Origin of the sequence: Streptomyces sp. RKAG337, assembly GCF_023701715.1 — a bacterium.
GTDB lineage: Bacteria > Actinomycetota > Actinomycetes > Streptomycetales > Streptomycetaceae > Actinacidiphila.
Window position 1 is genome coordinate 3,784,651 of record NZ_JAJOZA010000001.1, and the last position, 228,800, is coordinate 4,013,450.

Below are 228,800 nucleotides of genomic sequence, written 5' to 3' on the forward strand. Positions count from 1 at the left end.
CCGTCCGCGACCGCTCCGAGACGGTGTGGTCGCCGCGCAGCAGCGTGCCGTCCAGGTCGGTGGCGATCAGCCGGTACGGGAGGGGCGCGGAGGCAGCGGGTGAGCTCACTTGCTGACCGGCTCCAGGAACTCACGGCCGCCCAGGTACGGGCGCAGCACTTCCGGGACCCGGACCGAGCCGTCGGCCTGCTGGTGGTTCTCCAGGATCGCCACGATGGTGCGCGGTACGGCGCACAGCGTGCCGTTGAGCGTGGCGAGCGGGCGGGTGCCGTTCTCGTCACGCAGCCGGATCGACAGCCTGCGGGACTGGAACTCGGTGGTGTTCGACGTCGAGGTCAGCTCGCGGTACTTGCCCTGGGTCGGGATCCACGCCTCGCAGTCGAACTTGCGCGACGCCGAGGAGCCCAGGTCGCCCGAGGCCAGCTCGATCACCTGGAACGGCAGTTCCAGGGCGGTGAGCCACTGCTTCTCCCACTCCAGGAGCCGCTGGTGCTCGGCCTCCGCGTCCTCCGGCGTGGTGTAGACGAACATCTCGACCTTGTCGAACTGGTGCACCCGGATGATGCCGCGGGTGTCCTTGCCGTACGACCCGGCCTCGCGGCGGTAGCAGGGCGAGAAGCCCGCGTACCGCAGCGGCAGCTTGGCCGCGTCGATGATCTCGTCCATGTGGTAGGCGGCGAGCGGGACCTCGGAGGTGCCGACCAGGTACAGGTCGTCCTTCTCCAGGTAGTACACGTCGTCGTCGACCTGGCCGAGGTAGCCGGTGCCGGCCATGGCCGCGGGCTTGACGAGGGTGGGGGTCAGGATCGGGACGAAGCCGGCCGCGGTGGCCTGCGCGATCGCCGCGTTGACCAGGGCCAGCTCCAGCAGCGCGCCGACGCCCGTCAGGTAGTAGAAGCGCGAGCCGGAGACCTTGGCGCCGCGGTCCACGTCGATGGCGCCGAGGATCTCACCCAGTTCCAGGTGGTCCTTGGGCTCGAAGCCCTCGGCGGCGAAGTCGCGCGGCGCACCGAGCTGCTCGAGGACGACGAAGTCCTCCTCGCCGCCGATCGGCGTGTCCGGGTGCACGAGGTTGCCGAGCTTGAGCAGCAGGCTCTGGGCCTCCTGCGCGGCCTCGTTCTGCTCCGCGTCCGCCGCCTTGACCGCGGCCGAGAGCACGCCGGTCTTCTTCAGCAGTTCGGCCTTCTCGTCCCCCTGGGCCTTGGGGATGAGCTTGCCGAGCTGGCGCTGCTCGGCGCGCAGTTCGTCGAAGCGATGACTGGACGACCTGCGCCGCTCGTCGGCGGAGAGGAGGGCGTCGACGAGCGCGACGTCCTCTCCACGGGCACGCTGGGAGGCGCGCACACGGTCGGGGTCCTCACGAAGCAGGCGAAGGTCAATCACGGCTACAGGCTACCGGGGCGACGGGGTCCAACGCGACAAGTTAAGGGCTTTTAGTGGCGTTATGTCCGTTTCCGGGAAAAGGGGAGCGAAATGCAATAACGGACAAAAGGTCACCGTCAACCGAATTCACCGCATCCCTCCATCGGGGCACCGTCCTTGTGGAGAACGGGAGTTGGGAGGGGGTGTGGACCCCGGTTATCCACAGGTGGATGGGGATTCTTTTCCTTTGTCCACAGGTTGTGTGTGCGAACTGTGGAAGACGGAGTTGATCGTTCCGGGCGTCCGGTGCTCGGCGAAGGATTCCCGGTCCAAACCCTCTTAACACTCACTTTCGAGTGAGAAGTGTTCCCCCTATAGAGTTGATCAGAGGAATTGGGCTGACGAAGGCCGACCTGGACCACTGTGGACGGGCTCGGTGCCTGTGTACCGATTTGTCGACTAGGTCAGATTGGTCTGTCGACTTATCCCCAGTTATCCCCAGGCTGGACCTCAGGCCTGTGGATAACTTAGGTGGACAACTCAGCCCCGGCCGTCCAGCGCCCGGCCCAGCCAGTCCGCGGCCTCGGTGAACTCGTTGTCGGTCGTGCCGGGGCGCACCTGGGGACGGACCTCGTCGGCCCGCGGGTACGAGCCGAGGAACCGGACCTGCGGGCAGATCCGCTTGAGCCCCATCAGCGCCTCACTGACCCGCCGATCGGTGATGTGCCCCTCGCAGTCCACCGAGAAGCAGTACCGGCCGATGCCCTCGCCGGTCGGCCGGGACTCGATGCGCACCAGGTTCACGCCGCGCACCGCGTACTCCTGCAGCAGCTCCAGCAGCGCGCCCGGGTGGTCGTCGCCCAGCCAGAACACCGCCGAGGTCTTGTCCGCGCCCGTCGGCGCCGCCGGGCGGCCCGGCCGGCCGACCAGGACGAACCGCGTCGCCGCGTTCTTGGCGTCGTGGATCTCGGTGACGAGCGGTTCGAGACCGTACGTGGACGCCGCGAACTCGCCCGCGAACGCACCGTCGAACCGGCCCTCCTGCACCAGCCGTGCCCCGTCCGCGTTCGACGCCGACGACTCCCACAGCGCGTCCGGCAGCTGGGCCCGCAGCCACTTGCGCACCTGCGGCTGCGCGACCGGGTGCCCGGTCACCGTCTTCACGTCCTTGAGCTTCGTGCCCGGCCGCACCAGCAGTGCGAACGCGATCGGCAGCAGCACCTCGCGGTAGATCATCAGCGGTGTGCCGGTCGCCAGCTCGTCCAGGGTGGCGGTCACGCCGCCCTCCACCGAGTTCTCGATGGGCACCAGCGCCCCGCCCGCCTCGCCGTTGCGCACGGCGTCCAGCACGGCGGGCACCGACACCATCGGGACCAGCTCGCGGGTCGCCGCCTCGGGCAGCGTTCTGAGCGCGGCCTCGGTGAAAGTGCCTTCAGGACCCAGATAGGTGTAGCGGCTCGCCGACATACCGTCACCCTAATGCGCCGGACGGGTTCACGACTCCCGCGGCCGCCGCCTCACGACTCCAGCAGCCGCTGCCCCACGTACTCACCGGGGCCCGGCGCGCCGGGGACCGCGAACAGGGCGCTCGACTCATGGCGCAGGAAGCGGGACAGCCCGTCCCCGCGGTCCAGTTTCCGCTGGACGGGGACGAATCCGCGCTGCGGATCGGCCTGCCAGCAGACGAAGAGCAGACCGGCGTCCGGGGTCCCGTCCGAGCCGATGCCGTCGTGGTACGAGAACGGCCGGCGGAGCATCGCCGCTCCGCCGTTCGAGGCGGGCGCCGCGACCCGGATGTGCGCGTCGCCCGCGATGGCGGGCGCCCCCTGGGCGTCCCGCTGGTCCAGGTCCACCGGGGTCGTCCCGGTGCCGCCGGACAGCGGTGAGCCGTCCGACGTGCGGCGGCCGATCACCTTCTCCTGCCGCTCCACGGACAGATGGTCCCAGGAGTCGAGCAGCATCCGGATCCTGCGCACCACCGCGTACGAGCCGCCCGCCATCCACTGCGGCGAGCGGGCCGTGCCGCCGGCCGGAACGAAGATCCGTCCGTCGAAGTCCGGGTCGGTGGGCTTGGGGTTGTTGGTGCCGTCCACCTGGCCCATGAGGTTGCGGGACGTCATCGGCCGCGGGGTCGCGCCCGGTGTGCGGTTGAAGCCGTTCATCTGCCAGCGCACCCGGGCGGTGTCCCCCGCGGCCTTCTGCAGCACGCGCAGGGCGTGGAAGGCGACGAGCGAGTCGTCCGAGCCGATCTGCACCCACAGGTCGCCGTTGCCGCGGGCCGGGTCCAGCGCGTCCGCGGAGAACGGCGGGAGCGGCGCGAGGGCCTGCGGCGCCCGGTCCTCCAGACCGGTCTTCGGGAACAGCGAACCGCCGAACCCGAAGGTGACGGTCAGCGAGTTCGGGCCCGCGTCGTGGGCGATCCGGTCGTCGCCGCTCACCGGCCGGCCGCCGACCAGCTGCTCGGCCGTGTCCGACCAGCGCCGCAGCAGCGCCGCGACGTTCTTGCGGGTCTGCCCCGCGGTGAGGTCGAAGGCCACCAGATGGCCGCGGGCCTGCTGCGGGGTGGTGATGCCGGCCTGGTGCGCGCCGTCCCGGAAGGGGACGGCGGTCGCGCCGACCGACGCCAGCGCCGTCGGCTCGTCCCGCAGGGCGGCGGCGCCGAAGGCCCCGCCCGCGCCGCCGACGACGAGGCCGGCCGCACCGGCCGCTCCCGCGGTGCCGAGCAGCCGCCGCCGGGTGAACTGCCGCCCGGCGGGCCGCTCGTCGGCGGCCCGCTCGCCCGTTGTCCGGTGTTCGGTCGTGCGCTGCTCGGTCATGACGTGATCTCTACGTTCCTGGTCTCGGTCACCTGGTCGATCTCGGAGGTCCGCACGGTGACGGACACCTCCCACGTTCCGGCGATCGGCAGCTGCACCGAGGCCGCGGTCCAGTGGCCGACGTCGAGGTGCTGCAGCGGTACCGGCAGCGGGCCGATGTTCTTGGCCTTGAGGGTGAATTCGAGCTTCACCTCGGGCACGTCGACCGGTACCGGGTCCGCGCCGGAGATCAGGACGTGCACCTCGTTCTGGCCGACCCGCCCCGGATCGATGGTGATCAGGGCCTGGCCCTTCCCCTTGGGGCCGCCGGTGTCGTACGGGATGCGCACGCTGAGCGGCAGCCCGGAGGACGGGGAAGAGGTGGCGGGCGCGGGCGCCGAGCCGGTCTTCTCCTGTGCCGCGCGGCCCGGCTGGGTGCCGGTGAGCAGCGTCGTCACGGCGAGCACGACCACCGCGACCACGACCTCGGCCAGCACCGACTTGCGCAGCCCGCTGCGTTCGAGGTCGGCCTCCCGGGTGCGCTTGGCCTGGGTCTTGTCCCGCGCGGTGCGCTGCAACCGCAGCTGCGCCTGGCGGGCGGGGTCGGTGGACGAGCCGGCCACCACGCGCTCCGGCCGCTTGACGGCCGCCGCGGCGGTGACGGAGACGGCGGGCGCGCCGAGCCGCGCGGTCCAGCGCCGCGACAGCCAGGCCAGCTCGACGAGCAGGACGACCAGGCCGATCTTGACGAGCAGCAGCTGCCCGTAGGAGGTGGAGACGAAGGCGTCCCACGAGCCGAGCTGCCGCCAGGACTGGTAGATGCCGGTGGCGACCAGCGTCGTGACCGCCGCGAAGCCGATGCGCGAGAACCGCTGGACGGCTTCGCGTTCGATGCCGAGTCCCGCCACCAGCGCGGTCAGCAGGGCGGTCAGGCCGCCCAGCCACACCGCCATCGACAGCAGGTGCACGACGTCGACCGGCATGGCGAGGCCGGACTGGATGCCGACGGAGGCGTGTTCCGCCATCGCCCAGGTCGCGGCGATGCCCGTCGCGATGACCCCGCCGCCGATGCCCAGCCCCCAGGCCAGGTCGGCGCGCTCGGCCCGCTCGCTCTCGTTGGCGGGCGTTCCGCGTTTGGCGTACGAGCCGAACAGGACCGCCAGGAAGACCGCGGCGGCCGCGAGCAGCAGCAGCCGGGACAGCAGGGCGGCGCCCGGCCGGGTGTTGAGCACGTCGCGCATCACGCCGAGGTCGAACGCGTCACCGAGCCCGCTGCCGTTCACATATGGTCCGCGCAGCATCAGCAGCGCGATGGTGGACGCGACGAGCGCGACCCAGCCGCCGACCGCGATCCGCTGCATGGGGCGCAGCAGCGCGCCGCGCGGCCAGCACACGGCGAGGAAGACGGAGGCGCCGACGAGCATGGCGTACCCGGCGTAGGCGACATAGCGCCCGATGCCGTAGAGGACGCCCGCGGCGCCGCCGCCGACGGCCTGCTCCTGGTCGGCGAGGACGACGGAGGTCTTGGAGGGGGCGCCGACGGAGAACGTGAACGCGCCCGCGACCGGGTGGCTGTCCTCCGAGACGGCCTTCCAGGCGACGGTGTAGGTGCCGTCGCCGAGCCCTGCGCGCAGCGCGACCACGGCGGTGGAGCTGTTGCCGTCGGCGTGCTGCGGCGTGCCGCTGTCCACCCGGCTGCCGGCCGGGTCGAGGACCCGCAGCGAGTCGGCGGACAGCAGCACGCCTTCGGAGAAGGTGAGCAGCACCTGCTGCGGCGCCGTTTTGACGACGGAGTCCTCCCCGGGGGTGGTGTTCACCAGCGCGGCATGCGCCGAAGCCGGGGCGGCGGCCCCGAGTACGACGGCGAGCAGGGCGCCCAGTACGACCAGCGCACGCCTGATGGTCATCGTTGCTCCCCTCAGTCCTTCGGCCGGTAGCCGGTCGGCTCGACCGGCACGGTGACGCCGATCGGGCCGGCCGTCGCGAAGTGCAGTTCCATGGACACCTTGTCGCCGGCCACCGGCTTGTGGGTCAGTTCCATCAGCATCAGATGATTTCCGCCGCTGCTGAGCGTAAGCCGCCCGCCCGCGGGGACGGTCAGGGAGTTCACCTTGCGCATCCGGTTGTCAGTGGTGGTGTGCATGGTGATGTCGGCGGCCAGGTCGCTGCTGACCGAGGTGAGTTCCGCGTCGGTGTCGCCGGTGTTGGTGACCGTGAAGTACCCGGCGGCCATGTCGGCCATCACCGGCTGCGGTATGTACGCCCCGCTCACCGAGAGCTCCGGCCCCTTCGTCCCGGCGTGTGCCGAGGTGTCGGCCGCCGACGAGCAGCCGGCGAGCGCGAGGGAGCCGGCGAGGGCGACGGTGGCGGTCAGGGTGCGGGCGGGCCTGCGGCGCCTCACGGTGCCTCGCTCCTGATGAGCTTCGGCAGGTCGGCGGCGAACTCGTCCGAGGTGGTGCCCGACATGTAGAGCACGTGCCCCTTGTCGTCCTTCGGCCAGAAGGCCAGCACCTCGGCGCCGTGCGTGACGGTGATGCTGCCGTCCTTCTCCGTCACCGGCTTCTCGATGCCCACGCCGACCGATTTCGCGGCCTGCTGGATCGTGCCGAAGTCACCGGTCAGGCCGATGAAGTCCTTGTCCTGGGCGGCCAGCCATGAGCCGAGGCGCTGCGGGGTGTCACGGGCGGGGTCGGTGCTGACGAACACGACCCGCAGTTTCTCCTGGTCGGGCTTGGACAGCCGCGACTTGGCGATGGCGAGGTCGCTCATCGTCGTCGGGCACACGTCCGGGCAGTGGGTGTAGCCGAAGAAGAGCAGGACGGGGCGGCCCGCCGTCTCCTTGACCAGGTCGTAGGGCTTGCCGTGGGTGTCGGTGAGGGTCAGTCGCGGCTTGCTGAAGGGGGCGTCGAGGAGGGTGCCCGGCTTGGACGCCGCTCCGGAGACGACCGCGAGCGGCTCCTTGGAGTCGCCGCTGGAAGCCCCGCATCCGGCGAGGGCCGCGACGGCCGCCAGGGCCACGCCGATCTTGATCGTTGTGCGCATGAGAGTTCCCGGGGAGTGCGATGGCGGGGCCGGGCGGCCGTACGGCTCGGCGGCGTACCGATGCGGCGGCGTACCGGGACCGCGGGGTCCCGGCACCACGTACGGAGCATCGGACGTGCCGACGACGTGCCTTACGGCCGCCCGGCCGGTGCGTCAGGCGGAGGTGCGGCGGCGTCCGGCCAGGACACCGAACGCGACGCCGATGACGCCGATGACGATTCCGGCCACGCCCAGGATCCGCGCGGTCGAGTCACTGCTGTCGGAGTCGGCGGCCGCGGCCGTCGTGTTCTTCGCCTTGGTGTCGGCGGCGGGGGCCGCGGCGCCGTGGGCGTCCGCCGCCGGCGCGGTCAGCGTCAGCGCGGGCGCCGGGTTCGCCGGCTCGGCCGCGCCGGGCTTCTCCTCCTCGATCCAGCGGACGACCTCGTTGTTCGAGTACGTCTGGAGGGCCTTGAAGACCAGCTGGTCCGTGTCGTCGGGCAGCGGCCCGAACGAGACGGGGAACTGCTGGAACTGGCCGGGCTCGATCGTGCCGCCGCTCCAGGTGATCTTCGTGACGGCCTCGGTCACCTGCTTGCCGTGCATGGTCATCGGCTTGGCGAGCTTGGTCTTGGTGACCTCCACCTTCCAGCCGGGCACGGCCTGGGTGGAGACGGACGCGATCGGGTGGTCCGCCGGCAGGTTCACTTCGACCTTGATCGTCGAGGCGTTGTCCCGCTCGTTCGGGACCTTGAACGCGACGGTGCTGTAGCCGCCCTTGGGAGCGCTGCTGGGCGTGACGGAGACATGGGCGAAGGCCGGTACGGCGGCCATCAGCAGCGCGGAACCGGTGAGCGCGCCGACGGTGGTCAGGCGGCGCATGCGGGAACTGTTCATGAGGCAGGACTCCACGGTGAGTGGTGGGGGAAGGGCCGGCGCGGATGCGGAACGCGCGAGACCGCCGCCCCCGTGGACCGGTGGGAACCGGACCGGTGGAGACCGCTCGCGTCAGACCGCCAGGGCGTAGGCCGGTGGCCCGCGCCGCGGCAGGCTGTGGCGCAGCCGTACGCTGCGCGCCGATCCCGGTCCGGCGGCGAACCGGCGGGGCCGGAGCGCGGCGAGCCGGTGGTCGGCCGATCCGGCGACCAGGACGCGCACCAGCGCGGCGAACACACCGCGCAGCACGTCGGCCGACAGGCTCACCAGCCGCCACAGGGCGGCCTCGCCGCGCCGCAGCAGCCATCCGACGGCCAGCGCGGCGAACAGGTGGGCGAGCAGCATCGGCAGCGAGTACGCCATCGCCGCGTGCATTCCGGTGATCCCGTTGTCACCCGGTCGAGTGACCGGGCTCATGGACATCGCCGACGCCGGGTCGATACCGGCGTCGCGGACGATCCGTTCCGCGCTCTGCTGGGTGAGGGCCGCCGACGAGGTGTGGCCGCCGCACAGCAGCCGGCCGGCCAGCGCCAGGACACCGGCGGAACCGTCCCGGCCCGTCGCGGGGTCCGCGCAGGCCTGTCCGGCGCCGAACACGGCGTGCAGCGCGAGCTGCCCCAGCGCGAGCGTCGTGGCGATCCCCCGCAGCGACCGTTCCCGCCCGGCCAGCGGCGCGGCCACGGCGAAGACCACGAGGCTCCCCACCACCAGCGCGCCGGCCGGCACCCCGTGACCGGACGCCAGTCCGTGCCCGGCCGCGGACAGCACGACACAGACCGCGGTGAACACCGCGGCCCGCAGCAGTCGCAGCCCGGCGCCCGCGCGCACGGGGGAAACGGAGGATGGGGATGCCATGACGGGCGTCATCCTCTCACCGCCGGGAACCGGCGCATACGGGGGGTGTCCGGCTTGCGGGGGTGCGGGCGAGTCGCCCTTTTACACCTGTACGCCGGGGTCCCACATCCGCCGAATGAGCGGCATCACGCCAAGAGGACGCTTACGGGGCGCATTTCGTGGCTATAGGTATCCGTAAGTCGAGCCGCGGCCTGGAGGCTGGAGCATGAGCATCTGGTGGTCTCTCCACTTGCGGCGCGAGGCCGCGAGCGTTCCGCTCGCCCGACGACTGCTGCTGGGGACGATGCAGACCGCCGGTGTGGACCCGGAGATCTGTTACGACCTGTCGGTGGCACTGTCCGAGGCCTGTGCGAACGCGGTGGAACACGCGGGCGAGGGTGACTACAGCGTGACGGCGCGCATTGACGGCGACCGCTGCCGTATCGAGGTCGCCGACTCCGGCCCGGGCTTCGCGCCCGACCGGCCACGTCACCAACTCGCCCGGCCGCTGGCCCTGAAGGGCCGGCATGCCGAGGACGGACGGGGACTGTTCCTCATCGAGGCGCTGGTGGACCACGTCCACTTCCACAACCGGCCGGGCCACGGCGCCGTGGTGACGATCGACAAGGTCCTCAAATGGCGGGACGACTCGCTGCTCAAGGCGTCCTGAGCGGAACGGAGCCCGCCGGCGGGCGGGCCGTCTAAGGGGCGGCGGGGCCTTCCCCCGCCTCCTCGTCCGCTGCTGCCGCCTGCACGGGGAACGCCATCACCGTGGCGCCGAGCAGGACCGAGCCGGGGGTGTGCGGGGCGCGGGCGGCCTCGTGCAGATCGGCGAGGAGCTCCGAGATGCGCGTGCGGAAGGTGTCCCAGGCCTCGGGCGCGACCCACAGTTCCGCGTCGGAGGTCACCCCGTCCTGCCCGGGTGCCCGGCGGGCGGCCCGGTCGCGCAGGTTGTGCGCGAGCGCCTCGGCGAGCAGCGGGGTGCCGTCCTGCCGGTCGGACAGCGGGGTGCCGTGCACGGTGCGGTAGCGCCGTTCCCTGCCGCCGCGGTGGGAGCGGACCTCGCTGAGCTCGACGAGTCCCGCGGCGTCCAGCCGGCGCAGATGCTGGCTGGCCAGCGCGTGCGAGATGGCCAGCTCCCGGGAGAGCTCCGCCGCGGAGAGCGGGGCGGCCCACATCAGCGACAGCATGCGCAGCCGTACCGGATGGGCCAGGGCGCGCAGCGCGGGGTCGGTTGTCGTCACGGCGGCCAGTAAACCGCCCCGGGTGCCTGTCGCGGCACCCGAGGCGGATCACCCATGTCACCCATGCCGAGCGGTGCGTGTCAGCCCTTGAGGCCGGCCATCCACGCCTCGACCTCGTCGGAGCGGCGCGGCAGCCCTTCCGACAGGTTCCGGTTGCCGTCGGCGGTGACGAGGATGTCGTCCTCGATGCGGACGCCGATGCCGCGGTACTCGGCCGGCACCGACAGGTCGTCCGCCTGGAAGTACAGACCGGGCTCGACGGTCAGCACCATGCCGGGCTCCAGCACGCAGTCCACGTACGTCTCGGTGCGCGCGTGCGCGCAGTCGTGGACGTCGAGGCCGAGCATGTGGCCGGTGCCGTGCAGGGTCCAGCGGCGCTGCAGGGCGAGCTCGAGGACCCGCTCGACCGGGCCCTCGACGAGGCCCCACTCGACGAGCTTCTCGGCGAGCACGCGCTGCGAGGCGTCGTGGAAGTCGCGGTAGGCGGCGCCGGGCTTGACCGCCGCGATGCCCGCCGACTGCGATGCGTGGACCGCGTCGTAGATCTTGCGCTGGATGTCGCTGAACCGGCCGTTGATCGGCAGGGTGCGGGTGATGTCGGCGGTGTAGAGGCTGTGGGTCTCCACGCCGGCGTCCAGGAGCAGCAGCTCGCCGGAGCGGACCGGGCCGTCGTTGCGCACCCAGTGCAGGGTGGTGGCGTGCGGTCCCGCCGCGCAGATCGAGCCGTAGCCGATGTCGTTGCCCTCGACGCGGGCCCGCAGGAAGAACGTCCCCTCGATGTAGCGCTCGGAGGTCGCCTCGGCCTTGTCCAGCACCTTGACGACGTCCTCGAAGCCGCGGGCGGTGGAGTCGACCGCCGCCTGCAGCTCGCCGATCTCCCACTCGTCCTTGACCAGCCGGAGCTCGGAGAGGAACTCCTTCAGCTCGGCGTCGCGCTCGGCGGTGACCTTGTCGGTCAGCGCGCCCTCGACACCCGCGTCGTAGCCGCGGACCACCCGTACGGGTCCGGTCGCCACGGCCAGCTTCGCGACGACCTCGCGGACGTCGGAGCACGGCAGGCCGAGCAGCTGGGCGCCCTCGGCGAGGCTGTTGCGGCGGCCGGTCCACAGCTCGCCCTGGCCGTCGAGCCAGAACTCGCCGTTCGCACGGCTGGAGCGGGGGAGCAGGTACGCGGTCGCGTCGTGTCCCTGGCCGCCCTTGGCGGGCTCCAGGACCAGGACGGCGTCCTGCGTCTGGTCACCGGTGAGGTGGACGTACTCACTGGACGCGCGGAAGGGGTATTCCGTGTCGTTGGAGCGCGTCTTGAGGTTGCCCGCCGGAATGACCAGCCGCTCGCCCGGGAAGCGGGCGGACAGCGCGGCCCGGCGGCGGGCGGCGTGGGGCGCCTGGGCGATCGGCCGCAGGTCGTGCAGTTCGGTGTCGGCCCACTCGGACTTCATCAGTTCGGCGAGCTCGTCGGAGACCTCGGGGTAGAGACCGTTCTTACGCTGCTTGATCGGCTGCTCTTCGGCCGCTTCGACCTCTTCGGACACGTCCTGCCTCCTCGCAATAGACCGATCCATCGTATGTGCGTACGGAAGACCGATTACAGAGGGCTTAGGTCACGAAGTGCGGCAAAGCGGACCTGGTGGTGTTGGACAGGTGCTGCGTGGTCGGGTTCCGGGGGCTCAGTCGAAGCGGACGGCGAGCAGGACGACGTCCTCCGGGCTGTCGAGGGTGTCGAGCCCGTCCGGCAGCACGGTGCGCAGCACGTGGTCGGCGAGCAGGTCCGGGTCGTCGCGGGTGGCGCGGGGCGCGCTCTGGGCGGCGGCGTGCAGCCGCGCGAGCGCGCGGTCCATCGGTTCGCCGGTGCGGTGCAGCAGGCCGTCGGTGTAGAGCAGCAGCGTTTCTCCGGGCTCCGGCCGGATCTCGACGCTGGGCGCCTCCCAGCAGCTCAGCATGCCCAGCGGGGCCGACAGCGAGGTCTCGACGTACTCGATCCGGTGGTCGCCGATGATCAGCGGCGGGCAGTGTCCCGCGCCGGCCAGGACGAGCTTGTGCTGATCGGGCTCCGCGTACGCGAACAGCGCGGTCGCCGAACGGGCGGGCTCGGTGAGCCGCAGCAGCAGTTCCAGGTCGGACAGGACGGCGACCGGGTCCTCGCCCTCCATGACGGCGTAGGCCCGCAGCGACGCCCGCAGCCGGCCCATCGCGGCGACCGCGCTGGGACCGGAGCCGGTGACGCCGCCGACCGCGAGGCCGAGCGCGCCTTCGGGCAGCGGCAGCGCGTCGTACCAGTCGCCGCCGCCCCGCGGCCCGGTGTCGTGCCGTACGGCCATCCGTACGCCGGCGACCCGCGGCAGCCGGGCGGGCAGCAGCTCCTCGGCGAGGGTAGCGAGGGTGCCGCGGGCGCGGCTCAGTTCCAGCTGGCGGGCGATGTGTTCGGCGGCGTACCGGCCGTAGAGGCCGACGAGATGGCGCTGGCGTTCGACCGGCGCGGCCGGTTCGTCGTACAGCCAGACGGCCGCGCCGAGATGGCCGGTCCGCTCGGTGGTGAGCCGCAGTGCGTAGCTGGCGTCGAAGCCGAGGTGCGCGGCGACCTCGCGGTGGCGCGGGTCGAGGCCGGGCTCGTGGGGCAGATCGGGGTGGATGATCTCGTCGCGGCCGGCGGGACGGTCGCTCTGCGTGGCGCCGGACGCGTTCGCGGCGGGGGTCGCGGGCGGTGTCGTGGCGGTCGTCGTGGGCGCGGTGGGGTCCGCGGGCGCGGTCGCGTCCGGGTCGTCCCCGGTGCCGGCGGGGCCGCCGGGGATGCCCGTGCCGGTGGTGCCGCCGGTGCTGTCGGCGCTCTCGTCGGTGCCGTCGAGCAGGATCCCGTAGGAGGCGGCGCCGTGCGGCACGGTCTCGATGGTGCCCAGGTCGGCGTGGCCGAGGCCGAGGCCGACAGTGGTGTCGGGACCCAGCCGGTCGGCGGGTTCCAGGACGAGCAGACCGCGGCGCGCGCCGACCAACGCGGCGCCGGCCCGCAGCACTTCCCGCAGCGCTTCGTCGAGGCCGGTGGTGCGCGCGAGGCGTTCGGTGAGCTCGTGCAGTGTGGTGAGATCGGAGATCCAGCAGGCCAGCCGGTCCTGGACGGCCGCGAGCCGATCCACGGGGCGGCATTCGGCCGCAGGGGCGGAAGTGTGTGGCGCGGCGGGAATGGGTGGCTTGGTTCCGGCCACTTTTGGCACCCGGGTGGTGCTCATGGCCGACGGCTTCCCGTGAGATCACGGTCTGCGCGACGAACCATGCTATTTGTCGGCGATTCGGGATTTTTGCCGACTCGCGTGCGGGGCTTGATGAAGCAGGTCAATTGCGTCAATAGCATCGCAAACCCCCATATCGTGCTGCGCCGCTACCAGTTTTCCACTTGTACACGCCTGATCGTGGGCATGTCCAGGATTGTGCTGGTAGAAGGAGTGGTGTCGTACTCCGAAAGCTTGGCCGAAAATGACCACACCCGAAGACAATTGACGGTCGACTGATGCCGTCCAACAGCGCGTCATATTCACGGTGGTGGGTAGGAACCCGGTGTCTGGCTCCAGCGTCCTACTAGTAGATGACGGCCGGCCTACCCCCGAGTGGCGGGGTGTTCCCACACCCAGCGGAACCGCACAGCGCGGCATACAGAGCAGACAGAACAGCAAGCGCCATGCGTGCGCCACCCCTCGCCACGTTCCACGCTCGGCTAGCAGCGTGATGCGCTGCCTTGTAAGCGGTGTGCTCGAGATTACGTTGTGTCATGGGCAGATCCTCTGAGCGTTAACGGAAAGGAACTTTGCGCTATGCGCGAGATCCTCGGAAGGCGACGCAAGCTCTCGTTCCGGTGGAGAGGCCAGTCCGCGCTGCTCAGCGCGGTTCTCACCTACACGGAACAGTGGAAATGGCCGGTGGTGCCCGGTGTCGGGCACGACCGCCGCGGTTCCTGGCGGGCGGCGGGAGCGCAGCCATGCGCCTGCCCGCGGCCGGACTGCCCCGTCCCCGGCGTGCACCCGCACGATCCCGGACTCATGGCGGCCACCCGCGACCCGCGCATGGTGCGCTGGTGGTGGACGGCCCGCCCCGACGCGCCCGTGGTGCTCGCGACGGGCGACCGCGTCTCGGCGGTCAGCCTGCCGGCCGTGGCCGGTGCCCGGGCCCTGGACACCCTCGACCGGCTGGGCGTCCGGCTCGGCCCGGTGGTGGCCACCCCGACGCGCTTCGTCCTGCTCGTCGCCCCGTACTCCCTGGAGGAGTTGGGCGAGTTGCTCGATTCCCACGAATGGGTGCCCAGCTCGCTGCGCTATCACGGGGAGGGCGGCTACGTGGCGCTGCCGCCGTCGAGCAGCAGTGCGGGACAACTGCGGTGGATCCGGCCGCCGGTGGTCGACGACGGCACCACGTCACCATGGCTGCCGAGCGTGGCGCTCATCGTGGACACCCTCGTCCGCGCGGGCCGGACGGCACCGGACGGAACGCATCTCACGTACTGACGGAACGCACCTCACGCACTGAGCTGACGCACTTCCACGTGCTGAGGGGGCCGGGGAGAGGCGCGCGCCGGCCCGGTGTGCCGGGCCCTCGGCGCCGTCACTCGTTCGGGTAGCAGCAGGGGGCCGTTGCCCGGTATCCGGGGCAATGGCCCCCTTTTCGGCGTGATCGGCCCGATAGGTTCGGCGCACCGCACCAGCCGCAATCCTGGACAGGTGGAACCCGATGGAGCGCGCTCCGAATCTGCGCATGATCGCCCTCACCAGTGTGATCGCGCTGGCGGTGGTGCTGCCGCTGGCCGCCGCCACCGCGGGTCCCTCCGACTCGGCGGGTCCGCCGGCCCGCGCGGCGCGGAGCGACCAGCCGCGGTCCGTGCCGGCGGTGGCGGACGGTCCCGGTGCGGGGCCCGTCGACGGGCTGCTCCCGGGGCTGCGGCCGGCCCCCGGCGGTTCTTCGGCCGCGGGGTCCGCCCGGGGGTCGTCCGAGGGCTCCGGGGCGGGCTCGGGCGCCGGATCCGCCGCGCCGCGGCCGGTCGCGGCCTGCGGGCCCCAACTCGCCTCTCCCGAGGGCGTCCAGGCGCAGACCTGCACCATCGCGGTGGGCGGCGACACCTGGGCCCGTACGTACTACCGCAACGGGACCGGCGGCCCGCTCGGCGGAGTGCTGACCCTGATGCGCCCGGACGGCCGGACGGTGCGGGTGGAGTGCCCGGTCGGGGCGGGGAACGGTCCCGGTTCGTGCGAGACCCCGCGCGAACGGACGGTGAAAGCGGTTTCGCCGGCTGACGGCACGGCGCAGATCTACAGCGCTGTTGCGGAGTTCGCTTCGGCGGGAAGTGGGCGAATGCTGCTACGGGCCGGTAGCAATCGGTAGCAATAGCTGAACAGAAAATCAGCCAATGTAGATCAACTTTCGGACATCGCCTGGTGAGGGGGGATCCGGGCATGGCAAAACCCGGTCGCTGGCGACGGGGGATGCACCAGCGACCGGGCTGTTTAAACGGTAACAAGATTTCTTCCGTACGCAAATTCGCGAGATGCAACCGGAAGCCGTAATTGCCGGTGGGCAGGCGGAGTTGTGACCGGAGTCACTCGTTCCGCGGCGGCCCGCCGCAGTGCGGGCCGCCTCCGTTCCGCCCGGCTCAGCTGAGCGTGATCTGCCGGTTCATGAAGCCGCTGCGGGCACGGCGTTCGTCCCCGGTCAGCGGTGCGGTCGAACCGAGCGCCTCCAGGAGCCGCTCGCCGAACGCGGCGGCCGGCTTCTCGACCTCGTCCGCGCCCATGCCCACCGGCAGGTCCCACACCGGTACGACCAGCCCGTGCGCACGGAACGAGCCGACCAGACGGGTGTTGTCGCCGAGCGAGGACGCCCCGGCGGCGTGCAGCCGCGACATGGCGTCGAGCAGCTGCTCCTCCGGGTGCGACATCACCCAGCGCAGGTGGTTCTTGTCCGGCGTCTCGCACCAGTACGCGGCGTCCACCCCGGACAGCCGGACGGTCGGGATGGCCGCGGCGTTGGCGCGTTCCAGCGAGGCGGCGATGTCGCCGGAGGCGTCACCGGCGTTCTCCAGCCAGAACTCGAACCCGGTGTGCACCACCGGCTCGAACGGCGCGTCCAGGTCCAGCAGGTCCTGCATGCGCGGGCCGTCGCCGTCGGTGCGCGCGCCCTCGACGGGCGAGCCCGGCTCGGCGGTCAGCGCACGCTGCAGGATGTCGGCGAGACCGCGGCTGAGGTCGCCGGAGGCCGTGTCGTTCTGCAGGCCCAGCAGGACCTTGCCGCTGTCGCGGCGCAGCCCCGGCCACGCCATCGGCAGCACGGTCGCCAGGGTCAGCGACGGCACGTCCGCGGGCAGCCCGCCCTTGAGGGTCAGCTCGACGGTGGCGGCCGGCACCAGCTCGCGGAGCGCCACCCAGTCGCATTCACCGGGCAGCCCCTCGAAGGGCCGCAGGACCAGCTCGGTCACCGCGTGCGAGGCCTCGCGGCCGTGGCACGCCTTGTACCGGCGGCCGGAGTTGCAGGGGCACGGCTCCCGCGCGCCGACTACTGGGATCTCCCCGTCGACGATCTGCGGGGCATTCGTCTTCGTCGGGCGCTTCTTGGCCATGGCTCGATCTCTCCCGGTACGGCTACGTTTCGGCCGTGAGCCTAGCGCTCGCCGGGCCCCCAGCCGGAAACGCGCGGGGGAAACCTTCGACGGATCCGGGAAAGAGCGGCGAACGATCGCCGTCCGAAGGCCGTCCCGCGGCCTCGTCCGGGGCCGGTTCCGACCCGGGACCGCTACGGAAGACCGTCGAACGGGTCCGCGAAATCGATCGGGATGTCCAGCCGCGGCGCCAGGTCGTCGCGCCGCGCGTGCCGGCTCCTGACCGGCAGCAGGGCCCATACGGTGACCTCGCCCGGCCCGTCCCGCACACCCCAGCGCAGCGACAGGTTGCTGACGATGCCCAGCCCGCGGCCGCCGCGTGCCGTGAGCGACGGGCTGGCCGGCAGCGGGCGGGTCGGGCCGCCGCCGTCGGTCACTTCCACGCTGAGCAGGCCGTCGTCCCCGATCCGCCACGCGGCGCGGATGCCGCAGGGGTCGGCCGCGTCGTCCACCTCGCCGGGTTCTTCGTCCGGACCGTCGCAGAGGGGCCGCGCGTGCCGGTAGGAGTTGCTCAGCAACTCCGACAGGATCAGCACCGCGTCGTCCACCACCGGCTCCGGCACCTCGTGCGCACACAGCTCACTTCGGAGCCTGCGCCGTGCCTCCGCCACGCCCATCGGACCATGCGACAGGGCCATGGTCGAGGACGTCGGCACCTCTTGGGCCACCACCAACGCCACCCCCGAGACCTCCTTCACCCCACGCCACGGGATGAATGCCCCCTTGGACTGGACCGGAAACAAGCCAACTGCGATCTATTGGGGCACTCACATCGGTCGAACACGGTCCGAACGCGCCGGTGCACTCCCCGTAATACCGTTATTTACCGCCCCAATTGGGACAGCACCTGCTTCGGCCGATTGGTGATGATCGCATCGACCCCGAGCCGCACGCACAGGTCGACGTCGGCCGGGTCGTTCACCGTCCACACATGGACCCGGTGCCCCGCCCGGTGCAGCCGTGCGACGTACCCCGGATTCGCCCGCAGGATCCGCATGCTCGGACCGGCGATGCGCACCCCGGCGGGCAGCCGCCCGTCGCGGTGCCGCGGCGAGACGTACTGCATCAGATAGACGGTCGGCAGCGCCGGCGCCGCCGTGTGCACGCGGCGCAGCGAACGGGACGAGAAGCTCATGACGCGCACCGCGGAGCGCTCCCCCGGCGGCGGCGCGTCGAGGCCGAAGCGGCGCAGCAGTTCCAGCAGCCGTTCCTCGACCTGGCCGGCCCAGCGGGTGGGGTGCTTGGTCTCGATCGCCAGCTCGACCCGCCGCTCGGTGTCCGCCACCAGCTCCAGCAGCCGCTCCAGGGTGAGCACGCTGCTGCGCTCGTCATCGGTGGTGTCCGGGGCCTCGCCGTCGGTGTGCTGCCCCTTCCACGAACCGAAGTCGAGGGTGGCGAGGTCGGCCAGTTCCATCGACGAGACGGCGCCGCGGCCGTTGGACGTACGGTTCACGCGCCAGTCGTGCACACAGACCAGTTCGCCGTCGGCCGTCAGCCGGATGTCGCATTCCAGGGCGTCGGCACCGTCCTCGATGGCCCTGCGGTAGGCCGCGAGCGTATGTTCGGGTACGTCCTCGGACGCCCCCCGGTGGGCGACGACCTGGATCGGGTTCCCGTCCGGGAACGCATCCCGGACCGCATGCGCAGAAGTCACCGGGCTATGGTGCCATCGCTGCGCGTCGCGGTGGAAAGCCGACCGCGCGCGCCTGGGCACCGCCACACCCCCGGCTCCATACGCGGGCCATACACAGCTACCGCTTACGGCGGTCCGACACCCAGTGGGAAATGCTGTGACCAGTCCGACACCCGCGCTCTGACCATAGGAGAACCGCTGTGAGCACCGAGAACGAGGCCGGCCAGGTCCCGGCTGCGCCCGAGTCCGGCGCGGAGTCGGTCGCGCCGGAGCGCGGCGAGCTCTCGAAGGCGGCCCTCCCGGCCGAACCCGCCGCTCCCGCCGCCCCGCCCGTGCCCCCGGCCGAGCCGCCGACCGCCGTCCTGCCGGTGGTGCCGCCGGCCCCGGACGGGATCCCCGCGCCCGCCGCGCCGGTGGCCGACGCCCTGCCCGCACCGGCCCCGGCCTCCGTGTCGCACGGCGACCCCACGCCGCCCGCGGCGTACAGCGAGCCCGAAACGCCGTACCGCGAGCCCGCCCCGTCCTACGGGGAGCCCGCCGCGCCCGCGTCGTACCGCGAGGTCGCCGCGTCCTACAGCGAGGCCGCCGCGGACCCGTACGCCACGCCCGCCGCGGACCCGTACGCCACGCCCGCCGCCGTGCCGGCCGCGGCGCCCGGCCAGCCGCAGCCCGACCCGTCGCAGGCCCACGCTCAGCAGCCGTACCCGGGCGCTCCGCAGACGGCGCAGTTCCCGCAGTACGCCGGTGCGGTCCCGCAGCCCGGCCAGCCGGGTGGTCCCGGCGGCCCGGTGTGGGGCGCTCACGTTCCCGTACCGCCGCCCGCCGAGCGCAAGCCGCGCGGCCTGGGTTCGATGGTCGCCGCCGTGCTGGTGGCCGCGCTGGTCGCCGGTGGTGTCGGCGGTGGCGTCGGCTACTGGGCCGCTCGGCACGAGGACGACTCCAACTCCACCACCGTCAGTTCGTCCTCGGACCAGAAGGTCCTGGACCGTGCGCCGAACTCCGTGGCCGGCATCGCCGCGAAGGCGCTGCCGAGCGTCGTGACGATCGAGGCGTCGGGCGGCAGCGAGAGCGGCACCGGCACCGGCTTCGTCTTCGACAAGCAGGGCCACATCCTCACCAACAACCACGTGGTGGCCCCGGCCGCCGACGGCGGCAAGCTGACCGCGACGTTCTCCAACGGCAAGAAGTACGACGCCGAGGTCGTGGGCCGCGCCCAGGGCTACGACGTCGCCGTCATCAAGCTGAAGAACGCCGGTGACGCCAAGCTCGACCCGATCCCGCTCGGCGACTCCGACAGCACCAAGGTCGGCGACGCCACCATCGCCATCGGTGCCCCCTTCGGCCTCTCCGGCACCGTCACCACCGGCATCGTCAGCGCCATGCACCGTCCGGTCGCCTCCAGCGACGGCCAGGGCGCCAGCGCCTCGTACATGAGCGCCATCCAGACCGACGCCTCGATCAACCCCGGCAACTCCGGCGGCCCGCTCCTGAACGCCAACGGCGCGGTGATAGGCATCAACTCGGCCATCCAGTCCGCCGGTGGCGGCGGCGGTGACGGCCAGACGCAGGCCGGCAGCGTCGGCCTCGGCTTCGCCATCCCGATCAACCAGGCCAAGCGCGTCGCCACCAACCTCATCGCGACCGGCCAGCCGGTCTACCCGGTGATCGGCGTCTCCCTCGACACCCAGTACCGCGGCGAGGGCGCCAAGGTCACCGAGAACGGCAACAGCGGCAACCCGGCCGTCGTCCCCGGCGGCCCCGGCGACAAGGCGGGCCTGAAGCCCGGCGACATCATCACCAAGTTCGACGACACCGTCATCGACAGCGGCCAGACCCTGATCGGCGCCATCTGGCAGCGCCAGCCCGGCGACAAGGTCACCATCACCTACACCCGCGGTGGCAAGACCTCCACCGCCACCCTCACCCTCGGCAAGCGCGACGGCGACGAGAAGAACTGACCCTGGCGGTCAGGAACGACAGGAGGTGAGGTGCCGGGCGAACCGGCACCTCACCTCCTGTCGTTTCCCGTTCGTTGCCCTGCGGCTCGACGGTTCCGGTCAGGCGAGGCCCGCCGCGATGGCGCGGCGCACGGCGTCGGCCCGGTCGCGGATGCCGGCCTTGGCGAACAGGTTGTTGATGTGGGTCTTGACCGTGGCCTCGCTGATGAACAGCTTCTCGGCGATGGCCCGGTTCGGCAGGCCCTGCCCGATGAGGGTGAGCACTTCGCGCTCGCGCCGGGTGATGTCCTCCGGCAGCGGCAGCGGCTGTTCCGCCGCCGCCGGCTTGGTGCGGACGGAGGCGAGGAGCCGGTTCTGGACCTCGCGGTCGAGCACGGACTGGCCGGCGGCCGCCGCCCGGATGGCCCGGACGATGTCCTGCCGACCGGCGTTCTTGGTCAGATAGCCGCGGGCTCCGGCGCTCAGCGCGGCCAGGATCGAGTCGTCGTCGGCGAAGGTGGTCAGCACGACGACGGCCACCTCGGGGTGGTCCTCGGTCAGCCGGCGGGTCGTCTCGATGCCGTCCATGCGCGGCATGCGCAGATCCATCAGCACCACGTCGACCGGCCCGGCGGCGACCGCGGTCAGCACCTCGGTGCCGTCCGCCGCCGCCGCGACGACGTCGATGTCCTCGGCCAGCGCGAGGACCGCGGCCAGCGGCTCCCGGATGGCGGCCTGGTCGTCGGCGACGACCACCCTCAACGGCTGGTGCTTCTCGGTCCGTTCACTCATACGGGATCACTGCCTCCACCTGCCAGCCGCCCTGGTCCGGTCCCTCGGTGACCGGTCCCGCGGTGATGGTGCCACCCAACAGGGCGACGCGTTCACGCATTCCGATCAGTCCCATGCCGCTGCCGGCGCTCACGGGCGCCGTACGGGTGGCGGGCCGGTTGCGGATCCGCAGCGCCGTCGACGAGGCGGCGAACACCAGCTCCACCGCGACGTCCCCGCCGGGCGCGTGCCGGGCCGCGTTGGTCAGCGACTCCTGGGCGATCCGCAGCAGGTTCTGGCCCACCTGGGCCGGCACCTCCCGCTCCGTCCCGACGACGGTGAGGACGTCGTGGTGGCCGGACGATGCGAGCATCGCGGTCAGGCTCTCCAGCAGCGGCAACGCGTCCTCACGCAGGGCGTGCACGGTCCACTGCGCCTGTTTCAGGCTCTCCTTGACGAGGCTGTGCGCCTTGTCGTTGGCCTCCCGGACCTTCTCCAGGTCACCGGTGTCGAGCAGCGCGTCGGCCAGCTCCAGCTGCATGTTGATCCCGGCCAGCGAGTGCGCCAGGACGTCGTGCACATCGCGGGCGATACGGCTGCGCTCGGTCAGCACGGCGGTCCTGGCCTCGGCCCGGGCGGCACGCTCGGCGGACTCCGCCGCCGCGAGCACCGCCTGCATCGCCCGCTGCCGGCCGCGGCGGACGATGCCGGGCAGGACCGGGATGCCGGTGGCCAGGCCGACGGTCCAGGGCAGGACGTGGTAGCCGGGACCGAGGCGGAAGTAGAGGGCGCCGGCGCACAACAGGCTGCACAGCAGCGCGAGAACGAGGGCCGGCCGGGCCTCGAGGCGGTAGCCGATGTGGCCGGCGAGGAAGAAGGCGAAGAGATAACCCGATCCGCTGCTGCTGACGCCGATCAGCGCGGCGGCCGCGACGATGCCGGACGTCAGCCAGTACAGGGCGAAGCGCGGCGGCACATCGGTCTCGGGCAGCGTCCGGGCCAGCAGCACCGCGCAGTTGATCACGAAGAGGACGGCGACCGCCAGGCCGCGGCCGCTGAAACCCATGGGCCGGATCGTCACGACTCCGGCGGCGATGACCCCGATGGCCACCAGCCAGAGCCCCCAGGGGTCCCGCTCGGGGAACGGCCGGCGGGCCGGCGCCTGGTGGGGCGCCGACCCGGGGGCGGGGGCGTTGTCGGGTATGGGCACGGCGTGACGATAGCCCACGGTCAGGCGGCACGTTCGAGGGTGGACCGGCCGCGGTTCCTGGCCGGGGCCGGCTGCAGGTGGGCCGTGATCCGGCTCCGTACGAAGATCGTGGCGAGGCGGGTGACCACCTCGGTGAGCGCCATCAGGACGAACGCCGCGACCCAGGCCTGGTCGCTGGTGATGTGGTGGGTGATGCTGAACCGGGCCACGTCGTCGGCTCCGCCGTGACTGACCCACAGCTGGAAGCCCATCCGGGCGCCCATGCCGAGTACCCATAGGGCCGCCGAGACCAGACCGGCCTTGATCAGGAGGTGCCCGCCCGCGGAGCGGATCCGGGTGTAGACCCCGCCGGCGATGCCGAGGACGGCGCCCGCGCCCATGAGGGCGCCGATCAGCACCAGGTCGTTGCCCGCAGTGGGGATCGTGTCGAGGTACGTGTAGGCCACGAAGCTCACGATGCCCAGCGGAATCAGGAAGGACCGCAGGTCCAGGCGACCTTCCCGCAGTTGCCGGAAGACGACCAGGACGAGGGCGATGTCGGTGATCCACTCGGTTGTTGTCATGCCCCAAGCCTGCTGCCGCACGGCTTTTCACACCTGGACCCCTGGGTGGAACCACGGGTGGAGTTCCACCCGCCCGGCCCGCCGACGGGCCCTCCGGCCGCCCATTCCGGGAGCGAGCGGCCCAGGTGTGAGCCACCGGCCCTCCCTGAGCGCGCCAGACGCTAGGCTGTAGCCGCTCCACCGCAGGTGGGCGGGGCGCGGGAGGATTGCCCGAGCGGCCTAAGGGAACGGTCTTGAAAACCGTCGTGGCAGCGATGTCACCGTGAGTTCGAATCTCACATCCTCCGCAGTACGAAAGGGCGTCCGCAGGTGCGGGCGTCCTTTCGTCGTCCTTCGCTCAGCGACTCTCAGAGCCGGTGCACCTGGTAGGAGCGGTGGCGGCCCGGGACGCGGGAGAGGACGCCCTTGCTCTCCATGATCTGCAGATGGTGGGCGACCGTCGCGGGGCTGCGCAGGCCGACGGCCGCGCCGATCTCCCGGACGGTCGGCGGGTAGCCGTAGAGGTCCGTCCACTCGACGATGACCTTCGCGATCTGCTCCTGGCGATCGGTCAGGTACCGGGGCCCGTCCGCGCTCATGGCCGCGCCCTCTCGTTCGTCACGCTACTCGTGGGGTCCGGTGCCGTGGCCCGGGTGGTCGTCTCTCGGCGGACTCCGTGGAGCGGCGAGCCGGCGCAGGGCCGTGCGCGCCGCGGGCGGGAGCCCGAACGCGTCACGGCTCGGCAATTCAAGCACGTGTTCGAATTATGGCGCAGCCTGGCGGGCGGCGGAGGCGACGGTGGCGGCGGCTTCCTGGCGGGGGAGGCCGGTCCTGGTGGCGGCGTCGATGAGGGCGGGGGCGAGGCTGTCGCCGTGGCCGGATTCGTAGGCGCGGCAGGCGGCCCAGTAGAGGCGCGTGTTGCGCTGGCCGCGGGGCGAGTCGCGGACGAACTGGACGAGGGCCAGCGCGTGGCGGGGGGCGGTGCGGCGGGGTAAGGGCGGCGGGGGCGGGGTGAGGAGGCGGAGCAGCCGGGCGGGGACCGGGGCCGCCGGGAGGCCGGGGGAGCGCGGCGCCAGCAGATAGCGGCCGGCGTTGGTGATGGAGCCGGGGCCGACGAGGTAGCCGCCGTGGCCCCGGACGTCGATGCCGGGTCCCGGGGCGGTGCCGGGCCTGCCGACGGAGTTGGGGACGCTGATCCCGGCGGGGCCGGTGAGCCACAGGTGGCGGCCGCCGCTGGGGGTGAGGACGGTGACGGTGTCCGGGACGGCGAAGCCGTGCTCGTGCGCCAGGGCGGCGAGGGCCGCGATGCCGTCCAGGCCGTGCTTGACGTCCAGGTCGAGGCCGATGAGGTGGTGCGGGGCGCGGCCGCAGGCGATGCCGTAGCCGGTGGCCCAGGGGGCGGCGGCGAACAGCGCGCGGACGGCGGCGGGTTCGGTCGTGGCGTCGTGCACCCCGTGGCCGATCCGGCCGCATTCGCCCAGGCAGCGAACGGACGGGGAAGCGGGCGGCGAGGCGGGTGAGGAAACGGGCGGGGAGACGGGTGAGGAGTCGGGCGGGGATGCGCCGCGGTGCGGGGAGCGCACGGCGGGGAGCTTGGTGCGGGACAGCGGGATGACCGCCAGGTGCCGCGAAGCGGCGGCCAGGGCGTTGGCGAGCGCGGCGGCGTGCAGGACGGAAGGGGCCATGCCTCCAGTTTCGTACTCACGTTCGAAAAAGGGGAGGGGGCGCAGGTGGGAGATTGCCCGGCGCGGCCGGACGGCGCGAAGGTTGGCCGAAAATCTGCCTGAACGTTTCCGCTCTTGTGGGGTGGCGATCCGGGCGGAGAAAAGACGATGAAGGGTATTTCGATGGCACTTTGAATGTTTGTCGACAGATCGTCACGCTTGCGAGCTAAATAGCCCGTCCGGTCTGGTTCGCCGGGGATTGCGTGGGCAACTCTGATTCCGGCGACGTCGTACCAGTCGGCGGAGCGGTCGGCCAACCGTCCCGCACACCCCCGTATTCGGTTCCCTGGAGGAACAACATGGCAAGCATCCGTACCTTCCGCGTCCTCGCCGCGGTGGCGGCACTTCCCCTCGCCGCGGTGCTCTTCGCGGGCTCGGCAGCTGCTGACGACGGCGCCTTCGCCGGCGACCACTCGAACGCGACCATCGTGAGCAACTCCGGTGGGAACGTGGGTGGTTCGAACCACGGCAATGTGACCACCACCCAGCAGGGCGCGAGCGGATCGGGCGCTTCGAACCAGAACAACACCGCGAGCGTGAACGGTTCCGGGTTCACCGCGATCGAACAGAGCAACGTGAACGTGCACTTCACCCCGCTGTGGTGGTGACGAGCCCGTACGACCGGGATCAGTGACACGACCGCGCGGCGGCACGCTCAGTGCCGTCGCGCGGTCGCGTTCTGCCGGGAGGATGGCTCGGTGGTCGCGACTCCGGCCGGGTTCGGCGGTCCTGTTCGGAGGTCGCGAACTTTCATCCACAGCCTGTGGACAACTTCTCGTGTCTTGACAGGGGTGGGGCGGGGCGGAGAATCTGACGGTCAGTCAGAAAATCTCACGACCCCGTGGAGGCCGTCGCCGTGCACCTCGCCCCCACCCCGCGCCAGCACCGGCTACGGGCCGAGCTGCGCGAGTACTTCGGCCGCCTGATACCCGAGGAGACCCGCGAGGCCCTCCGGGCCGAACCGCCGGGCGGACCGCTCGCCCGCGGTCTCCTCCGCCGGATCGCCGCCGACGGCCTGCTGGGTCTCGGCTGGCCCACCGAGTACGGCGGCCAGGGCCGCGGCCCCGACGAGCAGTTCGTGTTCTTCGACGAGTCCTACCGGGCCGGTGCCCCCGTGTCGATGGTCACGCTCAACACCGTCGGCCCGACCCTGATGAAGTTCGGGACGCCCGCGCAGAAGGAGTACTTCCTCCCGCGGATCCTCTCCGGCGACTGCGTCTTCGCGATCGGTTACACCGAGCCGGACGCCGGCACCGACCTCGCCTCCCTCCGCACCCGCGCCGTCAGAACCGGACCGGAGGAGCCTGAGGGCGCGGCCGAGGGCGGGGCCGAGAGCGAGAGCGAGAGCGAGGGCGAGAGCAGCGGCGACGGTGACTGGCTGATCGACGGCAGCAAGACCTTCACCAGCAACGCCCAGGGCGCCGACTGGATCTGGCTCGCCTGCCGCACCGACCCCGAGGCGCCCAAGCACAAGGGCATCTCGATCATCCTCGTCCCGACCGACGCCCCCGGCTTCTCCTGGACCCCGATCCACACCGTCGGCGGTCAGACCACCAGCGCCACGTACTACGACGCGATCCGCGTCCCGTACGGCAACCTCGTCGGCGAGGAGAACGCCGGCTGGTCGCTGATCACCAACCAGCTCAACCACGAGCGGGTCGCGCTGGCCGCCATCGGCATGCAGGCCGAGGACTTCTACGACGCGGCCCTCGCGAGCGCCCGCACACCCGACGAGGACGGCACCCGCCGGATCGACACCCCCTGGGTCGCGTCCCGGCTGGCCGAGGCCCACGCCCGGCTCTCCGCGACCCGGCTGCTCAACTGGCGCCTGGTCCAGGACGTCGGCGCCGGCACCCTCACCCCGGGCGACGCGTCGGGCGTGAAGTTCGCCGGCACCGAGAGCGCGATCGAGGTCTACCGCGCGCTCCAGGAAGCCGTCGGCGAGACCGCGCTCGTCAGGGGCGGCGAGAACGGCGAACTGGAACGGATGAACCGGGCCGCGCAGATCAACACCTTCGGCGGCGGCGTCAGCGAGGTCCAGCGGGAGATCGTCGCGACGATGCGGCTCGGGATGAAGAGGAGCAAGCGGTGACGGACGAGGCAGTGGCCGGCGACCTGTACGAGCGGCTCAAGGTCTATGTGGGGCGGACCGCCGCGGCCGGCGGCGAGGGCAAGGACCCGGTCAACGAGCCGATGATCCGCCACTGGTGCGAGGCGATGGGCCACCCCGTCCCGGCCGACGGCTCCGCCCCCGCCACCATGCTCCAGGTGTGGACCATGGGCGGGCTCTCCGGCCACACCGCCGGCACCGCGCGCTCCAGCGCCTACGACGACGTCTTCGAGCTCCTCGACGGGGCCGGCTGCACCTCGGTCGTCGCGACCGACTGCGAGCAGGAGTACCTCCGGCCGCTGCGTCCCGGCGACCGGATCACGTTCGACGCCGTCATCGAGTCCATCTCGCCGCGCAAGACCACGAAGCTCGGCACCGGCCACTTCGTCACGACGCGGATGGACGTCCAGGCGAACGGCGAACCGTCCGGCACCCACCGCTTCCGCATCCTCAAGTACGCGCCCGCGAAGAACGCAAAGACCCCCAATACCGCAACCACCGCGAAGACCGCCGAACCCACCGCACGGCGCCCCCGCCCGGTGATCAACCGCGACAACGCCGCCTACTGGGAGGGCCTGGAGCGGCACGAGCTGCTCATCCAGCGCTGCTCCGGCTGCGGCACGCTGCGGCTGCCGTGGCTGCCGGGCTGCAACGCGTGCGGCTCACCGGACTGGGACACCGTCCGGGCCGCGGGCGAGGGCACCGTCTTCAGCTATGTCGTCATGCACCATCCCCCGTTCCCCGCCTTCGACCCGCCGTACGCCGTCGCCCTCGTGGAGCTGGCGGAGGGCGTGCGGATTCTCGGCAACGTCACCGGAGTTCCGTACGACAAGGTGCGCGCGGGCCTGCCCGTGACGCTCGAATTCCTGACGGTCGACGGCGAGTTCACGCTGCCCGTCTTCCGGTCGGTGGAGGACTGACATGGACTTCACACCCACCGAGGAGCAGCGGGCGGCCCGTGAGCTGGCGGCCGAGATACTCGACCGCAGCACCGAGCCATGGAAGGCGCTGTGCGAGGCCGGGCTGGTGGCCGCCGTCGAGGAGATCGGGCTGCTGGGCCTGGTGCTGCTGCTGGAGGAGGCGGGCCGCAGGACCGCCGAGATCCCGTTGGCCGCGACCTGCGCGTACGGTCTGCTGCCGGTCGCCGCGCACGGCACGGACGAGCAGCGCGCCCGGCTGCTGCCCGGTCTGCGCGACGGTTCGTACACCGCCACGGGCGCCTTCCCGCACCGGTCCGCGCGGGCCGTCGCGAGCGGCGACGGCTGGCGCCTGACCGGCACCTTCCCCGTCGTGCCCTGGCTGCGCGAGGCCACGCACGTCCTCGTCCCCGCCGATACCGGCGCGGGTACGGACACGGTCACGCGGCTGTTCTGGCTGCCGGTCCCGGCCGGCGCGGAGCCTGTCGACACCACCGCCCCCTGGGCCGCCGCCCGGCTCGTCCTGGACGGCACGCCCGCCGAGCCGCTCGGTGACGCGTCCGCCTACGCGGAGGTCCTCGCACAGGCCCGAACCGCCTTCGCGGGGCTGCAGGCCGGGGTCTGCGCCGGGTCGCTGGCGCGGGCGGTGGCCTACACCTCGGTGCGCGAGCAGTTCGGGCGTCCGCTGTCCACGAACCAGGGCGTGCTGCTGCGCGCCGCCGACGCGCACATGGACACCGAGGCGATCCGCGTCACCGCCTACGAGGCGGCCTGGCGCTTCGACCACCACCTGCCTGCCGCCTCCCACGCCCTGACCGCCGCCTGGTGGGCGTCCGAGGGCGGCAAACGCGTCGTCCACGCCGGGCAGCATCTGCACGGCGGCATCGGCGCGGACCTCGAACACCCCGTCCACCGGCACTTCCTGTGGGGGCGTCAGCTGGACGCGTATCTGGGCGGCGGCGCGGAAGTGCTCGCCGAACTCGGTGTGCTGCTGGGCGCACCCGACACGGAGGAGGCCGTATGACGCAGTCCCCGGTCCGGACGCCGGCCGGCTCCGTGCGGGCGGGTGACGAACTGCCGCCGCTGCGCGTCCCGGTCACCCGCACGCTGATCGTCGCGGGGGCCATCGCCTCGCGGGACTTCCAGGACGTGCACCACGACGTGGAGCTCGCCCGGGAGAAGGGCTCGCCGGACATCTTCATGAACATCCTCACCACGAACGGCCTGGTCGGCCGCTACATCACCGAATGGGCCGGGCCCGGGGCGGTGCTGCGGGCGGTACGGATCCGGCTGGGCGCGCCCAACTACCCGGATGACGAGATGGTGTTGACCGGCAAGGTGACGTCCGTCGAAGCCGACATGTCAGGAAGAACCGTCGAGATCGCCGTCCTCGGCGTCAACAAGCTCGGCCAGCACGTCACCGGAACAGCCACCGTCGTGCTCCCGACCCCGGAGGCAGCCGTATGAGCGTCCGCAACCGCGACAGCCTCGGCGGCCGGGCCGCGATCGCCGGAATCGGGGCGACGGAGTTCTCCAAGGACTCCGGCCGCAGCGAACTGAAGCTCGCCGTGGAGGCCGTACAGGCGGCGCTGGACGATGCCGGGCTGACGCCCGCCGACGTCGACGGCATGGTCACGTTCACCATGGACACCAGCCCGGAGATCACCGTCGCCCAGGCGGCCGGCATCGGTGAGCTGTCGTTCTTCTCGCGGATCCACTACGGCGGCGGGGCGGCCTGCGCGACCGTGCAGCAGGCGGCCATGGCGGTGGCGACCGGGGTGGCCGACGTGGTCGTCTGCTACCGCGCGTTCAACGAGCGGTCCGGGCGGCGGTTCGGATCGGGGGTGCAGCAGCGCGACCCCTCCGCCGAAGGGGTGGCGCTCGGCGCCAATCTGCCGTCCGGCCTCCTCACGCCCGCGTCGTGGGTCGCGATGGCGGCGCAGCGGTATCTGCACGCCTTCCGGCTCGATCCGTCGGCCTTCGGCCCGGTCGCGGTCGCCGACCGCCGCCATGCCGCGAACAACCCCGCCGCGTACTTCCACGGCAAGCCGATCACCCTCGCCGACCATGCCGCCTCGCGCTGGATCGTCGAGCCGCTGCGGCTGCTGGACTGCTGCCAGGAGACGGACGGCGGCCAGGCGATCGTCGTGACGTCGCCGGAGCGGGCCCGCGATCTGCGGCACGCGCCCGCCGTGATCGCCGCCGCCGCGCAGGGCGCCGGCCGCGCGCAGGAGCAGATGACGAGCTTCTACCGTGACGACCTGACCGGGCTGCCGGAGATGGGGGTGGTCGCCCGTCAGCTGTGGCGGACCTCCGGGCTGACGCCGTCCGACATCGACACGGCCGTGCTCTACGACCACTTCACCCCGTTCGTGCTGATGCAACTGGAGGAGTTCGGCTTCTGCGGACCGGGGGAGGCGGCGGACTTCGCCGCGGGCGGCGGGCTGGAGATCGACGGCCGGCTGCCGGTGAACACCCACGGCGGTCAGCTCGGCGAGGCGTATCTGCACGGGATGAACGGCATCGCCGAGGGGGTCCGCCAGTTGCGCGGGAGCAGCGTCAACCAGGTGGCGGGCGCTTCGAACGTGCTGATCACCGCTGGAACGGGCGTTCCCACGTCGGGGCTGGTGCTGTCCGCAGACGGCTGAACGGGTGGTGGGGCGGGCGTGTCTGCCCGGTGCCGCCGCGAGGGGCGCGTTGACTCGCGCCATGCGTGGAACCAAGCAGATTACCCGATATGTCCTTTCGGTCCTGGCGGCTGTGGCGACGCTGGCCTGCCTGGTCAGCGGCGGCGTCGCGGCGGCCGACCCCTCCGCCGAATCGCTGCAGGGGGCCCGGTTCTTCCAGGGCACCGGCTTCGAGACCTGCGAGACCCCGACCGCCGACACGTTGCAGGCCTGGCACGGCACCTCCCCGTACGGCGCCGTCGGCGTCTACTTCGGCGGCCGGGCCCGCGCCTGCCCGCAGCAGCCGAACCTCACCCCCTCCTGGGTGCGGACGGTGAACACCGGGGGCTGGAGCATCCTGCCGATCTATGTGGGCTCGCAGTCGCCCTGCACGACGAGCAGCACGAAGAAGGCGTACACGATCGACACGGCCAATCCGGCGGGGAGCGGTGTGACCGAGGCCAAGGACGCCGTCCAGCGCGCCCATGACCTCGGCTTCGTCGAGAACAGCGCCCTGTACCTGGACATGGAGTCGTACGACATCCGCACCGCGTCCTGCACGGCGCCGACGCTCGCCTTCGTCCAGGCCTGGGACAAGGAGGTCCGCCGGCTCGGCTACATTCCGGGCTTCTACAGCAGCGCGGACTCCGGCATCATGCACATGGAGCAGGCCCGCGCCGCCGGCGCCGCCGACCTGCCGAGCGTCCTCTGGTACGCCCGCTGGAACGTCACACCCACCCTCGAGTCCGAGCCCGTGCTCCCCCGCGACGTGTGGACGCCGCACAGCCGCATCCACCAGTACACGGGGAACGTCACCGAGCAGTACGGGGGCCGGACGATCAACATCGACCGCGACCTCATCGACGCTCCGGTCGCCGTGATCGGCTAGCGCCGGACCGCGGCCCCGTCCTCCCGGCCGCCCCCGCCCACCTCCCGACCCCACCTCCCGACCCCACCCAGAGGCCCGTCTTCCTCAGGGGCGGGTCCGCCTACGGGAGGTGGGGACAGCCCCCGTCCTACGACTTCAGGGTGATCCCGCTTCGGCACCTCCGGCGGATCCGCCGGGCGGGCGGCGCTCATAGCGTTGAGGGCATGACCACGCCTGTGTGCACCAGCACCAGCACGATGCAGTTCTCCAGCTACGTCCGGGCCAAGGGCCCGACGCTGCTGCGTACCGCGCGCTCGCTCACCGCGAACCCGTGCGACGCGGAGGACCTGCTGCAGACCGCGCTGACCAAGACGTACCTGGCATGGGACCGCATCGACGACCACCGGGCGCTGGACGGCTACGTCCGCCGCACGCTGGTCAACACGCGCACCTCGCAGTGGCGCAAGCGCCGCATCGACGAATTCGCGACCGAGGACGTCCCCGAGCCGCTGTCCACCGCCCCCGACCACACCGAGCAGCAGGCCCAGCGCGACGCGCTGCTGCGTGCCATCTCCCGGCTTCCCGCCCGGCAGCGGGCGATGGTGGTACTCCGCTACTACGAGGACATGAGCGAGATACAGACGGCCGAGGCCCTCGGTGTCTCGGTCGGAACGGTCAAGAGCGCGGTCTCCCGGGCCCTCGGGAAATTGCGCGATGACCCTGAATTGCGCGCCAGGTAGTGACATACCGACCGGTATGGAAGCAGAATCACCGGGACCTTACCCGCACGTAACCCGTGGAGGCTTCCGGTGCTGAGCACGATGCAGGACGTACCGCTGACCGTCACCCGCATCCTGGTCCATGGTGCTCTGGTGCACGGCCGGTCCCAGGTGACCACCTGGACCGGGGACGCCGAGCCGCACCGCCGCTCCTTCCGCGAGATCGGGGTCCGGGCGATCCAGCTCGCGAACGCGCTCCGCGACGAGCTGGGGGTGGCCCGGGACGAACGGGTCGCGACCCTCATGTGGAACAACGCGGAGCACGTCGAGGCGTACCTCGCGATCCCGTCCATGGGCTCGGTGCTGCACACCCTGAACCTGCGGCTGCCCACCGAGCAGCTGACGTTCATCGTCAACCACGCCGCCGACCGCGTCATCCTCGTCAACGGCTCGCTGCTGCCGCTCCTGGCACCGCTGCTGCCAGCCCTGGAGCCCGTCGAGCACATCGTGGTCGTCGGCCCCGGGGACCGCTCGCTGCTCGACGGCTGCCGCCCCGCCGTGCACGACTACGAGGAACTGCTGGCCGGCCGCCCGACCACGTACGACTGGCCGGAGCTGGACGAGCGCACCGCCGCCGCCATGTGTTACACCTCGGGCACCACCGGCGACCCCAAGGGCGTCGTCTACTCCCACCGGTCCGTCTACCTGCACTCGATGCAGGTCAACATGACCGAGTCGATGGGCCTCACCGACCGCGACACCACCCTCGTCGTCGTGCCGATGTTCCACGTCAACGCCTGGGGACTGCCGCACGCCACCTTCATGACCGGCATCAACATGCTCATGCCGGACCGCTTCCTGCAGCCCGCCCCGCTCGCCGAGATGATCGAGAGCGAGCGCCCCACCCACGCCGCGGCCGTCCCGACCATCTGGCAGGGCCTGCTCGCCGAGCTCGCGGCCAAGCCGCGCGACATCTCCTCCATGGCGACCGTCACCATCGGCGGCTCCGCCTGCCCGCCCTCCCTCATGAAGGCGTACGAGGAGCACGGCGTGCGCCTGTGCCACGCCTGGGGCATGACGGAGACCTCCCCGCTCGGCACCATGGCCCACCCGCCGGCCGGCCTCACCCCCGAGCAGGAGTGGCCGTACCGCATCAGCCAGGGCCGCTTCCCCGCCTCCGTCGAGGCCCGGCTGGTCGGCCCGGCGGGCGAGCTCATGCCCTGGGACGGCGAGTCCGCGGGCGAGCTGGAGGTACGCGGCCCCTGGATCGCCAACTCCTACTTCGGCGGCGCCGGCGCCGAGCCGCTGCGCCCCGAGGACAAGTTCAGCCCGGACGGCTGGCTGCGCACCGGCGACGTCGGTGTCATCACCCACGACGGCTACCTCACCCTCACCGACCGGGCCAAGGACGTCATCAAGTCCGGCGGCGAGTGGATCTCCTCCGTCGACCTGGAGAACCAGCTCATGGCCCACCCGGACGTCGCCGAGGCCGCGGTCGTCGCCGTGCCCGACGAGCGCTGGGGCGAGCGGCCGCTGGCCACCGTCGTGCTGAAGGAGGGCGCCACCGTCTCGTACGAGGAGCTGCGCGAGTTCCTCGCCGGACGCATCGCGCGCTGGCAGCTGCCGGAGCGCTGGGCGATCATCCCGGCCGTGCCGAAGACCTCGGTCGGCAAGTTCGACAAGAAGGTGATCCGGGAGCAGTACCGGCTGGAGCAGATCGCCGTGACGTACGTCGCCGGGGCGGCGAAGGACTGATCGCCGCGGCGGGTCGGGTCCTGGGCTAAGCGACCGGCCAGGACCCGATCTTGCCGAGCAGGTCCACGATGCGCGACTGCACGTCCGTACTCGTCGACCGCTCCGCGAGGAACAGCACCGTCTCGCCGGAGGCCAGCCGCGGCAGTTCCGCCGGGTCGATGTCCGCGGAGGTGTAGACGACCAGCGGGGTGCGGTTCAACTGGCCGTTGCTGCGCAGCCAGTCGATGATCCCCTGCCGGCGGCGGCGCACCAGCATCAGATCCATCACCACCAGGTTCGGCCTGACCTGCGCGGCCGTCGTCATCGCCTCGACCTCGGAGGAGGCGTGCGCGACCTGCATGCCGCGCCGCTCCAGCGTCGCGGTGAAGGCTTGGGCGATGTCCAGGTGGCTCTCGATCAGCAGCACCCGCGGCGGGTGCTGCTCGCTGTCCCGCGGCGCGAGCGCCTTGAGCAGGACGGCCGGGTCGGCGCCGTAGGCCGCCTCGCGGGTCGCCTGTCCGAGCCCGGCGGTCACCAGGACCGGCACCTCGGCCTCGGCGGCCGCCTGGCGCAGTGACTGCAGCGCCGTGCGGGTGATCGGACCGGTCAGCGGGTCGACGAAGAGCGCGGCGGGCGGCTCGGCGACCTGCGCGTCCACCTCGGCGCGGGACCGGACGATGACCGGGCGGTAGCCGCGGTCGGTCAGCGCCTGGCGCGTCGAGACATCCGGCTCCGGCCAGACCAGCAGCCTGCGCGGCTCGTCCAGCAGCCGGCCGGGCTCGCCCGCCGGCTCCTCGATGACCTCGACGGCGCCGTTCGGACCGTCGAGCGGCTCGGGGCCCTCGTCGCCCTCGGCGGGTGCCCCTATGGCGAACGCCCGGCCGGGAACGACCGTACGGAGCAGCGCCGTCTGCTGGCCGCCGTCCTGGTGCTCGACGCCCTGGCCGTCGCTCCGGTCGTCGGTGGCGGGCGGCCGGGCGATCGGGAGCTGGCCGCTGTCGGGGTCCGCCTGCGGGTGCGGGCGGGCCTCCACGTCATGGCCGTCGTCCTGCTGCGCTCCGTTGAGCTTGCGCCGGCGGCCGGACCCGGAGGGATTCTGCTGGGGGAACGACTCGGGCTGCGGCTGGGGTTGCGGCTGGGCCTGGGTCGGGATCGGCTGGACGAAGGCGACGCCCTGGCCGAGCGTGCGCACGCTGATCGCCCGGCCGTGGCTCTGGCCCTGCTGCTGCCCCTGCTGCTGGCCCTGGTTCTGGGCGTAGGGCTGCGGTGTTCCGCCCGAGGGCGGCATCGGGGTGCGCTGTCCCTGCCCCGGAATCGCCTGGGACGGACCCTGGTTCTGGTTCTGGTTCTGCGCTGCCTGCGCGCCCGGTTCGGCCGCGGGCGCCGTCGGCGGCACCGGCCGGCCGGCGTCCGGCCACTGCGGACTCACCGGCTGCGGCGCGCTGTTCTGGTCCTGCGGCCCGCCCTGGTGCGGCACCGGCGGCGCCTGCGGTACCGGCTGGCCGGGCGCACGCTCCTCCGCCGGCATCGGTGCCGACGCCTCGTGGGAGTGCTGCGCGGGCAGGGCGATGGGACCGCTGCCGTTCCCGTTGCCGTTTCCGTCCGACTCCCCCGGCTGCGGGGGTGCGATCCGGCGGGCGCGACGTCCTGCCCCGGGCTCCTGCCCGGCGAGGGAGGCGCCGTTGCCGTCGCTCCCCTGCGGCTGTCCCTGCGGCACGGCCTGTTCGCCGGCCGCCGGGAGGGCGTGCTGGACGGGTGCCGCGGGAAGTTCGGGTGCGGGCTGCTGACCGTCGGACAGCGTCCGGCGGGCCCGCCGGCCGCTGGGCTGCTGGCCCTGCTGCACCGGGTGGTTCTGCTGGTCCGGCCCTTCGGCCGGCGTCAGGTCGGCCGCCGCGGCGCCGCCCGCGGTGTCCCCCGCGCCCGGCTCGTCCGGCAGCGGGCGGCGCAGCGCGCGCCGGCGACCGGTCGGTGTCTCGTGCTCGCCCGGCTGCGCCTGGCTGTGTCCCTCGTTCCGGGCGCGGCCGTCCTGCTGCTCGTCGGGTCCCGCGGTGGGGATCGCCCACGGCGCGACCACGGTGCCGCCGTCGTCGCCGGCCCGGCGCGGCCGCGCCGCGCGTTCGGTGCCCGCGACCCCGGGCTCGCCGCTGCCGGCCCAGCCCGTCGCGGGCGTGCCACCGGCGGGCGTTCCGGCCGCGGGCGCGCCCTGGCCGCCCTGGCCGTTCGTACCGTTGGTGCCCGCGGGAGGCGTCGCCGCGCCGCGCGCCGGAGCCTTGCCGCCCGTGCCGTTGCCGGTCGCGCCGCCCGTACCCCGGGCGGGCTTCGCGGGCATCGGCATGACGGTGGTCTCGGACTCGCGGGCCCCGTCCTTCACCGCGGCGGCGGCCGCCGCACGGCCCGCGGCCGCGATGGCGGCCGAGCCCAGCGGCACCTCAAGGACGTACGCGCTGCCCTGGCCCGGCACTTCGTGCGTCTGCAGGACGCCGCCGTGCCGTTCGACGATGCCGCGGGCGATCGGCAGGTGCACCGCGTTGCCGCCGGCGTGCGGGCCCCGCACGTCGATCCTTATGACGTCGCCGCGCTGGGCCGCCGCCACCACGATCGTCGAGTCGCCGCCGCCGGTGATGACGGTGGCGTTGCCCGCCGCGTCCACCCCCGCGACGTCCGCGATCAGGTGCGCGAGCGCCTGGGACATCCGCTCGCCGTCGATCGCCGCCTCGATCGGCGGCGCGTGCACGGCGTACTGCGCGCGACCGGGGCCGATCAGCTCGATGGCGCCCTCGACGGCCGCCGAGACGACCTTGTCGAGCCCGACGGGCTCGCGCCGCAGCCGGTCCTCGCCGCGGTCGAGCCGCTGGAAGGCCAGCACGTTGTCGATCAGTGTGGTGATGCGGGCGTAGCCGGCCACCAGGTGGTGCAGGATCTGGTTCGCCTCGGGCCACAACTGCCCGGCGGGGTCGGCGGCCAGGCCGGTCAGCTCACCGCGCAGCTCGGCCAGCGGGCCGCGCAGCGCCTCGTCCAGCACGGCCTGCAGCTGCTCGGCGCGGGCGACGGCCGCGTCGAACGCGGTCCGGTCGGTGAACGTCATGACCGCGCCGACCAGCTGCTCGCCGTCCCGTACGGGAGCGGTCGTCAGGTCGACGGGCACCGCCCGGCCGTCCTTGCGCCACAGCACCTGGCCGCGCACCCGGTGCTTGCGGCCGGAGCGCAGCGTGTCGGCGAGCGGCGTCTCCTCGTACGGCAGCGGTGTGCCGTCGGCGCGCGTGTGGTGCGCGAGCGGGTGCAGTTCCTGGCCGCCGAGGTCGGTCGCCCGGTAGCCGAGGATCTGCGCGGCGGACGGATTGACGAGGACGACCTTGCCCTCGGTGTCGACGCCGACGACGCCCTCGGCCGCCGCGCGCAGGATCATCTCCGTCTGGCGCTGCTGGCGGGCGAGTTCCGCCTCGGTGTCCATCGTGCCGCTGAGGTCCCGCACGACCAGCATCAGCAGCTCGTCACCGGTGTAGCTCTGCGGCTCGTCGTACGGGGTGCGGCCGTCCTCGAGGTTGGCGCTGGTCACCTCGACGGGAAACTCCGAGCCGTCGGTGCGCCGCGCGACCATCCGGGTCGGCTTGGTACGGCCGTTGTCGTCGCCGGTGTTCTGCGCGCTGCGCATCGAGCCGGGGATCCGCTTGGAGTCGAACGCGGGCAGCAGGTCGAACAGACCCCGCCCGACCAACGCCGTCCCCGGTGACTCGAAGGTCTCGATCGCTATGGCATTGGCGTTGACCACCGTGCCGTTGCCGTTGACCAGCAAGAGTGCGTCGGGGAGGGCGTCGAGTATTGAGGCGAGGCGAGCAGCGCCTCTGGATGGCCTGCTGCTCACGAGACGCGTCCTCCCTGTTACCGCACTTACCGCACTTCCTGCGGTGGCCCCGCGCAACCCGCGCGATCGGCTCTCACCGGCGGCCCATCTTGCCGCTGACCCCATGGCATGTCACTAGAGCGAGTGTACGTGCAGCGGTTGGCCGAGCGGCCGCGGATGCCCATGTACCCCTGTGGGATTCGGTGTTCGAGCGTGTGCGGTGCGAGATCGGCCCTGGTGTGGCGTGCGTCACGCACCTCCGGTGGCGGCGGGCAGAACCGGTGCCATCCGGTTCCACCGGGCGACCTCGCAGCCGTTGGCCCGGCTGTACTTCTGTGTGACGGCCGCGCCGTGCCAGGTCCCCGTGACCTGCGCGGTCTGCGATCCGCCGTAGATCATCGAGCACATCTGGCCGGCCGGAACGGGACCCACGGGGCCGCCCAGCCGCTCCAGCTGGTCGCAGGAGTCCGCCACGGACCTGGCCGGCCCGACCGGAGCGGGGAGGGTGGCGGGGGCGGGGAGCGGAGCGGGAAGCGTGGAAGGGGCGGGGAGCGGAGCCGGGAGCGTGGTGGGGGCGAGGGGCTCCGGTTCGGCCACCGGGGCGCCGGAGGTCGCGGGACCGGCCGACGGGTCCTGGTCGGGTCCGCAGTCCAGCCTGCTCGTGGTGACCTTCCCGGTGCCGTCGTCGACGGTGACGGTCAGCTGGTTGTTCCCGGCGGGAGCCGGCGGCGCGAGGAGCGCGGCAGCGGCGGACGCGGAGGGCGTCGCGCCGGCGTCGGTCGCCAGGAGCAGCGGCAGCCCGGCGGCGAGCACCACACCGAGGACGGCGGCGAGCGGCAGCCGCGCTCCGGGCCGGCGGCGGGCGGCGGGACGGGGCGCGAGGTGGGGCGCGGGGTGGGAGAGGGGGCGGTCGAGGGGGCCGGGGCCGTTGAGTCGCATGCCCCAGTCCCTACCGTCCCGCGCGCCGCTTTCCGCGCAACCCACCCGAACGTGGGCGAGCCACGCCTGGAGGGCGCGCATCCTCTTTGCCCTGCACGCCGACGGGCTTGTACCCTGGTCTGCGATTGGTGACAGCCTGCCGGGCTGTGCCATCATCTGCACACGCCCTCGCTCGCGCGGGTGTGTCTGGAGGCTTCGCCTAGTCTGGTCTATGGCGCCGCACTGCTAATGCGGTTTGGGACTTCAATCCCATCCGGGGTTCAAATCCCCGAGCCTCCGCTCGTTTCCGGAGCCCCGGTCGTCCCAGGACGGCCGGGGCTCCGTTGCGTGTCCCCGGCTCCGGGTGTCCCTCACCGGTACCTCGTCAGATGCTGTTTTCGCAGCTCAGATGGGGTGCGGGCAATGGATTTCACCTGAAGCCGCAGGTCATGTAATGTTGTTCCCGCAACGCCGACCGGTGAGAAAACGCCGGAAAGCACAAGCACTCGTAGCTCAACGGATAGAGCATCTGACTACGGATCAGAAGGTTGCAGGTTCGAATCCTGCCGAGTGCACTCAGGTCAGGGCCCCCGAGGAGATCGTCTGAGGGGGTCCTGGTTTGCTTTTCGGAGCAATCCGGAAAAACCGCGTCGAGCGGGACTGGTAGTTGAGGGTCCCGCGGATGGCGTAGTGTTCAGTTCAACGGCGCGGGGTGGAGCAGCTCGGTAGCTCGCTGGGCTCATAACCCAGAGGTCGCAGGTTCAAATCCTGTCCCCGCTACTACGGCCAGAGGCCCGACACGAAAGTGTCGGGCCTCTGGTGTTTCCCGTCCCGTGGGTTGTCATGAGCGGGCGCTAGTGTCGGCCGGATGGTGGCGATGACTGCGCGGGGGCTGAAGGCGGCGTGTCTGGCGATGCCGGGCGCCGAGGAGGAGTTCCCGTTTCCGCGGAACCCGGATCTGTCGGTGTTCAAGGTGGCTGGGAAGATCTTCGCGTTGAGCGTGCTGGAGGCCGAGCCGCTCAAGGTGAGCCTCAAGTGCGATCCGGAGATCGCCGAACAGCTGCGGGCGGAGTACCCGGCGGTCATCCCGGGCTACCACCTCAACAAGCGGCACTGGAACACGGTGACGGTCGACGGGTCGCTGCCGGTCCGGATGGTGCGGGAGATGATCGAGGACTCCTACGACCTGGTGGTGGCGTCGCTGCCGCGCGCCGTCCGGCTCACCTACGACGCGCGCTGAACCGGCACCGCCCCGGCTGCCGGCCCGCCCGTCAGCCCACCCATCGGCCCGCCTACCCGCCCGGCTACCAGCCCGCCTCGACGTAGAGCGTCAGTTGGCGGACCTCGCCCGCGCCGCACAGCCGCAGCACGCGGGCGTGGGTGGCCGGGCAGTGGACCGCGAGCCTGGCCGTGGCGGGCAGGCCGGCGGCGAGCCGGATGAGGGTCGTGGCGCAGTGGGCGTCGATGAACGACAGCGCCGTCAGGTCGACGAGCCGCGGGGGCGGGCCCGGTCCGCCCAGGGACCGGAGCAGCTCCGTGTCGAACTGCTCCCGGGTGGCGAGGTCGGCGTTCCCCGCGAGGTGCAGGATGGTGCCGGTCCTGGTGATGTGCAGGGCGTCGAGGGACTGCAGGACCTCGGTGGGGTGGGAGGCGCCGACCCGGCACATCAGCTCGGGCGGGAACAGCCGGCGGTCGTACTCGCAGATCGCGGTGAAGCCGATGTCGGCGAAGAGCGGGGTGAGGCCGGTCTCGTAGTCGATGAGCTCCTCGTGGTCGACGCCGGGCTCCAGTGCCCAGGACATGTCGCCCACGGCGCGCAGCCCGCTGAAGCCCATGACGCTCGCGTTCTCGGTGAAGTCCAGCCAGGTCGCGGCCCGGCTCTCGGCGTCGAAGCCGCGCTCCGGGTCGTAGCCGGGGGTCTCGTTGATGACGAGCAGCCGCTCGTCGCGCAGGGCCTGGGCGGCGGGCACGCCGTGGTCGGCGAGGCGGGCGGCGGCCTTCCCGGGGGTGGTGCCGCGGTCGACGAAGAGGATCACCCGCTCGCCGCGGAGCAGCCCGGCCTCGGTGAAGGCGGCCCGGACCGCCCAGCGGGCCCGGTGGCTGTCGAAGCCCAGACAGGCGTGATCTCCGGAGGCCATGCGGTCGACGGAGACGGTGTAAGGGACGGCGCCACTGTCCATGCGGCGAACGTACCTCCGTTTGTCGCGGGGTGGAGGTGCGGGGATCGGTTTCGTACGAATACGACATGATGCGTTTGAGTGGGCGTTGACAACTACCCTTGTTTGTCACAAATATGACGATTGATCACATACCGGACAAACAACGGCAGTTGATCAACTCACCAACTCCGCGAACTCGGTTGATCAACACCACTGAACGCTCCGTCAGTTGTGGAGATCGGTGCGCCGGATGCCGTCCGCGTCAGGCCAACACCTCCGCCAGGCGCCGCCATTCGGCGCGGGGCAGCACGGATCGGTCCTGGTCGGTGACGATTTGCAGGGCCACATGGTCAGCACCCGCCGCGTGGAAGGATTCGATTCGCTGCCGGATGCGATCCTCGTCGCCCCAGGCGAAGACGGTGTCGATCAACCGGTCGCTGCCGCCGCCGGTGAAGTCCGCCTCCTCGAAGCCGAGTCGGAGGAAACTGTTGGTGTAGTTCGGCATCGCCAGATAGCCGGCGAGATAGCCGCGGGCCGTCTCGCGGGCCACGGCCGGGTCCGTCTCCAGCACGACCTTCAACTCGGGTGCCAGCAAAGGGCCGTAGCCCAGCAGCGAGCGGGCCTGCTCGGTGTGTTCCGGCGTGACGAGATACGGGTGCGCGCCACCCGCCCGGTCGCGGGACAGCTCCAGCATCCTCGGACCCAGCGCGGCCAGCACGCGCCGCCCGGCCGGCACCGGTACGGGCGCGGCGTCCAGCGCGTCCAGATAAGCCACCATCGCCGAGTACGGGCGCCGGTAGCGGTCGGCGAGCTGTGCGTGACTCACCCCGAGGCCGAGCAGGAAACGGCCCGGGTGGGCGGCCTCCACCGCCGCCGTGCTCGCGGCGACCGCGTCCGCCTCGTGCTCCCAGATGCTGAGGATCCCGGTGGCGACCGCGATCCGGGGCGCCGCGCCGAGCACCCGGGCGGCGTGCTCGACGGAGCTGCTGCCGCCCAGCCAGATCGCGCCGAAGCCCAGCTCGTCCAGTTCGGCCGCCGCCTCGGCGATCTCGCCGCGCAGCGCCGGGTCGTCCGAGCGCAGCCCGGCGTTCCAGATGCCGTACCGGCCGACGGATTCCCTGGCGGCCGCGACGCCGCCGCTGTCCTTGCTCCCCATGATCCCGGCTCCCTGGTTCTCGGTGCGTGCAGGCGGCAACCCGGTGACCGACCGCCGTATTCCGGACCCCGACAGACCGCCGCCTGTCTCTCGCCGAGCGTGCCCGAACCCCCACCGGCCGTTTCTCAGGAGATTCACAGGTAGCCGAAAGAATGCTCTCAGGGCCCCCTTCCAGGCTGGTCCCATGCCTTCCTTCCCCGCTGCGGCCTCCGCCGACCTGTCCCGTCCCGACGGGTCCCCGGTGCGTGTCCTCGTCGTCGACGACGAGGCCGCTCTCTCCGACCTGCTGTCCATGGCCCTGCGCTACGAGGGCTGGGAGGTCCGTACCGCGGCCGACGGCGCCGGCGCGCTGCGCGCGGCCCGCGACGCCCGGCCCGACGCCGTCGTGCTCGACGTGATGCTGCCCGACATGGACGGCCTGGAGGTGCTCGCCCGGCTGCGCCGCGACGCCCCGGACGTGCCGGTGCTCTTCCTCACCGCCAAGGACGCCGTCGAGGACCGGATCGCCGGGCTGACGGCGGGCGGCGACGACTACGTGACGAAGCCGTTCAGCCTGGAGGAGGTCGTCGCCCGGCTGCGCGGGCTGATGCGCCGCTCGGGCGCCGCCGCGGCACGGAGCGAATCCATGCTCGTCGTCGGCGATCTCGTTCTGAACGAGGACAGCCACGAGGTGTACCGCGGCGACGACTCGATCCATCTCACCGCCACCGAGTTCGAGCTGCTGCGCTTCCTGATGCGCAACCCGCGCCGGGTGCTCAGCAAGGCGCAGATACTCGACCGGGTCTGGTCCTACGACTTCGGCGGCCAGGCCAATGTGGTGGAGCTCTACATCTCCTACCTGCGGCGCAAGATCGACGCCGGACGCGCCCCGATGATCCACACCCGGCGGGGGGCGGGGTATCTGATCAAGCCGGGCGAGACGGCGTGAAGGCCCCGCGCCGGCGGCCCTGGTCCCTGCCGGGCCGCCCGTGGTCGCTCCGGCGCCGGCTCGTGGTGTCGTCCGTCGCCCTGGTCGCCGTCGTGTGCGCGGTGATCGGCACCGTCACCGCCATCGCCCTGCACACCTATCTGTACGGGCAGCTCGACACCCAGCTCGCCGCCGTCGCGCACCGCGCCGAGGGCCCGCCGCCCGGCTCGAACCCGCTGCCGCACCTGCGGTCCGGCAACGACCTGGGCTTCGTCATCGGCGGCGGTCAGCCGCTCGGCACGATCGGCGCCAAGGTCAGCGGCGGGCAGATCACCGAGACCGCGCTCAGCGCCCAGCGGGAGAGCAGCGAGTCCGGGCCGCAGGTCACGCCCGAGTCCCTCGACGCCGCGCAGACCGCGGCGCTGGGCAGCCTGCCGCTCGACGGCGCCGCGCACAGCATCGACGTCCCCGGCCTGGGCACCTACCGCATGCAGTCGGTCTCGACGCAGAACGGCACGTACCTCGTCGGCATCCGGGCCTCCGGCGCGCAGGACACCCTCAACACCCTCGTCTGGGTGGAGGTGTGCGTGACCGCCGCCGGTCTCGCGGCGGCCGGGCTCGCCGGGACCGCCCTGATCCGGATCTCCCTCCAGCCGCTGCGCCGGGTCGCCGCGACCGCCTCCCGGGTGTCGGAACTGACCCTGCACCGGGGTGAGGTGGCGCTCCACGAGCGGGTGCCGGAGGCGGACACCGATCCGCGCACCGAGGTGGGACAGGTCGGGGCGTCCCTCAACCGGCTGCTCGGGCACGTCGGTTCGGCACTGCACTCCCGGCAGGAGAGCGAGATGCGGGTCCGCCGCTTCGTCGCCGACGCCAGCCATGAACTGCGGACGCCGCTCGCCTCGATCCGCGGCTACGCGGAGCTGACCAGGCGCGGCCGGGAGGACGTCGGCCCCGACACCCGGCACGCGCTGGGCCGTATCGAGTCCGAGGCCGGACGGATGACGTCGCTGGTCGAGGACCTGCTGATGCTCGCCCGGCTGGACGCGGGGCGGCCGCTGAGCCTCACCGGGACGGATCTGTCACCGCTCGTCGTGGACGCGGTCAGCGACGCGCGGGCGGCCGGGCCCGACCACGTGTGGCGGCTGGACCTGCCCGACGAGCCGGCCACCGTGCACGGGGACGCCGAGCGGCTGCAGCAGGTGCTGGCCAACCTGCTGGGCAACGCCCGCACCCACACCCCGCCGGGCACGACCGTGACCGCGCGGGTCACCGGTGACCGGAACGACGGGGTGCTGCTCCAGGTGGTGGACGACGGTCCCGGTATCCCGCCCGACCTCACCCCGTACATCTTCGAACGGTTCGCCCGCGGTGACGCCTCGCGGGCCCGGGGTGCCGGATCCGGTTCCACCGGTCTGGGGCTGGCGATCGTGTACGCGGTCGTCGCGGCGCACGGCGGCCGGGTGTGGGTCGAGAGCGTCCCCGGCCGCACCGCGTTCACCGTCCAACTTCCGTCTCCCGTAAGGAAGCTGGCAGCGGGGGGCGCGGCAGCGGACGTGCCGCAGGACTCACAGCAGGGCCTCAGGTTCACCACAAGGTCGTGACAGCGCGGCGGTGGAGCGTCGGGGTATGCGAACTCACCTCGGCACTCTGCCGTCCCGGCAGCACCTGCCGGTCGCACACAGCGACCCGGTGCTCGACGTCGTGATCCCCGTCCACAACGAGGAGAACGACCTGGAGCCCTGTGTCAGGCGGTTGCACGCGCACCTGGCAGGCACCTTCCCCTACCCCTTCCGGATCACCATCGCGGACAACGCGAGCACCGACCTCACGGAGGCCGTCGCGAAGAGCCTCGCGACGGAGATCCCCGAGGTCGAGTCCTTCCGGCTCGACCAGAAGGGGCGCGGGCGGGCCCTGCGGGCCGTCTGGACGGAGTCCGAGGCGCCGGTGCTCGCCTACATGGACGTCGATCTGTCGACGGACCTGAACGCGCTGCTGCCGCTGGTCGCCCCGCTGATCTCCGGCCACTCCGACCTGGCGATCGGCTCCCGGCTGGCCCGCAGCTCCCGCGTCGTGCGCGGCGCCAAGCGCGAGTTCATCTCCCGCACCTACAACCTGATCCTGCGCGGCTCGCTCGCCGCCCGCTTCTCCGACGCGCAGTGCGGCTTCAAGGCGATCCGCAAGGACGTCGCCGAGCGGCTGCTGCCGATGGTGGAGGACACCGGCTGGTTCTTCGACACCGAGATGCTGGTGCTCGCGGAGCGCGCCGGACTGCGGATCCACGAGGTGCCGGTCGACTGGGTCGACGACCCCGACAGCACCGTGGACATCGTCCGCACGGCCGCCGACGACCTCAAAGGGGTCTGGCGGGTGGGCCGGGCGCTCGCCACCGGCGCGCTGGCGCTCGACCGGCTGCGCCGGCCGTTCGGCGACGATCCGCGCGACCGCGAACTGGGCGGTGTGCCACCGGGCCTCGCCCGCCAGCTGGTCGGCTTCTGCGTCGTCGGGGCGCTGAGCACCCTGGTCTATCTGGTGCTGTACTCGGGCTTCCGGCTCGGGCTCGGCTCACAGCCCGCCAACGCGGCGGCGCTGCTGGTCTCCGCGATCGGCAACACCGCCGCCAACCGCCGGCTCACCTTCGGCGTCCGCGGCCGGGAGCAGGCCGTCCGCCATCAGGCCCAGGGCCTGGTCGTCTTCGCGATCGGCCTCGCCCTGACCAGCGGCTCGCTGGCCGCCCTGCAGACGGCGAACACCCACCCCTCGCACGGCACGGAGCTCGCCGTCCTCATCGCCGCCAACCTCGCGGCGACGGTGCTGCGCTTCCTGCTCTTCCGCGCCTGGGTCTTCCCGTCCGGAGCGGCCCCGTCCGACACCGGCCCCACTGCCACCCCCACTCCCACCCCGACCCTCACCCCGACCTACGACTACGACTACGAATCCGACTACGACTCCGACCCGAGGAGCGCACGATGACCGCGCCGTACAGCACCCCGGCCGGCCTCCCGGCCGGTCCGCCGCCACCGCCCGACGACCTGCCAGGACCGGTGACCCGGACCCCGGTGCCCGAGCACGCGCCGCCGCCCGGCGGGCACCGGGCGGCCGCTCCGTCCGCTCCGGCCGCTCCGTCCGGTCCCCGGGGCTTCGGGGCGCGCGTCTGGCGGGGCCGGGCCGAGGACGCCCGCTGGGTGCGTCCCGCGTTCCTGGCGCTGCTGGCCGTGACCGCCGCGCTGTACCTGTGGGACCTGAGCGCGTCCGGATACGCCAACTCCTTCTACTCCGCGGCCGTCCAGGCGGGCAGCGAGAGCTGGAAGGCGCTCTTCTTCGGCTCGTCCGACGCGGCGAACTCGATCACCGTCGACAAGCCCCCGGCCTCGCTCTGGCCGATGGATCTCGCCGTCCGGATCTTCGGCCTCAGCTCGTGGTCGATCCTGGTCCCCGAGGCGCTGATGGGCGTCGCGACGGTGGGCGTGCTCTACGCCGCCGTCCGCCGCCGCTTCGGCCCGGCCGCCGGTCTGATCGCGGGCGCCGTACTGGCGGTCACCCCGGTCGCCGCGCTGATGTTCCGCTTCAACAACCCGGACGCGATGCTCGCGCTCCTCATGACGGCCGCCGTCTACTGCGTGCTGCGCGCCCTCGAAGGCGCCCGGACGAAGTGGCTGGTGTGGGCCGGCGTCGCCTTCGGCCTCGCCTTCCTGACCAAGACGCTGCAGGCGTTCCTCATCCTTCCGCCGCTCGCAGTCGTCTACGCGGTCGTCGCGCCGACGGCCTTCCGCAGGCGCATCGGCCAACTGGCCCTGGCAGGGCTCGCGCTGGTCGTCTCCGGCGGCTGGTGGGTGGCGATCGTCGAGCTGTGGCCGGCCTCGTCCCGCCCGTACATCGGCGGCTCGCAGGACAACAGCTTCCTGTCGCTGACCTTCGGCTACAACGGCTTCGGCCGCATCACCGGCAACGAGACGGGCAGCGTCGGCGGTGGGGGAGCGGGCGGCGGCCAGGGCGGCGGCCAGTGGGGCGCCACCGGCATCACCCGGCTCTTCGACGCCGACATGGGCGGTCAGATCGCCTGGCTGCTGCCGGCCGCGTTCGTCCTGCTCGCCGCGGGGCTGTGGCTGACCCGGCGGGCCCCGCGCACCGACGCCCGGCGCGCCGCGTTCCTCGTCTGGGGCGGCTCGCTGCTGATGACCTTCGGGGTCTTCAGCTTCATGTCGGGCATCTTCCACCAGTACTACAACATCGCCCTGGCCCCCTACATCGCCGCCCTTGTCGGCATGGGCGCCACGCTGCTCTGGGAGAAGCGCACGCACCTCGCGGCGGCGGCCACGCTCGCCGCGACGTCCGCGGGCACCGGGTACTGGGCGTACGTCCTGCTGGGCCGGGCGACCGACTGGCACCCGTGGCTGCGCTGGACGGTGCTGGTGAGCGGCCTGCTCGCGGCGGCCGGACTGCTGCTCGCCGTACGGCTCGGCCGGCGGTTCGCGGCCGCCGTGGCGGGTCTCGGTATCGCGGCGGCGCTCGCGGCACCGTTCGCGTACACCCTGAACACCGTCGACACCGGACACAGCGGCTCGATCGTGACGGCGGGCCCCGCCGTCCAGGGCGGCAGGGGCGGTCCCGGCGGCATGCGCGGCGGCGGTCCCGGCGGCATGCCGGGGCAGGGAGGCCAGAACGGCCAGGGACTGCCCGGCGGCGGCCAGCAGCCGCCGACGGTTCCGGGCGGCGGTCAGAACGGCCAGCCAGGACAGCAGGGCCAACAGGGGCAGCAAGGCGGGCCCGGCCAGGGCGCGCAGGGCTTCCCGCGGGGCGGTACGGCCGGTGGCGGTACCGCGGACGGCGGCACGGCCGGCGGTCGCGGTGGCGGCGGGATGGGCGGGCTGCTCGGCGGCGCCACCGTCAGTTCCGCGATGAAGACGCTCCTCGAGAAGAACGCCTCCGACTACACCTGGGTCGCGGCGGCCATCGGCTCGCAGAATTCCGCCAGCTACCAACTGGCCACCGGTGACCCGGTCATGGCCATCGGCGGCTTCAACGGCAGCGACCCGTCACCGACCCTCGCGCAGTTCCAGCGGTACGTGGCCGAGGGGAAGATCCACTACTTCATCTCCTCCTCCGGCGGCATGGGCGGCGGGATGGGCGGCCAGGGCACGTCCTCGGCGATCACCACCTGGGTCACCTCCGCGTTCACCGCGAAGACGGTCGGCAGCACCACGGTCTACGACCTGACGAGCCCCGCGAAGAGCTGACGCAGGGCCATCGAGAGAGCGATCCAGCGACCGATCGAGAGGACGATCGAGAGGGACAGGGCGGTATCCGCAGGCTTCCTGACCTGCGGACACCGCCCTTTCCGCGAAATCTCTTGTACGGCGTACAAGGTCGGCTGTACGGTGTACAGCGCATCGCCCCGTACACCGTACAAGGAGTCCGCTTGCCAGCCACGGCAACCACCGCCACCCCGCGAGCAGCCACGGAACGCCACCCCCAGCGCTGGCTGATCCTCGGCGTCATCTGCCTCGCCCAGCTCACCGTGCTGCTCGACAACACGGTCCTGAACGTCGCGATCCCCTCCCTCGGCACCGAGTTGGGCGCGACCACCTCCGACATCCAGTGGATGATCAACGCCTACGCGCTCGTCCAGTCCGGCCTGCTGCTCACCGCGGGCAGCGCCGCCGACCGCTACGGCCGCAAGCGGATGCTGCTCGTCGGCCTCGCGCTCTTCGGCGCCGGCTCGTGCAGCGCCGCCTTCGCGCACTCCGCCGGGCAACTCATCGCGGCCCGTGCGGGCATGGGCATCGGCGGCGCACTGCTGATGACCACCACCCTCGCCGTCGTCGTCCAGATATTCGACGACGAGGAACGACCGAAGGCGATCGGCCTGTGGGGCGCGATCAGTTCGCTCGGCTTCGTCGCGGGACCGCTCATCGGCGGGGTGATCCTCGATCACTTCTGGTGGGGGGCGATCTTCCTGGTCAACATCCCCGTCGCGCTGCTCGGCCTCGCCGCCGTCGCACGGCTCGTCCCCGAGTCGAAGAACCCGTCGGGCGACCGCCCCGACCTCCCCGGCGCGCTGCTCTCCATGGTGGGCATGACCGGCATCGTCTACGCGATCATCTCCGGCCCCGGGCACGGCTGGACCTCGGCCGACGTCCTGCTCCCGGCCGTCGCCGGCTGCGCCGGGCTCGCCGCGTTCGTCCGCTGGGAGCTGCGCACCCCGCACCCCATGCTCGACATGACGTTCTTCCGCGACCGCCGCTTCGTGGGCGCCGTCGCGGGCGGCATCCTCGTCTCGTTCGGCATGGCGGGCTCGCTCTTCCTGCTCACCCAGCAACTGCAGTTCGTGCTCGGCCACACGCCGTTGGAGGCGGGGCTGCGCACCGCGCCGCTCGCGCTGAGCATCGTCGTGCTGAACCTCGCGGGCGTCGGCGCCCGGCTGCTGGCGAAGGCCGGCACCCCGGTCGCCATCCTCGCCGGGATGACGATGCTCGCCGCCGGCCTGGCCGTCGTGGCGCTGCTCGGCGGCCACGGCTACCCGGGGATGTGCGCGGGCCTGGTCCTGATGGGCGCCGGTATCGCCTTCGCGATGCCCGCCATGGCCAACGCGGTCATGAGCGCCATCCCGGTGGAGCGGGCCGGCATCGGCGCGGGCGTCAACGGAACGCTCACCGAATTCGGCAACGGACTCGGTGTCGCCGTCCTCGGTGCCGTCCTGGCCTCCTCCTTCGCGGCGGGCTCGCTGCCCGGCGCCCTGGCCGGCGCCGGTACGGCCGCGGAGCGCACCCGGCTGGTGGACGACTTCTCCGCCGGCCTCGAAGCCAGCCAGCTGATCGGCGCCGTCGCCGTACTGTTCGGCGGCCTCCTGGCGGCACTCCTGCTGCGCAGGGCCGAGCGTTCGGAAGCGGCATAGCATCGGGGGCGGGCAGCCCTCAGGCCCGACGACCCGGAACACCCGAAGGGAACCGCCCGCCATGGCCGAGGACAGCCGCGCGACCACGCCCGGGGCCAGCGTGTGGCTGCACGAACGCCCCGCGGGCAAGCGCCGCAGCGAGCAGCCGGCCGGACTGGACCGCGACAGGATCGTCGCGACCGCCGTCCGGCTGCTCGACACGGACGGTCTGGCCAAGTTCTCGATGCGCAAGCTCGCCGCCGAGCTGGGTGTGACCGCGATGTCCGTCTACTGGTACGTCGACAGCAAGGACGATCTGCTGGAGCGCGTCCTGGACGCGGTGCACGGCGAGATCGCGCTGCCGGCCGAGGAGCCGGACGCCGACTGGCGCGACGAGGTGCGCCAACTCGCCGTCGGGTACCGCGCGATGCTGGTGCGCCATTCCTGGACGGCCCACCTGATCGGCGAATACCTCAACATCGGCCCGTTCGCGATGGACTTCGCGAACCTCTCGATGCGCGCCATGGCCCGTTCCGGCCTGGCGGCCGAGCAGATGACCGGCGCGCTCGGCTGCCTCTTCCAGTTCGTCTACGGCTACGGCACCGTCGAGGGCCGGTGGGGCGAACGGTTCCGGGCCAGCGGCCAGGACGAGGACGCGTTCTACGCCGACTGGGCCGGCACCGTCGAGCACCGTCCCGGCTTCGAGCAATCGCTCGACCTGCTCAAACACCGCTCTGCGGCCGTGTCCGTCGCCCAGCAGCGGGAGCGCGACTTCACCTTCGGGCTGGAGTGCGTGATCGCCGGTATCGAGACGATGCGCGACCGGCACCTGCGGACGTGACGACCTGAGGGACTGGGGCCCCGGGGACCGGCGTGCGCACCGGCCCGGCCCGGAGCGCACGGCTAGGGTTTTGCCATGGCTCCCAAAACGATTGCCACCAACACCAAGGCGTCCCTCGACGAGCTGCTGGAGTTCGTCCGCCCACGCCACCGCGCGATCCTGCTCACCACCCGCGCGGACGGCCGGCCCCAGGGTTCGCCGCTGACCTGCGGTGTCGACGACTCCGGGCGGATCGTCGTGTCCACCTACCCGGAGCGCGCCAAGACCAGGAACGCCCGGCGGGATCCGCGTGCCAGCGTCATCGTCCTCTCCGACGACTGGAGCGGGCCCTGGGTGCAGATCGACGGCTCGGCCGAGGTCATCGATCCGCCGGACTCCGTCGAGCCGCTCGTCGAGTACTTCCGCAACATCTCGGGTGAACACCCGGACTGGGACGAGTACCGGGCCGCGATGATCGAGCAGGGCAAGTCGCTGATCCGCATCACCCCGGAGCGCTGGGGCCCGATCGCGACCGGCGGATTCCCGGCCCGGCTGGCGTAACGCCACCGGCACTCCGCCTCCGGGCTACGCCCCCGGCAGTTCGGTGCCGCGCACGGCCTGGACGGCGAGTTCGACCTTGAGCGTGGTGCCGATGGCGGCGATCCCGGCCTGGACGACCTGGTTGTAGTTCATCGCGAAGTCGGCGCGGCGCAGCTCGGTGGTGGCGCGGAAGGCGGTGCGCACCCCGCCCCACGGGTCGGGGCCGGTGCCGAGGTACGCGAGGTCGAGATCGACGGGCCGTGTGACGCCGTGCAGGGTCAGCTCGCCCTGCACGGTCCAGCGGTCCTCGCCGGCCGGCTCCAGGCCGCCCGTGCTGCGGTAGGTGATCTTGGGGTGGACCTCGGCGTCGAGGAAGTCGGGCGAGCGCAGATGCGCGTCCCGCAGGGCGTTGCCGGTGTCGATCGACGCGGCCTCGATGACGGCGTCGACGGACGACGCGGCGGTCCGCCCGTCGATCTCGATCCGCCCGCCGAACACGGTGAACCGGCCCTGCACGCTGGAGATCCCGAGGTGCTGGGCGGTCGCGGTGACCGAGGAATGTGCCGGGTCGATGGTCCAGGTGCCGGGCGGCGGCAGTTCCACGCCGCCCGCGCGGGAGAGCGTCACGGTGCCCGCGTCGGCGGAGCCCGACGCGGTGACGATCGCGGTCGAGGCGGCCGGCAGATAGCCGATGGCGGTCACGATGGCGGTGTAGGAGCCGGCGGGCAGCGGTCCGGTACGGACCACGCCGTCGGAATCGGCTTCCCGGCGGTCGACTTGACTGCCCGTCATATCGGTGACGGTCAGCACCGCGTGCGAGACGGCCCAGCCGTCCCTGGTGCGTACGCGGGCCCGCAGGCCGTGGCTGCTCATCGAGGTTCGCCTCCCGTGACGTGCCGGTGTCCCGTAGGTCCGGCCGTGGTGCTCTGGTGCTCTGGTGCTCTGGTGCGGTGCCGCGGTGGTGCCGCGCTGCTGTCGATCGCCGGGCGGGCCCGTTCGACGGAGCCCGCCCGGCGAGGGGATCCGGTGCGACGGCCTCGGCCGTCCCCTGCTCCGGCCGTCGCTCGGATCCCGATCCCTCCGGACCGGCCCGCACCTCTCCGCAAGGCACGCGGGCCGACCGTCCGGAAGCCTGTCCCCCGAAGTCCGCAGTCCGCAGTCCGGGGGCCGGGGGCCGTGCCCGTTACCCCTCGGGGTGGTTGAGCTCGACGTCGAACTCCTCGGCGCCGCGCCCCTGCACGCTCAACGCGGTGGCCAGCGGCGGGTAACCGCTCGCGACGAGTGAGTACTCGCCCGCGTCGAGGTCGGTGAACGCGTACGCGCCGTCCGCGCCGGTGGTCGTCGTGCCGGCCACGTTCCCGGCCGCGTCGACCAGGACGACCTTGGCGTCCGGCAGCGGCCGCCGGTCGGCGCCCGCCCGTACGACGCCGCGTACCTGCGCGCCGGGCTGGAGCACGACCTCGACGCGGGTGGCGCCGGTGCCGCCGACCTCGACGGGCAGCGCGGCCGGCCGGAAGCCGGGGGCGTTCACGGCGACGGTGAAGTCGCCCGCGGGCAGCTCGCCGAAGGCGAACCCGCCGCCGTCACCGGTCTTCCCGGTGCCCAGCACCTCACCGCGCACATCGGTCACGACGACCATCGCCTCGACGACCGGCAGGTTGTCGACCGCGCCCAGCACGGTCCCGGCGAGCCCGCCGGCGCCGCTGAGCACCACGTCGAACGACAGGGGCGCGTCGCCGACCAGCACGGTCGACGCCTGCGGCTGGTGGCCGTCGGCCGCCGCGATCAGGACGTACGAGCCGGCGCCGGGCGCTTCGAGGAGATAGCGGCCGTCGGAGCCGGTGACGGACCTGCCCAGCTGCTGTCCCTGGAGCGAGATCAGCGTGACCTTGGCGTGGTTGATGGCCGAGCCGTCGGTGATCCTGACGATGCCGTGCACGGGCGTGCCGCCGTCGCCGGACCCAGCCCCGGACCCCGTGCCGGACTCCGCCACCGGCCGGTCGTCGAGTATCGCCACCGGTGTCATGGCGGCCACCTCCTTGGTGAAGGAGGTCGCGGGCATGGTCACCTCGGCGCCACCGGCACTTCCACCGGCGGCGGCAGCCGCTTCCGCTCCCGCGACCTGCTGCAGACCGCTGTTGGTCTTGAGCGCGACCTCCTTGACGAAGATCACCAGCAGCAGGGCGATCAGTGCGAAGGGTGCCGCGTAGAGGAAGACATCGCCGATGCCCCGCCCGTACGCGCTCTCCACGACGCCCTTGACCGGGGCCGGGAGCTTGGCGACGTCCGGGATGCCGCCGCCGTCCCCGCCCTTGATGCCGAGCGCCGCCAGGCCGTCGGACACCAGGCTCGTGACGCGGCTGCCGAGGACGGCGCCGAGCGCGGAGACGCCGACCGCGCCACCGAGCGAGCGGAAGAACGTGACGAGCGAGCTGGCCGCGCCGAGGTCCGCCGGGGTGACCTGGTTCTGCACGGCGAGCACGAGGTTCTGCATCATCATGCCGATGCCGAGACCCAGCAGCGCCATGTAGATCGCGACCTGCCAGTACGGGGTGTCGTAGCGCAGCAGGCCCAGCGTCGCGGCGCCCGCGGTCAGGAAGACCCCGCCGCCGACCAGGAAGCCCTTCCAGCGGCCGGTCCTGGTGATGATCTGGCCCGAGACGGTCGAGGAGATGAACAGGCCCGCGATGAGCGGGATGGTCATCACACCGGACATGGTCGGGGTCTTGCCGCGCGCCAGCTGGAAGTACTGGCTGAGGAAGACGGTGCCGGCGAACATCGCGACGCCGACGAAGAGGCTGGCGAGCGAGGTGAGGGTGATCGTCTTGTTGCGGAACAGCCGCAGCGGAATGATCGGCTCGGAGGCTTTGGACTCGACGAACAGGAAGACCAGGCCGAGCAGGACGGCGCCGGGCACCATCACATAGGTCTGCCAGGACATCCACGGGTAGTTGGTGCCGCCGAGCGAGACCCAGATCATCAGCAGGCTGACGGCCGCGGAGATGAAGAACGCGCCGGACCAGTCGATCTTGACCTTCCGCTTGACCAACGGCAGGTGCAGCGTCTTCTGCAGCACGATGAGCGCGATGATCGCGAACGGTACGCCGACGTAGAAGCACCAGCGCCAGCCGAGCCAGTCGGTGTCGACGATGACGCCGCCGACCAGCGGGCCGCCGACGGTCGCGACGGCGAAGACCGCGCCGAGGTAGCCGCTGTAACGGCCGCGCTCCCGCGGGGAGATCATCGCCGCCATGATCACCTGGGTGAGGGCCGACAGACCGCCGGCGCCGACTCCCTGCAGCACCCGGCAGGCGATCAGCATGCCGGGGTTGGTGGAGAACCCGGCGATGATCGAGCCGAGTACGTAGATGACCAGGGCTATCTGGATCAGCAGCTTCTTGCTGACCAGGTCGGACATCTTGCCCCAGAGCGGGGTGGTGGCGGTGACCGCGAGCAGGGCGGCGGTGACCACCCAGGTGTACGCGCTCTGCCCGCCGCCGATGTCCGCGAGGATGGTGGGCAGGGCGTTGGAGACGATCGTGGACGACAGGATCGCCACGAACAGGCCGAGCAACAGCCCGGACAGCGCCTCCATGATCTGCCGGTGCGACATGGGGGCCGCGGACCCACCGTGGGCTTCCGCCTCCCGCACACCGGTCGGTGTGGTTGTAGCCATCTTCGTCCTTGTCAGTTCGCGTGTGTACGGGGTGTGTGGGCCGCAGCCGTGCCGACCGTGGTGGCCGGGAGCGCTCCGTGGGCTGCCTGCGCTGCCTGCGCTGCGTGGGCCGTCTGCGCTGCCTGGGCGGTCTGGGCTGCGTGGGCGCGGGGGCCGGGCCGGCAGTCGCCGAAACTCAGGCGCAGCCGGTCCAGCAGGCCGGACAGCAGGTCGACGTCGTCGTCGGACCAGTCGCTCAGATGGGCTGCCAGCACCTCGGCGGCACGGTCGGAAGAGGCGGCCAGCACCTTTTCGCCGTGCGGGTTCAGGCGCAGCAGCCGGGACCGTTTGTCCAGGGCGTCGGGAGTGCGGTCGATCCAGCCGCGCTCGGCGAGATAGGCGACATGTCGGCTTGTCACCGATATGTCGATATCGAGATATTCGGCGAGCCGGCTCATCCGCATCTCGCCGTACCGGCCGAGCACGGTGAGCACCGCGACGGTCGAGGGCGGGGTCTCGGGCGGCAGTGCCCGGCCCACTTCCCTGCCGACGCCGACGACGACGCGCAGCTGGCGAGCGAGCTCCGCGCAGTGCTTCTTCGTCGCCACAGCCCCCGCCGATCGTCGAGTCGTCCAATTGGTTGCCTTGAGCAACTGTAGAGGTCGTTGGTTGCTACAGGCAAATGAATCTGCGCCTCATGCGGTCAAGAATCCCCAAAGGAATCGCCCGTCTCCCGTAAAGCGAGACGGGCGATCCCCCCGATGGGATAAAGGGGTGCTACGTCATATCCGCAGGTCAGACGGACGCGGCCGTCAGCCTGTCCAGCTCCTCGGCCGTCAGCTTCAGATCCGCCACCGCCAGCAGCGCCGGCAGCTGCTCCACGGTGCGCGCGCTGGCGATCGGCGCCGCGACGGTCGGCTGCGCCGCCAGCCAGGCCAGCGCCACCGTGGCGACCTCGGCGTCATGCGCCTGCGCGACCTCGTCCAGCGCCACCAGCACCCGCTGTCCGTGCTCGGTCGCCAGGTACTTCCCCGCGCCGCCCGCCCGCGGGCTGTCCACCGTGACGCCGGCCCGGTACTTGCCGGTCAGGAAGCCCGAGGCCAGCGCGTAATAGGGGACCGACGACAGGCCGTGCGAGGCGACGACCTCGGCCATCGCCCCCTCGTAGTCCGTGCGCTCCACCAGGTTGTAGAGCTGCTGCAGGGCGACGTACGAGGGCAGCCCCTCCCGCTCGGAGAAGGCCAGCGACTCCGACAGCCGCTCCGGGGAGATGTTGGACGCGGCGATCTGCCGCACCTTGCCCTCGCGCACCAGCTCGTCCAGGGCGCCGAGGATCTCCGCGACGGGGACCTGCGGGTCGTCGAAGTGCGTGTAGTAGAGGTCGATGTGGTCCGTGCCCAGCCGGCGCAGCGATGCCTCCGCGGCGGCCCGGATGTTGCCGGCCCGCAGCCCCTTGAAGTCCGGGTGGCTGCTGACCTTGGTGGCCACCACGATCGCGTCCCGGTTGCCGCGGGAGGCCAGCCACTTCCCGATGAGGGTCTCCGACTCACCGCCCGAGTTGCCCGGGACCCATGCGGAGTAGCCGTCAGCGGTGTCGACGAAGTTGCCGCCGGCCGCCGCGTACGCGTCCAGTACGGCGAAGCTCTGCGCCTCGTCGGCCGTCCAGCCGAACACATTGCCGCCGAGGGCGAGCGGGAAGACGTCCAGATCAGATGTTCCGATGCGTGCCATGGGCACCTACAACCGGCCGGGAGCCGGCGGTATTCCTGCGGCGGTGTGCCGGGAGAGGCGCCGGCCGAGATGCCGGCGGACGGGGCTGGAGACGTGACCGGAGACGTGAGGGAGACGTGACGGGAGACGTGGCGTCGGTCTCGCAGGCGCACCCGGGGGTGCCCGGGATTCCGCTTGTTCGCTAGGGTCGGGCAGCATGTCGAACCCTGAGAACAACTACGACCCCGCCGGCGACACCCAGATGTTCCGCGCCTTCGTCGAGGAGCCGCAGCAACTGCAGCAGCAGCAGGCCCGGACCGGGTCCGGCAAGCGCACGGGCCTCATCATCGGCATCGTCGTCGCCGTCCTGGTGATCGCCGGAGTCGTCGCGCTCGCGATGCGCTGACGGCACCGCCCGACAGCCCCGGCCCGGACCGCGTCGCTCACGTAAGGGTGACGTCCCGGGTCTCGATGTGCATGCCCAGCGGAACCCGCCAGGCGTCCACGCAGACCTCCCAGGTCTGCACCTTGGCGGCACCACCCGCCAGGGGCACCGGCACCGGCTTCGTGGTCTCGATCGTCGCCCAGTCGATGCCGAGGCCGCCGATGATGTGGGTGCCGAAGGTGACGTTGCCGGAAGTCGCCGCTCTGCCGCCGGAATTGGTGAAGGTGACCGTCACCTTCTCGCACCACCGGTCCGCGGCCGGAGCGCGCTTCGGCGTGCTCACGGTCAGCCGCGCGGGCGTTGCGGGCGGCGTCGTGCCCGGTGGGGGCGTGTGCGGCGGGGTCGTTCCCGGCGGTGCGGGTGCCGTCGAGCCGCCGCCTCCCGGCTGCGACGTCCCCGGTGAACCGTTCCCCGGCGTGCCGGTGCCCCCGGGCGTGCTTCCAGGGGTCGTTCCCTGGCCCCCCGACGAACCGGGAGCCGATCCGGGAGAGCCGGGTCCTGATCCGGATCCTGGGGTCGAGCCCGGTGCGGACGGTGTGCCACTGCCGGGTCCCGGCGGTGCCGGGCCGTCCAGCGGCACCATCACGACCGGACCGACCGGCGGTACGTCCCCCGTCGCGCCGCCCTGCGAGGGACCGACCCCGCCGACCGCCACGTACCCGTCGTCACCAGCCGCTCCGCAGCCGGCCGTCGTCATCGCCAGCAGCAGGGCCACGCCAACCGCCGGGACGGCGAGTGCCGCGCCCCGGCGGCCAGACATCCGTGCTATCGCGACCATCGCGCCAGTCTACTGACGGAACGTCAGCAAGCCAGCGGGCCGGTCTATTCCGCTGTCAGGCCGTCCCGGAGCTGGGCGAGCGTGCGGGTGAGCAGCCGGGAGACGTGCATCTGGGAGATGCCGACCTCCTCGCCGATCTGCGACTGCGTCATGTTCGCGAAGAACCGCAGCATGATGATCTGGCGCTCGCGCGGCGGGAGTTGGGCCAGCAGCGGCTTGAGCGACTCGCGGTACTCCACGCCCTCCAGCGCGGTGTCCTCGTAGCCGAGGCGGTCCGCGAGGGTGCCCTCACCGCTGTCGTCCTCCGGCGGCGGCGAGTCGAGCGAGCTCGCGGTGTAGGCGTTGCCGACCGCGAGGCCGTCGACGACGTCCTCCTCGGACACGCCCAGGCAGACCGCCAGTTCGGCCACCGTCGGCGACCGGTCCAGCTTCTGCGCGAGTTCGTCGCTCGCCTTGGTGAGCGCCAGCCGCAGCTCCTGCAGCCGCCGCGGCACCCGCACCGACCACGACGTATCGCGGAAGAACCGCTTCACCTCGCCGACGATGGTGGGCATCGCGAACGTCGGGAACTCCACGCCGCGGTTGCAGTCGAAGCGGTCGATCGCCTTGATCAGGCCGATCGTGCCCACTTGGACGATGTCTTCCATCGGCTCGTTGCGGCTGCGGAAGCGGGCCGCCGCATACCGAACAAGTGGCAGGTTCAGCTCGATGAGCGTGTCACGCACATAGGTTCGTTCCGGGCTGTCCTGTTCCAGTTCCGCAAGGCGCAGGAACAGCGAACGGGACAGTGTGCGGGTGTCGATGGCTTCGCCGGTGCGTGCATCGATTGGTGCGCTGGTACGGCGCACCTGAGGACTGCCCACCTGAACGGACATGCCACCCCCTTGAGGTCGCGGACGGGTGTCGCGAGCGACGGTTTGTTCCTCCACCTGAATACCGGAGGCCGGGTCGCGACAAACGCGGTTCCTGCAGAATGTCACATGTCGGCAACACGCTGTAGCGCCAAGTCGACATATTTCTGCAGGATGGTTCCTCCCCAAGGGTTACGCTTCGAGCTGGTTTGCGGACCTCAGTCGGGCGAAGCTGCGGGACAGCAGCCGGGACACATGCATCTGCGAGACGCCCAGCTCGGCACTGATCTGGGACTGCGTCAGATTGCCGAAGTACCGCAGCATCAGGATCCGCCGCTCCCGTTCGGGCAGCTGTACGAGCAGATGCCGGACGAGGTCGCGGTGTTCGACTCCGACCAGTGCCGGATCCTCGTACCCGAGCCGGTCCAGCAGCCCCGGAGCGCCGTCGCCCTCCTGCGCGGCCTCCAGCGAGGTCGCGTGGTACGCCCGCCCCGCCTCCAGGCAGGCCAGCACCTCCTCCTCGGCCAGCTTCAGCCGCTCGGCGATCTCCCCGGTCGTCGGTGACCGGCCGTGCAGCACCGTCAGGTCCTCGATCGCCCCGCTCACCTGAACCCACAGCTCATGGAGCCGGCGGGGTACGTGAACGGTCCGCACGTTGTCCCTGAAGTAACGTTTGATCTCCCCCACCACGGTGGGCATGGCGAAGGTCGGGAACTGCACCCCGCGCTCCGGATCGAACCGGTCGATCGCGTTGATCAGCCCGATGGTGCCGACCTGGACGACGTCCTCCATGGGCTCGTTCCGGCTGCGGAAGCGGGCCGCCGCGTAGCGGACGAGGGGCAGATTGACCTCGATCAGCGCGGCGCGTACGCGTGCGTGTTCGGGTGTTCCGGGTTCGAGCCCGGAGATCTCCTCGAACAGCACGGTCGTCAGCGCACGCGCTTCCAGGGCGTTGGTATTGGGCGTACTCGTCCTACTGCGGGCGAAAGTTGTTGACGCCGTTCGGGCCGACACGGACACACCACCCCTCATCGGTCCACTCATCCGGCAAAAGCGGTCATAGCATCACAATTCATGTGCACTGTACGCAAGCACCTAATAACGCCGTGTTGGGCGGTGAGTTGACCTTGACGGGACACGACAAAGCCCCCCGCCCGGTGGGCGGGGGCTGAGCGACAGGCCGTGTGACCGGCCAGGGGACCGGCCGGGACGGGTGTGGGGGCTACCGGGCGGACCGGCGGCCCGGCACCGTCAGAAGGGGTAGTCGGCGATCACCCAGGTCGCGAATTCACGCCACTGGCCCGCCGCCGCCTGGTGTGCCGGGTGCTCCAGATACGTCTTCAGATCGGCGGCGTCCGCGACCGACGAGTTGATCGCGAAGTCATACGCGATCGGCCGGTCGGTGACGTTCCAGCCGCACTCCCACGAGGTCAGCTCGGGGATCAGCCCGCCGAGTTCCTCGAACGCCCGCGCTCCGGCGGCGACCCGGGACTCGTCACGGCCGACGCCGTCGTTGAGCTTGAACAGAACCAGATGGCGGATCACGCGGGACTCCTCACCGGCAGCGCGCCGATCAGTTGACCAGCTCGTGCATGAACGTTCCGATGCCTCTTGCGGCGTTCGAAATGCCCTCGAACCCTACCTGCACAAGATCGGCGGCGCGCGCTGGCTGCGTGATGATCGTGTAGAGCACGAAGACCACGAGTATGTACATGGTGACTTTTTTCGCCTGCGCCATGCCCCTTGCCCTCCCCGGCAGCAGTGGCAGTCCCCTGCCGGCTGTCCCCAGCGTGCGATCGGTGGAGTCTATCCATCGAACGGCCTATTCAGCGGCCCTGCCAGCGGTTCAACCGGCGCTTTAGCACGAAGGTCCCCTTCCTCCTGCCCCCATCGCGCCGCCCGCCCGGACACGCCGTCAGAAGCCGTGAACGACGAAAGCCCCGGCTCGCATGAGCCGGGGCTTTCGTCGTTACTACGGGTACTGCTCGGTACTGCTCAAGAGCGGTAGCGGTGGGATTTGAACCCACGGTGAAGTTGCCCCCACACACGCTTTCGAGGTCTGTGATCGGGTGTACGCCGCAGGTCGGGGGCGGTCCCACCCTGGCCTCGGGGTGCCGGGTGTACGCCCCTGAACCGTCGTGAACGTCAGTGAATGAGACCAGAACTGAGACCGCGCGCCCTCGCGTGACTACCTCGCCTATGTCGTCCTCTGATGGCGGCAAGGCGGCCAGTTGGGTCTGGCCGTCTTCGTCCGGGTGGCGATGTCCTACCTAGCCCGTACCCTCTCGCCATGAATAAGGGAGCCATCTCGCGGGACGACATCCTGAAGACTCTTCAGGAGTACGACGAGCTGGGAGCCGAGGGGTTCCTCGCTCTGTATGAGTACGGAGAAGCCCGCCGGTACAAGATCCTGCATGACGGCAAGGAGTACGACTCCAAAGCCATCGCCGGGGTGGCCCACAAGCACCGTCAGGGCAGACCGCTCGCCCGTGGCGAGTTCAGCGGTGGCTTGCGGCATGCGGTGAGCTGGCTCAAGCGCGAGGGCTTTCGGATTGGGGCGTCGCGCAGCCCCAAGTGGACCCGGGACGAGCTGATCCTTGCTGCCGACGTGGTGGCTCGCAACGGCTGGCGTGCCCTCCCCGCATCAGACCCGCGCATCGGTGAGCTGTCCGAGCTGTTGCAGCACCTCGCCGCCTACCCGCCCGAGGAACGAGCTGCCGAGTACCGCAACCGCAACGGTGCCGCGTACAAGACTCTGAACATTGCCAGCGTCCATCCCAAGTACCTGGGCGACAAGACGAACGGCGGTCAGCTTGATGGCGAGGTACTGCGTGACTTCCTCGACCGGCCCGCGGAAATGGGGCGGGCAGCCCAGTTGCTGCGGGACGGGCTAAGGGCCGGGACCCTTCCGCCGACGCTGCCCGAGGATGATGAGGAAGATGACGAGGAGGCCAGCGCCCCCGAGGGTCGCGTGCTGTACGGCCGACACCGAAGGCGCGAACGAAACAAGGGGCTCCGGAAGAAGAAGATTGCCTCGGTGTTGAAGAAGGGTGGCGCGCTGGCGTGCGAAGCCTGCGGATTCGACTTCGCCGCGGTCTACGGCGAGCGCGGCGAAGGCTACATCGAGTGCCACCACGTTGTGCCCCTGCATGAAGCAGGAGAGGGCACGACGAGACTCGCCGACCTTGCGCTCATCTGCTCGAACTGTCACCGCATGATCCACCGCAGTGCTCCGTGGCCCACGCCATCCGAACTTCGCGCGTCGATTCAGGAACAGCTGCGGATGGCGGGGGTCCCGTTGCCACATCCGCGGGTGGAAGCAGACTCGCCCCTATGTGTTGGTGACTGAGCCCAGGCGGTTTTCAAGACCGCCTGTCTTGGCCGCGCCGTATGCAATGTGACCTGCAGTGATGGACTAGAGGATGGCAATTTTGCTGGTCTGTTGGCCGCAGGTTGGCCAACAGAGCCGGTCGATGCCACCAGTCCGCGATATGCCGTCCGTCGGCGGCAAAGAGGCGAGGGTGCGGTGGCCGCAGATCTGGCAGGCGAGAAGGTTGGGACTTTCCCTACAAGTAGCCACTCCGCATGGCTACTGTCGGTACATGACGTGGTGGCAGGCGGCGCTGTGGGGCTTGACTGGCGGTGCAGCTGCGTCGGTGCTGTCCTTGTCTGCGGCTGTCGTGTCAGCCGGGTACACCTGGCCGTGGCGTAAGGAAGGCGAGCTGGGGCCGCGGCTGTTCGTGTTGACTGGCGGGCTCGTACTGGGGGCCGTGGTGGCGACCGCCGCGCATGATCAGATCAGCGGGCCTTGGCCAGCTTTCATATTTGGCATCGGTGCCCCGGCTACGATCCGGGGCATCCTCTCCGGTGTGGAGGTCTCACCGCTGCCCTCCTCCGTGCCAACTCGTCGCCGACGGGCAGCCGCAGCGCTGCTGCCTCCGCCCGTACCCGAGGAGGGGGCGATGCATGAAGACGCGCCCTGACACCCTCCTCGGTCGTCTTGCCAGGGCTGCCCGCCCTTCCCGTCCCTGGCTGCACGTTGAGGCATCCGACTGGTGGAATCGGGTACTTCTGGCTGGCGGTGCTCGCCCCCGTCCCGTGGACCTGGCCGGCGTGAACCTGACTGGCGCGGACCTGACTGGCGCGGACCTGGCCGGCGCGGACCTGGCCCACGCGCACCTGACCGGCGCGCACCTGACCGGCGCGACCCTGGCTGTCGCGGACCTGGCCGGCGCGGACCTGACCTACGCGGACCTGACCGGCGCGACCCTGGCCCACGCGACCCTGGCCCACGCGGACCTGGGCCACGCGGACCTGGGCCGCGCGCACCTGACCCACGCGAACCTGACCCACGCGAACCTGACCTACGCGGACCTGACCGGCGCGCACCTGAACAGCGCGACCCTGACCCGCGCGGACCTGGTCCGCGCGGACCTGACCGGCGCGCACCTGACCGACGCGGACCTGACCGGCGCCACCCTGGTCGGCGCCACCCTGGCCGGCGCGGACCTCAAAGGCGCGAACCTGACCGGCGCGGACCTCAAAGGCGCGGACCTGACCAGCGCGGACCTGACCGACGCGGACCTGACCAGCGCGTACCTGACCGACGCGGACCTGACCGACGCGGACCTGACCAGCGCGGACCTGACCAGCGCGTACCTGATCAATGTGACGTGGTCAGTGCAGACACGTTGGCCTGATGCCCTTGCTGCGGTGATGCTGGAGCGATCCGTGCCGATCGGGGGCGGCCAGTATCGCGTTCAGGGTTCCGGGAACAGTGAGGCGGATCTGTCAGTTCCCCCAGTCCCGGTCTCCTGACCGCCGAGCCAAACGCCTCCAGCCCGGATGGCGACCTCAGGTTGAGTGGGTTGGGAGGGCAGCCAAGACCGCTATTGCGGCTTCCTCCGGCTGTGGAGGATGTGAGATTCCAACTCACGCTGACATCGCTGCCACGCCGGTTTTCAAGACGGGGCACTAGTACAGCTCCATCTATGCCCTGAGCTGCATGTATGTCATCATCTGCCTACCGCAGCGCCAGCTCTGGTCCACGCCTGTTCCACAGGGGACCGCTGCTCGGCGCTGGGGCGGCCGCTGCCGCCGGATCCCGTACGCGAGGTCCTCGGGGCCCACTTGCGATCTCATCTCGCTCCATCGCACGTGCAGCGAGGACGATGGGGCGACGCGCGGGCATCAACTGGCATTCGTGTACAAACGTCGGAAGCGCGCGACACGTGGTTTCGTCCCGTCCGAAGCCGCTTCACGCCTTTGCGCAGCTCAAGGCCTTGTATCCGCCTCAAGGATTCTGTTTGCCTATCGCCGACGGCCGTCGCCTCGGTAAGGATCACAGACCCCGCAGCTGACAGCTTAGGCCTGCCTGGGTAGTGTCTACATTGTGTCCACATCGGGAGGCCGGAGCATGCTGTCCCTGCCCCACTACCCACACGTACCGCTCACCGAAGCCCCCCTTGGCCTTGTAGCTGCGCAAGTGCACTTCGAGGACTTGGGCGACGTGGTGCGAAGCGACGCTCGTGCCATGCAGAAGGCGCTTGGGCTGAGCCGCTGGCCCGACCTCCAGGCTCACCAGATCATCACAGGAGTGGTTGGACCTACGGGCATCGGACAAAATCCTCCGCGTCCCGCCTGGCAGATCAAGTCGAAAGACGGCCAGAACGCGATCGCCCTCTACCCCGATAGCGTGGCACTCGAGACGAGCGTATATCCAGGCTGGACGGGGTATCGCGAAAGCCTCTCTGCCCTGCTCAGAGCCGTGGATAGAGCCTTCAGCCCTCAGCAGTCCCGCCGGCTCGGCCTACGCTTCGTCAACCAAGTTGAACTCCCCAGTAAGTACAACGACTGGGACAAACTCATCCCCGCAGAACTACTAGGTGCGGCCAGCTCAAGCGGCAAGTTCGCAGGCGGGGTGGAGGCGACCGAGCAGCGCGTCGTGCTCAGGATCTCCCAGAATGTCCGCTGCCTCTTCCGGCACGGGACGTTCTCCGACCCAGTCGGTAAAACGATGTACGTGCTGGACTATGACATCTTTCGCGAGACTCCGGCAGACTATGATGTGTCTGGAATCTTGGAAGAGGCAGACACGCTGCACCAGTCTGTCTACGACCTATTTCGGGCAACGATCACCGATGAACTCTTCGAACAGTTGAACTAGGAGGGGTGATGGAATCGTTGGCGCAGGAGCCACATTTTCGCACTACAGACCTAGTTCTCAGTGAGCTTGAGTCCATGGGCCACCTTCCAGGTGCCGTTGCTCACGCAGACACGCATTTCAGCTCTTTCCCCGTACCGGAGCCTATCCGAGAAGCAAATACCGGAAGCTCCCCTGCCAATTCCCTTATCCATGAGCTTCTATCGGATCGCCTAATTGAGTCCGTTAGACTCAACAGCATGACGATTATTGACCTGATCGCTCCCATCAAAACCGGCGAGTCGATCCCCCGGCTTTCCCTGGGGGGCGGTCAAGTAGATTCGGCAAAACGAGAAGAGCCTGAGAGCTTTGCCTTCAACTGCGGCGAAGATCTGCGTAAATGGTTGGGCATTGGAACCTCCGAATTGCTGGATGCCCTAGGTATCAGCCGTGCGACATATTATGCCTGGAAGGCGAGGGGTAGCACGCCTCGGCTTGAGACATCACGTCAGCTTTACAGAGTTCACTCGCTCGTCTCGCTCGTCGTAGATACTCTGGGGGAGCGGGGAGCTCATGGGTGGCTCAATCTCGGTTCTCCTAGCATGCGAGAACGGTTGATTGCGGCTGCGGACCATCGGGGGGAGCTCGATCGAATCACAGAGGAAATCCGGAATACATTCGCACCCATCAATCCTCCTCCTGTGGATCGCAGCCAAGCTGCCCGGGCGGGCGGTAATGAGGGCCAAGCGCCCGACGGTCCTCTAGAGGGGTGGTGAAGCCTACGTCTGAGCCAGCTACGCCTCTGCAACCCGACTTTGGGAGGGGGCGACTATGGGAAGATGGATACGGGGATCAATTTAATCGATTCCGGCAAGGTCACATAATCAAGGGTGTCCCTGTCGTCTATCTTGGCTCAGCTCATCGACCCCTGTGGGCGGCAGAGACCGAAATATTGCGCGAAGGCGTCGAAGCGGAACTCGCAACCTTCGCCGAAAAAGGCCTCCCTCTTCGACGAGCCATGATTACCACCCAAGGGTGCGACCTCCTCAAGAGGACGCACACATGGATCAGCGTTGCACCCGTATACGACGCGGCAGAATATTTTGACAAGGGAAAGCTCGGTCAGATTCGCGCGGGTTACATTCTTCACCTCCTGCCCCTAGCGCCACCGTGGGGTGAAACCGGACAGAAGTGGGTGGCCGACCTCCGAATCGAAATTCCAGTCGAAAAGACTGTACTAATTGGCCACACACCCTTGGAATCGTACGCGAATGAAGGTGACTACATCCGCGTCCCGCAGCGTCTTGCACATTTGCGCCAGCGGCCTGACGTGGCCGAAGACTGTCTTACGCACGTCTCGCAACCGCTATTCGACTGGGTCAACCAGCAAGAAGAGGCTGCCCAAGAACGCATGTGCGCATCAGTTGACCATGTCCGCATTTGGCAGGACCGCTACGATGCGCCAACCAGAGCCCAAATCATTTTGATTATGCGCGAGGGCCTGGAAGAGGCGCATGATCAAGAGTTGTGGGATCAGGCCCACAATCACATCTATGAGCATGCGTCTAGGATTGGACTACTTGTCCTGCCGACCAAATGTGCCACGCTCAAGAATCTATCCGCGTCAGAATTCCAAGGTAGCCATATGGTCGCGGACGGCAATAGCTCCTAGGTTTCGACGCCAGGCCCTGGTTAGCAACCTCACAGCGGTGGCCTCGCGCAATCGGCTATAGACCGCCAATCCGTTCATCCAGGCTGTGTGCGGCAACTCTTGCCGGACGCTGAGCGAGCCATCCCGAGACACGTGCACCACTGTTGACCCGCGCTGGTGCGTACGACGACCTCGTCAGCGAGCGTCCGGCTCAGCAGTTGCCTTGATGACGTAGATGCCCATGCCGTTCACCGTCTCGACCAGTCCCTCATCCTTGAGTACCTGGACGGCCTTGCGCAGGGTGTCGCGGGCTACTCCGTACTCCTGTTCCATCTCGACCAGGCTCGGGATTCGCCGGCCCACGGGGATCGACCCGTCAGCGATCCGTTCGCGCAGTTGGGCAGCGATCTGCCGATAGGGCGGCACGGGTCCTTCGCGGTCGATGGTCATACTTCGCAAGCTAGGCAGGTGGCCCTGTCCCGCCATAGCTAGCCACGGGGGTAGCAGGGGGTAGTACGGTCGGATGGTGGACAGAGAAATCCCCCGCAACCGTGCGACCGGTTCGGGGGGTGGCCGACTGCAAGGGAGCCGACATGGCAGAGCGTACTGACGGGCGCCGGGCCAATACAGAGGATGCAGCCGATCCGCCTGTGGTGATGTACGGCAATGCAGTAGAGGGCAAGGCACATGCCGCTTACCGGGCGTATCTCGATCACGTCGGCAAGTGCCAGGCTTGCCCGAAGTCTGCGTTTCAGTGCGACGCTGCTGCCATCCTCTGGCGGACCTATCGTGAGGTGCGGAGATGACCTGTCGATAGCGTCGATCGCTCGAACAGTGCTCCGGATCGCCTATGGGGAAGATCGATCACGCGAATCATCGTGAATCCCGCACGTTCGTAGTAGCGGTGCAGGCCAGGGTTGTCCTTCCAAGCATCAAGCCGCAGACAAGTCTTCCCCGCGGCGGCGGCCTGCTCGGCAGCCCAGTCCAGCAGCATGCCGCCGACCCCCATGCCGGCTGCCTCCCGCCGAACCGCCATGCGGTGCACATAGAGGGCGGCCTCAGGCTTGTCCTCCGGCATCCAGAACTCGGGATCGGCGGCGGTATCAACCTGCAGCGTGGCAATGGGCTGACCATCGGCGAAAGCAAGGAACACTTCACCGCGCTGCAGTGCCTGACCGATGCGGTCGGTGTGGGGCGGGTACTGCCACTGGTCGATCCCGCGTGAGGCGAGCCAGTCCGATGCCCCACTGAGCAGGCCTTCGACGAGTTCGAGTTCGTCGGGCAGGGCGGCCCTGATGTCCAGCTCGGTCACGATTCCTCGCCTGTCGTTTCCCGCTGACGCTCGTAGGAGATCACGTGGCGATCACCGGGCAGGACTGAGATGGCCACACGAACCGGCTTGCCGTCTGCCGTGTGCCCGGTCGTGATGTGATACCCGACCGGCGTCCCTGGTCCAAGGTCAAGACGCTGTGCCTGCTCGGGTGTCGGCATCCGCACGTACACCTCGTCAAGGGCGCGGACCTGCCGGTAGCCGAGTTCGGCAAGCACCTCGTTTGCGCCACGGCCAATGTCCTCCGGCCGCATGATCTCGGAGTCGCGCACGATGCTGAGCGGGAAGTAGCTGTCATTGATATTGAACGGCTCTCCGTCTAGGTAGCGCACTCGTTTGCGTACGGCCACCAACTCGCCCGGCTCGATGTGCAGCCGCTTGGCGACCTCGGCCGGAGGTTCCACGATGGCGACTTCGATCTCCTGTCGCGGCTCTCGCCCCTCCGCTGAGAACTCGGTCACGAAGGCGTCCATCTCCGGCGAGAAGGGACGCTTCCGAAATTCGGCCTGCGGCCGGAACACCATCGGCTGACGTCGGCGAACGAAGTGACCCTGCGGTCGAGCGGAGACGACCAGCCCTTCGTTGACGAGAATCGCCAACGCCTTGCGCACGGTCTCGCGGGAGACGACGTACTCCTTCCGAAGGTCCGCCTCCGTGGGCAGCTTGTCGCCCGGCGCCAGCGTCCCTGCGTCGATCTGATCTCTGAGAGCGACCGCAATCTGTTGGTACATGGGGGTTCGGCCGAGCCTGTTCACCGTCATGCCTCCATGAAAGCCGCTGGTTGACTCCATTGTCCAGTCAATGCGGGCAATGTGCTTGACGCCTCCGCATCTCTCTGCCAGCATCCTGTCTGTAGCCATTGTACGGACAATGGCTACAAGGTCGGATCGCAAGTCCGGCCAAGCGCGCTTGAACGGCCTGCAGACGGGCTGGGAGAGCGGAGCGCTCGTTGGTTGAGAACTGAACAGTGTGCCGCCCCAGCCACCTGCTCTCGGGTGGTCGATGGGGTCGCCCTCCAGCCCAGCGACACGGGCTAGGGAGGTGGCTGGAGTGATCCGGTCACACGTTGCCGCGTCGTGAGTCACGCGGTCCGGGGTCACCCACCTCCCCGGTGAGAAAAGGGGCACTGTCCGCTGATCTTCCGGGGGCGGACAGGGGTCGTCGCAGCGGTACGCCGGCCTTCCGGCCGGACGGGTCAGCGGCGGTTACCGATCACCCGAGATCCACACACCAGCGTTTCGCCCCGGGGCAGCGGCTCCCAGCCAAGACAGTCCGCCGCCCCGGGGTTCCTCCCCCTCTGTCAGGAGAGATCGCATGCACGCTGCCGTTTTCGCCGCGGTGTTCGCGGCCCTGTTCGTCGGTCACAGCGTTGGTGACCACTGGGTGCAGTCCTCTGCGCAGTCCGCGGCCAAGGGCCGCCCGGGATGGCCCGGCCGACTGGCCGACACCCGGCACGTCGTGACCCTGACCCTCACCAAGCTCGCTGTGTTACTGCCCGCCGCCGCGCTGCTGGGTCTGCACCTGTCGGTGTGGGGCCTGCTGGTGGGGCTGGGTGTAGACGCATTGACGCATTGGTGGGCCGACCGCCGGAGCACGCTGGCCCGGTTGGCCGCGCTGACCGGCAAGAGCGAGTTCTACAGGCTCGGCGCCCTGCGGCCCGACCGCGACGACAACCCCACCTTGGGCACCGGCGCCTACGCGCTGGATCAGTCCTTCCATCACCTGTGGCTGCTGGTGGCAGCCCTGTTGATCGCCGTCCTCTGACCGTGCCCCACACCCGGGGCGGCAGGCCTCCCAGCCAAGGACAGTCCCGCCGCCCCGGTTCCTCCCCTTCACCTCTTCTGGAGACTTCCCATGCGGAACTACGTGGGGCACCACCGTGCCCTGACCTCGACCGACTTCCTCGAACTCGCCCTCGGCACCCCGCTGGAGCTGTGGTTGGGAGAGGAAGCCGAGAGCGAACAGGACCGTGCCGTTCGTGAGGCGGCGGCCCGCGACATCCTCGCCGACGATCCCACCCTGTACGACCGCACCATCGCGCTGGCGGCCGAGACGCTCGGCCAGTCCCTGCCGGACCTGCTGCGGCTGGCTCCCGTCGTTCCGTCCGTTGCGGTGCGCCGTCGGCGCCGGAAGGGGCTGGCAGCATGATGAAGCACTCGGCTCCCCGGGCCCTGACCATGGCCGCCGCAGGCGTCATCGTCGCGCTGACGGTCGCCGCGTTCTGGCTCTCATACGCACACCTGCAGTCGGTGGCCGCGGCCTATGGGCTGGCCCAGTCACCGGCCCGGGCGTGGGCCTGGCCCGCGACCTTGGACCTGTTCATCGTCGCGGGTGAGCTGCTGTTACTGCGTGCGTCGCTGACCGCGCGTACCGACTGGTGGGCGGTTGGCCTGACGGTCACCGGTTCCGGCGGAAGTATCGCGCTGAACATCAGCGGTGTTGGTGCGCACGCCCACACCCTCGCGTACGTGGTTGCCGCGGTGCCGCCGACGGCCGCGCTGCTCGCGTTCGGCGCGCTGATGCGACAGGTACACGACGCACTCGCCGCATCCGCCGACCGCACCGCGGACGCACCGGAAGTCGCGCCGGACATCATCGCGGCCACGGACGCCATCCAGCCCGAAGAGGCTGGTCAGGCCGCGACTGCCCCCGAAGAAGAGACCACCCCGCCCGCACCGCACCTGGAGCCAAAGCCGCGCCGCACCAAGCAGGCTCCCGGGGCGGGTAAGACTGCGCGCCCGGTGCGCACGGATGACGAGCTGCTGGCGCACCTGCGGGAGCTGCGCACGAGTGCTGATGGCCCGCTGTCTCAGCGTGCGGTTCTGGCCGCGCTCGGTATTGGGGTGCCGCGGCTGCGGGCGCTGCTGGACGAGCACGGTCTGACCCTCGATCCGCTGCCGGCACCGCCCCGCTCGCTCGCACTCGTCGGCGCTGACCGCGACCGCGACGACGCGCAGCCGGACACCGCCGCTGCCCTCTGACAGGAGACGCATGTCCCATCTTCCTGCAGCGCACCGGCATGACGCCGGATGCGGCTGCTACACCACCGACCTGACCACCTACCAGGCTTCGCCGCTTGCCCCGGCGCAGGCCGCGCAGCCGCAGGTGGTCCACATTCATCAGGCCGCGCCGGACCGCACGGTGCAGCGGCTCGCGCTCGGTGCCGGCATGGGCGCCGGAACGGTGTCGGCCGCCGTGTACTTCGGGCCGCTGCTGGTCGGCGCCTTGACGGCCATCGCCGTCGATCTGGCGGTGGTCGCGGTCGTGATCGTGGCCGCGGCATGGGCGGTGGTCGTCATGGTCCGCGCCGTCGGCGGACCGGACGGCAAGAGCGCCGCCAAAACCCTTCGATCCACCCGTCGTCGCTGATTAGGGGAGTACCCCGTGATCCGTACCCACCCCAACGACCCGCCGCTAACCGGCGCTGAAGCTGCCCGCGTGGCTTGGCTGACCGCCCGCATGTGCAAGCGCGCCGTCGCTGGTGAGGACGTTGACCAACACGACCTGCAGCGCAAGTTGGACCGCATTTTGGACGGCGCCCGCAAGCGCGCCGAGAAGGCCGCTGCTGCGGCTGGCAAGTGAGTTCGCCCCGGAACGGCCGCACATCCGCCAAGACACCGGCCGTTCCGGGCCCCGCATCCCCGATGGAGAAGGCAGGACCCTCAGCATGTCCGAGATCATCCGTCTGGACGACCACCGCCCCCACCCGATACCCGATCTGACCAAGCCCGATCCCCCCGACACCACCCCGCCCGCCGCGCCGCGTGAGGTGCTGGAAGGCAAGGTCATCCCCTCCGCCTTCAGCGCCGCCGACGCACCGTCGGTGCCGTTGTGGCGGCGGACCACCCACACGGTGCGTGTGATCGCCACCGACGACCGCACCCGCACCGCCGCCCGCACCGCCGTCCGGCACTCCGCCTACGTGGCTGGCGGCGGCCGCATCTTGGCCCGCCGTGCGTGGGACGGGCGGACCGTGGCCCGGCATGAGCGCATGATGCGCGCCGCGGAAGCCGCCGGTCAGCACGAAGTGGCGATGGAGTGGGAGCAGCGAGCCGCGCTGTTCCGGCAGCAGCGTCACCAGCGGCGCATGGACCTGCTCACGGCCCCGCAGCGGCTGGCGAAGAGTGCCGCTGTCGGCGCCGGCGCAAGTGTCGGGGGCCTGCTCGCCCTCGGCGTAGTGCTGGCCATCGCCGAGCACGACGTCACGCAGGTGGTCGCGCCGTCGATGTTCACCATCGACTTCATCCGCCTCGTGGTGCTCATCGTCTCGGTCATCTGGGGCCCGGGGCTGTGGCTGGCCCCGTGGTTGACGCTGCTGGCGCTGTGGAACACCGGACGCCGCGGACAAGCAGCACCCCAGTGGGCGCTTCCGGCGAGCGTGCAGGACAAGCGGGATGTGGTGCCGGATGAGGGCGCGATCCTGGACGCGCTGCGGCACCTGGGCATCGCCCCGCTGAACCAGGCCTTCAAGGCCGGGTGGCAGGCGCGGTGGATGCAGCCCACGACCCGGCTCGGCAACGGGTGGCACACCCAACTGCAGCTCCCCATGGGTGTCACCGTGGAGATGATCAACGGGAAGAAGGACGTCCTAGCGCACAACCTGCTGCGCCTGCCGGTCGAGACGTGGCCTACCGAACCGCACGGTATGCCCGGCACCCTCGATCTCTGGGTCGCCGACCAAGGCTCGCTGTCCGGGACGGTGCCGCCGTGGCCGCTGCTGACGGACGGGACCGCGGACTACTTCAAGGGCGTGCCAGTCGGGGTCTCCCAGCGCGGAGAGCCGGTCATGGGCAAGCTCATGGCTGCCAACTACATGGTCGGCGGCATCATGGGCTCCGGAAAGTCGTCCCTGGTCGTAGGCCTGCTGCTCGGTGCGATGCTCGATCCGCTGGTCGACATCGACGTCTACGTCATGGCCTACAACGTCGACTACGACCCCATGCAGGACCGGTTGCGGACCCTGGTCAAGGGTGACGACGACGAGCAGGTCGAAGCGGCCTTGGAAGCGCTGCGGGACCTGCGCGAGGAGGTCACCCGGCGCGGCAAACTGCTGGAAGAGATGGGCGGCGAGACCGTCAAGCTCACCCGCAAGCTCGCCGAGCAAGACCCGAGGATGCGCCCGCGGGTCGTGGTATTCGACGAGTGCCACGAGCTGTTCGAGCACAAGAAGTACGGGCCGGAAGCTGCCGAGCTGGCGGTGAAGGTGCTCAAGAAGGCGCGGAAGGTCGGCATCACGCTGGTGTTCGTGACCGTGTCGCCGACCGCGGCGAGCATCCCGAAGGACGTCACCCGCAACACCTCCCACCGCGTCGCGTTCGCCGTCGGCGACCACGTCGCCAACGACGGGCTGTTGGGGACCGGCAAGCACCGCGCCGGCATCACCGCCACCACCCTCAACCCCGCCGAAAACGTCGGCACCGCCCTGACGGTGGGGTTCACGGCCAACGCGTTCGAGCTGATCCGCGCCTACTACGTCCGCAAGGACGCCGAGACCGACCAGGTCACGCCCGTCGTGCTGCGGGCGCTGGCGCTGCGCGATGGGATGGCCCCGGCCGCCGCCGCTCCAGCGGCGGGTGAGCAGGTGGACCCGCTCGCCGACATCCTCGCCGTGCTGGGGGATGCCGACCGGATGCGGACCGACGAGGTCCGCCAGCAGCTCGCCGAGCGCAACCCGCGGCACTACCGGTCCTGGACGGCATCCGACCTCACCCGCGTCCTGGACGCGGTCGATGCCGCCCCGTACAAGTCCGGTGGCGTCATGGTCGTCAACCGCACCAAGGTCCGCGACGCACTCCACGACCGAGACCAGGACACCGAGCAGAGTCACGCTGAGTGAAGGGAGGCGGTGAGGGAGGTAGGGAGTTCTCCCTCACCGCCTCCCTCACCCCGCCTCCCCGGCCTGACATGCCCTGACGCCCGTACAGGGAGTCAGGGAGGCGCGCTCTCCCGACCTGCGGAAACCCTCGAAAACCAGGGTCTCAGGGAGAGCTCTGCCTCCCTCCCTTCACACACAGTGACTGATTCCGGGAAGGAGGACATCCCGTGTCTGCGCTGCCTGTCTACCGCTACCGGCTCGCCCCGCACGGCCTGATGACCCGCCGCCAACTCCGCAGAGAAGGGCTCAGCGCCGCTCGCGCGGAAGTGGTCGGTGAGATCCGGTGGCGCCGCGGACGACGTGTCGCCTACCTCTACAACCCCGCCACCGCCCGACCCCTCCGACCCATGACCCCGGGCCGCTGGCGCTCGCACGCCGCGATGATGCGCGCCCGCCGCACCTGCCCCGCCTGCCGAACCGACCGCGGATACGTCGTCCCCCGCTCGATCGGCACCTGTTGGCCCTGCGCCGACACCTGAGCCCACCCGTGGGCGGCGTCCTCCCAGCCAAGACAGTCCGCCGCCCACGGTCCTCCCCCGTCACGCATGACAGGAGAACCCTCAGCATGACCCATCACACCGCAACCCAGCCACGATCCACCCGGCCCTTACTGCTGAACACCGCACTGGAACTGGCCGCAGCACGCGTGCCGGTACTGCCCCTGAGGCAGGGGAAAGTGCCGTTCGGAAACTGCCGGACTTGCTCCGGCAACGCCTGCGGAGGACGGCCCAACATGAAGGCGGCCGGCGCCTGCCGGTGCACGGCTCCGTGCCACGCCTGGGCAGCCGCCACCACCAACGCTCAGACCATCGCCTCTGCTACCTGGGCTGGCGCATGGCGCCAGGCGCAAGCCATCGCCTATCACCCGGGAGGTGCCGGGCTGACGGTTGTGGACCTGGACAACGCTCAGGCCGTCCTGTGGGCTCGGGAGAGCCTGCCGCTCACCCGGACGGTCGCCACGATGCGCGGGGAGCACTGGATCTACCTGGGCGCCCTACGGTCCGCCAACGCGGTCCGACCCGGGGTCGACATCAAGTCCCGCATGTCCTACGCCCGCTGGCGCGGTCCCGGCCACGGGACCATGGCACCCCTGCCGGTAGCCGTGCGAGCCCTGGTCACAGTAGAAGAGACCACCCCCGCCCCGGGGCCGGTGGTCTCTTCAGCTCCGGAACCCGCTGCCTGGGATCGGACGGTGGCTACCGGCTGCCGCCACACGGAGAAGTACGTGCGGACAGGTCTGGATCGCGGCCTGGCCCTGATCCGCAGCCGCACCGAGTCCGGTGCCGCGTCGCAGGCGTTCGGCGTAGCCCGGTTCCTGGCAGCGCAGCACGGGCAGTGCCCGGGGCCGTGCGGCCTGGACATCCTGGAGCGGCAGATCGTTGCCGCAGCCGTCTCCGTCGGCGTCCCTGAGACATACGCCTACCGCGCCGTGGCGAACGGGTACGCGGTGAGGGCAGCATGAGCGCCGGGCACGAATCCGCCGCACCCATCGGCCAGCAGCTCACCCTGGTCGGACCGCCGGACGCGTCTCCCCCCGAGAGTCGTGCCGGGCGGGCGGTCGTTGCTCGAAAGACGTCGGCCGTAGGCCGTCCTTCTATGCCTGTCAGCTCTGACCCGCACATCCCGGCCGCCGGGCCTGCGTGGGTGGTCTCGTGGATCCACATCGTGGCTCCGGAATCCTGGCGGGCTCCGGTGTCTGCCCATGTGTGGTGCGCGTGCGGATTTGAGGGCTGGGCCGACACCCGTCAAACCGTTCTCGCGCTGGTCGAACGCCACGTCACCCACCGCGCCCAATGCCGGCTCCGCAATCCCGCTGAAAGGAGGCACGCCGCATGACCGACACCGAGCTGACCAGCACCGAGGAGATGCCCGCTCCGTCGAACCCCATGGCCGTGGCCCGGCGGGTCCTACCGCGCTGGCAGGACCCGGACGGACGCCTGCTCTGCCGGCGCTGGCGCGGGTCCTGGATGCGATGGACCGGAACCTGCTGGCGGGAGCTGGACGAACAGCAGATGCGCGCCTCGCTGTACAAGCAACTGGAGCACGCCACCTACGCAGGGGGCATTGGCAAGGACGGGTTGCCGGAAATCCGGGATTGGGCACCCACGAAGCAGAAGCTCAGCAACCTGCTGGACGCCTTGGGAGCCATCACCCTGCTGCCCAACGACGTGAACGCCCCGGCCTGGATCGACCGGAAGGCCACAGCTGCCGACCGCAGCCCCATCGTGGCCTGCCAGAACGGGCTGCTGCGGATCGGGGACCGGGCGCTGCTGCCCCATGAGCCGGGGTTCTTCAACCTGGTGTCGGTGCCCTTCGCCTACGACGTACAGGCTGCCGCCCCGTCCTGGGAACGGTTCCTGCACCAGTTGTGGCCGGACGATCCGGGCGCCATCGACGCGCTGCAGGAGTGGTTCGGGTACATCCTGTCCGGGCGTACCGATCAGCAGAAGATTCTGCTGATCAAGGGCCCGACCCGATCCGGGAAAGGCACGATCACCCGGATTCTGGGGGAACTGGTCGGGCGGGAGAACATCGCTGGCCCGACCCTGGCCGGTCTCGGCTCGAACTTCGGTCTGTCGTCCCTGCTGGACAAGGCCCTGGCAGTCATCTCCGATGCCCGCCTTTCGGGCAATGACGGAGGTCAGGTCGTCGAACGGCTTCTGACGATCTCCGGTGAGGACACCATCGACATCGACCGCAAGTACCGCGATCCCTGGACGGGCAAGCTGCCCACCCGGCTGATGATCCTCACCAACGAGCTGCCGTCGTTCGGGGACAGTAGCGGCGTGATCGCCCGGCGGTTCGTCGTGCTGAACATGACGGTGTCCTGGCTCGGCAAGGAAGACACCACCCTCACTGGCAAGCTCGCCCAGGAGATGCCTGGGATCCTCAACTGGGCCCTGGACGGTCTCGCCCGCCTGCAGCAGAACGGGAGGATCACTGAACCGGCGTCCTCCCAGGAAGCCGTCACGATCATGCAGGACACCGCCTCACCCACCAGCGCGTTCGTCCGCGAGCGCTGCACCACAGGGCCCACCTGCTCGGTGCCTGTCGACACGCTGTGGCGTGTCTGGCGGGAATGGGCCGAGGACAACGGCGTGCGCGCCATCGGCACCAAGCAGATGTTCGGCCGCAACCTGCAGTCCGTCGTGCCGCAGCTTCATCGCACCCGGCCCCGGGACGAGTTCGGCCGGCAGGTGCTGATGTACACCGGCATCACGCTCAACATGTCCGACCCACATTCGTGAAAGTCGCGACTCATCGCGTCTCAAGCGCCTCTGAGACGCGATGAGTAGCGACTCACAGCAATGTGAACTGAACACGCCCGGCACCGAAGTGCTGATGGCTGCTGCTTGCTGAGCGGCTGAACCGTTCCGCAGAGACCACGGAGTACACAGAACGCCGCCCCGCACCCTCCGGGCCGCGGCTGATCCCGCCTTCTGCGTATTTCGTGGCTTCTGTGGCGCCCCCCGGTACCAGTGCAGTTCCGAGGAGCCCCACGTGACGACCGACCCTGAAACCGAGTACGACCCGACCTTGGTTTTGCTGACCGTGGAAGAGGCTGCTCGGCGCCTCAGCATCGGTCGGACCTACTGCTACCGCCTTGTCGGCTCCGGAGAGCTGGAGTCCATTCCCGTGGGCCGCCTCCGTCGCGTGCCCGCCGACGCCATCCCGGCCTACCTCGCACACCTACGCAGCAAGAGCCGCGCCGCCTGACCAATCCAGGACGGTGGACAGCTCAATACGGCTGTCCGCCGCCCCTTCCATGCCCTTGGCCCCTCTCAGGAGATCCGCATGTCCGAGATCGAGAAGCGCACCCGCAAGCCCAACGGTGAGTCCACCATCTACTTCGGGAAGGACGGCCGTTGGCACGGCAGGGTGACCGTCGGTGTGAAGGATGACGGCACACCCGACCGGCGACACGTCAACCGCAAGACCAAGGCCGATATCCACAAGGCTGTGCGGGAGCTGGAGAAGAAGCGGGAATCCGGAGCCGTACCCAAGGCTGGAAAGCCCTGGACGGTCAAGATGTGGCTTGCCCATTGGGTCGAGAACATCGCCAAACCGGTGATCAGTGTGAACACCTACGCCGGATACGAGGTCGCGGTGCGCGTCCACCTCACGCCCGGTCTTGGGGCACACCGACTCGACAAATTGGAGCCGGAACACATCGAGCGCTTCTACGCCCGGATGAAGGCCCAAGGCAGCAAGGCTGCGACCGTTCACCAGTCGCACCGGACCCTGCGGGCCGCGCTGAACGAAGCGGTCCGGCGGCGCCACCTTGCGGTGAATCCCGCGAGGTTGGCCAAGGCCCCCAAGCCCGACGGGGGCGAGGAAGAGATCGAGCCGTACTCGCTCGAAGAGGTCGCGCACCTCATGGAAGCGGCGGCGGACCGCCGGCACCCCGTGCGTTGGTTCCTGGCTCTCGCGATCGGGTTGCGGCAGGGAGAAGCCCTTGGCCTCAAGTGGGGGGATCTGGATCTGGACGTTGGCCTTCTGCGAGTCCGGCGTAGTCGGCTGCGGCCGAAGTACGCACACGGCTGCGAGAAGCCGTGTGGGCGGAAGCCGGGGTACTGCAAGCAGCGGAAGGCGATCCGGCCGGCCACGAAGGAAACGAAGTCTCGGGCGGGGAAGCGGCCAATCGGGTTGCCGCCGCAGCTTCTGCCGATGCTCAAGGCTCATCGTGAGGAGCAAGAGAGGAGCAAGGAGAAGGCCCGGCAGCTCTGGGAGGAGGGCGGGTGGGTGTTCACCGATGACCTGGGCCGCCCCGTGAATCCGCGCTACGACTGGGACGAGTGGAAGCGGCTGCTGGTCGCCGCGAAGGTCCGGGACGGCCGTCTGCATGACGCACGTCACACAGCGGCCACGGTGCTGCTGCTCCTGGGCATCCCGGATACCGCCGTTGACGGGATCATGGGTTGGGAGCCAGGGGGAGCGATGCGCCGCCGGTACCAGCACATGACGGCCCCGGTCTTGAAGAACATCGCCGACAAGCTCGGGCACGCGTTCTGGCCGACCGCGGATCTTGTGCCGGGGGAGATCGCAGAGCGAGTGAAGGAAGCTCTGGACGGTCCGCCGGCAGAAGGGCCGGACGCGGCGGGCGGCGCTCCGGGAGGAGTGGATTGAGTTGCCGGGTCCAGTGGAGGTCATACAGGACGCCGATCGTGCGTCACGCGTGCGGCCACCGCCCCGCCGCCTCTTGTCCCACTGGTTCGGTCCGAAGACCTCGGGTACCCCGGCTGTACCTGTTGGAGGCGACAAGCGAGAGTCTGCCAGGGGCTCCGGGGCCTGCGCCAGGTATTAACTGAGACCAGGACTGAGACCAGAAAACGAACGAGCCACCTACGGAAATCCGTAGGTGGCTCGTTCATACTGCTCAAGAGCGGTAGCGGTGGGATTTGAACCCACGGTGAAGTTGCCCCCACACACGCTTTCGAGGCGTGCTCCTTAGGCCACTCGGACACGCTACCGAGAGAGAGCTTAGCCCACGTCGGGCCGTGCTCCGAAATCGCCTGAGCGGAAGAAGCGGGTGAGGAGGGCGGAGCACTCGTCGGCCAGCACTCCCTGGATGACTTCGGGGCGGTGGTTGAGCCGGCGGTCGCGGACGACGTCCCACAGGGAGCCCACGGCGCCGCCCTTCTCGTCCAGTGCCCCGTACACGACCCGGTCGAGCCGGGAGAGGACGATCGCGCCCGCGCACATGGTGCACGGCTCCAGCGTGACGACGAGCGTGCAGCCGGTCAGCCGCCACGTCCCGACCGCCTTGGCCGCGTCGCGGATCGCGAGCACCTCGGCGTGGGCGGTCGGGTCACCGGTCGCCTCGCGTTCGTTGCGGCCCCGGCCGATGACCACGCCGTCCGGGCCGAGCACGACCGCGCCCACCGGCACATCGCCGGTGCGCGGGGCGAGCCCGGCCTCTTCCAGGGCATGGCGCATCGGCCCGGTCCACGGGTCGCGAAGCGGATCGCGGGGAGGACCGGGCGGGGGTGGTGCGGTGCTCAGCGGACCGCCTCCAGAACGTCGGCACAGCCGATCGCCTCGGCGATCTCACCGAGCGCCTCCCCGGTGAGCGCACCGTCACCGCTGAGGTCCAGCAGCTCCTTGTCGCTCATACCGAGATCGGACAGCAGGCCGGCCTCGCCGAGCGGGCCGGCCGGCACATGGTCCTCGGTGGGGCCGGGGACCACGTCCTCGTCGGCATCGTCGTCGTCGCCGTCCTCGGTGCCGTCGAGGTCGACCAGGTCGTCGAGGGGGTCCTCGGGGTCCCGGCCGAGCAGTTCGTCGGTGAGCAGGATCTCTCCGTACGAACTACGGGCTGCCGCGGCGGCATCGGACACATAGATCCTGGGGTCCTCTTCACCATCGACGCGGATGACGCCGAACCAGGCGTCCTCCTGCTCGATGAAGACCAGAACCGTTTCCTCCTCGGCGATGGCCGCACGGGCCAGGTCGCTCAGGTCGCCGAGGGTTTCCACATCGTCGAGATCAGGTTCGCTCGCTTGCCAACCGTTCTCGTTGCGCGCGAGCAGTGCGGCGAAGTACACCGTGACTCTCCCACAGGTCTCAGGCCGTCCGGACCGGGCGGGGAGGACCCCACCCACTCGGCATCGTGGCAGAAAGCTGGGCTTTGCGAAGGGTCTTCCGCACTCCGACGTGCCAGGTCTTCATCACGTCGGACTGCGGAACAGCCTCCAGAGGCGGCTTCCGGCCCGCCCCCGCACCGTTTCCGGACGTTCCGGAGGGCCGGCCGGCTACCAGCGGAAGGTCCGCATTCGCATCGCCTGCCGCATTCGTGCCGCGCGCGCCCTGCGCGGTTGTACGCGCTCGCGCAGCTCCTTGGCCTCGTTCAGCTCGCGCAGGAACATGACCCGGCGTCTGCGGCGCTCCGCGTCGCGTTCTTCCTGGGTCTTGCGTTTGGCCTGCTTGTTCCGCGTTTTCGGCTGACCGGGCTCTTCCGGCTCGTCACCGTTCTCGCTCCGCTCCGGCATGTGGCACCACCCGTGGGGGGTCGGGTCACCCGGGGGCGCTCCGGGCGTATGTGCACAGTTTCCCTCTACCGTGCGGTTTGATGCGTGATCGGCGGAGAGTAGGCAGAGCATCGGTGGACAGATCGGTGGAGAGGGCGAGCGGCGGCGGGGACCCCTGGGACTCGGTTAATGTCGGGTGCATGCGGATCCACGTAGTCGACCACCCGTTGGTCGCGCACAAGCTCACCACCCTGCGCGACGAGCGCACCGACTCGCCGACCTTCCGTCGGCTGGCCGATGAACTCGTCACTCTGCTCGCCTACGAGGCGACCCGTGACGTGCGTACCGAGCAGGTCGACATCCGGACCCCGGTCGCCCCGACCACCGGCGTCCGGCTCTCCTACCCGCGCCCGCTCGTCGTCCCGATCCTGCGGGCCGGCCTGGGCATGCTGGACGGCATGGTCCGGCTGCTGCCGACCGCCGAGGTCGGTTTCCTGGGCATGATCCGTGACGAGGAGACCCTGGAGGCGAAGACCTACGCCACCCGGATGCCGCAGGACCTCTCCGGCCGCCAGGTGTACGTCCTCGACCCGATGCTGGCCACCGGCGGCACGCTGGTCGCCGCCATCAACCTGCTCATCGAGCGCGGCGCGGACGACGTCACCGCGATCGTGCTGCTCGCGGCGCCCGAGGGCATCGAGGTCATGGAGCGGGAGCTGGCGGGCAAGCCGGTCACCGTCGTCACCGCGTCGGTCGACGAGGGGCTCAACGAGAACAGCTACATCGTCCCTGGCCTGGGCGACGCGGGGGACCGGCTGTACGGCACCGCCGGATAGCCGCAGCACGGCCGCGACACGACTGGACGTCGGATGCGAGAAGCCCCGGACCTGGTGGTCCGGGGCTTCTCAGCGTTCTGGGCGTTCTCGGTCTTCCGGCCGCTGTCGTGCCCTCGCGGCCGGTTCTAGCAGCTGGGCGAGGGCGCCGGGGTCGGGTTGGCCGCGACGGTCAGGGCCTTCGCGGCGTCCTTCGGGTCGGCCAGCTTCGTGTAGGGCGTCCCGATCAGCAGGTCCACGCCCGGTCCTGACCGCTTCGGGTCGATCTTCACCGTGGAGCCCGCGACCTGCGTACCGACGACCCGCGCCGCCCGCTCGCCGGCGGGGCCGGCCACGATCAGCGCCGGGACCGTGACCTTCTTGTCGTACTCGAACGGGGCATTGCTGAACTTGATGACGTGGAAGCCGCGCTTGGCCAGCTCGTCGGCCGTGGTCTTGGCCAGCCCGGCCTTCGCCGTCGCGTTGAAGACGGTGAGCCCGATCGAGGCCGGTGGGGGCAGCGGAGCGGGCTTGCCGGTCGGCTTCGGCGGGGCGGCGGGCGTCGGCTTGCAGCTCGCCGGGGCGGCGTGGGCCTGGGCGGGGCCCTTGTCCTTGCCGCCGGTGAAGACGTCGATGAGTTGTAGCGTGCCCCAGCCGATCAGGCCGAGTACCACCACCGAGGCCACGATGGCCAGGACGGTACGGCCGCGCCTTCGCGGCCGGCCCATTCTCGGGTACTGGTTTCCGGTGATCCGGTACTTCCCGCCCATGCCGGAAGGGGTGAGCATGCTCATGGGCGCAGCGTAGTGCGCTCATCGCCGGAGCGTACTAAATGATCAATGAATGGCGGACAGCCGAACCCGAAAGGGCGAACAGCCGCCTCCGAACAGCCGCCCTCACGGGGCGCGTCCGCAGGCGGGTCCGCGCGGCCGCCTCGGTCAGTCCATCTCCAGGACGCGGGCATGCAGAACCTGGCGCTGCTGGAGCGCCGCCCGGACCGCCCGGTGCAGACCGTCCTCGAGATACAGGTCACCGTGCCACTTCACGACATGCGCGAAGAGGTCGCCGTAGAACGTCGAGTCCTCGGCGAGCAGGGTTTCCAGGTCGAGCTGGCCCTTGGTGGTGACCAGCTGGTCGAGGCGTACCGGACGTGGAGCGACATCCGCCCACTCTCGCGTGCTGACCCGGCCGTGGTCGGGGTACGGCCGCCCGTTTCCGATGCGCTTGAAGATCACACGGAAAGCCTACCGGGCAAGCCCGTGCGGGCGCAGCAGTGGCGGAGGAGTGCAAAGGTGGTATTTACGTCGATAGCCGGACCTAGCGGGAGCCTGTCATGACCGATCCGCAAGCCCAGGCGGCACTTCCGGCCGATCCGCCCGCGGATTCGCCTGTCGGCGCGTCCCCCGCGCAGCCCGCCGGTCCGTCCTCCGGTCCGTCCTCCGGAACGCCGCCCGACGCGTCCGCCGTCCCGTCCCCCGCGCAACCCGACCCCGCGGCGGATCTGCCGGGCCCCGCCGCGACGATCCTGGCCGGCTACACCTTCAGCGGGCCGGCGCTCGACCTGGGCGCGCTGCTGTGGGACGGCACCTGCCATGCCGACGCGCAGATCCGCATCCCGCTCGGCATGCTCAACCGGCACGGCCTCGTCGCGGGCGCCACCGGCACCGGCAAGACGAAGACGCTGCAGCTCATCGCCGAACAGCTGTCCGCCAACGGGGTGCCGGTGTTCCTCGCCGACGTCAAGGGCGACGTCTCCGGGATCTCCGCGGCCGGTCAGCCGAACGACAAGGTCGCGCAGCGCACCGCCGAGGTCGGGCAGAACTGGGCGGCGTCCGGCTTCCCCGCCGAGTTCTACGCGCTCGGCGGTATCGGCGCCGGCATCCCGCTGCGGGCGACCGTCACCGGCTTCGGCCCGATCCTGATGTCGAAGGTGCTCGGCCTCAACCAGACGCAGGAGCAGTCGCTCGGCCTGATCTTCCACTACGCCGACACCAAGGGCCTGGAGCTGATCGACCTCAAGGACCTGCGGGCCGTCATCGCCTTCCTCACCTCCGACGTCGGCAAGGGCGAGCTCAAGAACATCGGCGGCATCTCGTCCGCCACCGCGGGGTCCTCATGCGGACCCTGACGGCGTTCGAGGCGCAGGGCGCGGAGCCGTTCTTCGGCGAGCCCGAGTTCGACACCAGCGAACTGCTGCGGACCGCGCCGGACGGGCGCGGGATGGTGTCGGTGCTGGAGCTGCCGGCCGTCCAGGACCGGCCGCAGCTCTTCTCCACCTTCCTGATGTGGCTGCTCGCGGACCTCTTCCAGGACCTCCCGGAGGTCGGCGACATCGACCGGCCCAAGCTGGTGTTCTTCTTCGACGAGGCCCATCTGCTCTTCAACGGCGCGTCGAAGGCGTTCCTCGACGCCATCACCCAGACGGTGCGGCTGATCCGCTCCAAGGGCGTCGGCATCTTCTTCGTCACCCAGACCCCGAAGGACGTGCCCTCGGACGTCCTCGCGCAGCTCGGCAACCGCGTCCAGCACGCCCTGCGCGCCTTCACCCCCGAGGACGCCAAGGCCCTGAAGGCCACCGTCTCGACGTTCCCCAACTCCGCCTACGACCTGGGCGAGCTGCTGACGGCGCTGGGCACCGGCGAGGCCGTCGTCACCGTCCTCAGCGAGAAGGGCGCGCCGACCCCGGTCGCCGCCACCCGGCTGCGGGCCCCGCAGTCCCTGATGGGGCCCATCGAGGCGGCCGCGATGGACACGGCCGTGAAGGCGTCGTCGCTCTACTCCCGCTACGCGCAGGCCGTCGACCGCGAATCGGCCTACGAGAAGCTGAACGCGGCCGCCGACGCCGCGATGGCGCCCGCCCCCGGCCAGGAAGCCGCTGAGGCGCCCGCGAAGCCCGCGGGAAAGGCGGGCGGGAAGGAGGCGGGGAAAGCGGTCGAGGGGGAGAAGAGCGTGGTGGAGCAGGTCGTCGGCAGCGGCGTCTTCAAATCGCTGACGCGCTCGCTGGGCACCCAGATCGGCCGCGAGATCAGCCGCTCGCTCTTCGGCACGCGCAAGCGCTGACACCGGCTGACACCATCGGCACTCCCGTCGGACGGGCGCCGGCGCCCCCGGAAAAACTTTTCGGCGTGCACTGTCAACCGGACGCGGGGTCCCAGGCGTATGCCTGGTGAGTCCGCGGAGAATCTGGAGTGAGTGTTGACCGTCGAGGAGTTCGAGGAGTTCTACGCGCATGCGGTGGGACGCCTCACGGGTCAGCTCTACGTGATGCTCGGCGACCTGCACGAGGCGCAGGACGTCGTGCAGGAGGCCTTCGTCCGCGGCTGGAGCCGGCGGCGGCAGCTGGACGGCAACGGGGCTCCTGAGGCCTGGATCCGTACGGTCGCCTGGCGGCTCGCGGTGAGCCGGTGGCGCGGCCGCCGGCGCTCCGACGACGCCTGGCAGCGGCACGGCGGCGCGCAGTCCGTCGAGGGACCAGGTCCCGAGCCGGTGGCGCTGGTGTCTGCGCTGCGCGAGCTGTCGCCGCGGCAGCGGCGCACGGTGGTCCTGCACTACGTCTGCGATCTGTCCGTGGCCCAGATCGCGGCCGAGACCGGGGTCTCCAGCGGCACCGTCAAGACGCATCTGCACCGGGGCCGGGCGGCGCTCGCCGACCACCTGACGGATCCGGCCGAGCCGGGCGGTTCCGGTGATTCCGGCGGTTCCGGTGGTCCGGGCGGTTCCGGCCTTCCGAACGCTTCGCATCGTTCGCACGATTCGCACGCCGAGGAGGCTCCCGGTGCCTGAGCTCCACGACCCCCGCGACCGGCACAGTCCGCACGACCCGGCCAACTCGCACGGCCCGGCCAACTCGCGCGACCCGCGCGACCCGCACCGTCCGCAGCCGCCGGAGGACGCGCTGACGAGCGCGCTCAAGAACGCCGCCGCCGCCGGGCGGACCGCGGCGGCCCACGCCCCCGTCGCCGTGATCATGGCGCGCGGCGACCGGGTCCGGCGCCGCCGGACGGCCGCGTACGCGCTCGCCGCCTGCCTGATGGTCGGCGGTACGGGCATCGCGGCGGCGGCCGTCCTGCCGTTCGGCGGCGGAACGGTCGCCCCCGCGACATCGCCCTCCGCTTCGTACCCGGACGGTTCATCCCCGACCCCGCCGCAATCCAGTCCGACGCAGTCGAGGTCCGTCCAGCCCAGCGACACGCCGACCATGACCGGGACGACGCACGGCACGGACTCCCACGGCACGGCGACCTCCGGGCCGGGCGGCCCGCCGGCCGGCACGACGCGCTCGACCCTGCAGACCACCTCTCCGCCCGGCTGATCCCGGCCCGGCCGACCGCTGTCCGGCCGACCGCTGCCCGGCTGATCTCCGCCTCCTCCCGGACCACCTCCTGAACGAACCGGTCGCGCCACCGGGCGATCCCGCATGCCCGAAAACGCCCGCAGGCGCCCTCCTGCCCCCTCCCGCCCCACCGTCTGGAGCCGAACATGTCCGTCGTACCAGCCCCGCGGACGCGGGAGGCCGAGGCCGAAGTGGGCCCGCACCGGCTGCTGCCGTCCCCCGGACGGGGTGAGAGCCGCCGTCCACGTGAGCACCGTCCGCGTGAGCACCGTCCACGTGGGCACCGTCCACCGGCGCCGGGACCGGGACCGGCGCGTTCGGCCGCCCACCGGCTGCTCGCCTCGGTCAGCGCCAACGACCGGACGGTGCTCGCGCTCTATCTGCTGACCCGGGCCGGCATCTGGATCACGGCCTACTGCACCGGCTGGCTGTTCACCGGGGACGGCCGCGCCAAGGAGGCACCGCCGCTGCTCTCGCGGTGGGAGCAGTGGGACTGGTCGTACTTCGTCCGCATCGCCCAGTACGGCTACTTCGGCGGCCCCGACGGGTCCGGCTCCGCCCCACCGGACAACCGCGAGGCGTTCTTCCCCGGCCTGCCCCTGCTGCTCCGCGTCGTGCACACCGTCGTGCCCGACTGGACGGTGGCGGGCCTGCTGATCTCGCTCGCCGCCGGGGCCGTCGCGGTCCTGGCCCTCGCCCGAATAGCCCGCCTCCACCTCGCCACCACGGAAGGTGTCCCAGGTCAGGGCGATCCGGGGGAGCACGCGGTGTTCTTCCTGCTGCTCTCGCCCTGCGCGGTGTTCCTGGCCGTCGGCTACACCGAGGCCCTCTTCCTGGCCCTCGCCCTGCCCGCCTGGCTGGCCGCGAAGAAGGGCCGCTGGCCGCTGGCGGCGGTACTGGCCTGCTGCGCCACCACCGTCCGGATCAGCGGACTGTTCCTCGCGGCGGCCCTGGCCGTCGAATTCCTGACCGCCACCGGCCTCCGCGGGCGCCTGCGCGCCCTCCCCTGGCTGGCCCTTCCCGCGGTGCCGGCCCTCGCCTACACCTGGTACCTGCACGCCAGGACCGGTGACTGGATGGCCTGGAAGCACGCCCAGGAACGCGGCTGGTACCGGCAGTTCCACACCCCGTGGGAGGCCTGGCGGAACACCTGGGACTCGGCCTTCTCCCACACCCAGACCACCGGGTACGCCTTCATGTTCCGGGCCGAACTCGTCGCGATGGTGGTCGGCCTGCTCCTCCTCGTCCGCCTCCTGCAACGGCGGCGGTGGCCGGAGGCCGTCTACATCGCTCTCACCCTCTGGGCGCTCGGCACCTCGTACTGGTACATGTCCATCCCCCGCGCCACCCTCCTGTGGTGGCCGCTGTGGATCGGACTCGCCCGCTGGACCCTCCACCGCCCCTGGATCCGTACCGCCTACGTCTGCCTGTCCGCCCCCCTGATGACCGTCCTCGCGGTGGCCTTCACCTCCGGCCGCTGGGCCGGCTGAGGGACACGCCCCGGGCCGCCGGCGCCACCTCGTCGCGGTCGATCGCCACGAGGTGATCCATCGTCAACTTCCCCAACTCGTCACCGTGGTCGCGGCATCGGCCGGCACCGATCGAGGGCCCCGGCCGGATTCCCGGTCGGGGCTTTTATCTGTTCGGCCTCAGGATCATCCAGATGGGGACGATCCGTGCTGATGTCCTCTACGATCGCGAATCCGAACGCCCGAGGGCGTCACGGTGCACTGACGGAGTCCGCCGGGCACATTCAGTCCCCGAGCCCGGCCGGCCCGGAGTAGGAGGCAGCTTTGGCGCGAGACACCCCCCTGCTGGCCGTGCGCGGAATCTCCAAACGGTTCGGCGCCGTGCAAGCCCTGAGCGGGGTCGACCTCGAGATCAGGGAAGGCGAGGCGGTCGGCCTGGTCGGCGCCAACGGGGCCGGCAAGTCCACCCTGGTCAAGGTCATCGCCGGGGTGTCGCCGCCGGACGGCGGGGTGATCGAGTGGAAGGGCCGGCCGGTCGACCTCAGGACGCCGCTCGACGCGCAGAACCTGGGCATCGTCGCCGTCCACCAGGACCTGTCGCTCTGCGACAACCTCGACACCGTCGGAAATCTCTTCCTCGGCCGCGAAGTCCGCCGGTTCGGCAGGCTCGACGAGGTCGAGATGGAGAAGCGGTGCCGCGCGCTGCTCAACGTGCTGTCCGTCCGGATCCCCAGCCTGCGCGTCCCGGTCGCCTCGCTCTCCGCCGCGCAGCGCCAGGGCGTCGCCATCGCGCGTGCGCTGCTCGGGGAGCCGCAACTCGTCGTCCTGGACGAGCCCACCGCCGCGCTGGGCCCCCAACAGGCCGCCGTGGTCCTCGCCCTGGTCCAGCGGCTGCGGGACCAGCGGCTCGGCGTGCTCCTGGTCAGCCATGAGATGGAGGAGGTCCGCGCGGTCACGGACCGGGTGGCGGTGCTGCGCGTCGGCCGCAACACCGGCTTCTTCGACACGAAGTACACCACCCAGGAGCAGATCGACTCGGCCGTCACCGGCAACCAGGCCATGGCCGTCACCCTCCAGCAGAGCCTGCTGCCGCACGGACTGCCCGAGCAGGACGCCCTCGACGTCGCCACCCGCTATCTGCCCGCGCGGGCGGGAGTCGGCGGCGACTGGTTCGACGTCATCCCGCTGCCGGGCGCCCGCGTCGCGCTGGTCGTCGGGGACATCGTCGGGCACGGCATGCACGCCGCCGCCACCCTGGGCCGGCTGCGGACGGCGGTGCACAACTTCTCGATGCTCGACCTGCCGCCCGACGACCTCCTGGCGCACCTCGACGACCTCGTGAGCCGGATGGACAAGGACGACCTGGCGCCGGGCACCGGAACCCCCGCCGCCGGCGCGACCTGCCTGTACGCGATCTACGACCCGGTCTCGCGGCGCTGCGAGCTGGCCCGCGCCGGCCACCTCCCGCCCGCGCTCGTCCACCCCGACGGAACGGTGGAGTACCTCGACGTGCCGGCCGGCCCGCCGCTGGGCCTGGGCGGCCTGCCCTTCGAAGCGGTGGAACACGAACTGCCCGAGGGCAGCAAACTCGTCCTCTACACGGACGGCCTGGTCGAGGACCGCAGCCGCGACATCGACGTCGGGCTCGACCTCCTCCGCACCGCCCTGGCGGGCGCCGACCGCGATCCGGAGCAGACCTGCGACGCGGTGCTCGACGCACTGCTGCCCGCGGAACCGAAGGACGACGTCGCCCTGCTCGTCGCCCGGGCCCGCGCGCTGCCGGAGGACCGGATCGCCCGCTGGTCCGTACCGTCGGAACCCTCCGCCGTCTCCGCCGTACGGGCCGCGGCCGAGCGGCAGCTGGAGCAGTGGGGACTGGACGAACTGGCCTTCACCACGGAGCTGATCCTCAGTGAGCTGATCACCAACGCCATCCGCCACGCCGCGGGACCCATCACCGTCCGCCTGCTGCTGGACCGCAGCCTGATCTGCGAGGTCACCGACACCAGCAGCACCTCCCCCCACCTGCGCTACGCGGCCACCACGGACGAGGGCGGCCGCGGCCTGTTCCTCGTCGCCCAACTGGCCGAACACTGGGGCACCCGCTACACCACCGCCGGAAAGATCATCTGGTCCGAACAACGCATCCCCCGGAAGCCGGGTCCGGGCGCGAGCCGGTGACGTGGAGTGACGGCCGGTGACCGTCGGCGCCGGCGTCCGCGGGTGTTTCGCCTTGACACCCCTGGTGGGCGGGCGTACAGAGAAGAGATGCGCCAGGGTGTGCCGGCGGACCCGCGAGGGACGCAAGTGACCGGCAGTACCGAGGCGACGCGCACCGGGATCGGTCCCGATGGTGTCCGCCGTTTTCGGCGCGGGCCCGATCCGCCGGAGTCCCGTCAGGCCCCGCCTTCAGCACCGACACCACAGGCCACGGCGGACGGCGCTGCGACACCACAGGCCTCGGTGGACGGCGCCGACCGTGCCCGCCCGCCCGCGCCTGCCCAGGAGCGGGACGAGCGGGACGATCTGCTCGCCGCCGCCGTGCGGAAGGTGCTCAGGGACACCGATGCCTACTGCGGCATGGTGTATCTGCGCTCCCGTGACCGGCGCTCGCTCGTGCTGAGCACCGTCGCCGGCGTTCCGGTGTCGGCGCTGGGATCGTTCCGCCGTATCTCCGTGCGCAGTCCGCTGCCCGCTCCGATGGCCTACCGCACCGGCCGCAGTGTGTGCCTGTCGGGGACGGAGGAGACGCTGCGGCGTTTCCCCCAGCTGCTGGTGGGCCTGCCGTACTCGTTCGCCTCCGTCTGCGCGCCGATCGTCGCCGGTCAGGAGACCTTCGGGGTGCTGTGCGGGCTGTGGACGCCCTCCGCCGTCGGGCTGCCGCCGGGCGCCCGCCGGCACCTGCGGACCGCGGCGAACCGGCTGGGGGCCCTGCTGGCGGAGCTGGCCGCCCGGGGGGACCGGGTGGAGGGCGGGGGCGACACGGCGGTGATCGAGCTGCCCACCACGTCGGCCACGGCGATCCGGCTCGGGTTGTTCGACTGGAACCTCGCCACCGGCACCGTCACGGCCGACGACGAGCTGTGTGCGATCTTCGACTGGGCCGCCGGCCAGTTCGACGGCCGGGCCGAGACCCTGGCCGCCCGGATCCATCCGGAGGACCTGCCGGGTTTCTGTTCCGCCGCCCGCAGGGCGCTGGTGGACGGCCGGGGCCTCGCCACGCGGCTGCGGGTGGCGGCCGGACCGAACCGGTCGCGGACCATCGAGGTGCGGGCCAGGGCTTCCGAGACAGCTGCTGGTCAGGACCGTGATCATCTGTTCGGCACCGTACTCGACACCGGTACGGGAGCGGCCGCCGCCGAGGCCGTGGAGCGGCTGCGGCAGGGCATCCTCTCGCTCGACCCGGACGGCCGGATCACCTACGCGAACCTCGGCGCCGAGCTGCTGCTGGGCGCCCATCGTGAGGAGATGCTCGGACGGCAGCTGTGGGACTGCCTGAGCTGGCTCTCCGACCCCGCGTACGAGGACAGCCACCGAGCGGCGATGATCTCCCGCCAGTCCACCGCGTACCTCGCCTGCCGCCCGCCCGACCGGTGGCTGGCCTTCGCCTTCTACCCCGACGCGCACGGGGTCACCGGCACCGTCGTCCCGGCGAAGGGGCCCCCGGAGCACGACGGTCCGGCGCCGCAGCCGACCGAGGCCGAGCAGACCCCGGCCGCGGCCTTCGGGCCGTCGACCCCAGCGCGCCGCACCGGCGTCGGGGCCATCTACCGCCTGCTGGAACTGGCCAGCACACTGACCCAGGCCGTCACGGTCCATGAGGTGTGCACGGCCGTCGCGGAGCAGATTCTGCCGGCCTTCGGCGGCCAGGAGCTGGCGATCTACGTCGTCGCCGGGAACCGGCTGAACCTCGCCCACCAGGTGGGCTACCCCGAGGAGTTCCTGGACCGCTTCGAGGGCACGCCGATGGGGGCCCGGCTGCCCGGGGTGGAGACGCTGAGCACCGGTGCGCCGATCTTCTTCGCGTCCGTCGACGAGCTGTCCGGCGCCTACCCCGGCATACCGCTGGACGAGATGTGCGCCTGGGCCTTCCTCCCGCTGATCGCCTCCGGGCACCCCGTCGGCAGCTGCATCCTGGGTTTCGACGAGCCCCACCCGTTCACGTCCGAGGAACGCGGTGTGCTGACCGCCCTCGGCGGTCTGATCGCCCAGGCGCTGGAGCGCGCCCGGCTGTACGACACCGAGTTCGCCCTCGCCCGCGGCCTGCAGAACGCGCTGCTGCCGCACCGGCTGCCCGAGGTGTCCGGTGTCGCCATCGCGGCCCGCTATCTGCCGGGCACGCAGAGCATGGAGATCGGCGGGGACTGGTACGACGCGATCGTCACCGCGCAGGGACTCTGCCTGGTCATCGGCGACGTCGAGGGCCACAGCGTGGCCGCCGCCGCCACCATGGGCCAACTCCGCAGCGCGGTACGGGCCTTCGCCACCAGCGGCTGCGAGCCGAACGAAGTGCTGGTCCGCACCAACCGGCTGCTGGCCGATCTCGACCCCGGCCTGCTCGCCAGCTGCTGTCTGATCCAGCTGGACCGGACCGCGGGCCGGGCCCGTATCGCACGCGCCGGCCACCTCCCCCCGCTGCTGCGGCACGCCGACGGTCACACCGACGTGCTGGAGTTCGCGGGCGGCGCCCTGCTCGGCGTCGATCCGCAGGCGGAGTACCCGATCAGTGAACTGGTGCCGCCGCCGGGATCGGTGCTCGCCCTGTACACCGACGGCCTGGTCGAGGAGTCGGGGATCCCGATCGACGAGGGCATCGACCGGCTGCGGGTCTCGCTCGCCCACGCCGACGCGAGCTCGCTGGAGGAACTCGCCGACCGGCTGCTGACCGACGCCCGCCTTTCGACGCACCGCGCGGACGACGTGGCACTGCTGCTGACCGCGTTCGACGCCTAGGGCCTGTCGTCCGGATCTCCGCGGCGTCGCCGCGCCCAGCACGCACTGGCGATAACGCTGGTAATAACACCGCGCAAGCGGGTGAACAGCGCGCTGCAACGTTCGACGACCGACCTCCGCACGGTATGCCTCCCGGTGCTGCTCAACTGATCAACCGTCAGAATTGGCTGGTGCGCCGGCCCTGCACTGGAGGGTTCATGAGATCGATTCCGCGAGGCCGACGTACCTGGGCCGGCATCGTCACCACGGTGACGGCCACGATGATTGCCACGGTCGCGACGGTCGGTGCGGCGGGCCCGGTACCCGCGCACCATGACGACCTCAGCCCGGAGATCAGGGCGATCATGGACAAGCCCGCCTATGAGCACGCCCAGTGGGGCCTGCTCGAGGTCGAGGGCTCGACCGGACGCGTCGTCCACTCGCAGTACCCGGACCAGTTCTTCATCCCCGGTTCGACGGGCAAGCTGGTCAGCGTGTCGAGCGCCTGGCACGCGCTGGGCGGCGAGCACCGGTTCACCACCCCGGTGCAGGCTCTCGGCCGCCGGACCGGCAGCGTCCTGAACGGCTCGCTGGCGCTGGTCGCTCAGGGCGACCTCACCATGGGCGGCCGGACGAAGCCGGACGGCTCCGTCGCCTACACCCCGATCGACCACACCTACGCGAACGACGTTCCGGGCGCCACGCTCACTCCCGAGAACCCGCTCGCGGGCCTGGACATGATCGCCCAACAGGTGCGCAGGTCGGGCCTCACCAAGGTCCAGGGCGACGTCGCCATCGACTCCCGGATCTTCTCCACGGCCTCCGCCCCGCAGCTGGACCCGCTCCCGACCCCGCTCATCATCAACGACAACGTCATCGACCTGCTGACCACCGCGACGACCCCCGGCCGTCCCGCGCAGCTCAGCTGGCGGCCCCAGGTCGCGCCCTACCAGGTGACGTCGACCGTGAAGACGGTCGCGGCGGGCGGCACGACGAACATCGTGGTCAACGCCTCACCGGACGGCACCCGCATCAGCCTGTCGGGGACGATCGCGGCCGGCGCGAAGCCGGAGCTGCGGATCTCCGCCGTCCAGGACCCGGCGGCGTTCGGGCGCACCGCGCTGATCGAGGCACTCGCCAGGGCGGGGGTCACCGTCACCGCACACCCGACAGGACCGAACCCGTCCGGCCTGCTGCCGCGTTCCTACGCCGGCACGCAGCGCGTCGCCGCGTACGTCTCGCCGATCTTCGCCGAGTACACGAAGCTGATCTTCAAGGTCAGCCACAACCTCGGGGCGAACCTCACGATCTGCCTGATGGCCGTCTCGACGGGCAGCCACGCATGCGGGGACGGCTTCGCCGTGATCAACAGCTTCCTGCGCCAGGCCGGCATCGACCCGACCCAGGTACAGATGCTCGACGGCCGCGGCGGCAACCCCAACGACCGGGTCACCCCGCGCGTGGAGGACGAGATCCTGCACTACTGGCAGGGGACCGAGGAGGCGAAGCGCTTCCGTGAGGCGCTGCCGATCCTCGGGGTGGACGGCTCACTGACCTCCGTCTGCGAGGGATCCCCCACCTGCCCGGGCAAGGGCAAGGTATGGGGCAAGCCCGGCACCTTCGCCGGCTTCGACGCCGTCAACCAGCGGGCCACCGTCGGCGCCTGGACCCTCGGCGGCTACCTCGCCGCGGGCCACGGAAAGCTGAACACCTTCTACATCGCCATGACCGGCGCCTCCGCCCCGGACATCAACGGAGTCCTCGCCATCGGCAACGACGTGGCCCGGATCGCCGGCCTCCTGCAGCAGGAGGCGGAGGCCAGGAGCCACGCCTGACCGCTTTGCCAGTTCGCCGATTCGCTGATCAACCGGTTCACGGTTCACCGGTCACCGGTTCGCCGCGTATCCGGCCGGTAGGGATGCGGCACACGACGAAGGCCCCGGCCGGACACCATCCGGCCGGGGCCTTCGTCGCATGGCGCTGCCTGTCGACGCAGGTCACGGGTCACGGATTGCGGGGTCGCGGGTCGCGGGTCATGCCGGAGGCCGTCCCGTGCCGATGCGGGTGCGGCGTATCGCGACCAGGCTGCGCCAGCGTTCGCGGGTTCGCTGCTCTCCGTCGATCCACCGGGCTCGCGCGGTGTGCGCGGGGAGCGGGAGACCGGCCATGAAGTGTGCGATTTCGACGTAGTAGGCGTAGTCGCCGCTCCGTGTGAGTTCGCGCAGGCGGACGATCCCGGAAGCGAGGTCGTCCCGGGCGTCGAGAACCGCATGGTGGAAGCACAGGGCCAGCTGGAGTTTGGCCGCGGCGTAGGAAATACCGGAGACATCGATCTCGACGAGAAGAACGGCGGCGCGGTCCGGCAGGTCCGCGGCGTACCCGGCGTCGCGTACCAGTGCGGCGATGCGAGCGGTCATCTCGGTGGAGCGAAGGCTGAGAGGTGCCAGGAGCCGGGTCGCGAGGTCGAGTTCATCGTCGGCCCGGAGGGGGTCGGCGAACGCGACGGCGAAGGCGAGATGGGCCTGGGTCATCGCGGTCTCGCCGGCCGCTCCGTGCTCTTCCGCTTCGCCGCGGTTGGCCAGGTAGGCGGCAGCGGCCTGTTCCATGTCGCCCTGCACCCACCACACGTCCCCCAGCACGCGCCGGCTCCGCCCCTCCCAGCCCAGCCTCCCGGCCGCTTCCACGGCTGCGGGGAAGTCTCCGGACAGTCGGCTGAGATGTGCCAGGCCGCGTCCGGCGGCCAGGACCAGCCGGCCTCCGGCGGAGGCGACGCGCTGCATGCCTCGGCGTGACTCGTCGGTCAGGCCGATGTCTCGCTGGGCCTTCGCCAGGTAGTACGTGGCCAGTTCGACCAGGTCATCGGGGAGCCGTCCCGACGCCAGGACAGCGGTGAGCCGGTCGGCCGTACGCTCCCGGTGCTCAAGATGGCGGCGGGTGATGGTACTGAGCGTTTCCACCAGGGCGTCCGCGGCACTCTGCCGGCCGCTCGACGAGGTTTCACCCGCGGCAGGGAAGGCGAGCGGTTCCCACAGGGAATCCGCCACGTACTGGAACGAGGCATCGGCGAGCCAGTCCAGTTCGAGGTCGAAGTCCCGTGCGAGGAGCAACCCCTGCTGGAGGCAGCCGACCAGGACGGCGCGGTCGCGTCGCGGATCCTGGCGCCACTGCGCTCCCAGGGCGCGGAAGGCGCGCCGGGCCGCGCGCCGCCAGTCCTGCTCCGACCAGCGGTCGTCACTGCCGTCGTCCGCGTTGCGAATGGCGGAGCGGATGAGGTCATGGACATGGAAGGGCCATACGCCGGAGGCGGATTCCCGGATGAAGGGCCGCTCGGTCAGCCGCAGGGCGGGCGCGTCGTGGTCCATGCCGGCGACCTCGGTGGCCAGGGCCACGGAGAAGGCGCTGAGCAGGCTCACCGACCGCAGTACCTGACGCTCCTCGGCGGTCAGATCGCTGAGCGTGCGGGCGATCAGGGCGGGGAAGTCGTGGTCGAAGTCCGCGACGTGCGGCTGCCGGCCGCCGCGCCGGATTTCCAGGTAGCGCATGACCGACAGATCCAGGTGCAGGGGCAGCCCGTGGGAGCGCTCGGCGATGATCCGGCGGACCGGTTCGTCGATCAGCGGCCGCCCGTCCCGGCTGAGCCTGCGGGCGAGGTAGTCCTCGCAGTCCTCGCGGGAGAAGTCGCCGATCAGGATCTGCCGGCCGGACGCGTCCGACCGGGGATACGCGGCGTCGCCGGGGACGAGGCCGGGCCAGGCGTTCGGACCGGCCCAGTCGAGTTGCCCTTCCACGGCCGTTTCCGCCCACTGGAGGCGGTTGCGTCCGGTGACGACGAAGAACGCGTTGGGCATCAGCCACACGATGCGCTGGAGCAGGAGCTCGAAGTCACGGTGGGTGCGGTCGCCGGTGTCCTCGAAGGTGTCCAGCAGGATCACGGGCACCGCGCTCCTGTCCGCCGGGAGCTGGGCGAGGTCCCAGGCGAGGAGGTGCGGGTAGAAGCTGAGGGCATCCAGGTCGGGCTCCGCCTCCAGCAGGTCGGCCAGCCGGGCACAGCCGGCGAGGGCGCGCACGGACTGACGCCGCTCACGCAACGCCCCGACCAGTGCCCCGACCCCGTGGCCGAGCGCCCCGCCCACGGTGCCGGGCAGGAGCAGGGCCTGGGCGACGTCGCCCAGGGCCGACTGCATCTGTTGAGGCAGCGCGGCAGCGGCACTGAAGCGGCTGAGCAGCCCGCCCCGGCGCAGATAGTCCTCGATCGGCTCGCCCGGGTGGTTGTGCTCCCAGTAGCGGCGCAGGGCCAGGTCGAAGGCGGGCATCGGCCGGCCGAGCGCGGCGACGGCGAGGCGGATGGTGAGGATGATGCGCTCGAAGTCCGTGCCCGCGGAGCGCGCGAGGTCGATACGGACGGGCAGCGTCCGCTCCTCGGAGTGGAACGGTGAGTCCCACTGCGCGGGGCGGTGCTCGCTGTGGGTGAGCGATGCTTCGATCTTGCGGGAGAGCGTGGACTTCCCGATGCCGCCCACACCGTGGAAGACGAGGACGTTGCGGCGGGGACTCTCCAGGTCCTCCACGTCGAAGCCCGTGCCGCTCACCTGCCGTAGGTGCTCCGCGAGGCAGGTCGTCACCGCCTGCCACTGCGCCTGCCGGTTGGTGAACGCCTCATTCGCGGAGATGCTCCGGTCGTTCGAGGTGAACAGCGTTCGAAGATCCCGCCCTGCCACGGCTCGCCCCCCTGACGATCAACTGGAGCCAATCTATGCTCCCTTGAGGACAGCCTGACAAGGCCTCATTCAGGCCTCGGCCACGCGACCCGCACGAACAGCGAAAGCACGACAGCGCGAGTACGACAGCGCGAGTACGACAGCGCGAGTCGGACAGCGCGAGTAGGACAGCACGAGTGCGATCGCTCCCGCAGCGTTCATGAAACGGACTTCCATCACTGTGCGCCCCATACCCACCTGCGTGTTGAGCAGCAGCGCTCCGCCCTTCGCCGAGGGCGGGCACGACCCGGACCGGTTCGTGGAGATCGGTTCGTTCACCAAGGTCCTGACCGGCACCGTGCTCGCGCGGATGACCGCCGCCGGCCTGCTCGACCTGGACGATCCCGTGGAGCGCCGGCTCAACCGGGTGCCTGCGGGCACCGGAATCACCCTGCGGCAGCTGGCCGAGCACACCTCGGGTCTGCCCCGGCTGCCGCCCGGCCTGTCGCGCGGAGACCCGTACGCGCCCTTCGACCAGGACGTGCTGTCGGCGCTCCTGAGCCGTCTCGACTCGCTCACCGTCAGGCCCGCCGGGCAGGCGGAGGAGTACTCCAACTTCGGTTACGCCGTACTCGGTGCGGCACTGGTCGCCGCCGCCGGCCGGCCCTACGAGGAGCTCGTACGGGAGCACGTGCTCGACCCGCTCGGCGTCCACGAGGTGACGGCCCGGCCCCCCGCCGACCGGCGCCTGTGCGCCACCGGGTGGTTCGGCCGGGAACGGGCGCCGTGGACGATGACCGGAGCGATCCTGCCCGCGGGAGGAATGTGGGCCACCCCGCGCGCCACGGCCGACCTGCTCACCGGCCTGCTCCTGGACCGGACGCTGGGTCCTCCCGCACTGTCATGGCAGTCGGCCGGCCCGCTGAAATGGCACAACGGCGCGACCCGCGATGCCTCCGTCTTCGCCGGAGCCTTCCCCGAGACAGGCCGCTGGGTACTGGTCCACCGACTCGGCGGAAGCTCCGACGGCACCGATGAAGCCGGTGTGGAGCACCTGAGGAAGGCCGAAGCCACGACGTGAGGCCGTGAGGCCGTGAGGCCGTGAGGCCGTAAGGCCTGAGGCCGTTCAGGCCGGTCAGGCCAGGAAGCGCTCGACGGCCTCGCGGGCACGGGCGTTCGAGGCCGCGGCGGCGGCCAGCGCCTGGGCCAGGGCGTCGATCCACTCGTCCAGGCCCACCTGGCGCCGCGAGAGCACGATGCCGCGGACCTCCTTGCAGATCTCCCCGACCACCACGGCCCGGTCCACCCGCAGCGCGAGCCGGCGCTCCCCGAGGGTGACGTCCAGTCCGGTGACCGACCCGTCGCGCCCGGCCATCCGGTCCGCGACGGAGCGCTTGCGCTTGACCTGCACCGCGCCGGGCGGCAGCGAGTCCACCAGGTTCACCGACAGCACTTCGGCGTAGAGGTTCAGGTCCGCGCTGTCCCGGCGCAGCGCCGCGGCCAGCAACTCCACTTCCCGCTCAGGCACCTCAGGTGTCTCAGGCACCTCGGGATTCTCAGGGTTCTCTGGATTCTCAGGCATCGAGGCTCAGCACCATGGTCGGCCGGTCGATGACGTGGTCGTCGCGCAGCGGCCGCACCGCTGTCCCGATCGCGAAGAACTCGGTGGTGTGCGCTCCCCAGGTATGCGAGTGCTGCCGCAGCTGGACCGCCACGATCCCCTCGGCGTCCAGGTCCTCGGCCTCCGCCTGCATGCGGCTCATCGCGAGCTCGCGCGCGTCGTAGAGCGCCTGGGTGAACGGCTCGATCTCGACGTTGCGGCCGGAGTTGCTGAGCACCTGCGCGAAGCGCTGGTGCGCCACGTGGTAGACGCACGACCCCATGACCATGTCCAGCGGCGCGTATCCGGCCCGGATCAGGGTCCAGAAATCCTGGCCGGACAGGTCCGAGGTGAACGGCTTGCCCTTGTTGTTGAGCCAGGTCCCGCCGGGCCCCGGGTCCGCGCCGTCCGCCTTCACCGCCGTGCCGATCGCGATGAACTCGGCGACGTCCGAGCCGAACTCCTTGAACTCGATGTCCAGCCGCACCCCCACGATCCCGTCCGCCCCCAACGCGCTCGCCTCCGCCTCCATGCGGCTCATCGCCAGCTCGCGTGCGTGGTACATGGCCTGCGACAGCTTGGTCAGTTCCTGGTTCTTCGACCACCGGCCGAGCTGGATGCCGACGTGGTAGACGGAGGAGCCGAGGACCAGGCCGAGCGGGCGGAAGCCGGCCTCGCGCACCAGCAGGAACTCGTTCACCGTCAGGTCCGACGTGAAGATCGAGCCCTTCTGCCCCGGCTGGAGCTGTGCGAGCCGCCGCATGGCGTCCTCCGGCACACCCGCCGCGGCCAGCCGCGCGGCGTCCCCGGCCGTGTCCTGTCTGGGCAACTCAGTCATCTCAGCGCTCCCGCTCCAGTCTCATGATGGTCAGTGGCCTGGGTCCGGCGGGCTGCTTCGCGCGCCCGAACCTGGCGATGGAGGTGCCGACGAAGACCGCCTCCGCGATGTGATCCTGTGTGTTCCCGTACGTGAAGCACTCGCTCTCCCGCACCCGCAGTTCCATCCCGTCGACCACCACCCCGTCGCCGCCGTGCGACACCACCTCGCGGGCCAGCTGCGTCCGGGCGTCCTGGCGGGCGTGGTTGATCAGCTGGGTGTAGCCGTCGACCTCCTCGTTCCCGGCGGTCCAGCGGACCCGGCGGGAGGTGCGCCAGTCGTCGTGCCGGGACGCGATGGAGATGCCGAAGGCCAGTCCGGTGGGCACCCATCCGGCGTGCAGGAGCTTGGCGAAGTCCTGGCCGCTCAGGTGCGACGTGAACGGCCGGCGCGGCCGGCTGCGCGAGCGGGCCCGCACCGCGGTGCCCAGCGCGGTGAACTCCAGCCCGCCCGCGGGGAACGCGCCGACCCGCAGCGTCACCCCGACGACCCCGTCGCCGCCCAGCGCACCGCACTCGGCCACCGCGCGGGAGAGCGCCAGCCTGCGCGCCGCGTACATCGCCTTCACCAGCGGCGAGAACGGCGCCCACGCGGAGGACGACACCCGCGTACCGCCGCTGCCCCACGCGCCCGGGCAGCCCCACCCGCCGTCGTACCCGATGTTGAAGACGGCCGTGCCGAGCACCTGCCCGACCGGCTCGAACCCGACGCCCTTGATCGCCGCGAACTCCTCGGCCGACAGCGCCGAGTCCCAGGCGCCCCCGGCCCGCGTCTTCGCCGTCCGCGCCCGACCGCTCCTGGGCGGGCCGACGTCTTCTCGGTCTCTCATCGGCTCCCGTGCCACCGACCTCTCGGCTCACCGCGCGCACTACGTCGTCGTTCCGGCGGCAGCGTATGACACCGCGGGAATCAGCGAAACGGCCTTCAAGAGATCTTGACCGACCCCCGCCGCCCCCGACCGAACACGGCCTTCGTCCCGAGGAACGGTTCTCCGGATCCCCGGGTTCCCGGAAACTGCGGCCGACGCGACCACGGGCTCGGAGCCGGCGCGGGGTCGCAGCACCGGTCCGCCGGCCCTCGACGTCACCCGGGTGCCGCGCGTGCCCTGCCCGTACGGAGGGCCGGGCTGGCCGACGCTGGACGGGAAAATGCCGTCGAGCCGGGAGCAGCCATGAAACGTCAGGTCACCCGATGCGCCTCTGCCGCGCTGGCCGTCATGCTCGGTTGGGCCGGACTGACCGCTTGCTCGTCGGACAGCCCTGCCGCCGCCCCGGCGTCCTCGGCGGCCTCCGCCGTCAGGTCGGGGGCGTCGTCCGCCGCCTCCGCCGCCAGCAGCGCGGCGGCCTCCGCGGCCGCCTCCGCCCAAGCGGCCGCGTCGTCCGCGCTGCAGAACGTCAAGGGCGGACTGGACGCGAAGGCAGACGTCACGCTCGGCCCCGTGGCGACCGGATCCGACGGCCGGACGGACGTCCCGGTGAAGGTCACCAACCACGACTCGAAGCCGCGGCGCTATACCGTCCTGGTCAACTTCAAGAACCAGTCGGGCACCGTGGTCGACGTGAGCGCCCTCAATGTTCCCGAGGTCGCCGCGGGCGCCACCGCCGACGCCACCGCCCGGAGCAACCGGACCCTGACCGGCACGGTCACCACCGAAGTCCTCAGCGCCTTGCGCTACTGACACCCCACGCCACACCCGACGCCGAAACCAGGGCGACAACCGCAACCACGGAACGCCGAAGGCCTCGACCGGAATCCGGTCGGGGCCTTCGTCTGCCCAACTGGGCGGGGCGTCACATGCCGTGGGTGGGCATGCCCTCCGTGCACGCGAGGTGGATGACCAGATCGGCGGGTCCCGTGTGCGGGTGCCGGGGGTCCGCCCCCGGACGGATCTGCTGCTTGCGTACGGTCACGATCCAGCCGGTGGCGTCGTCGTTGGGGCGGCTCTGGAGGACGTCGGTCGGTTCCGGCGCCAGGCTGGAGCCCTCGCTCGCGGAGATGGCGAAGCCGCCGCTGAAGGCGCTCTGGGGTGCGGGGCAGAACAGTTCGTGGGGGCGGCCGTCGGCCCCACCGGGGATGACCTGGCCGGCGACGTGGAGGGTCTGAGGCGGTTCCAGGGGCAGGGCGGTGGCCTGCGTGGCGGCGGGGCCGAGCAGGGCCGCGACACCTGCAACAGCCGTGACGGCGATACGAGTTCCGGTACGAGTTGACGTGCGCGTGCTCGTGTCCATGGCAGGAGTACTCCTCACAGCGATGAGGTCGGGGTCGGGGCCATTGCAGCAGCGCGGGGACCCGCTTCTTCCCGGACACGCACAGTGACACTCCATTGGCGGAGGGCGAATCGTTCCGGCGAGCGTCTGCCCGGACGTCGCTACGGTGTGTGATCTACTGCCCACGTTCAGTCACTCTGTGTGGTCGTCCCGTGCTGCTCGGGCGGGCGACCGCCATGTCCCCATGAGGAGCCTCATGCACCGCAGAGGAAGGTGGGCGCTCGCGCTCGGCTGTGCCGCGATCGCCCTGTCCGTCACCGCGCCCGCCGGCGCGACCGTTCTGTCCGTCCGCTCGGCGCCGTCCACGGCGCACGCCTCCGATGTCCGCCCGGGCGGAGGCGTGCGCATCACCGAAGCCCAAGTACGCAAGGAGGTGCGGCCCGCCGAGGCCAAGACGCTCGGCCGGGCCGCCGCGGAGCAGTTGGCTCGTGACCGTATCGGTCTGCGCGCCCTCGACTCGGACTATCCGCAGACCACCCGTACCCTGCGCTTCAACAAGCTCACCGAGTCGCAGCGCAGCCTCAACGCCACGTTCGACCCCGCCCGGTTCGGGAAGTTCACCGACTACTTCTCCAGCCCCGACTTCGGCGACCACGTGGCGCTGCTGCCCACCGGGAAGATCCTGGTCTTCTCCTTCGAGTCCATCGAGGAGAACCCGACCAAGGAGCCCGCGCCCACCCAGATCATCGGCAAGGAGAACGCCGGACGGGCCTACGTGTGGGACCCCGCCAAGGGCGAGGGGAGCGACGCCTTCAAGGCCGTGCCGCCGCCCGTGGTGAACATGCCCGACGGCAAGGACGAGCCGCGGCCCGCGCCGGTCTTCTGCTCCGGACACGCCTATCTGCCCAACGGCATGGTCGCCGTCTTCGGCGGCAACCTGGGCGGTAACGGCGGCACCGGAGCCAAGCTCGCGCTCGTCTTCGACCCGTGGACCGAGACCTGGCACCAGCAGCAGGACATGGCGGTCGGCCGCTGGTACCCGAGTGTGGTCACCGGCGCCGACGGGCGGCAGTTCATCACGTCCGGCCAGTCGGAGATCGGCTGGGGTGATCTCTCGATGGAGATCGAGCGCTTCCCGGCCAAGGGCACCCCCGTCTCGTACAACCCGGCCGATGCGCCCAAGGGCCAGGCGCTCGACCAGTGGAAGACGAACGCCCCGTACATGATGGACTATCCCCATCTGTTCTCCCTGAAGGACGGCCTGATCTACGGCTTCGGCCGCAACTTCGACGAGCAGTTCGCCTTCGACCCGCAGACCGAGACCCGCCGCAAGCTGCCCGACCGTCCCGACGGCGGCATGCGCAACTACGGCTCCGCCGTGGCCCTGCCCAACGGCGCCAGCGGCCCGGACTCCGTTCTGATCCTCGGCGGCAACCGCAACGACCCCAACACCTACAAGTTCTCCGGCGGCCGCTGGACCAAGGACACCCCCCGCGCCTTCGGCCGCACCCAGGACGACACCCTGATCCTGCCCGACGGCAAGCTGTTCACCGTCAACGGCGCCTACGACATCCGCGACTACGGCAACGGCCCCTACAACCCCAACGCCGACCTGAAGTACCGCCAGACCGAACTGCGGGACGGCAAGGGCGCGTGGCGGCTCGGACCGGTCCAGCGGCTGCCGCGCGGATACCACTCCAACGCCGTCCTGCTGCCCGACGGCCGCATCATGCTCACCGGTGACGAGCTCCAGCAGATCGCCAACAACCCCGACATCAAGTCCGGGATGAACGGCACCATCGAGATCTACGAACCTTCCTACCTGCACCAGGGCCCCGGCCGCAGCTGTCCGGCGTCCCGCGGGCCGCGCAGCGCTACGCGTCCACCTTCCAGGTCGCCACCACCACCCCGGGCCGGGTCAGCAAGGCCGTCCTGGTGGCGCCCATCACCTCCACCCACTCGGTGGACACCAGCCAGCGCCGCCTGGAGCTGCCCATCGCCAGCCGTAGCGGCAACAACCTCGTCCTGCGCACCCCGCAGTCCGCCAAGGACGCGCCGCCCGGCTTCTACATGGTCTTCCTCCTCGACGACAAGGGCGTGCCGAGCACCGCGCAGTGGGTGCAGTTGAGCCCCGGCGCCTGACCCCGCCACCCCCTCCCCACGACCGGACCCGGCCCGGGCACCACCCACGGTGGCGCCCGGGCCGGGCGGGTCACGGGTTGTCGGCGGGTCTTCCGTCACACATAGCTGAGCCCGTGACCGGCGGCCAGGATCCACACGGCGAGGACGCCCCAGATTCCCGGAGAGGGTTTCCGCTTCTTCACGGCCCCGATGAGAATCCCCAGCACGATGAAAGCCAGGGCCGCGCCCTGGAGTCCCCAGGCCCACATCAGGTAGTCGGCGTGGACCGGCCGGGACGCGATCCGCAGAACTCCTGCGGGAAGCACCAGGAGTGCGCCGAACACGGCGACGGCGTCTTCAGGAGTGCTTTTGCGCTGAGCGGGGGAAAGCGGCATCGAGGTCCTTCCGTCGTACAGGGCCGGTCCGCCCGGTCGGGCAAACCAACGGGCCGGGTTCAGCTGACCAGCTTGGCGAGCTCGTCGATGACCCAGCTCTGTACACCGCCGCTGAGGAGCCACCAGGCGGCGCGGACCGCCGCGTTCTGCTTGTCCATCCAGTCCTTGAACGCCTTGTGGCCGCTCTTCGCTGCTTTGACGGCCGCCTTGAAGAGGCCCGGGGACTTCTTCAGCAGGGCGATCATCTTCTTGCCCGCTTCGGACTTGCCGCTCAGCATCCGCGGAGTGTCCTCGTCGCCGGCCGCGGCGGTCTCGGCCTGGATCTGCGCGGCGATCCGCTGGATCTCGGCGACCTCGTCGGCCGTCAGCGGCACGGTCTGCGAGTCGGTCGAAGCCGCCTCGGCGACCGCAGCCGGTGCGGGGAGGTGCGCCTGTGCCGCCGACGCCGTGGGACCGGCCACTCCGATCGCGACAGCCGCGACTGCAGTCGCCGATATGTAACGCAGGCTCTTGTGCATGAAATCTCCTTGGCCCGCGCTAAATGGACGGGCCTCAGGTCGAGGTGAAAGGGATACCGCCCGAATGGCGGCAGAGGGAAACATAGCGTCGCCAGGCGCCACGCTCTGATGTCACTTCGCTATTCACCGCTCCCTAAAAAGGTTTAGACCTCTCTCCCAATACCCCTGACCACAAGCCGAGTTGACAGCCGAAAAGCTCTCCACGAGACATGCGAAGAAATACCGCATGGCAGAAAAGGTGGGAAACTCGCCCCAGAACACACCCCGACCGCCCTTCCACCGGGCAGCCCCGACGACAATGGCGGCCAGGACGCGCTGGACCTGGACCGTGGCCTGGCGAGACTGTCGCGGACCACTGCCCGGCGATCGGCCCCGATCTGTCCTGCGGAGACACGCAGACGGCGCCACCCCTCGTCTTCACCAACGCCGGCTTTCGACAACTCCGCTGACCCATTCCCGCAGGAGCGTGCGCCAAGGAGCTGATCAGGGCTCCGGGGTGGGGCGTTGTCCTGGAGGTTCGCGTGCGTGGGTCACACGCCGTGCGATGGACGGCTATCGAGTGTTTGGCGGTTCCTGCATGTAGGCGCGCCAGATCTCGATCGGGTGGACGGAGAAGCCGGTCTGGCCTTCCGCAGCGTCGTGGCTCGAAGGTGTGCGGGGTTCAGAGAAGTGGGTGTAGCGGGCCGCTTGGCTGCTGTCAGCCAACCGGCAGCGGAACGCGGCGCGGTGGGTCATCGCCCTGGCCCTGGGTCTCCGGCAGGGCCAGCTCCTCGGGCTCAAGTGGGCGGACGTCGACTTCGACCTCGGGTTGCTGGTCGTCCACCGAGGCCGGCCGCGACCCCGTCACCACAAGTGGAAGAAGCTGCTGGAGGCCGCCGGCCTGCGGAACGACCGACTGCATGACGCCCGTCACACCGCGGGCACCCTTCTGCTGATCCGCGGCGTCTCCGACACCGTCGTGGACGTGATCACGGGTTGGGAGCCCGGCCAGCCGGCCCGCATGCGCCGTCGCTACCAGCACCTGACCAACCGCGTCCTCAAGGACACGGCCGCCAAGATCGACACCCTCCTCCGGACCCGGCCCGACCAGCAGCCTCCGGCGGCCTGATCTGGGCAACTGGAACTGAAACCGCAACCACGGAACGACGAAGGCCCCGACCGGATTCCGGTCGGGGCCTACGTCTGCCCTGGCGGGCGGGTGCGGAGGATACGAGATTCGAACTCGTGAGGGGTTGCCCCCAACACGCTTTCCAAGCGTGCGCCCTAGGCCACTAGGCGAATCCTCCGCGACGAACACTACAAGACGCGGAGGGGTGCTCGCGAACTCGTAAGTGGGTGATCCGATCGGGTACGCTGTGCGCAGCCCCTCACGTGGCGCTATCTCGCTGAACTCCCCCAGGGCCGGAAGGCAGCAAGGGTAGGTGGGCTCTGGCGGGTGCGTGGGGGGTCTTTGCGTTGCCGGGGGCGTTCGGGGGACGTCGGATGTCAGTGGGCCCCGATATCGTCGTAGGCGTGTCCCTCGCTCTGTACCGCCGCTATCGTCCCGAGTCCTTCGCCGAGGTCATCGGGCAGGAGCACGTAACCGACCCGTTGCAGCAGGCGCTGCGCAACAACCGGGTCAATCACGCGTACCTGTTCAGTGGGCCCCGAGGCTGCGGGAAGACGACGAGCGCGCGCATTCTGGCGCGGTGTCTGAACTGTGTTCAGGGGCCGACGCCGACGCCGTGCGGGGAGTGCCAGTCGTGCCAGGACCTGGCGCGGAACGGGCCGGGGTCGATCGATGTGATCGAGATCGACGCGGCGTCGCACGGTGGTGTGGACGATGCGCGTGATCTTCGGGAGAAGGCGTTCTTCGGGCCGGCGGGCAGTCGGTACAAGATCTACATCATCGACGAGGCGCACATGGTCACCCCGCAGGGCTTCAACGCCCTGCTGAAGGTGGTCGAGGAGCCCCCGGAGCACCTCAAGTTCATCTTCGCGACCACCGAGCCCGAGAAGGTCATCGGCACGATCCGGTCGCGTACCCACCACTACCCGTTCCGGCTGGTGCCGCCGGGCACGCTGCGGGACTACCTCGCGGAGGTCTGTGCCCGGGAGGACATCCCGGTCGAGGACGGCGTGTATCCGATGGTGGTGCGGTCCGGCGCGGGCTCCGTGCGGGACTCGATGTCGGTGATGGACCAGCTGTTGGCGGGCGCGGGCGCCGAGGGTGTGACGTATGCCATGGCGACGGCGCTGCTCGGCTACACCGACGCGGCGCTGCTCGACGAGGTGGTGGACGCGTTCGCCTCGGGTGACGGGGCGGCGGTCTTCGAGATGGTCGATCGCGTCATCGAGGGCGGGCACGATCCGCGGCGCTTCGTGGCGGACCTGCTGGAGCGGCTGCGCGACCTCGTGATCATCGCGGCGGTTCCGGACGCGGTGGACAAGGGGCTGATCGACGCCCCGAGCGATGTCATCGAGCGGATGCGGGCCCAGACGTCCGTCTTCGGCGCCGCCGAGCTGAGCCGTGCGGCGGACCTGGTCAACACCGGTCTCACCGAGATGCGCGGCGCCACGTCGCCGCGGCTCCAGCTGGAGCTGATCTGCGCCCGGGTGCTGCTGCCCGCGGCGTACGACGACGAGCGCTCCGTACAGGCCCGGCTGGACAAGCTGGAACGGCGGGGCTTCGCCCCCGGTGCTCCCCAGGTCCCGGACTTCTCTTACCAGCCCGCGCACGCCGACCACAGCCCCGGCGCAGGAGGCCCAGGCGGCCCCGGCAGCTCCGGCGGTCCCGGTGGGGCGGCCTCGGTCCGTGCGGCCGTGGGCGGTGGGCGGCCGGCTCCGGCCGCGCAGCAGGCCCCCGCTCCGGCCCCCGCTCCGACCCGGGCACCCGCTCCTGAGCAGCACGAACCCGCCGCCGGCCCCGCCCCCGCCGCGGTTCCGGCTCCCTCGGACGGTGGCGCCCGGCAGCGTCCCGGCGCCTGGCCGACCACGACCAGCCCGGGTACTCCGGGTACTCCCGCTACTCCAGTAGCCGCTTCGGCCGCTTCGGCCACCCCTGCCGCCGCACCACCCGAACCGCCCGCGCCCGCCGAGGCCGCCCGCCCCGGCGCCTGGCCGACGGCTGCCCAGGCCGCACCTGCCGCTCCGGCGGCCCCCGCCCCGGCCGCCCAGACACCGCCGCCCGCCGGCCCCGCCGCCCTGGCGGCGGCCGGGTTCGCCGGGGACTCGACGCGGGTCCGGCAGATGTGGCCGGACATTCTGGAGGCGGTGAAGAACCGCCGCAGGCTGACGTGGATGCTGCTGCTGAACAACGCGCAGGTGGCGGGCTTCGACGGGCAGACGCTGCAGCTCGGGTTCGACAATCCCGGAGCGCGCAACAGCTTCGCCAACAGCGGCAGCGAAGAGGTGCTCAAGCAGGCGATCAGCGACGCCCTCGGGGTGGAGTGGCGGATCGAGGCGATCGTGGACCCGTCGGGCGGCGGGGGAACGGCCGGCGGCGGCTCCGGCGGTCCTGGCGGCTCCGGCGGCCCAGGTGGCGGTTTCGGCGGCGGAGGCAGTGGGGGAAGCGGTGGAAGCGGCGGTGGCGGCTCCCGGCCGTCCGGCCCGTCCGCCCCACCAGCACCGTCCGCCTCGTTCGCCCCATCGGCATCCTCGACACCATCCGCACAGTCCGCCGCGTCCCCGCCCTCCGCCGCGCAGGGCGGGCCCGCTCAGGCGGCCCGTGCCGCGCCTCAGACGGGCGCCGGGCGGCCCGGGGGTGCGCCGCCGCCACTGATGTCGGACGAGACGCCGCCGCCCCTGGAGGACGACATTCCGGAGGACGACGACGTGGATCTGGTCGAGTCCCCGCTGTCCGGATATGAGCTTTTCGTGCGCGAAATGGGTGCGACGGTGATCGAGGAGATCCCGAACGACTGATGTCGCCCGATGTTCCGCGGCACGTCGTCCGATCCTCCGTACGGCGTAGGGCGCAGGGCCGTCCGAGCACGTAGGCTCGCCCTACCGCGCAACGTTGTCGTGAGGCAGGAGTGAACCCGTGATCCCCGGTGGTCAGCCCAATATGCAGCAGCTGCTCCAGCAGGCCCAGAAGATGCAGCAGGATCTTGCCGCTGCCCAGCAGGAGCTGGCCGAGACCGAGGTCGAGGGTTCCGCGGGCGGCGGTCTCGTGACCGCCACGGTGACCGGTGCCGGTGAGCTCCGGGGGCTGGTCATCGACCCCAAGGCGGTCGATCCTGATGACACGGAGACGCTGGCCGATCTGGTCGTCGCCGCCGTGCACAACGCGAACGCGACCGCGCAGGAGCTTCAGCAGCAGAAGCTCGGTCCGCTCGCCCAGGGGCTGGGCGGCATGCCCGGCCTGCCGTTCTAGCGTAAGGAAGGCGCCCCGTGTACGAAGGCGTGGTTCAGGACCTCATCGACGAACTGGGCAGGCTGCCCGGCGTGGGTCCCAAGAGCGCGCAGCGGATCGCCTTCCACATCCTGCAGGCGGACCCGGCCGATGTGCGGCGCCTCGCGCACGTGCTGGCCGAGGTCAAGGCCAAAGTGCGGTTCTGCAACATCTGCGGGAACGTCGCGCAGGACGACCTGTGCAGGGTCTGCCGTGACCCGCGCCGCGATCTCGCGGTGATCTGCGTGGTCGAGGAGCCCAAGGATGTCGTCGCGGTCGAGCGCACCCGTGAGTTCCGCGGCAGGTACCACGTACTGGGCGGCGCGATCAGCCCCATCGAGGGCGTCGGTCCGGACGATCTACGGATCCGGGAGCTGCTGACGCGGCTCGCGGACGGCACCGTCACCGAGCTCATTCTGGCGACGGATCCCAATCTTGAAGGTGAAGCGACCGCTACGTACCTGGCCCGCATGGTGAAACCCATGGGGCTGAAGGTGACGCGACTGGCCAGTGGTCTGCCCGTGGGGGGAGACCTGGAGTATGCCGACGAGGTCACGCTGGGTCGTGCCTTCGAAGGGAGACGACTGCTCGATGTCTGACACCGCGGTAACCACACAGGACTCGAAGGGCGCACCGGGCTCTCCGGGACGCGACCTCAGCGATCCGGACATTCAGGAACCCGACGACTTCGCCGTCCAGATCTGCGATCAGATCGAGAGTTTCATCCTCTCGGTCCGCGAGGTCGCCAAGGGCGACGACCCGGACAGCGCGGTCCCGTACCTGCTGCTGGAGGTCTCCCAGCTGCTGCTGGCCGGCGGCCGGCTCGGCGCGCACGAGGACATCGTCCCGGACGAGCGCTACGAGCCGGACATCGGCCCCGAGCCGGACGCGGACGAGCTGCGCCAGCACCTCGCGGCGCTGCTGGAGCCGATCGACGTCTACTCCGAGGTCTTCGACCCGTACGTACCGCGCAGTACGCCCGTGGCCTGCCGTATTTCGGACGATCTGGCCGACGTGGTGACCGATCTCACGCACGGCCTCGCGCACTTCCGCGCCGGCCGGGTGAGCGAGGCGCTGTGGTGGTGGCAGTTCTCGTACCTGTCGAACTGGGGGCCGACGGCCAGCGCCTCGCTGCGCGCGCTGCAGTCCCTGGTCGCCCACGTCCGCCTGGACAGCCCGCTGGACGAGCTGGACGGCCTGGACACGGACGATTCGGCGGACGACGAGGAGCGGCTGGCCGAGGAGGCCGGCAAGGTCATGGCGGCCGAGCTCGGCACCCCGCCGGGCGCCCGCGCCCAGCCCGCCACCGGCTGAAACGGGCCGACGCCCACCCGGAGCCGGATACGCGCCACACCCGGGAGGCGAATATCCGGACGATCCGCCTCCGATCGCGCATCCACCGCCTGATCTGGGGTTATTCCGTTCCGTCCTGGGCAGGTGGCCCACCGAGTGGGCCACCTGTCTCAATATCCGGTACCGCGGAGGCCGCCCCGGCCCGCTCGTTAGACTGAGCCGACCGCAATACCAGACCTTCCCGAGGAGCGCACGTGGGCCTTGTCGTGCAGAAGTACGGAGGCTCCTCCGTCGCCGATGCTGAAGGCATCAAGCGCGTCGCCCGGCGAATCGTCGACACCAAGAAGAACGGCCATCAGGTCGTTGTCGTGGTGTCGGCGATGGGCGATACGACGGACGAGCTGATCGATCTCGCCGAGCAGGTGTCGCCGATTCCCGCCGGCCGGGAGTTCGACATGCTGCTGACCGCCGGAGAGCGGATCTCCATGGCGCTGCTGGCGATGGCGATCAAGAACCTCGGTCATGAGGCGCAGTCGTTCACCGGCAGCCAGGCCGGGGTCATCACCGACTCCGTCCACAACAAGGCGCGGATCATCGACGTGACGCCGGGCCGTATCCGGACCGCGCTCGACGAGGGCAACATCGCGATCGTGGCCGGTTTCCAGGGCGTGTCCCAGGACAAGAAGGACATCACCACGCTGGGCCGCGGCGGTTCCGACACGACCGCGGTGGCGCTGGCCGCCGCGCTCGCCGCCGAGGTGTGCGAGATCTACACGGACGTCGACGGGGTGTTCACCGCCGACCCGCGGGTCGTCAAGCGCGCCCAGAAGATGGACTGGATCTCCTTCGAGGACATGCTGGAACTGGCCAGCTCCGGTTCGAAGGTGCTGCTGCACCGCTGCGTCGAGTACGCCCGTCGTTACAACATCCCGATCCACGTCCGCTCGTCCTTCTCCGGCCTGCCGGGGACCTGGGTGAGCAACGAAGCACCGCTAGGAGGCAAGCCGATGGAGCAGGCGATCATCTCCGGGGTTTCGCACGACACGTCCGAGGCCAAGATCACGGTCGTCGGGGTGCCGGACAAGCCGGGCGAGGCGGCGACGATCTTCCGTGCCATCGCGGACGCCGAGGTCAACATCGACATGGTCGTCCAGAACGTGTCGGCGGCGGCCACCGGCCTCACCGACATCTCCTTCACCCTCCCCAAGACCGAGGGCCGCAAGGCGATGGACGCGCTCACCAGGTCGCAGGACCGCATCGGGTACGACTCGCTGCGCTACGACGACCAGATCGGCAAGATCTCGCTGGTCGGCGCGGGGATGAAGACCAACCCGGGCGTCACGGCGACGTTCTTCGAGGCGCTGTCGAACGCCGGGGTCAACATCGAGCTGATCTCGACGTCGGAGATCCGCATCTCGGTGGTCACCCGGGCCGACGACGTGAAGCCGGCCGTCCAGGCCGTGCACTCCGCGTTCGGGCTCGACAGCGAAAGTGATGAAGCGGTCGTCTACGGGGGTACGGGCCGATGAACCGTAAGCCGACCCTGGCCGTCGTCGGTGCGACGGGCGCGGTCGGCACGGTGATGCTGGAACTGCTCTCCACCCGGCAGGACGTGTGGGGCGAGATCCGGCTGGTCGCGTCCGCGCGGTCGGCCGGCCGCCGCCTCGTGGTGCGCGGTGTGGAGACCGAGGTCGTCGTGCTGAGCGAGGCGGCCTTCGAGGGCGTCGACGTCGCGATGTTCGACGTCCCGGACGAGGTGTCCGCGCAGTGGGCCCCGATCGCCGCCGCCAAGGGCGCGGTCGTCGTCGACAACTCCGGAGCCTTCCGGATGGACCCCGACGTCCCGCTGGTGGTGCCGGAGGTCAACGCGCACGCGGTGCGGATGCGCCCGCGCGGCATCATCGCCAATCCCAACTGCACGACGCTGTCGATGATCGTGGCGATCGGCGCGCTGCACGCCGAGTTCGGGCTGAGCGAGCTGATCGTCTCCTCGTACCAGGCGGCTTCCGGCGCCGGCCAGTCCGGCGTGGACACCCTGCGCGACCAGCTGTCCAAGGTCGCCGGCACCCACCTCGGAACCCAGCCGGGCGATGTTCGGCGCACGGTCGGCGACTTCGGTCCCTTCCCGGCGCCGCTCGCGCTCAACGTGGTGCCGTGGGCGGGCTCGCTGCGGGAGGACGGCTGGTCCTCGGAGGAGCTCAAGGTCCGGGACGAGTCCCGGAAGATCCTCGCCCTGCCGGAGCTGCGCGTCACCGCGACCTGCGTACGGGTGCCGGTCATCACGACGCACTCGCTGTCGGTGCACGCGCGGTTCGAGAACGAGGTGACCGTGGAGAAGGCGCACGAGATCCTGCGGAGCGCTCCCGGGGTCGTCGTGACCGACAATCCCGCCGAGGGCGAGTTCCCGACCCCCGCCGATGTGGTGGGCACCGATCCGACCTGGGTCGGCCGGGTACGCCGCTCCATGGACGATCCGAACGCGCTCGAACTGTTCGTGTGCGGGGACAACCTGCGCAAGGGCGCCGCCCTGAACACCGCACAAATTGCCGAAGTCGTGGCGGCCGAGTTCGTCGCTTCGCACACATGATGTGATCCACTCCTTGGTCTGGACCACTTGAAGTGCGTCGCTCACCAATGGACAATTCGCTCCCTGACCGCTGCAACCGGCAGTAGACGGGGAGCGTCTTTGTGTCAGCGCACTGCCCTAATGTGCTGCATGCCGGGGGGTATTGGGCAGGCGCAGTTCGTGCCTGGGCAAATGGGCGCATTGGGGAAGAGTTGGTACGCATGGGGATATTCGACGCCACAGCAAAGGCGACGCCTTGCGCGTACAACCCTGACGGGGGGACGCGTGTCCAACAGTCGTGGCAGAAGCACTGGGTATCGAGACGGCACTTGGGCGGGGCGGCGCTCCGACACGCGTGCCGCGCCCGCGTACGCCCGGCCGCACGTCCGGCCGGGCACGCACTCCCGGCGGGATGCCCGTGATAGCGCCCTGGCCGATCGTGCGCGTGCCGTCCGAGCTGGGTGCTGACGCCACGATGGCCGTCGGCACCACGGTCGACCACCTGACCGAGACCTACAGTGCCCACTACCGGTCGCTGCTCGGCCTCGCCGCGCTGCTGCTGGACGACACGGCCTCCTGCGAGGACGTCGTCCAGGAGGCCTTCATCCGCGTCCACTCCGCGCGCAGCCGTGTGCGCGACCCCGAGAAGACCCTCGCCTACCTGCGGCAGACGGTGGTCAATCTCTCCCGGTCGGCGCTCCGGCGGCGCATCCTGGGCCTCAAGCTCCTCTCCAAGCCCATGCCCGACATGGCGAGTGCGGAAGAGGGCGCCTACGAGATCCTGGAGCGCGACCAGCTCAAGACCGCCATGCGGTCCCTCCAGCGCCGTCAGCGCGAAGTCCTCGTGCTGCGCTACTTTGCCGACATGACCGAGGCACAGGTCGCCGAAACGCTCGGAATTTCCCTGGGCTCGGTGAAGGCATACGGTTCCCGTGGCCTCGCGGCGCTTCGCATCGCGATGGAGGCGACCGTATGACCACCCCCTACGACTCACGTGGCATGGATCCAGAGAACCGCGAACTTCCCGAAGAACTGAACGACGAGCGCAACGTCGCGCCCACCGGCACCGGCCCTCAGGGGGCGGGATCAAGCCCCTCGGGGGCGAGAACCGGCCCTCTTGACGGCGGGATGACGTTGCCCAAGGGCGGTCTGCCCGGGGCCGGGACGACTCCGCCTGGGGCCGAGACGACTCCGGCCGGGACGGGGGCGACTCCGCCTGGGGCCGAGACGACTCCGGCCGGGGCAGGGATGACTCCGCCCGGAGCCGGGGCGAGCTTCGACGAGCTGGCGCTGCGCCGGCTGATGCAGGACGCGGTCCAGGGCCTCAAGCCCGCACCCGACGCGCTCGACCACCTGCGGCACGCCGTACCGGCCCGCCGGACGCGCCGCCGCCAGGCCATGGCCGGCGCCGCCGCCGCGTTCCTGCTGGCGTGTACGGCCGTGCCGGCCCTGCTGCACGCCGCGAACACCGCGGACCAGCAGGACACCACCGCGGCCGGCGCCTCCAGCCCCAACGAGCCGCGGCAGGACACCGGCGGCGCGGGGGAGAGCAGCCAGGACGACTCGGGCGGTCCGGCCGACACCGGGACCAGCGAGGGCAGCGTGCCGGCTCCGTCGGCGACACCGTCGCCGACCCCCACGCCCACCAACCAGCACGGCGCGACGGTCGCCCCGACGCCCACCGGCTCGGCCGGCCGCACCGCCCCGGCCTGTGACCGCTCCCAGCTCGGCAGCGGCGCGAGCAGGACGGGCGCCCCGGACGCCAAGGGCAACGTGTACGGCTGGTTCCGGGTCGCGAACGTCTCCGCGAAGGGCTGCATGGTCAAGGGCGGCGGCGCCCTCACCGTGATCGCGCAGGGCAGCGCCGACGCGTCGAAGATCCAGGTGCTGGACCACACGACGGGCGATCCGGCCACCGGACTGCCCGATGTGGCGGCCGCCCCGCTGGTCCTCCAGCCGGGCGACACGTACGAAGTCCGGTTCGCCTGGGTGCCGGACGCCGCGGGCCCCAACGGCTGCCCGGCGCCGCCCACTCCGACGCCCACCCCGACCACCGGTGGCAGCACCAGCAGCGGCAACAACGGCACCAGCGCCTCGGACAACTCCCCGGCGGCGTCCGATGTACCGCCGACGACCAGCCCGGCGAGCGTCGAGGTCAGCCACACCCCGGAGGCGGGCGCGCCGGCCGTGGCCGACACGACGATCCCGGACGCGTGCGCCGGGACGATCTACAAGACGACGGCTCTCACGCCGCAGTAGGCCCGCGGTAGGTCCGCGGTAGGTCCGCAATAGGTCCGCAATAGGTCTGCAGTAGGTGAGGCGGGGGCGGGGCCCGCGTCCGGGCGCGGGATGGTTGTGGAGTACCGGGCCACGGGCCCGGTGGCGTCGGCCGGCCCCGCTCCCCGTACCGTTGGGGCGTGTACCGGTTTCTGCTGACCCCGCGCTGGCTGGGAGTCCACCTCTTCGTCGTGCTCGCCGTGCCGTTCTGCGTCTTCATGGGCAGCTGGCAGCTGAGCCGCTTCGAGGACCGGATGAACAGCCACCACGTCGCCGAGCAGGCCCCGAAGGCCGCCGCGTCCGCCGCCCCGGTCCCGCTCGCCACCGTCCTACCGGACACCAAGGCGCAGGTCACCCAGGACACCACCGGCCGCACGGTCACCGTGACCGGCCGCTACGACACCGGTCACCAGCTCCTGGTCCCCGGCCGTGACCTCGGCGACCGCACCGGCTACTACGTGCTCACCCCGCTGCGCACCGCCGGCGGGGCGGCCCTGCCCGTCGTCCGCGGCTGGCTGCCCGGCGCCGCCTCGTCCGCGCCGCCCGCCGGCATCCCGGCGGCGCCCGCCGGCGACGTCACCGTCTCCGGCGCCCTGCAGCCCCCCGAGAACACCGGCACCCAGGGCGTCCAGTCCGCCGGCGGACTGCCGCAGGGGCAGCTCGGGATGATCAGTGCGGCGTCGCTCGTCAACGTGCTGCCGTACGAGGTCTACAGCGGCTGGATCACGGTCACCGACGCCACCGCCCCGCTCAAGCCGGTGCCCCCGGCGGCTCCCAGCAACACCGGGCTCGACCTCAAGGCCTTCCAGAACCTGGGTTACACGGGGGAGTGGTTCGTCTTCGCCGGATTCGTGGTCTTCATGTGGTTCCGGCTGGTCCGCCGCGAGGCGGAACTCCGCGAGGACACCGCGCTGGGCCTCATCCCGGACCAGGACCAGGACCCGGACCCGGACCCGGACCCGGCCACGGAGAACGCTGAGAACGCTGAGAACGCGGCGGCGCCGGGCAAGCTGGAAGAAGCCCTGCCCGGCGACTGAAGACCTCTTCAGATCACCGTGCGTGCTTCATCGCGAAGGCCAGCTCCAGGCGGACCTGCTTGATCCGCTCCTCGACGACCAGCGAGCCGTGCCCCGCGTCGTACCGGTACACCTCGTGCACCTTCCCCAGCGACACCAGCCGCTCGACGTAGTTGTCGATCTGCCGGATCGGGCACCGCGGGTCGTTCATGCCCGCCGAGACGTACACCGGCGCGGTCACCCGCTCGACGTACGTGATCGGCGACGAGGCCTCGTACCGCTCCGGAACCTCGGCGGGCGAGCCGCCGAAGAGCGTGCGGTCCAGCGACTTCAGCGCCTCCATCTCGTCGGTGTACGAGGCGACGTAGTCGGCCACCGGGACCGCCGCGAGCCCCGCCGTCCAGGCGGTGGGCTGCGTACCGAGCCCCAGCAGCGTCAGATAGCCACCCCACGAGCCGCCGGAGAGCACCAGCTTCGCCGGATCGGCCAGCCCCGAGCCGACGGCCCACTCGCGGACCGCCGCGACGTCCTCCAGCTCGATCAGCCCGACGCGGTGCTTGAGCGCGTCCGTCCACTCGCGCCCGTAGCCGGTGGAGCCGCGGTAGTTGAGCCGTACGACGGCGAAGCCGTGGTCGACCCAGGCCGCAGGCCCGGCCGCGAAGGCGTCGGAGTCGTGCCAGGCGGGGCCGCCGTGCACCTCGAAGACCGTCGGGAAGGGCCCGTCGCCCTCGGGCTTCTGCACGAGGGCGTGCACCGGCCCGCCGGGGCCGTCCACCCACACGTCCTCGACCGGCACGGAGTCCGGAGCCTTGAGACCCGGCGCCTCCAGCACGATCCCGCCCGTCGTGGACCGCACGACCGGCGGCAGCTGCGCCGACGACCACAGGTACTCCACGGACCCGTCGGGGCGCGCGGTGGCGTTGCTCACCGTCCCCTGCGGGGTCTCCAGCCGGAGCAGCACACCGGCGGCCAGGTCGTAGCGGAACATCTCGCTGCGCGCCTGGTAGGAGTGCACGACGAGCAGCGCGGAACCGTCCGGATACCACTCGGCGGAGACATCGCCCGGCAGATCGATCGCCAGCGCGGTCTCCTCGCCGGTCGTCACGTCCCACACCATCGGCAGCCAGCGCCCGGCGCGCTGGTGCCCGACGAGCAGCCGGGTGTCCCCGGCCACCGGCGCGAAGCCCAGGCAGTCGAGACCGAGTTCCTCGGTGCCGCCGCGGGAGTCGTCCAGCTCGGCGACGGTCGAGCCGTCGAGCCGCACCACGCGCAGCGCGCCGTGCATCGCGTCACCGTGCTCGGTGTGCTCGATGACGAGCAGCGTGCCGTCCTCCGACAGGTCGCCGACCCCGGCCGACTCCGCGTGCCGGTAGATCTCGACCGGTGCGGCGCCCGGCCGCACGACGTGGACGGACGTGCCCTCGTCGTCCGTCGACCGGCCGATCACGATGGTGCCGTCGGCGCCGAGCGCCAGCCCGGCCGGGTACGAGGCGTCGAGTCCCGGCGTGGCCGGCGCGTCCTCGCCGCCGCCGAACGGCTGGCGCATCCAGACCCCGAACTCGTCCCCGTCGGTGTCCGAGAACCACCACACCCACTCGCCGTCGCGGGACAGCGTGCCCTCCGTCGTCCCGTTCGGCCGGTCCGTCGCCTGGCGGCGTTCGCCGGTGGTCCGGTCCCAGGCGTACAGCTCGTACGTGCCGGTGGCGTTCGACACGAAGAGGCAGCGCTGCGGCGCGTCCTCCGCCCACTCGGGCAGCCCCACCCGAGGCGCCCGGAACCGCTTTTCCCATTCCGGCATGGCAGCCGTGACATCACTCATGGCTCCATCAAACCCGATGGCCGGCCGCCTTCACCCCGACTATCGTCACTCCCCATGTACACGAGGACCCCGGCGGACTGGCGGGAGACGAATCGCGCCCGGTGGGATGTTGGGGCCTCCCCAGCCGGAGGTAGGGGAAGGGTGCCGATCCACACGGCGAGCGAGTACTACGACCTGGAGAGCTTCCGGGCCGGCCAGGACGTGATCCGCCCCTTCGAGGCGGCGGAGGTGGGATCGGTCACCGGGAAGTCGCTGCTGCACCTGCAGTGCCACCTCGGCCTCGACACCCTCTCCTGGGCGCTCCGCGGCGCCTCGCGGGTCGTCGGTCTGGACTTCTCCGAGCCCGCCGTCGACGCCGCCCGCGAGCTGGCCGCCGACCTGGGGCTCCCGCCCGACCGGGCGTCCTTCGTCGCCGCCGACGTGTACGACGCGGCCGAGGCCGTCCCCGACTCCGCCTACGACATCGTCTACACCGGCACCGGCGCCCTCTGCCGGCTCCCCGACATCGTCCGCTGGGCCGAGACCGCCGCGTCCCTCGTCGCACCGGGCGGCTTCCTGTACCTCGCCGAGTTCCACCCGCTGACGGACGCCCTCGACGACGAGTCGGGCTCCCGGATCGCCCACGACTACTTCACCTGCGACGCCTGGGTCGACGAAGTCCCCGACACCTACGCGGACTTCGACGCCCCCACGGTGAACAACCGGAGTGTGTGGGGGCACCTCCCGGCCGAAGGCTGGGGGAGGGCACACACCCTCGGCGACGTCGTCACCGCCATCGCCGCCACCGGCCTCCGGCTGGAGTTCCTGCGTGAGCACGACGCGACGCTCTTCCAGCGCTTCGGGACGCTCGAACGCGACGGGCAGGGATCCTCCGGAAGGGGCGACGGGTTCTACCGGCATCCGGCGGGCACCCCGCGCGTGCCGCTGATGTACTCGCTGCGGGCCTCGCGCGCGCCGGACCTGCCCTAGCGCTAGCTCGGCGGGATCCGGAGAACGGCCGTCCCGCCGTCCAGATCGATCCGGGACCGGGGCGGCGCCCCGTCCCCCTCCTCGTCCCGCAGCGCCAGCGAAGTCCGGCGCTGCTTGAGCTCCTCCTGCTTGCCCGCCGACAGCGTCGCGTGCAACAGCTCGAACCCCGTCGACGCCACCTGGCCCTGCCGCCCGGCCCCCGCCACGGCAGCATCCCGGCCCGCCCGGCCCGCAGCATCGCCTGATCGACGAACGCGGCGACCGTCAGCAGGACCACCAGCCCCGGCAGCGTCATGAAGAAGATGAAGGCCATGCCCCCGAGCATCCCTCACGGGACCCCGGGGGGCGAGAGCCCGTCAGGCGCGATCCGCGGTGAGGGCGTAGGACGGCAGGGGTTCGTTGCCCTTGCTCTTGGCGAGGGAGCCGAGCACGTCGAGCTGGCTGATGAGGAACTCCCGCGCCAGCGGCGACAGTTCCGCGAACCGCTCGTCGGAACCGGCCATCCGCCGCGCGGCGTCCACCTCCCAGTCGGCGTCCTGCAGACCCGCCGTGTCCACGTCCAGCTCGGAGGCCACCCGCCACCCCGCCTCCGCGAGAATCCGCAGCAGCGCCTCGTGCGAGAACGGCGTCCGGACGTTCCCCTCGCCCCGCGCCCCGACCGCCTCGACATGGCCCTGCACGAGCACGGCGAGCAGATGCGGCAGCTGCTCCACACCGCGCGGACGCAGATCCCACTCCGAGAAACACAGCCGCCGCGCCCACGGCCGGACGCGCGTCAGCGTCCTGAGCAGCTGGTCGAGGGAGGCGAAGTACCAGGAGCAGTGCGACAGCACGACGTAGTCGAAAGCGTCGTCCGGGAACGTGGTCGCCTCGTCCAGGACATCCACGCCGAACCGGATGTCGATCCGCGACCCGAGCGGCCCGGCCGCCAGGAACGCCGCCGACTCCCCCAGCGTGACCGGGCTGCCGTACGAAGGCTCCGCGATGTCCACCGCGACCACCCGCCCGCCGGGCCCGACCGCGTCCGCGAGCACCGCGGTCATGTCCCCCTGCCCGCACCCGACTTCCAGCACCGAGGCCCCGGCCGGAATCCCCCACCCGTCCACCAGCCCCAACCGGAACCGCGTCTGATCCCGCTGCACCCCAAGATGCCCCACCGCGGCCGCCATGGCTCCCGCGATCGTCTCGACCCTGCCCACAAGAATCTCCCTGCAATAACCCCGCTGCCCCCGCCGCAGCGACTGTAGGCGAGAGATCCCCGAAGAGCCCGCCCTTTTCCGCCCCCCGGAAACGAGTCAGGGCCCTGATCATCAATGATGATCAGGGCCCTGAACTGCAGTGTCACCAGTCGGGGTGGCGGGATTTGAACCCACGGCCTCTTCGGCCCGAATCCCGGGCACAGCGGTTACTGAGACCATCTACGCACGTCAGAGGTAGTGCGAGGGGCGTTGGCGGTCGCTGCTGGTCGTGCCGGTTGCTGTACTTCGCTGCTCGCCGTCACTCACAACATGGGCTGGGCTGCCTCAACGCGCTCAGTCGCGGTACGCACGGCGTTCACGAAGCTCCAGAAGAGCGGCAGGGTGTTGGTCGCCCGATCGGCGCGGGTATTCTTGCCCGCTGCGAACATTGCGGCACGCAGGTCGGTGGTGGTCTCCAGCTGGGCGCCCATGCCGAGCAGGCTGCGATTGCAGATGTTCTCCGGGGAGATGCCGGCGATCTCCTCCTCCCCGGATGCTGTCACCGCGCGGATGCCGGCCTTGGCGAATTCCTCCATCAGATACTGCCGGAAGGTCGCGTTGAGGCCGCCGACCAGCACCGCCTGGGCGCCTGCCTCCAAACCCGCCTGGCTCGCCGAGCATCCGTGCAGAGAAAGCACATTGAGGCTGCCGGCACACATTGATCGGGCGACGGGGTCGTCGCAGTGTGTCGAGGTGACGTGAAGGGGGCTGTTGTTGGAGGGGCGCAGACCTTCGAACATCCAGAAGTCGTGGATCGGCCCGGCGGCAGGAGTGGGAGCCAGATCGGCCGGGTGGTAGCCGGCTACGGCAAAACACAGCTCGGATGTGCCGCCCTCGATCCCCCCGCCGTGCGGAGCGATAACTGTGGTTCTCACGAAGGGGGTACGGGCGGACGGACTCAGGTCGTCAATCATGTGCCGCCGGGACCGACGGCCGTAGTCCACACCCTCGGTCAGCGTGCTGTCCGCGTACAAAGCAGTGTTGGAAGCGTACGTTTCGTCGGCGGCCTGTGCCGGGGAATTCTTCAGCGCACTGGTGGCCAAGCTCAGCGCGGGAGCTGTAGCGAGCGCAGTGATCAGGGTACGTCGATTCAGGTTCACGAGGCGTGAGCATGGCAGGCGCTGACCGCTTCCACTAATCAGCGCATTGCCCTCGACGAGAACCCAGCGACGGTGGCGACGCCGCCGTCGGTCGCCGGTCGCCACAAAGCAGGAAGCGGTGACAGGAAGCACCTATGACCATGCCAGGGCTCGGATGGGGAACAACAGGAGCAGACCGAAGGCACCCTCGTCGACCGGGCAGGGGCTGTCCGAGGGTTTGCGCTATCAGTCGGGTCGGTTGAGGACCGATCCAAGTCAGAGCGGCGGAATTACCCATGTCCTTCGCCAAGGCGCTTCCCTCCGTGGCGGCTTGAGAATGCCAGAGGTGAAAGGCTGCGCAAGCTACGAGGTCCCGAGGCGCGTCCCTTCCGGGAGGGAGGGGCGGCAGGTGGAATCCGGCGGCCGGGCGGGAAGTGGCACCGCGCGGGCCGCCGGGGTCTGCGGGGGAGGTGGAGGGGCAGGGCGGACAGCCGAAGCACGGCTCACCGAGCGCGGCCGGGTTTCACACCGGCAGGTGTGTGGGTTCGTCGGCGTTCGGCGGCAGGTCAGGGCGGGCGGCTGCCACGGGGACTCGGGCCGCTTCCATTACGTGCGGCGCGAGGATCACGGCTGGCGGGAGCAGCCCCAACAAGCCCAGCAGGGCCACGGCCAACCCAGGATTCGAGGATCGTGGGGCAGCCGCGTGCACCCCGCTCACCGCCGGCCACGTTCCTGCGACGCGGCTGCGTAACGGCCGGATGATCAACGGCCCTGGCCAGCAGACGGAGGTTCGCCGCAGGGTCTTGTACGGGTTCTGCGCTACGGCTCGGGCATGGCGGACGGTGTTCATCGCGATGTCGCGAGCCCGGGAATCCGTGAGGTTCGCGGCGTAGGCGTCGGCCGGTTCCAGGAGGGCTCCGATGTAGGTACGGAGGCGTCCGCGCAGCACATCGGTGGCGGGTCCCGTCGGCCGGACCAACCGTGCTGGAGCCGTACGGGTCGGCACCGGCGAGGTCGCCGCTGTCCGGCAGATGTCCCAGGTTCTCGGCGACGCGGCAGCCGAGCTCCGCGGCGGCCACGCCTGGCACCTGGCCGTGCGCTACCTGATCGAAGACGTCGGCCCGTGGCTCAGCGGCAACTACACCGAGAGGACCGGCCGGGAACTGTTCGCCGCGACCTCCCAACTCGTTCACCTGGCCGGTTGGATGGCCCAGGACGAAGGCAATCAGGGCATGGTTCAGCGCTACTCCGCGCACGCCTACCGCCTCGCAGCCGAAGCCGGAGACCCCGAACTGTCCGCGACCGCCCTGCACGGTCTGGCCGTCCAGGCCATCGACCTCGGCCCGAGGTTCCACACCGTCGCCCTGCGGCTGTCCGAACGCTGCGTCGACGCGGCGAAGACCCTGGACGACGCGCGAGCCGTCTCGTATTATCAGACCACCCTCGCCGACGCCGCAGCGCTCGACGGCGACCGCCGCCTGGCGACCAAGGCGCTCGCGGCCTCGCAGACAGCGATTGAGAAATCCCCCGACGCACCCCGGGGGATTCGTGGGCCTCCCACTTCAGCATCGGGCGATGGGCCCACCACTCGGGCATGATCCTCGCCCGGCTCGGCGACCTCGACGGAGCCACCGAGCACCTGCACCAGTCCCTTGAAATCCACGGCCTCGACCGCCGCCGCAGCCGCGCGATCGTCCTCGCCGACCTCGGACAGGTCCACGTGCGGCAAGGCGACCTCGACGCGGCACTGTCCACGTGGACGGCGTTCCTCGACTGCACGGACGGCATCAGGTCGGTGAAGGTCGGCGAGGCGGTCGAGGACAGGTACGCCCGGCTGGACCGCTACCGGAACGTGCCCGAGGCAGAAGATCTCCGGCAGAGAGCAGAACCGCTGCGGGCCGCAGCGGAAGCCTGACCGGGTGACGCTTTAGTGTCCGGCTTGTCGTCGGTGGGGTCGTGGCCGGCCCCACCTCTGTATGCCCCGGGACGATCGCGGTTGTTCCCGCAACGTCTCCAGCCGCATCGTGCTGGGCTCAGCCGGGCCTGTGGTCAGTTGGCTGGGTTGCTGCGGAGTTTCTCGTTGAGTTGGAGGGCTTCTTCGAGTTGGTCTTCGAGGGCGACGATGCGGCAGGCGGTTTCGATGGCGGTGCCCTCGTCGACGAGTTCGCGCGCGCGGGCGGCGATGCGCAGTTGGTAGCGGGAGTAGCGGCGGTGGCCGCCCTCGGACCGCAGGGGGGTGATCAGGCGGGCTTCGCCGATCGCGCGGAGGAAGGCTGCGTTGGTGCCGATCATCTCGGCGGCGCGGCCCATGGTGTAGGCGGGGTAGTCCTCGTCGTCGAACCGGTCGGACGGGCTCGCGGGGCTCGCGGTGGGGTGGTCGGTCATTACGCCTCTTCGTGTCTGATGGTCATGCGGCCTCCTGGGGAAACGCGTGGAGGGGCCCCGGGAGCCGTACCTGGCTTCCGGGGCCCCATGGGGCGGATTCAAACACCATCTACTTCTACTACCGGCGTGTGCGTGCCGGTCCTGCCGTATTCGCAATGCCGCGTCGGGGGAACACGGAATGCGGGGATCTTGAATGCTTGACCGGGGACCACCTTCCAATCCGGGGCCTTGCGAGTGCCCGCACACACCTGCCGCGCGGGCGATCCTGATGGTGTCGCTCCGAACCTTTCCTGCTCGTACCTGAACGACGAAGAACTACTGACCTGCTGGTACTTCAGATACTGCGGTCCTGCGATCACAACTAACTGGTGGCCTTCACCGCACCACCGTCCGGCAGCCAGCCCCGTCGCCTGTCCCGCAACTGCTCTGGCTTGGAACCCCACTGCCGAACCTCCTGGCGCGCGCGCCCGCAGCCGGCGCCTTCACCAAGAGACCACTCATCCACTGCTGGTACTGCTGTCAGAACTGCACTTGCTGTACTGCGTTTGTGCCTACTGCGGTCCTGCACGGCGACCCCTGTGCGGGTCACCTGGCCCGGCAACCAACCCTGCGGCCACGTGCACTGAACGGCCGCCGGATTCCATCACCGTGCCACACACTCTGCGCGCCAGTTCGTGTCTGCCGCGCCCTGCTGTCTTCTTGGCTACGACAGGAACACTACCCACACCCCGACGTGAATGTCTACCGCAGCCAGGATAGATTTTCGTGCCGATGGAGGGCAGGCATACTGCGCCCCACCGACACGATCAGAAAGTGCGTCAGGGCACGGAAGGGGCAGGAGAACGTGCATGCGAACTGACCGCTCACCGGTTCCGGAGACGGACATCTGCGACCTGTGCGCCCGGCGGCTCACCGAGGGGTGCCAGCTGGCCGTTGTCCCGGACTCCTCCGCGATCCACGCCCGTAGCCCGACGCGCGACGGCCAGCGGCTGATCGTCGCCTGCTCTCCCGAGCACTTGGCCGCCCTCCAGCAGGAGTACCGCACCCGCCCGTACGTGCCCGAGGAACTCTGGGCCGGCCAGATCGACCGCGCGCTGGCACTTCGACCACGCCCGCTCACCCGGGACGCCCTGTCGGCGGCCACGGGCCTGAGCCTCCTGGAAATCCAGCGCGCCCTGGCCTGGAAGAAGCACCGCGACCGGCAACCGTACGAGCAGGACTCGCAGACACCCGAAGCCGGCTGAAGGACCCGGCTGGTCCGGATTCCGCAGCGACGTCGGCAGTTAGGTGAGCGGGTCCTTCGCTTCTATCGGCGGTGCGGCCCGAGCGTGTCGGCGGGCGCGGGGGCTGGTGGTGTGGGCTGCATGGTGCTCGGTTGCCGGGCCGAGGTGGTGGTGATGGCAGGGGAGCGGAGGCGGGCGGTTTCGGCTCGTGGGTTGGGTGCGGGGTTGCGGGTGGTGTGTTGGATGCGGGTGAGCAGGACGCTGTCGGCCGCATCGGGAGCGGCATGGGCGACCACCGGCGAGTGAACGGCGGAACCGCCCGCTTGGGCGGGAGCCGCACCCAGCGCGAGGGCGCCGGCGAGAACGAGGACGGAAACAGCGGGGAACAGACGCACGGTGATCCTCCGAGAGGGCGAGGGGTGGACGACGCTTCGTCGCCGAAGCCGCGGTGACGGCTCGTGGGCACGCCCCGCGCCGCAAGAGGTACACCCCCCGCGGGCGGTTGAGCATGGCCCTCAGGCCATCTGCGCGCCTCGGACCACCCCTGCGGACAGCCGTTTCACCAGGTCAACGCCCATCCGGCTACGCAAGAACCTCAGCAACGCATCACACCCCACGCCGTCCGCTCGGGTAACGCACGGCTCGAAGCCGACGGCTCTTCAATTCCCACCCCAGCCAATGAGCCCTTAAGCCCAACACCAGTGGTGGAGAAGAACGCCGCGTCCGCGTCCGTGGCCCGCAGAGCCAGCATCACCGCCGCTCCACCCAGCGCGGCGCCACCCGGTGCACCCACTCCGTGATGATCAGCACGTACGCGCCGGCGAATACCGCCGGGGCCGCCCAAGCGTGCCAGTTGCTCAACGCGCCGCCCACCGGGAGTTGCCGACGCGGCCGGGGTGGGTCTGGTTCTCGGGGTGCCTCTCGATCGGCTGGCGGAGGGATCGCCAAAGCGATCGCCGACCAGACTTCCCGGCACACCAGCGCGTACTACGGGTTCTTAACGCCGCCCGGCACGGCTTCGGCGGCTGCGTGTCGGTGGCGGCGGACCTGGACCCTCACCCCCGCTCCCAGATGTCGTGCCTGCCCGGGATCCCGATGACCGTGGAGATCCGGCGGTCGGTGAAGGTCGCCAACGGCCGGAGTGGTTGCTGTACTTTCCTGCGGTACAACGCGAAAGAGGCCCTATCGGATCTCTCCGATAGGGCCTCTGACCTGGGTCGGGGTGGCGGGATTTGAACCCACGGCCTCTTCGTCCCGAACGAAGCGCGCTACCAAGCTGCGCCACACCCCGGTGCAACGAGATTTACTTTAGCGGACGGGGAGCCGGAGACGAAATCCGGTTTTCCTGGGTGGGGAGGCGGGGGCGGGTGCGGTCGAGGGTGATGAGGAGGAGGGCGAGGGCGGAGAAGGCGAGGGCGAGGACGACGGCGTTGCGGAGGACGGCGGGGTAGCCGTGCAGGTCGACGTCGAGGAAGGGGTAGGGGTAGCGGTTCGGGGGGTCGATCAGGGCGCCGCGCAGGAGGGCGAAGGCGGCGTAGGCGAGGGGGAGGGCGAGCCACTGGTAGGCGTAGCGCCACTGGAAGCGGGCCGGGGTGGTGAGGAGGAGCCAGTCGAGGGTGACTGTGACGGGTGTCACGGTGTGCAGCAGCTGATTGGAGAGGACCAGGTCGCCGGTGCGCTTGGCGAGGTGCTCCGCTTCGGAGAAGCCGCTGGACTCGTTGGCCAGCACGAGGTGGTAGACGAGGCCGGTGATCACGATGCAGAGCAGGACCGCGCCGGTGATGCGCGGGGACAGCGGCGGGCGGCCGGTCCAGGCGCGGTGCGCGGACCAGGCGAAGGTGATCGCGATGGCGGCGTTCGTCAGGACGGTGAAGAAGGTGAAGACGCGCAGCGGGTCGGCGTGCACGCACTCGATGGTGATGCCGGTGACGGCGGCCGCGGCGATGAGGGCGCGGCAGAGGGCGATGTAGGGACGACGGAGCGCCGGCTCGGACATCACCTCACCGTACGGGGCGGCCCGCCTTCCGGGCGGTCAGCGTGAGGAGTGTCGCCTCCGGAGGGCAGGCGAAGCGGATCGGGGTGTACCGGTTGGCGCCGCAGCCCGCGGAGACGTGGAGGTAGGAGCGCTCGCCGCCCGAGGTGTGGGCGGACAGGCCCTTCACGCGCTTGGTGTCCAGGTCGCAGTTGGTGACGAGGGCGCCGTAGAAGGGGATGCAGAGCTGGCCGCCGTGGGTGTGGCCGGCGAGGATCAGCGGGTAGCGGTCGGCCGCGAAGGCGTCCAGGACCCGCAGGTACGGGGCGTGCACGATGGCGAGGCTGAGGTCCGCGGCCGGGTCGGGACCGCCGGCGACGGCCGCGTAGCGGTCGCGCTTGATGTGCGGGTCGTCGAGGCCGGTGAGGGCGATCTCGATGCCGTCGTCGAGCTTGAGGTGGCCGCGGGTGTTGCTCAGGCCGACCCAGCCGGCGGCGTCGAACGCGTCGCGCAGATCGCCCCACGGGTTGCGGACCACATTGGTGACCGGGTCCGTCTTGCCGTTGAGCCCGTGCTGGCTGCGGGACTTCTCGATGAGGTACCGGGCCGGGTTGCGGAACCTGGGCCCGTAGTAGTCGTTCGAGCCGAAGACGTACGCGCCGGGGAACTGCATCAGCGGGCCGAGCGCGTCCAGAACCTCGGGGACGCCCTCCGGGTCGGAGAGGTTGTCCCCGGTGTTGACGACGAGGTCCGGGCGCAGCCCCGCCAGGGACTGCAGCCAGCGCCGCTTCCTGTTCTGGCCGGAGACCATGTGGATGTCGGAGACCTGCAGGATCCGGATCGGCCGCATCCCGGCGGGCAGCACCGGGACCTCGACGCGTCGCAGCCGGAAGGCCTGCGGTTCGATCGCGGTGGCATAGGCCACGCACGCCGCGCCGACTGCCGTTACGCCGAGGGGAACTCCGTATCGCGCTCGCATGTGTCCATCGTCGCAGATGAGATGAGCGCCGCCAGAGCCTGCGCCGCTCCACTGCCGCCCCGGAAGCCGGGAAAGGCGTTGATATCGACGATGAGCGGGGTCCCGGACCGGTCGGCGATCACGTCCACGCCGTAGACGTCGAGGGCGAAGACCTTGCCCGCCTGCAGCGCCAGATCGTGGGCGCCGGGGGGCGGCGGAGGTGGCGGGGGCTGGTCCCCGTGAGGAGTTTCCGGGCCGTCCGGGCTGTTCGGGGCTCCCAGGGGGGACGGGCGCAGGCCGGCGAAGACCTGGCCGGCGATCACCCAGAGCTTGTGGTCCCAGCCGTCGCCCGGTGTGAAGTCCTGGACGACGACCAGCTCGTCCGGCCACCTGCGGGCGAGTTCCCGCAGCCCGGCGGCGTCGTCGACCCTGGCGACGACATCGCCGCGCCGGTTGGCCCGGCTCTTGACGATGAACGGATAGCCCGACGGCGGCGGAGCGGTGATCCGCGACAGCGGTGCGACGGTCCGGGTCACGGGGAACGGGAGGCCCGCGGCCAGCGCGGTCTCCGCCATCCGGACCCGGTCCTGGCACAGCTCCGTCGACGCGGCCGAATTGACGACGCGAGCGCCGCGCCGCTCCAGGGCCCGGGCGAGCCGGATCGCGCGCGGCGTGTGCGATTTGAGGAGATAGACGTCGGCGAGCGCGTCCGCGGCGGATTCCGGGACGGATTCCGAGGCGGATTCCGCGGCGGATTCCGGGACGGCGGCCGGGTCGGTGAACTCGACGTGGGCGTGGTGACGGTCCGCCAGCAGGGCGGCCGTGGCCGCCAGTAGCGGGTGGTCCGGCTTGTCCGTCAGGAAACAGACCCGCTGCCCGGTGGTGTCAGCGGCGTCCGCGGTGTCAGCAGTGTCAGCGGTGTTCATGTGCCGGCCTGTGCGGGGACGAAAGCCGCGGCCTGGGGGGTGAGGCCGCCGTGCCCGCCCGCTCCGTCCGCCCTGGCCAGGTCGAGAACGGCCCGCGCCACCCGGGCGACGGCGTCGGGCACCTTGCGGAAGCTCGGGAAGTCGTTGACGTCGACGACGACCGGGCCGTCCGGCCCGAGCAGCACGTCGATCCCGTACAGGTCCAGGCCGAAGACGGCGCCGATCTCGGCCGCCAGCCCCGCCACCTCCCGGGGGAGCGGCACGAGCCGTTCGTCCACGGCGAGTTCCGGGCGCAGCGGCGAGGCCCGTACGGTCGCGAACGCCTCGCCGCCGACGCAGTACACCTTCAGGTCCGTCCCGGAGTTGGGCACGTACGGCTGGGCTATGAGCAGACCACCGTCCTCGGGACCGGGACCGGCACCAGGGGTCGACTCGCTGTCGCCGGGCGGCACCAGCTGGCCCGGCGTGCGGACCAGCCGCACCCCGCGCCCCGAGCTGCCCGCCGCGGGCTTCACGACGAGCGGGAACTGCTCCTCGGGGACCTCCGCGAAGAGTTCGGGCCTGGCCGCCGCGTACGTCACCGGCATCGGCAGGCCGTGCTGCTGCGCGACGAGCGCGGTGAGTGCCTTGTCGCGGACCGTCCGGATCGCGCGGGCGTCGTTGACCGTGGTCAGGCCGAGTGCCGCCGCGCCTTCGAGGAGGGTCAGGCCGGGGCCGCCGGAGACGGTCTTGAGCACCCAGGCGTCGTGTGCGCCGGACTGCACCGCGGCGGAGAGCCCGGACAGTTCGGAGAACTCGGACAGCCGGATGAGCGAACCGCCGGGGCGGATGACGTCCACCTGGTGTCCCCAGGCGGCCAGTTGCCTGACCACGTCGAGAGGCATGCCGTCGTGACGGTATTGCTCCTCGACGAGGAAACAGAGCCTCATCTGGTCCCCTTGCCCCCCGGACGTCCGCCGATCCGTCCGGCAGAGCTGTGACCGAACAGGATGCCATGGGGCGCCTGGTGTTCCGGCGCGCGGGACCGGTCCGGGACACCTCCGGGACCTGGACGGAACGCTTCGGCCGCCGTTCCGGTCGGTACGGGACGGTTCGGGCCCGGCGGGCGCCGGGGGATCGTCCTGCGTCGCGCGGGCGTTAATGGGCGGCAGCACCGCCCCGCGGGTGCGAGACTCGACGGCATGACCACCACGCTCAAGCAGCGACTGCACGACGACCTCATCGCGGCCATGAAGGGCCGCGACGAGCTTCGCTCCGCCACGCTCCGCCTCACGCTGACCGCCATCACCAAGAAGGAGGTCGCGGGCACGACCGCCCGTGAACTCTCCGACGACGAGGTGCTCAAGGTGATCGCCGGTGAGGCGAAGAAGCGCCGCGAGGCGGCCGAAGCCTTCGCCCTGGGCAACCGGCCCGCCTCGGCCGAGCGCGAGCTGGCCGAGGGGGAGGTGCTCGACGCGTACCTGCCGAAGCAGCTGTCGGACGAGGAGCTGGTCGGGATCGTCACCGCCGCCGTGGCCGAGGCGAAGGCGGCCGGCGCCGAGGGCCCGCGCGCCATGGGCGCGATCATGAAGATCGTGAACCCGAAGGTCGCCGGTCTCGCCGAGGGCGGCCGCGTCGCGGCCGAGGTGAAGAAGCAGCTCGCGGGCTGATCCAACCCGTACCGCACGTGATCGGATCGCTCGTGATCGCTCGTGATCGCACGTGTGAGGGGCGCCACCCGAAGAAATCCGGGTGGCGCCCCTCACACGTTCAGGACTTCCGCGATCAGCGGTTGCCGCCCGTCACACCGCCCGAGTGCCCGTTCCCGCCACCGTTGACCCCGCCGATGATGCCCGGCGGGAGGGTGAACGGGGGAAAGGTCGGGTTCGTCGGCGGCTTGCCGGTGCCGGCGGTCGTGGCCCCGGTGGTGTGGCCGGGCTTGCCCGGGTTGCCGGGGTTGGGCGGAGGGGTGCCGACGGGCTTGTCCGGGATGTTCAGCGGTACCTCGTTGAACGACTCTTCCGGCTTGCCCTCCAGGGCGCCGCTGACGGCGTCCTTCCAGATCGGTGCCGGGCCGGTGGCGCCGAACACCTTGTCGTAGTACTGGCCGCCGAAGGTGATCCCCGTCATCTTGATCGGCTTGACGCCCGGGTCACCGATCCACACCGCGGCGGACATGTTCGGGGTGTAGCCCACGAACCAGGCGGCCTTGCGGTCGTCGGTCGTACCGGTCTTGCCCGCGCTGTCGCGGTCGGTCAGGCCGGCCGCCTGGCCGGTACCGTCGTCGACCACGCCCTTGAGCATCGTGTTGACGGTGTCCGCCGTCGTCTGCGACATGGCCGTGGAGCACAGCGGCTGCGGGACCTGGATCGCCTTGTTGTCCGCGTCCTTGGCGGACTCGATCGCGATCGGCGCGCAGAAGGTGCCGCGGGCGGCGAAGGCGGCGTACGCGGCGGCCATGTCCAGCGGGGACATCTCGTTGACGCCGAGGGTGAAGGACGCGCCGAGCCCGAAGGCCGTGCCGCCGGCCCGCTTGGTGATGCCCAGCTTGTTGACCATCTGGGTCACCGGGCAGAGGCCGACATCGGCCTCCAGCGTCACGAAGTAGGTGTTGACCGACTTCTTGAGCGCCTCGGGCATGGCGTACGGGCCGACCTCCGACTCGCTCTCGTTCGGTACGGTGCCGCTGCCGGGGTACTGAGCACCGGAGCAGTCGCTCACCGACGGGTACGGCATCTCGTTCGGCGAGGGGTAGGTCTGGCTCGGCTGATAGCCCGCTTCCAGCGCGGCCGCGGCGGTGAACGCCTTGAACGTCGAGCCGGACTGGTACCCGGCCCCGCCGCCCATGCCCCGGTCGACCGAGAGGTTGATCTGCGTCTCGTTCTTGCCGAAGCCGTAGGGCCGGGACTGCGCCATCGCCCGGATCTTGCCCGTCCCCGGTTCCACCAGCGTGACCGCCGACGCGACCGGGTCGTCCTTGTAGACGTGCTTGGCGATGCCGTTCTGCGTCGACGCCTGCGCCTGCGGGTCCAGCGTCGTCTTGATCGTCAGGCCGCCCTGGCGCCAGCGCTTCGCGCGGGCCTCCTTCGTCTTTCCGAAGGCCGCGTTCTGCAGGAAGGTGTTGCGGACGTAGTCGCAGAAGAAGCCGGCGCCGTTCACGGCGGTGATGCAGCCGTTCTTCGGCTTGCTGATCTTGAGACCGAGCGGCAGCTTCTTCGTGGCGTCGGCCTGGGCCTGGGTGATGTCCTTCAGGTCGGCCATCCGCTGCAGTACGAGATTGCGGCGCTTGATCGATTCCTGCTCGTCGTTGACCGGGTCGAAGCGGCTGGGCGACTGGACGATGCCGGCCAGCATCGCGGCCTCGCCGACGGTCAGGTCCTTGGCGTGCTTGCTGAAGTACCGCTTGGCCGCGGCCTCGACGCCGTAGGCCTGCTCGCCGAAGAACGTGATGTTGAGGTAGTTCTCCAGGATCTGCTGCTTGCCGAGTTCCTTCTCGACCTGGATCGCGTACTTCATTTCCTTGATCTTGCGGCCGACGGTCTGCTGGACCGCCTGCGCGACCTTGTCCGGGTCGTCGCCGGCCTGCTCGATGAAGACGTTCTTCACGTACTGCTGGGTGAGGGTGGAGGCGCCCTCGGAGACGCCGCCGTCCTGCGCGTTCTTGTTGAGCGCGCGCAGGATGCCCTTGAGGTCGATCGCCCCGTGCTCGAAGTAGCGGGCGTCCTCGATCGCGACGATGGCCTTCAGTATGTTCGGGCTCATCTGCTGGATCGGGATGACGGTGCGGTCGCGCGAGTAGACGGTCGCGATCAGTCCGCCGTTGGCGTCGAGGATCTTCGAGGCCTGGCTGAGCGGCGGGCGCTTCAGCTCACCGGGGAGGTCCTGGAACCCTGAGGCGGTGCCCTTCGCCGACAGGCCGAGGGCACCGGCGGCCGGCAGGGCGATTCCTGCCAGTACCACTCCGGACAGGACACTGACACCGAGGAACTTGGCGGCCTGCTGGGCCGTCGAGAGACCCCCGCCCGATCGCTTGTGAGGCATGGAGGCAGCCTACGTTGCGATTCCCCGGACGTGCGCCCAACTGTTCGCCTACTCTGTAACGGACAGGCGCGGTCGCTGAGCGTGCGCCTGCCCTCCATCGTCACTCTTGTGGGTGATGAGAACTGCCCGAATTCCTGTCATATGCCGGGTGACTTGGGCGATATGCCAGGCGCAGTGACCGCTCTGCCCCATAAGTCCGAAATGGGTGCCGCTCACTCCGTTGGGTGATCTGCCGCGCACCCATAGTCCATTCGGGCCATCGAAGATTGGGCCTGAAAGGGCTGTTGCGTCACGCCTACCTTCCGTAACGTCCTCAACTGGCAACGGTGAATATGCCGGTTGCCGCCGTGGGGGAGCCTCGATTCGGGAGAGGACGGCGCCAGCATGAGTAGCTGGGTAACCGACTGGAGCACGCAGGCAGCGTGCAAGACGACTGATCCGGACGAGCTTTTCGTCCAGGGAGCGGCCCAGAACAGGGCCAAGGCGGTGTGCACCGGATGCCCGGTGCGGACCGAGTGCCTGGCGGACGCGCTCGACAACCGGGTCGAGTTCGGTGTGTGGGGCGGGATGACGGAACGCGAGCGCAGGGCACTGCTGCGGCGGCGCCCGACGGTGACCTCGTGGCGCAGGCTGCTCGAGACCGCCCGTACCGAGTACGAGCGGAGCACCGGCATCCTGCCGCTGGACGAAGAGGACGACTACGCCGCCGCGGGGTGATCCCCGGCAAGCCGTTCGCCGATCGAGCGCAAGCCGTCCAGATCGTGCACGTCGCCCGGTAGGGCCGCTACGTCGACCATCGGCACCTCAGGGTGCACGGAGACGAAACGGTCCCGGGTACGGCGTTCGCGCGCGACCACGCGCATGCGCTCGGCGTGCAGCCGCAGCAGCCCGGCGGCAAGCCTCTGCTCGGGCGGAATCGTCATGTCGTCGGCCGCTTCGGCCGGATTCTTCGGGTCCGTCCCGTCGTCGGTCCCGTCGGCAACGATGTCAGCCTTCCCGGCCTCACGATCCACAATGCCGCCGTCCACAAGATTTTCCCGCGGCTCCTCGAGCGCCTGGGCGGCGGCCAGCGCCCGCTCCGCCGTGAGCTGCGGGGCTCCGCTGCCGTGCACCCGGTTCAGCACCAGGCCGGCCAGCGGCATGCGCTCGGCGGCCAGCCGCTCGACGAAGTACGCGGCCTCGCGCAGCGCGTCCCGCTCAGGCGCGGCCACCACGAGGAACGCCGTCCCGGGGGCCTGCAACAGCTTGTACGTGGCGTCCGCGCGCTTGCGGAAGCCGCCGAACATGGTGTCCATGGCGGCGATGAAGGTCTGCACGTCACCCAGCAGATGCGCGCCCATCACCTTGCTCAGGACGCCCGTCATCATCGACATGCCGACATTGAGGAACTTCATCCCGGCCCGGCCGCCGACCTTCGCGGGCGCCATCAGCAGCTTGATGAACTTCCCGTCCAGGAACGATCCGAGGCGCTGCGGGGCGTCCAGGAAGTCCAGTGCGGACCGGCTCGGCGGGGTGTCGACGATGATCAGGTCCCAGGCGTCCAGCGCGCGCAGCTGCCCCAGCTTCTCCATCGCCATGTACTCCTGGGTGCCCGCGAAGCCGGCCGACAGGGACTGGTAGAAGGGGTTGTCGAGGATCGCGCGGGCCCGCTCGGGGTCCGAGTGCTGGAGCACGACCTCGTCGAAGGTCCGCTTCATGTCGAGCATCATCGCGTGCAGCGTGCCGCCCGCGGACTCGTCGATGTCGGTGACCGGGCGCGGTGTGTTGTCCAGCTCGGAGAGGCCCATCGACTGGGCGAGCCGGCGGGCCGGGTCGATGGTCAGCACGACGGCCTTGCGGCCGCGTTCCGCGGCGCGCACGCCCAGCGCGGCGGCGGTCGTGGTCTTGCCGACTCCGCCGGAGCCGCAGCAGACGATGATGCGGGTCTTGGGATCGTCGAGGAGCGGGTCGATCGCCAGCACCGGACTCTCCAGATCCCCCGGATTCTCCAGGCTCATGTCAGCTCTCCCCGCCGGCGCATCCGCATGTCGGTTCTCCCCGCGGGCCGTACCCATGTCAGTTCTCCCCGCCGGCGCATACCCATGTCAGCTCTCCCCGCCCGTCATTCCCTGCTTGCGCAGGCTGTCGGCCAGCCGGTAGAGGCCGCCGAGGTCGACGCCCTCGCCGCGCAGTTCCAGTTCGTACGTCGGCAGGCCGAGGGTGGCGATCTCGGCGCGCTCACGGCGTTCCAGCAGGACGCGCTGGGCGTGTTCGTGGGCCTGCGCGAGCAGCGGGTCGACGAGCCGCTCCGCCTGCCCGCCCTTGCGGGCACCGCCCAGGCCCGCCTGGGACAGCGCCTTGGCGACGGCGGTGCGCCGGCCGTTGGCGGCCGATTCGAGGTCCGCGTCGTCCAGCAGCACCGGGCGCAGCATGTTGACCACGACGGCCCCCACCGGGAGCCCGGCCGCCCGCAGTTCCGCGACGCCGTCCACGGTCTCCTGGACCGGCATCTCCTCCAGCAGCGTCACCAGGTGCACCGCGGTCTCGGTGGACTTCAGCACCCGCATGACGGCCTGCGCCTGGTTGTATATCGGCCCGATCTTGGCCAGTCCGGCGACCTCGTCGTTGACGTTGAGGAAGCGGGTGATGCGGCCGGTCGGCGGGGCGTCCATGACGACCGCGTCGTACGCCCGCCAGCCCGCGTTGTCCTTGCGGCGCACGGCCTCGCACGCCTTGCCGGTCAGCAGGACGTCCCGCAGGCCGGGGGCGACGGTCGTCGCGAAGTCGATCGCGCCGAGCTTCTTGAGGGCGCGGCCCGCGCGGCCGAGTTTGTAGAACATGTCCAGGTAGTCCAGCAGCGCGAGCTCGGGGTCGATGGCGAGCGCGCGCACCTCGCCGCCGCCGGGCGCGACGGCGATCTTCCGCTCCTCGTAGGGCAGCGCTCCGGTCTCGAAGACCTGGGCGATGCCCTGCCGCCCCTCGACCTCGACCAGCAGCGTGCGGCGGCCTTCGGCGGCGAGAGCGAGCGCCAGGGCGGCGGCGACCGTGGTCTTACCGGTGCCGCCCTTGCCCGTGACGATATGGAGCCTGGTGGGGGTGGACTGTTGAGGGCTCACACTTCGAGCGTAACCACTCGGCCTTCGGCCCAAGCAGTCCACTGCCCAGGTGTGGCCTCTATCTCCCGGCCGGACCTCGCCGGGCGGCGCTGGCGGGTGCTGGCCGGGGCGGGTGGGAGCAGGCGTTACAGTCGGCTCCATGGCTAAGTGGGAATACGCGACCGTGCCGCTTCTTGTGCACGCGACGAAGCAGATTCTGGACACGTGGGGCGAGGACGGCTGGGAGCTGGTCCAGGTCGTACCCAATGGGAACAACGCGGAACAGTTGGTGGCCTACTTCAAGCGGGAGAAGCAGGCGTGAGCGCGGTCGAGGACAGGATCGCCTCGCTCGGGATGACGCTGCCCGCCGTGGTGCCGCCGCTGGCCTCGTACCAGCCGGCCGTGCAGTCGGGCGTGTACGTGTACACCTCCGGCCAGCTGCCGATGGTGGACGGCAAGCTGACGGTGACCGGCAAGGTCGGCGCCGAGGTGACGCCGGAGGAGGCCAAGGACCTGGCCCGTACGTGCGCGCTGAACGCGCTCGCGGCGGTCAAGTCGGTCGTCGGTGACCTGGACCGCATCAAGCGGGTCGTGAAGGTCGTCGGTTTCGTCGCCTCGGCGACGGACTTCACCGGGCAGCCGGCCGTGATCAACGGTGCGAGCGAGCTCCTCGGCGAGGTGCTCGGCGAGAAGGGCGTGCACGCGCGCAGCGCCGTCGGCGTGGCCGTGCTGCCGCTGGACGCCCCGGTCGAGGTCGAGATCCAGGTCGAGCTGGTCTGAGCTCTCCGCAGGCCGGGCCGGGTGCCCGGCCGCGGAGACGGACCCGCACGGCGAGGACTCACCCTCGAACATCAGGGCGGCAGGCCGTACGATCCCGCCCATGACCACGAGCAGCGGCGGCACGAGTGACGGACAGTGGTTCCCGGCCTCCTGGCCGGACCGGATCCGGGCGCTGGCGAACGGGGATCTGACCCCCGTGACCCCGCGCAGGGCCGCGACGGTACTGCTCCTGCGGGACAGCCCGGACGGTGCGAGCGGCGGCCCGGCCGTCCACCTGCTGCGCAGACGCGCCTCCATGGCTTTCGCCGGGGGCGCGTACGCGTATCCGGGCGGTGGGGTCGACCCGCGGGACGAGAAGCCGGTCCGGTGGGCCGGCCCGTCGCTCGCGCAGTGGTCGGCCGCCCTCGGGGTGGACCCGGTGTCGGCGCAGGCGGTGGTGTGCGCGGCGGTGCGGGAGACGTTCGAGGAGTCGGGCGTCCTGCTGGCCGGGCCCGACGGCGACAGCGTCGTGGCGGACACCACCGGTGAGAGCTGGGAGGCCGACCGGGAGGCGCTGGTCAGCCGGGAGCTGTCGTTCGCGGACTTCCTGGCCCGGCGCGAGCTGGTGCTGCGCTCCGATCTGCTCGGCCCGTGGGCGCGCTGGATCACCCCGGAGTTCGAGGAGCGCCGGTACGACACCTGGTTCTTCGTCGCGATGATGCCGGCCGGGCAGCGCACCCTGGACGTCTCGGGCGAGGCCGACCACACGGTGTGGCTGCGCCCGGCCGAGGCCGTGGAGGGCTACCGGCGCGGCGAGATGGTGATGATGCCGCCGACCATCGCGACGCTGCGCGCGCTGCTCCCGTACGACTCGGTGAAGGCGGCCCTGGCGGGCGCGGCCGGCCGGGACCTGACGCCGGTGCTGGCGCGGGCGGTGCTCGAGGAGGGCCGGATCGTGCTGAGCTGGCCGGGGCACGAGGAGTTCACCAAGCACATTCCGCAAGGACCCCAGCAAGGATCCGGGCAAGAACCCGGGCAAGAACCCGGGCAAGAACCCGGGCAAGAACCCGGGCAAGAACCCGGGCAAGAACCCGGGCAAGGATCCGACCAGGGACCCGAGCAAGGACCCATCTCGTCGCAAGGAGCTGCTGAATGACGTCGGCGATCCTGCCCGGCAGGCCGCAGCCGACGGTCGGCGGCCCCGCGACGGCACGTGCCGTCTGCGTCCTGGCCCCGAATCCGTCGCCGATGACCCTGGACGGCACGAACACCTGGCTGCTGTCCGAGCCGGGTTCAGAACTCGCGGTCGTCATCGACCCGGGCCCGCTCGACGACGCGCATCTGCGCAACGTCGTCGCGACCGCGGAGGCGGCCGGCAAGCGCGTCGCGCTGACGCTCCTCACCCACGGCCACCCGGACCACGCGGAGGGCGCCGCCCGCTTCGCGGAACTGACGGGGACGAAGGTCCGGGCGCTCGACCCGGCGCTGCGGCTGGGCGAGGAGGGGTTGGCGGCGGGCGACGTCATCACCACCGGCGGGCTGGAACTGCGCGTCGTTTCCACGCCCGGCCACACCGCGGATTCGCTCTCCTTCCATCTGCCGGCCGACGGCGCCGTCCTGACCGGTGACACGGTGCTGGGGCGCGGCACGACGATCGTGGTGCACCCGGACGGCCGGCTCGGCGACTACCTCGACTCCCTGCGCCGACTGCAGGCCATGACGATGGACGGCGTCGACACGGTGCTGCCAGGACACGGCCCGGTGCTGACGGACGCGCGCGGCGCCGTCGAGTACTACCTCGCGCACCGCGCGAGCCGGCTGGCGCAGGTGGAGACCGCCGTGGAGGCGGGCTGCCTGACGCCCGCCCAGGTGGTCGCGCACGTCTACTACGACGTCGACCGGTCGCTGTGGCCGGCGGCGGAGCTGTCGGTGCGGGCGCAGCTGGACTATCTGCGTGAGCACGGGCTGATCGAGGACCGGCGGACCTACTGATGACGGATCGACCGATGAGCGGCCACGCGGCGTCCGGCCCGGCGGCGAAGGAGTTCGACCCGTGGTCCGCCGCGTTCGTCGCGGACCCCTATCCGGCGTACGAGGCGCTGCGCGCCGCGGGCCGCGCGCACTGGTACGAGCCCACCCGGCAGTGGCTGATCCCGCACTACGACGATGTGAGCGCGCTGCTGCGCGACCGCCGGCTGGGGCGCACGTATCTGCACCGCTTCACCCACGAGGAGTTCGGCCGCGAGGCGCCGCCGGCCGGGCACGAGCCGTTCCACGTCCTCAACGACAACGGCCTGCTGGACCTGGAGGCCCCCGACCACACGCGGATCCGCCGGCTGGTCGCGAAGGCGTTCACCCCGCGCACCGTCGAGCGGCTCGCGCCGACCGTGCAACGGCTGGCCGACGAGCTGGTCGACGGTCTGCGGGCGGACGGCGGCGGTGACCTGCTGGCCCGGGTCGCCGAGCCGCTGCCCGTCGCGGTCATCGCGGAGATGCTCGGCATCCCGCCCGGCGACCGGCAGCCGCTGCGGCCCTGGTCGGCGGACATCTGCGGGATGTACGAGCTGAACCCGGACGAGGAGACCGCGCGCCGGGCCGTGCGGGCGAGCGAGGAGTTCTCGGAGTATCTGCGGGGGCTGATCGCCGAGCGCCGGCGCGCACCGGGCGAGGACCTGATCAGCGCCCTGATCGCCGCGTACGAGGACGGGGACACGCTCAGCGAGCAGGAGATGGTCTCCACCTGCGTGCTGCTGCTCAACGCCGGGCACGAGGCGACGGTGAACACCACCGCGAACGGCTGGTTCACCCTCTTCCGTCATCCTGATCAGCTCGAACTGCTCCGCGCCGAACCCGGGCTGCTCCGCGACGCCATCGAGGAACTGCTGCGGTACGACACCCCGCTGCAGATGTTCGAACGCTGGGTGCTGGACGACATCCAGGTCGGCGACACGGTGATCCCGCGGGGTTCCGAGGTCGCGCTGCTCTTCGGGTCCGCCAACCGCGACCCGTCGCGCTTCCCCGACCCCGGCCGGCTGGACCTGCGCCGCCCGGCGGCCGACAACCGGCATGTCACCTTCGGCGCCGGTATCCACTACTGCCTGGGCGCGCCGCTGGCCCGAATCGAACTCGCCGCGTCCTTCGGCACGCTGCTGAGCCGTGCGCCGGGCCTGCAGCTGGCCGCCGAACCGCGCTGGAAGCCCGGCTACGTCATCCGGGGCCTGGAGGAACTGCTCGTCAGCTGGTGACGCGCCCGGCTGCCGACGTGATCTGTGTCTCGTTTCAGGCGCGGGGCACGGTGAGCCGCCAGGCGCCCGGCTGGACCGTCCAGGTGCGGGTCCTGACCGGTCCGGCCAGGGCGGAATCCGCGCGGTAGCGGAAGTCCCGGCCCGAGACGGTGACGGTCACGGCCTCCACACAGAGCGGTTCCGCGCTGTCGGGATGGCTCACCCGGACCTCGATGAGTCCGGGGTGCACCGTCCGGAACGACACCTCGTGGACGGGTTGGTCCAGGTCCACCAGCACCACCCCGTCCGCCTCGATCCGCAGCCGCTGGCGCGGCGCGTGCCCGTGGGTGTGTCCCGGCCCGTGCCCGTTCGACGGCGCCGGCATCGTCAGCGTCCTGACCAGGGAGCGCGCAGTCCTCTCCACCGGCGACCACCAGTGGGACGACGATCCCGCGCCGTCGGAGGGGATCCGCAGGGTGCCCAGCACGATGCCGCCGCTGTCGTCGACCAGCAGGTCCAGCTCGCGGTCCATGCCGTCCAGCACCGCCCGCGCCGCGGGCAGCACCTGGCCCGGCACGCCCAGCGCCCGGGCGAGCGAGGAGCGCGGCCCGATCGGCACCAGAGCCAGCGGGGCCTCGCCGAGTGCCCGCTCATGGTGCAGTGCCAGCACCGCCCGCAGCAGGGTCCGGTCGTCGCCCAGCACCACCGGACGGCGCCGGCCGCGATGGGACAGCACCCGGGCCACCTCTTCGGCCGAATCCGGGAGAGCGATTTTTACGGAGGACGCGCCCGCACACAGGACATCCTTCGCGATGCGGACGGATTCGCCGTCGACGGCACGTGCGGCGGGGTCGATGACCACGAGCAATTGACGCCCGTCAGGTGGCTGAGCCGACACCTTGGTCCTTCCTCAGGTAAAATCTCGGTGCAAGAGCCCCTTGCGCCGTTGCGTCAGGGGCTTGGTCTATTCCGGGGCACCGGTTCGACGGCTCTCTGCACGTTGGACATGCCCCGCCCGGAAGGGGTGTACGCCTGTGCCCGCACTTGTGCTGCTCGGTGCTCAGTGGGGTGACGAAGGCAAGGGGAAGGCCACTGACCTGCTCGGTGGCTCCGTGGACTATGTCGTGCGTTACCAGGGCGGCAACAATGCCGGCCACACGGTCGTCGTCGGCGACCAGAAGTACGCACTGCATCTCCTCCCCTCCGGAATCCTGTCGCCGGGGTGTACCCCGGTCATTGGTAACGGTGTCGTCGTGGACCCGGCGGTCCTGCTCTCCGAGCTGAGCGGGCTGAACGACCGCGGCGTCGATACGTCCAAGCTGCTGATCAGCGGTAACGCCCATCTGATCACTCCGTATCACCAGACCATCGACAAGGTGACGGAGCGGTTCCTCGGCAGCCGCAAGATCGGTACGACCGGGCGCGGTATCGGCCCGGCCTACGCCGACAAGATCAACCGCGTCGGGATCCGTGTTCAGGACCTCTTCGACGAGTCGATCCTGCACCAGAAGGTGGAGGCCGCACTCCACGAGAAGAACCAGCTCCTGGTCAAGCTCTTCAACCGGCGTGCGATCAGCGTCGACCAGGTCGTCGAGGAGTACCTCGGCTACGCGGAGCAGATCAAGGACTTCGTCGCCGACACCGGTCTGATTCTGAACAAGGCGCTGGACGAGGGCAAGGTCGTGTTGATGGAGGGCGGCCAGGGCACTCTGCTCGACGTCGACCACGGCACCTATCCCTTCGTCACCTCGTCGAACCCGACCGCCGGCGGTGCCTGCACGGGCTCCGGCATCGGCCCGACGAAGATCAGCCGCGTGATCGGCATCCTCAAGGCCTATACGACGCGAGTCGGCGCCGGTCCGTTCCCGACCGAGCTGTTCGACGAGGACGGCGAGAAGCTGCGGGTCATCGGCCACGAGCGCGGGGTCACCACCGGCCGCGACCGTCGCTGCGGCTGGTTCGACGCGGTCATCGCGCGGTACGCGACCCGTGTCAACGGCCTGACGGACTTCTTCCTCACCAAGCTCGACATCCTCACCGGCTGGGAGCAGATCCCGGTCTGTGTGGCCTACGAGATCGACGGCAAGCGCGTCGAGGAGCTGCCCTACAACCAGAGCGACTTCCACCACGCGAAGCCGATCTACGAGATGCTCCCCGGCTGGTCCGAGGACATCACGAAGGCGCAGACCTTCGACGACCTGCCGAAGAACGCGCGGGCGTACGTCAAGGCGCTCGAGGAGATGTCGGGCGCGCCGATCTCCGCGATCGGCGTGGGTCCCGGCCGTACCGAGACGATCGAGATCAACTCGTTCCTCTGACGGACGGCGGCCGGTCAGGCAGCCGGCGACGACGCGGCGCGCCCCGGTGGTCCTGCCACCGGGGCGCGCCGCGTTCTGTCGTTCTGTCGTTCCGGCGTCCGTGGATCGGCCGTCCGTCGTTCCGTGCGGTCAGTCGATCTTCGTGTAGGTGAGCGGGGCCTTGCCCGGCTCGCGGGAGTCGCGCAGCAGATGGGAGTCGTCGATCGCGGTGAGCGTCGAGGACAGCCCCGGGTTGCAGGAGGTGGCGGGTACCGCGCTGGTCAGGAGCGAGGGGCTCAGCGCCAGCGGCGGACCGGCGGACGTCATGTGCATCGTCCACTCGCACTGATAGGTGCTTCCGGTGCCGGCCAGCGTGACGGTGCCGTCCCGTCGGATCGTCAGCGTGCGGGTGTTGGTGCCGTTGCTGTCGAACCCCGCCTGCCAGGTGCCGACGAGCCGTTCGGGTACCTCGCCGGGCGCGGTGGAGGCGGTCTCCTCGGTGGAGGGCGAGTTCCGCGGCGTACCGGAGCCGGACGGGGTGCCCGTCCTGGGATCGCCGCCGAGGCCCTGGTTGTCCGTGCTGTTGCTCTTCCCCGTGCCGAAGTCGAGCGCGACGACGGCCGCCCCGGCGCCCGCGAGCACCGCGACCGCCACCGCGACGGCGATCAGCACACCCTGCCGTCGCCGGCGCGGCGGCGGGGCCGGGTATCCCGGCGGGGTCCCGTAGCCGGCCTGCGGGTAGCCGTAGCCGCCGGACGCGTACGGGTTCGGCGCCGGAGGGGCCGGGTCGACCGCGGTCGGCCGGGCGGGCAGCGGCTGCGACGCGGCCGGGGCCGGGGCCGGGGCCGGGGCCGGGGCCGGGGTCGGGAGGGGAGCGGAGCCGGGGTCCGGCTCGGGGCCGGGCCGCGCGGCCGGAGCCGCCGGGGCGGAACCCCCGTCGTGCGGGTTCTCGGCCTCCAGCAGCCGCACGGCGTGCCGGCCGAGCTGCGCGACGATGGCGCTGGGCAGCCAGGTCCTGCCGTCCTCCGCCGGGTGGGCGGCGATCCGCTCCAGCACCGCGTCCAGGTCCGGCCGCTGATCGGCCTCCTTGACCAGGCACTCCGCGACCAGCTCGCGCAGCGCGCCGGGCAGCTCGTCCAGGTCCGGCGGCTCCTGCGCGATCCGGAACATCTGGGCGTGCACCCCGCTGCTCGCGGCGCCGAACGGCTGCTTCCCGGTCGCCGCGTACGCCAGCACCGAGCCCAGACAGAAGACGTCGCAGGCCGGGGTGACCCGGTCGCCGCGCACCTGCTCGGGCGACATGAAGCCCGGCGAGCCGACCAGCGCGCCGGTGCTCGTCACACCGCCGGTGACGGTCTCCAGGGCGCGGGCGATGCCGAAGTCGATGACCCGTGGGCCATCGATGGTGATCATGACATTCGAGGGCTTCAGATCGCGGTGCACGAGCCCGGCGGCGTGGATGTCCTTGAGCGCGTGGGCCAGCCCGGCCGCCAGCACCCAGACCGAACGCTCCGGCAGCGGGCCGTACTCCTTGGCGATGACGTGCTGCAGCGTCGGCCCGGCGATGTAGCCGGTGGCGACCCAGGGGATCTCGGTCTCGGTGTCGGCGTCGAGGACCGGCGCCGTCCACGCGCCGCCGACCCGGCGAGCGGCCTGGACCTCCTGCCGGAAGCGGGTCCTGAACTCGTCCTGGGCGGCCAGCTCGGCCCGCACCAGCTTCACCGCGACGGTCCGGCCGCGTTCCGAACGGGCCAGGAAGACCCGTCCCATGCCGCCGGTGCCGAGCCGGCCCAGCAGCCGGTACGCGCCGATCCACTGCGGATCGCCGGCCCTGAGTTCTTCCATGCCCCCCGTGCCTCCTCCCGGCCTTCCGGCCGACCCGTAGCCGAAGAATAGTCTGACCGTTCGAGCGGGCCCCGTGGTGCGGGCGGCCGGGGCCCGGCAGGCGCCCGCACCGGGTGCCCGGGACCCTCTTCCAGGACCTCTTCCGGGACCCCTTCGGGAGCGCCGTGGGACCGGATCCCGTGACAGCCTGTCGGGGAACGTGGCGTGTGCCATACAAGGTGACCGTGTCCCTGACCGGCGGGGATCCTTAGCCTGGAGCGCATGACCCCTCCTTTCGCCGTCGCCGATCCCGAGACCGGAGCCGCCGTCAAGGCCGCCGACCGGGCGCACGTCTTCCACTCGTGGTCCGCGCAGGCGGTCATCGATCCGCTGGCCGTGGCCGGGGCCGAGGGCTCGTACTTCTGGGACTACGACGGCAACCGCTATCTGGACTTCTCCTCCCAGCTGGTGAACACCAACATTGGCCATCAGCACCCGAAGGTCGTCGCCGCGATCCAGGAGCAGGCCGGCAGGCTCTGCACCATCGCGCCGGGCTTCGCCGTCGACGTCCGGTCCGAGGCGGCCCGGCTGATCGCCGAGGTCACCCCCGGCGACCTGAACCAGGTCTTCTTCACCAACGGCGGCGCCGAGGCGGTCGAGAACGCCGTCCGCATGGCCCGGCTGCACACCGGCCGGCACAAGGTGTTCAGCGCCTACCGCTCGTACCACGGCGCCACCTCCACCGCGATCAACCTCACCGGGGACCCGCGCCGCTGGCCGTCGGACACCGCCTCGGCGGGCGTCGTGCACTTCTGGGGCCCGTACCTGTACCGCTCGCAGTTCCACGCGACGAGCGAGGAGCAGGAGTGCGAGCGCGCGCTGGAGCACCTGGAGCAGCTCGTCGCGTTCGAGGGCCCGCAGTCGGTCGCCGCGATCATCCTGGAGTCGGTGGTCGGCACCGCGGGCATCCTGGTGCCGCCGGCCGGCTACCTCGCCGGCGTCCGGGAGATCTGCGACCGGTACGGGATCGTCTTCATCCTCGACGAGGTCATGTCCGGCTTCGGCCGCACCGGCGCGTGGTTCGCCGCCGACCACTGGGGCGTCGTCCCGGACCTGCTGACCTTCGCCAAGGGCGTCAACTCCGGCTATGTGCCGCTCGGCGGCGTCGCCATCTCCCCGGAGATCGCCGCGACCTTCGCCACCCGCGCCTACCCGGGCGGTCTGACGTACTCCGGGCACCCGCTGGCCTGTGCCTCGGCCGTCGCGACCATCAACGCGATGCGCGAGGAGCGGATCGTGGAGAACGCCGCCGACATCGGCGAGCGGGTCATCGGCCCGGCGCTGCGCGACATCGCCGCCCGGCACCCCTCGGTCGGCGAGGTGCGCGGCCTGGGTGTCTTCTGGGCCCTGGACCTCGTCAAGGACAAGGCGACGCACGAGCCGCTGGTGCCGTACAACGCGGCCGGCGCGGACAACGCGCCGATGGCCGAGTTCGCGGCGGCGTGCAAGAAGGGCGGTCTGTGGCCCTTCGTCAACATGAACCGCACACATGTCGTTCCGCCGTGCACGGTGACCGAGGCCGAGGCCAAGGAGGGCCTGGCGGCGCTGGACGAGGCGCTGTCGGTGACCGACCGGTACGCCGTCAACGGATAGCGCTTGCCCCCGGTGACGGCCCGGCGACCGCCCGCCGCCCGCCCGCCGGACCTCCACGTCGGCCCCCGCCGGCCGTCAACACCGGGTCGCCCATCGCGAAATGCACATAACCCCCACACGCTTCCCTCCCCGGACGTGCGGTTGATTTCCGAACCTTCGCCTATCGTGTGCGGAGTAATCGGAGTGAAACGTACGTTCGGGCGAGGAGGCGGCAGTGCTTGCGGACACCACACCGGTGAAGCGCAACAGCCTGCGGCAGCAGATCGCCGACGCACTCCGCGACGAGGTGCTCACCGGCCGGCTCCCGGCCGGGCGGGACTTCACCGTCAAGGAGATAGCGGAGCTGTACGGCGTCTCCGCCACGCCCGTCCGTGAGGCGCTGGTCGACCTGGCCGCGCAGGGCCTGCTCGACGTCGAGCAGCACCGCGGCTTCCAGGTGCGGCGGTTCGGCCCCGACGACTTCGTCTCCATGGTCGAGGCCCGCAACCTGGTGACCGAGGGGATCTTCCGGCGCATCGAGGGCGACCAGCTGCGCGAAGTGCCGGCCGATGTCCTCGCGTCGGTGCGCCGCCGGGGCGAGGCCGCGGCGCGGGCCGCGCGTTCCGGGATGCTCGACGTCCTCATCGGCTGTGACATCCGCTTCTGGCGCGAAGTCGCAGCATTGTCGGGCAATCCGCACATTTGCGAATTCCTCGACCGGATCCGCACCCAGACCTGGATGTACTCGATCCCGTATCTGCGCGCCCACCCGATGCTCGCGGGCGTCTGCTGGTCGGACCACGTCGAACTCGTCGACGCCGTCCGGGACCGCGATCTGCCCGCGGCACGCCGTATCGTCGCCGACTACAACGAGCACGCCCTCGCCCTGATGGCGAAGCTGGCCCCGCGATAGCGACAGCGGGCGACCGCGCGAACGACCCTTCGGGAGAGCCGGAAGGGTTCCACCTCCTGACGCCGACCGCGCCTCGCACTACGCTGGCCCGACGATCGCATAGACGACTTGGAGCGCCTGTGGCCTGCGACTTGTGGCTGGTTCCCCTCGTGGACGTGCTCTGCCACAGCCCGGAAAACCCTTTCTCCGAGGAACTGGCCCGCTACGACAAGGCCTTGAACGACGCGGGCCTGCCGCCGGTGCCCGTCCACACCTACATGCCGGGGCTGTCCGGCGACGTCGGCCCGGTCGCCGGCTTCGACTACGACGCCCTGCATTTCCTGCGCCGGGCCTTCCTGTTGAACCTGCAGGGCCTGGAGGTCACCCCGGTCGACGCGCTCGGCGGCGACTACGAGCAGTTGCTGGAGATGTTCGAGGCGACCGCACAGCAGTCGCACCTCGTCTGGCACTACGACCACGCGGGCGCGTACGTGCCGCTGGACTTCCCGCACCCGGTCGTCAACGACGAACTCCTCGAAGGCGGCGGCCCGCTGGGTTCGAGTCATGGCCTGCTGCGCGATCTCGCGTCCGTCGCGGCGGCGATCGGCATCGACGCGGCGAACCCGCCGCAGGCCCCGGCCCCGCCGGACCGGCCCACCGGACTGGAGGAGCCGGCCGCCCCGCCGTCGTACGATCCCAGCCCGTTCGCCCGCGAACGGCACGTCTGGCTCGGCCTGCACGCGGCGGCGACCCGCTCGCTGGCGCAGGGCTCGATGGTGGTCTTCAGCTGAGGTGGGCTCCGGCCGAGGCGTCCCTCAGCTGACGGAAGGGCCGCTGGCCGCTCAGCGGGCCGGGCCCTCCGGGGGCCGCTGGCGCGGCATGTTCGGACGGCCGCCGGGTGCCATCGGGAAGCGGCCGGCGGGCACGCCCTCGGTGCGCGCGGCCCACGGCACCGTGGCCTGCGCGCGCAGCGGGGCGGTGCGCGTCCCGAACTCCGTCATCCAGTCCGCCGTCTCCATCCTGACCAGGTCGGAGACGTCCTCGCAGAACCGGCGCAGCACCGCCAGACAGCGTTCGGCCGCCTCGGCCGCCGTGCCCTCGGTGGGGCCCAGCACCTCCCGGACGCTCTCCGACGCCCAGTCGAAGCGCAGCGCCTCCAGCCGCCGCTGCACCGCCTGCGCGGTGGCGACGTCCCGCATCCAGCCGGACGTCAGCCCGAAGCAGCGGTCGATCCCGAAACAGGCCGCGGCGAGGAGCAGCGCCACGTAACCCCAGCGCGCGGCGCCTGCCGCGGTCCCGGTCAGCTCGATCAGCGGCAGCCCCGCGCCCACGGTCCCGAAGAACGCGGTGGCCAGCCGCAGCCCGCGCGCCCCGTGCCGCTTCCAGACGCGGTCGGCGAGGTACCAGTCGGTGGTGTTCAGCGCCCCGGACTCGGCCCAGCGGTAGAGCTCCTCCAGGCGTTCGGCGGGCTCGCCCCAGTCGCCGAGCGGAAAAGGCAGTGCCCGCAGGTCCTCCTGGCTATGCAGAGCCCGTTGAACGGGCTCCTCCCGGGGAGCCTCCTCGGGATACATGTCCGGCTGGCTCACTGCGCGCTCCCTCGCATTCCGGCGCTCGTCTTCCGACACGACGAAGCTCCCTTCTTACCGCCGAACGGCTGACCATGGGGGAAGGATTTTTGGATTTCATCCCTTAAAGGCCGCGTGGTCAGGTATGGGCCGAACATCCGTCCCACTCGAAAGAGTGAGCCGCCACGCGCGGCACGGGGCTCCGCACGGGGCCACTACCCTTGGGCACGTGAAGGTCCTTGTCATCGGCGGCGGCGCCCGCGAACACGCCCTGTGCCGCTCACTGTCCCTCGACCCCGATGTCACCTCGCTGCACTGCGCCCCCGGCAACGCCGGGATCGCGGAGGTCGCCGAGCTGCACCCGGTCGACGCCCTCGACGGCGCCGCCGTCGCCGACCTCGCCGTATCGATCGGCGCGGACTTCGTGATCGTCGGTCCGGAGGCCCCGCTGGTGGCGGGCGTCGCCGACGCGGTCCGGGCCCGCGGTATCGACTGCTTCGGCCCGTCCGCGGAAGCCGCTCAGCTGGAAGGCTCCAAGGCGTTCGCCAAGGAGGTCATGGCCGGCGCGGGGGTGCCCACCGCCCGCTCGTACGTCTGCACCACCGCCGAGCAGATCGACGTGGCGCTGGACGCCTTCGGCGCCCCGTACGTCGTCAAGGACGACGGTCTGGCCGCGGGCAAGGGCGTCGTCGTCACCGATGACCTCGCCACCGCCCGCGCGCACGCGCTGGCCTGCGACCGCGTCGTCATCGAGGAGTTCCTCGACGGCCCCGAGGTCTCGCTGTTCGCCGTCACCGACGGTGTGACGGTCGTCCCGCTGCAGCCCGCCCAGGACTTCAAGCGCGCGCTGGACGCCGACGAGGGCCCCAACACCGGCGGCATGGGCGCGTACTCCCCGCTCCCGTGGGCCGACCCCAAGCTGGTCGACGAGGTCGAGCGGACCGTCCTGCAGCCCACCGTGGACGAGCTGCGCCGCCGCGGCACCCCGTTCGCCGGGCTGCTCTACGCGGGGCTGGCGATGACCTCGCGCGGGGTGCGCGTGATCGAGTTCAACGCGCGCTTCGGCGACCCCGAGACCCAGGTCGTCCTCGCGCGCCTCAAGACCCCGCTGGCCGGTCTGCTGCGGGCCGCCGCGACGGGCCGCCTCTCCGAGGTGGAGCCGCTGCGCTGGAGCGAGGGCGCGGCCGTGACCGTCGTCATCGCCTCGTACAACTATCCGGACACCCCGCGCACCGGTGACCCGATCACCGGTCTGGCGGACGTCGTGGAGCAGGACGAGCACGCGTATGTGCTGCACGCCGGCACCAGGATCGACGACGAGGGCCGGGTGGTGAGCGCGGGCGGCCGGGTGCTGTCCGTCACCGCCACCGGCTCCGACCTGGCCAAAGCCCGGGAACGGGCGTACCGCGCGGTCGCCCGGGTGGGGCTCGACGGCTCGCACCACCGGACCGACATCGCGGCCAAGGCGGCGGGAACCGGCCAGTCCTGAATCAGCCCTTGGGGTGGCTTTGCCCAAAGCCACCCCAAGGAGTGATGGCTTCTCCATCCGGCTGACGTGGCAGCGGTCCCCAACTACTGTGCCCCGGAAGCGCACTGCCGGACGGCGTGGTGCTGTGCGGCAACTAGCCGTACAGACATTGCGATGTCCGTGGGCGGTGCGACAGTGGGGGTAAGCCGCCGACGGCGGTCCTGACAGTGAGACGGGGGTGAGCCGCCCGATGGCCGGAGAAACAGGTGAGGGAGTCGCACGCTCCCGTGCGCTCGCGGTGCTGCGGATCCGCAGTACCGCGCTCGCGGTGGCGCTGCTGCCCGCCGCTGCCGCCGTCGTCCTGCTCGTGGGCGGCGCCACCGGACGGATCGGCGACAGCTGGGACGCGCTGCGCTGGTCGGTGGTCGGCGGAGCGCTGGTGGTGCTGGTGCTCGCGGGCGCCGTCGCCGCCGTCGTCGTCCGGGCCCGCCCCGCGGTCAGCCCGACGGTCCCGGTCGCCGAATCGTCGGCCCCCGACCTGTACCGGATGGTCCATGACCTCGCGGTCCGCCTCCAGGTCCCCACACCTTCCTCGATAGAGCTCACTCCGGACTGCGACAGCTGGCTGGAGGACCGCCGCCCGGACGGAGCGGGCGCGGGCCGCTGGGGCCGCCGCCGGGAGCCGGCCGCGCCGGTGCTGGTGATCGGCTCGCCCTTCATGTGGTGGATGCGGGTCGCCGAGCTGCGCGCCCTGCTCGCCCCCGTCGTGGCCGGCACCGGACCGTCCGCCGACCCGGACATAGCCGCGGCCCGCCGCTTCATCCGGGGTCTGGACGCCGCCGCCGGCGTCGCCTCGGCGCGTTCCCGCGGTCTCCTGCGGCCCGCGTACGCCTTCCTCGGCTGGGTCGCGCGGCTGCTGCTGCGCGGCTGCCGGGCGCACGCCGCCGAGATGGAGCGCGGGGTGGCCGCGTCCGCCTCGGAGCGCGCCCAGGCGGTGGACTACGGGCTGCGGATCGTCGCCCAGGAGCAGGTCGGCCTCGCCTACGCGGGCTGGGACCGGCTGCTGACGCGGGTCGCGCTGCCCGCCTGGCGGATGGGCCGCTGGCCGTCCCGGCTCGACGCCGGAGTGGTGGCCGCGCTCACCGATCTGTCCCGCCGCGACCGGCTGGCCGAGGGCTTCGAGTCCCGGCTGGGCGAGCGCCCCGCCTGTGACCTGCTCGAAGAGCCCGGCACGGTCGACGAGGCGGCCTCCCTGCTGGCCGCCCGGCTCTTCCACGGCGGCCCCGAGGGCCACGGCCCCGACTGGTCGCCGGTCGACTGGGACTCGTACCCCGAGGAGGTCGTGGACCGCATATGGCGTTCCGAGGCCGCCCTGCTGATCAGGGTGCTGGACGAGCCGGGCAGCGCCGTACCGCGCCCCGAGCGCGACCGCCCCGCGGTCATCACCGTGCAGACCGCCGAGCACACCGCGGAGAGCCGCGCCGGCGCCGGGCTGCTGATGGGCGGCCAGGCCGCCCGCCAGGCGGCCGTGGCCGGCTCGGTGGACCTTCCCGACGAGCCCGGCCGGGCCACCATCGCCCGGGTGATCGACCGGCTCTCCCGGGGCGGCAGCGAGGAGCTGGCGGCCCGGATCACCGGCCATGTCGCCCGTGAGGAAGCGGCCCGCGACGCCAACCGCGGCCCCGCCACGGGTACCTCCCTCGCCCCGGTCTACCAACTGCTCCCGCCCCGCACCGGCCGCGAGCTGCTCACCGAACACGTCACCGCGATGGTCTGCTGCGCCGCCGTCGACACCGCGGGCGCGGCGGCCGGTCTCGACTGGCTGGACGGACCGGCCCTGCTCGTCAACGGCTCCCGCCGGGCCGACCTCGCGTGGCCGGTGCTGCGCCTCGTGGAGAACGGTGACGCGGCGCCGCTGCGCTCCTGGCTCACCGCGGTCGGCGTCCGGCTGGAGAAGCCCGTCCGCCTCGTCTGACACAGGGGCCACACCGCACTCGCCGGATGACAGTTTCTGCCCCACTCGGAGCGAAACTGTTCCGATTATTCGCCACGAACAGTAACCAGGAGAGTGCGTTATGTGATGTGCTGGGTGCGGACGCGTGGGACATCGGACTCGGCCCGGGGGCGTGACGAAGAAGGGGGCACCCGTGGGGACGGAGCAGATCCGGCGCTGGCAGTCGGGAGCGCTCGCGCATGGGGTGACCGACCCGTTCGGACAGGGCCCGTTGCCGTGGCTGCGCGGCGCCGAGCAGTATCTGGACGACGAGGGGAACGTGGTCCCCTGGTACGTCGACCTTTCGGTGAGCCGCGGCGAGGCACCGGCCCGCCCGCACGTACCGGGCCCGCGCACCGCCGATGACGTGCGCTGCCAGGTCAAGGGCTTCGCGTCGGCCGGCGCGGTCGCCCCGGGCGCCGCCATCGACTTCCGGGTGACCGTGGACCCGCCCCAGCAGTTCACCGTCGACATCTACCGCATCGGCCACTACGGCGGTGACGGCGCGTGTCACATGACGGCCAGCCCGCGGCTCTCCGGCATCGTCCAGTCGGCCCCGCTCGCCGCCGGCCGCACCGTCTCCTGTCATCACTGGTGGCAGTCCTGGCGGCTGCAGGTGCCGGGGTACTGGAAGACCGGCGCGTATGTGGCGGTGCTCACCACCGCCGACGGGTACCGCAGCCATATCCCGTTCACCGTCCGTGACGAGCGCCCGCCGACCCCGCGCCGGTACCCGACCAAGGAGCCGCCGCACGCCCCGGCGCTCGACGCGGATCTGCTGCTGCTGATGCCCGACGTCACCTGGCAGGCGTACAACCTGTACCCGGAGGACGGCAGGACCGGCGCCAGCCTCTATCACGCGTGGGACCCCGAAGGCCGGCTGCTCGGTGAGGAGGAGGCGCCCGCCACGGTCTCCTTCGACCGCCCCTACGCGGGCGCGGGCCTGCCGCTGCACGTCGGCCACGCCTACGACTTCATCCGCTGGGCCGAGCGGTACGGCTACGACCTGGCCTACGCGGACGCCCGCGATCTGCACGCCGGCCGCGTCGACCCGTCCCGGTACCGCGGCCTGGTCTTCCCCGGGCACGACGAGTACTGGTCGGTCCCGATGCGCCGCGCCGCCGAGGCCGCCAGGGACGGCGGCACCTCGCTGGTGTTCCTCTCCGCCAACTCCATGTACTGGCAGGTCGAACTGGGCCCCTCGCCGGCCGGCGAGCCCGACCGGCTGCTGACCTGCCGCAAGCGCCGCGGCGACGCCCGCGGCCGCAGCGCCCTGTGGCGGGACCTGGGCGAGCCGGAACAGCTGCTGCTGGGCGTGCAGTACGCCGGCCGCGTCCCCGAACCCGCCCCGCTCGTCGTCCGCAACGCCGACCACTGGCTGTGGGAGGCGACCGGCGCGGCCGAGGGGGACGAGATCGAGGGCCTGGTCGCGGGTGAGGCGGACCGCTACTTCCCGCGCACCGCGCTGCCCGAGTCCACCGACCGGATCCTGCTCGCGCACTCGCCGTACGAGGACGCCGACGGCCGCCGCCGCCATCAGGAGACCTCGCTGTACCGGGCGCCGAGCGGCGCCTATGTCTTCGCCTCCGGCACCTTCGCCTGGTCCCCGGCGCTGGACCGTCCGCACTATGTGGACCCCCGGATCCAGCGCGCCACGGCCAATCTCCTGGACCGGATCTGCAAGCACGATTAGGTTCCGATGGGTTCCGGCCGGCCCGGTCGGCAGGACCCCGTCGGGTCGCACCCTCCCTCGTGCGGGAGAATCGGGAGCTGAGCCGCCGAGTGGGGAGGACCCATGTCCGGATTCGTTGAGAAACCCGTACCCGTCCAGGTGCCGGGACTGGTGCACCTGCACACCGGTAAGGTCCGCGACCTGTACCAGAACGCGGCCGGTGAACTGGTGATGGTGGCCAGCGACCGTACGTCCGTGTACGACTGGGTGGTGCCCACCGAGGTTCCCGACAAGGGCCGGATCCTCACCCAGCTGTCGCTGTGGTGGTTCGACCAGCTCGCCGACCTGGTGCCCAACCACGTCATCTCCACCGACGTCCCGGCCGGCGCCCCCGCCGACTGGGCCGGCCGCACCATGGTCTGCAAGTCGCTGCGGATGATCCCGGTCGAGTGCGTGGCCCGCGGCTACCTCGCAGGATCCGGCCTCGTCGAGTACGACGAACACCGCACGGTCTGCGGCCTCGCGCTGCCCGAGGGCCTCGTCGACGGCTCGGAGCTGCCCGCGCCGATCTTCACGCCCGCCACCAAGGCCGAGGTCGGTGAGCACGACGAGAACGTCTCCTACGAGGAGGCGGCCCGTCAGGTCGGCGCCGAGACCGCGGCGCTGCTGCGCCAGACGACCCTCGCGGTCTACGGCCGGGCCCGCGATGTCGCCCGGGACCGCGGCATCATCCTGGCGGACACCAAGTTCGAGTTCGGCTTCGACGGTGACGAGCTCGTCATCGGCGACGAGGTGCTCACCCCGGACTCCTCGCGCTTCTGGCCGGCCGACCAGTGGAAGCCCGGCCGGACCCAGCCGTCCTTCGACAAGCAGTTCATCCGCGACTGGCTGACGTCCCCCGCCTCCGGCTGGGACAAGAACAGCGAACTGCCCCCGCCGCCGCTGCCCGCCGACATCATCGAGCAGTCCCGCGCCAAGTACATCGAGGCCTACGAGCGCCTCACCGGCACGACCTGGTCCTAGCTCGCCACGAAGGGCACCCGGCCGCGCACCCCGCGGCCGGGCACCCGGGCAACCCCGTACGACGAAGGCCAAATACGACGAAGGCCGCGTACGACGAAATCCACGTACGACGAAGGCCCCGGTGGAGAAATCCACCGGGGCCTTCGTTCTGCTGAGCGGACGACCAGGTTCGAACTGGCGACCTCAACCTTGGCAAGGTTGCGCTCTACCAACTGAGCTACGTCCGCGTCGCGCGTGCTGTGTGCATTGCGCGAGAGCCACTATACCCAACCACGCTCCCGTGCGATGCGCGCGGCCTCATGACGGTTCTCCGCGGACAGTTTCGTGGCGGCCGAGGAGAGGTAGTTGCGCACCGTTCCCTGGGACAGCGCGGCCCTCCGGGCGATCTCCGCGATGGGCGCGCCGGCAGCCGCCAGATCGAGGACTTCCGCCTCGCGGACGGTCAGCGGGGAGTCCCCGGCGCTGATCGCGTCGGCCGCCAACTCCGGGTCCACGTAACGGCCACCGGCGTGCACGGTGCGGATGATCTCGGCCAGCCGCTGCGCCGAGACGGTCTTGGGAACGAAGCCCCTGACGCCCGCCGTGAGGGCCCGCTTCAGGTGCCCCGGACGGCCGTGACCGGTCACGATCATGGTCCGGCAACCGGGCAGCTCGGCCCGCAGGGATGTGGCGACCGCCACACCGTCGGCGCCCGGCATCTCCAGATCCAGGACCGCGACATCCGGCCGGTGGGCCCGCGCCATCGCGAGCGCCTCGGGCCCGGAGGCGGCCTCGGCGACGACGAGGATGTCGTCCTCGTAGGACAGCAGCGCGGCGAGCGCGCCGCGGATGAGGTGCTCGTCGTCGGCGAGCAGAACACGCACGCGCGCCTCGCCGGCCTCACCGGTCCCGATCGGATGCGTCATGCGGCGCCTTCCCTGTTCTGTGAACCGACGGCGGCGCCGGAGGGCGCTTCCCGGCGTTGCAACGGCACGCACGCCGTCAGCCGGAAGACCCCGCCCGCGCCCGGCTCCGCGGTCAGCGTGCCGCCCAGTGCGCCGACGCGCTCGCGCAGCCCGGTCAGCCCGGTCCCGGGCGCCGCCGGAGCGGCCGCGGTGGGGACGGCCGCCGCCCCGTCGTTCTCCATGGTCAGTACGGCCGAGCCGGCCGGCTCGACCAGCAGCCGGATGACGCAGCTGCGGGCGTCCCCGTGCCGCAGCACGTTGGTGGTGCCCTCGCGGACCACCCAGGCGATCACGGACTGGACGGCGGGCGACAGCGTCGCCCCGTCGTCGCCCTCGGCCCGGCAGTCGACGCCCGCGGCCCGCAGTACCGACAGCGCGCCCGCCAGCTCCACCTGGAGGTCCGCCGACCGGTAGCCGCGGACGACCTCGCGCACCTCGCGCTGCGACTCCCGCGCGATGCGCTGCACCTCCACCATCTGGTCGACGGCCTCGGGCCGCCCCCGCTGGGCGAGTTGGACGGCGAGTTCGCTCTTGAGCGCGATCACCGAGAGATTGCGTCCCATCACATCGTGCAGATCCCGTCCGAACCGCAGCCGCTCCTCCGCGACCGCCAGCCGCGACTGGGCCTCCCGCGCCCGGTCCAGCTCCCACACGACGACCAGGATCCAGGCGGAGCCGCGGTAGGTGAACGCCATGGCGGCGCCCCCGGCCGCCACCGCGACGGCGTAGCCGGCCGTCTCGCCCCCCGGCAGTCCCGCCGCCGCGGAGCACGCCGCCACCAGCGCGGCCGTACCCACCACGAGCAGCAGGATCCAGCGCGGTCGGCGGATGTTCAGCACGGCGGGGCCGATCGCGAAGGCGGTGAAGCCGGAGACGATCTGGACCGCCTCGCCCCCGGGGAGCAGGGTGCCGCGCGCCCGCAGGACCACGACGACCAGCACCGCGAGAGCCGTCGTGGCGCCGACGGCGGCGAGCAGCCGGGTCGGCCGCTCGCGCCGGCCCAGCGCCCAGTCCAGCACCCGGGACACCAGCACCGCGCACAGCACGGCCTGCCCCAGCAGCGCCCACAGGACGACGCGCGCACCGGTCGGGCTGTCGGAGCGCTGGACCGCGCCGAGGACCAGGAACACCTCGATCAGCGCGAAGGAGTAGAGCGACCAGCGCGTGTACAGCTCGAAGCGGGCCGGGTCGCTGCGCCGCTCCCACCATCCCGTCAGCTTCGGCACGCTCATCCCCTTCGGCACGGTCGTCCTCCTGGGTCCGGTCAGCGACGGGGTTCCCAGCGGAACCACCGGCGTACAGCAAACACCGCGAGCGCGGTCCAGGCCACCGCGAGCCCCAGCGTGCGCAGGATCTCGCCCGCCCCGGCGCCGCCCAGCCAGCCGAACCGCACGAGGTCGGTGACGGGGGTGACGGGCAGGAACCGGCACAGGTCGGCGACCCGGTCGGGCAGCAGCTCCACCGGCACGAACAGCCCGGACCCCATGAGCGACACCATCAGCAGCGGCATGGTGGTCAGCTGCGCCACCTCCACGCTCCGGGTGAAGACGGTCGAGACCGCGGCCAGCGCGGCCAGCAGCAGCACCCCCAACAGCACGCCCGCGACCAGCAGTTCCGGCCGCCGGGGAGCCGGCAGGTCCAGCAGCGCCGCCCCCGCCACGACCAGCGCCGTGCACTGCGCGAGCGCCACGGCCGCCGCCGGGAGCGCCGTCCCGGCCAGGATCTCCAGGTCGGACGGTTCCCCGGTCCGCAGCCGCTTGAGCACCAGCTCCTCGCGCCGCGCCACATACGCGGTCACCAGGTTGTAGTAGACGACGAGGAGCAGGATGACGCCGATGCCGCCGCTCATCGTCTGGGCGTTGCGGGTCAGCCCGGCCTCCTTGAGGTCGTCGGTGGCGACCACGAAACGCAGCGCCCAGACCATGCCGATCGGCAGCAGCACCGCGGTGTACATCGCCGTGCGGTTGCGCCACAGCAGGGTGAGCTCGGCCCGGCCGAGCGCCAGCAGCCGCGTACGGCTCCCGGTCCGCGCGCCCGCCGCGGGCACCGTGCCCGTTCCCTCCGGCGTCCCCGTACTCGTCCCCGTGCTCGTTCCCGTACTTGTCCCGGTGCTCGTCCCCGTGTTCATCGGGCGTCCCCCTTCGCAATGTCCATGAACGCCTCTTCCAGCGATGCGTGCCGCGCGTCGAGTCCGAGGAGCCGTACGTCCCTGTCGCGCGCCCACGTCAGCAGTTCCAGCAGGTCCTCCTGCAGCCGGTCGGTCCGCACCTCGATCCGGCGTCCGTCGGCGGCTGACGGGACGGACAGCGGCAGCCGGTCCGGCGTCACGCCCTCCGGCAGGGTGAAGTGGATCCGGGCGGGCCGGGCCGCCGTCACCTCGGCGGGGGTGCCGGTCGTGACGATCTGTCCGTCGCGCATGATCGCCAGCCGGTCGGCGAGGCCCTCGGCCTCCTCCAGGTAGTGCGTGGTGAGCAGGACGGTCGTGCCCTGGTCCCGCAGCTCGCGCACCAGTTGCTGGGTCTCGTGGCGGCCCTCCGCGTCGAGCCCGGTGGTCGGCTCGTCCAGGAAGAGCACTTCGGGGCGGCCGAGCAGCGCCATCGACAGGTCCAGACGCCGCCGTTCACCGCCCGACAGCTGTTTGACGCGCACCTTGTGGCGGGTGCCGAGGCCGACCATCTCCAGCGCCTCGCCGACCGGCCGGGCCCCGCTGGTGCAGCCGGCCCACATGCGGGCGGTTTCGGCCACCGTCAGATCGGAGGGAAACCCGCCCTCCTGGAGCATTACGCCCATCCGCGGCCGCACCAGCGCCCGCTCCCGGTAGGGATCGTGCCCCAGCACCCTGACCTGCCCGCCGCTCGGTCTGGCCAGCCCCTCCAGCACCTCGACGGTGGAGGTCTTGCCCGCCCCGTTGGTCCCCAGCAGCGCGAAGAGCTCACCGCGCGCCACCGTGAACGTCACTCCGCGTACCGCCTCGAATTGACCGTCATATCGGCGGCGCAATCCGGCGACATCGATCACCTTCTCGTGGGTGTCCCCGCTGTACGTGTCCATATATCCAGCGTTCCGCCGGCCGGGACGTACGGTCAGTGCGCGCTGTCATCGGCATTGATGACGAATGTCATGAAGGGGGCGTGAAGCGCCCGTGTCGCCGGTGCGAAGAAGGCGGAAACAACGAAGTCCCCGGTCGGAGATCCGACCGGGGACTTCATTGAACTGAGCGGACGACCAGGTTCGAACTGGCGACCTCAACCTTGGCAAGGTTGCGCTCTACCAACTGAGCTACGTCCGCACCGCGCTGTTGCGCAGGACTACTCTACCCGATCCATTGGACCGGTCAGAACAGTCAGAGCGGGTGACAGGGATCGCACACTGCGCCTCCCCCCTGGAAGGGGGGCGCTCTACTACTGAGCTACACCCGCGTGACTATCGACGACCTGGTCTTTCGACCCTGCCCTCGGCGTGCTCCAAACACTAGCGGAACACAGGGGGTGCCTGTCCAGTCGGTAGGGCGCAAGATCACGGACGGACGGCCGCCGGCTCAACTCGCTTCGTTGAACGCCTCGTACACCTTCTTCGGGATGCGGCCGCGCGGCGGCACGTCGAAGCCGTTGGACCGGGCCCACGCGCGCACCGCGGCCGGGTCGGGCGCGACGGCCGTGCGCTTGTAGACCTTTCCCGAGCGGGCGTGCTTCCGGCCGGCGCCGACATACGGCGACAGCGCGCTCCGCAGCTTGTCGGCATTGACCGCCGACAGGTCGATCTCGAAGGACTTTCCGTCGATCCCGAAAACGATCGTCTCCGCTGCCTCGCCGCCGTCGAGATCGTCGGAGAGGCTGACCACTACGCGCTGCGCCATGGGTGTCGGTCCTTTCGTGCGGAATCGGCTTCTGCCGGCCTCCGTGCTACCGCTGATCTACGACAGATCTGCGGCTGAGCTGGGTCGATGCGATGAAGCCGACAAGTCGGGGACAATAAGTTTTCATTTGTACGATGCCATGCATTACGTCGGGAAGCCGGAGGATTATTCCTCCGCGTGTCCCGTCGCAATCGGGACCCTACGTTTCTTGAAACGCATCCCCTAGAGAATCGCACGGCCGATACTTAAACGTGATGAGCGTCAACCGTCGGAGAACAGGATATCTACCCGCGTAGAATTTTGCGACGGGTACGCTGAAGTCACTTCACGCACCACCACAACACCGGGAGTGCCAGTGGCACGCGTCGTAGTCGACGTCATGCTCAAGCCGGAGATCCTCGACCCCCAGGGCCAGGCGGTGCACCGCGCACTGCCGCGTCTCGGGTTCGAAGGGATCGCGGACGTCCGCCAGGGAAAGCGCTTTGAACTCGAGGTCGAGGGGCCGGTCGACGACGCCGCCCTCGCCCGCATCCGGGAGATGGCCGAAACCTTCCTTGCCAACACCGTCATCGAGGACTTCTCCGTGAAGGTGGAGTCGTGACCGCACGCGTCGGCGTCGTCACCTTCCCCGGAACGCTCGACGACCGCGACACCCAGCGCGCGATCCGCGTCGCCGGTGCCGAGCCGGTGCCGCTGTGGCACCGCGACAAGGACCTCCACCAGGTCGACGCGGTCGTCCTGCCGGGCGGCTTCTCCTACGGCGACTACCTGCGGGCCGGCGCGATCTCGCGCTTCTCCCCCGTCATGGAGTCGGTCATCGCGGGCGCCAGGGACGGCCTTCCGGTCCTCGGCATCTGCAACGGCTTCCAGGTGCTGACCGAGTCGCACCTGCTGCCCGGCGCGATGCTCCGCAACAACCACCTGCACTTCATCTGCCGCGACCAGAAGCTGCGGGTGGAGAACGCGGACACCGCCTGGACCGCCGACTACTCGGCCGGCCAGGAGATCTCCATCCCGCTGAAGAACATCGACGGCCGCTATGTGGCCGACGAGCGGACCCTGGACGAACTGGAAGCCGAGGGCCGCGTGGTCTTCCGCTACCTCGACGTCAATCCCAACGGCTCGCTGCGCGACATCGCCGGCATCTCCAACGCCGCGGGAAACGTCGTCGGCCTGATGCCGCACCCCGAGCACGCCGTCGAGCCGCTCATCGGCACCGGTCGCACCGACGGTCTGGGATTCTTCACCTCGATCCTGAAGAAGCTGGTCACCGCATGACCCTCGACACCGTCACGAACGCCGAAAAGACCCCCGAGGCCGACCAGCCCTGGGCCGAACTCGGCCTCAAGCCCGACGAGTACGCGCGCATCCGCGAGATCCTCGGCCGCCGTCCGACCGGCGCCGAGCTCGCGATGTACTCCGTCATGTGGTCCGAGCACTGCTCGTACAAGAGCAGCAAGGTCCACCTGAAGCAGTTCGGCGAGAAGGTCCCCGAGAACGACGCCATGCTCGTCGGCATCGGCGAGAACGCCGGCGTCGTCGACGTCGGCCAGGGCTACGCGGTCACCTTCAAGGTCGAGTCGCACAACCACCCCTCGTACATCGAGCCCCACCAGGGCGCGGCCACCGGCATCGGCGGCATCGTCCGCGACATCCTCGCGATGGGTGCCCGGCCGGTCGCGGTCATGGACCCGCTGCGCTTCGGTGCCGCGGACCACCCCGACACCAAGCGCGTGCTGCCCGGCGTCGTGTCCGGCATCGGCAGCTACGGCAACTGTCTGGGCCTGCCGAACATCGGCGGCGAGGTCGTCTTCGACGCCTGCTACCAGGGCAACCCGCTCGTCAACGCGCTCTGCGTCGGCGTCATGCGGCACGAGGACATCCACCTCGCCAAGGCGTCGGGCGCCGGCAACAAGGTCATCCTCTACGGTGCCCGCACCGGCGGCGACGGCATCGGCGGCGTCTCGGTCCTCGCCTCGGAGACCTTCGACGACGCGAAGCCCAGCAAGCGCCCCGCGGTCCAGGTCGGCGACCCGTTCCAGGAGAAGCTCCTCATCGAGTGCACCCTGGAGATCTTCAAGGCCGACCTCGTCGACGGCATCCAGGACCTCGGCGGCGCGGGCCTGTCCTGCGCCACCTCCGAGCTGGCCTCGGCCGGCTCCGGCGGCATGCGCGTCGAGCTCGACACCGTGCACCTGCGCGACTCCTCCCTCTCGCCCGAGGAAATCCTCATGAGCGAGTCCCAGGAGCGCATGTGCGCGATCGTCGAGCCCGGCAAGGTCGCGCGCTTCCTGGAGATCTGCGAGAAGTGGGACGTCATCGCCACCGTCATCGGTGAGGTCACCGACGGCGAGCGGCTGGAGATCTACTGGCACGGCGAGCAGATCGTCGACGTCCCGCCGCGCACCGTCGCCCACGAAGGCCCGGTCTACGACCGCCCGTACGCCCGCCCGTCCTGGCAGGACGCCCTCCAGGCCGACGACGCGAACAAGCTGCCCCGCCCGGCGAGCGGTGATGAACTGCGCCGCCAGGTGCTGGCCCTCGTCTCGTCGCCGAACCAGGCGTCGAAGTCCTGGATCACGGACCAGTACGACCGGTTCGTGCAGGGCAACACGGTGCTGTCGCACCCCGAGGACTCGGGCATGGTCCGCATCGACGAGGACACCAACCTCGGCGTCGCCATCGCCACCGACGGCAACGGCCGCTTCGCCAAGCTCGACCCGTACACCGGCGCGCAGCTCGCCCTGGCGGAGGCGTACCGCAACGTCGCCGCCACCGGCGCCAAGCCGCTCGCCATCTCGGACTGCCTCAACTTCGGCTCCCCCGAGGACCCGGACGTCATGTGGCAGTTCGCCGAGGCCACCCGCGGTCTGGCCGACGGCTGTCTGATCCTGGGCACCCCGGTCACCGGCGGCAACGTCTCGCTCTACAACCAGACCGGCGACGTCGCCATCCACCCGACCCCGGTGGTCGCGGTGCTCGGCGTCATCGACGACGTCAACCGCCGTACGCCGATGGCGTTCGCGGAAGAGGGCCAGCTCCTCTACCTCCTCGGTGACACCAAGGAAGAACTGGGCGGCTCCGCCTGGTCCGAGGTCGTCCACAGCCACCTCGGCGGCCTGCCGCCCGCGGTGGACCTGGAGCGCGAGCGGCTGCTCGGCGAGATCCTCATCGCCGGCTCCCGCGACGGCATGATCGACGCCGCGCACGACCTCTCGGACGGCGGCCTCATCCAGGCCGTCACCGAGTCCTGCCTGCGCGGCGGCAAGGGCGCCCGGATCGTCGTCCCGGACGACCTCGACCCGTTCGTCTTCCTCTTCAGCGAGTCGGCCGGCCGCGCGGTCGTCGCCGTCCCGCGCAGCGAGGAGCTCCGCTTCAACGACATGTGCGGCGCGCGGGGCCTCCCGGCCGCGCGCATCGGTGTCGTGGACGGCGAAACGATCGAGATCCAGGACCAGTTCACGATCCCGCTGAGCGAGCTGAAGCAGGCGCACGAGGCGACGATCCCGGCTCTGCTGGCCTGAGTTCACGTCCCGGCCCGGTCGCGGCTCCTCCTCCGAGGAGCCGCGACCGGGGCGTTCGCATGCCTGTCAGGGCCTGCCAGCGCCTGCCGGCGCTCTGCCAGGATGACCGGGATGACGACGATTCTGGCGTTCCACGCCCATCCGGACGACGAGGTGCTGCTCACCGGCGGCACGCTGGCGCGGCTGGCCGCGGAGGGTCACCGGGTGGTCGTGGCCGTCGCCTGCGACGGCATCATGGGCGACGCGACCGGCCCGGACGGCACCCTGCGCCTGGACGAACTACGGGCGAGCGCCGCGATCCTGGGCGTCGCCCGCGTGGTGCACCTCGGATACGCCGACAGCGGCCACGGCCCGCTCTTCTTCCCCGACCCGCCGGACCGCGTGCGGTTCGCCCGCGCGGACCTCGACGAGGCCGCGTCACTCCTCGCTGACCTGCTGCGTGAGGAGCGCGTCGACGTCCTGCTCAGCTACGACGCCCAGGGCGGCTACGGACACCGGGACCACGTGCGAGTCCACGAAGTGGGCGCGCGGGCCGCCCGATTGACGGGCACCCGCGTGCTGGAGGCGACGCGGCCACGCGAGCCCACCCACCGGCTGTTCCGTACGCTGCGCTTCCTCCGCACCCCGATCCGCTACGACCCGGAGGTGATGCGCACGGCCTTCACCCCGGGCGCGTCGATCACCCACCGCATCAACGTCCGCCCCTACGCCCAGCAGAAGCGCGCCGCCCTCGCGGCCCACCGCTCCCAGGTGGCAGAGGGCAAGGGCCGCTCGTCGGCGCTGTTCCGCCTGTTGATCCGCCTACCGGTCCCGATCTTCGGACTGCTGCTGGGGAGGGAGTGGTTCGCCGAGACGGGGCTGGCCCCGGGAGCAGGCAGGAGCGGGGACCTGCTGGGGGTCCGGTAGAGGCTGAGGGCAGGGCGATACGGAGTGCTCTTCTGCGGCGCTGCGCACCTTGACCGGGCGGAGGGGAGGCCCTGGCGCTGCGCGCCTGCCAGCGAGGCGGTCCGCTGCGCTCCCCTTGACGGGGTGGGTTGCTGTTGCGGCCGGAGGTGCCCTGCGGGTGGGGTGCGGGGCGATCCGACGGCCACCGCCGTATCGCCGAGCCCGCTGGGTCTCCAGTCGCACTACCAGCAGGTGATCTGCATGATGTAGACGCGTTCGTGCCGGGGAATGATCTGGCACAGAAACATGCCTCCAGGCACCAGGACGTTCTCGCCCTTGGGGGAGGCGTCTTGGTGGGTTGTGCCGTCAAGGTAGAGAGCCTCTGCCGCAAGGGCCAGTTCGTCGGCACGCTTTTCCACGGCGGCAACCAGGGCGGCCGGTGCCCCACCGATGAGGTGTTCTTCGTTCGGGTCGTACTCCCAGGACCAATTCATCCGGCCACTGCCGCGCGTGCCTCTTCGGTCAGGGCGACGATGTCGTCCATGGCCGCACGCCAGGCGGGATCTTCTCTGGGGAGCGTCTGAGCCGCTCGCTCGGCGTTGCGCCGCCGTTCGGAGAGGTCCGGGCGACGCTCGATCTCGACCTCGCCCGACCAGATCAGCAGCCACATCCGAATAGGGCCGAGCGCGTCGTGCTGGGCAGCCATGGAGAACGCTTCGTTCTTCTGGCGCTCCATCTCCTCCAGCCGGTGCGGTGCGATCCGGGCGAGGGCGACGCGTAGAGCGTCAGGGGTCCGCTCGGGCCTGGGGATCAGCTCTCCGCCAGGGTGCTCGGGCTGCGTACTCATGGTCGTCTCCTCGGGTCGCACCAGCCACGGTACGCCAGCCGGAATCGTCGGAGCGGGGAAAATCGTCGCCTCCCGTGAGGGGCTGCGGACTCCACGGTTGTACCGGTCACCCTCAGCTCGCCGCACGATCTTCGGCGACCTTCGCCCGAACGAAAAGCACTCCGGAGCCTGAAGCGGGGCCACGAACCACCGGTTGGGATCCGGACGGCGCGGCTTGGTTTGTGTGGTGGGGAAAACGAAGGGGCGGTATCGGCGGGCCTGCCGGCGATGGCAATCGTATTTCTCCGGCGGTTCTTCGTGGCGCGGCGGTGACTGGGGTTCGAGCGGTGCAGTTCGGGTTCGGTGAGGGCTGGGGTCAGAGCGGTATGGAGTGTGCTGCGTCGCTGCGCTCCTTGACCGGGCGCCGGGGCCCTCCCCTCCGCCCGGTCAAGGTGCGAAGCGCCGCAGAAGAGCACTTCGCACTGCTCTGACCTCAGCCACCGCCCGCCCGTTCCGGTTACGCGGCAGCGGACTCCGCCGCGATGTCCGCCCACACGAGCTTCCCCGCGAGCCCGAAGGGCTCCTCCCCGAGCAGGTGGCACCCCCACGCCGCCGCGAGCCCGGTGACCAGCCACATGCCGCGCCCGTGTTCCGCCTCGTCCGTGACGGTCAGGAACTCCGGCTTCTCGGGACTCGTGTCCCAGACCCCGAGCCGCAAGTTGCTCTCCCGCCAGTGCAGTCGCAGACTGACCGGCCCGCTGGAGTGCTCCAGCGCGTTCGCGACGAGTTCGGCCGCGACGAGTTGCGCCACCTCGATCATCGGCGCGAGCCCGTACGCGTTGAGCACCGCTCTGAGCGTGCAGCGCGCGATGCCGGCGCCGCGCAGGTCGTGCGGGATCTGGAGCGAGTAGTCCCACTCGTCGTCGGTGCCCGTGCCCGCGCCCTCACCGGGCGGGGTTCGAGGGGGTTCGTCCTTCGCGTTCATGCGGCTCTCCGAACGGCTCTGGGAAACGCCCCCACGCGGTGGCCTGTCGCCCTCCCGTGCCGAAGACATGGGGGTAGCGATGCGCTGCCGTCTGATTGCGAGCGTGCGCCGTGTGATGGACGCATCACCGACGGTAGGGGGCATGTATGCTCCGTGGCAAGTTTGCGGACGGGGGATCAAGTGTTCTGGTGGCAGGCCGACTTGGCCGCACGGGACACTTGGACGAGCAGGAGAGGAAGGTGCCATGCCCGCAAGGGACGTCCCCACCGCACGTCAGGTACGCCTCGGAACCGAGCTCCGAAAGATGCGCGACCGGGCAGGCAAGACCGCCCGGGAGGCCGCCGGGCTGCTCGGTAACGACCAGGCGAAGATCTCGCACATGGAATCCGGCCGGATCGGCATCAGCGAGGAGCGGATCCGCCGCCTGGCCGCGTTCTACTCGTGCGACGACGAGACGCTGATCGACGCGCTCTGCGCCATCGCCAAGGAGCAGCGCGGCCAGGGCTGGTGGGACGAGTACCGGGGTGTCCTGCCGCCCGGTTTCGTCGACATAGCGGAACTGGAACATCACGCCACGTACCTGCGGTCGCTCCAGGCGCTCACTCTGCCGGGGCTGTTCCAGACCGAGGACTACGCCCGCACGATCTTCGCCGGTGGCATTCCGCGCATGCCCGAATCAGAGGTCGCTGTCCGGGTGGAGCACCGTTTGCGACGGAGAGCGATCTTCCAGCGTGTTTCGCCGCCCTCGTACGAAGCGATCATCCACGAGGCCGCGCTACGCATGCGGTTCGGTGGCGTGCAGATCACATGCGCGCAGCTCGAACACCTTCTGGAGGTCGCCCACTGGCCCACGGTGACGGTGCGGGTCATTCCGTTCACCAACGAGACGTTCATCGAGGCGACGCAGACCGTGCTCTATGCGGGCGGGATCGTCGCCGAGCTCGACACCGTTCAGATCGACAGTCCCTTCGGCGGGTACTTCCTGGACTCGCCGGCCCAACTCGACAAATATCGGGCCTTCTTCAACGCTGGCGAGAAGGCGTCGCTCGACCCGAAGAAGTCGATCTCGTTCATCCGACAGATTGCACGGGAACTGCGAGACTGACCGGCATGACCTCATCGTTGCAGTGGCAGAAGTCCTCCTTCTCGGGGGCCGGCGGCGAGAACTGCGTAGAGCTGGCGGCCGCCTTCAACGGAACCGTCCTCCTCCGGGAGGGCGAAGCCCCCGCCGTCGTCCTCCGCACCACCCCCGCCCGCTTCGCGGCCTTCCTCGACGCCATCAAGGCCGACGGATCCGCCCCCGCCGCCCCGTAACCCCGCAGGGGCGTGGTTGGGTGGCGGCGGACGGATTCCGTACGTACGCACGAGGGGCTGGGCCATGTTCGAGTACAAGGTTGTTTCGTTCCGTGAATCGCTGATCGGTGACGCGCTGGACGGCGACAAGTTGGAGAAGACGCTCAACAAGCACGCCGGTGACGGCTGGGCGCTGAAGTCGATCACCGCGGCCGACGTCAAGGGCCGCATCGGCCCCGGCGCCGTCGAGGGTCTGCTGCTGACCTTCGAGCGCCCCCGTCAGGGCTGAGAACTGAGCTGGCGGGCGCGGGGGGTGTGCCCCGCGCCCGAGTCGGCTCAGGTCAGGGCGAATATCCCCCAGGGTGGCTACGCTCGATTTCGGATCCCTATAGGCTCAGAAACCGAGCGTGACGATCCAGGCACAGGGAGCCTGTTGATCGATCGCGACAGCCGTGAGGTCACGGTGTACAGCGAGCCGGTCGAGGGTGTCTACCAGGAGCGCCACACCGTCGTGTTCGGGAAGAACGTCAGCCTGCCGGAGCCCATCGGCATCGATCTCGACACCGAGCCACTGCTCGACTGGACCGGCCCGGCCAAAGACTGAGTTCTCGGTCGCCGAGCGCGCGCATACCCTCCGTGTATGACGTCAGCCGGTCGCCGTGCCCGTAGTTATGACCCTGCCAGGACGCGTGCCGCGCTCGTCGCGCAGGTGGGGGCGGTGCGGGTGGCGGTGCGATCGCTCACGGACGAGCAGTTGACCAGGCCCTCCGGGTTGCCCGGGTGGGATGTGCGGCTGCTGGTGGCGCATATCGTGCGGCAGATCGACGCCGTCGGGGTGCTGCTCGGCGAGCCCGCGCCGGATCCGGTGCCTCCGGTCACCGGGCTGTCGGTGTGGGCGGTGTCCACCGCCGCCATCGCGGACAAGCTGGACGCGTCGACCCGGGAGACCGCCGCCGGCATCACCGATGTCAGGGAAGCGCTCGACGCGGCGGCCGAGCGGATCGAGCCGTTCCTGGACGAGGCGGTACGGGCGGACCGGATCGTTCCGCATGTGTTCGGGGCGATGCGGGCGCTGGACATGACCGTGACCCGGCTCGTGGAGCTGGTGGTGCACGGGGACGATCTGGCGCGCGCCACCGGTGTGGAGGTGGCGCACGACCGGCAGGCCGTCGCGGCCGTCACCCGGCTGCTGGCCGACGCGCTGGCGGTCAAGGCGCCGGGGAACTCGGTCGAGGTCCGCATTCCGCCGTATGCGGCCGTCCAGTGCGTGGCGGGGCCCCGGCACACCCGGGGCACGCCGCCGAACGTCGTCGAGACCGATCCCCTGACCTGGATCCGGCTGGCCACCGGCCGGACCGACTGGAAGACCGCGCTCGACGCCGCCGCCGTCTCGGCGAGCGGGGAGCGGGCCGATCTCGGTCCCCATCTCCCCGTACTCGGGTAGGGGGAGAGACGGCTCTTCCCCACCACCCCGTAGTGGGGTGCTCACAGGGTGTCCGCCCGGGGCTCGTAAAGCACGTGATCCTCGCCTCACCTGCGGTGAGACACCCGTGGTCACACCCGTGATCGCGGGGTTCGCGGTCCTTCGCCCGTTCGGACGCGGGTCGGATCTGCCTTAGACTCGCTGTGTGCCTCGTGGTGATGGACGACTCAACCACGACCTGCTCCCCGGCGAGAAGGGCCCCCAGGACGCTTGCGGCGTCTTTGGTGTCTGGGCCCCCGGCGAAGAGGTCTCCAAGCTCACCTATTTCGGTCTGTACGCCCTGCAGCACCGCGGACAGGAGTCTGCGGGCATCGCTGTGAGCAATGGCTCCCAGATCCTCGTCTTCAAGGACATGGGGCTTGTTTCCCAGGTCTTCGACGAGACCTCTCTCGGCTCTCTGACCGGCCATATCGCCGTCGGTCACGCCCGCTACTCGACCACCGGTGCCTCGGTGTGGGAGAACGCCCAGCCCACTTTCCGCGCCACCGCCAACGGGTCGATCGCGCTCGGTCACAACGGCAACCTGGTCAACACGGCGGAGCTCGCCGAGATGGTCGCCGACCTGCCCCAGGGCAATGGCCGGGCCACGCGGGTGGCCGCCACCAACGACACCGATCTGGTGACAGCGCTGCTGGCCGGACAGGTCGACGAGGACGGCAAGCCGCTCTCCGTCGAGTTCGCCGCCTCCAAGGTGCTGCCTCTGGTCAAGGGTGCTTTCAGCCTGGTCTTCATGGACGAGCACACGCTCTACGCGGCGCGTGACCCGCAGGGCATCCGCCCGCTGGTGCTCGGCCGGCTGGAGCGCGGCTGGGTCGTCGCCTCGGAGTCCGCCGCCCTCGACATCTGCGGCGCCAGCTTCGTCCGGGAGATCGAGCCCGGCGAGCTGATCGCGATCGACGAGAACGGTCTGCGGACCACCCGTTTCGCGGAGGCCAAGCCCAAGGGCTGCATCTTCGAGTACGTGTACCTGGCGCGCCCGGACACCGACATCGCGGGCCGGAACGTCTATCTGTCCCGGGTGGAGATGGGCCGCAAGCTCGCCGCCGAGGCCCCCGTCGAAGCCGATCTGGTGATACCGACTCCGGAGTCCGGCACGCCGGCCGCGGTCGGCTACGCCGAGGCGAGCGGGATCCCGTACGGCACCGGCCTGGTCAAGAACTCGTACGTCGGCCGGACGTTCATCCAGCCGTCGCAGACCATCCGGCAGCTGGGTATCCGGCTCAAGCTGAACCCGCTCAAGGACGTCATCCGCGGCAAGCGGCTGATCGTCGTGGACGACTCGATCGTCCGCGGCAACACCCAGCGCGCGCTGGTGCGGATGCTCCGTGAGGCGGGGGCCGCCGAGGTCCACATCCGGATCTCGTCGCCGCCGGTCAAGTGGCCGTGCTTCTTCGGCATCGACTTCGCGACCCGCGCCGAACTGATCGCCAACGGCATGTCCGTCGAGGAGATCGGCAAGTCGCTGGGCGCGGACTCGCTCGCGTACATCTCGCTGGACGCGATGGTCGAGGCGACGACGATCGCCAAGCCGAACCTGTGCCGGGCCTGCTTCGACGGGGTCTACCCGATGGATCTGCCCGACCCGGAGCTGCTCGGCAAGCAGCTCCTGGAGACCGAGCTGGCCGGTGGCGCGGACGCCGCCGACGCGCTGCGCCGTCCGTAATCGGGCAAGCTCGGACTACTGCCGTGACGCTCCATCCCGGGAGCCGGTGACCGTGAATCCGGCTCCTCTGATCGCCGCCCCGGTGATCGCACCGCATCTACTCGACGACGTGAAAGTTCCCAGCCATGCCTGAGAATACCGGCGCCAGCTACGCCTCCGCCGGCGTGGACATCGAAGCGGGCGACCGCGCCGTGGACCTGATGAAGAAGTGGGTCAGGAAGGCCACCCGGCCCGAGGTCGTGGGCGGCCTCGGCGGGTTCGCCGGCCTCTTCGACGCCTCCGCACTCAAGCGCTACGAGCGGCCGCTGCTGGCCTCCGCCACGGACGGCGTCGGCACGAAGGTCGACATCGCCCGCAGGATGGGCGTCTACGACACGATCGGCCACGACCTGGTCGGCATGGTCGTGGACGACCTGGTCGTGTGCGGCGCCGAGCCGCTCTTCATGACCGACTACATCTGTGTCGGCAAGGTCTTCCCTGAGCGGGTCGCGGCGATCGTCAAGGGCATCGCCGAGGGCTGTGTCCTGGCCGGCTGCGCGCTGGTCGGCGGCGAGACCGCCGAGCACCCGGGCCTGCTGGGCCCGGACGACTTCGACGTCGCGGGCGCCGGCACCGGTGTGGTCGAGGCCGACGAGGTGCTGGGCGCGGATCGTATCCGTTCGGGTGACGCGGTGATCGCGATCGAGTCGTCGGGACTTCACTCCAACGGGTATTCGCTGGTGCGCCACGTCTTCTTCGACCGGGCCGGCTGGGAGCTGGACCGGGACGTTCCGGAGTTCGGCCGGACCCTCGGCGAGGAGCTGCTGGAGCCGACCAAGATCTACTCGCTGGACTGCCTGGCGCTCACCCGGCTCGCCCCGGTGCACGCGTTCTCGCACATCACCGGCGGCGGTCTGGCCAACAACCTGGGCCGCGTGATCCCGGACCACCTGCACGCCACCGTCGACCGTTCGACCTGGCGGCCGGACCCGGTCTTCACCACCGTCGGTGAGCTCGGCGGGGTGGAGCGGCTGGAGCTCGAGAAGACGCTGAACATGGGCGTCGGCATGATCGCCGTCGTGCCGCAGGACTCGGTGGATGTGGCGCTCGCCACCCTCGCAGACCGCGGTGTGGAGGCATGGGTGAGTGGCGAGGTCGTCGAACGCGGTGACCACGCCGAAGCCGTGACCCTGACCGGCGACTACGCGAAGTAGCCAGGTCCGGGTGCCGGGGGTCTGTCCACCGGACAGGCCCTAGGCGCCCTGGGCCATGACGAAACCCGGTCCGGGGCGGGCCCCGGACCGGGTCTGTAGAAGTGCAGCGTCAAGAGTGACGACGTTGCGGCGAGGGCTCGGAGTCCTCGTCGTCGTCATCATCGTTGTAACGACTCGCGTACTGTGCGTACGGATCGTCGTCGTCGTTCTCGTCGTCATCGTCCACAACAGGCTCCGGCGGAAGTACCGGAAGTGGTGACGATGCGCCCAGCTCGTCGGCCAGACGTGTCAGATCTGTACCGCCGCTGTTGTACTTCAGCTGGCGGGCGACCTTCGTCTGCTTGGCCTTGGCCCGGCCGCGCCCCATGGCTCGACCCCCTCAACGGCGGGGCTCGATGGCCCCGAGTCTTGACACGCGTTCATGAATCGGAGCGGTCTCTCCGGGGAGAGACCGGTCCGTAGGCCCTCAACGGTACCTGCTTCCGGAGCCGCACGGTACGTCGCCCGCACGACGCGCGTCGGAGCGGGAGCCGAAGTGGGCCCTGTCCTGGCTGGTCAGCCGTGATTTTACCCGGTTCTAGCGCGAACTTGCTATCGCGTCGTGCGTTCGGTCACCCACCGCGTCAGGGGGTGGCCCACCGGGCCGTGCCGGGGGGAGATCGGCGGGCGGTCGCCTGCCCTCGGACAGGCGACCGCCCGCCGCACAGCAGGTGAGCGGCGGGTGACCGGCGGGTAAGTGGCTGAAATCAGCCTGCCTCGGGACGCAGCCAGTCGGCGGCCGCGGTCCGGTCGGCGATGCGCTGCTCGGCCAGCCGGTCCGCGGCGGCGGCCGGCGGAATGCCGTCGGTCCGCGCGCGGTCGAAAATGGCGGCGGTGGTGTCGAAAATCTTCGTCGCCTTGGTCTTGGCCCGGTCGAAGTCGAAGCCGTGCAGCTCATCCGCGACCTGGATCACGCCACCGGCGTTCACCACGTAGTCGGGCGCGTAGAGGATCCCGCGGTCGGCGAGGTCCTTCTCGACGCCCGGGTGGGCGAGCTGGTTGTTGGCCGCGCCGCACACGATGGTGGCGGTGAGGGCCGGCACGGTCTCGTCGTTCAGCGCGCCGCCGAGCGCGCAGGGCGCGTAGACGTCGAGCGGGGTCCGGATCAGGACATCGGCGTCGGAGACGGCGCTGATCTGCGGGTGGCGGGCGCGGATCCGGTCGACGGCGTCGGCGCGGACGTCGGTGATCACGACCTCGGCACCGTCCTCGATCAGGTGCTCCACCAGGTGGTGGCCGACCTTGCCGACGCCGGCGATGCCGACCCGGCGGCCGCGCAGCGTGGGCTCGCCCCACTGGCTGCGGGCGGCGGCGCGCATGCCCTGGAAGACGCCGAAGGCGGTCAGCACGGACGAGTCGCCCGCGCCGCCGTTCTCGGGGGAGCGGCCGGTCGTCCAGCGGTTCTCGCGGGCGACGACGTCCATGTCGGCCACGTAGGTGCCGACATCGCAGGCGGTGACGTAGCGGCCGCCGAGCGAGGCCACGAAACGGCCATAGGCGAGCAGGAGTTCTTCGCTCTTGATCGCTTCCGGATCACCGATGATCACGGCCTTGCCGCCACCGTGGTCGAGGCCGGCCAGAGCGTTCTTGTACGACATGCCGCGGGAGAGGTTGAGGGCGTCGAGCGCGGCCTCTTCGTCGGTCGCGTAGTCGTAGAAGCGGGTACCGCCGAGGGCCGGGCCCAGGGCGGTGGAGTGGAGCGCGATGACGGCCTTGAGGCCGCTGGCACGGTCCTGGCAGAAGACGACTTGCTCGTGTCCGCCCTGTTCCGACCGGAACAGTTTGGAGACGACGCTGGAAGTCTGAAGAACGTCGGTCACGGTGGTGACTCCTGCAGTCCAGAGGTTGCCCTCCGTGCGGGTGGGGAGGGCCGGTTGGCGCAAGCGTATTGCCCGCAGGCGGCCCGTACGGCCGTAGGGCCCGACCGGGTGAGCGCCGACGGCCTCCGCTGCGCACGGTACGTCCTCCCGAGCACCGCCCCGGGCCGCGCCGTAGCGGGCCGCGGCCGCCGGAAGGCAGTCTGAACGAACGCGGAAGGAGCGCGGAAGGAGCGCGGAAAAAAGTGGACGAGGGCGTTCCGGAGCCGTGCGGAACGACACTCCGGAGGACCCCGCGCCCGGCGTCGGCCGCCCGGACGGGCACAGTGCTGTGGATCACCCCCACCGCGGGCCGGAGCGTGGGACGATTCGGGTGAGAGCCGGTCACGAGGGAGCAGGTGTGGGCTTGTCATCGGTGCTGGTCCCGTACGCGGCCTATCTGCGGGTCTACGAGCCGCTGGCGGCGTTCCCCGAGCCCGAACGCACCCACTGGTACCGGTATGCGGCCGCGGGCGAGGTGCGGACCGCACAGGACGAACTGCGGCAGTCGCTGGCCGACCTGCTGCCCGTCCCGCCGGTGGCGGTCCCGGTGCACGAGAGCCGCGACGCCTTCGTGGCCGTCGTCAACGGCGTGACGCACATCTGCCCCTGGCGTACCCGGCTGCGCGGCTGGCTGGCGCTGGACGCCCTCGCCGACCAGCTTCCGGAGATCGTGCTGGACGCGGTGCTGCCCGCCGTGGTGCGCGCCCAGGCGGAGGCGGACCACGAGGCGTGGCGGGAGCGCAACCCGGACGCCCGGCCGTGGATCCGCTCCGCGACCTGGCACGTACCGGTCCGCTGGTTCGCCCTGTTCGGCGATGACGAGCGCGAGTACGAGCCGGCCGGGCTCGGCGAGTCCAAGGAGCCGCTGATGCGGTACCGGACGCCGATGGTGCAGGCCCGCCGCCGGGTGGCGCGCGGGCTGCGGGTGCTCAAGGACGCGCTGGAGGAGGGCCCGCTGATCGACGGCCTGATCGACGTGGGCCGCTGGCTGGAGGAGTTCCACCCGCGCTCCATGGTCGAACTGGACTACGGCGGCCTGGTGCACGCGATCCCCGAGGCGGATCTCGCGGAGGACCGGTCGGCCGCCGATGTGGCCGAGGGTCTCGCCGCGCTCAAGGACGGGTCGGGAGCGGCCGCCTCCGAGGCGTACGAGCGGCTCACCGAGCGCTGGCGGACCATCCGCGAGCTGCAGTTCGCGAGCTGACGCCGACAGCGCGCCGGCGGCTGCCGACACGCCGCCGGAGGGCCGGGGACGTTGGTCCCGATCCGGGCTATTGGCTCAAGCGTGACGGAGAGCACGTAACTGGACTCTTGCGGACATCCCTACCGGTCGTGCCAATATGGGACAACGAGTCATGGAAGAGCTTGTTCCGTCCAGCAATGGGCGGATTGTCCGGTATTGCATATCTTGAGGGTGGGGATGGGGCTGGTGATCCAGCTGTGACTGATCGTCACTCCGGAGTGACTGTCCGTTATGGCATGGTCCATCGGCTTCCGTAGAGCTTGAACCCCTGAGAGGGCAATTCCATCGGTTTGGCCGACGAGGCTGGACGGATGGTGTAGTTGTAGTGCCGAGGACAAGCCGTTCGTCCTATTACCGACTCGGCCCGCGTCCGCCATTTCGGGCAACACGGGTCAAGGTGCAGAATTTAGAGGAAGAACCGCGCTGGTTCGGTTCTCTCGAGGAGGCCGCTCATGACCGCTCGCACCCCTGATGCCGAGCCGCTGCTGACCCCCGCTGAGGTCGCCACGATGTTCCGCGTGGACCCGAAGACGGTCACACGGTGGGCCAAGGCTGGGAAGCTCACGTCCATCCGCACGCTCGGCGGGCACCGCCGCTACCGCGAGGCGGAGGTCCGCGCACTTCTGGCGGGCATTCCGCAGCAGCGCAGCGAGGCCTGACTAGCCCTTACATGCCCTTTAGGGCCGTCTTATGGGGCCCCCACCCCATAAGTCACCTGCTCCACCGCTCCACGGGCTCCCTGCCCCCATCGGGGACGCCACACGGACACAGAAGGTCGCATCGGACTCCGCCGGGTCCGATGCGATCTTTTTTGTGCTCCCAGGGGCCCTTGAGGGGCGCCACGGGGGGTGCCGAGCGGACGTTGCGGGACGTTGCGGGGCTTTCGGGGGCAGTTGCGCCGCCCGGTGCGGCCGGCCGTACGAGCGCCTCTGTGGGGTCCGCTGTGCAGTCTTGTGGGCATCTTGCACGGACCTGTCGCCGCCGACCGCTGCGCATCGCGGGCAGATCGGGCACAGGTGCAATTGCACATATTAAATTGACACCCCCCAGAAGGGGGTCGAGTTCCCCACGTCTTGGAAATCTTTGAGTGACGCCCGTCACACGCACGGGTCTTGTGGCTGCTCAGATCCTTGCGGTAATGGGGAATCGGGCTTCAGGAGCGCAAGTCGCAACAGGCGGTGGCAGGTGACGCAGTGTCGGGTGAGGTGCCTGCTCCCTGAAGCGGCCGCCAGGTGGGCGCGCAGCAGCGCCCTCGTCTCGTGCCTGGGAGTCGGCGTCATACCGAAGACGTACCGGCGGCCGCCGGGACCCGTCAAGACGGCGCACAGCACCGGCCGCAGGGGGGAACGGGGAGCGACGCGGACCGGTGGCAACGCGAAAGGCCCGGATCCACAAGGGATCCGGGCCTTTCGATGATGCGGTCCTGACGGGATTTGAACCCGCGGCCTCCACCTTGACAGGGTGGCGAGCACTCCAAGCTGCTCCACAGGACCAGGCTTTGCGGCGCTGAACCTTCCTGCGCTGCGAGAGAGACTGTACAGCAGGTCAGGGGGTGGGGTCGAACCCGTTCGGCGGCAGGGCCGCGGACCGGGCCACGGCCCCCCGGCGACCGCCCCCGGGACCGGCCCGCGCCGGTCCCCGCGCCCGGGGCCGTCAGCCCCAGGCCTCGTCCAGCACCTTGAAGATCCGCTTGTCGGAGACCGGCTGCGAGGTGCCCAGCGCGTGCGCGAAGTAACTCACCCGCAGTTCCTCGATCAGCCAGCGAATGTCCCGAACCTTGTCCGGAACCGGGCGCCCGGCCGGCCGGGACGCCAGCAGCTCCGCGTACTCGCGCTGGATCTCCAGGACCTTCTCCATGCGCATGGTGTCCCGCTGGACGTTGGTGGGCATCTGCTGCAGCCGGCGGTCGACCGCCACCAGGTACCGCATGAGGTCCGGCAGCCGCCGCAGCCCGGTGGCCGTGACGAAGCCGGCCGGCACGAGGGCCGCCAGCTGCTCCCTGACGTCCGTGAGGTTGGCGACCAGCACCAGGCTCGTGGTGGCCTTCAGGCGGCGCTCACAGGCCTGCCAGGCGGCCAGCACCTGCTGGACCCGGGCCACCGTCTTCACGGTCACGTCGACCAGGTCGGTGCGCACCTTGTCGAAGAGCTTGCGGAACGATTCCTCGTCCCAGGCCGGCCCGCCGTGGTCGGCGATCAGCTTGTCGGCGGCGGCGGTCACACAGTCGTCGAAGAGCGCCTGGATGCTGCCGTGCGGATTGCGCGAGAGCGCCAGCTTGGCCTCGTTGTTCAGCTGGCCCTGGGCGAACTTCGACGGGTTCGAGGGGATGTTGAGCAGGATCAGCCGGCGGGTGCCGCGCCACATCGCCGCGCTCTGCTCGGCCTCGGTGTCGAAGAGCCGCACGGCGACGCTCGCGCCCTCGTCGACGAGCGCGGGGAACGCCTTCACGGGGTGGCCGCCCCGCCGGGTCTCGAAGGTGCGCGGCAGGCTCCCGATGGTCCACTGCGTCAGACCGGTGCGCTGCTCGATGCCGATGGCGTCGGCGGCCTTGGAGATCACCTCACGCGTCTTCGGCTTCAGCCGCAGCGTGAGCGCCTCCAGGTCCTTGTCCTCGGCGAGCTTGCGGCCGCGCTCGTCGGTCACCCGGAAGGTGATCTTGAGGTGGTCGGGGACCTTGCCGAGGTCGAAGTCCTCGACGTCCATCCGGACGCCGACCATCCGCTGCAGCTCGCGGGCGAGCGTGTCGGGCAGCGGCTCCTGGACGGGCACCACCCGGTCCAGGAACGCCTTCGCGTAGTTCGGCGCGGGGACGTAGTGCCGGCGGATCGGCTTGGGGAGGGAGCGGATCAGTTCGGTGACGACCTCTTCGCGCAGGCCCGGGATCTGCCAGTCGAAGCCGTCGGGGACGACCTGGTTGAGGACCTGGAGCGGGATGTGGACGGTCACGCCGTCGGCGTCCGCGCCCGGCTCGAACTGGTACGTCACCTTGAACTTGAGCCGGCCCTGGCGCCAGGAGTCCGGGTAGTCGTCCTTGGTGACGGTCTGGGCCGCCTCGTTGATCAGCATCGACTGCTCGAAGTTGAGCAGTTCGGGTTCGTCCCGCCGCTTCTGCTTCCACCACGAGTCGAAGTGGGCGCCGGATACGACGTCTTGTGGCAGCTTCTGATCGTAGAAGTCGAAGAGCGTCTCGTCGTCGACCATGATGTCCCGGCGGCGGGCCCGGTGTTCGAGCTCCTCGACCTCACCGAGCAGCTTGCGGTTGTCCTGGAAGAACTGATGATGCGTACGCCAGTCGCCCTCGACCAGCGCGTTGCGGATGAACAGGTCCCGGGAGACCTCCGCGTCGATCCGTCCGTAATTCACCTTGCGCTGCGCGACGATCGGCACGCCGTACAGCGTCACCCGCTCGAACGCCATCACCGCGGCTTGATCTTTTTCCCAGTGGGGCTCGCTGTAGGTGCGCTTCACCAGATGCTGCGCGAGCGGCTCGACCCACTCCGGTTCGATCTTCGCGTTGACCCGCGCCCACAGCCGCGAGGTCTCCACCAGCTCGGCCGACATGATCCAGCGCGGCGGCTTCTTGAACAGCGCCGAGCCGGGGAAGATCGCGAACTTGGCGCTGCGGGCGCCCAGGTACTCGTTCTTGTCGGTGTCCTTCAGCCCCAGGTGCGACAGCAGCCCCGCCAGCAGCGAGGTGTGCAGCCGCTGCGAGTCGGGAGCGGCGTCGCTCTCCTTCTCCTCCAGCTGGATGCCCATGGTCTTGGCGACCGAGCGCAGCTGGCTGTAGATGTCCTGCCACTCGCGGATCCGCAGATAGTTCAGGAACTCCGACCGGCACATCCGGCGGAAGGCCGAGGACGACAGCTCCTTCTGCTGCTCGCGCACATAGCGCCACAGATTCAGATACGCCAGGAAGTCGCTGGTCTCGTCGGCGAACCGGCGGTGCTTCTCGTCCGACTGCTGCTTCTTCTCCGCGGGCCGCTCGCGCGGGTCCTGGATCGACAGCGCGGCCGCGATCACCATGACCTCACGGACACAGCCGTTGCGGTCGGCCTCCAGCACCATCCGGGCGAGCCGCGGGTCGACGGGCAGCTGGGCCAGCTTGCGGCCCAGCGGCGTCAGCCGCTTCTGGTGGTCCTTCTCCTTCGGATCGAGCGCGCCGAGCTCCTCCAGGAGCTGGACGCCGTCCTTGATGTGCCGGCTGTCCGGCGGGTCGATGAAGGGGAACTTGGCGATGTCGCCCAGCCCGGCCGCCGTCATCTGCAGGATGACGGACGCCAGGTTGGTGCGCAGGATCTCCGCGTCGGTGAACTCCGGGCGGGACTCGAAGTCCTCCTCGGAGTACAGCCGTACGCAGATGCCGTCCGAGGTACGCCCGCAACGGCCCTTGCGCTGGTTGGCGCTGGCCTGCGAGATCGCCTCGATCGGCAGCCGCTGGACCTTGGTGCGGTGGCTGTAGCGGGAGATACGGGCATTGCCCGGGTCGATCACGTACCGGATGCCGGGCACGGTCAGGGACGTCTCGGCGACGTTCGTGGCCAGCACGATGCGGCGGCCGGCGTGCTTCTGGAAGACCCGGTGCTGCTCGGCCGAGGAGAGCCGGGCGTACAGCGGCAGCACCTCGGTGGAGCGCAGGTTCAGCTTGTTGAGGGCGTCCGCGGTGTCGCGGATCTCCCGTTCGCCGGACAGGAAGACCAGGATGTCGCCGGGGCCCTCGCGCTGGAGCTCCTCGGCCGCGTCGCAGATCGCGGTGACCTGGTCGCGGTCGTCGTCATCGCCCTCTTCGGCGAGCAGCGGCCGGTAGCGGACCTCCACCGGGAACGTCCGCCCGCTCACCTCGACGACCGGGGCGTCCCCGAAGTGCCGGGAGAAGCGCGCCGGGTCGATGGTGGCCGAGGTGATGATCACCTTGAGGTCGGGGCGGCGCGGGAGCAGCTGGGCGAGGTAGCCCAGGATGAAGTCGATGTTGAGGCTGCGCTCGTGCGCCTCGTCGATGATGATCGTGTCGTACTGCAGCAGTTCGCGGTCGGTCTGGATCTCCGCGAGCATGATGCCGTCGGTCATCAGCTTGACCAGGGTGCGGTCGCCGACCTGGTCGGTGAAGCGGACCTTCCAGCCGACGGCCTCGCCGAGCGGGGTGTCCAGCTCCTCCGCGATCCGGTCCGCGACGGTGCGGGCGGCGATCCGGCGGGGCTGGGTATGGCCGATCAGGCCCCGCACCCCGCGCCCCAGTTCCAGACAGATCTTGGGGATCTGGGTGGTCTTGCCCGAGCCCGTCTCACCCGCGACGATCACGACCTGGTGATCGCGGACGGCCGCCAGGATCTCGTCCTTCTTCTGGCTGACCGGCAGCTGTTCGGGGTAGCTGATCTTCGGCACGGCGGCGCGCCGGCGTGCCACACGCGCCTCACCCTGCTCGATCTGGCCGGCGATCTCCGCCAGCACCGTCGCGCGGGCTTCGGTCTTGCGGATCCGGCGGGCGCCTTCAAGACGGCGGCCGAGCCGCACTTCGTCGCGGAGCGACAGTGCGGAGAGACGGGATCCCAGGTCGGCGAGGGTGGCGGGGCCGGGCTGGCCGGCGGCACTGGAGGCGGAAGCAGGCTGCGTAGACATACGGCCCCCAGGATCTCACCCGGCCGGAAGAGTCCGCGAATCATTTCGCCGCGGTGCGAGCGGGGCTCGACCCGTACCGGACCGGGGGCGGCGCGCGGCCGGGGCGGGAGATCCGCCAAAAGTCGTTGAATCCGGGCCTGAACGACGGGGGATCGACGGGGGATCGACGGGGGCGCGGGGCGGGGGTCCGGGTCGGGGGAGTGTGACGCATCGGACAGCGAGGAACGGCCGGGCGGACCCTGTTGGGGGAACGACGAAGGCCCCGTCCGGAGACGGGGCCTTCGTCGTGCGGTGGCTGGGGCCGGGGTCGAACCGGCGACCTACCGCTTTTCAGGCGGTCGCTCGTACCAACTGAGCTACCCAGCCGCAGCGGTCCTGACGGGATTTGAACCCGCGGCCTCCACCTTGACAGGGTGGCGAGCACTCCAAACTGCTCCACAGGACCTAGCTATGTGTAAGACGAGTCTCACACACGGTAAAGCGTACCCCCAACGGGATTCGAACCCGTGCTACCGCCTTGAAAGGGCGGCGTCCTGGGCCACTAGACGATGAGGGCTAATTGGCCCGCCTTGGGCGCTTGTCGGCGCCGTCGGGGACGAGAGAAGCATATGGGATGCCGCCGGGTATCGCCAAAACGGTTTACCGGCCGGTCGCGGGGGCGGTCGGGCCCGGGTGCGGGACGGGGTGAAGGGCGGGGTGAGGGGGTGCCCGGAAGTGATGCCGTACGCCGGGGGAAAGCGCCGCCCATGACCGACAATGGGCGGGTGCTGGAGATGACGCGCGAGGAGTTCGAGGAACTGGTCGGCGAAGCGCTCGACCGGATTCCGGCCGAGCTGACACGGCTGATGGACAACGTCGCCGTATTCGTCGAGGACGAGCCCGACCCCAAGGACCCCGACCTGCTCGGCCTCTACGAGGGGACACCCCTGACCGAGCGCGGTGAGTGGTACGCCGGAGTCCTGCCGGACCGGATCACGATCTACCGGGGGCCGACGCTGCGGATGTGCGACAACCGCGCGGACGTGGTCGCGGAGACCGAGGTGACGGTCGTTCACGAGATCGCCCACCACTTCGGCATCGACGACGAGCGGCTGCACGCGTTGGGTTACGGGTGAGGCGACGAGCGGCGGGTGGCGGTGATGGGTGACGTGGCGGGCGGGCCGCCCGCGCTCGGCCACGGGGTGGGGTGACGGGGTGGGGTGACGGGCCGGGCGTGTCCTGGGGGGTGGCACGGGCGTTGGGCACCAGAGACCCTGCCCGCCGCGTCCTGACTCCCCGAGGTGCATGCACGTGCCCCCTTCCTCATCCCGCGCCGTCGCGCGGACCGCCGGAGCCCTACTGGCCGCCACCGCCGTCCTGCTGACGGCCGGCTGTATGAGCACCGGGGACTCGCGGGACGATCCGCGGCCGCAGGGGGTCTCGCCGTCGGCGCGGGTCGGCGCGGGGCCCGACGGAACGCTGCCGGACGGCACCAAGGTGGCGCCGGGCGGGCACCGGACCAAGCCGAACGGTTCGCCGTCCGCGTCCGCCTCCGTCAGCGGGGTGCCGCCGCTGGGCGGTGCCCCGGCGGCCGTGAAGCCGGCGCCGTCCCCGGGTGCGGGCAAGCCGTCCGCCGGGCCGGGCGGGGCCACACCCACCACGCCGGCGGCCAGTCCGACGCCTTCCGCCACGGTTTCGGCGACCACCGATGCCCCGGCGCCCCCCACGACGCCGCCGGCCTCGCCGTCGGACTCACCCGTCGTGTCGGCCCCGGCGGCGTAACCGGCTCCATCGGTGCTTCCGGTGCTTCCGGTGCGTCCGGTGTAACCGGCATCACCCTCCGGCCCCCGCGAAACAGCCGTATCCGGTGTAAAGTAGGAGGCCTAGCAGCGTGCTCCCGGGCCGATTGGTCAATCGGCCCGGAGATGCGTATGCTGGTAGATCGTTTGATCCTAATGCCCGGCGCCGAATCCGAAGAGCGCCGCGTGGCGCGTTCCTTTTCTCCAGGCTGCTGACCGCATTGAGGCGGTTGTATGCGAACCCCGGAGCTGGCGCGTGCCGAGTCTCCGAGAGGTTCAGCTTTAGCATGCCCATTAACACCGCCGACCGTACCGCCATGCCCATGGACGACTCCGTGGCTGACGACACCACGATCGACACCACGGCCGCGATCACCACCGTCGAGTCCACCGAGACCGACGCCGTCGAGGCCGACACCACCACCGACACCACCGTCACCGAGGACGACACGGCCGCCGAGGCCGCAGTCGCCGGTGACGACGCTTCCGCCGAAGACGTTTCCGCCGAAGAGGTTTCCGCCGAGGCCGAAGAGGCCGAGGAAGAGGAATACACCGGCGTCACCTTCGGGGAGCTCGGGCTCGCCGAGGGCATCGTCCGCAAGCTCGCGCAGAACGGCGTCACCAAGCCCTTCCCGATCCAGGCCGCGACCATCCCGGACGCCCTGGCCGGCAAGGACATCCTCGGCCGTGGCCGTACCGGCTCCGGCAAGACGCTCTCCTTCGGCCTCCCGCTGCTGTCGCTGCTCGCCGGTGGCCACACCGAGAAGAAGCGCCCGCGCGGCATCATCCTGACGCCGACCCGTGAGCTCGCCATGCAGGTCGCCGACGCGCTGCAGCCGTACGGCGACGTTCTCGGCCTCAAGATGAAGGTCGTCTGCGGCGGTACCTCGATGTCCAACCAGATCTACGCGCTGGAGCGCGGTGTCGACATCCTCGTCGCCACCCCGGGCCGGCTGCGCGACCTGATGAACCGTGGCGCCGCTTCGCTCGACAAGATCCAGATCGCGGTCCTCGACGAGGCCGACCAGATGGCCGACATGGGCTTCCTGCCCGAGGTCACCGAGATCCTCGACCAGGTTCCGGTCGGCGGCCAGCGTCTGCTGTTCTCCGCCACCCTGGAGAACGAGATCGACTCGCTGGTCAAGCGCTACCTGAAGAACCCGGTCACGCACGAGGTCGACGCGGCGCAGGGCGCGGTCACCACCATGACCCACCACGTGCTCGTCGTGAAGCCGAAGGACAAGGCGCCGGTCACGGCCGCCATCGCGGCCCGCAAGGGCCGCACGATCATCTTCGTCCGCACCCAGATGGGCGCCGACCGCGTCGCCGAGCAGCTCATCGAGTCGGGCGTCAAGGCCGACGCGCTGCACGGCGGTATGACCCAGGGCGCGCGTACCCGCGTGCTGGAGGACTTCAAGGGCGGTCTCGTCAACGTCCTCGTCGCGACCGACGTGGCCGCGCGCGGTATCCACGTGGACGGCATCGGCCTGGTGCTGAACGTCGACCCGGCCGCCGACCACAAGGACTACCTGCACCGCTCGGGCCGTACCGCCCGCGCCGGTGAGTCCGGCACGGTCGTGTCGCTGGCGCTTCCGCACCAGCGCAAGACCATCTTCCGTCTGATGGAGGACGCGGGCGTCGACGCCTCGCGCCACATCATCGGCGGCTCGGGCGTCTTCGACGAGGAGGTCGCCACGATCACCGGCGCCCGCTCGATGACCGACGTCCAGGCCGACTCCGTACAGAACGCCGCAGCCCAGGCCGAGCGTGAGGTCGCCGAGATGACCCGCGAGCTGGAGAAGCTCCAGCGCCGGGCCACCGAGCTGCGCGAGGAGGCCGACCGCCTCACCATGCGCTCCGCCCGCGAGCGCGGCGAGGACCCGGAAGAGGCCGTCGCCGCCAAGGCCCTGGAGATCGCCGAGGCCGCGGCTGCCGAGGCAGCCCGGATCGCGGCCATTCCGGTCCAGCCCGAGCCGCAGCGCCGTGACGACCGGGGCAACTACGGCCGTCGTGACGACCGTCAGGGCTCCGGTGGCTACCAGGGCCGTGACCGCCGTGACGAACGCCCCTCCGGTGGCCGTTCGTTCGAGCGTCGTGACGACCGTCCGTCCTCGGGCGGCTTCCGCTCCGGTGGCGACCGCCCGACCGGTGGCCGTTCGTTCGAGCGCCGTGACGACCGTCCGTCCTCCGGTGGCTTCCGCTCCGGTGGCGACCGTCCGACCGGCGGCCGTTCGTTCGAGCGCCGCGACGAGCGCCCGTCCTCGGGTGGCTTCAACCGTGACCGCCGTGACGAGCGCCCCTCCGGTGGCCGTTCGTTCGAGCGTCGTGACGACCGTCCGTCCGGTGGCTTCCGCTCCGGTGGCGACCGCCCGACCGGCGACCGTCCCACCGGCGGCCGTTCCTTCGAGCGCCGCGACGACCGTCCGTCCACCGGTGGCGGCTTCCGCTCCGGCGGCGCCGACCGTCCGGCCTTCAACCGTGACCGCCGCGAAGAGCGTCCGGCCACCGGCGGCGGCTTCCGCACCGGCGACCGCCCCGTGAACCGCGACCGCCGCGACGAGCGCCCGGCCGGCCGCACCTTCGAGCGCCGTGACAGCCGCCCGGGTCAGACCGGCACCGGCTCGATCGACCGCAAGCCGCGCTGGAAGGCCAACTGACCAGGCCTGAACCTGCCTGACGGAACGGGCCCGGACGATGCACTCGCATCGTCCGGGCCCGTTTCTTTTGCTTCTCTTTACTGTGGGACCGCTGTTAGGATCCGCTGACTTGCATGGGGGACGTAAGCCGGGGGGCTTCACACTCATCGTTGTGCCGACGCGGCGTTCCGCCGCGGTGCCGCCATGCCTTCTTCTCGGAACATCAGGAGGTACGGGTGGCCCATCAGGCCCTCGTCCGCGGCAGCATCGCCGCAGTCACAGCACTCGCCCTCTCCACCGGTCTCGGTGCGCTGACCCTTCCCGCGGCAGTGGCCGCGGACGGTCCGGCCGACGCCGAGGTCGTCATCCCGGCGGGGGTACGCCCGCTTCCGCTGACCGAGGACCTCCGGTCCGCCGGGGACGGCGGTTACCTGCACTACCAGGAGGGGCACAGCGTCCGGCAGTGGACGGACACGGCCACCGGCGAGAGCCGGGACGTTCCGCGCGCCGATGTGGAAGCCATCAACTCCGGTCTGAGCGCCGTCCAGACGGAGACTCCGCGGGCCATCCAGGTGGAGGACCTCACCACCCGGGTGAAGACCTCGATCGATCTGCCCGTCGGCTACCGCTGGATGCCGCTGTTCAACACGACGGTCACGCTGGCCATCGAGCACTTCAGGGACCCCGCCAACCCGCAGATCCTGCACCTGCTGCGGAAGACGGACGCCGGGACCACCGACCAGGTCGTCGAGGGGCTGCCCGCGGGGACCGTCTCCCTGTACGCCGACGCCCAGGACGCCAGGGGCGCGGTGTTCACCGTGCGGGTCTCGGCGACCGAGTTCCACCGGTTCCTCGTCGATTTCGCGCAGGGGACCGTCCGGGAGGTCTTCGCCGGCCGGTCCGGTACCGGCAACATCGTCCTCGGCACGGACCAGGTCCTCGGCTACACCCCGGGAGAGCGGGACGTCTACACCGTTCCCCGCGCCACGCCCGGGGCGGCGCCGGTGCACACGACACTCCCCGAACCGCCCGCCGGCTCCCCGCCCTTCGCCGACTTCGGGACGGTCGGCGACTGGATCGTCTTCAACCGCAAGCTCTCCCCCGAGCAGCACGACTACCAGCCCGGTGACCGGCTGGAGGCCCTCCCCATCGGCGGCGGCGAGGTGAAGACGCTGCTGCGGTACACCAGCGACTCCCTCACCCACGGACCTGACGGAAGTGTTGTCGTCGCGGGCGGCAGCGGTCCCAGGGACTGGGCGGTCCGCAAGGTCACCGCGGCGCCCGGCGCGGAGCCGGTGGTGTCCACCCTGCGGGTGCTGCCCCCGGCGACAGCGCGCATCGAGGGGCTGTCGCTCGGCGGCGGACGCCTCCAGGTGACGAGCCTGGCGGACGGCAACCCGCTGAAGGGCCTGTACTCGTACGACCTGGCTCCGGCCGGCAGTCCGGTCGCCGGTGACCGCCGGCTCGACTACCTGCTGTTCAACGAGTACCCCCAGCTGGTCGCCCGGGGCAACGGGCGCTCCGCCTTCGCCTCCGACACCAAGGTGCTCTCGCCGGTCGCGCGGGACCGGGTGCAGATGAACGAACTCCCGGCTTCCATCGGATCCCTGGTCGATGCCTCGGAGCAGTACTTCATCGCCAATGCCAGGAACGGCCGGCAGTACGTCGGGGACTTCGAGAACCCGGGGCCGAACGGCATCCTGCTCAACCGGGACATCACCGGTGCGGCGCTCTGGGGCAGGACCCTGTGGAAGCCCGGCACGGTCGCCGGCACGGTCGACTCCTACGACCTGAAGGCGAAGACGACCACCGCCGCGGTCAACATCGGCTCCGGATGCGTGCCCCAGGAGCTCCAGGTCGTCACCCACTGGCTGTACTGGAACTGCGACCCCGCCAAGCCCACGGCCAAGGCCGGGGTCTGGGACCTGGCGGCCGGGAAGAACGTGGCCGTCGCGCAGGGCGAGGCGCTGCTCGGGGACGGCTTCGTCGTCCGGCGCGACATCCCGGCGGGCAAGCTCTACCTCACCGACCTCGGCACGGCGAGGACCACGGAGTTGGCGCCCATCGCCGACGGCGTCAGCGACGACCGGCAGCGGACGTGGACGGTCGACGCGTACGGCGGCCACGTGGCTTACGTGGACGCCGCGCAGCGCGTGCACATCAAGCCCGTGACGATCCCGCGTTCCCCGCTGACCTCGATCGACGCCAGGACCGGCGGCGACATCGACGCCGCCTCCACCGACGAGGCCGTGAACACCTGGCACGGCACCTGGCAGCTGTCCCGCCCGTCGGCGGGCTGGAGCCTGGTGGTCAGGAACGTGCGCGGAGCGGTGGTCGCCACCCGGACCGGCGCCGACCGCAGCGGTACGCAGATCGGCGCGAGCTGGGACGGCAAGGACGCCGCCGGCCGTACCGTCCCGAACGGTGCCTACTCCTGGACGCTGACCGCCCCGCCCGCGGACGGCACGGGTCCCGCGCTGGTGGTCTCCGGTGCGCTGCGGCTCGGCGGCAGTACGACCGTGCTGCGGGACTACGACGGCGACGGGCGGCCGGACCTCTTCGGCCGGAGTGCCGCCACGCCGACGGACGTCCGGATGCACATGGGTGCCAACGGCGGCACCTACGGGGGCGCCGTCATCACCGGTGGCTGGCCGGCCGGTTCGCTCCTGATTCCGGCGGGCGACCTCAACGGCGACCACGTCAACGACCTGCTGGTGCGCACCTCGGCGGGCGAACTGCGCCGCTACGGCCGGCCGAACCCCGCCGCGGGGTACCAGACGCTGACCACGGGCTGGCAGGGCTACAACACCCTGATGGCCGTGGGGGATCTCAACGGCGACGGGACGTTCGACCTGGTGGGCCGGGACGCGACCGGTGCGATGTGGCGCCATGACGGCGACGGCAAGGGCGGCTTCCTGGCGACGCGGGTGAAGCTCGGCACCGGCTGGCAGGCGTACACCTGGCTCGGGACGCCCGGCGATCTGACCGGGGACGGAATTCCCGAACTGCTGGGCCGGGACGCGGCCGGCGTGATGTGGCGGTTCGACGGCAACGGCAAGGGCGGCTTCACGGCGGCCCGGACCAAGCTCACGGCCGGGTGGCAGATCTACAACATCATCCTGGGCGTCGGCGACCTCAACGGTGACGGCAGGAACGATCTCATCGGCCGGGACTCGTCCGGGTTCCTGTGGCGCTATGACGGGACGGCCCAGGGCGGCTTCCTCGCGACCCCCACCAAGATCGGCACGGGCTACACCATGTACAAGACCATCTCCTGAGGCGCCGCCGGTTCCCGTGAACCGGTGACACCGGTGACATCCGCGGTGCATGTCGTGCCCCCGGCAAGGGAATTGCTGGGGGCATGACAACAATCCAGAAGGATCAGGCGGATCCGCCCGAGGGTCCCGGCGCAGGTTCCGATGAGGAGCGCCTCGCCCAGCTCGGCTACACCCAGGTGCTGGCGCGGCGGATGTCGGCGTTCTCGAACTTCGCTGTGTCGTTCACGATCATCTCGGTGCTGTCCGGGTGTCTGACGCTGTACATGTTCGGCATGAACACCGGTGGCCCGGCGGTCATCATGTGGGGCTGGGTGGGCGTCGGGCTGATGACGCTCGTGGTCGGGCTGGCCATGGCGGAGGTCTGTTCCGCGTATCCAACCTCGGCCGGGCTGTACTACTGGGCACGGGCGCTGGCGCCCGAGCGCAGTGCCGCCGCCTGGGCGTGGTTCACCGGCTGGTTCAACGTGCTGGGGCAGGTCGCGGTGACCGCGGGCATCGACTTCGGGGCGGCGAGCTTCCTCAACGCCTATCTGACGCTGCAGTTCGACTGGCCGGCCACCCCCGGGCACACGATGCTCCTGTTCGCCGGGATCCTCGTCCTGCACGGCGTGCTCAACACCTTCGGGGTGCGGATCGTCGCCCTGCTGAACGACATCAGCGTGTGGTGGCACGTGATCGGCGTGGCCGTCATCGTCGGGGCGCTCGCGATCGTCCCCGACAGCCACCAGTCGGCGTCCTTCGTCTTCACCGAGTTCGTCAACAACACGGGCTGGAACAGCAGCCTCTACGTGGTGCTGATCGGGCTGCTGATGGCGCAGTACACCTTCACCGGCTACGACGCCTCGGCCCACATGACCGAGGAGACCCATGACGCGTCCGTCGCCGGACCGCGGGGCATCGTCCGGTCCATCTGGACGTCCTGGGTCGCCGGCTTCGTGCTGCTGCTCGGCTTCACCTTCTCCATCCACAGCTACAGCGGCGCCCTGGGCAGCGACACGGGCGTCCCGCCCGCCCAGATCCTCATCGACGGGCTCGGCGCGGCCGGCGGCAAGGCGCTGCTGCTCGTCGTGATCGTCGCGCAGCTCTTCTGCGGTATGGCGTCCGTCACGGCGAACAGCCGCATGATCTACGCGTTCTCGCGCGACGGCGCCCTGCCGTACTCCCGGGTCTGGCACCGCATCAACGAGCGCACCCGGACGCCCACCAACGCCGTCTGGCTCGCCGCGTTCGGCGCGATGCTGCTCGGCCTGCCGTATCTGATCAACCCCACCGCCTACGCGGCCGTGACGTCGATCGCCGTGATCGGTCTCTACATCGCCTACGTCATCCCGACGTTCCTGCGGCTGCGCAAGGGCGACGCCTTCGAGCGCGGGCCCTGGCACCTGGGGCGCTGGAGCCGGCCGATCGGGATCTTCGCGCTGGGGTGGGTCGCGCTGATCACCGTGCTGTTCATGCTGCCGCAGGTGAGTCCCGTCACGGCGAAGAGCTTCAACTACGCGCCGGTGGCCGTCCTGGTCGTCCTCGGCTTCGCCGCCACCTGGTGGCTGGTCTCCGCCCGTCACTGGTTCCTCAAACCGGCCGCCGACGGGGCTGCGGCCGGAGCCGGCAAGGGAGCCGGTCCCGGGGCCGACACGCGGACCGACTGATACCGGGTGCGGTCCGGGCGCGGCCCGGGCGCAGATCATCCGCAGCCGATAAGACTCGGACCTGCGCCCCTCGCCGGGCTATGCTGCGGGTTGCGGGCCATTAGCTCAATTGGCAGAGCAGTGGACTTTTAATCCATTGGTTGTCGGTTCGAGTCCGACATGGCCCACCGTGAGAGCCGCAGGTCGTCCTCGGATGACCTGCGGTTTCTCTGTGTCGGGGTGGCTGGATCCGGCCCGGCGGGCGCCGGCGGGCGTCTGCGGGCGCAGGCGGGCGCTGGCGGCGCGGCCGCGGCGGGCCGCACGACCGTCGCCGGCCCTTCCCACGGCTGACCGGCAGCGATGCGGCGCGGACCCCGGTCCCGGCCCGGCTATGCTGGGAGGAACAACGGGCCGTTAGCTCAATGGTTAGAGCAGTGGACTTTTAATCCATTGGTTGTGGGTTCGAGTCCCACATGGCCTACCCGCAGGCGTACCGGTCTCGCCACCGGCGTCCTGCGAGAGCGCCCCGGTCGGGTTTCCCGACCGGGGCGCGCCTCTGTCCCGGTTCGGTGGGGACTCCCGGCGGGGGCTCCGGTGGGGGCTCCGGTGGGGCCTTTGCCCACTTCGGTAGGGTCTTGTGGCGTGACCTACATAGTGGTGTTGTTCGCGCTCGTCGGCGCCGGCATGTTGATTTCCGCGCTCGAGCGGAAGGTCGACCGGGTCGAGCGGAGGATCCGGCTGATGGAGCGCCGTCAGGAGTTGATCCTGCGTCACCTCGGCATCGAGGAGGTGGACGCCCCCGATCTGCGGGAGATCAACGAGCTGGTGCGGCAGGGGAAGAAGATCCAGGCGATCAAGGCCTACCGCGAGCTGACGGGCGCCGGGCTGAAGGAAGCCAAGGAAGCGGTCGAGCGGCTGCCCGGGAACGTCTGACCTGCGGCGGAGCGCCCTCCCTGCATCCTGCGGTGGAGATTGTCAGGGCTGCCGCTAGGGGGCGGGGTAGGGATAACCCCCAGGCGTAATGGGGCATGAGCCGGATGGGTCGGGGTGCCCCGGTGCGGCAAAGTCAGTGACACCCGCCACTGACAAGGAGTTCGACATGGCCGCCACCTCGGTACCAGCCCCGGTCACCACCGGACCGTTGGCGGCCTTCGTGCGCTTCGTCGTCTGCGGCGGGGGAGTTGGGCTGCTGTCCAGCGGGGCGCTGCTGTTGGTCTCCGGCCATGCGCCGATCGCGCTGGCGAACGCGGTGGTGACCGTCGTGTCCACCCTGCTCGCCACCGAGCTGCACGGCCGGTTCACCTTCCGGGCGGGACACGCCCGGCTGGCCGACCACCTGAAGTCCGGTCTCACCGCCACCATTTGCTACCTGTTCACCACCGGCGCCCTGCTCGCCCTGCACGCGGTCCACCCGAACCCCGGTCCGCTGCTGGAGCAGAGCGTCTACCTCTCGGCGTCCGGCCTGGCGGGCATCGGACGCTTCGTGGTCCTGAAGGTGATGGTCTTCGCGACCGGCACCAAGGCCGCGGCCGGCACCCGGCCGGTCGGCAGGAAGGCCCTGCTGACCCGCCGGGCGGTCACCGTCGCCGCGTAGCCGCCTTACGCCTCACGCCCGGCGGCGCCGGGCCGGGAGGGTCGTCGCGGCGAGGACCAGGGCCACCGCGATCAGTCCGGCGCCGACGGTGAAGGCGAGATGGTAGCCACCGGTCAGTGCCGCGGGGGCGGACCGTCCGGTGCTCAGCAGGTGGGCGGTGCGGGAGGTGGCGAGGGTGTTGAGGAGCGCGAGGCCGAGCGCACCGCCGATCTGCTGGGTGGTGTTGAACAGACCGGAGGCGACACCGGCGTCCCGCTCGGTGGCGCCGGACATGCCGAGCCCGGTCAGGGCCGGAATGGCCAGCCCGAAGCCGGCGAGCGACAGCATCACCGGCAGCAGGTCGACGAGGTAACTCCCGTGTACGGGGACCCGGCTGAGCAGCAGAAGGCCCGCGAGCAGCAGCGCCAGGCCGGAGACGACCATCGTGCGTTCGCCGAGCCGGCCGGTCAGGCGGGCGGAGAAGCCGAGCGAGACGATCCCGATCACGACGGCGGACGGGAGCATGGCCAGCCCGCTCCTCGCGGCGCCGTAGCCCAGCACGTGCTGCATATAGAGGACGACGAGCACCTGGAAGCCGAACAGCGCGGCGATCATCAGGACCTGGATCGCGTTGGCCCCCGACACCTGGCGGGAGCGGAACACCCGCAGTGGCAGCAGCGGGGCGGCGGCCTTCGCCTGGCGCAGGACGAACCCGGCGAGCAGGGCGGCCGCCAGGGCGCCGAGACCGAGGGTGCGGGCCGAGGCCCAGCCGTTCTCACCGGCCTGGACGATCGTGTAGACGCCGAGCATCAGACCGGCGGTGACGAGCGCGGCGCCCGTCGCGTCGGCCCCGGAGCGCAGGCCGAGGCCGCGGTCGGTGACGAGCGTGCGGGCGGCCAGCACCCCGGCGGCGACGCCGATCGGCAGATTGATGAAGAAGATCCAGTGCCAGCTCGCGGACTGGGTGAGAACGCCGCCCAGCACCAGGCCGATCGAGGCCCCGGCGGCACCGACGAAGCTGAACGCGCCGATCGCCCTGGCCCGCTCCCGCGGCTCGGGGAAGAGCGTCACGATCATCCCGAGGCTCACCGCCGAGGCCATCGCGCCGCCGACACCCTGGACGAACCGGCCGGCGATCAGCAGCTCCGGCGAGCCGGCCACCCCGCACAGCAGTGAGGCGGCGGTGAAGAGGGTGATGCCCGCCAGGAACATCCGCTTGCGGCCGATGAGGTCGCCGAACCGTCCGGCCAGGAGCAGCAGACCGCCGAACGCGATCAGGTAGGCGTTGACGACCCAGGCGAGGTCCGGCTGCGAGAAGCCGAGGTCGCTCTGGATGGCGGGCAGCGCCACGGTCACGATGCTGCCGTCCAGGATGACCATCAGCATCCCCGCGCAGAGGATCGCGAGCGCCAGCCAGCGGGACCGGTCGCGGGGCGGGGTCCGCGGATCCGGACGCGGCGGGGTCCGGGTCTCGGTCCGGGTCTGCGGTGTGGTTCTCGTCAGTGACATGAGGGCGTCTCTCCGCTCGGGCGTTCGAAGCCGACAAGAGAGACGCTAGCAGATGGTTTTGTAGTAGACGATATTTTTCGGACCTGGGTTCGGACCTGGGTTCGGACCTGGATCCGGACCTAGATCCGGGCCTCCCGGGCCCGGCGGACCGGACGCGGTGATTCCACGGGGGTGGCCAGCCGGCCCTCGGTCAGCCGCTGCACGGCCGCGGCGAACACCTTCCGCTCGCCCTCGGGAAGCGTGCCGAGCACCTCGCTGTGGATGCGGTCGATGATCGCCAGGCCGTCGGTGATGTGCTGGACGCCGGCCTCGGTGACCGAGATGATCCGCGCCCGGCGGTCCGTGCTCGAAGGACGGCGCTCCGCGAGCCCGGCCTTCTCCAGCTCGTCCATCGTCACGACCATCGTGGTCTTGTCGAGGTCCGCGAGCTCCGCCACCTGCGCCTGGGTCAGCTCGCCCGGCAGCGCGTGGGCCAGTACGCAGTGCAGACGCGGCGAGCTGTCGATTTCGGCGAGCGCCGCCGTCAGTTCGGTGGTGAGCACATGCGCGATGTGCTTCAGCTGGAACGTGAGGTCCGGGACGCGGCGTACCGGCGGGGTGGGCCGGTGGGGGTCGGGAGTCGCTGTGGGTGCCATGCTGCGAGGGTAACAAAACTCGTCCTGTACCGGATCGTCCCGTAGGGGACGACATGCCCTAGCAGGGCTGCCGCCACGCGTCGAGGTTCAGGTGCTTGAGCATCGAGCTGAGGCGGAGCCGCCGGGCGGTCGGACAGAACTCCGTCGTCGCCAGGGAGTACTCGGTGTGGAACACCGCCTTGTCCGCCTCGATGAACGGGGTCAGCTCGTCGCACTCCTCGTTCTGCGCGCACTCCTCGTTGACGGCGAAGTCGAAGTCGCCGACCAGCTCCGGGATCTGCTCCAGATCGTTCTTGAGGCCGACCGCCATGCCGCGCTCGTGGGCGAGCCCGGCGAGCATGCGGTTGTAGGCGAGCTGGTCGGCAGCGGTCAGCGGGAAGCCGGACCGGTTGGTGTAGGCGTCCATGAGATCGGGCTCGACGCCGTCGAAGCCCTTGGCGCGGCACATGTCGAAACGTTCCGCCATCAAGGGGCGCAGCAGGTCGAGGCGGCGGATGTCCAGCCACCGCTCGCCGCTCCAGCCGTTGCCGAGCCCGAGGAGGACGGCGGGGAACCGCACCCGGTCGGAGCGGAAGTCCTCCCAGGCGCCCGCGTTGACGTAGCAGATGACCTTGCGGCCGTCGGCGTGCAGCCGGGCGACGGTGGCGGCGTCGTTCTCGAAACCGTCGATGTCGTAGACGGGTACGTCGACGCCCGTGTCGACCTTGCCGCTGAGCTGCCACTGCCAGGCGGTGCCGGGGTGCGGCCGCCAGCGGTCGGACGGCGGGGCGGGGATGGGGGAGGGGTGGTGGTCGTCAGGGGCGGGGTCCGGATCAGGGTCGGCGCCGCAGGCGGCGAGCAGCAGAAGCAGCAGCGGGAGGAGGAGTGAAGGGAGGAACGAGGGGCGGAAGGCCGGCGGCCGGGAGCCGGTGGCAGACCTGCGGATCAACGGTTCTCCTCCTGCTGGTGCCGGTGTCGCCCCCGGATCCCGGTGACATCGGTGAGGCCCGGGGATGTCAGGTCCGGGGACGCGACGTCCGGAGAAGTGAGGTCCGGAGACACACCCTGCCAGGGGTTGGCGCCGCTTCCCGGGACCGCGCAGTGCACGGCCGCGCCGCGCAGCCGGGCGGTACGGGAGGCGAGGCCGCAGAGCCTGGCGGGCACGTCGTACACCAGATGGCAGAAGCGCTCCGCCGGATACGTGCCCGTCCAGGCCGGTACGGCCGGCGCCGCGCGGTACGTCGCCCAGCTGCCCTCGAACGTCACCAGCAGATCGGCGAACTCGGCGTACCCGGGCGCGGGGTGCACGCCCGGGTTGAGGACGACCGTCCGGGAACCGCAGGCCCGCGCGGTCCGCGCGAGCCAGCGGTAGTAGCTGAGCAGCCCGGCGTCGGGCGCGGCCTGGTCGAAGAAGACGCCGTCCGTGCCGTACCACTTGCGGTGGTGGCGCAGGTCGGCGACGACCGCGTGGGTGGGGCGGCGGCCGTACGCGGTGTCCACGTATCCGAGGACGCGCACGCCCGCCGCCCGCAACTCCTCGGCCACCGCCGCGAAGGCGGGGTCCCGGACCGTGCCCGGCCCGTCGGCGACGTTGAGAACGACGCCGTAGAGCAGGTCGGCGGCCCCCACCAGCGTCCGCCAGGCGCCGGGGTCGACGGCCGGGTGGACGTAGAGCGGGACGAGCAGCTTCCCGTCGCTCATGACGCGGCCGGGACGCCGGCCGGAACCTCGCCCGGGTCGCCGGCCGGTGCCCTGGGCGGAACGGCCGCCGGTGCGCCCTCGTTCCACAGGTCGGCGAGCGACCGCGCGAGGGTGAAGTGCGGCCGCCAGCCCAGGGCCGCGGCCGCCGCGGAGATGTCCGCGCGCTGCCAGGACACCGCGGCGGAGCGGTGCGACCCCGGACCGCTCTCCTCGACCCGGCCCCGGAAACCGGACGCGGCGACCAGCCCCTCCGCGATGGCGCGCACCGGGGTGGCGCCGCCGCCCGCGATGTTCAGGATCCGCGGCAGCGGCTCAGGAGCCATGGCGGCGAGCACGGCGGCCCGCGCCACGTCCCGTACGTCGACGTAGTCGCGGTACGCGGACAGGTCGCCGACGCGGATCACGCCCTCCGCGCCGTCCGGGAGCGCCCGGCGCAGTTCGGCGACGAGCCGGCCCGGCAGGCTCGCCGCCGGCGACCCCGGGCCGATCGGGTTGAAGACCCGCAACACCGTGGCGTCCAGGGCGGATTGGGCGACGATGAGCGTGCCGGCCAGTTTCGTGGCCCCGTACGCCCCCGGCGGACGGGTCGGGGCGGATTCGTCGATCGACCGGCCGGGGGCCGTGGCCCCGTACTCGCCGGCAGAACCGAGGTGGACGAGACGGGCGGTGGGCGCGGCCCGCCGCAGTGCCTCGCAGAGGACGGCGGGGCCACGGGTGTTCACCTCGGCGAGCCGCAGCGGGCTGTTGCCCACCGAGCCGACGCAGTTGACGACGGCGTGCGGACCCAGCGCCCGCAGCGCCTCCTCGAGCGCGTCGACGGAGATGGTGGTGAGGTCGATCGGCAGGCCGTCGACCAGGGCGGGTGGGGAAGCGGACGGGAGGGAGGACGGCAGGGCGGGCGGGGACACCGGGGTGGACCGGCCGCCGCCGAGCACCCGCACGCCCGGGAGGGCGCGCAGCTGCCCGGCGACGTGGGCGCCGAGGAATCCGGTGGAACCCAGACAGAGAATGCGTCGCATGGCGTCGGGTCACGCCCCCTTGAGCAGCAGTCCGCGGTGGGTGGTGAACTCGGCGTTGGCGCGGTCATAGTCGTCCGGACGTCCGATGTCGAGCCAGTAGCCGTCGAATTCGTAGGCGCTCGGCGGGGTCTTCGCGTTGAGCAGGTCGAGCACCACCTCGTCGAAGCCGAGCGGCAGCCCGGGTGTGTAGTCGAGGAGCGTGGAACGGGACAGGCCGTACACGCCCATCGAGACCCGGTAGTCGATGCTCGGCTTCTCCGTGAAGGCCACGACGTTGCCCGAGTCCGTGGTCAGCACCCCGAAGTCGATCTTCACCTTCCGGGCGTAGGTGGCGATGGTCAGCGGGCTGTCGGCGGTCTCGTGGTGCCGCAGCACGTCGCCGAAGTCCAGGTCGGTGAGGATGTCGCCGTTCATCACGAGGAACTTCTCGGGCAGCCGGTCGAGCATGGTGAGCAGCGGCCCCATCGTGCCGAGCGGGCTGTCCTCGGTGGAGTAGCCGACGCGCATCCCCCACTGCGAGCCGTTGCCGACGTAGGCGCGGATGATGTGGCCCAGGTGGCCGATGGCGATGGTGCAGGTGGTGAATCCGGCGTTCGCCAGCTGCCGCATCACGATCTCCAGGATCGCGTGCTGGTCGCCGATCGGGACGAGCGGTTTCGGCAGGGCGGTGGTGTAGGGCAGCAGCCGGACGCCCTTGCCTCCGGCCAGAATGACTGCGTGCATGTGGTTGGTCCCCCCTCTGGCCTGGCGGCCAGACGTCGCGTCCGGTTCCGGGGTTCGATCCGGGACCGGGAATCTCCTGAGTCGGGTCCGGGAGCCCGGAGTCGGTTCCGGTCGTTCCGGATCCGGTTCCGGGAAGTCCGGAGTCAGATGTTGTAGAGCGCGGTCTTGTAGCGGGCGAGGTTCGCCGGGTCGCGGAAGAACGCGATGGTGTGTTCCAGGCCCTGTTCCAGGCTGTGGTCGGGCGCCCAGCCGGTCGCGTCCCGCAGCCGGGTGGCGTCGCAGACCAGCCGCATCACCTCGGAGCCGGCGGGCCGGATGCGCTGCTCGTCCTCGATGACGTCGAGGTCGGTCTCCATGAGCTTGCCGATCAGCTGCACCAGGTCACCGACGGAGATCTCGCCGCCCGTCCCCGCGTTGAAGGTCCGCCCGACCACGCTCCCGGCGGGCGCGGTGCCCACCGCGAGGAACGCCCGCGCGGTGTCCCGTACGTAGCTGAAGTCGCGGGTCGGCCGCAGGTCGCCGAGCGTGATGGTCCGCTCCCCTGCGGCCACCTGCCCGATCACCGTCGGGATCACCGCTCGCATGGACTGCCGCGGTCCGAAGGTGTTGAACGGCCGCAGTGTCACCACCGGGGTGCCGAAGCTCGCGAAGTAGCTGTCCGCCAGCCGGTCGCCGCCCGCCTTCGAAGCGGCGTACGGGGACTGGGTGTTGATCGGGTGGTCCTCGGAGATCGGTACGGTCTGCGCGGTGCCGTACGTCTCGCTGGTGGAGGTGTGCACCAGCCGCGGGATCTCCAGGTGGCGGACGGCCTCCAGCACGTTCAGGGTGCCGGTGACGTTGGTGTCCACATAGGAGTGCGGTGCCCGGTACGAGTACGGGATCGCGATCAGCGCGGCCAGGTGGTAGACGGCCTCGGCGCCCTCCACCAGCTCCCGGACGGAGCCCGGGTCGCGGACGTCGCCCAGGACCACGTCCACCTGGCTCATCGTCTCGGCGTCCAGGGTCTCCAGCCAGCCGAAGGAGGAGAACGAGTTGTACTGGGCCATGGCGCGCACCCGGTGGCCCGAGGCGACCAGCGCCTCCACCAGGTGTGAGCCGATGAAGCCTTCGGCGCCGGTGACGGCTACCAATGTCATGTCGAATGCTCCGGTTTCTCGAAAGGAGTTGGGGACTTGGGACAGGTTCGGGTCGGGGCGGCTCAGCGGTGCGACGTGGCGCGGCCGAGCAGGGAGCAGGCGATGGCGATCAGTACGGCCGCCGCGCTCGCGCAGGCGACCAGCTGCACGACCGGATGGTCACCGAACTCCCAGCACAGGAAGGCGATTTCGATCACGGCGGCCGTCATGCAGACCAGCGCGGCGGGCCACGCGGCGCCGAACGCCTGGAGCAGCAGCGAGAGCCACAGCACCGCGCCGAGCGTCAGCAGCGCGCACAGCCGCAGCGCGCCGGGTGCCGGCGCCCCCGGCCACAGCGCGGTGAGAGCCGCCGCGAGCGCCGCGAGGACGATCAGATAGCCGGCCAGGCACCCCAGCAGGACGGAGGCCGACCGGGTCCGGAAGCCTCCGGCGTCGACGCTGCGCCGCAGCGCGGCGACACCGCGGCCGCGGAAGCGGTACAGCAGCCACTCGGCCGCGCCCATGCTCAGCGTCAGCGCGACCGCCGAGACACCCGCGCCCAGGGCCAGCACCAGGACCAGCACCGCGCTGGCCAGCCCGTACAGCCCGTAGGGCAGGGAGGCGGTGAGCGGCGGGGGTGCGGGCGCGCCCAGCTCGGGCGGGGTGCGCAGTCCGCGTACGACCTGCCGGCCGGCGACCAGCAGCGCCGCCACCGGGGTGGCGATGACCAGACAGGCCCGCGCCGCGGGCGGCAGGTCCCACGCCAGGAGCAGCGCGGCACCCACCGTCGTCGGGGCGAGGGCGAGCAGCAGATCCCGTTCCCTGCCCAGCACCAGCAGTGCCGTCGCCGCCGCCAGATAGCTGGACTGCCCCACCGCGAACGCGGCTTCACTGCCCCGCGACGCGAAGGCGATCGCGAACGCCGACGCGAGCAGCGCCCCCGCCGGTGCGCCCCGCAGCAGACAGCGGGCGGTCGCCCGCCGCCCGTCCGAGCCGAGCCGCAGATAGGCGCGGTGCGCCAGGGCCTGGTTCCAGGCCCAGCCGGCGAGCGCGGCGGCGGACAGCGCCACCGTCCCGGCGGGCAGCCCGAACGCGTCCGGCGGACCCGTGAGCAGGGTCCCGCCCAGGACGTACGCCAGCCCCGGCAGCCCGAAGACGATGCCCCGCAGCAGACACCGCCAGGGGTTGATCCCCCAGGGATCGGGGCCCGGCTCCGGTGCGGGGTAGCGGCGCTTGCCCGCGCCCCTGGCGTGCAACTCCTCGGCCAGCGCGAACAGATCGGACCGCCCGTACCGGTGCACGATGAGCTCGTGCGTGAGCCCCTCGGACTCCAGGACGGCGGCGATCTCGTCCGCGTGCACCGCGGCCGCGCACACCTCGTCGAGGCGCTCGGCCAGTTCCTCCAGCGGGTCCTCGGCCCAGGCGGGCCGGCGGCGCTGCCGCGGCACCGTCGGCAGGGCGCCCCCGTCGTGCGGCACGAGCCGCAGCGGGCCGCTCACTGGGCGACCTCCGTGACGGTGGTGTCGTCGACGACGGCCGGACCGTGGTGGCCGTGCGGGCTGCGGGACTGCCACTCCACCCCGACGGGGGTGAGGACGAGCCACGGCTGCCGGGCGGACAGTTCGCTGTAGATGCCGCGGAACGTCTCGATCGTCTGGCGCAGCGTGAACTGGTCGATCACCCGGAGCCGCGCGTCCCATCCCATGGACGCCCGGGTCGCCGGGTCGCGCAGCAGCGCGAGCGCGGCCTTCGCCATCGCGGCGGGGTCGCGGGGCGGGACCACGAGACCCGCCTCGCCGACCGCCTCCCGTACGCCCCCGACATCCGTGGAGACGGTGGCGCGCGCGCAGGACATCGCTTCGATGAGGGTGAACGGGAAGCCCTCGCTGATGCTGGAGAGCATCACGACGTTCCCGGCCGCGTACGCGTCGCGGATGTCCTCGACGCGCCCCTCGAACGTCACCCCGTCCCCGACACCCAACTCGGCCGCCAGCGCGATGCATCGGTCGCGGTACCCCTCGCCGCCCCTCGGCGTCCCGCCGAAGAGCCTGAGCAGCGCCTGCGGCAGCTCGGCCCGTACGAGGGCGAAGGCGCGGATCAGCGTCTCCAGGTCCTTGATCGGGTCGACGCGCCCGGCCCAGCTGAGGGTGGGCACCGCGGGTTCCGGCCCGGCCATCGGGAAGGCGCCGGGGTCGACGCCGTTGTACACGGTGCGGATCCGGTCGGGCGCGGTCCCGCCGCGTTCCTCCCAGCGCCGGTTGTAGCGGCTGCCGGGGGTGACGAGCGCGGCGCGGCGGTACGACTCCTCGGTGAGCAGCCGGTAGAAGCCGAGCATGAGGGCCTTGACGGGCCAGCCGTAGGGGCCGGTCCGGTAGCCGAGATACCGCTCGCGCAGATAGACACCGTGCTCGGTGAGCAGGAACGGCGTGCCGTGCTCGTGGTGCGCCAGCAGCCCCGGAAGGGTCGCGAGGCCGCCGCTGACGGCGTGCGTGATGCTTCCCGGCAGGGGTTCCGCGGAGAGCGGGCGCAGCGCGTGTTCCAGCAGGTCAGTGGCGGTGAGCGCATCGTGCAGGGTGGGCCTGGCCGCCGCGGCGGCGACATGCGGCCGGTTCCAGACATCGGTGAGGATGCGCAGGGCGTCCTCGGAGCGGAGCGCCGCGGAGAGCGATCCCGCGCGGGCCAGCGCCGCCAGCGCGTACAGCTGGGGAGCGAACTCCGCTTCCGCGGCCGGATCGAGCAGGGCCAGCAGGAAGCGTTCGTAGCCGGCCCGGAACAGCTGCGCCTGGCGGCCGCGCGGTGCGCGGCCCGTCGGCGGCTCGCCCCACAGCGGTATCTCGGTGAAGTCCCGTACGTTGCCCGGAAGATCCCAGGCGAGGGACTCCCGCCCGGTGCCGGTCACGGCTATCAGACGGAAGTCGAAGTCCGGTATTCCCCGGACGAGTTGGTCGCACCACACGCTCACGCCGCCGTGGCTGTGTGGATATGTGCCCTCGGTCAGCAAGGTCACCTGGGTCTGCATGGCGAATCGGTCCCCCCACGGGTCCGTCGGTGAATGCGCCGCGTACGGTTCGGTCCTTCGCGGCACTGGAGGGCGCCGGAGCGCCGGCTGTGTGCCGGCGGCTCCAGCGCCTTTCAACGTGGTTGTTCGGTCGTGCTGGGTCGTGCGGGTGGAACGGGTGCTGCTCGGTCGTGCTGCGCGTGTTGCCCCTGCTGCGCGTGCTGCTCAGCTGCGGTGCGAAGCCGTCGCCGAGCAGGCGCTAGCGCCGTGCTGCCCTGGCGTTCTTTCGGTGCTGCTTCTGCTTGCCGGTGTCACCGGGGCCGTACGGAACCGGCTCGGTCGCACCCGTCGGCACGGGCAGTGCCTGCGCCGGGGCCTTCGCCTTGGCGGCCTGGGCGCTCTGCGCGGCCTTGGCCGGCGTCGCGGTGACGACGGCGGGTGTGGCGGCTGCGGTGAGCTTGAGCGTCACCGAGGTCTGCAGCGCACCCGGTGCCACCCAGCCGGACAGCTGTCCCGCGTAGGCGCCGCCGAAGGCGGTGGTGCCGACGAGCTGTGCCTGGCGGGTGCCGACGGGCATGCTCGCGGTCGACTGCACGCCGCTCGGCGCGGTGACGGTGACCGTGTCACCGATCCGGTAGGCGGTGACCTTGTTGGCCTTGACGGCCGTGTCCCAGGCGGCACGCTGGGACAGCTCGGCGGAGATGTCGGCCATCCGGAGGTTCACGATGGGCGTGCTGGCGGCGTACAGGTTCTTGTAGTCGCCGAGGATCTTCTCCATGACCGGATAGGCGATCCGGTCCTCCGCGAAGTTCGACTGGTGCACGTAGTGCGGCCGCGGGTTGTTGGACAGCACGTGCCCGAGGTCCGTCCGCGCCTCCAGCGGCACGATGTACGAGGCGTAGCCCGTCGCCGTGTCCAGCGGCGTGTCCAGGCAGGTGGACGTGGCGGAGCCCTCGCAGATGCCGCTGCCGCCGTCGGCCGCCCTGGTGTAGATCCAGTTGTACTCGTCGACCTCTTCGCTCGCCTTGCCCGCGTTGTAGAAGACGTTCATCGGGAAGCGCGGCACCGTCAGTGCCGGCCCGACCTTGCGCTGCTGCGGGTCGCGCGAGTTGTCGCTGCCCAGCACCGTCACGCCGGTCGCGGTCAGCGACGTGGCGAGGTTCGGGTTGTCGAGCGGCTGCTGCGGCAGGATCTTCAGGCCGGAGTGCTCACCGGTGAGCAGCTCCTGCTTGTTCACGGTGAGGCCGTGCTGCGTGGCCCAGGTCGTGTTGTTCTTGATCTGCGCGGTGATGTCCGCCTTGGAGGTCCACACCACCGCGCCGGTGGCGGTCGTCGAGCACTTCCACGGCACCACGGAGACGTCCTGGACGCAGCCGAGGTACGGGTGGGTGTAGGTGTGGTTGACCCAGCGGTAGGCGTTCTTGTCGGCGATGAGCTGCGTCGCGAGCGGGTCCGTCCCGCCGTGCTCCGCCTTGTAGTCCTCGCTGCCGCCGCCGTTGTACATCAGGTCCGGTGTGAAGCCGTTCGCCGCCGACCACTGCTTGAGGTAGGTGGCGTCCGCGGGCGTCATCCGGATGGGGTCCGGATCCGACTGGTCGGTGCCGACCGCGCAGTCCACGTCGCCCGGGGTGCAGTTGAGCGTGGGGTTCCAGCGGTCGTCGCCGAGGAGTACGTCGTCCATGTGCAGGGCGAAGTAGTTCCGGTCGGCGCCGAGGTGGATGCCCTGGGTCATCCACTCCACCATGCCGCGGGCGAGCAGCCTGAACTGCTGCTGGTACTGGTTGTAGACGAACGTCACGACCAGTTCGCGGCGGCCGTCGTGGCTGTACTGCCCGACGAGCGAACCGCGGGCGGTGCTTCCCTGGATCGGCGCGTCCACGTAGCTGGTGAACGTGGCTCCGGCGGCCTGGGTCGCGAGGGGCGTGGCGAGGAAGCCGTAACTCTCGCCGACCGTCGGTGAGTTGTCCTCGAAGGGCACGTTCCCCTTGAGGTAGCCGAAGGGCCCGGCGGTGGCCGTCACCGCGGCGGTGGCACCGTCCAGCGAGCCGATGTAGCCGGGGTCCTGCGCGTAGTTCAGCCCGACCTCGGGCCGGGCGTAGGTGTACGCGTCGACCTGCGGGATGCCGAAGGCCGTCTCGTACGCGGCCAGCGCCGCCATCTCGGCGGATCCGGCGCCGAACGGGTTGTCGTTCGGCAGCACGACGGCCTGGAACTTGGCGCGCGGCCGTCCGCTGACCGTGTCGCTCAGATAGGCCGCGGTGATCTGCGGCCGTGCGGCGTTGTTCAGATCGAGCGTGGTGTACGGCGTGCCCGCGCTGTCGAGTTCGGCGGCGATGGCCTGCGTGGCCGGCCCGCCGTCGTCGACGACGAGCACCCGCAGATCGATCCTGGGCGTGACGGCCGCGGCGGTCGCGGCCGCGGAACTCATGCCGGCTGCGGGCCAGGTGAGGGTGAGCATCGCCGCGGCGGTACACGCGGTGGCAAGGCGGGTCGTTCGACCCATGGATTCCTCCCCCGGGAGGGCACGCCGGGGCAGCCCTCTCAGGCGCCCCCGGCCCTCCCTATTCCAATGAACTGGGTTGCAGTGGGATAGGTGCGACCGTCAGATCTCCCCGTCTTGAGGTCGCCCGTGTCACATCGTGGAGCAAAGGGCAGGGTTTGTGGAGGGGAATCGGGAAGGCGGTGAAAAAGGCACAGCATTGTTCATTTCCGAAAGCGGGTTCTCGGCTCTCGGAGCAGCGGGTGGGGCGGGAGCGAACCGGGTGGGGGATGGGTTTCCGTCGGGCACGGGACGGGTTTCCGCTGGTTGACGTACGTGTGAGCGAATAGTAATCAGCGGAAACGTTAAAGCAATATCCCGAGGTCGGGGGCGCCGGGATGCATAAATGCGCGCACCGGGAGGCGCCGGGAATTCAGGGATAAGTTACTGTCCAGGATTTGTCTCCGCTGTGTTCTGATTTCGTAACAGCGGGGCCCTGGGGAGTTCTGGACGGAGTTTAGGGCGCGGCGCCGATTGGTGAATCCGGTGCGTGCCGCGGTGTCCGCCGGGGCGTCAGACTCCGTTGACGAGCCGGATGTACCGCACCCAGTCCCAGTTGGGCCCGGGGTCGGTGTGGTCCGTACCGGGGACCTGGACGTGGCCGATGATGTGGTTGCGGTCCTTGGGGATGCCGTACTTGTCGCAGATCGCGGCGGTGAGCGCGGCGGAGGAGTGGTACATCGCGGTCGTGAAGTACGCCGGCTGGTCCACCCACCCCTCGTGCTCGATGCCGATGCTGCGCGTGTTGTAGTCCCAGTTGCCCGCGTGCCAGGCGATGTCGTGCTCGCGCACGCACTGCCCGATCGATCCGTCCGACGACTTGACGACGTAGTGCGCGCTCGCCTGGTGCGCCGGGTCCTGGAAGACCCGGATGGTGTTGGCGTAGGTCTCCTGCGTGACGTGGATGACCACGAGGTTGACCGGATAGCTCGTGACCCGGTTCGACGCCGTGTAGTTGCCCGTGCTCGCGGGGGACCAGACGGCCGACGGGTAGTCGACCGTCGCGGCGTCCGCGCGCATCGAGCCGACGAGGCCGGCCGCCGCCACGGCGCCGATCGCGAGGCCGCCGCGCAGCAGGGTGCGACGGGAGGTCGAAGGGTCGCCGGGTGCGGCGGGCGTGGCGGCGTTGCCGGGCGTGCGGTCCATGGAGGCTCCCTGGGACGTCATGGTGGGCCGGGTGCATGACCATCGGGTGGGGCGTGACCATCGGGTGGAGGGTGACCATCGGGTGGGACGTGACCATCGTGGGCCCCGCGCGTGAACGCTGCCAAGGGCCAGGCGAATTGGCAGTGGTCCAGACCGGTGAAGAGTGCGCCGAAGCACCGTACCAACACCTCCGGGACCACGGCTTTCACCGTTACACGGAGGTGACGCTTCCCGCATGATCCGGGGATCGGCCGCGTGTGACGATTTCCCTGTCGCAAGCCGCAGGGACCGAACAGGAACGCTGAACGGGAAGCCGCGCGGGGCGCAAAATCCAGCTCCACCCTTCACGTTCCTGTTCCCTGGGGGGATCACCATGTCTGCTCGCACCCTGTCGCGCCGTCCACGTCTCGCCGCCGCCGTCACCGTGGCCGCCGCCGTCTGCGGCACGGCGCTCATGCCGGCCGCGGCGTACGCCGACGCCCCGGCCGCCAAGCCGCTCCACATCGCGTTCGGCACCCCGTCGCCGGCCGGCCCGCTCGCCCGGGGAGGGGCGACCGAGTCCTACACGGTCAGTGCGACGAACAACAACGGCAAGGCGGTCGAGTTCAACGCGAACGTCTTCGGCGTCCCGAGCGGCCCGAGCCCGCTCGACGGCTCCGAGGTGAAGCTCGCGGTCGTGCCGGTCTCGGCGCCGGCCACCGACATCGAGGTGGGGCGCCAGGACATGGCGATGGTGGTGCACCTCCACCCGCACGGCACGAAGTCCGCCCCCTTCTCGATCCCGGCCAACACCACCTACACCTGGAAGATCACCGTCGGGCTCAACACCAACTTCCCCGCCAACGACGGAAATCTCACCCTGACCTTCGACACCGGCAACTACGAGGACAATCCCTCGCACTCGATCCCGTCGATCTCCTTCCAGGCCAGCCCCTCGATCAGGATCGGCACGATCAAGGATCACTTCGGCGGCGCCACCAAGGTGTCGGCCGCGAAGCCGGCGGTGTTCTCGCTCGATGTCGTCAACGAGGCGGGCGGTCACTTCAGCAAGCCTCTGCGCACCCAGCTCACCGCGTTCGGCGCCGGCGGCGACCCGGCGCTGGACCTGTTCGTGTGGCTAGAAGGCCGCTGGGTCGAGGTCGCGGCTCCGGACCACGTCAACACGTGGCTGCTGCCCGACATCCCCACCGGCTTCGCCGAGGGGACGTACCACTACAAGCTCAAGTTCACGCTGCCCGCGGACAAAGCCCCCAAGGCGGCCAAGGTCCTCGAGCTGAACGCCCAGACAGGGCTGAGCAGCGGCAACACCAGCATCATCGCCGAGACCGACGAGAAGATCACCGTTCTCCCCACGGCCCCGGTCACCACTCCGACCGGCACCCCGTCGGCCATCCCGACCCCGACCCCGTCGCCGTCCTCGACCACGAGCAGCCCCGCCGCGGCGGCCCCGGCCACCACGGACGCGCCCATCACCAACACCAAGTCCTCGCTCGCTCACACCGGTGCCAACGGCAGCAACGGCACCCTCGCCGTCGGCGCGGCCGCCCTGGTCGCCGCCGGTGCGGCCATGGCCTTCGCCGGCCTCCGCCGCCGGCGCCGGCAGGGCTGACGCGGGCGGCGCGACGATCTGAGTGACGCACTGGCGTGACGATCTGACGTGACGAGACCCCGGCCGGAATCATCCGGCCGGGGTTTCGTCACGCATCACGTTCCGTAGTGGGTCCACCCCACTCCGCATAACAACTGACTCACGCTCACATCACCGTCGTATCACTCCGATCACCCCTCTTCGCCCGATTGCATCCCATCCATCCCATTAGTCACCTCCGCCAACTCCTCCTTTCGGCTTGGAAAAGACCCCCGGCTCAATTACCGTTCGATAACGCAGCGCGGTCGTCACTGCCGCCGTAGAGGCGGCACCGTGCGCTTGCCGAATCCCGTCCGCGGGAACCGGGGACCCACTAATTGGGGTGAATCGGGCTGCGCTTTGGCCCGTAGGAGACCTTCCTGCTCCGAACCCGTCAGCTAACCCGGTAGGCGAGAAGGAAGGAAAGGAGAGCGCCACCCGTGGCGTCGAACCAGTCTGCCTACGCCCCTTCACCCGAGGCTCCGGAAGCCGGGGAATGGGACGAATGGAACCCCACCGCGGAGTCCGTCGCCCCGGATCGGGGCAACAAGCACCGGCTCCCCAAGCCGCGTTCCATAGCCCGTGGTTCGACCGTTTTGAGCGTCGCGGCCGTGGCCGCGATGGGCGCGGGCGGAATGGCGGCGGCCGCCGACAAGTCGCCGGTGCCGATCTCGCTCCCGGACCTGTCCGAGCTGCCGGACGCGCCGGACCTTCCGAAGCTGTCCGAGATGCCGGGGATCAGTTCCCTCGTGGGCGGGGACCACGCCCCGGTGGCCGCGGCGTCCACCGCCGAGCACGGCGCCACCACGACCTCATGGTCGGCGGACGCCGGCGAGGCGCTCCGCACCCGCATTCTCGAGCACGTCGCCCAGCAGCGTGACGCCGCGGACCAGGCGGTGCGCGACGCGGCCGCCGGCCAAGCGGCGGCAACGGCCGCCAAGGAGGCCGCCGCGCAGAAGGTGCGGGACACGGCCGCCGCGGCGAAGGCGGAGGTCGCCGCCAAGAAGAAGGCCGCGGAGGTCGCCGCCGCGAAGGCCGAGGCCGACCGCCTCGCCGCGCTCGCGGCCTCGTACACCAAGCCGGTCGCCTCGTACACGCTCACCGCGAGCTTCGGGGAGTCCAGCTCCCTGTGGGCCAACACCCACACCGGCCAGGACTTCGCGGCCCCCACCGGTACGCCGGTGTCCGCGATCCACAGCGGCACCATCACCTCGGCCGCCTGGGCGGGTTCGTACGGCTACCGCATCATCCTGACCCTCGATGACGGCACCGAGATCTGGTACTGCCACCTGTCCTCCATGGTGCAGACCTCGGGCAAGGTCACCACGGGCGAGACCATCGGCCGGGTCGGAGCCACCGGCAACGTCACCGGGCCGCACCTCCACATCGAGGTCCGCCCGGGAGCGGGCGACCCGATCGACCCGATGCCGTGGCTGCGCGCCCGCGGCATGGACGTCTGACCGAAGGGCCCAGCCAACCGCTGAGCAGTCCAACCGCCCAACAGTCCAACGGCAAACCCTGACGGCCCTGGTGACCCCCCGCGCCAGGGCCGTCGGCATGTCCGACCGTCCGACGAGCTCTCGGGCCTACGACAGGTCGACGATGTCCTCCGCGTAGAGCGTCTCCAGCGGCCGCGGGCCGATGTACTGCTGGCAGTTGCACGGCCGGGCCTCGTACGAGACGGGCTTCTTCTCGGCGTCCCACGCGGTCGGCGTCTGCACCACTTCGTGGCACTTGCCCTGCTTGTCGTGCTTGGCCAGATGGTGCGTGCAGCCGCAGATCGCCTCCGGCGGACGGTTCGCCGCCTGCAGCGCCCGCTGCTTCTCGCCCTCCGCGGAGATCAGCTCGACCTTCCGCTCATGCCGGGTACGCATGGCATGCCGGAACCGATTGCCCCACCAGCCACCGCCCGACAGGACGACCCACGCAATGGCCCACACGTACCAGCCCACGACCGACCGCCCCCATCCTCCACTTGCACGCTCGCGCCTCGTGTGGCGTGAAGTTGCATCGTAGTAGCCGCAGCTGCCGCAAACACCGGGGCCGCATACCCCTACTGGCGATCTACACGACTGACTGCACGGCCGACTACGCGGCGGAGTCCGCACGGCCGCGCGCCTCGGCCGAGCGCCGCCGCCGCACCCAGAACGCCAGCGGCGCGGTAGCGACGGCCGCGAGGGCTCCCGGCCCCTTGAAGGTGTCCGGCACCGGCAGCGTCGCCCAGCGGTTCATCGGCCAGGCGACCACGAAGGCCCGCCCCACCACATTCTTGACCGGCACAAAACCATCACCGGCGCGCTGCCGCTGGTGATACCGCGAGTCCTGCGAGCCGTTGCGATGGTCCCCCATGACCCACAACATCCCCCGCGGCACCTTCACCGTTCCCACGGGATCGTCCCCGCACGGCGTCGCCCCGGGAAAGATGTACGGCTCGTCCAACGCCACCCCGTTCACCTTCACCGGCCCGCCGGCGTTGCACTCCACGGTGTCGCCACCCACCGCGATCACCCGCTTGATCAGATCCTTCTCATCGGCGGACGGCATCAGCCCGATGAAGCTCAACACCCGCTGCGTCTGCCGCTCCACGGCATTCTGATGCTTCACCGGCTGGTCCTTCAGCCAGTCGCCCGGGTCGTGAAACACCACGACCTCCCCCCGCTCGGGCTCGGCCCCGAACCACGGCGTCAGCTTGTCCACCAACACCCGGTCGCCCTCCTGCAGCGTGTTCTGCATCGACCCCGAGGGAATCGAGAACGCCTGCACGAAGAACGTCTTGATCCCCAGCGCCAACACCAACGCCACCCCAACCAACAACGGCCACTCCACCCACCCCGGCCGCCTCCGCCGCGGCCTCCGCACCCTTGCCGCCGTCGCGCCCGTCTCCGCCACCACCGAACCCCGTTCTTCCTCCGCACACCGTCGGCTACCCAACGAACGGGGGTTCCCATGCTCAGCCACGTGTTCCTACGCCACGACGCCCTCGCGCACCGAGTGTATGAACTGCGCCCAGGCATCGGCCGAGAAGCGAAGTACCGGCCCGCCGGGATCCTTGGAGTCCCGCACGGCGGCGGTGCCCCCCGCCAAGCGTCGCCACTTCCAAACATTCCGCACCCGCGCCACCGCTGTACGAAGACTTGAACCAGTGCCTAGCGGTGGGCTGGTCATCAAGTGGGGGTGTGCTGTGAGGACATCAAATCTCCTTGCGCATCTTCTTGATCAACGCGACCGAGGCGGAGATGTCCAGCGCCTGGGCGCGGAGATAGTCGATCGCCAACCTATACCGCTCAAGCTCTTGCGGTTTCTCCTGGAACAGGGCGCCCGTGAGGATGTCGATGTATACGACATCGAGAGTGGGATCAGCCCCGCGCAAGAGCGCGACGCTCCCGACAGCCGCCGCATGAGCCCCCGAGCTGAACGGCAGAATCTGCAAGGTGATGTTGGGGGACTCAACGCAGTGGACCAGATGATCGAGTTGCTCCGCCATCACCTCACGGTCACCGACGACCCGGAGGATGACCGCCTCGTCCAGGACCGCCCAGATATGCAGGGGCGCGGTCCGAGTCAAGATCTCCTGCCGCTTCATGCGGATGTCGACCAGGCGGTCGAGGACTTCGTGCTCCAGCCGTATCTCGGAGGCGTGATGCACGGCTTCGGCATAGCGACGGGTCTGGAGCAACCCTGGCACATACACGCTCGCGTAGTGGTCCTCGCTGACGGCCTCTTCTTCCAGCGTGAGCAGGAGGTTCATCCACTCCGGCACCACGTCTGAGATCGAGTGCCACCAGCCTTGGAGCTTCGCGTCCTTCGCCAGCCCGACCATCGCTGGTCGCTCGGCATCGGTCGCGCCGTATTCACGGCAAAGAGCTTCGATGACCAGCCACTTGACCGGTCCCTCTTTGGTCTCGTAGCGACTCACTGTCGCCTTTGAGACCCCGACGAGCCTCCCAGCCTCTTCCAGCGTGAGGCCTTTACGATCCCGCAACGAGCTCAGAGTCGCGCCGAGTTGGCGTCGTCGTGTGGTCGGCCCGGTGCTCGTGCGCGCCCTCTCCCCGTCTGATCTCTGAGCGGAACTCAATCATGACCCCGCAGCAGACTCGTCAGAGGGGCTTCTTCATGAGAAGTTACATAGCGGCCAGTCGATGCCATACTCAGCGTGACGAGACGAACGCCCTGGGTCGATGCGTCCGCCGGCTCAACGCGCTGACCAACAGCGGAAGGGCGGCTCCCATGCACTACTGCCGTAATAACGGTTCCCCACATCGCTGCGTACTCCTCTTCGAAGCAAAGCCGAGGGGAGTCGCCGGCCTCCGCCGCGTGATCGCCCTCCAACTCGCCGTATGGGGAGCTGCCTGACCTCGCGGAGCAAGCCGGGCTCACGGTGACCCAGCTCGCGGCCAATGTCATCAAGCACGTAGGAGACGGCAAGGCGGCCACTGTCGAGATGGAAGCCCGCGACGGTTACCTGCGCCTAGAAATGCACGACACGAGCTCTGCGCTGCAAGTGCTCCAACATGTCTGCGCAGAAGGGGAGTTGGGTCGGGGACTCGCCCTCATCGCCGCCCTCGCCGAAGATTGGGGATGGGCGCGTACGCCAACCGGCAAGACCATCTGGTGCGACCTCGCGCCCGACTCCGCCGGGGCGATCACCACGGCCACCCGCCGCCGGATCTTGCGAGCGAGTGCTGTCATCGAAACATACGGCCATCAATCCGATGATTCCTGCGGCCCTCCTCGCCGGCAGCATCCCGGTCATGGAAGAAACGGTCACCGACTTGATCGCCGACCTTCTCCACTGGCTCACCGGTCACGGCAGCGACCTGGTTACCATCCTCGACCACGCTCAGATGCACTTTGAGGCCGAGCTTGGCTCAGAACAGTTGTGATCGGGAATTTTGCTAGGGACATGGAGGGGCGGGCGGGGCCTCGGGTGAGGTTTCGGAGGTCAGGTTTCCACTCTCTTCATGCCTACCGCGCCGACTGTCGGCCGATTGGTCCTGGGTACCCCAAGAACAGTAGAAGCGCGTTCCCTTGCCGGTACCAACTTCGAAGCGACGGAGACCGCTTTGCTCACCGTCTGGCTCCTTTTGCCGGGCTGGCCGTCGGAACTTGGACCAGGCGCCGAAAACAACCGCGCTAGGGGAGCCTATGAGTAGAGCCTCTTTGGCGCCGAATCGACCGGACAGGAACAGCGCGGCCGAGGTCAAGACGGTGACTCCCAGAACAGCCAGGAAGGCTGTCAGGTCCAACCCTGAGCCGGGGCGGAGGTCTCGACGAGATGGGGGCCTGGCTCTCTCCGCGGAGGATTCTCTTGCGCGGTTGGTACTGATGGGGCACCCCTTCAACGGACGGCTCGGCGGCGAGCTTTGCTGGCAAGGTCAGGCGGTGTTGGCGGCGGCGGCATGGTTCAAGATCATTCCGATTTCATGGTGCATGCCCGCCTGATGGAGCGCGTTCATTACCTGGAGTGCACGGGGAAGGCCGGCATGCGCGACGGCCTGGAGAATCGTTTCAGCTTCGTCATGGAGGCTCGCCCGAACCCAGGCGAGGACGACTGACTGGACTTCCTGCGGGAGCAGCAGGACGCCTATGCCTTGGAGAAACGTACGGAGATCCTCCGCACGGTCTTGGTCGCGGAGCCGGAGGGCGTCCGTGAGCAGTTCGGCCACTCGCGCGGTCGGTGGTGTGAGTGGCCGGTCGGCCTCCACTTGCATGAACGGCAACGGCTTCGCCGCCACGGCGTGAAGATGGGACCGGCCGTGTACATCGAAGTGATGTGGAGGCGTGGGTTCTGGGGTCGCAGTGGTTGCGTATCGAAGCTCTGCTTCGCGGGCCGCGAGCTCCTTGCGAAGCTGGGCTGTGTCATTCGCATGTTGCTGATGCACAGGCTGACAGTCATGGCAGACGCTTGCTTGTGCCTGCGTGTGGAGCGCCTTCAAGTCTGCCCAGGTCACCGAGGGTCCGAGTGGATGTGCATCGTGCTCGGCCAACTGGTGTAAATGGAGAAGAGTTTTGTATGACGGGACAGCCCTGGCGTTGAGCCACTCTGAAAGGTTGCCGGTGCTGACGAACAGGCGCTGCGTGGCTATGTGTTCCAGCGTCCCCGTGCTCCCATCCGCGTGCAGGTCGCGGTAGAGGGAGAGCATGGCTCTTGCGAGGTGCTGGCACTCGGGAGATAACGCGTTGCCATCGTCGATCTTTCTCCCCACGTTTCCGCGCGGTGGCATGGTGGCCTAGGTCCTCTCCCCTACGTTGACAGTGCTGAGTTGGCCAACAGTGTGTCCCAGAGTCGGAGGGCATGGGGCATCTTCACCGTTTCAGGAGTAACCGCGGATCTGTGGCGTTGCCACAGTGGTGTGAGGCTCAATGGAGTGGCTCTCCGTCTGTGGACGCAGGGTTGTGGGCAAGGGGTGTCCGCCCCTGCGCGGCCAGGCTGGGAGCGATCGTGATGAAAGGGAAGCGCCATGGATGTTCCGTCCTGGAAGGACGAGAAGTACGGCACGATGAAGAGGGCAGGGTTGTGGCTGGTCAGTGTGGTGGGGGTAGGTGGCGTCTTCACTAAGGGGGAATTGCGGGAGGCCTTCCCGGAAACTTCCCAGATCGACCGCCGGATGCGCGATCTGCGCGACCACGGGTGGCAGATTGATACGAGCCGTGAGGATGCGAGCCTCGGGGCCAGCGAACAGCGTTTCGTAGCTCAGGGCGAGCCAGTCTGGGAGCCAGGCAAGGGTCGGGCGAAGTTGGGCGCTGCAATCACGGTGACTCGCCGGCGCGAAGTCCTGGCCCGTGACGGTTATATGTGCCGTTCGTGCGGCATAGCTCCGGGCCAGCCCTTCGCCGACTCCTACGAATCTGCACAGCTCGACATCGCACGGCGGGAGGTCAGGCTCGCGGATGGCGGCGTCACGGTGGAGCTGGTCACTGAGTGCAATCGATGCCGAGTAGGTGGACGCGGACTCACCGCAGATGTTGCTGGGGTACTGGCGGGCATCGACCGGATCGGCGCCTTTGAGCGCAAGATCTTGACCGGATGGGTAGCAAGCGACCGTCGTGAGTTCAGCGCCGTGGAACGGTTGTGGGCCGACTACAGAACGCTCCCGGAAGAGTCCCGGCTGAAGATCCGGGAGATCCTTGGGGGAGAGGCATGCGGTCTGCAGTGAACGCTGAGTGCCAGGTCGGGCCGGCGCCCCGACCTCAGCTTCCCGCCGACCAGACTGATCTGAACTTGAGGAGAGAACCATGAGCACGGACCTCGGAAGGCCGCCGCGGGCAGCTGAGAATCAGGCTTTGGTACAGCAGCGGCTGAAGGAGGCCAGCGAGTCAGGAGGTGTGCGGGAGACACTCACCATCGAATGGCGGGGGCAACCCGTGCATGTCGAGGTCATCGATATGCCTGTCGAGGCGCTGTACTTCAACCCCGGCACCCACCGAATCCGTGCCCAGCGGAGTCATGATTCCGCTGGGGACCGCGGTCTGCGCGCGGACCCGTGGAGCCTGGACAGTCAGGACTACCTGCACCATTTGCTGCAGGCTCTGCCGGCGGACCCGTCGAAGCGCGACCCGGACTTTGACATCCTGCTGGCGAGCCTTCGGGACTTTAAGCAGAACGACCCGGGCCTGATCACTCGTGACGGCATCGTGGTTAACGGCAACACACGACGGGCCGCTCTCAAAGAACTGGGCAGGCCGGACATCCGGATGGGCGTGCTCCCCGAGTCCTGTACTTGGGCTGACATCAATACGGTTGAGCTGTCCCTGCAACTGCGTAAGGACCATCGCCGGGACTACTCGTATATCAACCGGCTGTTGGCAATGGAGGAGCAGATCAACCTTGGCCGCACTCTGGCTGACATAGCGCGTGAATTCCGCTTCAGGCCGGCTACCTGTGAGCAAGACCTGTGGATTCTTCAATGCCTCCGCGACCTGATCGAGCGGAGTCGCGATGGTGAGGCTCAGCTGAGGTTGATGGATTTCGAGGATGATCAGGAGAAACTTCGCGAGCTGTACCGTAAATATAGGAATGAATCTGACATTAACCGGGAGGCGGCTGAGCTAACGAAAGAGTACCGGTCCCTCGCCATCGCGCTGGGCCGGTCCAAGACCGATGTCCGCCTGATCGAGTCGGATTTCCGAGATCGTTACCTTGAACAACGCCTGCCCGAGTCGCTCAAGACCGAGCAGTCAATCACGTCGCCGGTATCGATTCCCGGCTTGGGCAGGTCTGTACAGGGAGCTGGCCACAAAGTTTCTGACGCGAGGGCGCTCACTGACAAAGTCCTCAAGGCCAAGGCGTTGCAGGGTGCCGGCGACCTGATGCCTGCTAGCCGGGTGACAGAGGCATGTCGCACCTACGCGGCGGCGAAGGACGTAATGGAGAGTGCGCTAGAGCCGGCTGGCCGCGATGCTCGTTTCCGCAAGAAGAAGCAGGCGGCGCCCGACCGGCTCAACGAAGCTTGCCTTGATATCGAGCAATGCATCACCGATTTGGTGTTGGCAAGAGCCTCTCGTAGCCTGGAAGAAGAACCATTTGACGAAGCCATCCTCAAATTGCGTGCGAGCCTCCGCAAGCTGGCGGTAGAGGCTGCGCGCAGCATTCCCATGCCCGGCGACGGCCTGGCCTGGCTACTCGATGCTGTACGTAGCGAGGGCTGATGGGCACTGGAAGAGAGCCGTCGTTGCGGATCGCTTTCGATGTGACCCGTACCAAGGCGGTCCTCCGGACAGTACCCGAGCATAAGGATGACCTCGCTAGGTTGGCTGCACGCTTTCCCGGGAGCGGGCACCGCGGATTGCTGTCAGCGGAGATTGCTCTTGATGACTTCCTCGGTGGTCTCGGTGAGCTGGGGTCCTGGTCGGCTCCAGAGAGCGTTGAGTGGGAAGAGGCGCTAGCTGACCTGGTCAGCGGCGTTCTGGATGACGCGGATTCAGTTGAACGCAGTCTTCAAGAGGGTCACGCCAGTGGCGGTTGGCTAGAGCCCCAGGCAGATGATGTTGTTTCGCTGCTGGGGGCGGACTGGCGTGCGGATCTCACGGCCTTTCAGCTCCGCGATATCTCCCAATTGATGGCACTGCGTCACGGTGCAAACTTCAGTGTTCCCGGAGCGGGAAAGACGCGCGTCGCCCTCGCCCTGTTTTCGGCGATGAGAGAGCGAGGCGATGTTCGCCGGATGTTAGTGGTGAGCCCTAAGTCGGCATACGAGGCATGGGAGTACGAGAGCGAGGTGTGCTTCAGCGAGCCGTTGCGTTTCCGCGTCATGGACAAGACGCCCGATCCAGGCGCTGAAGTCCTGGTCGTGAACTACGAGCGCTTGGACCGCTCACTGGTAGGGCTTGCCGCATGGCTCAAGGCTGTTCCGTCGATGGTGATCCTGGACGAGGCGCACCGGATGAAGCTTGGTGCACGAGGTATCTATGGTTCGGCCTGTATGGCTCTCGGTCCGCTGGGCCGCCGGCGTCTGATTCTGACGGGCACGCCCGCTCCTAACGGGGCTAGAGACCTGGAGAACTTGCTGTCCTTCGTCTGGCCCGGCCAGGGACGCAGAGTGGTAACCAACGCCGTGGCGGGGGGAGATCTTGCCTATGCCAGTTCGGTGCTCCGGCCTTTGTTTTCCCGGACTACTAAGAACGAGTTGGGGCTTCCTCGTTTCGTACCGAAGATCCGGTATGTGGAGATGCCGTCCCTGCACCGCGAGATCTATGACGCTCTCGTAGGTCGCTTCTCTGCCCGGGCTGAGGCTGGTCGTGACAACTTCGATGCATTGGGAAAAGCCCTGCTCCGGCTGCTAATGGCTGCCACTAGCCCGGCGCTGCTGCTTGAGGGCGCGAGCAGGTACGAACCGTTGGCCTACCAAGTGCCCCCGTTGGTAATTCCGCCGGGAGACTCACTGTATTCGCTGATGCGGGACCTGCCACGCTACGAGTTGTCCCCGAAATATCAGGAGGCCCTTACCATTGTGGCGGACAACGCCGCGAAGGGCCGCAAGACATTGGTCTGGGCGACCTTCGTGCGGAGCTTGACCACGATGGAGAAATTGTTCGCGGGTTACGGTCCAGCCGTCGTACATGGCGGTACACCCGATCGAAAGGAGCAGCTGCGGCGCTTCCGTGAAGACCCGGACTGTTTTGTGCTGCTATCCAACCCCGCGACTCTTGGTGAAGGGATCAGCCTTCACCAGGTTTGCCACGACGCTGTCTATATCGACCGTGATTTCATGGCTGGTCGATTCCTGCAGAGCCTGGACCGTATCCACCGGCTTGGTCTTGCTCCGGGAACGGAAACCAGAGTCACTGTGCTCGCGGCCCGCGACACTGTCGATGAGATCGTCGCCCTGCGACTCGAGAAGAAGCTTGAGTTCATGGGCCGGATACTCAACGATCCGTCCGTGCAGCAGCTTGGTGACTTGCAGGAGGAAGCATCGATCGCTGGAGGCATGGATATGGCGGATGTCCGCGCCCTGCTAGGCCATATCGATGCTGTCGCAGTGCGGTAACTGAGCGTTCTAGGTGGCGATGCGCTGGTGGTTTAGCTCCGTACAGAGGACGAGGCAAGAGCCGCAAACTATCCACGCACGGCCGTCAGCGCACTCTGGCTGGCCAGAGTCTTGGCGATGCTGCGGCCGACGGCCTCTGCGACGGGTGGTGGGAAGGCGTTGCCCACTTGCCGGTAGGCGGAGGTCTTCCGGCCGGCGAAGGACCAGTCCGGCGGAAATCCCTGGAGTAGAGCCATCTGCGCGACGGTGAGCTTCACGGGCAGGATTGAGCCGGGTGCGGGAGGAGTGTCCGCGACGCTGGAGCCGTTGACCCCGAGTTGGGCCCACGCGTGACGCGCCCGGGAAGGGCCGAGGTCGGGGCCGCCGTGCTTGCGAGAGCCCCCACAGAGAGTGGGTGCGATGCGTTTGGCGGCGTCAGCCCACTGGCTGGCGAGCTCCCAACCCTGGGACGCCATCGACTCGTATAGGACGTGCCCGACTGACGGCGCGGTCTCGGAGCAAGCCGTCGGGTCGGGCCAGCGGAAGGACGAGAACATGTTGGGCCTCATGGCGACCAAGACTGCTCTTGGCCGGAGCTGCGGAACGCCGTAGTCACACGCCCGTAGTAGCCGCCACTCTGCGATGTAGCCCAGGTCTTCCAGACGCTGAAGGATTGTGACTCGGTAGGGGGCAAACTTCCTTTGCATCAAACCCTTCACATTTTCGATCAGGACCGCGTGTGGCTGGAGCACCGCTGCGAGTGACAGGACAGCAGGAAAGAGGTCCCGATCGTCTTCACCCCCGAGCTGCTTCCCGGCCATCGAGAACGGCGGGCACGGGACGCCAGCCGCCAGGAGCCCGACGCCATTGTCTGTTCCAGGTAGGCCGCGAGCATCGAAGGACCGGACATCGGTCTGTACGACGTTCCAGGCGGGGCGATTGGCGCGCAGGGTCTGACAAGCGTCCCCATCCAGCTCGACAAGAGCGGAGTGGACGAACCCCGCTCGTTCTAGCCCCAGTGCCTGACCGCCAGCCCCAGCACAGATCTCTACGCATGTGTTCAGAGCTGGCAGGACAGGGCTGTTGAAGCGACTAGTCATGGGAGTCCTCTCAGTGTTCACTGCGGCGCGGTCCGCATCTCACGCAGCTTGCCGCTAGTTGCCGCGGCAACTAGCGGCAAGCTACGGTTTCACCGCAAAAGGATGACGGGTAGGTCGAATGTTCGAACGGGGACCTGGTGAGCGAAGTGGTACAAGACTGGCGCGACAAAAAGCTCGGCGCCCGGATTAGGGCGGCCTTGTGGCTGCGGGACGAAGTCGGGGAGGGCGGTACGTTCTCGAAGCAGGATCTCCGGGCCGCGGTCCAAGGAAAGGAGCAGGTAGACCGGAGGATGAGGGACCTCCGGCCTGCTGGATGGGTGATCAAGAACTATCGGGACAAGCCGAGCTTGCAGCCCGACGAGCTGTACCTGGAGAAGATCGGCCTTCCGATCTGGGAGAAAGAGCACCGGGCTGCTGGCTTGCGCCAGATCAGTGCGAAGACGCGTCGCTTCGTCTATGAGCGGGACGGTCACATGTGCCGTCGATGTGGGGTCGGAGCGGCGGAGGCGTATCCGGACGACCCGGACTCTCATGCCCGGCTCACGCTGGGGCACGTTAACTCGCACAAATCCGGCAGCGCAGCGAACGCCGAAGACTTGATCACCGAGTGCGCCCGGTGCAACGAAACTGTGCGGCATCTCACCGGGGTGCAGATGGGCCGGGAGCAGGTCTGGGACCGGGTCAAGGAGCTGTCGAGGAAGGACAAGCTGGCGTTGCACGCCTGGATGGCCGGTGATGTGCGCCCGATCACCCCGGTTGAGCAGGCATGGGGCATGTACCGCCAGCTTCCGGCTGCCTTGCGTGACGAGGTCGCAGGCGATCTGCGGGCGCTGCTCCAGGGCTGAGGTGTCTGTGCGCCGGCATTTCGGGCCCCTGGATGCCAGTGCCACTCCCTGGTTGGGTAGCTGGTCGTGCGAAGCTATGTCCGGGCGGCGTTCAGCGCGGCCTCTGCGACGCTTGTATGTCTTTTTGAGCCAAACCAGGAGGAGCCGATGGGTTCCAGCGGTCACCCGCTGACCTCGATTGAGATCTGTGCCGGGGCCGGTGGCCAAGCCGTCGGACTCCACGGGGCCGGCTTCCGGCACGTCGCACTCGTCGAGATCGACAAGCATGCGGTGGAGACTCTGAAGCTCAACGTCAGGAACCGTAAGGGATGGGACTGGGAGAGGAAACACTGCGATGTCCTGCCCATGGACGTTAAGGAATTCGATCCCTTCGTACACATCACGAAGAGCAAGATTGTAGAGGGTGAGCTGAGTCTCCTCGCCGGCGGGGTTCCGTGCCCGCCATTTTCTATCGCGGGGAAGCAGCTCGGCGCAGATGATGAGCGGGATCTTTTCCCGACTATGCTCAATCTGGTGGATAAGCTGCGGCCACAATCAGTGATGATCGAAAATGTCCGTGGCATCCTTGAACCGTTTACTAAATTCAAGAGCTATCGAGATCAAATCGCGGAGCGCCTGAACGATTCAGGGTACGTAGTCTGCGGATGGAAGGTCTTGGAAGCCCGGGACTACGGGGTGCCCCAGCTCCGGCCGCGAGCCATTCTGGTCGCCATTCGTAAAGACTGCTACCGCGGCTTTGGCTGGCCTGACTCAAATGAAAAGCCGCTGGTCACCGTGGCCCAGGCCTTGGCGAAGAGCATGCGCCGACGGTTCGGGGACGACAAGGCCCGATATAAGAAGTGGCACGATCAGGCCAAGCTGGGAACCGTCGCCCCCACCCTGGTAGGTGGATCCAAGAAGCACGGCGGTGCCGACCTCGGCCCCAGCAGAGCCAAGGCCGCGTGGGTAGCATTGGGAGTTGATGGAATGGGCGTGGCCAACGACGAGAAAGATGTCGTTCCCCGCCGAGATCTCCATCGACCTAATGGACCCATGCTCACGGTTGCTCAGGCGGCGATTATCCAGGGATTTCCTGAGGATTGGGAGTTCCATGGCGGTAAGACTGCCCGGTACCGACAGGTGGGGAATGCTTTCCCTGCTCCAGTCGCCGAGGCTGTCGGGCTTAGCATCGCTGAGGCGCTGGGTCGCACTGGACCGGTGCTTCCCGATCCGAATTCGATCCACAAGCACGAGGATGATTCACTCTTCCCGGTGGATTATCTCCCCGCGCAGGAGCCCGGCGCGGCGTTCGCTGACCGTGTCGAAGATCGTGAGCGCGCACTCGTTAGGTGACTCGTGCTCCCAGAAGCGAAGCACGGTCCAGCCTGCCGCGCGCAGTTGCTCGTCGGTATCCCGGTCGCGGGCGACGTTCCCGGAGACCTTGCCTGACCAGTAGCCGGGGTTGGTCTTGGGCGGGACGTAGTGCTCTGGGCAACCGTGCCAATAACAGCCGTCGATGAAGACGGCGACCTTCGTCGGCCGGAAGACGATGTCCGCCGTCCGGCGAAGGGCTGGCAGGGGCCTGGCCGCGACGCGATAGCGGAGTCCCTGTGCGTGGAGCAGTTGTCGAACCAGGCACTCCGGCTTCGTGTCGCGGCTGCGGATGGCCTGCATATTCCTGCGGATAGCGGGGGACGAAGCCCAGGATCCCTCGGGCGGCGTCCAGGGCGCTGCGCCAGACACGGCTACCTCCGCACTTCCCTGTCAGTCGTTCGTCTTCTCAGTGTGCTTGGGGAGATGCGGGGCTACGCACTCGGGGTCGTTGTCATCGGCTAGGACCCAGAACGTTCCGTCCAGAAGAACCTTCGGGCGGCCGGCGTGGAGTGGCATCGCTTCTGCAACCCTGAAGCTGACAAGCTCTCCTGCCTGGGGTACCGGACCTCCGAGGGTTCGTACGACTGCCTGGTGGCTGCCGTAGTGGCCCGCGATGAGAATTCCCTCTCCGCGCAGAACTGTGCGTGCCCTGCCCTTTGCTTCCCGAATCCGGGCCATGTAGTCACTCTGCTGAGCCACGGTACGCACCACCCCTCGGCCGATCAGGCGCATCTGGACACGGCGGAAGAGCTCGTTAACCCGGCCTTGGCCAGAGGCCTTGCTGAGGATATCGTTCCGCATTGAGGCATTGAGATGCAGGAGTACGTTTTCGGGCAGTTGGGCGTCTCGCCAGAGCCAGTATATCTTGTTGCGGTGTTCGGCCTTAATGGTTGTCTTAAGATCGCGATTTTCTCCACCGTTCAACAATTGTCGCTGGATGCGGAGAAGGCCTGCGCTCCATCGGCTCGTATAGTCATCGGCCCAAACGAGGAGGCAGAGATGACCCGTTGCCTCTGGAGGGATCATCCATTTTCCGAAGTCCTGAGAGTATTTGCAGTCGACATCGGAACCTGCGATCTTGTAGTCCATTTCAGTTCCATCTTCGAACTGAAAATCCCGCTGGAGGTTGATCTCTACGATCGTGCCGGCGTGTGTCTTCTCGGTTTTGAGAAGGCTCTGCCAGTCGTAACGTCCAGTGGCCTCTCCATTGAGAAGCTGATCGATCGAGTCCCGTAGTACTCTTCCGAAGCGTCTCCCTTCTGGGTCGAGACCCATCAATTTATCTCGCACGGCCATGAGTTCGATGTCCTGGGCTGTGATCGCAGCAGCGGAGACATTTGTAGCGGCCGAGTAGTCCAAGGGCAGCAAGGCTGTACCTCTGTTAGAGAGATCGAAGGTCCGGGCAGTTGGTCCGTGCAGTCTGGCAGTTGAACCGGCTGCAGGGCATCCGCACGGGTGATTCGATACTCAGCTGGCGAAGAAGAGGCCGAATTGCTATGGGTAGTGCACACGGCTGGGCCTGGGAGGCAGGGATCGGCAATGACTGGTGCTGCGTAGCGGTTTCGCGGGGCTGGAGTTGTCAGCCGCGTGAGGCGCTGGGCCTGAACGATCGTACGGATGCGGGCGAATCCGGTGTGACGGCTGATGGCTATGCGGTGCCCGGGCGGCCGCAGTGTTCTGCGTACGGGACCGGGGCGCCGCACCAGCAAGGGGTGTTGCGGGGTGGGGGCCAGGGGGTGGCGTGGCCGCGGGCGGCCAGGGAGGTGGCGTAGGCCGCGGGGAGGGATGGGGTGGCCGGCGGGAGGGTCTGGGTGCGGGCGTAGGCCTCGTACGTGGGGAGGGTGGCCGTGACGACGCCGAGGAACGGGGCGCCCGTCGCCGAGAGGGCGTGCAGGGCCTGTTCCACGCTGCGCAGGTGCTCGGGGTAGCTGCCGTAGTCGGCGGCGAAGACCGGGTACCGGGTGAGCAGCGCGATGAGTTCGGCCTCGGGCCAGTACAGGACCGCCAGCGGGTAGGGGCGGGACAGGGCGGCCCGGTGGTCGGCGAGTTCGGTGCGGAGGCGTTCGATCTCGCGGCGGACCTCGGCGGGGTCGTCGGAGCCCAGGGACCAGAGGCGTTTGGGGTCGTGCAGCTCGTCGAGGGGGACCGGGGCGCTGTGGACGTAGTCGGCGAGGTGGTCGCGGTCGTCGTGGGACTCGCCGAGGAGCCGGCGGACGCGGTGCCGGGTGATGAGGATCCTGCGGGCCTCGTACGTGACCTCGTCGGGGGTGAGGAAGTGGTCGGTGGCGTCCTCGAACCAGGCGGCGGCGGCCGGCAGGTCGTCGTGGACCTCGAAGGTCTCGCCGATGATCTGCCACGGCGGCAGGCTCGCCGGGGCCTGCGCGCGGACCGCGACGGCGAGCTCGCGGGCCTGCTGCTCGGCGCCGGTGTCCCACAGGGCGGCGGCCTTGAGCGCCTGGACGAGGGCGGGGTCCGAGACGGGGTCCGAGGCGGGGTCGAGGAGTTCGTCGTAGAGGGGCAGGGCCTCGGCCGGGCGCTCGGCGAGGATCCACTGCGCGGCGGCGGCGAGAAGCAGCTCCTCGCGGTCGTCGGGGTGCTCGGGGACTTTCCGCAGGAGCCGCTCGGCCTCGGCGGCATGTTCGCGCTGCTCGGACATGGTTGGACGCTACTGCGATGTGCCGTCGCAGGCCAGGGTGCGGGTGGGGCGCGGGCCGGGCGCAGGGGAGCGTCGCGTGGGTCAGATGTTCTGGCCGCCGTACGGGGGCGGTTGCCGGGCGTACGGCCGGCCGCAGAGCGGCGGTCCGGCTTGCTGCAGTCCGTAGTTGCCGGCCGTACCGGCCGCAATGGCGTTTGCGGATACGGCCCGTACGGCTGTTGCCGCTGTGTCCGGGGTGCCCATTCTGGATGTGGGGACGTGGTTGGTGCCCGACCGCTCAGCCCATGCTGGGGTAAGTGCGCATTTCACTGGTGTCGATGGTCCAGGGGCCGACGGTGATCGGCTCGCCGAAGGTGGAATCGTGACGGCCTCGGTAGCGGGGGCCGGCAGATCCGGGGCCGGGATCGGAAAAGACGGCGATCGTGCCCTTGCGGGGGTCAACGAGCAGATAGAGCTCGATGCCCATGGCCGAGTAGTCGTGCACCTTCTCGACGTAGTCGTTGGAGTGATTCGAAGGAGGGACCACTTCGGCGACGAGCGCGACATCGCGGGGATGGAAGGGGTCCATCGTGTCTTCGGCGAAGACGGCCAGAGGAACGACGATCACATCGGGGCGGCGCAGCGTACCGAGTGAGGCATCCTCGACTTCCCCACCGGTGTGGGCGACCAGGGCTGGGTCCAGTTGCTGGTCGAGTTGCTGGCGGATCCGCAGCGCGATGAACTCGTGAGGCCTGGACGGCGACATCGTCATGACAATTTCGTCGCCGCTGATCTCAAAGCCGCGCACGGTGTCAGGAGTGTGCTCGGAGAGGCCCTCTGCGATGGCACGGATGCGGGCGTAGTCCATGCCCTCATTCTCCTACGGCCGGGACGGCCGCAGTGCTCGCTGTATGTCGTGGTTGTGCCATCCGCGGCAGCAGTTCCCTGCTGTCGCCGGGCGCGGGCCGGGCGCAGGGGAGCGTCGCGTGGGTCAGATGTTCTGGCCGCCGTACGGGGGCGGTTGCCGGCCGTACGGCTGGGGGAGGAAGGGCTGCGGCCCGGGGGAGGCAGGTCCGGTGGAGGCGGGCCCGGAGGGCTGGGGTCCGAGGTGCTGGGGCCCGTAGGGCTGCTGGCCGTAGTGCTGGCCGTACTGGCGTTGCGGATACGGCCCGTACGGCTGTTGCTGCCACTGGCCCCACGCCGGCGGCACCGCCGGGCGGGTCGCCCAGGCGGCGTGGGTGAGGGCGGGCTGGGCGACGTCCTTGCGCTGCCAGAGGTGGTGGAGGAGCTCCTGCTCACGGGCCACGAAGTGCGGCCCGGCGGTGCCGCGGGCGGCGGCGGCGCGGAGGAAGGCGAGATGGGTCGCGAAGGCGATGTACTCGCGGACGGTGCGGGCCGCCGCGTCGCCGTGCGCGCGGCGGGCGGCGGAACGGGCCACGCTGCGGGCCTTCATCGAGGCGAGGGCGACGGGTTCCGGCGGGGTCAGCCAGCCGGCCATCGCGTAGACCGGCAGCTGGGCGCGGATCAGCCCCAGTTCCTTCGACCTCGACCAGATGGCGAGCCACACCACGAGCGCGAACACCGGGATCATGATCGCGCCGTACATCGCCAGGAAGCCGAGCGGGGCGAGTGACGCCGAGCTGTTCCAGACGCCGTGCAGGAGCATCGCGAGCAGCCAGCCGCCGATCGGGGCGAGCCAGCGCCAGGGGCGGCCGGGCCGGGTCATGGCGGCGATGGCGAAGCCGGTGCCGGTCATCGCGGTGAAGAGCGGGTGCGCGAACGGCGTCATCACGACCCGGACGAAGAAGGTCGCCGCGGTGGAGGACTGCAGGCCGGAGGAGCCGTAGGCCTGGTCCTCACCGAAGGCCGAGCCCAGGTACAGGATGTTCTCGGTGAAGGCGAAGCCGGTGGCGGTGAGGCCGGCCACCACGATGCCGTCGACGATGCTCTCGAAGTGCCGGCGCCGGAAGAGGAACAGCAGCAGGATCGCGGCGCCCTTGGCCGTCTCCTCGACCAGCGGGGCGACGAAGGTCGCGCCCCAGGTGTCGGTCTGGGACGGGCTCGCGGTGAAGGTCGTCGCGAGGAGCTCGGTGGCGTACTCGTTCGCCAGTATCGCCACCAGGGTCGCGGCGCACGCGCCCCAGGCGAAGGCGAAGACCAGGTTCTTCCACGGACTCGGCTCGACCCGGTCGAGCCAGATGAACGCCCAGATCAGCACCGGCACCGGCAGGATCGACAGGGCGAGGCCGACGAAGAACCCCTCCGTCCCTATCTGCTGTCGCACCAGCGCGAGGATGATCACGCCGCACAGCGCGAGCAGGGTGAAGAGAGCTCCGGCGCGTACCGCCTTGCTCTCCCAGAAGGCGCGGCGCGGCTTGTAGTGCCACTGGTCCGGAGTGGTCGGGACGGTGGCGAACTCGGGCGCCTTCTGCGCGTGCTCTGGGTACTCGGGGACCGGGTGGTTCGAGGAGTCGGGCGAATGCGAGTACGAGGACACCAGTCGACAGTACGGGGGGATGGAGGGTGTGCGCGATGCCCTTCCCCATACGTCTTCCGCTGCGACCGGATCCGATCGTTCCGGATTCCGCTTAGCCCGGGGCCGGCTCCCAGCGGTAGCCGGGGGCAGGGCTTAGCGGCGCGTGAACAGCAGGTCGTGGACGATGTGGTCCTTGGCCAGTCCCTGGCGCTCGAACTTGGTCATGGGGCGGAAATCGGGGCGGGGGGCGTAGCCGTCGCCGTACTGGTTGGTGAAGTCCTGGCTGCCGGAAAGCACCTCCAGCATCTGTTCCGCATACGGTTCCCAGTCGGTCGCGCAGTGCAGGGTCGCGCCGGGGCGGAGGAGCGGCGCCACCAGCGCCAGGAACTCGGGCTGGATCATCCGGCGCTTGTGGTGCTTGGCCTTGGGCCACGGGTCCGGGAAGTAGATCCGCAGACCCGAGAGGGACTCGGGCGGGAGCATGTCGCGGAGCAGCACGATCGCGTCGCCGTTGGCGACCCGGACGTTCGTCAGGCCGTACTGGTCGGCCAGATTGAGCAGATTGCCCTGGCCGGGGGTGTGCACGTCGACGGCCAGAATGCCGGTGGCCGGGTCGTCGGCGGCCATCCGCGCGGTGGCGTCACCCATCCCGAAACCGATCTCCAGGACGATCGGCAGGCCCGGGTCCCCGAAGAGCTTGCCCAGGTCGAGGGGGGAGCCGTCCAGCTCCACACCCCACTCCGCCCAGTGCCGCTCCAGCGCGCCGGCCTGCGCGTCGGTCACCCGGCCGCGGCGGGCGTGGAACGTCCGGATGCGGTGCTCCTCACGCGAGCCCGCCGGGTCCGGCGCCGGACCGTCGGGGAACTTCGCGGGCCGGGCGGCGGGGCGGGCGCCGGGCCGGGTGACGGGCTGGGCGAGGGGCCGACCGGAGGCGGGTGCCGCGGCCGGAGCCGCGGGCTCGGCGGCCGCGGCCGGTATGGCCAAGGCGACGGGCTCGGCGTGCGCGGCAGGAACCAGGGACTCGGCCGCGGGGGTGCTGGGGGGCGTGGGTGAACTAGACACGATGGGGCTAATTCTACGGGCGGGTGGAAGCACCCCCGCCCGGCCGGCTGCTCCGGACCGGGGGCGGTCGTCAGCCTCGGGGGTCCGGAGCCCCAGCCCGGACCCCTGGCCTGGAGCCGCCTGCCCGGACCCCGGGCTGAGCTGCCCGAGCTCGCGACCCGGCTACGCCGTCTGCAGGGTGGCCAGCGCCGACAGGGCCCGGCGGGCCACTTCGCGCCCGATCGGGAGGGACGCCGTCGCGGCCGGCGAGGGCGCGTTGAGGACGTGGACGAAGGGGCCTGAGCCGCCGAACAGGAAATCGTCGACGAGGGTGCCGTCACGGAGCACCGCCTGGGCGCGGACCCCGGAGGGCGCCGGTATCAGGTCGGACGGGCGGAGCGCGGGCAGCAGGCGCTGCGCGGCGGCGGTGAAGGCGCGCTTGGACAGCGAGCGGTGGATCTCGCCGATCTCGTACCGCCAGTGACGGCGGGCGATCCGCCACGTGCCGGGGTAGCCGGCGACCTCCGCCAGGTCCCGGGCGCGGAACGTGCGGCGGTGGTAGCCCTCGCGGGCCATCGCCGGGACCGCGTTGGGGCCGAGGTGCACCCCGCCGTGCACATCCCGGGTGAGGTGGACGCCGAGGAAGGGGAAGGCCGGGTCGGGGACCGGGTAGACCAGGCCGCGGACGAGGCCGGTACGGGACGGCTTCAGCTCGTAGTACTCGCCGCGGAAGGGGACGATGCGCATCCCGGGCTCGTCGCCCGCGAGGCGGGCCACGCGGTCGCAGTGCAGACCCGCGCAGTTCACGAGGGTCTTCGTACGGATCTCGCCGGTGGTGGACTCGACGACGATCCCGGTGCCGTCCGGCCCGGAGCCGCGGGTCCGGGTGATCGCGCGGACCTCGGCGCCGTACTGGATCCTGGCGCCCGCGTCGGTGGCGAGCCGGGCCATGGTCGCGGCCACCGCGCCGTAGTCGCAGATGCCGGTGGAGCCGACGTGGATGGCGGCCAGGCCGGCCGCCTGCGGTTCGTACTCCTGGATCTGGGCGGGGCCCAGCTCGCGCACCGCGATGCCGTGCTCCCGGCCGCGCTGGACCAGGGCATGCAGCCGGGGCAGCTCGTCCCGCTCCGTCGCGACGATGAGCTTGCCGGTGATCTCGTGCGCGATGTCGTGCTCCGCGCAGAACTTCGCCATCTCGGCGGAGCCCTGGAGGGCGTAGCGCGCCTTGAGCGACCCCGGGGGTAGTAGATCCCGCTGTGGATCACTCCGCTGTTGCGGCCGGTCTGGTGCCGGGCCGGGCCGGGCTCCTTCTCCAGGACCGTCACCCGCGTGCCCGGCGCCGCACGGGTCAGCGCGTAGGCCGTGGACAGGCCGACGATGCCCGCCCCGATGACGACGACATCGTTCACATCATCGGCGTACGGTCCCATGCCACCTCCCCGGCTCCGCGCTTCTGACCGGACGGCCAGTCGCCCCCATCATGGGCCCCCATCATGAGTCCCCTTCATGAAGCCCCCGCCATGACGCCATGAAGTCCTCGACCTGAAGACATCCCCATCATGAACTGGCCCACTGACAATCGTCGCAAACCCTTGCGGGGCAAGGTGTGTGACCCCGTGGACGCAGTCCGTGGACCGCACAGGCGGTCCACGGGCGGCTCACGGGCGGCTCACGAGTTCCTGAGCTCCCGAACTCACGACGGCTGCAGGTACAGCTACAGCTACGACTACGGCTCCCGCGACGACCGCAGCTACTGCTACAGCGACCGCAGCCACGGCATCGGCTACGGCATCGGCTTCACCTTCGGCCACGGCATCGGCTACGGCATCGGCTTCACCTTCGGCCACGGCATCGGCTACGGCATCGGCTTCACCTTCGGCCACGGCATCGGCTACGGCATCGGCTTCACCTTCGGCCACGGCATCGGTTACGCCTAGGGCGGCATCACGCCGGCGCCGCCAGCAGCGGCCGGGCCCGTTCCCGCAGCTCGACGACCCGCGGTTCGTTGCCGTACGGCTCCAGCCGGTGCAGCAGATCGCGGACGTACTCCGTCGTGCGCGCCGACGAGATGCGGCCGGCGACCTCGACGGCCTTGGTCCCCGCGGCGCAGGCGGCGTCCAGGTTCCCCGACTCGAGTTCGGCGACGGCCGACACGACGAGGCGCAGTCCGTGCGAGCGGACGTACTCCTCCGTGGGCCGGGCCAGCGCCTGCTCGGTGAAACGCTGCACCTGGCGGGGTACCCGCAGGTCGCGGTAGCACTCGGCGGCGTCGGCGGCGAGCCGGTCGTAGGAGTAGAAGCCGAGCCAGGCGGGATCGGCGTCGCCGTCCCGGGAGCGCTCCAGCCAGGACTCGGCCGCCGCGAGGGACGTGGCGCACGCGGCGGCTTCGCCGGCCTTGGCGTGGGCGCGGGCCTCGACGAGCTGGAAGAAGCTCATCGTGCGGGCGGTGGCCAGACCGCGGTTGCGTTCCAGGGCGGCCTGGGCGAGGTCGACGCCCTCGTCGGCGAAGTTCCGGTACGTGGCCTGCAGGGACATCGACGCCAGGACGTAGCCGCCCAGGGGGACGTCGGCCGCCGCGCGGGCCAGCCGCAGGGCCTGGATGTAGTAGCGCTGCGCGGCCTCCTGCTGGCCGGTGTCGAAGGCCATCCAGCCGGCGAGCCGGGTGAGTTCCGCGGTGGCGCCGAAGAGCGAGCGGCCGACCTCGTCGCTGTACGAGCCGAGCAGCAGCGGCGCCGCCTCGACCCGCAGGCATTCGGGGACCATGCCGGAGCGCCAGTCGCCGCCGCCGTACTTCGAGTCCCAGCGGCGGGCGTCGTCCGCGGCCTCGCGCAGCTTCGCCACGTCCGAGTGCCCGACGTGGGCGGTGCCGGGCGCGGGGGCGTCACGGGCCACCAGGGCGTCGGCGGGGGTGATCAGCCAGCGCGAGGCGGGGGTCACGTACGCGCTGACCGCGAAGGAGCCCGCCAGGCTCTGCCAGATGCCGGTGCCGCCGGGGCCGCGGCGGCCGGCGAGGTCGAGCCGCCACAGGTCGGTGGCGGACTTCACCGCCTCGCCGACGTCGCGCGGGAAGGCGAGCCCGACCTCGGGCGCCGGATCGGCGTCCGCGAGCCCGATCTCGTGCAGCGGGACGGGACGGCCGAGCTTGCTGCCTATGGCCGCGGCGATGAGGTGCGGTGCGGCGCCCTGCGGCACCATGCCCTTGCTGACCCAGCGGGCCACCGAGGTCTTGTCGTAGCGGAGGGTCAGGCCCCGTTGCGCGCCCAGGTCGTTGACCCGGCGGGCGAGGCCCGCGTTACTGATGGCGGCCAGGGCGAGCAGGGTGCCGAGTTTTTCGTTCGGCCCGCGATGTTCCTTGTTCACTGCGGTTCACCTCGCGATGCCGCTGGGGGCAGGCCGGACGGCCTGGTTGTCTCTCGGGGGGGCGGTGCTGACGGGAACCCGGGTGTGCACCCGGTTCGGTACTCGGTCCGGTACCCGGCTCGGCAGCTGGATCGGTATCCGGTTCGGTATCCGGTTCGGTACCCAGACGTGGGACCGAGGGGGGATTCGGGCGAGAACTCGTGCGAGAACGGGGGGCGGCGGAAGCTGCCTCCCGGGAGAGCACAGCATGGCCACTCCTCGTCGGACGCACCGGCAGGACCGGGCGCACCGGGCGCGACGGCCGTTCCCGGCGAGCCGGTCGGGCCGGACGGGCGGGTCGCTCTGGTCGGGTGGGTCGCTCTGGTCGGACCGGATGAGCCTGGAGCATCGGATGAGCCCGGGGTATCGGATGGGACCCGGGTATCGGATGGGCGCGGGGCATCGGATGAGCCCGGGGTATCGGATGGGCGCG

At 70.4% G+C, this 228,800-nt stretch carries 204 protein-coding genes, 16 tRNA genes, 1 other RNA gene, 4 pseudogenes and 1 riboswitch (1 of these 226 running past the window's edge); of the genes and pseudogenes, 114 read left to right on the plus strand and 111 right to left on the minus strand.

From position 1 onward, the window contains the following. From LNW73_RS16775 to LNW73_RS16815, 9 genes are all read right to left on the minus strand, one after another. Positions 1-109, minus strand: partial view of an HAD family hydrolase gene (locus LNW73_RS16775; protein WP_250976710.1) — the start only. 737 nt of this gene lie to the left of the window's left edge; only the first 109 of its 846 coding nucleotides appear in the window; the start codon lies at positions 107-109; the stop codon falls past the left edge of the window. Continuing rightward, entirely contained in the window at positions 106-1,383 is a 1,278-nt protein-coding gene (gene serS / locus LNW73_RS16780) for a serine--tRNA ligase (RefSeq protein ID WP_250976709.1), read from the minus strand. The genes LNW73_RS16775 and serS overlap by 4 nt, the downstream gene beginning before the upstream one ends. A gap of 519 nt (positions 1,384-1,902) precedes the next feature. Then, positions 1,903-2,829 carry a prephenate dehydratase gene (gene pheA, locus LNW73_RS16785; protein ID WP_250976708.1) on the minus strand — a complete coding sequence of 309 codons (927 nt, stop codon included), beginning with the start codon at positions 2,827-2,829 and terminating at the stop codon, positions 1,903-1,905. 50 nt (positions 2,830-2,879) lie between these two features. Beyond that, on the minus strand, positions 2,880-4,178 hold the full coding sequence (gene efeB, locus LNW73_RS16790) for an iron uptake transporter deferrochelatase/peroxidase subunit (protein WP_250990465.1): 1,299 nt from the start codon (positions 4,176-4,178) through the stop codon (positions 2,880-2,882). Further along, positions 4,175-6,064: a copper resistance CopC/CopD family protein gene (locus LNW73_RS16795; RefSeq protein WP_250990466.1), complete on the minus strand. Its 1,890-nt coding sequence runs from the start codon at positions 6,062-6,064 to the stop codon at positions 4,175-4,177. The genes efeB and LNW73_RS16795 overlap by 4 nt, the downstream gene beginning before the upstream one ends. An 11-nt stretch (positions 6,065-6,075) precedes the next feature. Next, complete coding sequence (locus LNW73_RS16800; protein ID WP_250990467.1) at positions 6,076-6,558, minus strand: copper chaperone PCu(A)C; 483 nt, start codon at positions 6,556-6,558, stop codon at positions 6,076-6,078. Then, on the minus strand, positions 6,555-7,199 hold the full coding sequence (locus tag LNW73_RS16805) for an SCO family protein (protein ID WP_250976704.1): 645 nt from the start codon (positions 7,197-7,199) through the stop codon (positions 6,555-6,557). Before LNW73_RS16805 ends, LNW73_RS16800 begins: the two co-directional genes overlap by 4 nt. A gap of 153 nt (positions 7,200-7,352) precedes the next feature. Further along, entirely contained in the window at positions 7,353-8,072 is a 720-nt protein-coding gene (locus LNW73_RS16810; protein ID WP_250990468.1) for a YcnI family copper-binding membrane protein, read from the minus strand. A gap of 111 nt (positions 8,073-8,183) precedes the next feature. Further along, on the minus strand, positions 8,184-8,966 hold the full coding sequence (locus LNW73_RS16815) for a hypothetical protein (protein WP_250990469.1): 783 nt from the start codon (positions 8,964-8,966) through the stop codon (positions 8,184-8,186). A 205-nt stretch (positions 8,967-9,171) separates the two neighbouring features. Between LNW73_RS16815 and LNW73_RS16820 the strand changes: the two genes are divergently transcribed. Beyond that, a complete protein-coding gene (locus LNW73_RS16820) occupies positions 9,172-9,615 on the plus strand; it encodes an ATP-binding protein (RefSeq protein ID WP_138351102.1) in 444 nt (147 codons plus the stop codon). Between the two features lie 31 nt (positions 9,616-9,646). Here the strand turns inward: LNW73_RS16820 and LNW73_RS16825 are convergent, their stop codons facing one another. From LNW73_RS16825 to LNW73_RS16835, 3 genes are all read right to left on the minus strand, one after another. Further along, the gene (locus LNW73_RS16825) at positions 9,647-10,189 is read right to left on the minus strand and encodes an ArsR/SmtB family transcription factor (protein ID WP_250990470.1); all 543 of its coding nucleotides are present in this window, start codon (positions 10,187-10,189) and stop codon (positions 9,647-9,649) included. A gap of 80 nt (positions 10,190-10,269) precedes the next feature. Beyond that, entirely contained in the window at positions 10,270-11,721 is a 1,452-nt protein-coding gene (locus LNW73_RS16830) for an aminopeptidase P family protein (protein ID WP_374118113.1), read from the minus strand. A gap of 135 nt (positions 11,722-11,856) precedes the next feature. Then, positions 11,857-13,410, minus strand: a complete 1,554-nt coding sequence (locus LNW73_RS16835; RefSeq protein WP_250990472.1) for a PP2C family protein-serine/threonine phosphatase — start codon at positions 13,408-13,410, stop codon at positions 11,857-11,859. Positions 13,411-13,989: 579 nt separating this feature from the next. Here LNW73_RS16835 and LNW73_RS16840 point away from each other — a divergent pair. Together LNW73_RS16840 and LNW73_RS16845 are read left to right on the plus strand one after the other, a co-directional pair. After that, positions 13,990-14,676, plus strand: a complete 687-nt coding sequence (locus tag LNW73_RS16840) for a bifunctional DNA primase/polymerase (protein ID WP_250990473.1) — start codon at positions 13,990-13,992, stop codon at positions 14,674-14,676. A gap of 223 nt (positions 14,677-14,899) precedes the next feature. After that, positions 14,900-15,547 carry a hypothetical protein gene (locus LNW73_RS16845; protein ID WP_250990474.1) on the plus strand — a complete coding sequence of 216 codons (648 nt, stop codon included), beginning with the start codon at positions 14,900-14,902 and terminating at the stop codon, positions 15,545-15,547. A gap of 268 nt (positions 15,548-15,815) precedes the next feature. Here the strand turns inward: LNW73_RS16845 and LNW73_RS16850 are convergent, their stop codons facing one another. The 3 genes from LNW73_RS16850 to LNW73_RS16860 form a co-directional block, all read right to left on the minus strand. Further along, positions 15,816-16,778: a DUF5926 family protein gene (locus LNW73_RS16850; protein WP_250990475.1), complete on the minus strand. Its 963-nt coding sequence runs from the start codon at positions 16,776-16,778 to the stop codon at positions 15,816-15,818. Between the two features lie 173 nt (positions 16,779-16,951). Further along, complete coding sequence (locus tag LNW73_RS16855; protein ID WP_250990476.1) at positions 16,952-17,497, minus strand: ATP-binding protein; 546 nt, start codon at positions 17,495-17,497, stop codon at positions 16,952-16,954. Between the two features lie 143 nt (positions 17,498-17,640). Then, positions 17,641-18,471, minus strand: a complete 831-nt coding sequence (locus LNW73_RS16860) for a glycerophosphodiester phosphodiesterase (protein ID WP_250990477.1) — start codon at positions 18,469-18,471, stop codon at positions 17,641-17,643. 179 nt (positions 18,472-18,650) lie between these two features. Here LNW73_RS16860 and LNW73_RS16865 point away from each other — a divergent pair, with 179 nt between their 5' ends. Continuing rightward, positions 18,651-20,408 (plus strand): trypsin-like peptidase domain-containing protein, encoded by a 1,758-nt coding sequence (locus LNW73_RS16865; RefSeq protein WP_250976692.1) that lies wholly within the window; start codon positions 18,651-18,653, stop codon positions 20,406-20,408. Positions 20,409-20,507: 99 nt separating this feature from the next. Here the strand turns inward: LNW73_RS16865 and LNW73_RS16870 are convergent, their stop codons facing one another. The 3 genes from LNW73_RS16870 to LNW73_RS16880 all read right to left on the minus strand — a co-directional run bounded on the left by LNW73_RS16870 (position 20,508) and on the right by LNW73_RS16880 (position 22,931). Then, complete coding sequence (locus LNW73_RS16870; protein ID WP_250990478.1) at positions 20,508-21,179, minus strand: response regulator; 672 nt, start codon at positions 21,177-21,179, stop codon at positions 20,508-20,510. After that, positions 21,172-22,224 carry a sensor histidine kinase gene (locus tag LNW73_RS16875; RefSeq protein ID WP_250992940.1) on the minus strand — a complete coding sequence of 351 codons (1,053 nt, stop codon included), beginning with the start codon at positions 22,222-22,224 and terminating at the stop codon, positions 21,172-21,174. Before LNW73_RS16875 ends, LNW73_RS16870 begins: the two co-directional genes overlap by 8 nt. Positions 22,225-22,388: 164 nt before the next feature. After that, positions 22,389-22,931 (minus strand): hypothetical protein, encoded by a 543-nt coding sequence (locus tag LNW73_RS16880; protein WP_250990479.1) that lies wholly within the window; start codon positions 22,929-22,931, stop codon positions 22,389-22,391. Between the two features lie 200 nt (positions 22,932-23,131). Between LNW73_RS16880 and LNW73_RS16885 the strand changes: the two genes are divergently transcribed. Next, positions 23,132-23,218, plus strand: a tRNA-Ser gene (locus LNW73_RS16885). A gap of 60 nt (positions 23,219-23,278) precedes the next feature. On the opposite strand, the gene LNW73_RS16890 is transcribed toward LNW73_RS16885, so the two are convergent. Together LNW73_RS16890 and LNW73_RS16895 are read right to left on the minus strand one after the other, a co-directional pair. Next, positions 23,279-23,509 (minus strand): hypothetical protein, encoded by a 231-nt coding sequence (locus tag LNW73_RS16890; protein WP_138359511.1) that lies wholly within the window; start codon positions 23,507-23,509, stop codon positions 23,279-23,281. Positions 23,510-23,674: 165 nt separating this feature from the next. Next, the gene (locus tag LNW73_RS16895; RefSeq protein WP_250990480.1) at positions 23,675-24,595 is read right to left on the minus strand and encodes a bifunctional DNA primase/polymerase; all 921 of its coding nucleotides are present in this window, start codon (positions 24,593-24,595) and stop codon (positions 23,675-23,677) included. Positions 24,596-24,933: 338 nt separating this feature from the next. Between LNW73_RS16895 and LNW73_RS16900 the strand changes: the two genes are divergently transcribed. The 9 genes from LNW73_RS16900 (at position 24,934) to LNW73_RS16940 (ending at position 33,669) form a co-directional block, all read left to right on the plus strand. After that, on the plus strand, positions 24,934-25,242 hold the full coding sequence (locus LNW73_RS16900) for a hypothetical protein (protein ID WP_250976688.1): 309 nt from the start codon (positions 24,934-24,936) through the stop codon (positions 25,240-25,242). Positions 25,243-25,490: 248 nt separating this feature from the next. Continuing rightward, positions 25,491-26,726: an acyl-CoA dehydrogenase family protein gene (locus LNW73_RS16905; RefSeq protein WP_250992941.1), complete on the plus strand. Its 1,236-nt coding sequence runs from the start codon at positions 25,491-25,493 to the stop codon at positions 26,724-26,726. Beyond that, positions 26,723-27,664, plus strand: a complete 942-nt coding sequence (locus LNW73_RS16910; RefSeq protein WP_250990481.1) for a bifunctional MaoC family dehydratase N-terminal/OB-fold nucleic acid binding domain-containing protein — start codon at positions 26,723-26,725, stop codon at positions 27,662-27,664. The genes LNW73_RS16905 and LNW73_RS16910 overlap by 4 nt, the downstream gene beginning before the upstream one ends. 1 nt (position 27,665) lies before the next feature. Beyond that, positions 27,666-28,685: an acyl-CoA dehydrogenase family protein gene (locus LNW73_RS16915; protein ID WP_250990482.1), complete on the plus strand. Its 1,020-nt coding sequence runs from the start codon at positions 27,666-27,668 to the stop codon at positions 28,683-28,685. Then, positions 28,682-29,128 (plus strand): MaoC family dehydratase, encoded by a 447-nt coding sequence (locus LNW73_RS16920; RefSeq protein WP_250990483.1) that lies wholly within the window; start codon positions 28,682-28,684, stop codon positions 29,126-29,128. The genes LNW73_RS16915 and LNW73_RS16920 overlap by 4 nt, the downstream gene beginning before the upstream one ends. Beyond that, on the plus strand, positions 29,125-30,309 hold the full coding sequence (locus LNW73_RS16925; RefSeq protein WP_250990484.1) for a lipid-transfer protein: 1,185 nt from the start codon (positions 29,125-29,127) through the stop codon (positions 30,307-30,309). Before LNW73_RS16920 ends, LNW73_RS16925 begins: the two co-directional genes overlap by 4 nt. Before the next feature lie 61 nt (positions 30,310-30,370). Next, the gene (locus LNW73_RS16930) at positions 30,371-31,216 is read left to right on the plus strand and encodes a DUF1906 domain-containing protein (RefSeq protein ID WP_250976683.1); all 846 of its coding nucleotides are present in this window, start codon (positions 30,371-30,373) and stop codon (positions 31,214-31,216) included. Between the two features lie 203 nt (positions 31,217-31,419). After that, complete coding sequence (locus LNW73_RS16935) at positions 31,420-31,935, plus strand: SigE family RNA polymerase sigma factor (protein ID WP_138359153.1); 516 nt, start codon at positions 31,420-31,422, stop codon at positions 31,933-31,935. A 69-nt stretch (positions 31,936-32,004) separates the two neighbouring features. Then, entirely contained in the window at positions 32,005-33,669 is a 1,665-nt protein-coding gene (locus tag LNW73_RS16940; RefSeq protein WP_250990485.1) for a long-chain fatty acid--CoA ligase, read from the plus strand. 25 nt (positions 33,670-33,694) lie between these two features. Here LNW73_RS16940 and LNW73_RS16945 read toward each other — a convergent pair whose 3' ends face one another. Continuing rightward, on the minus strand, positions 33,695-37,510 hold the full coding sequence (locus LNW73_RS16945) for a hybrid sensor histidine kinase/response regulator (RefSeq protein ID WP_250990486.1): 3,816 nt from the start codon (positions 37,508-37,510) through the stop codon (positions 33,695-33,697). 228 nt (positions 37,511-37,738) lie between these two features. Continuing rightward, positions 37,739-38,428 (minus strand): hypothetical protein, encoded by a 690-nt coding sequence (locus tag LNW73_RS16950; RefSeq protein ID WP_250990487.1) that lies wholly within the window; start codon positions 38,426-38,428, stop codon positions 37,739-37,741. Between the two features lie 188 nt (positions 38,429-38,616). Between LNW73_RS16950 and LNW73_RS16955 the strand changes: the two genes are divergently transcribed. The 4 genes from LNW73_RS16955 (at position 38,617) to LNW73_RS16970 (ending at position 39,647) form a co-directional block, all read left to right on the plus strand. Beyond that, positions 38,617-38,707 (plus strand) — tRNA-Ser (locus tag LNW73_RS16955). A gap of 202 nt (positions 38,708-38,909) precedes the next feature. Then, positions 38,910-38,982 (plus strand) — tRNA-Arg (locus tag LNW73_RS16960). A gap of 131 nt (positions 38,983-39,113) precedes the next feature. Then, positions 39,114-39,187: transfer RNA gene (locus LNW73_RS16965), tRNA-Met, on the plus strand. A gap of 97 nt (positions 39,188-39,284) precedes the next feature. Further along, positions 39,285-39,647 carry an MmcQ/YjbR family DNA-binding protein gene (locus tag LNW73_RS16970; RefSeq protein WP_250980232.1) on the plus strand — a complete coding sequence of 121 codons (363 nt, stop codon included), beginning with the start codon at positions 39,285-39,287 and terminating at the stop codon, positions 39,645-39,647. A 64-nt stretch (positions 39,648-39,711) separates the two neighbouring features. Here the strand turns inward: LNW73_RS16970 and LNW73_RS16975 are convergent, their stop codons facing one another. Both LNW73_RS16975 and LNW73_RS16980 read right to left on the minus strand, forming a co-directional pair. Next, positions 39,712-40,587: an MEDS domain-containing protein gene (locus LNW73_RS16975; protein WP_250990488.1), complete on the minus strand. Its 876-nt coding sequence runs from the start codon at positions 40,585-40,587 to the stop codon at positions 39,712-39,714. Positions 40,588-40,828: 241 nt separating this feature from the next. After that, positions 40,829-41,722, minus strand: coding sequence for an LLM class F420-dependent oxidoreductase (locus tag LNW73_RS16980; RefSeq protein WP_250990489.1), 894 nt, complete (start codon positions 41,720-41,722; stop codon positions 40,829-40,831). Positions 41,723-41,906: 184 nt separating this feature from the next. Here LNW73_RS16980 and LNW73_RS16985 point away from each other — a divergent pair, with 184 nt between their 5' ends. The 7 genes from LNW73_RS16985 (at position 41,907) to LNW73_RS17015 (ending at position 50,884) form a co-directional block, all read left to right on the plus strand. After that, a complete protein-coding gene (locus LNW73_RS16985) occupies positions 41,907-42,650 on the plus strand; it encodes a response regulator transcription factor (protein WP_138356286.1) in 744 nt (247 codons plus the stop codon). Continuing rightward, the gene (locus LNW73_RS16990) at positions 42,647-44,233 is read left to right on the plus strand and encodes a sensor histidine kinase (protein ID WP_250990490.1); all 1,587 of its coding nucleotides are present in this window, start codon (positions 42,647-42,649) and stop codon (positions 44,231-44,233) included. The genes LNW73_RS16985 and LNW73_RS16990 overlap by 4 nt, the downstream gene beginning before the upstream one ends. Before the next feature lie 25 nt (positions 44,234-44,258). Next, positions 44,259-45,602: a glycosyltransferase gene (locus LNW73_RS16995; RefSeq protein ID WP_250990491.1), complete on the plus strand. Its 1,344-nt coding sequence runs from the start codon at positions 44,259-44,261 to the stop codon at positions 45,600-45,602. After that, positions 45,599-47,866 (plus strand): ArnT family glycosyltransferase, encoded by a 2,268-nt coding sequence (locus LNW73_RS17000; RefSeq protein ID WP_250990492.1) that lies wholly within the window; start codon positions 45,599-45,601, stop codon positions 47,864-47,866. The genes LNW73_RS16995 and LNW73_RS17000 overlap by 4 nt, the downstream gene beginning before the upstream one ends. A gap of 182 nt (positions 47,867-48,048) precedes the next feature. After that, the gene (locus LNW73_RS17005) at positions 48,049-49,524 is read left to right on the plus strand and encodes an MFS transporter (RefSeq protein ID WP_250990493.1); all 1,476 of its coding nucleotides are present in this window, start codon (positions 48,049-48,051) and stop codon (positions 49,522-49,524) included. A 61-nt stretch (positions 49,525-49,585) separates the two neighbouring features. Next, positions 49,586-50,344, plus strand: a complete 759-nt coding sequence (locus LNW73_RS17010; RefSeq protein ID WP_250990494.1) for a TetR/AcrR family transcriptional regulator — start codon at positions 49,586-49,588, stop codon at positions 50,342-50,344. Between the two features lie 75 nt (positions 50,345-50,419). Then, positions 50,420-50,884: a PPOX class F420-dependent oxidoreductase gene (locus LNW73_RS17015; RefSeq protein ID WP_250990495.1), complete on the plus strand. Its 465-nt coding sequence runs from the start codon at positions 50,420-50,422 to the stop codon at positions 50,882-50,884. Between the two features lie 24 nt (positions 50,885-50,908). Here the strand turns inward: LNW73_RS17015 and LNW73_RS17020 are convergent, their stop codons facing one another. The 4 genes from LNW73_RS17020 to LNW73_RS17035 form a co-directional block, all read right to left on the minus strand. Then, a complete protein-coding gene (locus LNW73_RS17020; protein WP_250990496.1) occupies positions 50,909-51,736 on the minus strand; it encodes a YceI family protein in 828 nt (275 codons plus the stop codon). Positions 51,737-52,046: 310 nt separating this feature from the next. After that, positions 52,047-54,539 carry an MFS transporter gene (locus LNW73_RS17025; protein ID WP_250990497.1) on the minus strand — a complete coding sequence of 831 codons (2,493 nt, stop codon included), beginning with the start codon at positions 54,537-54,539 and terminating at the stop codon, positions 52,047-52,049. A gap of 11 nt (positions 54,540-54,550) precedes the next feature. Continuing rightward, the gene (locus LNW73_RS17030) at positions 54,551-55,126 is read right to left on the minus strand and encodes a MarR family winged helix-turn-helix transcriptional regulator (RefSeq protein ID WP_250990498.1); all 576 of its coding nucleotides are present in this window, start codon (positions 55,124-55,126) and stop codon (positions 54,551-54,553) included. Between the two features lie 187 nt (positions 55,127-55,313). Continuing rightward, the gene (locus tag LNW73_RS17035) at positions 55,314-56,249 is read right to left on the minus strand and encodes an aldo/keto reductase (protein ID WP_250990499.1); all 936 of its coding nucleotides are present in this window, start codon (positions 56,247-56,249) and stop codon (positions 55,314-55,316) included. 196 nt (positions 56,250-56,445) lie between these two features. Between LNW73_RS17035 and LNW73_RS17040 the strand changes: the two genes are divergently transcribed. Further along, positions 56,446-56,634, plus strand: a complete 189-nt coding sequence (locus tag LNW73_RS17040) for a hypothetical protein (RefSeq protein ID WP_250990500.1) — start codon at positions 56,446-56,448, stop codon at positions 56,632-56,634. 37 nt (positions 56,635-56,671) lie between these two features. Here the strand turns inward: LNW73_RS17040 and LNW73_RS17045 are convergent, their stop codons facing one another. The 5 genes from LNW73_RS17045 to LNW73_RS17065 all read right to left on the minus strand — a co-directional run bounded on the left by LNW73_RS17045 (position 56,672) and on the right by LNW73_RS17065 (position 60,040). Then, positions 56,672-57,451 (minus strand): hypothetical protein, encoded by a 780-nt coding sequence (locus LNW73_RS17045; RefSeq protein WP_250990501.1) that lies wholly within the window; start codon positions 57,449-57,451, stop codon positions 56,672-56,674. 44 nt (positions 57,452-57,495) lie between these two features. Continuing rightward, positions 57,496-58,326 carry an RNA polymerase sigma factor SigF gene (locus LNW73_RS17050; RefSeq protein ID WP_138356276.1) on the minus strand — a complete coding sequence of 277 codons (831 nt, stop codon included), beginning with the start codon at positions 58,324-58,326 and terminating at the stop codon, positions 57,496-57,498. Positions 58,327-58,494: 168 nt separating this feature from the next. Next, positions 58,495-59,322, minus strand: a complete 828-nt coding sequence (locus LNW73_RS17055) for an RNA polymerase sigma factor SigF (protein WP_138356275.1) — start codon at positions 59,320-59,322, stop codon at positions 58,495-58,497. Between the two features lie 231 nt (positions 59,323-59,553). Next, positions 59,554-59,847 carry a Dabb family protein gene (locus LNW73_RS17060; RefSeq protein ID WP_250990502.1) on the minus strand — a complete coding sequence of 98 codons (294 nt, stop codon included), beginning with the start codon at positions 59,845-59,847 and terminating at the stop codon, positions 59,554-59,556. A gap of 28 nt (positions 59,848-59,875) precedes the next feature. Continuing rightward, positions 59,876-60,040 (minus strand): hypothetical protein, encoded by a 165-nt coding sequence (locus tag LNW73_RS17065; protein ID WP_250976621.1) that lies wholly within the window; start codon positions 60,038-60,040, stop codon positions 59,876-59,878. Between the two features lie 552 nt (positions 60,041-60,592). Here LNW73_RS17065 and LNW73_RS17070 point away from each other — a divergent pair. From LNW73_RS17070 to LNW73_RS17090, 5 genes are all read left to right on the plus strand, one after another. Next, entirely contained in the window at positions 60,593-61,651 is a 1,059-nt protein-coding gene (locus tag LNW73_RS17070) for an HNH endonuclease (RefSeq protein WP_250990503.1), read from the plus strand. Between the two features lie 617 nt (positions 61,652-62,268). After that, positions 62,269-63,120: a pentapeptide repeat-containing protein gene (locus tag LNW73_RS17075; protein WP_250990504.1), complete on the plus strand. Its 852-nt coding sequence runs from the start codon at positions 62,269-62,271 to the stop codon at positions 63,118-63,120. Between the two features lie 598 nt (positions 63,121-63,718). Then, positions 63,719-64,468, plus strand: coding sequence for a TIGR04255 family protein (locus LNW73_RS17080; protein WP_250990505.1), 750 nt, complete (start codon positions 63,719-63,721; stop codon positions 64,466-64,468). A 236-nt stretch (positions 64,469-64,704) separates the two neighbouring features. After that, positions 64,705-65,220 carry a hypothetical protein gene (locus LNW73_RS17085; protein WP_250990506.1) on the plus strand — a complete coding sequence of 172 codons (516 nt, stop codon included), beginning with the start codon at positions 64,705-64,707 and terminating at the stop codon, positions 65,218-65,220. A 176-nt stretch (positions 65,221-65,396) separates the two neighbouring features. Then, entirely contained in the window at positions 65,397-66,116 is a 720-nt protein-coding gene (locus LNW73_RS17090) for a hypothetical protein (RefSeq protein ID WP_250990507.1), read from the plus strand. 174 nt (positions 66,117-66,290) lie between these two features. On the opposite strand, the gene LNW73_RS17095 is transcribed toward LNW73_RS17090, so the two are convergent. The 3 genes from LNW73_RS17095 to LNW73_RS17105 form a co-directional block, all read right to left on the minus strand. Then, the gene (locus LNW73_RS17095; protein ID WP_250990508.1) at positions 66,291-66,545 is read right to left on the minus strand and encodes a GntR family transcriptional regulator; all 255 of its coding nucleotides are present in this window, start codon (positions 66,543-66,545) and stop codon (positions 66,291-66,293) included. A gap of 334 nt (positions 66,546-66,879) precedes the next feature. After that, entirely contained in the window at positions 66,880-67,407 is a 528-nt protein-coding gene (locus tag LNW73_RS17100; RefSeq protein ID WP_250990509.1) for a GNAT family N-acetyltransferase, read from the minus strand. Next, positions 67,404-68,186, minus strand: a complete 783-nt coding sequence (locus tag LNW73_RS17105) for a GntR family transcriptional regulator (protein WP_250990510.1) — start codon at positions 68,184-68,186, stop codon at positions 67,404-67,406. Before LNW73_RS17105 ends, LNW73_RS17100 begins: the two co-directional genes overlap by 4 nt. 553 nt (positions 68,187-68,739) lie before the next feature. Between LNW73_RS17105 and LNW73_RS17110 the strand changes: the two genes are divergently transcribed. From LNW73_RS17110 to LNW73_RS17160, 11 genes are all read left to right on the plus strand, one after another. Continuing rightward, a complete protein-coding gene (locus tag LNW73_RS17110) occupies positions 68,740-69,189 on the plus strand; it encodes a DUF3307 domain-containing protein (RefSeq protein WP_250990511.1) in 450 nt (149 codons plus the stop codon). Positions 69,190-69,279: 90 nt separating this feature from the next. Further along, entirely contained in the window at positions 69,280-69,573 is a 294-nt protein-coding gene (locus LNW73_RS17115) for a hypothetical protein (protein WP_250990512.1), read from the plus strand. Then, positions 69,570-70,406: a DUF2637 domain-containing protein gene (locus LNW73_RS17120; RefSeq protein WP_374118115.1), complete on the plus strand. Its 837-nt coding sequence runs from the start codon at positions 69,570-69,572 to the stop codon at positions 70,404-70,406. The genes LNW73_RS17115 and LNW73_RS17120 overlap by 4 nt, the downstream gene beginning before the upstream one ends. A 10-nt stretch (positions 70,407-70,416) precedes the next feature. Next, positions 70,417-70,794, plus strand: coding sequence for a DUF6251 family protein (locus LNW73_RS17125; RefSeq protein ID WP_250990513.1), 378 nt, complete (start codon positions 70,417-70,419; stop codon positions 70,792-70,794). Between the two features lie 15 nt (positions 70,795-70,809). Continuing rightward, positions 70,810-71,007: a DUF6257 family protein gene (locus LNW73_RS17130; RefSeq protein ID WP_250990514.1), complete on the plus strand. Its 198-nt coding sequence runs from the start codon at positions 70,810-70,812 to the stop codon at positions 71,005-71,007. An 85-nt stretch (positions 71,008-71,092) separates the two neighbouring features. Continuing rightward, positions 71,093-73,261, plus strand: coding sequence for an FtsK/SpoIIIE domain-containing protein (locus LNW73_RS17135; RefSeq protein WP_250990515.1), 2,169 nt, complete (start codon positions 71,093-71,095; stop codon positions 73,259-73,261). A gap of 206 nt (positions 73,262-73,467) precedes the next feature. Then, the gene (locus LNW73_RS17140; protein WP_250990516.1) at positions 73,468-73,779 is read left to right on the plus strand and encodes an RRQRL motif-containing zinc-binding protein; all 312 of its coding nucleotides are present in this window, start codon (positions 73,468-73,470) and stop codon (positions 73,777-73,779) included. Positions 73,780-73,865: 86 nt separating this feature from the next. After that, entirely contained in the window at positions 73,866-74,762 is an 897-nt protein-coding gene (locus LNW73_RS17145) for a bifunctional DNA primase/polymerase (RefSeq protein WP_250990517.1), read from the plus strand. A 370-nt stretch (positions 74,763-75,132) separates the two neighbouring features. Continuing rightward, positions 75,133-76,548, plus strand: a complete 1,416-nt coding sequence (locus LNW73_RS17150; protein WP_250990518.1) for a DNA primase family protein — start codon at positions 75,133-75,135, stop codon at positions 76,546-76,548. Positions 76,549-76,801: 253 nt separating this feature from the next. Beyond that, on the plus strand, positions 76,802-77,017 hold the full coding sequence (locus LNW73_RS17155; RefSeq protein WP_250990519.1) for an excisionase family DNA-binding protein: 216 nt from the start codon (positions 76,802-76,804) through the stop codon (positions 77,015-77,017). Between the two features lie 78 nt (positions 77,018-77,095). Then, a complete protein-coding gene (locus tag LNW73_RS17160) occupies positions 77,096-78,427 on the plus strand; it encodes a tyrosine-type recombinase/integrase (RefSeq protein ID WP_250990520.1) in 1,332 nt (443 codons plus the stop codon). A gap of 257 nt (positions 78,428-78,684) precedes the next feature. On the opposite strand, the gene LNW73_RS17165 is transcribed toward LNW73_RS17160, so the two are convergent. The 4 genes from LNW73_RS17165 to LNW73_RS17180 form a co-directional block, all read right to left on the minus strand. Continuing rightward, positions 78,685-78,771, minus strand: a tRNA-Ser gene (locus LNW73_RS17165). A 10-nt stretch (positions 78,772-78,781) separates the two neighbouring features. Next, positions 78,782-79,237: a tRNA adenosine(34) deaminase TadA gene (tadA, locus tag LNW73_RS17170; protein ID WP_250990521.1), complete on the minus strand. Its 456-nt coding sequence runs from the start codon at positions 79,235-79,237 to the stop codon at positions 78,782-78,784. 62 nt (positions 79,238-79,299) lie between these two features. Beyond that, the gene (locus LNW73_RS17175) at positions 79,300-79,845 is read right to left on the minus strand and encodes a tRNA adenosine deaminase-associated protein (RefSeq protein WP_250976619.1); all 546 of its coding nucleotides are present in this window, start codon (positions 79,843-79,845) and stop codon (positions 79,300-79,302) included. 207 nt (positions 79,846-80,052) lie between these two features. Further along, the gene (locus tag LNW73_RS17180) at positions 80,053-80,289 is read right to left on the minus strand and encodes a hypothetical protein (RefSeq protein ID WP_250976618.1); all 237 of its coding nucleotides are present in this window, start codon (positions 80,287-80,289) and stop codon (positions 80,053-80,055) included. Between the two features lie 179 nt (positions 80,290-80,468). On the opposite strand from LNW73_RS17180, the gene upp reads away from it, so the two are divergent. Further along, positions 80,469-81,104: a uracil phosphoribosyltransferase gene (gene upp / locus LNW73_RS17185; RefSeq protein WP_138356236.1), complete on the plus strand. Its 636-nt coding sequence runs from the start codon at positions 80,469-80,471 to the stop codon at positions 81,102-81,104. A gap of 125 nt (positions 81,105-81,229) precedes the next feature. Here the strand turns inward: upp and LNW73_RS17190 are convergent, their stop codons facing one another. Both LNW73_RS17190 and LNW73_RS17195 read right to left on the minus strand, forming a co-directional pair. Continuing rightward, positions 81,230-81,874: a LytR C-terminal domain-containing protein gene (locus LNW73_RS17190; RefSeq protein WP_250990522.1), complete on the minus strand. Its 645-nt coding sequence runs from the start codon at positions 81,872-81,874 to the stop codon at positions 81,230-81,232. A 144-nt stretch (positions 81,875-82,018) separates the two neighbouring features. Next, positions 82,019-82,315 carry a type II toxin-antitoxin system VapB family antitoxin gene (locus LNW73_RS17195; RefSeq protein ID WP_138356234.1) on the minus strand — a complete coding sequence of 99 codons (297 nt, stop codon included), beginning with the start codon at positions 82,313-82,315 and terminating at the stop codon, positions 82,019-82,021. Between the two features lie 98 nt (positions 82,316-82,413). On the opposite strand from LNW73_RS17195, the pseudogene LNW73_RS17200 reads away from it, so the two are divergent. From LNW73_RS17200 to dacB, 7 genes and pseudogenes are all read left to right on the plus strand, one after another. Further along, a pseudogene (locus tag LNW73_RS17200) lies at positions 82,414-84,140 on the plus strand (helicase HerA-like domain-containing protein). 135 nt (positions 84,141-84,275) lie between these two features. Beyond that, positions 84,276-84,746: pseudogene (locus LNW73_RS17205) on the plus strand (SigE family RNA polymerase sigma factor); the annotation flags it as partial. 109 nt (positions 84,747-84,855) lie between these two features. Further along, positions 84,856-85,392, plus strand: a complete 537-nt coding sequence (locus LNW73_RS17210) for a hypothetical protein (RefSeq protein ID WP_250990524.1) — start codon at positions 84,856-84,858, stop codon at positions 85,390-85,392. Positions 85,393-85,559: 167 nt separating this feature from the next. Beyond that, positions 85,560-86,903 carry a mannosyltransferase family protein gene (locus LNW73_RS17215; protein WP_250990525.1) on the plus strand — a complete coding sequence of 448 codons (1,344 nt, stop codon included), beginning with the start codon at positions 85,560-85,562 and terminating at the stop codon, positions 86,901-86,903. Positions 86,904-87,263: 360 nt separating this feature from the next. Then, positions 87,264-89,063: a SpoIIE family protein phosphatase gene (locus LNW73_RS36690; RefSeq protein WP_374118270.1), complete on the plus strand. Its 1,800-nt coding sequence runs from the start codon at positions 87,264-87,266 to the stop codon at positions 89,061-89,063. A 282-nt stretch (positions 89,064-89,345) separates the two neighbouring features. Beyond that, on the plus strand, positions 89,346-91,835 hold the full coding sequence (locus LNW73_RS17230; protein WP_250990526.1) for a SpoIIE family protein phosphatase: 2,490 nt from the start codon (positions 89,346-89,348) through the stop codon (positions 91,833-91,835). Between the two features lie 197 nt (positions 91,836-92,032). Further along, positions 92,033-93,649, plus strand: coding sequence for a D-alanyl-D-alanine carboxypeptidase/D-alanyl-D-alanine endopeptidase (gene dacB, locus LNW73_RS17235; protein ID WP_250990527.1), 1,617 nt, complete (start codon positions 92,033-92,035; stop codon positions 93,647-93,649). A 198-nt stretch (positions 93,650-93,847) separates the two neighbouring features. Here the strand turns inward: dacB and LNW73_RS17240 are convergent, their stop codons facing one another. Further along, a complete protein-coding gene (locus tag LNW73_RS17240) occupies positions 93,848-96,532 on the minus strand; it encodes an ATP/GTP-binding protein (RefSeq protein WP_250990528.1) in 2,685 nt (894 codons plus the stop codon). A gap of 241 nt (positions 96,533-96,773) precedes the next feature. Here LNW73_RS17240 and LNW73_RS17245 point away from each other — a divergent pair, with 241 nt between their 5' ends. After that, positions 96,774-97,592 carry a serine hydrolase domain-containing protein gene (locus LNW73_RS17245; RefSeq protein WP_308407678.1) on the plus strand — a complete coding sequence of 273 codons (819 nt, stop codon included), beginning with the start codon at positions 96,774-96,776 and terminating at the stop codon, positions 97,590-97,592. A gap of 54 nt (positions 97,593-97,646) precedes the next feature. Here the strand turns inward: LNW73_RS17245 and LNW73_RS17250 are convergent, their stop codons facing one another. From LNW73_RS17250 to LNW73_RS17260, 3 genes are read right to left on the minus strand one after another with little or no spacing between them, the layout of a single operon-like run. Then, the gene (locus tag LNW73_RS17250; protein WP_250990530.1) at positions 97,647-98,057 is read right to left on the minus strand and encodes a hypothetical protein; all 411 of its coding nucleotides are present in this window, start codon (positions 98,055-98,057) and stop codon (positions 97,647-97,649) included. A gap of 28 nt (positions 98,058-98,085) precedes the next feature. After that, positions 98,086-98,949 carry a heavy metal-binding domain-containing protein gene (locus LNW73_RS17255; protein ID WP_250990531.1) on the minus strand — a complete coding sequence of 288 codons (864 nt, stop codon included), beginning with the start codon at positions 98,947-98,949 and terminating at the stop codon, positions 98,086-98,088. A 1-nt stretch (position 98,950) separates the two neighbouring features. After that, positions 98,951-99,817, minus strand: a complete 867-nt coding sequence (locus LNW73_RS17260) for a heavy metal-binding domain-containing protein (protein WP_250990532.1) — start codon at positions 99,815-99,817, stop codon at positions 98,951-98,953. A gap of 342 nt (positions 99,818-100,159) precedes the next feature. Between LNW73_RS17260 and LNW73_RS17265 the strand changes: the two genes are divergently transcribed. Continuing rightward, positions 100,160-100,666 carry a hypothetical protein gene (locus tag LNW73_RS17265; protein ID WP_250990533.1) on the plus strand — a complete coding sequence of 169 codons (507 nt, stop codon included), beginning with the start codon at positions 100,160-100,162 and terminating at the stop codon, positions 100,664-100,666. Between the two features lie 112 nt (positions 100,667-100,778). Here the strand turns inward: LNW73_RS17265 and LNW73_RS17270 are convergent, their stop codons facing one another. Continuing rightward, the gene (locus tag LNW73_RS17270; RefSeq protein ID WP_250990534.1) at positions 100,779-101,216 is read right to left on the minus strand and encodes a hypothetical protein; all 438 of its coding nucleotides are present in this window, start codon (positions 101,214-101,216) and stop codon (positions 100,779-100,781) included. Between the two features lie 1,824 nt (positions 101,217-103,040). Between LNW73_RS17270 and LNW73_RS17275 the strand changes: the two genes are divergently transcribed. After that, complete coding sequence (locus tag LNW73_RS17275) at positions 103,041-103,337, plus strand: galactose oxidase early set domain-containing protein (protein ID WP_250992943.1); 297 nt, start codon at positions 103,041-103,043, stop codon at positions 103,335-103,337. Between the two features lie 95 nt (positions 103,338-103,432). Here LNW73_RS17275 and LNW73_RS17280 read toward each other — a convergent pair whose 3' ends face one another. Next, positions 103,433-103,711 carry a hypothetical protein gene (locus tag LNW73_RS17280; protein WP_250990535.1) on the minus strand — a complete coding sequence of 93 codons (279 nt, stop codon included), beginning with the start codon at positions 103,709-103,711 and terminating at the stop codon, positions 103,433-103,435. A 59-nt stretch (positions 103,712-103,770) separates the two neighbouring features. After that, positions 103,771-104,229 carry a hypothetical protein gene (locus LNW73_RS17285; RefSeq protein ID WP_250990536.1) on the minus strand — a complete coding sequence of 153 codons (459 nt, stop codon included), beginning with the start codon at positions 104,227-104,229 and terminating at the stop codon, positions 103,771-103,773. An 808-nt stretch (positions 104,230-105,037) separates the two neighbouring features. Between LNW73_RS17285 and LNW73_RS17290 the strand changes: the two genes are divergently transcribed. Next, complete coding sequence (locus tag LNW73_RS17290; RefSeq protein WP_250990537.1) at positions 105,038-105,337, plus strand: hypothetical protein; 300 nt, start codon at positions 105,038-105,040, stop codon at positions 105,335-105,337. Between the two features lie 93 nt (positions 105,338-105,430). Here LNW73_RS17290 and LNW73_RS17295 read toward each other — a convergent pair. After that, positions 105,431-105,515: transfer RNA gene (locus LNW73_RS17295), tRNA-Ser, on the minus strand. A 72-nt stretch (positions 105,516-105,587) separates the two neighbouring features. Between LNW73_RS17295 and ffs the strand changes: the two genes are divergently transcribed. The 10 genes from ffs to LNW73_RS17345 all read left to right on the plus strand — a co-directional run bounded on the left by ffs (position 105,588) and on the right by LNW73_RS17345 (position 115,774). Next, an RNA gene (gene ffs / locus LNW73_RS17300) (signal recognition particle sRNA small type) lies at positions 105,588-105,684 on the plus strand. Between the two features lie 57 nt (positions 105,685-105,741). Further along, positions 105,742-108,132 (plus strand): DNA polymerase III subunit gamma and tau, encoded by a 2,391-nt coding sequence (locus LNW73_RS17305; protein ID WP_441349482.1) that lies wholly within the window; start codon positions 105,742-105,744, stop codon positions 108,130-108,132. Between the two features lie 118 nt (positions 108,133-108,250). Continuing rightward, positions 108,251-108,583 (plus strand): YbaB/EbfC family nucleoid-associated protein, encoded by a 333-nt coding sequence (locus LNW73_RS17310; protein WP_250976574.1) that lies wholly within the window; start codon positions 108,251-108,253, stop codon positions 108,581-108,583. A 17-nt stretch (positions 108,584-108,600) separates the two neighbouring features. After that, a complete protein-coding gene (gene recR, locus LNW73_RS17315) occupies positions 108,601-109,200 on the plus strand; it encodes a recombination mediator RecR (protein WP_250976573.1) in 600 nt (199 codons plus the stop codon). After that, the gene (locus LNW73_RS17320) at positions 109,193-109,915 is read left to right on the plus strand and encodes a DUF5063 domain-containing protein (protein WP_250990539.1); all 723 of its coding nucleotides are present in this window, start codon (positions 109,193-109,195) and stop codon (positions 109,913-109,915) included. The genes recR and LNW73_RS17320 overlap by 8 nt, the downstream gene beginning before the upstream one ends. Positions 109,916-110,148: 233 nt before the next feature. Continuing rightward, positions 110,149-111,423: an aspartate kinase gene (locus LNW73_RS17325; protein ID WP_138359457.1), complete on the plus strand. Its 1,275-nt coding sequence runs from the start codon at positions 110,149-110,151 to the stop codon at positions 111,421-111,423. Then, a complete protein-coding gene (locus tag LNW73_RS17330) occupies positions 111,420-112,481 on the plus strand; it encodes an aspartate-semialdehyde dehydrogenase (RefSeq protein ID WP_250976571.1) in 1,062 nt (353 codons plus the stop codon). The genes LNW73_RS17325 and LNW73_RS17330 overlap by 4 nt, the downstream gene beginning before the upstream one ends. Before the next feature lie 277 nt (positions 112,482-112,758). After that, positions 112,759-113,436, plus strand: a complete 678-nt coding sequence (locus LNW73_RS17335; RefSeq protein ID WP_374117293.1) for a SigE family RNA polymerase sigma factor — start codon at positions 112,759-112,761, stop codon at positions 113,434-113,436. A 272-nt stretch (positions 113,437-113,708) separates the two neighbouring features. Then, entirely contained in the window at positions 113,709-114,719 is a 1,011-nt protein-coding gene (locus LNW73_RS17340; RefSeq protein ID WP_250990540.1) for a hypothetical protein, read from the plus strand. Between the two features lie 158 nt (positions 114,720-114,877). Beyond that, positions 114,878-115,774, plus strand: a complete 897-nt coding sequence (locus tag LNW73_RS17345) for an SURF1 family protein (RefSeq protein ID WP_250990541.1) — start codon at positions 114,878-114,880, stop codon at positions 115,772-115,774. Positions 115,775-115,787: 13 nt separating this feature from the next. Here LNW73_RS17345 and LNW73_RS17350 read toward each other — a convergent pair whose 3' ends face one another. Continuing rightward, positions 115,788-117,572, minus strand: coding sequence for a S9 family peptidase (locus tag LNW73_RS17350; RefSeq protein WP_250990542.1), 1,785 nt, complete (start codon positions 117,570-117,572; stop codon positions 115,788-115,790). Between the two features lie 54 nt (positions 117,573-117,626). Here LNW73_RS17350 and LNW73_RS17355 point away from each other — a divergent pair, with 54 nt between their 5' ends. Beyond that, the gene (locus tag LNW73_RS17355; protein ID WP_250990543.1) at positions 117,627-118,541 is read left to right on the plus strand and encodes a class I SAM-dependent methyltransferase; all 915 of its coding nucleotides are present in this window, start codon (positions 117,627-117,629) and stop codon (positions 118,539-118,541) included. Between the two features lie 2 nt (positions 118,542-118,543). Here the strand turns inward: LNW73_RS17355 and LNW73_RS17360 are convergent, their stop codons facing one another. The 3 genes from LNW73_RS17360 to LNW73_RS17370 form a co-directional block, all read right to left on the minus strand. Then, positions 118,544-118,747: a DUF6191 domain-containing protein gene (locus LNW73_RS17360; RefSeq protein ID WP_374118120.1), complete on the minus strand. Its 204-nt coding sequence runs from the start codon at positions 118,745-118,747 to the stop codon at positions 118,544-118,546. A gap of 150 nt (positions 118,748-118,897) precedes the next feature. Continuing rightward, positions 118,898-119,740, minus strand: coding sequence for a class I SAM-dependent methyltransferase (locus LNW73_RS17365; RefSeq protein ID WP_374118121.1), 843 nt, complete (start codon positions 119,738-119,740; stop codon positions 118,898-118,900). A 302-nt stretch (positions 119,741-120,042) separates the two neighbouring features. Continuing rightward, positions 120,043-120,879 carry a poly-gamma-glutamate hydrolase family protein gene (locus LNW73_RS17370; RefSeq protein WP_250990544.1) on the minus strand — a complete coding sequence of 279 codons (837 nt, stop codon included), beginning with the start codon at positions 120,877-120,879 and terminating at the stop codon, positions 120,043-120,045. A gap of 1,010 nt (positions 120,880-121,889) precedes the next feature. On the opposite strand from LNW73_RS17370, the gene LNW73_RS36385 reads away from it, so the two are divergent. Together LNW73_RS36385 and LNW73_RS36390 are read left to right on the plus strand one after the other, a co-directional pair. After that, positions 121,890-122,456: a hypothetical protein gene (locus LNW73_RS36385; RefSeq protein WP_308407679.1), complete on the plus strand. Its 567-nt coding sequence runs from the start codon at positions 121,890-121,892 to the stop codon at positions 122,454-122,456. Next, a complete protein-coding gene (locus tag LNW73_RS36390; protein ID WP_308407680.1) occupies positions 122,453-122,773 on the plus strand; it encodes a tetratricopeptide repeat protein in 321 nt (106 codons plus the stop codon). Before LNW73_RS36385 ends, LNW73_RS36390 begins: the two co-directional genes overlap by 4 nt. A 134-nt stretch (positions 122,774-122,907) precedes the next feature. Here LNW73_RS36390 and LNW73_RS17380 read toward each other — a convergent pair whose 3' ends face one another. After that, entirely contained in the window at positions 122,908-123,243 is a 336-nt protein-coding gene (locus tag LNW73_RS17380; protein ID WP_250990545.1) for a MerR family transcriptional regulator, read from the minus strand. An 848-nt stretch (positions 123,244-124,091) separates the two neighbouring features. Here LNW73_RS17380 and LNW73_RS17385 point away from each other — a divergent pair. Continuing rightward, positions 124,092-124,487 (plus strand): hypothetical protein, encoded by a 396-nt coding sequence (locus tag LNW73_RS17385; RefSeq protein ID WP_250990546.1) that lies wholly within the window; start codon positions 124,092-124,094, stop codon positions 124,485-124,487. Positions 124,488-124,549: 62 nt separating this feature from the next. Here the strand turns inward: LNW73_RS17385 and LNW73_RS17390 are convergent, their stop codons facing one another. From LNW73_RS17390 to LNW73_RS17415, 6 genes are all read right to left on the minus strand, one after another. Continuing rightward, positions 124,550-124,861, minus strand: coding sequence for a hypothetical protein (locus tag LNW73_RS17390; protein WP_250990547.1), 312 nt, complete (start codon positions 124,859-124,861; stop codon positions 124,550-124,552). An 822-nt stretch (positions 124,862-125,683) separates the two neighbouring features. After that, positions 125,684-125,757, minus strand: a tRNA-Pro gene (locus tag LNW73_RS17395). Positions 125,758-125,769: 12 nt separating this feature from the next. Then, complete coding sequence (locus LNW73_RS17400) at positions 125,770-126,462, minus strand: Pr6Pr family membrane protein (protein WP_250990548.1); 693 nt, start codon at positions 126,460-126,462, stop codon at positions 125,770-125,772. Between the two features lie 4 nt (positions 126,463-126,466). Next, positions 126,467-127,417, minus strand: coding sequence for a metallophosphoesterase (locus tag LNW73_RS17405; RefSeq protein ID WP_250990549.1), 951 nt, complete (start codon positions 127,415-127,417; stop codon positions 126,467-126,469). Then, complete coding sequence (locus LNW73_RS17410) at positions 127,384-128,322, minus strand: ATP-grasp domain-containing protein (protein ID WP_250990550.1); 939 nt, start codon at positions 128,320-128,322, stop codon at positions 127,384-127,386. The genes LNW73_RS17405 and LNW73_RS17410 overlap by 34 nt, the downstream gene beginning before the upstream one ends. Then, positions 128,319-129,251, minus strand: coding sequence for an ATP-grasp domain-containing protein (locus LNW73_RS17415; protein ID WP_250990551.1), 933 nt, complete (start codon positions 129,249-129,251; stop codon positions 128,319-128,321). Before LNW73_RS17415 ends, LNW73_RS17410 begins: the two co-directional genes overlap by 4 nt. A 252-nt stretch (positions 129,252-129,503) precedes the next feature. Here LNW73_RS17415 and LNW73_RS17420 point away from each other — a divergent pair, with 252 nt between their 5' ends. Then, positions 129,504-129,971 carry a GatB/YqeY domain-containing protein gene (locus tag LNW73_RS17420; RefSeq protein WP_138358708.1) on the plus strand — a complete coding sequence of 156 codons (468 nt, stop codon included), beginning with the start codon at positions 129,504-129,506 and terminating at the stop codon, positions 129,969-129,971. A gap of 115 nt (positions 129,972-130,086) precedes the next feature. Here the strand turns inward: LNW73_RS17420 and LNW73_RS17425 are convergent, their stop codons facing one another. Beyond that, positions 130,087-132,342, minus strand: a complete 2,256-nt coding sequence (locus LNW73_RS17425) for a transglycosylase domain-containing protein (protein ID WP_250990552.1) — start codon at positions 132,340-132,342, stop codon at positions 130,087-130,089. 384 nt (positions 132,343-132,726) lie between these two features. Here LNW73_RS17425 and LNW73_RS17430 point away from each other — a divergent pair, with 384 nt between their 5' ends. Continuing rightward, a complete protein-coding gene (locus LNW73_RS17430) occupies positions 132,727-133,059 on the plus strand; it encodes a WhiB family transcriptional regulator (RefSeq protein WP_138358704.1) in 333 nt (110 codons plus the stop codon). Here LNW73_RS17430 and LNW73_RS17435 read toward each other — a convergent pair. Further along, entirely contained in the window at positions 133,041-134,339 is a 1,299-nt protein-coding gene (locus LNW73_RS17435; RefSeq protein ID WP_250976561.1) for an ArsA family ATPase, read from the minus strand. The two genes, LNW73_RS17430 and LNW73_RS17435, sit on opposite strands and share 19 nt — an antisense overlap. Positions 134,340-134,426: 87 nt before the next feature. Continuing rightward, positions 134,427-135,437, minus strand: a complete 1,011-nt coding sequence (locus LNW73_RS17440; protein WP_250976560.1) for an ArsA-related P-loop ATPase — start codon at positions 135,435-135,437, stop codon at positions 134,427-134,429. 139 nt (positions 135,438-135,576) lie between these two features. On the opposite strand from LNW73_RS17440, the gene LNW73_RS17445 reads away from it, so the two are divergent. From LNW73_RS17445 to LNW73_RS17465, 5 genes are all read left to right on the plus strand, one after another. Next, entirely contained in the window at positions 135,577-135,738 is a 162-nt protein-coding gene (locus LNW73_RS17445; protein ID WP_138358698.1) for a DUF4177 domain-containing protein, read from the plus strand. After that, a complete protein-coding gene (locus LNW73_RS17450) occupies positions 135,735-136,196 on the plus strand; it encodes a RidA family protein (RefSeq protein ID WP_308407681.1) in 462 nt (153 codons plus the stop codon). Before LNW73_RS17445 ends, LNW73_RS17450 begins: the two co-directional genes overlap by 4 nt. Before the next feature lie 100 nt (positions 136,197-136,296). Then, entirely contained in the window at positions 136,297-137,331 is a 1,035-nt protein-coding gene (locus LNW73_RS17455; protein ID WP_250990553.1) for an NUDIX hydrolase, read from the plus strand. Then, a complete protein-coding gene (locus LNW73_RS17460) occupies positions 137,328-138,167 on the plus strand; it encodes an MBL fold metallo-hydrolase (protein WP_250990554.1) in 840 nt (279 codons plus the stop codon). Before LNW73_RS17455 ends, LNW73_RS17460 begins: the two co-directional genes overlap by 4 nt. Further along, on the plus strand, positions 138,167-139,420 hold the full coding sequence (locus LNW73_RS17465) for a cytochrome P450 (RefSeq protein WP_374118124.1): 1,254 nt from the start codon (positions 138,167-138,169) through the stop codon (positions 139,418-139,420). The genes LNW73_RS17460 and LNW73_RS17465 overlap by 1 nt, the downstream gene beginning before the upstream one ends. 34 nt (positions 139,421-139,454) lie before the next feature. Here LNW73_RS17465 and LNW73_RS17470 read toward each other — a convergent pair whose 3' ends face one another. Further along, positions 139,455-140,297 (minus strand): diacylglycerol kinase family protein, encoded by an 843-nt coding sequence (locus LNW73_RS17470; protein ID WP_250990555.1) that lies wholly within the window; start codon positions 140,295-140,297, stop codon positions 139,455-139,457. 136 nt (positions 140,298-140,433) lie between these two features. Between LNW73_RS17470 and LNW73_RS17475 the strand changes: the two genes are divergently transcribed. Next, positions 140,434-141,717, plus strand: a complete 1,284-nt coding sequence (locus tag LNW73_RS17475; RefSeq protein WP_250976556.1) for an adenylosuccinate synthase — start codon at positions 140,434-140,436, stop codon at positions 141,715-141,717. Positions 141,718-141,846: 129 nt separating this feature from the next. On the opposite strand, the gene LNW73_RS17480 is transcribed toward LNW73_RS17475, so the two are convergent. Next, positions 141,847-143,541 carry a serine/threonine-protein kinase gene (locus tag LNW73_RS17480; protein ID WP_250990556.1) on the minus strand — a complete coding sequence of 565 codons (1,695 nt, stop codon included), beginning with the start codon at positions 143,539-143,541 and terminating at the stop codon, positions 141,847-141,849. A gap of 261 nt (positions 143,542-143,802) precedes the next feature. Between LNW73_RS17480 and LNW73_RS17485 the strand changes: the two genes are divergently transcribed. The 3 genes from LNW73_RS17485 (at position 143,803) to LNW73_RS17495 (ending at position 146,835) form a co-directional block, all read left to right on the plus strand. Next, positions 143,803-145,173 carry an aspartate aminotransferase family protein gene (locus LNW73_RS17485; protein WP_250976554.1) on the plus strand — a complete coding sequence of 457 codons (1,371 nt, stop codon included), beginning with the start codon at positions 143,803-143,805 and terminating at the stop codon, positions 145,171-145,173. A 214-nt stretch (positions 145,174-145,387) separates the two neighbouring features. Continuing rightward, positions 145,388-146,065: a GntR family transcriptional regulator gene (locus LNW73_RS17490; RefSeq protein ID WP_250976553.1), complete on the plus strand. Its 678-nt coding sequence runs from the start codon at positions 145,388-145,390 to the stop codon at positions 146,063-146,065. Positions 146,066-146,184: 119 nt separating this feature from the next. Further along, positions 146,185-146,835: a hypothetical protein gene (locus LNW73_RS17495; RefSeq protein WP_138355838.1), complete on the plus strand. Its 651-nt coding sequence runs from the start codon at positions 146,185-146,187 to the stop codon at positions 146,833-146,835. Positions 146,836-146,886: 51 nt separating this feature from the next. Here the strand turns inward: LNW73_RS17495 and LNW73_RS17500 are convergent, their stop codons facing one another. After that, on the minus strand, positions 146,887-147,630 hold the full coding sequence (locus LNW73_RS17500; protein ID WP_250976552.1) for an SLATT domain-containing protein: 744 nt from the start codon (positions 147,628-147,630) through the stop codon (positions 146,887-146,889). A gap of 208 nt (positions 147,631-147,838) precedes the next feature. Between LNW73_RS17500 and purD the strand changes: the two genes are divergently transcribed. From purD to LNW73_RS17520, 4 genes are all read left to right on the plus strand, one after another. Next, positions 147,839-149,098, plus strand: a complete 1,260-nt coding sequence (gene purD, locus LNW73_RS17505) for a phosphoribosylamine--glycine ligase (RefSeq protein ID WP_250976551.1) — start codon at positions 147,839-147,841, stop codon at positions 149,096-149,098. Between the two features lie 229 nt (positions 149,099-149,327). Continuing rightward, the gene (locus LNW73_RS17510) at positions 149,328-151,052 is read left to right on the plus strand and encodes a hypothetical protein (protein ID WP_250976550.1); all 1,725 of its coding nucleotides are present in this window, start codon (positions 149,328-149,330) and stop codon (positions 151,050-151,052) included. A 172-nt stretch (positions 151,053-151,224) separates the two neighbouring features. Then, positions 151,225-152,763, plus strand: coding sequence for a N,N-dimethylformamidase beta subunit family domain-containing protein (locus LNW73_RS17515; protein ID WP_250976549.1), 1,539 nt, complete (start codon positions 151,225-151,227; stop codon positions 152,761-152,763). 102 nt (positions 152,764-152,865) lie between these two features. Then, positions 152,866-153,765: a phosphoribosylaminoimidazolesuccinocarboxamide synthase gene (locus LNW73_RS17520; protein ID WP_250976548.1), complete on the plus strand. Its 900-nt coding sequence runs from the start codon at positions 152,866-152,868 to the stop codon at positions 153,763-153,765. A 154-nt stretch (positions 153,766-153,919) separates the two neighbouring features. Here LNW73_RS17520 and LNW73_RS17525 read toward each other — a convergent pair. The 8 genes from LNW73_RS17525 to LNW73_RS17560 all read right to left on the minus strand — a co-directional run bounded on the left by LNW73_RS17525 (position 153,920) and on the right by LNW73_RS17560 (position 158,565). Next, positions 153,920-153,992: transfer RNA gene (locus LNW73_RS17525), tRNA-Gly, on the minus strand. Between the two features lie 33 nt (positions 153,993-154,025). Next, a complete protein-coding gene (locus LNW73_RS17530) occupies positions 154,026-154,670 on the minus strand; it encodes a response regulator (protein ID WP_250976547.1) in 645 nt (214 codons plus the stop codon). Beyond that, on the minus strand, positions 154,667-155,941 hold the full coding sequence (locus LNW73_RS17535) for a sensor histidine kinase (RefSeq protein ID WP_250992947.1): 1,275 nt from the start codon (positions 155,939-155,941) through the stop codon (positions 154,667-154,669). The genes LNW73_RS17530 and LNW73_RS17535 overlap by 4 nt, the downstream gene beginning before the upstream one ends. A gap of 32 nt (positions 155,942-155,973) precedes the next feature. Continuing rightward, the gene (locus LNW73_RS17540; protein WP_285391222.1) at positions 155,974-156,837 is read right to left on the minus strand and encodes an ABC transporter permease; all 864 of its coding nucleotides are present in this window, start codon (positions 156,835-156,837) and stop codon (positions 155,974-155,976) included. Then, complete coding sequence (locus tag LNW73_RS17545) at positions 156,834-157,760, minus strand: ABC transporter ATP-binding protein (protein ID WP_250976545.1); 927 nt, start codon at positions 157,758-157,760, stop codon at positions 156,834-156,836. Before LNW73_RS17545 ends, LNW73_RS17540 begins: the two co-directional genes overlap by 4 nt. Positions 157,761-157,925: 165 nt before the next feature. Further along, a tRNA-Gly gene (locus tag LNW73_RS17550) sits at positions 157,926-157,998 on the minus strand. Between the two features lie 58 nt (positions 157,999-158,056). Next, positions 158,057-158,128: transfer RNA gene (locus LNW73_RS17555), tRNA-Gly, on the minus strand. Positions 158,129-158,247: 119 nt separating this feature from the next. Continuing rightward, positions 158,248-158,565 carry a histone-like nucleoid-structuring protein Lsr2 gene (locus LNW73_RS17560; protein WP_138355829.1) on the minus strand — a complete coding sequence of 106 codons (318 nt, stop codon included), beginning with the start codon at positions 158,563-158,565 and terminating at the stop codon, positions 158,248-158,250. A 355-nt stretch (positions 158,566-158,920) separates the two neighbouring features. On the opposite strand from LNW73_RS17560, the gene purS reads away from it, so the two are divergent. The 4 genes from purS to LNW73_RS17580 all read left to right on the plus strand — a co-directional run bounded on the left by purS (position 158,921) and on the right by LNW73_RS17580 (position 162,995). After that, entirely contained in the window at positions 158,921-159,166 is a 246-nt protein-coding gene (gene purS, locus LNW73_RS17565) for a phosphoribosylformylglycinamidine synthase subunit PurS (protein WP_138355828.1), read from the plus strand. Then, complete coding sequence (gene purQ / locus LNW73_RS17570; protein WP_138355827.1) at positions 159,163-159,843, plus strand: phosphoribosylformylglycinamidine synthase subunit PurQ; 681 nt, start codon at positions 159,163-159,165, stop codon at positions 159,841-159,843. Before purS ends, purQ begins: the two co-directional genes overlap by 4 nt. Then, positions 159,840-162,089, plus strand: a complete 2,250-nt coding sequence (purL, locus tag LNW73_RS17575) for a phosphoribosylformylglycinamidine synthase subunit PurL (protein WP_250976544.1) — start codon at positions 159,840-159,842, stop codon at positions 162,087-162,089. The genes purQ and purL overlap by 4 nt, the downstream gene beginning before the upstream one ends. Positions 162,090-162,200: 111 nt before the next feature. Then, on the plus strand, positions 162,201-162,995 hold the full coding sequence (locus LNW73_RS17580) for a PIG-L deacetylase family protein (RefSeq protein ID WP_250990558.1): 795 nt from the start codon (positions 162,201-162,203) through the stop codon (positions 162,993-162,995). Positions 162,996-163,216: 221 nt separating this feature from the next. On the opposite strand, the gene LNW73_RS17585 is transcribed toward LNW73_RS17580, so the two are convergent. The 3 genes from LNW73_RS17585 to LNW73_RS17595 all read right to left on the minus strand — a co-directional run bounded on the left by LNW73_RS17585 (position 163,217) and on the right by LNW73_RS17595 (position 164,785). Next, entirely contained in the window at positions 163,217-163,468 is a 252-nt protein-coding gene (locus tag LNW73_RS17585; RefSeq protein WP_250990559.1) for a hypothetical protein, read from the minus strand. Further along, entirely contained in the window at positions 163,465-163,821 is a 357-nt protein-coding gene (locus LNW73_RS17590) for a hypothetical protein (protein ID WP_250976541.1), read from the minus strand. Before LNW73_RS17590 ends, LNW73_RS17585 begins: the two co-directional genes overlap by 4 nt. A gap of 496 nt (positions 163,822-164,317) precedes the next feature. Continuing rightward, complete coding sequence (locus LNW73_RS17595; protein ID WP_250976540.1) at positions 164,318-164,785, minus strand: ATP-binding protein; 468 nt, start codon at positions 164,783-164,785, stop codon at positions 164,318-164,320. Between the two features lie 244 nt (positions 164,786-165,029). Here LNW73_RS17595 and LNW73_RS17600 point away from each other — a divergent pair, with 244 nt between their 5' ends. The 7 genes from LNW73_RS17600 to purM all read left to right on the plus strand — a co-directional run bounded on the left by LNW73_RS17600 (position 165,030) and on the right by purM (position 170,417). Continuing rightward, positions 165,030-165,890: a helix-turn-helix domain-containing protein gene (locus tag LNW73_RS17600; RefSeq protein ID WP_250990560.1), complete on the plus strand. Its 861-nt coding sequence runs from the start codon at positions 165,030-165,032 to the stop codon at positions 165,888-165,890. Between the two features lie 5 nt (positions 165,891-165,895). After that, entirely contained in the window at positions 165,896-166,099 is a 204-nt protein-coding gene (locus LNW73_RS17605; protein ID WP_250990561.1) for a DUF397 domain-containing protein, read from the plus strand. Positions 166,100-166,163: 64 nt separating this feature from the next. Continuing rightward, positions 166,164-166,367, plus strand: a complete 204-nt coding sequence (locus LNW73_RS17610) for a DUF4177 domain-containing protein (RefSeq protein WP_138355820.1) — start codon at positions 166,164-166,166, stop codon at positions 166,365-166,367. A 144-nt stretch (positions 166,368-166,511) separates the two neighbouring features. Continuing rightward, complete coding sequence (locus tag LNW73_RS17615; RefSeq protein WP_250990562.1) at positions 166,512-166,682, plus strand: hypothetical protein; 171 nt, start codon at positions 166,512-166,514, stop codon at positions 166,680-166,682. A gap of 36 nt (positions 166,683-166,718) precedes the next feature. Then, complete coding sequence (locus LNW73_RS17620) at positions 166,719-167,522, plus strand: maleylpyruvate isomerase family mycothiol-dependent enzyme (RefSeq protein WP_250990563.1); 804 nt, start codon at positions 166,719-166,721, stop codon at positions 167,520-167,522. A gap of 184 nt (positions 167,523-167,706) precedes the next feature. After that, complete coding sequence (purF, locus tag LNW73_RS17625) at positions 167,707-169,224, plus strand: amidophosphoribosyltransferase (protein ID WP_250976535.1); 1,518 nt, start codon at positions 167,707-167,709, stop codon at positions 169,222-169,224. A 125-nt stretch (positions 169,225-169,349) separates the two neighbouring features. Further along, the gene (gene purM, locus LNW73_RS17630) at positions 169,350-170,417 is read left to right on the plus strand and encodes a phosphoribosylformylglycinamidine cyclo-ligase (RefSeq protein ID WP_250990564.1); all 1,068 of its coding nucleotides are present in this window, start codon (positions 169,350-169,352) and stop codon (positions 170,415-170,417) included. A gap of 109 nt (positions 170,418-170,526) precedes the next feature. Here purM and LNW73_RS17635 read toward each other — a convergent pair whose 3' ends face one another. Then, on the minus strand, positions 170,527-170,784 hold the full coding sequence (locus LNW73_RS17635) for a DUF3073 domain-containing protein (protein ID WP_138355816.1): 258 nt from the start codon (positions 170,782-170,784) through the stop codon (positions 170,527-170,529). Between the two features lie 379 nt (positions 170,785-171,163). Beyond that, the gene (locus LNW73_RS17640) at positions 171,164-172,276 is read right to left on the minus strand and encodes a Leu/Phe/Val dehydrogenase (protein WP_250976533.1); all 1,113 of its coding nucleotides are present in this window, start codon (positions 172,274-172,276) and stop codon (positions 171,164-171,166) included. Positions 172,277-172,673: 397 nt separating this feature from the next. On the opposite strand from LNW73_RS17640, the gene LNW73_RS17645 reads away from it, so the two are divergent. Further along, positions 172,674-173,519 (plus strand): hypothetical protein, encoded by an 846-nt coding sequence (locus LNW73_RS17645; protein ID WP_250976532.1) that lies wholly within the window; start codon positions 172,674-172,676, stop codon positions 173,517-173,519. Between the two features lie 491 nt (positions 173,520-174,010). After that, on the plus strand, positions 174,011-174,217 hold the full coding sequence (gene bldC / locus LNW73_RS17650; protein ID WP_003949541.1) for a developmental transcriptional regulator BldC: 207 nt from the start codon (positions 174,011-174,013) through the stop codon (positions 174,215-174,217). A 438-nt stretch (positions 174,218-174,655) separates the two neighbouring features. Here the strand turns inward: bldC and LNW73_RS17655 are convergent, their stop codons facing one another. From LNW73_RS17655 to LNW73_RS17680, 6 genes are all read right to left on the minus strand, one after another. Further along, positions 174,656-174,838 carry a DUF6274 family protein gene (locus LNW73_RS17655; protein WP_250976531.1) on the minus strand — a complete coding sequence of 61 codons (183 nt, stop codon included), beginning with the start codon at positions 174,836-174,838 and terminating at the stop codon, positions 174,656-174,658. A gap of 138 nt (positions 174,839-174,976) precedes the next feature. After that, positions 174,977-175,051: transfer RNA gene (locus LNW73_RS17660), tRNA-Asp, on the minus strand. Between the two features lie 160 nt (positions 175,052-175,211). Continuing rightward, the gene (hrpA, locus tag LNW73_RS17665) at positions 175,212-179,171 is read right to left on the minus strand and encodes an ATP-dependent RNA helicase HrpA (protein WP_250976530.1); all 3,960 of its coding nucleotides are present in this window, start codon (positions 179,169-179,171) and stop codon (positions 175,212-175,214) included. A 292-nt stretch (positions 179,172-179,463) separates the two neighbouring features. Continuing rightward, positions 179,464-179,537: transfer RNA gene (locus LNW73_RS17670), tRNA-Phe, on the minus strand. Positions 179,538-179,541: 4 nt separating this feature from the next. Beyond that, positions 179,542-179,616 (minus strand) — tRNA-Asp (locus LNW73_RS17675). 38 nt (positions 179,617-179,654) lie between these two features. Continuing rightward, positions 179,655-179,727 (minus strand) — tRNA-Glu (locus LNW73_RS17680). Between the two features lie 208 nt (positions 179,728-179,935). Between LNW73_RS17680 and LNW73_RS17685 the strand changes: the two genes are divergently transcribed. The 9 genes from LNW73_RS17685 to LNW73_RS17725 all read left to right on the plus strand — a co-directional run bounded on the left by LNW73_RS17685 (position 179,936) and on the right by LNW73_RS17725 (position 190,082). Further along, positions 179,936-180,286: a metallopeptidase family protein gene (locus LNW73_RS17685; RefSeq protein WP_187145304.1), complete on the plus strand. Its 351-nt coding sequence runs from the start codon at positions 179,936-179,938 to the stop codon at positions 180,284-180,286. 175 nt (positions 180,287-180,461) lie between these two features. Next, complete coding sequence (locus tag LNW73_RS17690; RefSeq protein WP_250990565.1) at positions 180,462-180,932, plus strand: hypothetical protein; 471 nt, start codon at positions 180,462-180,464, stop codon at positions 180,930-180,932. A 304-nt stretch (positions 180,933-181,236) separates the two neighbouring features. Continuing rightward, the gene (locus LNW73_RS17695; RefSeq protein ID WP_250990566.1) at positions 181,237-183,606 is read left to right on the plus strand and encodes a DEAD/DEAH box helicase; all 2,370 of its coding nucleotides are present in this window, start codon (positions 181,237-181,239) and stop codon (positions 183,604-183,606) included. 215 nt (positions 183,607-183,821) lie between these two features. Next, on the plus strand, positions 183,822-186,863 hold the full coding sequence (locus tag LNW73_RS36395; protein WP_250990567.1) for an FG-GAP-like repeat-containing protein: 3,042 nt from the start codon (positions 183,822-183,824) through the stop codon (positions 186,861-186,863). An 83-nt stretch (positions 186,864-186,946) separates the two neighbouring features. Further along, positions 186,947-188,509 (plus strand): amino acid permease, encoded by a 1,563-nt coding sequence (locus LNW73_RS17705; RefSeq protein ID WP_250990568.1) that lies wholly within the window; start codon positions 186,947-186,949, stop codon positions 188,507-188,509. A gap of 94 nt (positions 188,510-188,603) precedes the next feature. Then, positions 188,604-188,676, plus strand: a tRNA-Lys gene (locus LNW73_RS17710). A gap of 220 nt (positions 188,677-188,896) precedes the next feature. Next, positions 188,897-188,969: transfer RNA gene (locus tag LNW73_RS17715), tRNA-Lys, on the plus strand. 161 nt (positions 188,970-189,130) lie between these two features. Then, entirely contained in the window at positions 189,131-189,421 is a 291-nt protein-coding gene (locus tag LNW73_RS17720) for a ribosomal protein L7/L12 (RefSeq protein ID WP_250976525.1), read from the plus strand. Between the two features lie 166 nt (positions 189,422-189,587). Then, positions 189,588-190,082, plus strand: a complete 495-nt coding sequence (locus LNW73_RS17725) for a GtrA family protein (protein WP_250976524.1) — start codon at positions 189,588-189,590, stop codon at positions 190,080-190,082. A 12-nt stretch (positions 190,083-190,094) separates the two neighbouring features. On the opposite strand, the gene LNW73_RS17730 is transcribed toward LNW73_RS17725, so the two are convergent. From LNW73_RS17730 to LNW73_RS17780, 11 genes are all read right to left on the minus strand, one after another. Continuing rightward, positions 190,095-191,447: an MFS transporter gene (locus LNW73_RS17730; RefSeq protein ID WP_250992948.1), complete on the minus strand. Its 1,353-nt coding sequence runs from the start codon at positions 191,445-191,447 to the stop codon at positions 190,095-190,097. Positions 191,448-191,689: 242 nt separating this feature from the next. Continuing rightward, a complete protein-coding gene (locus LNW73_RS17735) occupies positions 191,690-192,205 on the minus strand; it encodes a MarR family winged helix-turn-helix transcriptional regulator (protein WP_250976523.1) in 516 nt (171 codons plus the stop codon). 58 nt (positions 192,206-192,263) lie between these two features. Next, positions 192,264-193,133: an endo alpha-1,4 polygalactosaminidase gene (locus LNW73_RS17740; protein WP_285369639.1), complete on the minus strand. Its 870-nt coding sequence runs from the start codon at positions 193,131-193,133 to the stop codon at positions 192,264-192,266. Then, a complete protein-coding gene (locus tag LNW73_RS17745) occupies positions 193,130-193,885 on the minus strand; it encodes a spherulation-specific family 4 protein (RefSeq protein WP_250976522.1) in 756 nt (251 codons plus the stop codon). The genes LNW73_RS17740 and LNW73_RS17745 overlap by 4 nt, the downstream gene beginning before the upstream one ends. After that, complete coding sequence (locus LNW73_RS17750; protein ID WP_250990569.1) at positions 193,882-194,904, minus strand: NAD-dependent epimerase/dehydratase family protein; 1,023 nt, start codon at positions 194,902-194,904, stop codon at positions 193,882-193,884. Before LNW73_RS17750 ends, LNW73_RS17745 begins: the two co-directional genes overlap by 4 nt. Positions 194,905-194,913: 9 nt before the next feature. After that, positions 194,914-195,627, minus strand: a complete 714-nt coding sequence (locus LNW73_RS17755; protein ID WP_138355802.1) for a nucleotidyltransferase family protein — start codon at positions 195,625-195,627, stop codon at positions 194,914-194,916. A 143-nt stretch (positions 195,628-195,770) separates the two neighbouring features. Further along, positions 195,771-196,763: an SDR family NAD(P)-dependent oxidoreductase gene (locus LNW73_RS17760; RefSeq protein WP_250976520.1), complete on the minus strand. Its 993-nt coding sequence runs from the start codon at positions 196,761-196,763 to the stop codon at positions 195,771-195,773. 62 nt (positions 196,764-196,825) lie between these two features. After that, a complete protein-coding gene (locus LNW73_RS17765) occupies positions 196,826-198,241 on the minus strand; it encodes a hypothetical protein (protein WP_250976519.1) in 1,416 nt (471 codons plus the stop codon). Beyond that, positions 198,238-199,761: a DUF3492 domain-containing protein gene (locus tag LNW73_RS17770; protein ID WP_250976518.1), complete on the minus strand. Its 1,524-nt coding sequence runs from the start codon at positions 199,759-199,761 to the stop codon at positions 198,238-198,240. The genes LNW73_RS17765 and LNW73_RS17770 overlap by 4 nt, the downstream gene beginning before the upstream one ends. 238 nt (positions 199,762-199,999) lie before the next feature. Then, complete coding sequence (locus tag LNW73_RS17775) at positions 200,000-202,243, minus strand: hypothetical protein (RefSeq protein ID WP_250976517.1); 2,244 nt, start codon at positions 202,241-202,243, stop codon at positions 200,000-200,002. A 549-nt stretch (positions 202,244-202,792) separates the two neighbouring features. After that, on the minus strand, positions 202,793-203,425 hold the full coding sequence (locus tag LNW73_RS17780) for an N-acetylmuramoyl-L-alanine amidase (protein ID WP_250976516.1): 633 nt from the start codon (positions 203,423-203,425) through the stop codon (positions 202,793-202,795). 373 nt (positions 203,426-203,798) lie between these two features. On the opposite strand from LNW73_RS17780, the gene LNW73_RS17785 reads away from it, so the two are divergent. Then, positions 203,799-205,034, plus strand: a complete 1,236-nt coding sequence (locus LNW73_RS17785; RefSeq protein WP_250990570.1) for a hypothetical protein — start codon at positions 203,799-203,801, stop codon at positions 205,032-205,034. A gap of 309 nt (positions 205,035-205,343) precedes the next feature. Next, positions 205,344-205,480: riboswitch (cyclic di-AMP (ydaO/yuaA leader) on the plus strand. A 12-nt stretch (positions 205,481-205,492) separates the two neighbouring features. Beyond that, on the plus strand, positions 205,493-206,512 hold the full coding sequence (locus LNW73_RS17790) for a M23 family metallopeptidase (RefSeq protein ID WP_250976514.1): 1,020 nt from the start codon (positions 205,493-205,495) through the stop codon (positions 206,510-206,512). Between the two features lie 126 nt (positions 206,513-206,638). On the opposite strand, the gene LNW73_RS17795 is transcribed toward LNW73_RS17790, so the two are convergent. The 4 genes and pseudogenes from LNW73_RS17795 to LNW73_RS17810 form a co-directional block, all read right to left on the minus strand. Further along, complete coding sequence (locus LNW73_RS17795; RefSeq protein WP_232486134.1) at positions 206,639-206,926, minus strand: hypothetical protein; 288 nt, start codon at positions 206,924-206,926, stop codon at positions 206,639-206,641. Between the two features lie 214 nt (positions 206,927-207,140). After that, positions 207,141-207,983, minus strand: a complete 843-nt coding sequence (gene lepB / locus LNW73_RS17800; RefSeq protein ID WP_285391231.1) for a signal peptidase I — start codon at positions 207,981-207,983, stop codon at positions 207,141-207,143. A 33-nt stretch (positions 207,984-208,016) separates the two neighbouring features. Then, positions 208,017-208,146: pseudogene (locus LNW73_RS17805) on the minus strand (DUF397 domain-containing protein). A gap of 96 nt (positions 208,147-208,242) precedes the next feature. Then, on the minus strand, positions 208,243-209,127 hold the full coding sequence (locus LNW73_RS17810; RefSeq protein WP_250990572.1) for a helix-turn-helix domain-containing protein: 885 nt from the start codon (positions 209,125-209,127) through the stop codon (positions 208,243-208,245). Between the two features lie 604 nt (positions 209,128-209,731). On the opposite strand from LNW73_RS17810, the gene LNW73_RS17815 reads away from it, so the two are divergent. Further along, positions 209,732-209,935 (plus strand): hypothetical protein, encoded by a 204-nt coding sequence (locus LNW73_RS17815; RefSeq protein ID WP_250990573.1) that lies wholly within the window; start codon positions 209,732-209,734, stop codon positions 209,933-209,935. Between the two features lie 492 nt (positions 209,936-210,427). Here LNW73_RS17815 and LNW73_RS17820 read toward each other — a convergent pair whose 3' ends face one another. Beyond that, positions 210,428-211,258, minus strand: coding sequence for a hypothetical protein (locus tag LNW73_RS17820; RefSeq protein ID WP_250990574.1), 831 nt, complete (start codon positions 211,256-211,258; stop codon positions 210,428-210,430). 255 nt (positions 211,259-211,513) lie between these two features. On the opposite strand from LNW73_RS17820, the gene LNW73_RS17825 reads away from it, so the two are divergent. From LNW73_RS17825 to LNW73_RS17835, 3 genes are all read left to right on the plus strand, one after another. Next, positions 211,514-212,209, plus strand: a complete 696-nt coding sequence (locus LNW73_RS17825) for a hypothetical protein (protein ID WP_250990575.1) — start codon at positions 211,514-211,516, stop codon at positions 212,207-212,209. A 79-nt stretch (positions 212,210-212,288) separates the two neighbouring features. Next, positions 212,289-213,701, plus strand: coding sequence for a transcriptional regulator (locus tag LNW73_RS17830; RefSeq protein WP_250990576.1), 1,413 nt, complete (start codon positions 212,289-212,291; stop codon positions 213,699-213,701). Next, positions 213,701-215,539, plus strand: coding sequence for a DEAD/DEAH box helicase (locus tag LNW73_RS17835; RefSeq protein ID WP_250990577.1), 1,839 nt, complete (start codon positions 213,701-213,703; stop codon positions 215,537-215,539). The genes LNW73_RS17830 and LNW73_RS17835 overlap by 1 nt, the downstream gene beginning before the upstream one ends. Before the next feature lie 68 nt (positions 215,540-215,607). Here LNW73_RS17835 and LNW73_RS36015 read toward each other — a convergent pair whose 3' ends face one another. Then, the gene (locus tag LNW73_RS36015; protein ID WP_285391236.1) at positions 215,608-216,618 is read right to left on the minus strand and encodes a DNA cytosine methyltransferase; all 1,011 of its coding nucleotides are present in this window, start codon (positions 216,616-216,618) and stop codon (positions 215,608-215,610) included. Positions 216,619-216,755: 137 nt separating this feature from the next. Here LNW73_RS36015 and LNW73_RS17850 point away from each other — a divergent pair, with 137 nt between their 5' ends. Continuing rightward, the gene (locus tag LNW73_RS17850) at positions 216,756-217,463 is read left to right on the plus strand and encodes an HNH endonuclease (protein WP_250990578.1); all 708 of its coding nucleotides are present in this window, start codon (positions 216,756-216,758) and stop codon (positions 217,461-217,463) included. Positions 217,464-217,610: 147 nt separating this feature from the next. Next, positions 217,611-218,795 (plus strand): DNA cytosine methyltransferase, encoded by a 1,185-nt coding sequence (locus LNW73_RS17855; protein WP_250992950.1) that lies wholly within the window; start codon positions 217,611-217,613, stop codon positions 218,793-218,795. On the opposite strand, the gene LNW73_RS17860 is transcribed toward LNW73_RS17855, so the two are convergent. From LNW73_RS17860 to lhgO, 7 genes and pseudogenes are all read right to left on the minus strand, one after another. Beyond that, positions 218,703-219,128: a very short patch repair endonuclease gene (locus tag LNW73_RS17860; protein ID WP_308407793.1), complete on the minus strand. Its 426-nt coding sequence runs from the start codon at positions 219,126-219,128 to the stop codon at positions 218,703-218,705. The genes LNW73_RS17855 and LNW73_RS17860 overlap by 93 nt on opposite strands. Before the next feature lie 78 nt (positions 219,129-219,206). Further along, entirely contained in the window at positions 219,207-220,175 is a 969-nt protein-coding gene (locus LNW73_RS17865; protein WP_308407682.1) for a NaeI family type II restriction endonuclease, read from the minus strand. 289 nt (positions 220,176-220,464) lie between these two features. Then, positions 220,465-221,472, minus strand: a complete 1,008-nt coding sequence (locus LNW73_RS17870; protein ID WP_250990581.1) for a tetratricopeptide repeat protein — start codon at positions 221,470-221,472, stop codon at positions 220,465-220,467. 277 nt (positions 221,473-221,749) lie between these two features. Next, a complete protein-coding gene (locus LNW73_RS17875; protein ID WP_250990582.1) occupies positions 221,750-222,319 on the minus strand; it encodes a Uma2 family endonuclease in 570 nt (189 codons plus the stop codon). A gap of 123 nt (positions 222,320-222,442) precedes the next feature. Further along, a complete protein-coding gene (locus LNW73_RS17880) occupies positions 222,443-223,948 on the minus strand; it encodes a PrsW family intramembrane metalloprotease (protein ID WP_250990583.1) in 1,506 nt (501 codons plus the stop codon). Between the two features lie 132 nt (positions 223,949-224,080). Beyond that, positions 224,081-224,989, minus strand: a complete 909-nt coding sequence (trmB, locus tag LNW73_RS17885; protein ID WP_250990584.1) for a tRNA (guanosine(46)-N7)-methyltransferase TrmB — start codon at positions 224,987-224,989, stop codon at positions 224,081-224,083. 162 nt (positions 224,990-225,151) lie between these two features. Beyond that, positions 225,152-226,398: pseudogene (gene lhgO, locus LNW73_RS17890) on the minus strand (L-2-hydroxyglutarate oxidase). Positions 226,399-226,584: 186 nt separating this feature from the next. Between lhgO and LNW73_RS17895 the strand changes: the two are divergent. After that, positions 226,585-226,905 carry a hypothetical protein gene (locus LNW73_RS17895; protein ID WP_250990585.1) on the plus strand — a complete coding sequence of 107 codons (321 nt, stop codon included), beginning with the start codon at positions 226,585-226,587 and terminating at the stop codon, positions 226,903-226,905. 7 nt (positions 226,906-226,912) lie between these two features. On the opposite strand, the gene LNW73_RS17900 is transcribed toward LNW73_RS17895, so the two are convergent. Beyond that, positions 226,913-228,328 (minus strand): MFS transporter, encoded by a 1,416-nt coding sequence (locus LNW73_RS17900; RefSeq protein WP_250976505.1) that lies wholly within the window; start codon positions 228,326-228,328, stop codon positions 226,913-226,915. Positions 228,329-228,800 lie beyond the last annotated feature (472 nt).

What these genes read in the sequence shown, in the direction of transcription:
- pheA (WP_250976708.1), bottom strand. Translation starts at nt 2,829, where the DNA reads ATGTCGGCGAGCCGCTACACCTATCTGGGTCCTGAAGGCACTTTCACC.
- efeB (WP_250990465.1), bottom strand. Translation starts at nt 4,178, where the DNA reads ATGACCGAGCAGCGCACGACCGAACACCGGACAACGGGCGAGCGGGCC.
- LNW73_RS16795 (WP_250990466.1), bottom strand. Translation starts at nt 6,064, where the DNA reads ATGACCATCAGGCGTGCGCTGGTCGTACTGGGCGCCCTGCTCGCCGTC.
- LNW73_RS16805 (WP_250976704.1), bottom strand. Translation starts at nt 7,199, where the DNA reads ATGCGCACAACGATCAAGATCGGCGTGGCCCTGGCGGCCGTCGCGGCC.
- LNW73_RS16810 (WP_250990468.1), bottom strand. Translation starts at nt 8,072, where the DNA reads ATGAACAGTTCCCGCATGCGCCGCCTGACCACCGTCGGCGCGCTCACC.
- LNW73_RS16815 (WP_250990469.1), bottom strand. Translation starts at nt 8,966, where the DNA reads ATGGCATCCCCATCCTCCGTTTCCCCCGTGCGCGCGGGCGCCGGGCTG.
- LNW73_RS16820 (WP_138351102.1), top strand. Translation starts at nt 9,172, where the DNA reads ATGAGCATCTGGTGGTCTCTCCACTTGCGGCGCGAGGCCGCGAGCGTT.
- LNW73_RS16835 (WP_250990472.1), bottom strand. Translation starts at nt 13,410, where the DNA reads ATGAGCACCACCCGGGTGCCAAAAGTGGCCGGAACCAAGCCACCCATT.
- LNW73_RS16840 (WP_250990473.1), top strand. Translation starts at nt 13,990, where the DNA reads ATGCGCGAGATCCTCGGAAGGCGACGCAAGCTCTCGTTCCGGTGGAGA.
- LNW73_RS16845 (WP_250990474.1), top strand. Translation starts at nt 14,900, where the DNA reads ATGGAGCGCGCTCCGAATCTGCGCATGATCGCCCTCACCAGTGTGATC.
- LNW73_RS16850 (WP_250990475.1), bottom strand. Translation starts at nt 16,778, where the DNA reads ATGGCCAAGAAGCGCCCGACGAAGACGAATGCCCCGCAGATCGTCGAC.
- LNW73_RS16870 (WP_250990478.1), bottom strand. Translation starts at nt 21,179, where the DNA reads ATGAGTGAACGGACCGAGAAGCACCAGCCGTTGAGGGTGGTCGTCGCC.
- LNW73_RS16875 (WP_250992940.1), bottom strand. Translation starts at nt 22,224, where the DNA reads ATGGGTTTCAGCGGCCGCGGCCTGGCGGTCGCCGTCCTCTTCGTGATC.
- LNW73_RS16880 (WP_250990479.1), bottom strand. Translation starts at nt 22,931, where the DNA reads ATGACAACAACCGAGTGGATCACCGACATCGCCCTCGTCCTGGTCGTC.
- LNW73_RS16890 (WP_138359511.1), bottom strand. Translation starts at nt 23,509, where the DNA reads ATGAGCGCGGACGGGCCCCGGTACCTGACCGATCGCCAGGAGCAGATC.
- LNW73_RS16895 (WP_250990480.1), bottom strand. Translation starts at nt 24,595, where the DNA reads ATGGCCCCTTCCGTCCTGCACGCCGCCGCGCTCGCCAACGCCCTGGCC.
- LNW73_RS16900 (WP_250976688.1), top strand. Translation starts at nt 24,934, where the DNA reads ATGGCAAGCATCCGTACCTTCCGCGTCCTCGCCGCGGTGGCGGCACTT.
- LNW73_RS16915 (WP_250990482.1), top strand. Translation starts at nt 27,666, where the DNA reads ATGGACTTCACACCCACCGAGGAGCAGCGGGCGGCCCGTGAGCTGGCG.
- LNW73_RS16920 (WP_250990483.1), top strand. Translation starts at nt 28,682, where the DNA reads ATGACGCAGTCCCCGGTCCGGACGCCGGCCGGCTCCGTGCGGGCGGGT.
- LNW73_RS16925 (WP_250990484.1), top strand. Translation starts at nt 29,125, where the DNA reads ATGAGCGTCCGCAACCGCGACAGCCTCGGCGGCCGGGCCGCGATCGCC.
- LNW73_RS16930 (WP_250976683.1), top strand. Translation starts at nt 30,371, where the DNA reads ATGCGTGGAACCAAGCAGATTACCCGATATGTCCTTTCGGTCCTGGCG.
- LNW73_RS16935 (WP_138359153.1), top strand. Translation starts at nt 31,420, where the DNA reads ATGACCACGCCTGTGTGCACCAGCACCAGCACGATGCAGTTCTCCAGC.
- LNW73_RS16950 (WP_250990487.1), bottom strand. Translation starts at nt 38,428, where the DNA reads ATGCGACTCAACGGCCCCGGCCCCCTCGACCGCCCCCTCTCCCACCCC.
- LNW73_RS16970 (WP_250980232.1), top strand. Translation starts at nt 39,285, where the DNA reads ATGACTGCGCGGGGGCTGAAGGCGGCGTGTCTGGCGATGCCGGGCGCC.
- LNW73_RS16975 (WP_250990488.1), bottom strand. Translation starts at nt 40,587, where the DNA reads ATGGACAGTGGCGCCGTCCCTTACACCGTCTCCGTCGACCGCATGGCC.
- LNW73_RS16980 (WP_250990489.1), bottom strand. Translation starts at nt 41,722, where the DNA reads ATGGGGAGCAAGGACAGCGGCGGCGTCGCGGCCGCCAGGGAATCCGTC.
- LNW73_RS16985 (WP_138356286.1), top strand. Translation starts at nt 41,907, where the DNA reads ATGCCTTCCTTCCCCGCTGCGGCCTCCGCCGACCTGTCCCGTCCCGAC.
- LNW73_RS16995 (WP_250990491.1), top strand. Translation starts at nt 44,259, where the DNA reads ATGCGAACTCACCTCGGCACTCTGCCGTCCCGGCAGCACCTGCCGGTC.
- LNW73_RS17000 (WP_250990492.1), top strand. Translation starts at nt 45,599, where the DNA reads ATGACCGCGCCGTACAGCACCCCGGCCGGCCTCCCGGCCGGTCCGCCG.
- LNW73_RS17010 (WP_250990494.1), top strand. Translation starts at nt 49,586, where the DNA reads ATGGCCGAGGACAGCCGCGCGACCACGCCCGGGGCCAGCGTGTGGCTG.
- LNW73_RS17015 (WP_250990495.1), top strand. Translation starts at nt 50,420, where the DNA reads ATGGCTCCCAAAACGATTGCCACCAACACCAAGGCGTCCCTCGACGAG.
- LNW73_RS17020 (WP_250990496.1), bottom strand. Translation starts at nt 51,736, where the DNA reads ATGAGCAGCCACGGCCTGCGGGCCCGCGTACGCACCAGGGACGGCTGG.
- LNW73_RS17025 (WP_250990497.1), bottom strand. Translation starts at nt 54,539, where the DNA reads ATGGCTACAACCACACCGACCGGTGTGCGGGAGGCGGAAGCCCACGGT.
- LNW73_RS17035 (WP_250990499.1), bottom strand. Translation starts at nt 56,249, where the DNA reads ATGGCACGCATCGGAACATCTGATCTGGACGTCTTCCCGCTCGCCCTC.
- LNW73_RS17040 (WP_250990500.1), top strand. Translation starts at nt 56,446, where the DNA reads ATGTCGAACCCTGAGAACAACTACGACCCCGCCGGCGACACCCAGATG.
- LNW73_RS17045 (WP_250990501.1), bottom strand. Translation starts at nt 57,451, where the DNA reads ATGGTCGCGATAGCACGGATGTCTGGCCGCCGGGGCGCGGCACTCGCC.
- LNW73_RS17050 (WP_138356276.1), bottom strand. Translation starts at nt 58,326, where the DNA reads ATGTCCGTTCAGGTGGGCAGTCCTCAGGTGCGCCGTACCAGCGCACCA.
- LNW73_RS17065 (WP_250976621.1), bottom strand. Translation starts at nt 60,040, where the DNA reads ATGGCGCAGGCGAAAAAAGTCACCATGTACATACTCGTGGTCTTCGTG.
- LNW73_RS17070 (WP_250990503.1), top strand. Translation starts at nt 60,593, where the DNA reads ATGAATAAGGGAGCCATCTCGCGGGACGACATCCTGAAGACTCTTCAG.
- LNW73_RS17075 (WP_250990504.1), top strand. Translation starts at nt 62,269, where the DNA reads ATGAAGACGCGCCCTGACACCCTCCTCGGTCGTCTTGCCAGGGCTGCC.
- LNW73_RS17080 (WP_250990505.1), top strand. Translation starts at nt 63,719, where the DNA reads ATGCTGTCCCTGCCCCACTACCCACACGTACCGCTCACCGAAGCCCCC.
- LNW73_RS17085 (WP_250990506.1), top strand. Translation starts at nt 64,705, where the DNA reads ATGACGATTATTGACCTGATCGCTCCCATCAAAACCGGCGAGTCGATC.
- LNW73_RS17095 (WP_250990508.1), bottom strand. Translation starts at nt 66,545, where the DNA reads ATGACCATCGACCGCGAAGGACCCGTGCCGCCCTATCGGCAGATCGCT.
- LNW73_RS17105 (WP_250990510.1), bottom strand. Translation starts at nt 68,186, where the DNA reads ATGACGGTGAACAGGCTCGGCCGAACCCCCATGTACCAACAGATTGCG.
- LNW73_RS17110 (WP_250990511.1), top strand. Translation starts at nt 68,740, where the DNA reads ATGCACGCTGCCGTTTTCGCCGCGGTGTTCGCGGCCCTGTTCGTCGGT.
- LNW73_RS17115 (WP_250990512.1), top strand. Translation starts at nt 69,280, where the DNA reads ATGCGGAACTACGTGGGGCACCACCGTGCCCTGACCTCGACCGACTTC.
- LNW73_RS17120 (WP_374118115.1), top strand. Translation starts at nt 69,570, where the DNA reads ATGATGAAGCACTCGGCTCCCCGGGCCCTGACCATGGCCGCCGCAGGC.
- LNW73_RS17125 (WP_250990513.1), top strand. Translation starts at nt 70,417, where the DNA reads ATGTCCCATCTTCCTGCAGCGCACCGGCATGACGCCGGATGCGGCTGC.
- LNW73_RS17135 (WP_250990515.1), top strand. Translation starts at nt 71,093, where the DNA reads ATGTCCGAGATCATCCGTCTGGACGACCACCGCCCCCACCCGATACCC.
- LNW73_RS17145 (WP_250990517.1), top strand. Translation starts at nt 73,866, where the DNA reads ATGACCCATCACACCGCAACCCAGCCACGATCCACCCGGCCCTTACTG.
- LNW73_RS17150 (WP_250990518.1), top strand. Translation starts at nt 75,133, where the DNA reads ATGACCGACACCGAGCTGACCAGCACCGAGGAGATGCCCGCTCCGTCG.
- LNW73_RS17160 (WP_250990520.1), top strand. Translation starts at nt 77,096, where the DNA reads ATGTCCGAGATCGAGAAGCGCACCCGCAAGCCCAACGGTGAGTCCACC.
- tadA (WP_250990521.1), bottom strand. Translation starts at nt 79,237, where the DNA reads ATGCGCCATGCCCTGGAAGAGGCCGGGCTCGCCCCGCGCACCGGCGAT.
- LNW73_RS17180 (WP_250976618.1), bottom strand. Translation starts at nt 80,289, where the DNA reads ATGCCGGAGCGGAGCGAGAACGGTGACGAGCCGGAAGAGCCCGGTCAG.
- upp (WP_138356236.1), top strand. Translation starts at nt 80,469, where the DNA reads ATGCGGATCCACGTAGTCGACCACCCGTTGGTCGCGCACAAGCTCACC.
- LNW73_RS17190 (WP_250990522.1), bottom strand. Translation starts at nt 81,874, where the DNA reads ATGAGCATGCTCACCCCTTCCGGCATGGGCGGGAAGTACCGGATCACC.
- LNW73_RS17215 (WP_250990525.1), top strand. Translation starts at nt 85,560, where the DNA reads ATGTCCGTCGTACCAGCCCCGCGGACGCGGGAGGCCGAGGCCGAAGTG.
- dacB (WP_250990527.1), top strand. Translation starts at nt 92,033, where the DNA reads ATGAGATCGATTCCGCGAGGCCGACGTACCTGGGCCGGCATCGTCACC.
- LNW73_RS17255 (WP_250990531.1), bottom strand. Translation starts at nt 98,949, where the DNA reads ATGACTGAGTTGCCCAGACAGGACACGGCCGGGGACGCCGCGCGGCTG.
- LNW73_RS17260 (WP_250990532.1), bottom strand. Translation starts at nt 99,817, where the DNA reads ATGAGAGACCGAGAAGACGTCGGCCCGCCCAGGAGCGGTCGGGCGCGG.
- LNW73_RS17265 (WP_250990533.1), top strand. Translation starts at nt 100,160, where the DNA reads ATGAAACGTCAGGTCACCCGATGCGCCTCTGCCGCGCTGGCCGTCATG.
- LNW73_RS17270 (WP_250990534.1), bottom strand. Translation starts at nt 101,216, where the DNA reads ATGGACACGAGCACGCGCACGTCAACTCGTACCGGAACTCGTATCGCC.
- LNW73_RS17280 (WP_250990535.1), bottom strand. Translation starts at nt 103,711, where the DNA reads ATGCCGCTTTCCCCCGCTCAGCGCAAAAGCACTCCTGAAGACGCCGTC.
- LNW73_RS17285 (WP_250990536.1), bottom strand. Translation starts at nt 104,229, where the DNA reads ATGCACAAGAGCCTGCGTTACATATCGGCGACTGCAGTCGCGGCTGTC.
- LNW73_RS17320 (WP_250990539.1), top strand. Translation starts at nt 109,193, where the DNA reads ATGTCTGACACCGCGGTAACCACACAGGACTCGAAGGGCGCACCGGGC.
- LNW73_RS17330 (WP_250976571.1), top strand. Translation starts at nt 111,420, where the DNA reads ATGAACCGTAAGCCGACCCTGGCCGTCGTCGGTGCGACGGGCGCGGTC.
- LNW73_RS17340 (WP_250990540.1), top strand. Translation starts at nt 113,709, where the DNA reads ATGACTCCGCCCGGAGCCGGGGCGAGCTTCGACGAGCTGGCGCTGCGC.
- LNW73_RS17350 (WP_250990542.1), bottom strand. Translation starts at nt 117,572, where the DNA reads ATGAGTGATGTCACGGCTGCCATGCCGGAATGGGAAAAGCGGTTCCGG.
- LNW73_RS17355 (WP_250990543.1), top strand. Translation starts at nt 117,627, where the DNA reads ATGTACACGAGGACCCCGGCGGACTGGCGGGAGACGAATCGCGCCCGG.
- LNW73_RS36385 (WP_308407679.1), top strand. Translation starts at nt 121,890, where the DNA reads ATGTCCCAGGTTCTCGGCGACGCGGCAGCCGAGCTCCGCGGCGGCCAC.
- LNW73_RS36390 (WP_308407680.1), top strand. Translation starts at nt 122,453, where the DNA reads ATGATCCTCGCCCGGCTCGGCGACCTCGACGGAGCCACCGAGCACCTG.
- LNW73_RS17380 (WP_250990545.1), bottom strand. Translation starts at nt 123,243, where the DNA reads ATGACCGACCACCCCACCGCGAGCCCCGCGAGCCCGTCCGACCGGTTC.
- LNW73_RS17385 (WP_250990546.1), top strand. Translation starts at nt 124,092, where the DNA reads ATGCGAACTGACCGCTCACCGGTTCCGGAGACGGACATCTGCGACCTG.
- LNW73_RS17400 (WP_250990548.1), bottom strand. Translation starts at nt 126,462, where the DNA reads ATGTCCGAGCCGGCGCTCCGTCGTCCCTACATCGCCCTCTGCCGCGCC.
- LNW73_RS17405 (WP_250990549.1), bottom strand. Translation starts at nt 127,417, where the DNA reads ATGCGAGCGCGATACGGAGTTCCCCTCGGCGTAACGGCAGTCGGCGCG.
- LNW73_RS17410 (WP_250990550.1), bottom strand. Translation starts at nt 128,322, where the DNA reads ATGAACACCGCTGACACTGCTGACACCGCGGACGCCGCTGACACCACC.
- LNW73_RS17415 (WP_250990551.1), bottom strand. Translation starts at nt 129,251, where the DNA reads ATGAGGCTCTGTTTCCTCGTCGAGGAGCAATACCGTCACGACGGCATG.
- LNW73_RS17420 (WP_138358708.1), top strand. Translation starts at nt 129,504, where the DNA reads ATGACCACCACGCTCAAGCAGCGACTGCACGACGACCTCATCGCGGCC.
- LNW73_RS17425 (WP_250990552.1), bottom strand. Translation starts at nt 132,342, where the DNA reads ATGCCTCACAAGCGATCGGGCGGGGGTCTCTCGACGGCCCAGCAGGCC.
- LNW73_RS17430 (WP_138358704.1), top strand. Translation starts at nt 132,727, where the DNA reads ATGAGTAGCTGGGTAACCGACTGGAGCACGCAGGCAGCGTGCAAGACG.
- LNW73_RS17435 (WP_250976561.1), bottom strand. Translation starts at nt 134,339, where the DNA reads ATGAGCCTGGAGAATCCGGGGGATCTGGAGAGTCCGGTGCTGGCGATC.
- LNW73_RS17445 (WP_138358698.1), top strand. Translation starts at nt 135,577, where the DNA reads ATGGCTAAGTGGGAATACGCGACCGTGCCGCTTCTTGTGCACGCGACG.
- LNW73_RS17455 (WP_250990553.1), top strand. Translation starts at nt 136,297, where the DNA reads ATGACCACGAGCAGCGGCGGCACGAGTGACGGACAGTGGTTCCCGGCC.
- LNW73_RS17460 (WP_250990554.1), top strand. Translation starts at nt 137,328, where the DNA reads ATGACGTCGGCGATCCTGCCCGGCAGGCCGCAGCCGACGGTCGGCGGC.
- LNW73_RS17465 (WP_374118124.1), top strand. Translation starts at nt 138,167, where the DNA reads ATGACGGATCGACCGATGAGCGGCCACGCGGCGTCCGGCCCGGCGGCG.
- LNW73_RS17480 (WP_250990556.1), bottom strand. Translation starts at nt 143,541, where the DNA reads ATGGAAGAACTCAGGGCCGGCGATCCGCAGTGGATCGGCGCGTACCGG.
- LNW73_RS17485 (WP_250976554.1), top strand. Translation starts at nt 143,803, where the DNA reads ATGACCCCTCCTTTCGCCGTCGCCGATCCCGAGACCGGAGCCGCCGTC.
- LNW73_RS17510 (WP_250976550.1), top strand. Translation starts at nt 149,328, where the DNA reads ATGGCCGGAGAAACAGGTGAGGGAGTCGCACGCTCCCGTGCGCTCGCG.
- LNW73_RS17520 (WP_250976548.1), top strand. Translation starts at nt 152,866, where the DNA reads ATGTCCGGATTCGTTGAGAAACCCGTACCCGTCCAGGTGCCGGGACTG.
- LNW73_RS17530 (WP_250976547.1), bottom strand. Translation starts at nt 154,670, where the DNA reads ATGACGCATCCGATCGGGACCGGTGAGGCCGGCGAGGCGCGCGTGCGT.
- LNW73_RS17535 (WP_250992947.1), bottom strand. Translation starts at nt 155,941, where the DNA reads ATGAGCGTGCCGAAGCTGACGGGATGGTGGGAGCGGCGCAGCGACCCG.
- LNW73_RS17540 (WP_285391222.1), bottom strand. Translation starts at nt 156,837, where the DNA reads ATGAACACGGGGACGAGCACCGGGACAAGTACGGGAACGAGCACGGGG.
- LNW73_RS17545 (WP_250976545.1), bottom strand. Translation starts at nt 157,760, where the DNA reads ATGGACACGTACAGCGGGGACACCCACGAGAAGGTGATCGATGTCGCC.
- LNW73_RS17560 (WP_138355829.1), bottom strand. Translation starts at nt 158,565, where the DNA reads ATGGCGCAGCGCGTAGTGGTCAGCCTCTCCGACGATCTCGACGGCGGC.
- purL (WP_250976544.1), top strand. Translation starts at nt 159,840, where the DNA reads ATGACCCTCGACACCGTCACGAACGCCGAAAAGACCCCCGAGGCCGAC.
- LNW73_RS17580 (WP_250990558.1), top strand. Translation starts at nt 162,201, where the DNA reads ATGACGACGATTCTGGCGTTCCACGCCCATCCGGACGACGAGGTGCTG.
- LNW73_RS17585 (WP_250990559.1), bottom strand. Translation starts at nt 163,468, where the DNA reads ATGAATTGGTCCTGGGAGTACGACCCGAACGAAGAACACCTCATCGGT.
- LNW73_RS17590 (WP_250976541.1), bottom strand. Translation starts at nt 163,821, where the DNA reads ATGAGTACGCAGCCCGAGCACCCTGGCGGAGAGCTGATCCCCAGGCCC.
- LNW73_RS17595 (WP_250976540.1), bottom strand. Translation starts at nt 164,785, where the DNA reads ATGAACGCGAAGGACGAACCCCCTCGAACCCCGCCCGGTGAGGGCGCG.
- LNW73_RS17600 (WP_250990560.1), top strand. Translation starts at nt 165,030, where the DNA reads ATGCCCGCAAGGGACGTCCCCACCGCACGTCAGGTACGCCTCGGAACC.
- LNW73_RS17605 (WP_250990561.1), top strand. Translation starts at nt 165,896, where the DNA reads ATGACCTCATCGTTGCAGTGGCAGAAGTCCTCCTTCTCGGGGGCCGGC.
- LNW73_RS17610 (WP_138355820.1), top strand. Translation starts at nt 166,164, where the DNA reads ATGTTCGAGTACAAGGTTGTTTCGTTCCGTGAATCGCTGATCGGTGAC.
- LNW73_RS17620 (WP_250990563.1), top strand. Translation starts at nt 166,719, where the DNA reads ATGACGTCAGCCGGTCGCCGTGCCCGTAGTTATGACCCTGCCAGGACG.
- purM (WP_250990564.1), top strand. Translation starts at nt 169,350, where the DNA reads ATGCCTGAGAATACCGGCGCCAGCTACGCCTCCGCCGGCGTGGACATC.
- LNW73_RS17635 (WP_138355816.1), bottom strand. Translation starts at nt 170,784, where the DNA reads ATGGGGCGCGGCCGGGCCAAGGCCAAGCAGACGAAGGTCGCCCGCCAG.
- bldC (WP_003949541.1), top strand. Translation starts at nt 174,011, where the DNA reads ATGACCGCTCGCACCCCTGATGCCGAGCCGCTGCTGACCCCCGCTGAG.
- LNW73_RS17655 (WP_250976531.1), bottom strand. Translation starts at nt 174,838, where the DNA reads ATGACGCCGACTCCCAGGCACGAGACGAGGGCGCTGCTGCGCGCCCAC.
- hrpA (WP_250976530.1), bottom strand. Translation starts at nt 179,171, where the DNA reads ATGTCTACGCAGCCTGCTTCCGCCTCCAGTGCCGCCGGCCAGCCCGGC.
- LNW73_RS17695 (WP_250990566.1), top strand. Translation starts at nt 181,237, where the DNA reads ATGCCCATTAACACCGCCGACCGTACCGCCATGCCCATGGACGACTCC.
- LNW73_RS17705 (WP_250990568.1), top strand. Translation starts at nt 186,947, where the DNA reads ATGACAACAATCCAGAAGGATCAGGCGGATCCGCCCGAGGGTCCCGGC.
- LNW73_RS17725 (WP_250976524.1), top strand. Translation starts at nt 189,588, where the DNA reads ATGGCCGCCACCTCGGTACCAGCCCCGGTCACCACCGGACCGTTGGCG.
- LNW73_RS17730 (WP_250992948.1), bottom strand. Translation starts at nt 191,447, where the DNA reads ATGCTGATGGTCATCCTGGACGGCAGCATCGTGACCGTGGCGCTGCCC.
- LNW73_RS17735 (WP_250976523.1), bottom strand. Translation starts at nt 192,205, where the DNA reads ATGGCACCCACAGCGACTCCCGACCCCCACCGGCCCACCCCGCCGGTA.
- LNW73_RS17745 (WP_250976522.1), bottom strand. Translation starts at nt 193,885, where the DNA reads ATGAGCGACGGGAAGCTGCTCGTCCCGCTCTACGTCCACCCGGCCGTC.
- LNW73_RS17750 (WP_250990569.1), bottom strand. Translation starts at nt 194,904, where the DNA reads ATGCGACGCATTCTCTGTCTGGGTTCCACCGGATTCCTCGGCGCCCAC.
- LNW73_RS17755 (WP_138355802.1), bottom strand. Translation starts at nt 195,627, where the DNA reads ATGCACGCAGTCATTCTGGCCGGAGGCAAGGGCGTCCGGCTGCTGCCC.
- LNW73_RS17760 (WP_250976520.1), bottom strand. Translation starts at nt 196,763, where the DNA reads ATGACATTGGTAGCCGTCACCGGCGCCGAAGGCTTCATCGGCTCACAC.
- LNW73_RS17770 (WP_250976518.1), bottom strand. Translation starts at nt 199,761, where the DNA reads ATGCAGACCCAGGTGACCTTGCTGACCGAGGGCACATATCCACACAGC.
- LNW73_RS17775 (WP_250976517.1), bottom strand. Translation starts at nt 202,243, where the DNA reads ATGGGTCGAACGACCCGCCTTGCCACCGCGTGTACCGCCGCGGCGATG.
- LNW73_RS17780 (WP_250976516.1), bottom strand. Translation starts at nt 203,425, where the DNA reads ATGGACCGCACGCCCGGCAACGCCGCCACGCCCGCCGCACCCGGCGAC.
- LNW73_RS17785 (WP_250990570.1), top strand. Translation starts at nt 203,799, where the DNA reads ATGTCTGCTCGCACCCTGTCGCGCCGTCCACGTCTCGCCGCCGCCGTC.
- LNW73_RS17795 (WP_232486134.1), bottom strand. Translation starts at nt 206,926, where the DNA reads ATGCGTACCCGGCATGAGCGGAAGGTCGAGCTGATCTCCGCGGAGGGC.
- LNW73_RS17825 (WP_250990575.1), top strand. Translation starts at nt 211,514, where the DNA reads ATGGATGTTCCGTCCTGGAAGGACGAGAAGTACGGCACGATGAAGAGG.
- LNW73_RS17830 (WP_250990576.1), top strand. Translation starts at nt 212,289, where the DNA reads ATGAGCACGGACCTCGGAAGGCCGCCGCGGGCAGCTGAGAATCAGGCT.
- LNW73_RS17835 (WP_250990577.1), top strand. Translation starts at nt 213,701, where the DNA reads ATGGGCACTGGAAGAGAGCCGTCGTTGCGGATCGCTTTCGATGTGACC.
- LNW73_RS36015 (WP_285391236.1), bottom strand. Translation starts at nt 216,618, where the DNA reads ATGACTAGTCGCTTCAACAGCCCTGTCCTGCCAGCTCTGAACACATGC.
- LNW73_RS17855 (WP_250992950.1), top strand. Translation starts at nt 217,611, where the DNA reads ATGGGTTCCAGCGGTCACCCGCTGACCTCGATTGAGATCTGTGCCGGG.
- LNW73_RS17870 (WP_250990581.1), bottom strand. Translation starts at nt 221,472, where the DNA reads ATGTCCGAGCAGCGCGAACATGCCGCCGAGGCCGAGCGGCTCCTGCGG.
- LNW73_RS17875 (WP_250990582.1), bottom strand. Translation starts at nt 222,319, where the DNA reads ATGGACTACGCCCGCATCCGTGCCATCGCAGAGGGCCTCTCCGAGCAC.